Raw genomic sequence first — 230,686 nt, 5'->3', positions numbered from 1 at the left:
GCGGCACCGCGCCGTCCGGACCGGACTGCGGCGAGGCGTCGGGGAGCGACACCGGGTCGACCCACACGGGCTCCCGGCTCTCCGCCGGTGCGCCCGTGCGCGCGTCGTCCCAGCTCGTCCCCTCCGGCGAGGTGTGCACATCGATGTTCCCGGCCACCGCGGCCCACAGCTGGAGGTGGCGCGGGCGCAGGCCGGTCTGCGCGAGGCCGTCGGGGGCCTGCTCCCGGAACGGGCCGAGCAGGCTGCCCGGCGCGTGGAGCCGCCCGGGGTTGCTCGCGTCGCGCGTCTCGTCCCGCAGGAACAGCTGGTGCGCGAGTTCGTGCGCGAACTCCGCCGGGTCCGCGTCGGCCCACCACGCCCGCTGGTTCATCCGCTGGTCACGGCCCACGAGATCGACCGTCAGGTGGGGGTTCTCGTCCGGCCGGACCGGCTCGACGGTGACGTGCAACCGGTCCCCGTCGGGAAGTTTGTGCCCAGGCCGGTTGTAGAACTCCTCCACGCCCTGGAGCACCCGCGCCAGGACGGCGTCCGTGTCCGCCTCTCCGTCCCCGGGACGCAGGGCGAGCCGCACGGTCAGGTCGGTGACGGTCTCACCGGCGTGCGTGAAGCGCCGCACGTCGAAGGCCGACCGCACGACGACGCGCGGCCGGTCGTCGAGGCGGGCACGGGGCGGTTCGGACGGCGGCGGCCCGGGAGGCGTGGCGTCGGCGGTCTCCCGCAGCGGGATGCGCAGCGCCGACACATCGTCGGCTTCCGGGACCAGGTACAGGGCCGAGTCGTCCGCGACGACCCGGTGGGGCGTGGGCTCCTGGTCCATGTCCGCCATGAAGAGCGAGAGCGTGTCCATGTTGTCCACGCGGCCGATCCAGCCGCTGTCGCCCCGCAGGATCAGGCCCGTCGCGTGGACGAAGTCGTGACCGAACCTGACCCATCCGGTCGGCGGTACCTCTTCGCCTCCGGGGAGCCGGATGTGGCCGGTGTCGGCGACCTCGTAGCGGAAGGGCTCGAGGCGGGACTCGGCGTCACGCGTGTACGTGAACCACCGGTTCGGCCGGGGGCCCGCCGGGGCCGTCGCGTCGTCCGTGTCCTGGGCGGCCGGCCCCTTGCCCTTCCCGGTGTCCGCGGGTACGCCGGCGGAGGGCGCGGCGGGCACGTCGGCGGCGGACACGATGAAGCGCGGGTCGACCCCGTAACGGGGACGCCCGATGGTGACCGTGCGGCCGATGGGCCACTGCTCCGCCACCGGGTCGGCGTCGTCGTCGCGCGAGCCGCCCGGCAGGCGCGTCCGGAGACCGCGGGTGGCGACCTCCCTGGGCCCGCCGCGGTGGTCGTCGACCGTGATGTCGACGGTGGTGGTGGCCGCGTCGCCGGTTGAGGGCCGGCGGCCGCGCACCGCGACGGGTTCCACGGTGAAGTCGTCCGCGGTGAGGTGCGGTTGCAGGGCTCCCTCCTGGTGAGCCGCGAGAGCGTCGGCGAGCTCCTGCCGGAAGGAGGCCGCGACCGCCTCGGCACGTGTCCTGGTGAGATCCCGGCCGAACAGGCGCCCGCCGCGTGTCCCGCTGATCGTGACGTCCGGCAGCGGCAGCCCGTTCGCGGCGTTCCACAGCCCCGCCCTGGCCACCACCTTGGCGAGGTGCCGGACGGGGTGCTTCGCGCTCTCGGGCGTCTGGTGCGCGTCCTTGGCGAAGGTGACGGAGACCGGCAGCGCCAGCTGTCCGCGGAGCACGACGGCGGTGAACGGGTTGGCCTCGGCGGAGGGCTGGTCGGACAGCAGTTCCGCGTTGGTGTCGTGGGCGGACTCGCCCGGACGCTGCGCGTACATCCGCATGTACCACTGCCGCTTGCCCGGGATGACCGCTTCGAGCTGTCCGACGCGCGTCGCGGCCGCCCGGGTGGCCGCCTCCAGCGTGCGCTCGGCCGCGGCGCGCTCCGGCGAACCGTCCGGCGCCGCCAGCATCTCCGCCCGGGCCTGGGCGGCCCTGATCATGGCCAGGGTCAGGTCGAGGTGGCCGCGCAGCTCCGCGAGGTGCTCGTCGTTCCCGGCCTCCTGCCGCCCCTCGATCTCCTGTCGCAGGAACGCCGCGTTCTCCCGCATCTCGTCCACCGAGAGGGCGTCCAGGTTCGCCCGGACCGCTCTGCGGTGACGGTGGTTGCGTACCGAGGAACGGGCGTGGTTCTCCAGGGAGATCTGGTGGCTGCCGTCCTCGCTGGCCAGGACGACCGTGGCGAAGTGGTAGCCGAAGTGCGCGCCTCCGGCCGCGGTCTGCGGCTTGGCGAAGTTCTGCTCCAGGCTCGGCTGGCCCTGCGCCCCGGCCGCCGCGACGGACTGGACGACGTAGCCCTCACCGATGTCGGCCCACGCGTGCTCGTTGACACCGATCCGGCGTGCGGCGTCCGACAGGGCGTCGCGGCGCGGGTCGTCCGCCTGGTCGAGGCTCAGCGCGCTTCCGTACGCGCGGCCGGGCAGCGGACCGCCGTCGCCGCCGGTGGGCCGGTCGTCCCGGCGGGCGAGGGACGCCGCCCAGGCCGGATCCGCCGATTCCGCCGGTATGTCGCCGTCCGCGACATGGCTCAGGGAGTCGGCGAGCTGATGGGTACCGGTGACCTCCGCGCCGTCGGAGGCGTTGACGGGCGCCGTGACCGCCGGTCCGCCCCCCGGACCACGGAAGACCATGTGCGAGGTGCGGGCACCGTCGGCCAGCATGTCCGCGAAGTCCCGGCAGATCTCTTCGGTGGACTCGCCGGAGCCGGTCAGGAAGACGGGGACGACACGGAACAGCCGCCTGCTGCCCCCGTCAGGGGTCGGCAGGATGATGCTCAGGTCCTGATCGGCCCGCAGCCGCACCGCGAGTCCGGCCCGTGCCAGCTTCACGGAGGCGTTCGCGACGGCTTGCTCTGTGGCGAAGACCTGCTGCCCGTAGGCGCCGTTCTCGACGGCGAGCGTGCGGTCCGGGGAGATCCGCAGGGCGGGCCGGTCGCTGACGAGCGTGTCGCTGTACTCCTGTACGGACATGGCGATCTCGGGGGCGTCCTCCGTGCCGCTCAGTGCCCGCGGGGTCTGCCATCTGCCGCGGATCCCCCCGGGCCTGCGGAACAGTACGCCCTCGCCGCTGTCGTCCACGACGCCGTAGTCCGTCGTGGTCAGCGGGTCCGGCCGGCGTGCCGCGATCCCGTCGGCCTGGTCGGAGTCGTCCTCGTACAGACCGATGAGCTCGTCGAAGTCGCCCGAGCCGTCCGCGTCCCGGTCCGGCCGGACGGACGTCCACACCCTGCCGACGTCGTCCCCGACGGGGCCCAGCGTGATGCGCTCGGTGCCGGTCCGCCAGTCGGTGGACGGGCGGGGGGCGTGCTCCGAGTACCAGACCCTGGAACCGGTCAGGTCGGCGACGTGCCGCGCCAGGACCTCGATGTCCTGGTGGGGGAAGGCCAGGACGATGTCGGCGCCCGCCGGCCGCGCGGGGTCACGTGCGAGGAGCCGGGCGAACTCTCCGGGGTCGTCCAGCGCCAACGTGCCGCGCGGCGTGTTCAGCAGGACCGAATCCTCGCTGTCCTGGGCGAGGACCACGTACGGCTCGGACCACGGCGCGGGCCAGGCGCTGGTCCTGCCGTCGTCCCCCTCCACCGCGTACGAGTCCAGGGGCGGCACCTGGTCCCCGGTCCCGGTCCAGTTGCGCACGGTGGCGTCCTGCGACACCAGAGCGGCCCCGGGGTCCAGGGCGGCGTCGTGCCGTCGCAGGTACGAGGCGAGGGCGCGCTCGTCGGCCAGCTGGGCCGGGGACGCGTCGAGTGCCAGCGAACCGAGGAGCAGGAGGTGCTGGTCGGTCACCGCGACGCCGGGGCCGAGGTTCAGCACACGCCTGGTGAGGTCGTGGAGCGGGTCGCGGGTGCCGGTGGCCGGCTGCGGTGCCCTGCGGGCGAGCTCCCGCAGCGACAGCGCCGTGCCGACGAGCATCTCGGGAGAGTAGTCCTCCCGGACCGCGGGGCCGAAGAGGGAGTCGAGCCAGGCCTCGTGGGTGCTCCCGGTGGTGCCGTCCTCGCTGTCGGAGTCCGACTCGGACTCGCTCTCGGATTCGCTCTCGGATTCGCTGGTGTCGTCGGTGAACCGGAACTGCGCCAGCGCCTCGGCATCGGACCGCGAGGGTCCCGGCCTGCCGGACAGCGTGTCCAGCTCGTACGCCTCCTCCGCGTCCCGCAGACCCGGCGTTCCCTCGGGGGCAGGCGGCGGGGACAGCGGGTCGGGGGCGGGTTCGCGCGGCGGCGGCGGGACCGGCGGCTCGTGGGTGACCACCGGCGGGACGACGGACGGCGACGTGCCCGGTGCCGTCGTGGTGGGCCGCGTGGTCCCGTCGGTCTTCGGCCCCTTCTTCGGTGTGGCCCCGGTTCCCGTGCCGGTCGCCGCGGTGCGCCGGACCAGCGGGACGAAGTCGCCGCCACGGCGGCGGAGCCGGATGTGTGGGCCGCTGTCGCCTGCCGGGCCGGGGTAGGTGTGGGCGGTGCCGTTCTCCTCGACGAGGGTGACGGTGGCGCCGGTCGCTCCGGCGGCCCACTCGGCGACGGCCCGGTCGGCTCCGGGGCCCCAGGGGGCCTCGGCGAGGTGACGGCGCAGGCGTCCCTCCAGCGCGTCCTTGCTCGGCGTGGGATCTCCGCTGCGCGGTACGAGGGGCGGGGGCGCGAACAGCGTGTCCCGCTCCGCCGGGTCGCCCGGGAGGCCGGCCAGGCGCATGAGGCGGGTCGGCACCATGTCGGAGCGCATCCGCAGCCGGGCGGCGACCTGGCGGTCCGTGCCCGGCAGTCCTGCGGCGTCGCGCAGCGCCGTGGAGAGGGCGCCGAAGAAGCCGTTGCCGCGTCCCGTGGGCGTGCCCTGGGTGTAGGTGGCCCCGTCGGGCGCGGTGAGGACGCCGTCGCGTGCGAGGCGGTAGCGCGGTCCGCTGCTGTCGGCGGGCGGCAGCCAGGGTGCGGTGGTGTGGCTGCGGTGCGCGGGCGGATCCCCGGCCGTGGTGTCCGTGCCGGAGGTCCCGGCACTCGTCGGGGCGGGCAGCGCGCCGGTGGACGGGGCCGGGGAGCCGGGCGGGAGGGCGGCGTGGAAGAAGCCCCCGGTGGAGAGGAGCACCGGGTCGGCGGCCGGATCGACGGCGGCGGGATCGGTGCCGTGCGGGAGGAACAGCTGATCGCGGCCCTCACCGGTCACCACGGTCAGCGGGGTGCCGAGGACCCGCGCGGCGAGGGCGGGCAGCAGGTCGGCGCCGCCGTGGTCCCCGGCGCGGCGCTCGGGCGGGGCCTGAGCGCCCGTCGGCCCGGTGCCGGACGGCTCGCTCGTGAACGGACGGGACAGGGCGGCGGTCGCCAGCGCCACACGCTGGTCGGGCGTCGGCCAGAACGTCAGCGGGAGACGGCCGAAGGCGTCGAACTCGGCCTGCTGCTCCGGGGTCAGCACCACGCCCGCGCCGTCCAGTTCGGCCTGGGTGAAGGTGTCGGCCGTGTCCAGGGCGAGGGCGTCCAGCAGATCCTGGTTGCCGTCCTCGCCCAGGGCCCAGGCCAGGCGGTCACGGGCGGCGCGGATCGCCTCGGCGCCGACCGCCGGGTCACCGGGGGACTCGGCGAAGCGGGCGGCGAGATCGCCGCCGAGCAGGCGGGGCAGCTGCCCCCTGGCCTCGGCGACGGCGAGCAGCGCGTGGAAGAACGAGGCGCCGTCGTGCGGCACGTCGTGCACCTCGCGCACCGTGGCGCCGTCGGGCGAGGTGAGGGTGCGCGGGGCGGAGTCGGTGGCGTCGGTGATCGCGTACGGCTCCGGCGCCTCGGACCGCCATCCGGGCGCCGTGTACTCCTGCGGCGCGTCCACGACCGGGACGGACGTCGAGCCCTGGTGGTGGGAGGTGAGCCGGGAGGCGGCGAGGTGCAGCCGGTGGTGATCCGCGGCGGCCGTCCCCATGCGCCCTTCCCAGAGCCGTGCGTCGTCGCGGGCGGCCTGCCAGGTGACGACGGCCGGGGACTGTGCCGACTCCCGCGGCAGCGCGGTCGTCAGGGGCGGGTCGCCGAGCGTGCTCCGCTCGGCCGGGCTCAGGGAGAGCCAGGCCTCCCGGGCCCGCGCGCGTGCGTCGTAGTACTCCTTCTCCGCCGTGGCGAGGTCGGCGGCCGCCTTGGCCATGTCGTCCCAGGCGGCGCTCGCCTCGGCCGGGAACGAGCTGTCGTCCAGAAGGCCGTAGTCGCGTGCGATGTCCTCACGCAGCCAGATCAGCGCGGTGGTCTCGGCCTCGGCGGCTCGCGGTCCCCGCCGGGCCGCTCCGAGGGCGCGGAACGGGCGGCTGTCGGTGATCCGGTGGTCCACCTCGGCCACCGCCAGCCAGGTCACCGGCACCGCGAACAGCATGCTGCGGTCGGTGACGACCTTGACGTGGGTGCCGAGCGTGGTGTCCGTGGCGCCCTTCAGCGCGGTGCCGTCGTTCGAGCCGCCGATCGGTACCGCACCACCGGGGTTGGTCACACCCGCGTTGCTGTTGCCGGCCAGCGGCGCGGTGCCCGCCACGCCTTCGACGTTGTCGGTGATGCCGGCCTCGAGCGCGTCGGAGGTCTTGGCCCGCTGCATGGCCTCCATGCGGGGCTTGTTCTCCACGGCGAGGAGCCGCGCGCCGCGGCGGTGCATCTTCGCGTAGAGGCGGGAGTCGGCGGTGTGGGACTGGCCCAGCAGGCGGGCGGAGGACTGCGCGGGCAGCTGGGAGCCGCCCTCGCCGAGCGCCTCGCGGAACCCGGCGGTCAGTCCGCCCTGGGAGGTGGCCTCCGCCTGGGCCTGCGCGGGCGCCGTGCCGAGGCCGGTGAGCGGGGTGTGGCGGGCCATGCGCACGCGTGAGGCGAGGACGTTGCCGGAGTGCCGGCTGCCGAGGTCGGTGTCGCCCAGGCCGTCGGCGCGTGCGGTGGCGAGGGTCAGCGCGTCGTGCACCCCGGTCGCACCGCGCATGTCGACGGCGAGGATGCCGGAGCCGATCCGGTCGTCGAAGGGCAGGATGTCGGGGTCGGGACCGCTCGCGCCGTCGTCGGAGGTACGCCAGGCGGCGATGCCGTCCGGCCGGGACTGTTCGGCCGTCAGCAGGCGGACCGACCGGTCCGGTGCGGGCACGTCCTGTTCGGTGACCGCGCCGTCGTCGCCGTCGCCCACCGGGGTGAGCAGGCTCGCCGGTGCGATCTCGTTGAGGGTGCCGACCTGGGCGACCGCACGCGGGGCGAGCGGGTCACCGGCCGCGTCCGTCATGGTGACGGTCAGGGTGTAGCCGGTGACGATCTCCGCGTGCGCCTGCGTGGTGGCGATGTTCGGCATCGAGGTGGTGCCCACGGTCTCGGTCCGGGTGCTCCCCCGCTGCTTGGCCGCCGTTCCCTGGAGCGAGGGGTTGGCGATGAGCACCCCGTTGTCCGCCGCGCGCTCACCGGCGGACAGCGTGAGGTCGGCGCCACGGTCCTGGTGGGTGTTGTCCGCGTCGTCACGGGAGATGTTGCGGTAGTCCTCCAGCTCGAACCCCGTACGCAGCCGCTGCACCGTCGTGGTGATCGGTGTCAGTTTGAACCGGACCTGACCGGGGCTTCCCCCGACCGGCAGCAGGTGCGGGCTGGTCCAGGCGCGGTAGCGGACCGGCAGAGTCATCCCTTCGGTGGTCAGCTCGTGCAGGTGGGCGCGCAGGAAGTCCGGTGAGAGCCGCTGCAGGACCTGTTCGCGGTCGTGCGAGGGCACGCCGATCTTCTGCAGGCGCGGCAGCAGCACCTGTGCGGCCCGGCTCGCGTCGAGCTGGCCGCTGGGGTGGGTCGGGAACCGCCGGTTCCGCAGGAAGGCCGGCACCCGGTAGCCGCCGCCGAGGTTCTTCGGGGTGGTGTTGCCCAGCCCGTCGGGGGCCAGTCCCGCCTCGATGGCGTCCTGCATCGGCAGGTGGAACATCACCGCGTCGCGGATCCGCTGGAGCGCGGCGGCGGCCCGGCGCGGCGCCAGGCCGCGTCCGAGCCTCTCGGACACCTTCCCGGCGGCGGAGCTGACGCGGCCCCCGGCACGGGTGCCGACCGTGCCGATCGCGGCCGTCCAGCGGTCCCGCACCGCCACGGTCTCCGTGGCGTCGGCGACCACCAGGTACATCCGGCCGGCGAAGGTCACGGTGGTGCTGCGGCCCCGGGTCAGGGCCTGCGAGAAGCCGCGGCCCTTGCCCCAGGCGTACTGGAGGGCGGAGGAGTACGAGCCGACGACCGGCTCCTTGCCGGGGAGCTGCTGCAACGGCATGTAGCCGCCCTGGACGCCCAGCGTGGTGCGCGAGCCGGTGCTCGTGCTGCCGACGACCCGGTGGTCGTTGGCGATGGTGGTCTCGAGGCTGGCCGGCTTCGGATCGCTCTTGACCCGCAGGTTGTCCAGCTCACCGCGGACCGCGGCCTTGAGGTAGTGCGTCCGGAACGGCCCTGCGCCGGTGAGCCCGGTGATCCGGGAGCCGAACGGCCCGAGGTACTGGCCGAGTTGTCCGGCCACACCGAGGTTGGCCATCGCCCGTCGCAGCGCGGTGCGCACCGGCGCCCCGGGGGCGCTGACGTGCCAGGTGCCGCCCGCCGCGCGGTCGGCGGTGTCCTGCATCAGCTGCTGGCGCTGCGGGCCGCCCTCGGCACTGAGCACGACGTGCGGTGCGCTCAGCAGCTGCCGCACGAGCCGGCGGCCGTCCGAGTCCGCCCTGGGCAGCGGGCGGATGCCGTCGAGGAGCTGGTCCGCCTCCGCGGTGGAGAGCCGCTGCGGCGCGGGGGCGGGAGTCGGCGCGGCCGTCGTGCCGTCGGCGGGCGGGTCGGCCGGTGCGTGCCGGTCGGACCCGTGGGCGGCGGGCACGGCCAGCTCGACCCGTCCCACGGTCTCGGTGCCCCGGCTGAACAGCGGGCGCTCCTCGACCTTGCTGACGAAGACGCCCGCACCGAGCACTCCGACGGTCAGCAGCCGCGCCCAGCCGCGCGGCCGGCGGTGGCCCTCGAAGGTCGCGCCGAGTTCCACCTGGTAGCTGTAGAGGTCGGCACCGTTCTGGAAGGTCAGGTGGTCGTGGGCGACCGTGACCGTGTTCCGGGTGGCCTTCTGGTAGGTGCGGGCGTGCCGGGCACCGACCGAGACGTTCCCCGCCTGGGCCGGCAGGTCGGGTCCGGGCACCTTGTCGTGGTCGCGCGGGGAGACACCCACCTCGATACCGGCGGAGTAGGTGCTGGAGTCCTGCTGACCCTGGCCGGAGACCTCGTTGCCGATCACCGCGTTGCGCAGCGACCGCTCGCTCATGGTGGTCTCGAACCGGCGGTCGGTCAGCGACGCCCGCAGGACCAGCGTGTGGTGGCCGCGGCGCACCTTGCCGTCCTCCGTGAGCGTGACCGGCACGCCGGTGGTGGTCAGTTCGTCCAGACTCTGCGTCAGGGTGGGCCGGTTCAGCGCCTCCCGCACCTGCCGCTCGTTGTGCCACGCGGTCCGCAACCGTCCGTCGCCGTACCAGAACCGGGCCAGCTTGGGATGCTTCAGCATCAGCGGCGGCACGAACATCGACGGGTACGAGCGGTGCAGGGTGTCCAGGACGGCGTCCGTGAAGGCGCGCATGGGGTCAGGAGCGGCGGTGCCGTCCTGCGGTGCGGGCTGCCGCTGGTCCGGGGGCGGTGTCTGCGGGCCGGTCTTCGGGGGTGTCTCCTTCGGGGGTGCCTGCTCCTGTGTCGTCGCAGGCGTCTGCTCGTCGGTGACGGGCGGCGGCGTCTGCTGCGTCGTCGTCGGCGGCTGTGTGACGGTGCGTGCCTGTGGGCGGAAGCCCTCCGCGCGGACCTGGCCGCCGAGGTGGACCGGGTCCTTCCGGGTGAGGTACCACGGCACGGGGGGCTCGGCGTCCGGGTTCGGTCCGGTGCGGCCGGGCGTACGGCTGTCCCAGCCCGCCAGCCGGCGGGCGTCCTGGGTGGAGATCCAGTCCAGGCTGACCACGCGCACCGGCCGGGCCGCGGACGCCGGTTCACCGGCCCTGCGGACCATCAGGGTGCGCTCCACCTGGTAGAGCGCCATCGGGTGGTTGCGGACCCGGCCGGTGACCTTGCGGGCCGCGTCGGTGCCCAGGTAGTGGCCCCGCCCGATGCCGAGGTCCGCGCGGACCAGCGGACCGCCCTGGAGGCGTACGTCGGTCTCGAGCCCGGGCAGCGTGTGGTTCGGACCGGCGGTGACCTGGAATCCGAACTTGGTCTCGCGGACGTGACCGCGCTGGTTCTGGTACGTGGTCTGGGTGAGGTCACGGACCTCCGCCTTGACCGACTCGGTGACCAGCACGGCCCGGTGCGGCACCGAGCGTTCCACGACCAGGTGCCCCATCGGGTGCTGGCTGCTGCCCTGCGTCAGCTCGGGACCGCTGACCGGTCCGGTGAGCCGTCCGAACAGCCCGAGCAGCCGTCCCGGGCGGACGTACGAAACCAGCGTGCGGTGCGCCGAACTGCCGGGGCGTGCCCCGGAGAGGGCCAGTGCGATGTCCTCCGGCGGAGTAGTCAGGTGAAGGGCGGTGGTGTCGTTCATCCGGGGTTCCACCCCGTCCGGGAACGTCAGGGTCTCCGGTGCCCGGCGGGGTCCCGTGAACGGCACGGTGAGGTCGTCCGGCAGTCGCCAGGTCAGGCCGTCCCGCATGCCGAACTCCGCGGTGTGCACGCGGGTGCGCTGCCAACGCGGCCCCGCGGCGGGACCGGTCGCCGCGGTGTCGGTCCGGGTGGCCTTGGGCGCCTCGGTGACCCGTCGCACCGTCACCCGGTAGTGGACGTCGTCCAGGTGCAGGTGCGAGCCCTCGTGGGCGCGGTGCTCGGCCTGGTTGTACGCCGTGGTGCCCTGGGTGTAGTCGGTCCTGCGGCTCCAGCCCAGCGACGTACCGATCTTCAGGAGCCAGTTGAGCGGCGGCCCCATGCCCACGCCACCGGCGATGCGGCGCCCGACGCCCACACTGCGCCCGCCACCCGTACCGGCCTGCCCACGCCGCATCGTGTCGACCCGGACCGTGGCGCCACCGACGTCGGAGAAGCGTTCCCACCGGTGGTACGGGACGGCCTCGACCGTCATCTCCAGGCCGACCCCGGACTTCTCCCGGCCCACGATGCGGGCGCCGCGAGGGGCGGTGAACGCCGAGGGGTGGTACGTCAGCAGACGCAGCAGCTCCGCCTCGTCGAAGTGCGCACGCGTCGACGCCGGCAGCTTGTCGAGGATCTCCCGCGCCACCAGCTGGGGCGAGCGGAGCGTGAGCGTGCCGGGCCCGGCGAGCAGCCCCGTGGACGCGCCCTTGGGCGCCCCGGGCGGGGCGGTGTCACGCGGGTCGGCGCCCGGCCTGATGAGGACGCCGGGCAGCCTGCTGCCGTCCTCGAAGGTGACGGTGCGCGGTGCCGGCCCCGGCGGACGGACGTCGTCGCCGGTCAGGAGACGGGCGGGTCGGTGCCGTTCGAGTTGGGTCTCCAGCGGCACCGGGTCGCCCCGGTCGGGGGTCTCGGCATCGTCGGGACCGGTGAGCCCGGCCATGCTGCGCAGCCACTCCCCGAAGGGGTCGGAACCGTCGGGCTGCGAGGTGAGCGGCGGCACGGGCGGTGCGACCGGGTCCGGCTCGGACTCGGTTCCGGGAGCCGGGTCCGGCTCGGACTCGGTCTCCGGGCCCGGCTTCGCTCCCGGGTCGCTCTTCGGCCCGGTCCCGGTCTCCGGTTCCGACACGGGCTCCGGGGCGACGGGGACGAGCGCGTCGTAGTGGTCGCTCCCGTTGTACGCCAGGTGCAGCGTGCCACCGGTGCCACCGGGGTGCAGCTCGGTGACGAGGACCGCGCCGGTCGTGTGCGGGTCGGGCCGCACGAGGCGCAGATCGAGGCCGAGGGTGTGTGCCAGCGCGTCCGGGAGCAGGTCGGCGAAGGGCGACGACCACAGCCCGGGTCGCTCCGCGGCTGCGGCGAGCAGGCCGCGTCCGCCGAGCCGTCGCGCGTCGGCGGGGGTGGGCGCCACGTGTGCGAGCTGCGGATAGTCGCTGTCGGCCAGGATCTGCCGCCACTGGGCGGCGTCGCCGTCGGTGACGACCGCCTGTGCGACGCGGTTCCAGGCGTCGGTGATCCTGCGGTGCTCCCCCGGGTCGGTCACACCGGCCAGGGCCCGTGTCCGCAGGTCGTCCACCACGCTGAACACCGGGTCCGGCACGAGGGCGTCGGCGACGGTACCGAGTTCGGACCCGGCGACGCGGTCACGCACCAGGCCGCGCAGCCCGGCGATGTTCCGGGCGGCCCAGGCGGGAGGCACGTCGCGGCCGCGGGCACTGTCGAGCACCGCCCGGAAGAGGCAGTTGCCGTCGCCCGGGACGTCCACCCGGCGGAAGGCGAGGCCCTGTGCCCGGACGAGGTCCGCGGGGTCGGACGTCGTCGCGGGGCCCTTGCCCTTGCTGAACAGCGCCAGGCTCTCGACGAGACTGTCCGGACGGCTGTGCGCCGCCGGCAGCAGCGGATCGGGGCCAGCGACTTGTCGAAAGCCGTCGGCGGATTCCAGAACATGTGCGCGCCGTGCATCACGGCCATGTCCTTCGCCCGCATCTCCTCGATCAGCGCGTCATGCGCCGGAAGCGAGATCCGCTCACCGTCAGGCGTCGAGATGTCGAACACATCATGATCACCGGTGAGAGGACGCCGCTCACCATCCCGCCCCGTCCCGTAGACCACCCCGTCCCGGACGAAGAACCTGTTCTCCGACTCCAGACCCGCCATCTGCCCGGCAAGCTCATGGAACTCCGCCGACCGCTCATTGAAACGCGACAGGACCCGGTCCCGATCCCCCTCCGGAACAACCCCCACATCCGCCAGAACCGGCTTGAAATAACCCACCAGCCCGACAACCGAGGGATCAGCACCCAAAAAGACATCGACGTCATTGACCGTCTTCGCCTTGATCTCCGACGGCTTCGGCAACGCACCCGCCTCGAGCCACTTCGGAGCAAGAGGATTCGTCGGCCGCACATCGATGACCACATTCCTGTCCCGCGCCAGATCACGGAACTCCTTGAACCCCTTCTCCGCCATCCCGTACGTAAGCGACTTGTCGAAAGCCGTCGGCGGATTCCAGAACATGTGCGCGCCGTGCATCACGGCCATGTCCTTCGCCCGCATCTCCTCGATCAGCGCGTCATGCACCGGAAGTGTGACCCGCGTCCCCTCAGGCGTGGAGATGTCGAACACGTCGTTGTCACCGGTGAGCGGACGCCTCTCGCCGTCCTCCCTCGTCCCGTAGACCACACCGTCCCGGACGAAGAACCTGTTCTCCGCCTCGAACCCCGCCATCTTGCCGGCAAGCTCGTGGAACTCCGTCGACCGCTCGTTGAAACGCGACAGGACCCGGTCCCGGTCACCCTCCGGAACAGTTCCCACATCAGCCAGCACCGGCTTGAAGTAACCGACGAGCCCCACGACCGCAGGATCAGCCCCGAGAAGCACGTCGACGTCGTTGATCGTCTTCGCCTTGATCTCCGACGGCTTCGGCAACGCACCCGCCTCGAGCCACTTCGGAGCCAGAGGATTCGTCGGCCGCACATCGATGACCACGTTCCTGTCCCGCGCCAGATCACGGAACTCCTTGAACCCCTTCTCCGCCATCCCGTACGTATGACGCGCCGCATACGAATCGACCTCACCGGCCTTGGGCGGCTCGGGCGTCGGCTGTTCCTGCGGGCCGGTGGTCGTGGGCGCCGGATCGCTCAGGCGTCGAGCCAGTTCGGCGGTGTCCTCGGGGCCGAGGGCAAGCTCGGACAGCGGCAGCGGTGCGCTCGACAACGACCAGGCCACGTCGGCCGAGGGTGCGTAGGAGAGTCCCCGCACGTCCTCCCGCGAGACCGACGTGGTCGGAGACAGCTGGGCGGGCGGCGGGGGCAGCAGGTCACCGAGCGTGGTCCCGGGCCCCGCACCGGCCCGGAGCCCGGCCGCCGCGCGCAGGAAAGCGGTGTACTGCTCGACCGTGGGGTCGGCGGACGGGTCGGCCGTCGTGGCACCGGTGGCGGTGTGCCAGTCGGTGACCATGCGGCGCAGCAGATCCGGGGTCATGCGGCCGTCGCCGTAGCGGGCGGCGCTGTCCGCGTTCAGCCAGCGCAGACCGTCCACGTAGGCGAGACCGGCGAGCAACTCCGCGTTCTCGGGACGCTGTTCGGCGTCCGGTCCGAGGACGTCGCGCAGTGTACGGATCTGCTGGAGGGTGCGGGCCCGGGCGAACGGGTCGGCCGGACCGGGGCCCGCGTGCAGACCGGCGTCGCGCGCGGCCCGGTCCAGGTCCGCGCCCTTGGGTTCCGGGGTGAACAGCCGCCAGCGGCCCGGCCCGTCCGCGCCCTCGGTGAGCACCGCGCGGACCTCGCCGTCCCGGCCGCGGGCGGTGCCCACCTCGGTGGTCGGCGCGTACACCTGGCGCCCGGTCCGGTTCGCCACGTGCTGTGCCACGGGCAGGCCGGCGATCTGCGGCTGCTGTCCGGTCTCGCAGGCGTAGAGCACCAGCGGCCGGTCCTCGTCCCCGTCCACCGCCCAGGACTTGAGCACCTCACCGAGCTGGACACCGCTCATCTTCACGCTGGGCAGCGCCGAGTCGTCGGTGCCGAGCGTGACGGTACGGGGGGTGCCGTGGGTCACGAAGTAGTCGGCTCCCCGTTCCGTGTCCGCACCGGGGAGCGGGGCCGGGGGACCGGTGAAGACCGTGCGCGGGGAGGACTGCTGGGCTTCGGTACCCGCGGCAGGGTCCGTCCCGGCGCGCGGGGTCGAGGCGGGGGAACCGTCGTCGGACACGGTGCGTACCCCGCGGAACGTCTCCTGGCCGAGCAGCGCCCGGCGCCCCGCGTCGCGTCGCGTGCCGTCCTCGGCCGGGCTCTGCGAGATGGTCAGGGTGCGGACGGCACGGCCCGGCTGGGTCTGCACCGCCGTGTCCGGTACCAGGCGCCGCAGTTGGGCGAGGGGCACCGTGATGCCGTCCAGGGTGACGACGGCCGGCTCGTCCGTCGGCCTCCCGGTCCCGTCCCCGTCGGTGTCGCCGGAGGCTGCGCCGCTCACGGGGCGTACGACGATCCGGGCCTGCGGCGGGGGAAGGACCACGGGCTGTGCCGTGGGCGAGGTCTCCGCGGTGACCGGGGCGAGCGGGGGCGGGGTGCCGCCGCTACCGGGGCCGTGTCCTGTGCCCTGGCCGGGAGCCCGTCCGCCGGACCCGGCGCTGTCGCTGTCGCCCGCCTCCAGGTACACGTCGGTGGCCGGCTCGCTCCAGGGCCGCGACAGGGTGGCGAGCTTGTCGGCGGCGGACGACGCGGGAGGCGTGGAGTCCCGGGCGACCGGGTCGCCGTGCGCGGGGTCCACCTTCTCCGTGGGGCCCGTCGGCGGGGGCGTGGGGGTGGAGGTGACGGCCGCGTCGGTGTCCGTGGTGCTCTCGGTGACGGGGCGGGGCATCGGGCCGAGAGCGTCGGCGAGCGGCAGCAGCACGTCCGCGCCGGGGAACGCGGTGTCCACGGTGCCGTCAGCCGTCGCGGCGGGCGTCGGTCCCGTGAGGGTGCGGACCTGGACCGGGGCGCCCGGTCCCTCGCGGGTCAGCTCGACCGCGGCGCGTACCGGACGTCCCGTCCCGTCGGGGGTGACGGCCGGCCCGAGCACGACCGCCCGGTCGGTGCCCGCTCCGTCCAGCAGTTCGGCCGCCTCCGGCGACCCCTCCCCCGGCGGCGGCACCTGCGACACCACGATCGTCAGGGGCGGCGCCGTGGTGGAGGCGGGATCCACGGCGCGTGTGGGGTCGGACTTCACGTCGGTGGTGCCGCTGACATCGCGTACGTCCCCGGAGTCCGCGAACGAGCCGACGGTGCTCACCTTCGGCGGAGCCGTGACGGTGTCGGCAGCGAGGCCGGGAGTGGTGTCGGTGGTGGGGCCGGCGGCCGGAGCGGTGGGGGCGTCCACCGTGGTGCTGTCGCCGACGGCGGCGGAGACGTTCGCGCCGGGGCTCGTCGTGACGTCGGGGTCAGTCGTGGCCTCGGGCATGTTCGGATCGACGGTCTCCGGAACGGGGGTGCTCTGCGGGGAGTCGTCCGTCGTGGTCGGCGAGCCGTCCACCGGAGCTGCGCCCTCCGGAGCACGGGTGCCCTGCGGGGAAGGGGCGGAGGACGTGGGGGAACCGCCCGCCGTGGGCACGCCACCCGGTCGGGCGCCGCTGCCCGTCGCGGGGGTGGTGGAGGCCGTGGGACTGCCGCCCGTGGCGACGGGAGTGGCGTTCCCCTGGACGCCCGGTACGGCGGCCGTGTCGTCGTTCCGGCCCGCCGCTTCCCCGAGGGACGTCTGGAGTTCGCTCTCCGGCGCCCCCTCGGTGGTGCCCTCCGGAGCACGCTGGGCGTTGCTCTCGGGAGACCCCTGCGTGTTGCCCTCCGGGGTCGGCGATGTCACAGCGGAATCCACCGGAACGTCCACGGTGGCGTTCTCCGGTGACGTTCCGGGCGCGGCGCCCGGCCCGTTCTCCACGTGCTCCGGCGCCGCGTCCACGCCGTGGTCCACCACGAGGTCGGCGTTGTCCCCGGTCGGACGTGCGACGGAGTTCCCGGCGTTCGTGCCGGACGTACCGGGACCGTTCACGGCACCCGGGCCGTCCACCGCGCCGGGCGTGGGGCCCAGAGCGCCCGGCCCGTCCACCGCGCCGGGCGTGGCGCCCGCGGCGATCGGGGCGTCCACCGTGACCTGCGTGCCGAAGCCGTCGAGGGCGCGGCGGACCTCGTCCGTGTCGATCTGGTTCGCGGGGCTGCCCCCGGCGGGCACCACCCGGACCTCGGGCAGCTGCGACAGATTGCCGTGCAGGCTGTCGCGGACACCGATCTCGGAGCTGCCGGGCGGCTGGGATCCGCGCAGGGCGGCCAGGTCACGCAGCGCCTGCTCACGCACCTCGGCCGGACCCTGGTGGACCTGCTGCCACAGCGCGTTCTCGGTGGCGGTCACCGGCAGCGGGCCCGGCGAGTAGGGCGGCGGGTCCAGGGACGTGTACGGCGGCGGGTTCTCGGAGACGTAGGGCGGAGGCGACTGGCTGCCGGTGGCGGTCCCCGGTCCGGTGGTCTGCTGGGAGACCGGCGTGATCGAGGTGGGTGTGGGGCCGTCCCCGCCCGTGGTGCCCGGACGCGAGGGGCCGTCGGTGCGGTCCCGGCCGCCCGCGGAGCGCGACGCACCGTCGTCGGAGCCGGTGGTGCCGCCGGACACGGTGGGCGGCGGGTTGCGCAGCTTGTCGATGACGTGACGCAGCTCGGCGGCACTGTTCACGGCCGTGTCGCTGAGGGTGGCCTCGACCTGACTGCTGATGCCCGCGCCGACGAAGGTGGACCAGCTGGTGGACCAGTCGCCGTCGAAGGCTCCCTTGATCAGGATCTCGGCGAGCGCCTCACCGGAGCCGGCGGCCAGGAAGTCGGCCGTGCCCTTCAGCCCGTAGTGCCCGGCCAGCGCACCGGGCCGGTCTGCGTTGAAGCGCAGGATCTGGTTGTTGCGCCACAGCTCGGGGTTGTTGCGGAAGGACAGCGGGTTGTTCCGGAAGGTGACCGGCAGGTTGCTCGACGAGCCGGGGCCGTTCCCGTACGGGCCGGGGCGGTCGTCGAAGAGGCTGTCGCGGTCGGGCTTCGGGCTGGGCTCGGGTGTCGGCCGCGGATTCGGCCGGTCGTTCGGCAGGTCGAGGTCGGGGGTGTTCTTCGGATTGGGGGGACTCTTGAAGTCGAGGTCCGGGGGGTTCTTGAGGAAGTTGTTGTCGAAGCTCTTGACGATGCCGCGCGCGAACTTGTCGAAGACGCTGGTGAGGAAGCCGGCCGCCGCTCCGAACGCGGCGGCCTTGCCTATGTCGCTCCAGTCGATGCCGTCGGGACGGCGGCCGTCCGGGGCGAAGTTCATCATCGCCATCCGCACCGCGAAGGTCGTGAACGCCTCGGCGAACGCCTCGGTCAGCGAGGGAGCGAGGTGCAGCCGCTGGAGCAGGTGGCTGAGCGTGGTGAGGATGAAGAACCGGCTGCGCATCTTGGCCAGCATGATCTGGCTGGCCGAGGCGCCTCCGGTGAAGAAGGACATGGCCAGATAGATGGCGATCTCGATGAGCAGCCGGATGATCTCGGCGATGACCTGCCACTTGGACTCCATGATGTCCATGGAGGTCTTCCGCCGGCCCTCGGCGATCTTGTCGAGCTGCTCGGCGAAGTCGCGGAGGTAGTTCTTGCCGCCGTCGTCGATGAGCATGCCCATCGCCTTGCTGTACGACTTGGCGAGATCGTCCGGCATGGACTCACCGATGTCGTGGACCGACTTGTCGATCAGCGAGGACAGCCGGTCCAGCTTCCGGCCCAGGCCGGAGTAGGGCCGCCGGCTCTCGTACGCGAGATCCTCGTCGGCGTCCATGAGCCTCTCCCCGGTGAGGATGAAGATCATGGCGTTGACCTCGGGCGACACCTGGATGCTCATCGGGGGCCGTCCTCGTGCCCGTGCGGGCAGGACGGAGCGGCCGCTCCCGTCGTGGCGTGGGAGCGGCCTGCGGCGCGGAGGTCAGCGACGCCCATGCCCGCCCGGGCCGTCGAGTCCATCGGTGTCGATGCGGCTGGTGTTCCGCTCGAGGCTCTCGATGTTGCGGTCGCGGGTTTCCTTCATCATCCGTACGTTGCTGAGCGTGGCGTCGGTGATGCCCACCAGCGCGTCACGGATGGACAGCATGGTGTCCTTGGTGGTCTGCCGTTCCTTCTGCTCCTGCGGCTTCGCCTTCTCGGCGAACTCGCCCTCCGTGCCCGGCCAGCTGACCGTGGGCGCCAGTTCGTCGAGGAACTCCTCGGTCATGCTCCTGGTCAGGGTGCCGATCTCCTCCAACTGCTTGGCCAGGGCCTCGATGCGCTGCGGGTCTACGTAGTACCGCTGTCCCATCGTCAGTCCTCCCCCTCTTCGCCGATCGCGTCGCGCCAGGCAGGCGCCGCCTGGGCATCACGCGCCGTGTCCCCGTCGTCCTCGCGCAGCACCTCGGGACCGAAGATACGCTCCCAGTCCATCTCGAAGCCCTTGAGCTCCGGCACGTTGCTGCTGGGCTCGGTGAAGGGCGCCATCGCCTTCATCACATGGCGGTTCATCTTGAGGCGCGCCGCGTTCGCCGCCTCCAGAACACTGGCGGCCAACTCCTGCGGTGACATGTCGCGGTACTTGTTCTCCAGGAAGTCGATCCCGGTCAGCTCACCCTGCGGTCCCGCCGTGGCCCGGACCGCACGGTCGGAGGAGAGTGCCGCGAACGACGCCGTCCGCAACTCTCGTTCGGTGCGTGCGACAGCCTCCTGGGCCGACTGCAGTTCGGCCATGGCCTTTTCGAGGCGCTTCTCCAGCGGTTCCGTCATGCTCGTTCCCTCCCTCTCCGTCCGTGTTTCCGTGGGTCCGGACGCCCTGGCGTCCTCAGGGCCGTGACCGGCCCCGGTCTCCTGTCGTGCGGCGACTGTGTTGATCTTGCCTGGTGACGACCCCGCTGCGGAAGCCGGGGTCGGTCCGGGCCCCTCTCACAGCAGCGGGCGCCGCTCCTGAACGGTGGTCACCGGCCGATCACCGACGGGGTGCCGCCTTCCTCCGTGCCCCACACGTCCGCGTCCTCCTCGAGGTAGTCGGCGGACGTGGTGACCCTGCGGCCCGGCTCGGCCGGCTCCTCGGGGGAATCGCCGCCGGTGGTCGTCACCCGGGAGGCCGGGGAGAGGAAGGTGTCGCTGTCCTCCTGCCGGTTCCACGGGCTGCGCCTGCGGCGGGTGCGGCGCTCGCTCTCCTCGGCCGCGTCGACCAGGACGGAACGCACCCGCTCGCCGTTGCCCTTGTCCCCTCCGGCGCCCATGCCGCCCATGCCGCCGCCCATCGGCATGCCTGGCGTGCCGGGCGTGCCGGGGGCACCAGGGGCGCCTCCGGCGCCCCCGGCGGCGGCGAGCGGGGTTCCCGCGCCCGCGGAGACGCTGTCGGAGAGGGGGGCGACCTGGCCCGTGGTCAGACCGTCCAAGGAGGCACCCGGGATGCCGCCGCCCGACGCGCCGGCGGTGATCTGGCCCCCGCCGAGACCCAGCTCGGACAGCGGCACGTCGCGGCTGGTGGTGCCGCCACCGCCGCCGGAGCCGTTGAGACCATCGAGGTCGCCGAGTCCGCCCAGATCGTCGAAGATCCCCGAACTGTTGGTGGGGATGGACGTGTTGAGATCCTTCAGATCCACCGTCTCGGTCCTGCCCTGGGCGTCGGTGACGGTGGCGACACCGGTGTCCGGGTTGATGACCTGCTTGGAGCCGTCCGGGAAGGTGGTGGTCAGCTGGCCGTCGTCCAGGAAGGTGGTGGAGCCGTCAGGGTTGTTCACCCTCGCCCCGTGGGTGAGGTCGGTCTCCACGACGGAGCCGTCCGGGCCGGTACTGGTGAGCATCCCGCTCTCCGGATCGAAGCGCGTCGAGCCACCGTCCGCGAACGGCCTGGCCGGTCGCCGGGTCCACGACCTGCTTCGTGCCGTCGGGGAACGTCGTCGTCAGCTTCCCGTCGTCACCCAGCGAGGTCACCGACCCGTCCGGATTGTTCACCTGCCCGAGGTCGCCCAGATCCTGCGTGGTGACGCTGCCGTCCGGATGCGTGGTGGTCAGCTCACCGCTGTCCGGATCGAACGTCGAACTGCTGCCGTCCGGGAAGTCCGTCGTCAGGCCGCTCTCACCGAGCTCGATGCTGCCCCCGGTCGGCGTGTCCAGGGAACCACCGGCCCCGCTGTTGAGATCACCGAGGCTGCCCAGGTCACCGATCGAGTCGGTGGGCAGTGAGGAGGGCCTGGCCGGTCGCCGGGTCCACGACCTGCTTCGTGCCGTCGGGGAACGTCGTCGTCAGCTTCCCGTCGTCACCCAGCGAGGTCACCGACCCGTCCGGGTTCGTCACCCGCGCGCCGCTGCCCAGATCCTGCGTGGTGACACTGCCGTCCGGATGCGTGGTGGTCAGCACACCGCTGTCCGGATCGAACGTCGAACTGCTGCCGTCCGGGAAGTCCGTCGTCAGACCGCTCTCACCGAGCTGCGCGCTGCCCCCGGTCGGCGTGTCCAGGGAACCACCGGCCCCGCTGTTCAGATCACCGAGGCTGCCGAGGTTCTGGCTGATGGCCTGGTTGGCCGCGTCCGTGGCGTTCTTCGTGCCGCCGGGGCCACCGTTGAGGTTGCCGAGACTGCCGAGGTTCTGGGACACGGGCGGTGTGACACCCAGGGGCGTCTGGTTCTCGCCACCGGGGTTGTTCACGTCGCCGAGGCTGCCGAGCTCCTCGGTGATCGCGTTGTTGAGGTCGCCGGGCCCACCCGGATTGTTCAGGTTGCCGAGATCGCCGTTGCTCTCGGTGACCGGCACGTTGAACAGGTCGTCGAGGTTCTGCGTGTTGACCGCGTTCGGATCGTTGAGGCCGCCGAGGCTCTCCTCGACCAGCTTCTGCTGCTCCTCGGCCTCCCGCTTCGCCTCCTCCTGTTCGCGCTTCTGCTCCTCGCGCAGCTCGTCCTGGTACTTCTTGTCCTCGTCGCGCTGCTGGTTCTGCTCGTTCCGCAGATCCTCCTGGAGCTTCTTGGCCTCCTCCTGCTCCTTCTTCTGTTCCTCGCGGAGCTCGTCCTGGTACTTCTTGTCCTCCTCGCGCTGCTTGTTCTGCTCCTCGCGCAGCTCGTCCTGGAGCCGCTTGTCCTCCTCGCGCTGGAGCCTCTGCTCCTCGCGGAGCTCGTCCTGGTACTTCTTGTCCTCCTCGCGCTGCTTCCTCTGCTCCTCGCGCAGCTCGTCCTGGTACTTCTTGTTCTCCTCGTTCTCCTTCTTGATCTCCTCCTTCTCCTCCTCCAGCTTCTTCTTCTCGTACTCCTCCGAGGCCGTGCTGGTCGACTTGGGCTTGGGAACGTTCTCGGCGAAGTCCTTGCCCAGGTCGAGGAAGTGGTTGTTCAGGGTGGACTGCACCTGACGGGCGGGGGTGATCAGCAGGTCGTCGACGCCCTTGTTCCAGATCTCGACCGCCTTGTCGCCGACCTTGGCCCAGTTGGCGATGTCGGTGAGGTCCCCGTACTCGGGGTGCACCTGTGTGAACCCCTCCTTCGGACTGTGGCTGACGGTCGTCGAGTAGCGGCTGGTGTAGGACTTGATCTCCGTCTTGGCCACGTTCTCGGTGTCCACCCACTGGGCGAGGTCGTCCAGGACGTAGCGCAGCACCCGGTGCGGGTCGTAGTAGGGGGACTTCGCCCACTTCAGCCAGGCCGCCAGCAGCGTGTTGGCGGCGTCCACCAGGTACGAGCGTCCCAGCGACAGCGACCGCGAGTAGAGGGTGTTGCCCGTCCCGGCCTCGTCGCCCGTGCCGGGCGAGGAGTTGAAGGTCTCGACGTAGCTGTCGTAGTTCTCGCGGACCTTCTTCAGCAGGCTCCGGAAGACGTCCGCGGCGTCGCCCTTCCAGCTGGCGTCCTCCCTGCCGAAGCGGTCCTCCCAGTCCTTGAGCAGCGGCGCCTGGTCCTTGAAGAACTTGGCCGCGAAGTCGAAGGACTCCCCCGCGCGGTTGAAGGAGTTCAGGTCCACCACGGCCTCGTCGGCCACACCGAGGTTGCTGAACCGGGCGTTCTTCGTGTCGCCCGTCAGCAGTTCGAGAAGCGCTGCCCGCGGCCCGTTCATGTACTGGGCGAGCGGGACGGTGCTCATCTTGTCCTTGTTGTAGTCCGTGAACTCGTTTCCCTCACGGACGTCGACGTTGTGCACGTCGTCGGAGTCGGTTCCGGCGAAGATGATCTCCTCACCGGCCTTCACCCGCCCCTCGAAGACGATGCGGGCCTGCATGATGGAGCGCTTCTTGCCGCCGTCGAAGAACCATATGTCGTAGTCCTCGCCCTTGTTCTGCAGGAAGCCGGAGTCCTTGACGAGCAGGCCGAGGCTGCGCTCCTTGATGTCCATCCGGAAGAGCTTGCCGCCGTGGTCGGAGCGGAGCTTGTCGAAGATGGTGGTGCGGTCGGGCACCGGATAACCGGTGATGTGGGTGACCAGGCCGGCCCAGGTGTCGGACGATGCTCCACCGACGTCCTCGTACTTGTCGACGTTCTCGACGGATGTGGGATCGTACCTATCGGGCACCGGGGACCCTTTCTGGTCTGTTGTCGTCCGCGCCGGCGCGCCGCCCCGTGGTGTGGACGTGCAGCCGGGTCTCTCTCACAGCGTGTGCCGGGCGGGGCACCGATGCCTCGCGGGGCAGGGGATCAGGTCTCGTTCGTCTCCGAGGACCCGCTGGTGAGCGTGTCGACCTCGTCGAAGGTCTGCAGCAGCGTCTGGGCGTCGATCGCGTCCAGGTTCTTGTTCTTGGTCTTGTTGGCCTCTTCGATGGTGTCGGTGAGAGCTTCCTGCAGCTCCTTGAAGAGCTCCATCTGGTCACCGAGCAGCTTGTCGATGGCCTCGGCCGCCGTACGGACGCCTTCGATCAGCTTGGGTCCCGAGACCAGGGCCTCGGTGGCCATCTTGCCGATGCGCAGCAGCTGCTGGCCCTGGACGAGGTTGTCCGGGCTGGTGTGCCCGTCGATGAGGTCACCGAGCGGCCGGATGTTGGGCGGCTCGCCGTCCTCCCGGTGCTTCTTCGCCCTGGTGTACACAGGCTGCACCTCGTTGTCCCGGAAGTTCTCCATCTGCTTGAGGTCGAAATGCTTGACGTCGGCCTTCTCACCGGCCATGGGACGTCCTCCTGCCGTTCGGTACCGGACGGAACGCGGGCCGGCCGGACGACGTGGAGTCCGGCCGGCCCCGGGGACCTGCCGTGCGGACCGTGCCGGGGGACTCCCCCGCACGACCCGCACGGAGGACCTCAGCGAGCTCGCACATTGCCCCAGTTGTCGGCGCTCTTGCGCTCGTCACGGGAGTGGTTGTCGTGGATGCTCTGGACCAGGTCACCGCTGTCGCCCAGGAGCAGGGCCATGTTCTTGGTGGCCTGGTCCCACTCCGCCTGGACTCCGCGGTACATCTGCTGGTCCTCACCCTCCCAGGACATGACGAGCGGCTTCAGCTCGTCCTCCAGGTTGTTGAGGGTGGTGATGATCTGCTGGGTCTGGCCCTTCAGCTCCTCAATCGCGTTCCGGACCGTGGCGTACTGCACATCGATGATGCCGTCGGCCATGACGTCTCCTCTCGGGTGGCCGGGCGTCGAGGCCCGGGAAGCTCACGGGTGCCGGCCTCTTCGCAGGGGGCCGGGTGCCGCTGGGGGGTTGGGTCAGCGCAGCGCTTCGAAGACACCCTGGCTGGTCTTGCTGTTGAGCACCTCGGTCAGGTCCTGGTTCTCCTTCGCCAGGCGGTTGGCCGAGGTCACGTTCTCCTGGAGCGCGTCGATCATCTTGCTGATCTGGATGACCACCTTCTGCGCTTCGGCGTTCCAACTGCGGAAGAGCTTCAGCAGAGCCTGGCCCTCGTCGCCGCCGACACCCGAACGCGCGGCGACCTCGGCCACGTTGTTCTGGATCTTCTCGACCGCGGCCCGGGCCGACTCCAGGGAGGAGACACCTCCCAAGCCCTTGGCATATTCCGCTTTCCTGCCGGAACCGTCCGCCATGTCACGCTCCCTTCGTTCAGGCGAGTCTCCTCGCACCGTTGCCCGCTGAGGCTAAAGAGAATCCACCGTCCGGCGCAACGGATGCTGGGGAGATTTGAGCATAGGTCAGCTCGCGGGAATCCCTGCGGGGCAATGGAGTTGTCGAGATGTTTCCGCGAAATGAACGTGTGTTACCCGGCGGACGGGGCCGATGGGCCGCCAACGCCCCGTTCCGAATCATGCGGTCAGCAAACGGGCACAGACGGTCCGCGAACGGTCACCGGAGCCGCCCGTTTCAGGTGAAACGGGCGGGTCTCAGGAACAGGCCCCCGCGAGGGTGGCGCCCGAAAAAGTTTGAGCAAATTCTGAGCTTTCCCGTCGCGGCCGATGCGCGACTAATCCACCTGAGAGCGACGAGAGCGCAGCATAAAGTCACCACTGCCTCGGCTTCTCATTCTTCGGCGCCGCGGGAGCGGGTCGCCGGGTGTCAGGACGTGGAGCCGGCCGCCCTGGTCCCGCCCTCCGCGGCAGCCTGGTCCACACGCTCCGCTTCGCCCTTCCCGGCCTTCCCGCCGCCTTGCTCATCCGGGTCGTCGGCACCGCACCGCGGAGCCGTGACCTTGGGCTGTGCGGCACCGGACGCGGCTGCCGGGTCCAGGTCGGCACCGGTCGGGAGGGCTGCCAGCAGGGGTGCGGGGACGGAGCTGATGTCCTTCTCCGCGTAGCCGAGCGCCGCCAGGGAGTCCTTGGCCGAAACCCGGTACTTCACACCGTTCTCCGCCACCAGGTAGGTGGTGCCGGCGTGCGCGGCGCCACTCGCGTTAAGGGCGCGGACGAGCGCTCCGTGACCGGGGCGCACCACCGTGACGTCGGTCCTCACACAGGCCGCGTCCAGCGGCTGCGCGGTTCCCTCCGACACGGCGACCGGGGCGAGCTCGGCGAGCGGTACCAGCACCGACTTGATCCGCGCGCCGCCGTTGTCGCCGTCCACCTGCGCGCAGAGCGCGGTGCCGCGGGGCGCCGACTGCGGGGTCGGCGGCGTCTCGGGCAGCTCCGCGGATCCGGCGGTGCCGGAGTCCTGCGCCCTGTGCTCGCGCAGCGCGTCGGCGCCGAGCGCGCGCACCTCGGGCGACTTCCCCTCGTAGGCGTCCTTCTGGGTGGCCGGGTCGCCCAGCACGAGCGCGGCGCCGAGCCGCGTCAGCGGCACCAGGCCGTCCTTCCGGAGCAGGTGGTACGTGCTGCCTCCGCCGGGCACGCTGACCTCGAACAGCTGGCCCGTCCGGCTGGCCTCACCGCCGAGCACGGGTCCTTCGGCACCGCGCCCCTCGACCTCCGGGGGCTTCAGGGCGGGCCCGGGGGCCAGGGCGTCGAGGAAGGCCGCCGAGACCGGCATGGCCTGCTCGGAGCCGTACCCGAGAGCGGTACGGGCGTCGGAGGCGCGGTCCAGCGCCAGCCTGCTGCCGCGCCACACCAGGTACTCGGTGCGGTCCGGGCCGCGCACGAGGACCCCGCGGTCGGCACCGACACCGCGGGAGTCCAGGGGCGCTCCGGCGACCACGGTCGTGGCTCCCGGCTCCTCCACCCCGGTTCCCCCTGCGGCACCCGAGGTGCTGGCCAGTGCTCCGCCCGGCCCGGTGACGCACATGTGCCAGGCGCCCTCGTCGAGTTGTCCCGGTCCGGGCAGGCTGTCCGGCGCTCCGGGTATGCCGGCCGGTGACCCCACGGGGATGTCCCGCAGCGACGCGGTGGCGACGTCCACGGTCGGCAGGTCCGAGCCGCCGATCAGGCGCGCCGAGGCGTAGTTGCGCACCGGGTGCAGCACGCCGTCGGTGCCGGTCCACAGGTAGCGGGCTCCGGTGTCCCGGTTGACCACCAGGTTCCTCTCGCCACGCCAGCCGTCGTTGCCACCGGGGCGCAGCAGCCCGTACACGGTGGCGCCCGCTCCGATCAGGACCGTCACCAGCACGCCGAAGACCACGCCCCGGGTGGTGCGTCCGAGCGGGCTCTCCGGGGCGTCCGGGTCGGCCGTCAGCAGGCCCGAGCTGAGCCTGCCCATCATGAATCCGTGGGCCTGTACCTGGTCGCGCTTGGACTGCACAGCCTCTCCTCAACTCGTTCTCGTGTGACGGCGTCCGACTGGCCTCATCAGCCGAACAGGCCGCGCAGCCAGCCGAAGAGTCCCGCCACCCACAGGGTGAACGGCAGCAGCGCGACGGCGAGGCCGGTGTGCGCCAGCTCCGCCGCACGGCCCCAGTAGGGCAGGACCCGGCGGCCGGGCAGCGTCCAGGACGCGACGACGAGTCCCGCCGCCGCGGCGAGCAGCACGCCGAAGACCACCACCCGGCCGTCGGCTCCGCTGTCGAACGCCCAGGCCCTGGCCATCAGCAGCAGCCCCAGGGTCCCGGGGAGCGCCAGGGTCAGGCGCTGGCCGATGTGCACCAGGCCCCGGCTGTGGAGGAGCAGCAGCAGGCTCAGCGCGAGGCCGGTCAGCACCTCGGGCAGGTCCGGCTTCTCGGCGAGGACCACCAGGGCGGCCGCGGCGATCGTGCCGGTGCCGGCGAAGAGGGCGGTGACCCAGCGTCCGGCCAGTTCGGTGCGCTCGGCGACCTCGTCGCCCACGTAGGGGTCGATGCCCTCCTGGAGCTGGCCGGCGGTGGACGGCAGCGCCGGCATCCGCATCCCGGCCAGTTTGAAGGCGAACGGCGCCACGGCCCCGGCGGCAAGGACAATAAAGCTCGCGACCAGCGCCACCGCGGCCGGCACGTCCAGGCCCGTGTATCCCATGAGCGCCCCGGCGATCGCCGTGGCCACCGCGACCATGGCGGTGGCCAGCAGGGCGGGGGCGCCGACGGCGGTGGCGGCCAGCGCGAGGACCGCGCCTCCCGCGCCCGCGGCACCCGCGGCCAGGAGCCGGGCGCCCGCGACCTGCTCCGCGTCGGGGCCGGTCAGGTCTCCGCCGGGCAGCACCCAGCCGACGAGCGCGAGGCAGGGTGCGACCAGCAGGGCGAGGGCGACGGCGGAGGCGCGGTCGCCGACCGCCCGGCTGGCGGAGCCGGCTCCCGCGAGCAGGAGCAGGCCGACCAGGGCCGCGCAGGCCGCTCTGGAACCACCGGAACTGGACGTCACCCCCGGCCAGAAGACCAGCACGAGGGCGGTCGCCACGGTCGCCACGGCCGTACCGACGAGCAGGCCACGGGCCGCGCCGGGGGACCACGTGCGCAGGCGCCTTCCCACGGTCTCGGCGATGCCGTCCACCAGGTCGTCGAGCCGTGCCTCGGGCAGCGCCTCGGTGTGCGGGCGCAGGTAGAGCACGGCGCCGTCGGCCAGCCCGGCCCGCGCCAGGGTGGTCTCCTCGTCGAGCGGGGCGTCACCCAGCCGCTGGAGCACCCAGCCGGCGTGGTCGAGTCCGGCCTCCTCGGCCTCCTCGCCGACGTAACGCAGCAGGGTGGGCAGCAGATCGGCGACCGGTACGTCGGCGGGCACCGCCAGATCGATGCTGACGCTCGGTGCACGTACGGTCAGGCGGCACGATTCGGCCACCGCGCTGTCGGTCATCAGCTGAACTCTCGTCTTCCGAAAGGCTTTGACAGGAGACTTCCCCGCTAGGGGGGATGTGCGAACAGTACGGAAGGTCCGCGCGGCCGCGAACCGGGGGGCCGGGTGCGGAATGTGCCTCCGCTGACCCCGGCGACGACCAGTCCCGCGTGGACAGGTCGTGTTCCGTGAATGCACACTACTGCCTACGACCACAGGGTCGCGCTGCGGACCGGACTCCATTTATCCGGTATGTGGTTGGCCATCACGGAAGTTGCCCGCGCCCGGCCATCCGCTCGAAACATTCATCCGGCGTTCACCGCGCGTCGCGTGGGGCCCGGAGAATCGGTGCGGTGCGGCCCTTTCCACCGCCGGGTGCGCCGGAATTCCGGTGCGGGCCGGAGAGTTCAGTGAACCGGAGGTTCTGTTCCCTTGAGTGTCGTGCTGTTTCGTCGCCCGGCCCGCAGGCGCGGGCCGGAGATGCCCGAAGGGCAATTGACCCTCCAGGAGCCGCCGGTCCTCGCCGAGACGGTGCCCGACACCTCGGCGATCTGGACCTATCTGCCGATGGCGCTGATGTCGGTCTCGATGATGCTGATGTTCCTGCGCCCCGGTGGCGGGAACGGCGTCTTCATGTACCTGGCGATGGGCGTCATGGCGCTCTCCGCCGGTGCCATGCTGCTGGGTCAGCTGATGCGGCGCTCCAGTGAGCGCAAGCAGCGTCTGAAGGGTGAACGCCGCGACTACCTGCGGTACCTGGCCCAGATCCGCAAGCGGGTCCGCGCCACCATCACGGAGCAGCAGCGTGCGCTCGCCTGGCGCCACCCGGAGCCCGCGTCGCTTCGCTCACTGGCCCGCACCTCGCGGCTGTGGGAGCGGCGCCCGGCCGACGAGGACTTCGGCGAGATCCGTCTCGCGGTCGGCGAGCAGCAGCTCGCACTCACCCTGAACCCGGTCTCCACCCGGCCGGTCGAGGACCTCGAACCCCTCTGCGCGCACGCCCTGCGCCGCTTCGTCCGCGCCTACTCCACCATCCCCGGGCAGCCCCTCGGCCTCTACCTGCGTTCGTCGGCCCGGGTGCTGCTGCGCCCCGAGGAGACACCCGACCAGGAAGCCTCCGGGCCGGGCGGCACCCCGTCCGGGAAGGCGGGCGAGGGCCCCGGCGAGGAAGCGGTGCGTGCCCTGGTGCGCGCCATGCTCGGCCAGTTGGCGGTGTTCCACGCGCCGGAGGAGCTGTGGATCGCCTTCTGCGTCAGCGACGAGCGGCGGCCCGACTGGGAATGGGCCAAGTGGCTCCCGCACACGCTGGACCCGTACGAGGAGGACGGCGCCGGACAGGCCCGCCGGATCACCGCCGACGTCACCGAACTCGACGACCTCCTGGGTGCCGAGTTCGCCGAACGCCCCGGCTTCGACCCGGAAGCGCGCCCCGGCCGCGACGAGCCCTACACGATCGTCGTCCTGGACGGCGTCTCCGTGCCCGAGGGCCACCGCTGGGAGGGACACGGCTACCGCAACGCACTGGCCCTCGACATATCCGGGTCGCTGCGCTGGCGCCCCGGCCGCAACACCCTGAGGCTGACCGTGGGCACCGACCAGGTGAGCCTGGTGCGCACCGACCGCAGCCGCAAGGAGCGCTCGGTGCCGCTCGGCCGGCCCGACCGGCTCGGCCTCCTCGGCGCGGAGTCGCTGGCCCGGCTGATCACCCCCCGCCGGATGAGCCTGGGCACCGACATCGCGCAGCCGATGGACACGGACGTGGAGCTGACCACGCTGCTCGGCATCCCCGACCTGCACCGGCACGACCCGCAGACCCTCTTCAACCGTCACACGGGCTCCGCACGGCTTCGGGTACCGATCGCGGTCGGCGTGGACGGCCGCCCGGTGGACCTCGACATCAAGGAGTCCGCGCAGGGCGGCATGGGCCCGCACGGCATGCTCATCGGAGCCACCGGCTCCGGCAAGAGCGAACTCCTGCGCACGCTCGTCCTGGGGCTCGCCCTGACGAACTCCTCCGAGACCCTCAACTTCATCCTGGTCGACTTCAAGGGTGGAGCCACCTTCCTCGGTCTGGAGGAACTCCCGCACACCTCCGCCGTCATCACCAACCTCGCCGACGAGGTCGCGCTGGTCGAGCGTATGCAGGACGCCCTGCACGGTGAACTGATCCGGCGCCAGGAGCTGCTGCGCGCCGCAGGCAACTACACCTCCGCCCTGGAGTACGAGCGCGCCCGTGCCGCGGGGACGGACCTCACCCCGCTGCCCAGTCTCTTCGTGGTGGTCGACGAGTTCAGTGAGCTGCTGTCCGCGCACCGGGAGTTCATGGACCTGTTCGTGATGATCGGCCGGCTCGGCCGCTCCCTCGGGGTGCATCTGCTGCTGGCCTCGCAGCGCCTGGACGAGGGCCGCATGCACCAGCTCGAGAGCCACCTGTCGTACCGCATCGGTCTGCGTACCTTCTCCGCCATGGAGAGCCGCGGCGTACTCGGCGTCCCGGACGCCTACGAGCTGCCCGCCCAGCCGGGCAGCGGCTACCTGAAGTCCGGGGTGGAGGCCCTCACCCGGTTCCGCGCCGCCTACTCGTCCGGGACGTACGGGCGCCGCACCGGTGCGGTCGTCCAGGCCCGGGTGGCCAGCCAGGTGGTGCCGTGGACCAGCGGCTGGGTGGTGCCGCGCACCTTGGACCCGGCCACCGAGCCGGAGCCGGAGGCCGAGGAGACGGGCGAGGAGGAGGCCCTGCTCGACGTGGCCCTCGACCGGCTGCGCGGTTCCGGTCCCGCCGCCCACCGCGTGTGGCTGCCGCCGCTGGACGAGCCCTCCCCGCTGGACGTCCTGCTGCGCGGGATCGCCCCCGACCCGGAGCGCGGCCTGACCGCCGCCGGGTGGTCCGGCACCGGACGGCTGCGGGTCCCGGTCGGCCTCGTGGACAAGCCCTTCGAGCAGCGCCGCGACCCGCTGGTCGTGGACCTGTCCGGAGCCGGCGGCCACGTCGCCGTGGCGGGCGGTTCGCAGAGCGGGAAGTCCACGCTCGCCCGCACGCTCATCGCCGCCCTCGCCCTCACCCACACCCCCGCCGAGATCCAGTTCTACTGCCTCGACTTCGGCGGCGGCGGTCTGTCGCAGCTCGCCGCCCTTCCGCACGTCGGCGGGGTCGCGGCACGGCTCAACCCGGAGCGGGTGCACCGTACCGTCGCCGAGGTCATGACGCTGCTCGCCCGCCGCGAGCAGTTCTTCGTGGACCACACGCTGGACTCCATGCAGTCCTACCGCCGCCGCCGGGCCGCCGGGGAGTTCCCCGACGAGCCGTTCGGCGACGTGTTCATGGTGGTCGACGGCTGGTCCACGGTCCGTCAGGACTACGACGACCTGATCACGAAGTTCAACGAACTCGCCGCCCGGGGGCTCAACTACGGCATCCACCTGATCATCACCACCACGCGCTGGGTGGAGCTGTCCGCCCAGGTCCGTGATCAGGCGGCCACCCGCCTCGAACTGCGGATGGGTGACCCGATGGACTCCGAGATCGACACCCGCAAGGCCCGCTCGGTGCCGCGCAGCGGTGGACGCGGCATCACCGCGGACAGCAAGATGCACTTCCTCGCCGGCCTGCCCCGGCTGGACGGCAGCGGTTCCCTGGACGACCTCGGCGACGGGGTCACGCACCTGGTCTCGGAGATCTCCCGGCACTGGACGGGCGCACCCGCCCCTCAGGTCCGGATGCTGCCGCACAGGCTCCCGGCATCCGACCTCCCGGCGCCCGAGGCCACCGAGGGCGGCGGCATGCGCATCCCGCTCGGCATCGACCAGGACGCGCTGGAACCGGTCTGGCACGACTTCAGCCGTACACCGCACCTCATCGTGGTCGGCGACACCGAGAGTGGCAAGACCAACCTGCTGCGCGGCATCACCAGGAACATCACCACCCGCTACACCCCGGAGGAGGCGAAGATCATCGCGGTGGACTACCGCCGCACCCTGGTCGACGCCATTCCCGAGGAGTACCGCATCGGGCACGTGATCTCCCTGGACAACCTCAAGGAGACGATCGAGGGCGCGGCCCGCGCGATGAAGTCCCGTGTCCCGGGCGCCGACATCGCGCCCGCCCGGATGCGCAGGTGCGACTGGTGGACCGGTCCCCGCCTGTTCGTCCTGGTCGACGACTACGACATGGTCTCCGGAAACTCCTTCCAGAGTCCCTTCGAGCCGCTCTTCGAGAATCTGACCCTCGGCTTCGAGATGGGTCTGCACCTGGTCGTCGCCCGCAGTGCCATGGGCGCCGGCCGCGGCCTCAGCGACGGTCTCATCCGCCGCCTGGACGAGGCCAACAACCCCGCGGTCCTGCTCTCCTGCCCGCCCACGGAGGGCCGCCTCTTCGGCGACGCGAAGCCCCTCAACCTTCCGCCCGGCCGGGCCCTCCACATCGCCCGCCGCCGGCCGCGTCTCATGCAGACGGCGCTGATCGAGGAGAGCCGGAGCCAGGACTGACCGCACTGACAGGACGCATGACGACGACACCCTCCCGAGGCCGGCCTCGGGAGGGTGTCGTCGTCATGCCACGGATCGATCAGTCGGACGTCGTTCCGGCCGCTCCCGCCGGGCGCCATCCCCGGGCGCGGGCCCGGGACAGGGCGAAACCGGCCCAGAGGACGGCGAGGACGGCCGCTGAGCCGAGCAGGACGAAGAGCGTGGCCCGGCCGGTGGCGCGGTCCGTCGCGGCGGTGTCGCGGACGGTCACGGGTTCCGCTCCGTGCTTGTCCCTGGCGGCCGCGGCCGGCTCACCGAGGACGGAGGTGACGGCGGCGTAGGCGTCCAGCTGGGGGATGTCGGCGGGGTAGGCGGTGGCCGTCAGACGGCGGACGACGTCCTCGGGTGAGTCGTCGGGGTGGGCGGCGCGGACGGCCGCGACGGCTCCCGCGGCGTAGGCGGTGGCCACCGGGACGCCGCCGCCGAGGTAGTGGCCCTTGCCCCGCGGGCCGCCGGAGACGACACCGGCGCCCGGGGCGGCCAGATCGACGCCGTCGGTGGGCAGGGAGCCGTCCGGACGGACGCCGCCGGGGAGCATGTCGGCGACCGAGAGGACGCCGGGCTCACCGGCCGGCCAGTACGTGCGGGGCGGGATCTCGTCGGACCCGCCCCGGGACGGCGGGTCGGGGGTGGCAGCCGCGACCACGACGGCGCCCGCGCGGCGGGCCTCCGCGACCGCGCTGCTCAGCGCCGCGTCCTGCCGGGGCAGGGCCACCGCCACCGCGATCACCTCGGCACGGGCCTCGGTCGCCGCACGCAGCGCGTCCACCACCAGGTCCGCGCTCGCCGCGCCACGCCGGTCGGTGCCGCGCAGGGCCAGGATCTTCGCTTCCGGTGCCACCCCGGCCAGCCGGGGGCTGTCCCCGCCGGTCCCGGCGATCAGGCCGGCCAGGAACGTGCCGCTTCCGACGCAGTCGTCGGCGGCGTCACCGTCGGCGGTGACCCGGCCCTTGAGACCGGCCGCGCCGGGGGCGACTCCGGTGCCGATCAGCGCGACGGTCACCCCGGCGCCCGTGCTGTGCTGGTGCAGCCGGTCCAGGTCGAGGCGCTGGCGCGACCAGTCCTGCTTCTTCGCCGTCTCCCGGGAGGCCGGGGTGCAGACCACCTCCTCGGCCTCGGGGTCGAGGGCGGAGGGCATGCCGGGCAGTTCCTGGCCCTTCTTCCCGTCGGCCGCGGGGACGCGCGAAGGGGGTGCCGCCTGCGCAGGAAGGGCGGTGGGCAGCAGCAGGGCGGCGGCGAGGCCGGCACCGGACAGCAGGCGGGCCGCCCCGTTCCCCGGCGGCCTCATCGGGGTGCCACCTTCGGTGCGACGGCCGTGACGTCGGCGGGGAGGAGAACACGCAGGTCGTCCAGGGTGGGCGCGGCCAGCGAACTGAGCCGGCCCGCCTGACGGGTGACCATGGACTCGACCACCTGGCGGGCGAGCCGGGCGTTTCCGAAGGAACGGTCCCGCGGCATCGCGTCGAAGTACTCCTTGAGCAGGGGACCGGTGCCGGGCCCGCACTCGTAGCCCATGTTGGCGGCCTGGGTCCGCACGATGGTGACCAGTTCCTCGGAGGAGTAGTCGGCGAACGCGATCCGGCGCGGGAAGCGGGAGGAGAGACCCGGGTTGGAGCCGAGGAAGCGCTCCATCTCGTCGGTGTAGCCGGCGACGATGACGACCACCTCGTCGCGGTGGTCCTCCATCAGCTTCAGCAGGGTGTCCACGGCCTCCTGGCCGAAGTCGGCACCGCCCCCGCGCGGGGTGAGGGTGTACGCCTCGTCGATGAACAGCACGCCGCCACGGGCCCGTTCGAAGACCTCACGGGTGAGCTGCGCGGTGTGGCCGATGTAGCGGCCGACCAGGTCGGCGCGGGCCGCCTCGACCAGCTGGCCCCGGTCGAGCACCCCGAGCTGGGTCAGGACCTCCCCGTAGAGGCGGGCGACGGTGGTCTTGCCGGTACCGGGCGGGCCCGTGAAGACCAGGTGGTTGCTGAGCGAGGGGACCGGGAGTCCGGCAGCCGCGCGGTGGCGGGCCGTGGTGATGAGGTTGACCAGGTCGGCGACCTCGCGCTTCACCTCGGCGAGACCGATCATGTCGCCGAGACGGGTCAGCGGGTCGTCGGCCGGAACGGCGGTGTCGGTGGCCGCCGCCGCGGCGGTGGCGGAGACGTCCTCCGGCAGCAGGAGCCGCAGATCGTGCTCACTGACCTGCTGCTGCTCGGCGAGGCGGACCGCCTGTCTGTCCACCATCTCCTCGAACACCCCGCGCGCGGCACGGCCGTTGCCGAAGCCGGCGTCCCGTGGCATCGCCTCGAAGTGCGCGGCCAGAGCGGCGGCGGTGCCCTCGCCCAGCTCGTACTGGTGCTGGGTGCACATGCTCTCCATGATCGCGACCAGGTCGGGCACGGAGTAGTTCTCGAATTCGACGGTCCGCGAGAAGCGGGAGGCCAGACCCGGGTTGGAGGCGAGGAAGGAGTCCATCTCGCGGGAGTAGCCGGCGGCGACCACCACCACGTCGTCGCGGTGGTCCTCCATCAGTTTCAGCAGGGTGTCCACGGCCTCGCGGCCGAAGTCGGCGCCGCCGTTGCCGCTGTCGGCGGCGAGCGTGTACGCCTCGTCGACGAACAGGACGCCGCCGAGGGCCCGCTGGAAGGTCTCGGTGGTCTTGATCGCGGTGCCGCCGACGACCTGGGCGACGAGGTCGGCACGCGAGACCTCCACCAGGTGCCCGCTGCGCAGCGAGCCCAGCTCGGCCAGGATCGCGCCGAAGAGGCGGGCGACGGTCGTCTTTCCGGTGCCGGGCGGACCGGCGAATATGAGATGTCTGCTCATCGGCGGCGCCGACATGCCGAGTTGTTCACGGCGCTGGGCGAGCTGGGTGAGGTTGACCAGGGTCCGCACCTGCTGCTTGACGTTCTCCAGTCCGATCAGCGCGTTGAGGGCGCCGAGCGGGCCGTCCGCACGGTCCGGCGCGGGCGCGTCCGCGGCGCCGGAGCCGGCCGGGTCGGTGTTCTCGGCGCTGCCGGTGCCCCAGGCGTCCCGTTTGCCGTTGCTCACGCTGTTCAGGTTGTCCACCGCGAGACGTTCGCCGGGCACGGTCTGCACCAGACCGCCGCCCTCGTTCTCCCGTGCGTGGCAGTTGACGAGCGAGACCGGCGCGGTGGACTCCACCCGGAAGCCGTCCTGGGATCCGCCGGTGGCCTCACATCCGCTGAGCGAGGCGAGCGCGCCCTCACGGATCAGGTAGCCATGCCCCTTGGGGGCGTGCGCGGCGGTGCGGTTGGCCGTCAGTTCGCCGCCCGCGGCGACCACGACGGCCTCCTCGCCGGCTGTCTCGACGCGGAAGTCGCGGACGGTGACGTTGCCGCCGTCCTCGACCACCAGCCCGTTGGTGGCGGGGTCGGAGACCCCGCCACCGGCCAGGTAGAGGGTGCTGCCGGAGGCCACGCGCACACCGGCGCCCTTCGGACGGACGATCTCGCAGTCCTCGGCGCGGCCGCGGGCGTCCTTGGTCAACGCGATGCCGTCACCGGAGGGCTCCACCAGCCTGGCCCTGCGCAGCAACGGGTTGGCACCTCCGACGACCGCGACCGCGGGCGTGCCGCCGATCACCTCGAGGCGGTCGAGTTCCGGTGCCGAGTCCTCCTCCAGGAGCAGTCCGGGTCCGTCGCAGTCGCGGACCGTCAGGCCGGTCAGTGCCGGGGAGGCGGCCCCGGCGACCCGCAGCGCCGCGCCCTGCGCGCCGTCCACCCAGCAGTCCTCGAAGGTGCCGCGGGACCGGTCGGTGACCAGCACCCCGTGGCCGCGTGCGCGTGAGACGCGGCAGCGCCGCAGCACCGGGTCGGTGCCCCCGGCCAGCGCGATCCCGTTTCCGGAGGCCCCGGTGACGCGGACGTCCTCCAGGGTCGTACGGCCCGAGCTGCTCAGGTGCACACCCGTGCTGGTGTCGTGCACCACGGTGCGGACCACCGAGACGGAGCAGTTCCCTTCCAGGGCTATGGAGGGCTTGTCGGTGGAGGAGATGTCGCAGTCCTCCACGTTGCCACGGGTCTCACCGTTGGCGAGCAGGCCGTTGCCGCGGGCATCACGCACCGTGCAGTCCCGCATGCGGGCCTCGCCCTGCTCGGCGAGGACCAGGCCGCTGGTGCCCAGGTGTTCGAGCGTGCAGGACTCGACGGTGGTGGGGGTGGTCGAGGTCACGACGATGCCCGCGCCCTGCGGGTTGCTCACACGGCAGTTCCGCAGCGCGAGGGAGCCGGTTCCGCCGGCCAGCATCGCGGTCCATGCGGCGCCGATGATCTCGCAGCCGTCGAACGCGGCCTGCCCGCGCCGTACGTCCACCGCCGGCAGCTCGGCGTCGCCACCCCGCAGGGTCAGTTCGGAGAGCATCACGGCATCGGCGCGCAATGCGATCACGCTGCCCGAACGCGGCCTGATCTCCACCGTGCCCCGCCCCTCGGCGGCGGTGAGGGTGACCCTGGTGTGGATCACCAGGTTCTCGGCGTACGTCCCGGGCCGGACGCTGATGAGCGCCCCGGTACGGGCTGCGGCAAGCGCTTCACCGATCGTCGAAAAGCGGTCGGCGGGGCCGACCGACAGTACCTGGCGCGACACGCACCAACCTCCTTGCTACGGCGGCGTCTTCTGCGGACTCCCCGATTTCGCCGGGGACGCGTGCCGGCGAGCCGACGATGCCATCATGCCTCGTCCCCGGCGGGTACGGGTTCCGGGAGGGGTGCTCCCGGCATCGAGGAGCTGCGGTCAGGTGCTCCATTTCTGGGCGGGGTTGCCCGAACAGTGCAACAGCTGCAGCGCCGCCCCGCTGTTCCGGTTGGCGCCCGCGATGTCGACGCACATGCCGACGACGGTGTTGACCAGATCGTGGGCGCCGTTCAGAGCGAACTTCTGGGCGGCGTTGCCGTTGCACCAGGCGATCTGGATGGGGGTGCCGTCGCTGAAGTTCGCGTTGGCCACGTCCAGGCACAGGCCCTTGATGCGGATGGTGCCGTCGGAGGCGAACTGCCACTTCTGCGCGGGGGCGCCGTTGCAGTCCCACACGTGCAGCGCCTTGCCGTCGCTGAAGTCATGGCCCGGTACGTCGATGCAGCGGCCCGAGAGATGGCTGCGGAAGGAGACGGGCCCACTGAGCGTGACGGCCGGAGCGGCAGCCTTCGCGGGCTGCTTCTTGGCGCCGTCGGACTTCTTCTCCGTGCTCTCCTTCTTCGGCTGCTCCTCCGGTTCGGCGGCCTTCTTCGGCACGTCCTTCGCCTTCTCCGGCACCGGGGCCTTCTCCACCGGCTTCTCCTTCACCGGCTCGTCGGCGGCCTTCGTCTTCTCCGCGGCCGGTGAGGTGGTCTCGGCGGGGGTCACCGCGAAGTCACCGGGTGCCTCCGGGCCGCTCCCGTCGAGCACGGTCCCCGCGGCGGCGACCGACGTCCGCTCGGGGCCCTTGTCGTCGTTCCCGACGAGTATCAGGAAGGGCACCGACACGAGCAGCGCCCCCGCCACCGCCGCCCCGGCCAGTACCGCCTTGCCGGGCCTGCCCACGGTGCCGGCGTCCTGCTCCGGCCTGCCGATCGCGGTCGCCGTCATGGTCCGTACGAGTGCGGGCAAGCGGCTCTGCGCGGCGGCGGTGCCGCCGTGGTCGGCCTCGGACTCGGGCCGGGCGCCGGCTTCGGGCTCGGCCGTCGTGCCCGCCGCGGGTCCTGCGGGTTCCTCTCCCGTCGCGCCGGGATCCTTCGCGGCCTCTCCCGAGGGCTTCGCGGCCTCTCCGGAAACCTTTTCGGCTTCTCCGGACGTGCTTTCGACCTCCGTGGTCCGCGTACCGGCCTTTCCGGCGTCCGCCCCGGTCGTCGACCCTGCGGATCCGGACGTGGGTGCGGCTGAGGCGGTGGACGCGGTGCCGACGGCCGACTCCTCGCCGCCGGAGGCGGAGGACTCGGCGCGTGCCTTCGGGGAGGCGGGGGGCTGCTGGGACGAACTCGTCATGGGGTCCTGCCTGTGGTGGGGGGCAGTTGGTCGGATGAGCTGGCGGTCCGGTCCGCGGAGGGTTCCGCCGGGGCGGTCCCGACGTGCTCCGCGGTACCTGAGGCGGCGGCGACGTACTCCGTGGCGGGCGCCCAGGCGTCGCCCGCGACGTGAGCGGGGCCGGGGAGGCTCTCCGCCGGGACGAGCAGGGGGGCCGCGGCTCCCGCGTTGACCATCAGCAAGGTGCCGGGATCCTTCAGTGAGCGGGCAAGTTCCTGTACCGGCAGCCTGTCATGGTGAAGTGCCGACGACATGAACTCGTGTGCGGGCGAGGTGAACAACAGGACCACCGGCGCCCCGTCCCGTCCGGCTGCCGTCAGCGGCCCGCCGTCCGGTCCGCGCACGACGGTGATCTCCGCCTCGGCGAGGACCGCGAGAGCCTCCTCCACCGACCCGTAGCCGGTGGCGGCCCGCTGCGCCGCGGCGTCCACCGGATCGGTGGGCTCCGGCCATCCGAGCACCCGCGCCGACGGCCGGTACGCCGGGTTGGCGCGGTACTCGCCCACCCTGCCGCTCGCGTCCGACTGCCACTCCCCCAGCACCGCCCACTCGGCCGGTGTGCGTTCCTCGGTCCATTCCGGGTCCACCACCCCGACCCAGTGACCCGGAGCACGGCGGGCCGCGGCCCTCACTGCTTCGGGGATGCCGGAGGTGTCGGCTGCGACGGTGTCCTCACCGACACCCGGCCCCGGTCCGGCGGCGGGGTCCGGGGCTTCGGGCATGACGAACGAGGCGCCGTCCGCGCCCTCTTGTCGCTCTCCGGGCCGCATCTCCACCTGAACTCTTGGGTCTGTACGAATTCTCGGCTGTCGAAACGCCACGCGCGCACGCCGGCATTGATCAGATCGGGGAACCAACAGGATGTCATACGGCCAGGACCCATGGGAGTTCGGACCGGGTCCGTTTGGGCCTCCGACGTGCCCGTTTCCTGCCCGGTCGGTGAACTTTCCGGGAGCAGTGAGCAGGAAGAGGACATAGTGACGGGAAGTCCCGGGGTGAGGGCGCGGCCCTTCTCGCCCCGAACGGCTACGTTGGGTACGCCATCGGCCTCTTCGACGTGCGGCGCCTCACGGTCCGGACGCACGGACCGGGGCCCCACGGCACCGCCTCACCGCTCGGAGGGGCGTCGGACCGGTGGCCGCCACCGCGCGCCGGGTCGGTCGGCGGTCGGACGGTGAGGACCCTGGGCGTCCCGGCCCCTCGACAGGACGTCAGCCCGTGCGCCGAGGGCTCGCAGGTGTTCCTCCGGCCCCACCCACGGCTCCGCCACCGAGAAGGAGTAACCGCATGTCCTCCCAGCCCCCCACTCCCGGCGCGAACACGACAGCGGCCGCCGCCCCCGACACGGAGGCGGCCGGCCCCCGGCCCGCGTCGCCGGAACCGGCACCGGCACCGGCACCGGCACCGGCCGAGGGGGCGCCGGCCCCCGCACCCGAGGCGGAGTCCGGCGCCACACCGGCCGGGGACACCGCGGCCACCCCTCCGCAGGCCGCCAAGGCCCCGGCCCCCGAGGCGTCCGGGGAGGGGGTCGGCGTCACGACGGCAGCCGCGACGGCGCCCGGCACCACGACCGCCACCGGCGTCCACGCCGGCCGCCCGCGTACGCCGGTCCTGGCGGGTGCCGCCTTCCTCGGCGCGGCCCTGGTGGCCATACCCCTGCTGCTGGTCGGAAGCGCCAACGACAAGGGCGGGGACGAGACACCGATGCGGCCGGTGGCGGGGGGCGCGGACACCGTCCTCAACCCGAACTCCGCCCCCGCCGCGCTCGACGACTACGTGGCCGGGAAGCCCAGCCCCTCCCCGACCAAGGAGAAGCCGAAGGCGGTCGAGCCGAAGGCCGTGGCCCCCGTGGTCCCCGCACCGGAGCCGCCGAAGCCCAGCCCTTCCGCGACGAAGCCCAAGGCCAAGGTCAAGCCGAAGCCCAAGCCCTCCCCGAAGCCGGAGTGGAGCACGGTGGTCGTCTCGGCTCCCAGCGTCATCCAGGTCAACCAGGCCTGGACGACGAACCGTATCAAGATGGTCATGCAGACCGACGGCAACCTCGTGGTCCTCAACGAACAGGGCAAGCCGATCTGGGCTGCGATGACGTTCGGCCAGAACCACCGGGCGATCTTCCAGCCCGACGGAAACCTCGTGATCCACAACGGTGACGACCGCGCGATATGGGCCTCCAAGACCCACGACCACCCGGGAGCCCAGCTCGTCCTGCGGGCGGACGGCAAGGTGGTCGTCCAGGAGAACGGCAACGTCCTCTGGTCGACCTGACGCCCCGTCGTGGCCCGGCCGGCCCGCCTTGTGCGGGCCGGCCGCGTTTGCGCCGGGCCGGTCACCGGCCGATGGGATCCGGCGGTTTCCGGCTGCCTCGGTCCCGCCGGTTCCCCCTTTCCGAGGGCGAGATCTTGACACCGACGCCGCCGAGTGGTGGTTTAGACCACTCCACCTGAATGCGGTGGTCCACTTACGTGGAGGTGCAGTGATCCGTATGTCTGCAAGCCATCCGTACTGTCTGTCCCGTGTCCCCCGGCTCCCCCTTCTCGGCGCCGCGGCCCTGCTCGCCCTGGGTACGCTCTCCGCTCCCGCGTGGGCGGCGGGAAGACCGGCCACCACGCCGGCGCCCACCGTGTCCGCGGCCATGCCCGTCGTCACGCCCACCCCGCAGCACATGGAATCGGCAGGACGGGACCTCCGTGTCCCCGACCGCGTGCGGCTCGTCCTCGGCGACGACGTGGACGCCGCGAGCATCGATGTCATCAAGAAGGCGCTGACCTCGGCCGGCGCACGCCACATCGACACGGCCGCGGCCGCCACCGCGGCGACCCCCGCCGGTCGAGCGAAACTCACCGTCGTGGCCGGTTCCGTCAAGGACCGCGTGGTGGCCGCCGCCCTGCGGGCCACCGGCGGCACCGTGCCCGGCACCCTGGTCGCCGAGGGCTACTCCCTCGCCTCCCGCGGCGACAGCATCGTGCTCGCCGGCAACGACGGTGACGGTGTCTACTACGCCGCCCAGACACTGCGGCAACTGGTGACCGGAAAGCGCACGGTGGCGGCCGTCTCGATCACCGATCACCCGGCCATGCCCCTGCGCGGCAGCATCGAGGGCTTCTACGGCGCGCCCTGGTCGCACACCGACCGGCTCGACCAGCTGGCCTTCTACGGCGACATCAAGGCCAACACCTACATCTACACGCCGAAGGACGACGCCTACCTCAGGGACGAGTGGCGCGAGCCCTACCCGGCGGACAAACTCGCAGACCTGCGTGAGCTGATCGACCAGGCCACCGCCCACCACGTCGACTTCACCTACGCCCTCTCCCCCGGTCTGTCCGTCTGCTACAGCGATCCCGCCGACGTGAGCGCCCTCAAGACGAAGCTGGGCACCCTCTACGACCAGGGGGCCCGCAGCTTCTACGTGGCCTTGGACGACATCAGCTACACCAAGTGGAACTGCGAGGCCGACCAGGAGAAGTACGGCGCCCCGGGCAGGGGCAGCGCGGGGCAGGCACAGGCCGACCTGCTCAACGCCGTGCAGCACGACTTCATCGACACCCGCCCGGACGCGGCCCCGCTCCAGTTCGTGCCCACCGAGTACTCCGACACGGCCGACTCCGCCTACAAGTCCGTGCTGCGCGAGCAGTTGGATCCGAAGGTGGTCGTGCAGTGGACGGGCACGGACGTCGTTCCCCCGTCGATCAGCGTGGCGGACGCCGAGGCCGCCTCGGCGGTGTGGGGACGCAAGGTGTTCCTCTGGGACAACTACCCGGTCAACGACTACGGGCAGACGACCGGCCGGCTGCTGATGGCCCCGTACGACAAGCGTGAGGCCGGGCTGCACAAGGCGCTGAGCGGCATCGTGCTCAACCCGATGAACCAGGCGGCCGCCAGCAAGGTCGCCCTCTTCGGCGGGGCGTCGTTCGCCTGGAACGACGAGGACTACGACCCCGCCCGCACCTGGCGCGCGGCGGCCGGCTACCTGGCCGGCGGTGACCCCGCCACCACCCGGGCGCTCCTCGCCTTCTTCGACACCCAGCACCTCGCGCCGACCTTCGGCGACACGGACTGGCAGCCGCAGGCCCCCGAACTGGCGGCGCGGCTCGCGGACTTCACCGAGGCGTGGAACAGCGGATCCCGTGCCCGACGGCAGGCCGCGCTGCGTGAGCTCGGTGCCTACGCCGACGTGCTGGCCGGGGCTCCCGAGCAGATCCGCGCCGGTGTCGGGGACCCGGCCTTCCTGGCGCAGACGAAGCCGTGGCTGGACGCCCTCGACGCATGGGGCGGCTCGCTGGACGCCACCCTGGACGGCCTGCGGGCCCGGCTGCACTCGGGGAGCGGAGACGCGGACTTCGCCGAGGCGGCGGAACTGGCGAAGCAGGCAGCCGCGTACACCACCATCCCGGGCACCACCCGGCCGCAGGGCACCATCAAGGTGGCCGACGGGGTGCTCGACACGTTCATCGAGCGGGCGCCGACGCTGTGACGCACGGCCCCGGGCGCCCTGGATCAGGCGCCCGGGGGCGTCGGCCGGAGGACCCGGCGGACCCGAGCGGGTCACAGCCGGATGATCACCAGGGCGACGTCGTCGGTGCTGCCGGCGGGTGGGAGGAGGTCGGCCAGCAGCGCGTCCGCCAGCTCCTCCGGGCCTGCCTGCCCGTGGCGGACGAGTGCGTCGGACAGACGGGCGAGACCCAGGTCGATGTCCTCGTGACGACGCTCGATCAAGCCGTCGGTGTACAGGACCAGGGTTCCGCCCTCGACGAAGGGCGTGGTCGCCTCAGGGCGAGGGACGTGGTCGGGCCGGGCGCCCAGCGGCGGGTCGGTCGCCTGGTCGAGAAGGGTCACGGTGCCGTCGGGATGGAGAAGGAGCGGAGGAGGATGCCCCGCGCTGCTGTACACGATGGTGTGTGCGGCCCAGTCGATGAACGTCTTCACCACCGTGGACGACTCGGCGCCGTCGACACGGCGGGCATACAGCCCGACGGCCTCCAGGGCGCGGGCGGGCCCATCGGCGACGCGGGCGGCCGCACTCAGAGCGCTGCGCAGCTGCCCCATCACGCAGGCTGCCTTCAGACCGTGCCCTACGACGTCGCCGACGGCCACCGCGATGCGGTCGCCCGGCAGGTCGACCAGGTCGTACCAGTCACCACACACGTTCAGGGTGCTGGCAGCGGGCTGGTAGCGGACAGCTGCACGGTGGTGCCCGACCGGGGAAGGGGCGGGGAGCATCGCCTCCTGCAGGGCCAGGGCGACCTCCCGATCGCGCGCATGAGCCCTGCGCAGACGTTCGTTGATGTCCTGGAGTTCACGGGCGCGGGTGTAGAGCTCAGCCTCCAGCACGCGGGCCCTGCCGCTGTCGGACGCGCCGCGGGCACGGATGAGTTCGGTGACCTCCTCCACCCGGTGCACGATCGACAGCACATGCCCGTCCGCATCGGTGACCGGCGCGTTGACCGGGCTCCAGAAGTGTTCCGCCCAGTGGCCGGGGCGCTCGCGGTCCTCGATGTCGTAGCGGACGAGTGCCATGGTGTCGCGCTCGCCGGTCTCCAGCACGCGCAGCATGGACGCCCGGGTCTCCCGCATTCCGGCTGCGGCCGGGTCGTTGGGGTTCTCGGGGAACACGTCGAAGATGTAACGGCCCAGCAACTGCTCGCGGCTCCGTCCGGCCAGGCGGAGGAAATCCTCGTTCGCGTCGGCGTACAGGAGATCGGGAGTGAGCAGAGCGACCATGCCGGGGAGGGCGTGGAAGACCGCCGCGTAATCGAGCTGCGGTTCCTTCATGCGCCACCGCCTCGATCCCGGCCCCGCTCTGCGGTTCCAGCATAGGAGGATCCGGTTCACCGCGCCCGGGCTCACGTCCCCGAAGCCGTGTGCGGTCACCTGGACGGCCCCGCACGGGCGAACGGCACCGCCGGAATCCGCGGAGCGCTCCCGAGGGCCTACCCGCCCGCCGGTCCGGTCTCGGAGGCCTCGCCCCGTTCCGGACGCCCGAGGGTCACGGCGCCGTGGAAGCCGTCCGGCGAGATGGCCGACATCGTGTCGAGCGACGCGTCGGCGACCGGCAGCAGATGCGCGTCGACCCAGGTGTCCCCCGTCGCCGCGTTGGCCCAGGGGTCCTCGATCACGACCGCGCCGGGTGCGGTGCCGTGGCAGAGCACCCAGTGCGGGACCTCGAACCCCTGCATGCCGGCGAGCGAGACCAGGAGCAGCACGTGCTCCCCTCGGCCGACCGCGTCCCGGATCGCGGCCACGGTCAGGGGGCGGTGGTCGACCAGGACGCCGACGCTCTCGGCGTCCGTACGCGACATGCTCTGGAGGCAGGCACGCCACTCCTGCTCGCTCTCGGAGAGGTGGCCGAGCATGACGGGCAGGTCCGTGTCGAGGTGGACCGCGACCGGCGACGAGGGCCACGCCCTGCGCACGGCGACGCCCAGTCCGACGGGTTCGCAGGCCTGGAAGTTGGTCGCGGCGCGCCAGAGCGTCAGCTCCGCCCGGCGGTCGAGCGCCTCCCGCGCCATCGCCCCCGCCTGCGTCTGCGCGACCAGCGCGGTGACGGCGCCGCAGGTGAAGTGCGTGCTCTGCCCGTAGTACGGGGGCTCCGTCACCTCGGCGTCGCCCAGCCAGCGGACGTAACCGGTGGCGGGTCCGGCTGCGCCTGCCGACTGCGCGAGCGGTGGTTGCAGCGGCGTGAAGCCCGCAGCGGCGGCGGCTTCCGGACTCGCCGTCCATCCCTCCCACTTAACCTGCGCGAGGTCCCGGTCACGTGCGTGTGCGACGACCGCCGCCACGGCAGCCGGCACGTCGCCGACGGCGTCGACGATCTTCAGATAGGCCGTGTGCGGGCGGGCCGTCACGAGTGCGGCAGCGGTCCATTCCTCGCCCTCGTCGCCCCGGACGGCGACGGCCACGATGTGAGGAGCCTGGGCGGACCGGTCGACGGCGTGCCAGCGTTCCACCACCTCGTCGTGTCCGAGGCGCCGCAACGGGGCCGGCGTGGTGCCGGGTACGAACGGGACGACGACGCTGCTCACGGGCGTTTCCTGCGGGGCCGCCATGGCGGAACTCCTTGCGGGTCGGAGGGAACGGGGACGGGATCCGCCTCGCGGTGTCATGCGCGGGACTTCCGGAGCACCCAGACGAAGTACGGCGCTCCGACCAGGGCGATCATGAGGCCCGCCGGCACCTGCGCGGGTGCGACCAGCGTGCGGCCGAGGGCGTCGGCCACACAGACCAGCAGCCCGCCGAGCAGCATCGCGACCGGGATCGCGCGGCCGTGCCGGGCACCCACCAGCGACCGGGCGAGGTGCGGTGCGACGAGCCCCACGAAGCCGACGACGCCGACGGCGATCACGCTGAGCGCCGCGAGCACCGCGGCGATCGCCAGTGCGGCGAAGCGCGCGCGTTCCACCCTGACGCCGACGAGGCGCGGGGTGTCCTCGTCGACGGCGAGCAGGTCGAGCTGACGGCGCATGGCGAGCAGCGTGGGGAGCGCGAGCGCCAGGGCGACCGCGACCGGTACGACATCGGGCAGTGTGCGGCCGTAGGTCGTGCCGGAGAGCCAGGTGAAGATCCGGGGCGTGTTGTACGGGTCGGCACGCAGCAGGAGGAAGGTGGTGACGGAGCTGAGGCCGTACCCGCAGCCGATGCCGATGAGGACGAACCGGTCGGGCAGGAAGCCGCCGCGCCAGGCCAGCAGGGCGATCAGCCCGAAGGTGGCGAGCCCTGCCGCGACCGCGACCGCGACGAGCACCGGCTGCCCGCCGGACAGGCCGGACGTGACGACGCTCGCCGCCCCCAGTCCGGCGCCCGCCGTGATGCCGAGCACTCCCGGCTCCGCCAGCGGATTGCGTACCGAGCTCTGTACGACGCATCCGGCCAGGCCCAGCGCCGCTCCGGCGAGGACCGCCGCGACGACACGCGGGAACCGGTCGTCGAGTGCCTGGCCGATCAGGTCGGGGGCCGTGCCCTGGATCCAGAGCACGACGTCCCCCGTCTTCAGCCAGAGGCTTCCCGCCAGGACCGCGACGACGACCGCCCCGGCCAGCAGAGCCACCGTGACGGCCACGACGAGGAGATACGCGCGGCGGGACCGCGCGGCGACCCGGGCGGCGGGCGGCTGACGGAGCCGGCCCGTGTCGCGCAGGCGCATCGCGAGAACGATGATCACGACGGCGCCGAGCAGCGCGGTCGGTACGCCGGTGGGGATGGAGGCGGCACCGGACGCACCCTGGAGCGCGCGCAGGACGGCGTCCGCGAGCAGGATGAGCAGCGCGCCGAGCAGCCCCGCCGCGGGTACGAGGAAGAAGTGCCGGCGCAGCGCGCGCGCCCGTCCCGCGATCAGGCGGGCCGCGACGGGGGCGCCGAGGCCGACGAAGGCGATGGGACCGGCGAGCGTCACGGCGGTGCCGGTCAGCAGTACCGCGCACAGGACCGCGGCCACACGGGTGGAACGGATCGGCACACCGAGGGTGGACGCGGCGTCGTCGCCGAGGTTCATCACGTCCAGCCGCCGGGACAGTGCCAGAGCGACGCACAGCACCACGGCCACCAGAGGGAAGGCGCGTACCGAGGCGTCGATGTTCAGCTGGGCGAGCGAACCGCTGCCCCAGGCGAAGAGGCCGGTCGTGTTCTGGTTGAACAGGATGAGCATCATCCCGGTCGCCGCGTCCAGGGCCATCGCCGTCGCCGATCCGGCGAGGATCAGGCGGGTGCCCGCGGTACCCGCGGCTCGGCCGGCCAGAAGCAGCACGAGCGCCGCCGCGACCAGGCCGCCGGCGAAGGCGACGGCACCCGACGCCCAGAGCGGGACGGCGAGTCCGAAGGCCGCGACGAGGGTGAGCGTGAAGTAGGCCCCGGCGGTGACCGCGAGGGTGTCCGGGGAGGCGAGCGCGTTGTGCGTGACCGACTGGAGCAGCGCGCCTGCGCAGCCGAGGGCGAAGCCCACCGCGATGCCGGCGAGGAGGCGTGGCAGGCGGGAGCCGGTGAAGATCTCGCCGACCGGGGCCCCGCCGGTGTTGTCCCGGTCTCCGGCGAGGTAGCGCACCAGGTCGCCGACGCCGACGCCCGAGGTCCCCTGCGTGAGGTGCCACAGGCCGACCAGCGCGGTGGTGGCGAGGAGGAGTACGAGGACGAGCACCCCGGTGGGGCCGCCACCGCGCTCGGCGCGCGGCAGCGGCTTCCCTCCGGGTGCCGGTATCTGCTGTGTGCTCACTTCTTGTCGAGCACGTCGACGTAGGCGTCGATCGCCTGCGCGCAGGAGCGCGGGCCGCCGGCGCCCCACACCCGTGCCGGGAACGCGTGGGCGCGTCCTTCCTTCACGGCCGGGAGGGTCTTCCAGATCGGGTTCTTGGCCAGGGCGGCGACGTAGCCTCCGGCGCCCTCGTCGTTGGCGTAGAAGAGGTTGGCGTCACCGACCGCGGTGAGTCCTTCGACGTCGGTCTGCGCGAGACCGTAGGAGGGGTCGACGCCGCCGTCGCCGTGGGCCTTGTTGACGTCGTTGGTCCACGCGGGCTTCATACCGAGTTCCTTGCCTATCTCGGTGAAGAGGGCGCCGTCGCTGTAGGGGCGGACGGTGAGGTTGCCTCCCTGGAGCCATCCGTCGAAGAACAGGAAGTCCTTCGTGGGCAGGTCGGCGTCGGTGACCTGCTTCTTCGCCGTCGCGAGGTGCTGGTCGAACTCGTCGAGCACCTGGTCGGCGCGTTCGGTGCGGCCCGTCGCCTCACCGATCATGCTGAACACCTCCCGCATGTTCCCGATCGGGTCCTTCGGGTTCGCGCCCCGCGTGGCCATCACGGGGACGCCGCGCTTCTCCAGCTTCGCGATGGTCTCGTCGTCGGCGTCGAAGGCCTCGACGACCATGAGGTCGGGCTTGGCCGCGTAGAGGGTGTCGAGGTCGGGCTCCTCACGGGTGCCGATGTCCGTGACGCCGCTGGGCAGCTTCTCCGCGCTGACCCAGGTGCTGTAGCCCTTGGCGTCGGAGACCGCGGTGGGGGTGACGCACAGGGTCAGCGCGTCCTCGACCTGCTGCCACTCCAGGACCGCGATCCGCTTGGCGGGCTTGTCGAGCTCGACCTGCCGGCCGACGCCGTCCTTGAAGGAGACCGGCTTCGTGGAGGTGGCCGTGGTGTCGTCGGCGCAGCTCTTCGACGCGGGTGACGCGTCGGCGGTGCTTCCGGCCGCTGCCTTGTCGACGTCGGTCGTACCGCAGGCCGTTGCGGCGAGGAGGGCGAGCCCGGTGGAGGCCGACGCCGCGAGGCGATGGGCACGGTTCATTGAGGGGCCTCTGTTTTCTTGCGTTTCGATGGGAGGTGTTCGGTGGGAGTGGTGTGCGGCTGTGGCCGCTGCCGTGACTCGTTCGAAGTGGCGCTGCTTCAGACGAGGTGCCGCCCGAGCGGGTCGATACGGAGACGGCCGGTGCGAGGATCGACGCCGACCTCGACGCGGATGTCGTAGACCTCGGCGATGTTCTCGGCGGTGAGGACGTCGGCGGGTGCGCCCGCCGCGTGCACGCGGCCGGAGCGCATCAGGAGCAGGGTGTCCGCGACGCGGGACGCCTGGTCGAGGTCGTGCAGCACGATGCCGACCGCGATGCCGTGTTCCTGGACGAGATCGCGCACCAGGTCGAGCGTCTCGATCTGGTAGCGCAGATCCAGGTGGTTGGTCGGTTCGTCCAGAAGGACGACACCGGTGTCCTGGGCCAGGCAGGCGGAGAGCCAGACGCGCTGCATCTCTCCGCCGGAGAGTTCACCGACGGGCCTGCCGGCCATGTCCCGTACACCGGTGACGCCCATGGCGTGGTCGATCGCGGTGCGGTCCTCGGCGGTCTGTCCGGCGAACCCGCGCCGGTAGGGGTGGCGTCCGAACGCCACGACCTCGGCGACCGTGAGTCCTTGGGGCGCGGGCCTCGACTGGGAGAACAACGTGACTTCTCGGGCGAACTGGCGGGCGCTCAGCAGGGCCGCGTCGCGCTCGGGCTGTCCGTCGCCGGAGCCGAGCGTCACCCGGCCGCCGTCCACCCGGTGCAGCCGGGACAGCGCGCGGAGCAGGGTGGACTTCCCGCTGCCGTTCGGCCCCACCAGGGCGGTCGCACGGCCGGGTTCCAGGGCGATCGAGACGCCGTGGACGACCGGCCTGCCGCCGTACCGCAGCACCAGGTCGTGCCCGTGGAGGGCGGCTGCGGGCGCGGCGGTGCCGGCCGCGGGGCGGTCGGTCTGCCGGAAGGGGCTCGTGAACATCGCTGGGTCCGGACAGTCGGAGGGACAAGGAGTGCGGCACCCTCCGCCCGGTCTTCACCGGCCGGGCGGCACGCCCGCCCGCACACGGGAAAGCCCCGTCCACGGCGAGCACCAACTAAGGGTCACCTAACTCGGAAAAGGTTATATTCCGCTTGCCATGTCGACAATCAGGAGTTCTGGACACGGGATACGGGATTCCGGACATGCGCGGAGGTACCGCCCCGCGAGCGGGAGAGGCGGACCGGCCTCCCCGGGCCGGTCAGCGCGCCAGCGGGCGCCAGCGGGCCAACCGGTCAGCGCGTCAGCGGTCAGTGGGCCAGCAGGTCAGCGCGTCAGCCGGTCAGCCGGTCAGCGGGTGATGAACGGCTCGGTCAGGTGCGGGGTCGCGAGGTGGAAGGTGCCGGCGGACGGACGGAGCAGCACCTGCCGCCTCGACTCCCTCGCCCGCTCCGGGTCCATCTTGTGGGCGTAGGCGATTTCGGGGTGGAGCAGCTGGATCGCGTGCACGAGCAGGTCACCGGTGACGACGGCCTGGTCGCGCCCGGACGCGACGAGCACGCTCTGGTGGCCGGGCGTGTGACCGGGTGTGGCGACCACACGCTCACCGCCGCGCAGCGAGGTGTCGCCGTCGAGCAGTCGAAGCTGACCGGCCCTGCGGAGCGGGTCGATCAGCGTGGACCGCAGCTGCGGGTTGACCTCCTCGATCGCGTCGAGTTCAGCCTGCTGCAACACGTACGAGGCGTTCGGGAAAAACGCCCGCGCCCCGCCCACGACGGCCCAGCCCACGTGGTCGGTGTGGAGGTGCGTGAGCACGACGGTGTCCACGTCGGCCGGTGCGACGCCGGCTGCTGCCAGTGAAGCCGGGAGCACACCGGGCACGGGAGCCCAGGAGGCCGCCGGGCCGTCGGCCGGGCCGATCCCGGCGTCGACCAGGGTCACGCCCCGGTCGCTGCGGATCGCGAACGCGCGGAACCGGAGCCACCAGCGCCCGCCGTCGTCGAGCGCGCCGGGATCGAACCGGTCGGCCGCCGCCCACTGCTCGGCGGTGACACCGGGGAACGCCTCCGACCGGGGGGAGAAGAAAGGGCCCTCCCCGTCGGGCAACGCGGTGACGGTGTACGGGCCGACCTGGACGGAAGGGAGCGTCCGACAGATGGTGCCACCGGCCGTCGGCCCGCGACAGGGCGGACGGCCCCCGGTTTACGCCGGGTTCGCGGGCGCCTCGCACGACACGAGTGCGGGGCGAGTCCTACGCGTCGAAGAAGGCACCCGGCGTGGTCCCCATGACCCGGCGGAACGCGGCGATGAAGGAGCTGGGCTGCGCGTAGCCGAGCGTCTCGGAGACCGATGTCACGTCGAAGCCCTCGGCCAGCAGCGTCAGCGCCCGGTGCACACGCAGCATCTGCCGCCACTGAGCGAAGGAGAGACCTGTCGCCTGACGGAACGCGCGAGTGACCGTGCGGTCGCTGACCCCCAGCCACCGCGCCCACTCCTCCAGCGAGCGGGAGTCGGCGGGATCGTCCAGCAGGGCTTCGGCGATCGCCGCGGTCCGCGCGTCGCCGGGCAGCTGCAGGGCGAACTGGTGCTCCGACGGCTGGAGCACGTCGAACACGACCGACTCGGCCCGCGCCCTGGCCGCCGCATCGAGATCCGGGCGGGACAGATGGGTCAGCAGCGACTCGAGCAGCGGCGTCATCGCGATCGCCTTCGGCTCCCCGAAAGCGATCGGTGTGAGTTCGGGGGCGAAGAAGGCGTCATGGAACTCCGCCCCCGCGGTCGCCCGGCCCCCGTGCACCGTCCCGGCGGGCATCCAGAGCCCGTACCCCTCGGACACGGTGAAGATGCGGTCCTCCACCCGGGACGTCAGCGTCCCCCCGCGCACCCAGACGAGCTCGTGCATCGGATGGGAGTGCGGCGACCACTCCGTGGGGACGGCGGGAACCCGGAATCCCGCGGTGATGACGAAAGAGTCCTGCGCCCGCTGCTCCGGCAGCGCCGCGGACTGCCGCACCACCGTGTCCGCCTCACGCAGCCACATCCCGGAGCTCACCTCACCACGGACGACCGGACCATGCGGACGAGTCTATCCGGGGCCGCACCGGCACAGGGGGCCTGGCCTGCGAAGGGTCGGCGGGTGGTGCGGCGGCGGACCACGTCCCGGCCGTCCCCACCTGCCGGGCGCTACCTCCCGGCAGGGCGTCCACCCTCCTGGAAATATACCCCCGGGGGTAAGGTGTTACGGTGACAACATACCCCCGGGGGTACTTTTTCTACGAGAGGAGCGACCCGTGTTCTTCGTCGACACCATCGAGCTCGAAGGCCTGGGCAACCGCAGTTATCTCGCCGGCGGCGAGCGGTCGGCGGTGGTCGTGGATCCGCCCCGCGACGTCGACCAGGTCCTGGCCGTCGCGGCCCGACGGGGGGTGCGGATCTCCCACGTGGTGGAGACGCACATCCACAACGACTACGTCACCGGCGGCCTGGAGCTCGCACGCCTGACCGGCGCCGTCTACCTGGTCCCGGCCGGTGCGCACGTCTCGTTCGCCCGGACCCCCGTCGCCGACGGCGACACCGTCGACGTCGACACACGTCTCACCCTGGCGGCCGTGGCGACGCCCGGTCACACCCCGCACCACACGGCGTACGTACTCGCCGAGGCGGGCCGGCCGGTCGCTGCGTTCACCGGGGGCTCGCTGCTCATCGGCACGGTCGGTCGGCCCGACCTCGTCGAGCCGCGCCTCACCGAGCAGCTGGCACGTGCCCAGCACGCCTCGGCGCACCGCCTCGCCGACGCCCTGCCCGACGACACGGCGGTCCTGCCCACGCACGGCTTCGGCAGCTTCTGCTCATCCGCGCAGGCGGACGGCGACTCCACGACCATCGGGAAGGAGAAGGCCGGGAACACGGCGCTCACCGTGGACGTGGACACCTTCGTCGCCGACCTGGTCGCCGGGCTGGAGGACGTGCCCGCGTACTACGCGCACATGGGTCCCGCCAACGCCGCGGGGGCCGCTCCCGTCGATCTGACCCCGCCCGCGTTCGCGGATCCGGCCGAGATCGCCGCGCGTCTCGCGGCCGGTGAATGGGTGGTGGACCTGCGCAACCGGGTCGCGTTCGCACGGGGGCACGTGGCGGGCTCGTTCAACTTCGAGGCCGACGGCAAACTCGCCACCTACCTGGCCTGGATGATCCCCTGGGGCAAGCCCGTCACCCTCCTCGCGGAGTCGGCCGGGCAACTGGCCTCCGCCCAGCGGGAGCTGGTACGGGTCGGCATCGACCGTCCGGCCGCCGCCGCGACCGGCGGCCCCGCCTCATGGCTCCGCGACGGCGAGAGCGCGGCCTCCTTCCCCCGCGCCACGTTCGCCGAACTGGCGGCACAGGAGAGCGACGGGATCGTCGTGCTCGACGTGCGCCGCGCGTCCGAGCGCGCGGACGGCTGGATCGAGGGATCGGTGCACATCCCGGTCCACCAGCTGCACGGCCGTGTCGGAGAGGTTCCCGACGGCACGGTCTGGGTGCACTGCGCGGGCGGAATGCGCGCCGGGATCGCCGCTTCGCTCCTGGACGCCTCGGGACGGCGGGTCGTCGCCGTGGACGACGGCTTCGCCGCCGCGACGGAGGCCGGGCTGAGCGTCGTCACCGGCTGAACCGGTGCGCGCGGTACGGCCGACCGGGCCGAACACCCGGACCTCCCGAACCATTTGAGCAACCCCAGCAACCCCAACCACCCGACATGAGCCAGGAAAGGCGGAGCCGACGATGTTCCTCTTCCGAAAGCGCGAACAGCGCCTGACCGTGGGCGAGGCACGCGCCCGCACCAGCGGCGACCGGCCGGAGGCCGTCCTGCTGGACGTGCGGGAGAAGTCCGAGTGGAGGGCCGGACACGCCTCGGGCGCGGTACACGCCCCGCTGACCGGACTGACGGCGGGCGCCGCCCTGCCGGAGGAGGCCCAGGGCCGCCCGCTCGCCGTGATCTGCCGCAGCGGGCACCGCTCACGGCAGGCGGCGAGGCTTCTCGCCGCACGGGGCGCACAGGTGAAGGACGTGGAGGGCGGTATGAACGCGTGGGCCGCCGCCGGATTCCCGGTCGTCGACGAGCGCGGGAACAGCGGATCCATAGCGTGAGCCCCCTGATCCTCGCACTCGTGGCCGGGGCCGTCATCGGTCTGGCCCTCGGTGCCCTCGGCGGTGGCGGCAGCGTCCTCACGGTTCCCGCGCTGATCTACCTGCTCGGGTTCTCACCGGTGTCGGCGACCACGGCCGGCCTGATCATCGTCGCCGTCACCTCCGCGACCGCGCTCTACGCCCACGCGCGGGACGGCAACGTGGCCTGGAGGACCGGCGCGCTGTTCGCCGCGGCCGGCATCGTTCCGGCGGTCCTCGCCTGAGCCGCCGCCGGCCACCTCCCGGCAGCGGCACTCACCACGGCGTTCGCGGTCGTCGCGGCGCTGGCAGCCGTACGGATGCTGCGGCCCTCCGGCGCCGAGCCGCCGGAGCACATCCGGCCCACCGGCGCGGCGGGAGCGGGCGCCGGGCTCGGAGCCGTGACGGGCTTTCTCGGCGTCGGCGGCGGATTCCTCGCGGTTCCGGCGCTGGTGGGCGTCCTGGGTCTGCGTATGAAGCAGGCCGTGGGCACCAGCCTGCTGGTCATCACCGTCAACTCCCTCGCCGCGTTGACCGCGAGAGCGGGAACCGGTGGCGATCTGCGATGGGAGGTGATCGCCCCGTTCACCGGAGCCGCGATCCTCGGCGCCTGGGACGGAAAGCGGCTCGCGTCGAAGATCACGGGCCCCACCCTTCAGAGGGTGTTCGCTTTCGTACTGCTGGGGGTCGCGGCCTTCATGCTCGTCGACGCGATCGCCTGAGGCCACGGCCCGCCGCGCGCCCCCGACCGGGCAGGGCCGGCCAGGCGGGCCGGCCCGATCCCGACCTGGCCGGACGGACCGGTCGACCAGGTCGGACAGCCGGCCGGGCCTGGCCGCCCGCGGGTCAGGCCAGGGAGAGGAACAGCTTCTCCAGTCGGCCGCGCATCTCGTCACGGTCCTCACCGGAACGCATGCCGTTCTCCGTCTCGGTCAGGCACTGCTGGAGACCGGTGGCGATGATCGCGAACCCGGCCCGGTCCAGCGCGCGCGACGCGGCTGCCAGCTGGGTGACGACCTCTTCGCAGTCGCGGCCCTCCTCGATCATCCGGATCACCCCGGCGATCTGCCCCTGAGCCCGGCGCAGCCGGTTCAGGACCGCCTTCAGCTCCGCACCCGCCAGATCAAGCTCCATCATCACTCCTCATGAGATACCCCCAGGGGTAATGTACTCCCCTCGGTGGGGGCACCGTCGAAGGAATGCGGCCCCGGGCCGCCGCTCCCAGTATCGGCCTCCGTCGCACCGGCCCCGCGCGGAGGCCGGAGGCGCACTCCATCCCCACCGCGCCGGGCGTTCCCGGCATACGGGAACGGCCCGGAACAGGGGGTGCGCGCCCCAGGGGCGAGTTCAAGCCACCCGCACGACCGACTCCGGTCGCACAGGCCCCTCCGGCGACTGCATCGCAGCCCGTTTCACCAGCGACAAGCAACCGGCAGCGGGGCTCTGTACCGGCGCTTGTCCCACGTCGGGACGCGGCGTTCACAGGACCGAAACACTGCGGGATCAGGCGTGTTTCAGCCAACCACTTCGCCGCCTCATGACATGCACAGGGCACAAGTGCCAAAGTTCCATCGCACGCCGCACCCCCCTTTTCGGCGCCCCTCCGGCTGCCCCAACCCGTCGGGTCGCCCCCACAAGAAGGAGCTCCTGTGACCCACTTCTACGCGCGTCACAAGCGGACCACTCTGGCGATCGCCACCGCTGTCGCCGCCGGATCCCTGCTCGCCACCGGTATGACCACCGGTGCCGCGGCCCGGACCGCTGCGCTCCCCGCCGACACGCCTGCCCCGCTCGCCGGCTCGCCCCTCCAGCTCTCCGCCTCAGCCCGCACCGCCCTCATCCGGCAGGCCGACGCCGCCACGGCGGAGACGGCACAGGAGATAGGTCTCGGCGCACAGGAGAAGCTGCTCGTCAGAGACGTCGTCAAGGACGTCGACGGCACGGTTCACACGCGGTACGAGCGCACGTACAACGGCCTCCCGGTCCTGGGCGGTGACCTCGTCGTGCACGAGACCAAGGCGGGGAAGGCCGAGGGCGTCACCAAGGCCACGAAGGCGGCCATCAAGGTCTCCTCCCTCAAGCCGACGATCGCCGCCTCGAAGGCCGAGAAGCAGGCGGTCGCCGCCGCCGAGGCCGCGGGCTCGGAGAAGACCGCGGCCGACCAGGCGCCCCGCAAGGTCGTCTGGGCCGCCACCGGCGAGCCGACCCTCGCCTACGAGACCGTCGTCGGTGGTCTCCAGGACGACGGCACCCCGAACGAGCTGCACGTGATCACCGATGCCGCCACCGGCGAGAAGCTCTACGAGTACCAGGGCATCGAGACCGGTACCGGCAAGAGCCTCTACTCGGGCACGGTCACCCTCAACACCACCCTGTCGGGCTCGACGTACAACCTGACGGACGGCACGCGCGGCGGTCACAAGACCTACAACAAGGCGCACGCCAGCACCTCCTCCGCGGGCACCCTGTTCACCGACGCCGACGACGTCTGGGGCACCGGCGCCGCCTCCAGCTCCACCACCGACCAGACCGCGGCCGTCGACGCCGCCTACGGCGCCCAGAAGACCTGGGACTTCTACAAGAGCACCTTCAACCGCAGCGGCATCAAGAACAACGGCGTGGCGGCATACTCCCGGGTCCACTACGGCAACGCCTACGTCAACGCCTTCTGGGACGACAGCTGCTTCTGCATGACCTACGGCGACGGCTCGGGCAACACGCACCCGCTGACCTCGCTGGACGTGGCGGGCCACGAGATGAGCCACGGCGTCACCTCCAACACGGCGGGCCTCAACTACTCGGGCGAGTCCGGCGGCCTGAACGAGGCGACGTCCGACATCTTCGGCACGGGCGTCGAGTTCTACGCGGCGAACTCCTCCGACGTGGGTGACTACCTCATCGGCGAGGAGATCAACATCAACGGTGACGGCACACCGCTGCGCTACATGGACAAGCCGAGCAAGGACGGCGGCTCCAAGGACTACTGGTCCTCGACCCTCGGCAACCTCGACGTGCACTACTCGTCGGGTGTCGCGAACCACTTCTTCTACCTCCTCGCGGAGGGCAGTGGCTCCAAGACCATCAACGGGGTCAGCTACAACTCGCCGACCTACAGCGGCTCCACGGTCACCGGGATCGGCCGGGCCAAGGCACTGCAGATCTGGTACAAGGCGCTGACGACGTACATGACGTCGACGACCAAGTACTCGGGCGCCCGCACGGCCACGCTCTCGGCGGCGTCGTCCCTCTACGGCTCCACCAGCACCGAGTACAAGGCTGTCGCCGCCGCCTGGACCGCGGTCAACGTCAGCTGACCCGGAGCGGGGCGGCCCTCCTCCCCGACGCCCGCGGCTGACGTCGCCGCACGGCGTCTTCGCTCGATCGGTTCGACACGTCCGGCGTTCCCGCCGACGTCATGGCGCCCGGCCCGGGGCCTCCTCTCCACCCCGGGCCGGGCGCCTCGGCCATGCGCAGCCGCGGTGGGCAGGCACTCACTTGCCGGAGTCCCGGTGCAGGCCGGGGCGCGCAGGGCACACGGGCCGCTCAGGGCGTGCGCATCAGGTTGCGGAGACTGGCGACGAGAGCCGGAACGTCGCGCTCGGCCTCGTCCGGAGCCGCGTCATCGGACGATTCCGGCTTCCGGTGCGCCGTGCGGCAGGGCTTGCAGAGGCCGTCCGGGAGGGCTGCGACCGGGCCGGGGCGGCCGCATTCGGTGCACTCCACCAGGAGGCCGCGCACGGGGGTGCCGGGCGGGAGGCCCCGGGTCGGTGCGGGTGCTGCGGGCAGGTGGGGCGGCATCTTGTCGGTGAGGCGGCGGCGTACCAGGCCGACGGGTGATCCGATGCGCTCGGGCAGCCCGGCGGTGAGCGCCGAGGTCAGGTAGTCGGCGCTGACACCGCGTGCGAACCAGGCGGCGGCAAGTGGTTCCAGCGCGACGCAGTCGGCGGCGGAGAGCGCCAGGCGGGGCTCGCGGCGGCCGAGTTCGGCGAGGACGAGACAGGCGGGGGACGGGGCCGCGACTGCCGTGGGGCCGGCTGCGTTCGGCTCGTCCCGCGGCGGGTTCGGGGAGGTCCGCATGGTGATATCCGCCTGCGCGCCGCGCTGTCGGGGCAGGATCGGCTCGGCGGATCGTACGGGCGCCTGCTCCGGGCCGGTGGCCGCCTCGCCAGCCAGCATGGCGGTCCACCACTCGTTGTCGTGGGCGGTGCGGGACCAGTAGGTGAGCGTCACCCACCGGCATCGACCGTCCCCTTCGACCCGGCAGCGCACGCGGCGCAGATGACCGGCGACGGCGAGGGCGCGCAGCGCTGTGCCGATCGCCATCTGGCCGTACAGCGGCAGGTCCTTGGCCAGCGACTTGATGTCCATCGCGGCGCCGTCGGGCAGGTGGTCGAGATACCCGGCGACATAGCGTTCCCGCTCGGGCAGGGAGGCGAAGGCGCCTGCACCGGAGGGGCCTTGGGCCGGGACGGTCTGCTTGCCGTAGCCGGTGTGGGCCTTGCGGTAGGGGCGCGAGGCTGCGGGGGCGGGCGGGGCGGAGCTAAGGTGCTGGATAGCCACGAGATCGTCCTTATTGGGTGTTCGATCTTGGGTCAGACCCCGGCCGGTGCAGTGAACACCGCGTCGGGGTCGTCTCGTTGTGGGCACCGTAAGCAGCCGCGACTCTCCGCTGCAACTCGATCACGATTAGTCATACTTGCTGGCCGTGACGGGGAGGGGAGGGGGGCAGGTTTTCCCAAGAGCCCTTACCTACCACCCGGATGAACAACACCGCTCGAATCCCGGAGCCCGAAGCCCGACCCTCGGAACCCGAAGCTCGAGCGCCGGTCCGGGGCCCCTCCCTGGAAACTCGAACGAGTGAGGGAGGGCACCGCGACGCTCGAACCCCGAGATTCGAGATCCGAGCGCCGGAAAGGGAGACCGCACGACCACGGCACGGTCGGGGAGCGAACCCGACGACTCCTGATCGCCCTCCCCCGTGACCCGATCTGCCGGCTACCGACGCTTCAGGACACGCCACTCGCGGCCCGGCTTCGGGATCTTCACCTCGTCAGCCGCCTGACGGCCCTCGTCCTGGATGACCTCACCCGTGATGACCTCACCCGTGATGACCCGGCCCCCGACCGGCCTGGCGAGTTCCAGGCCGGACAGATGCGCCTTGAGCCTCTTCGACATGGGGCGGAACGTCGCAAAGGTGAGCCCGCCGGACACCGCGGCCCCGACGAGGGGAATCGCCTTCGAGACGGACTTGGCGAAGGTCTGCTTCGTCATCTCCACACCGAGGTACTGGGCGACCTTCTTCACGATCGGATAGACGACACCGTGGGTCAGCGCCTTCTGGGGCAGCTTCTTGGCCATCTGCTCGGAGAGCATCCCCGCCACCTTCCCCACGGCGGCGTTCGCGGACTGGGTCCCGAACATCACGCCGACGAAGAGCGTGAGCACTCCCTTGGTGTCGTCATCGAGATCGTCGTTGTCGGCGGAGAACAGATCGGGCCAGCTGTAGAGGTAGGCGAGCTTCTGCGAGATGCGCAGCATGTGGCCGACGTACTGGGCCAGATCGGCCGGCACCGTGGCGGGCAGGGCGAGGACTCCAGGAAGACCGGCAGCCGCGGAGAGCGCGCTCACCTTGGCCGTCTCGTAGCGGATGGAGGCGTCGGCCACCCTGTCCAGAACGTCGAGAGGGATGCCCGCCGCCGCGGGGGTCTCCGCCATCGCCTGGCGCAGTTGATCCTCCGAGCAGTGACGGGCCAACGCCGCCCGGAGGTACGCCTCCCGGTCGACCCGCACACCCGGAAGCCTTGCCGCGCCCGCCAGAAGAGCGGAGAAGCGGGACTCCGCGTTCTCGCTCATTTCGCCCGTGACCATGCCAGGAAAGTACAGCAGCAGGGTGACCCGTATCCCTCGAATCGGTCATCGTGATCGCGGATCGGCGCCGCGGGAGAAGGACTCCCCGTCTCCGGAGAGGGACGCCCTGCGATAATTCACGGCTGTGACCAGCGAGAACAACACGAGAACGGGAGCCGGGACCGGCCCCGCACTACCGGAGAGACGCCCGGTCCGGTCCTGGCAGGACGCCGAGCACAATGCGGCGGCCTGGATGCGGTACTGGGGCTACGCCGACGCACGGGCCAAGCCCGGCGGGCCCGACGGCGGCATAGACGTGCGGTCGGCGCGCGCACTCGGTCAGGTGAAGTACGTCGCGGCGGCCGTGGGCCGCCCGGAGCTGCAACTCCTCTTCGGTGCCCGTGGCCGTCTGCTGGACCGCCAGTTGCTCTTCTTCACGGGCAGCAGTTACGCCGCACCCGCCCTCCAGTACGCCCTCGAGAACGACATCGCCCTGTTCGTGTACGGCCTCGACGGGTCGATGGAAGCGCGCAACGCCCCGGCGCGGCGCATCATGGACCGCGCCCGGGCCGCGGAGTCCGCACGCGCGGCCGAGGCGCGGGCCGGGAGCCGGGGACGACGGCCGGTCGGACAGACGCGACCCGTCCCAGGAGCGGCACAGGCCCCCAAGGCCGACCGCCAGGAGGCGCTCCGGCGGTTCGCGGCGGCGGCCCGTGACGCGGCGACAGACAGACGGCCCACGACCGAGGGGCGACCGACGAGCGCACCGGGACCGGCACCGGCACCGGCACCGGCACCGGCACCGGGAGCCGTCGCACCCGAGAGCACCACCCGCACGTACTCCGCCGCCCGGGACGCTGCCCGGGACGCCGCCACCGTGGAGGAGCGGAACACACGCGCGCCCTCCCCTGCCACCCCCCACCCCGCCGCGGACACCGGTCCCGCTCCGGGCGGGCGCGTCGCGGTCTCTCCGGGGTACGGCTCCCGGGGCCCCGCCACCCCGCCCCACGGCCCGCATCCGCTGCCCGCCGCACCGAAGGAGCGGCGTCCCGGGACCGAGCGGATGCTTCTCGGCCTCTTCCTGGCTTTCGTCGCGCTGATCCTGCCGATGGGGGATTCGTACACCCCGCAGCCCGGCCGGGTCGCCGCGACGGTCCTCATGCTCGTCGTCCCCTGCTGGCTGCTGACGTGGGGCGCTGTCACGAAGTCACGGCGGCGCTTCTGGCCGGTCGGGCTGAGCCTCTTCCTGCTGCACCTGTCCCTGGCGTGGGCGACCAACGCGCAGCTGTGGCAGGGCGACGCCTCCGACCTGCTCCTGCCGACGCTTCCGATGGCGCTGTGCCTGCTGACGTCCACGCTGCTGATCCGGTGGCACGCCCGCACGGGTGAGGCGGACGGGCGGTAGGCGTCCGTCACGGACGCGGTCGCGGTGTCACTCCGGATCGTTCCGGATGCCCCTCCCGACGCCCCGCCCCGTACGTTCTCCAAGGCGCCCGTAAGACCGACGCGTCCGGAGACCGGGAGCAGCGATGCCGACGACTGTCACCACCGACCGCCTCTCCGCACCCGCCGCCGCGCTCAGGCCTCAGGAGCGCCAGGTGCTCTCCGCGGTCGGCTGCGGCCTGCGGGACGACGAGATCGCCGCCGCGCTCGCCCTACCAGAGGACGCCGTGGCCGAGCATCTCGCGGGGATCCTGCGCAAGCTCGGGCTGCGCGACCGTACCGCTGCCGTCGTCCACGCCTTCGACTGCGGTCTGGTAGTCCCCGGACGTGGCCCGCGCACCCGGCACACGAGGCCGGTGCGCGGGGCCGCCGCCGCACGCGCGGCGGAACCGAGGGTGCGGATCTCCCTGCTCGGACCGCTGCGGGCATGGCGGGACGGGCGGCCCCTGGACCTGGGACATCTGCGCCAGCAGGCCGTGCTGGCGGCCCTGGCCCTGGGCGCGGGGCGGCCCCTCAGCAGGCAGGAACTCCTCGACGACGTATGGGGGGTGGAGACACCGGCCGCCAACGTGGTGCCGGTGTACATCTACCGGTTGCGCAAGGCGCTGCGCGCCGGGGACGGCACGGACCCGGTCATCGAGCGCGGGCCTCGTGGCTACCGGCTGGTCCCCGGCGCGGTCGAGGTGGACGTGGCACGCATGGAGGAACTGGTCGCCGGCATCGCGAAGGCTGCTCGGGCGGGCGGACCGCACGAGACGGTCCGCCTCTGTGCCCGGGCGCTGGAACTGTTCCGCGAGGAACCGCTGGCCGGTCTGCCGGGGCCGCTCGCCGAACTGGAGCGGCTGCGGCTCACCGAGCGCAGGATCGCCATCGCGCGCCGGAAGGTGCAAGGGCTGCTGCGCCTGGGCCGGGACACGGAGGCGATCGCCGAACTGTTCTCCCTGTCCGCGGCACACCCTCTCGACGAGCCGCTCGCCGCGATGCTGATGCACGCGCTCCAGCGGAACGGCCGCCAGGCCGACGCCCTGACGGTGTTCGAGCGCGCCCGCCGCTGCCTCGCCGACGATCTGGGGGTCTCTCCGAGCCGGATGCTGCGGGAGACGCACCGGATGATCCTGCGAGGTGACGAAGCCGGCCCGGGGACCCTCCCCCCGGCCGGATCCGTCACGGGCGCCTGATCACCAGGAGGCCGGATACCAGGCGCCGTTGTACCAGGTCTCGTTGGCGCTGTCGTTGTGGTGATCCATGTTGAAGTCGTTGGGGTAGTTGTTGACGTGGTTGGCCGGGTACGTCCAGATGCCGGCCGACTCGTCGCAGACGTAGTCCCAGTGGCAGATCGTCTTGACCGGCACGTTGCCGTAGAACGTGTCGGCTCCGGCGAGCGGTGCGCCGATGATCCCGCCGAACGGCACCGATCCCCCGCTCGCGCCGGGGCCGCCCTGGCGCTTGGGGTCCGCGATCAGAACGGCGTTCACGTTGCCGAAGGTCTGCCAGTTCTCGGTGACCCAGGTGTGCACCACCGCCGCGCCCAGGGAGTACCCGCCCATCTTGACGTGCTGGCCCGGGCACACGGCACGCTGGTCACGCACCAGCCGGTTCAGCTCGTTGACGCCCGCACGGGCGCTGGCGCCGTTGGGGATCTGGGTGGGGTACCCGACGTGCTGCTGGATGTTGCCGGTGAAGCCGTCGTTGTTCCACGCGCTTCCCGTGCCGCCGACGACGATCGTGTACGTGCCCCCGCACGGAGCCGCAGTCTCCGCCGCCTGCGCCGTGGACGCCTGTGCCACCGAAAGGCCTGCCGTCAGCAGAAGTCCGGCCACCGCGGCCGTCGTCCTCTTCACTCGCATTCGCTTCTCCCCTGTGTGGTGCCTACGCCTCACGACCTTGGCAGGGGCCGATGACATGGCGATGAAACGCGTGGCAGGCCCGATTCCATCGGCATTTCATCGGTGCTTCCTACTGTCGGCCGCCGACGACCGGACCGCACGACGGAAGGCACAACATGGCGAGACGCGGCTTATCCCGCATATTCACCGGACTGGCTCTGATGGCCGGTGTCTGGGCATTGATCCTCGGAACGACCGCATCGGTCTCGTTCGCCCGCACCGGCCCTGTTCCGGGGCAGGGCGACGACCGGTCCGGTGTCTCCCACTACTTCGCCGGCCCGGAAGGCCTGGCCATTCCGACCGAACCGTGCGATCCGGCCGGGCCGTCGGCCACCGACGGCATCATGGCCGGCCAGCTGAACCCGCAGCTCGGCGCGAAGATGGCGGGCTATCTGGACGCGTACAAGATGTCCTGCGCGCGGATGGTCACCCAGGCGGTGAAGGACCGGGGGCTGAACCCGAGAGCCGCCGCGATCGCCATCGCCACGATCATCGTGGAAACCAGCATGAACAACTACTCGCAGGCCGTCGACCACACCAGCATCGGGCTGTTCCAGCAGCAGGACTGGTGGGGCACCCGGGAGCAGCGTCTGAACCCGGCCTACGCCACGAACGCCTTCCTCGACGCCATGGAACGGGTTTACCCGGGCGGCTCGTGGAACACCGCGCCGATCGGTGACGTGTGCTGGCGTGTCCAGCAGCCACGGGAGGACCTGCGCCACCTCTACGGGATCGAGGCAGGCGACGCCACGCTGATCGCCAACGCCCTGTGGGCGGGCACGAGCACGGGCCCCGAGCATCCGTACGGCTCCGGCCGGGTGGTGTCCGGGCGGTCCGCGGACGGACGGCTCGAAGCGTTCGCCGCCGGTGCCGACGGCGTCCATCACGCCTGGCAGACCACCGTGAACGGCGACTGGTCGACGTGGCGCTTCGTCGGCGGCCCGCGCGACGCCCAGTTGGCCGTGGCGCCCAACGCGGACGGGCGGCTTGAGTTGTTCGCGCTGTCGGACAGTACGTTCGACCACATGTGGCAGACCGGGCCCAGCGCCGGGTGGTCCGCCTGGGAGAACTTCGGCACCGGGGGACATCGTCTGGCCGCGGGCAACAACGCCGACGGCCGTATCGAGGTGTTCGCGTCCAACACCGAGGGTGTGTTCCACCGCTGGCAGACCGCGCCGAGCGGCGGCTGGTCCGGGTGGGAGGGCACGCACGGGGGCCCGGCGAACGCGCGTCTCGCCATGGAGACCGCACCGGACGGGCGGCTGGAGGTCTTCGCGCTGTCCGACTCGACGTTCGAGCACCTCTACCAGAGCGGCGTCAACGGCGGATGGTCCGCCTGGGAGAACTTCGGCAACGGAGGTCGCTCCGTCACGGCGAGCCACAACCGGGACGGCAGGCTGGAGGTGTTCGCCTCCAACGCCAACGGCGTCTTCCACCGCTGGCAGACCAGCCCCACCACCTGGTCGGCATGGACCGGCACCGGCGGGATCCGCGACGCCGAGCTGACCACGTCACGGACGGTCGACGGACGGGTCGAGGTGTTCGCGATCAACGACACGACGGCGAGCCACGCCTGGCAGACCGCTCCCGACGCGGCGTTCTCGCAGTGGGAGACCTTCGGTGGCGGGGGCACGTCGATCGGCGCGGCCAACAACGCCGACGGCCGCATCGAGGTGTTCGGTACCAGCCACGCAGGGGTCTACCACCGGTGGCAGACCGGCTTCGCCACCTGGTCGCAGTGGGCCTGGCTGAACGATTCCGGGCCCGCGGTCACCTGAGGGGCGGTCCGGGTACGGTGAGTTCAGCGCGCACATCCGCCGTCGTCCCGCAGGCCGGTCCAGTGGCCGGGGACGACGGCGGACGCTGTCCGTCAGGCCGCGAACTCCCTCTCCAGCCTGGGGATCAGGTCACGGAGGTCCTGTTCCCAGCAGCCGCCGTTGTGGCCACCGTCGCACCGGGTGCCCCAGGCCGCCCCGTCGCCGTAGTTGACGTAGTAGTAGGACATGCCGAGGGCGTCCATGGCCGCCTTGACGTTCTTGGCCGCGCCCGCGACCCAGAACTCCGGTTCGAGGGGCGAGCCGCCTCCGTCACCGACGTAGACGGACACTCCGACTCCGGCTTCGGCCAGTACGCCCATGTGCTGCGAGGGGTCGACCTCGTTCCACCGCCAGTCGGCGTTGAACACCGGGTAGGGCGAGCCGAACGCGGCGTCGCTGTCGACACCGGGCTTGTACGGGGAGTCGTTCGGGTCGCAGGTTCCGGACGCCGAGGCGCAGATCGCGCCCGTCGCGTCGATGAGGGAGGCGACGACGGCCAGCCGGAGGTCCATGGACCTCGCCGACATGTCGATGTCCCCCGACAGGGACGCGGTGTGGCTGAACAGGTCGGGGCGGGCCTGGGCGTAGTGGAAGGCGCCGAAGCCGCCCATGGAGACGCCGGCGATGGCCCTGGCCTTCTTGGTGGGGATGGTCCGCAGGTTCGCGTCGATGAACGGGATCACCTGCTTCAGGTGGAAGTTCTCCCAGTTCTGGGCGCCGGCCGCGGTCCTCTGGTTGAGCCAGTTGGCGTACCAGCCCCGGGCGCCGCCGTCCGGGACGACGGTGATCATCTCGTCCGACATCGACAGGGCCGGGTAGTTCTGCTGGACCGGGTCGTCGGGCGAGCCGTGCAGGAAGTACAGCACCGGGTAGCGCCGGCCGGGATCGTCGTAGTAGCCGTCCGGCAGAATGATCTTGATGTGCTGCTCGCCCGCGACCTCGGGCGTGGTGACCGTGAGGTAGAAGTTGTCGGCGCTCCCGGTCGCCTCGCCGACCCGGGTCAGGCCGAAGCCGTCCGCCATGGGCGGCGGCGTGGAGCTCTTGTCCGCGGCCTGCGCCGGGCCCGCCGGCGCGACCACGGCCACGGCCACGGCCACGGCGGCGAGCATCCATGCCGTCGCCGGCCTCCACCAACTGACTTTCCTTGTCACTGTGTTCCCCCTTGTGAATGTGCAGGCACGCTCAGTCGAGAACCTTGATCAGCAGGTCCGGTGAAGCCGCGATCTGCTCCTCCGTGAACCGCCCGGTCACCCATCCGCCGGCCGAGAACAGCTTGGTCTGGTCGGCGTGGTGCGGCGACTCCGGGTCGGCCGACTGGGAGTAGGCCAGGACGGAGAAGGCCTGCGGAGGACCTTCCGCGGTGAACCGCACCTGTTGGACGAAGCTCGATCCGAAGACGACGTCCTGTGTTCCGTCGACCTGGCCGGGAGTGATGACGTTCAGCACCCCCAGTTGGCCGATGGAGCCGTGGACCGGGATCTGCTCACCACCGCGGGTGACCTTCTGGACGTCCGAGAGCGGGGCGTCCAGCGGGACACCCGCCTTGCGCAGCGCCAGTACGGCGCGGCCGAACGCGTCACGGACGGCGGAGTTCCCGGTGTCCAGCGAGTTGGGCGTGTGCACCGGGTCCTTGGGGTCGAAGGGGACCCGCCACGGCAGTTTCGCGACTCCCTGTCCGTTCAGCAGAAGGGACCAGTAGTTCGCGAAGAGCCACGATCCCCTGCTGTCCGACGTGTAGTCGTGGCTCTTCCAGGCGGCGAGGACCGGGCAGGCCTCGCTCACGTTCACCAGGTTGCCGTCCACCAGGATGAGGCCGAAGGCCACGTTCCGGCACATGGTCACCGTGGCGTCGAGGGCGAGGTCGGCCGCCCTGCTGTTGTCGGCGAACAGCAACTGCCCCATGGTCTCGGGGGTGAAGCCCTTGCCCGGCAGGCCGTCGGTCCCGTTGATCCGGTTCTGCGCGGTCAGGATCAACTCCTGGGTACGCAGGGACCGGGGTGCCGAGGTGTCGCCCATCACCCGGGGATAGGTCAGCGGCTGCGCGGGGTTGGCGAGCCAGGGGCTGTCGTTGGCGTTGCCCGCGAAGTCGGTCCGGATCAGGCGTGGTTGCTCCTTCGGATCCAGCAGTCCAGGGGCCGCGGCGTCCGGGTCGTCGGGCCAGTCGCACGCGCTGCGCTTGCCGTCGAGGATGGAGATCGGCGGCACGTTCGACAGCGGGAGCGCCTGGTCGAACAGCAGCTTGCCGGTCTCGGTGAGGCACGACCGCGCGTGGGCGTCGGTGATGTTCGGGGTGGCCTGGATGTCCGCGTAGAGCGCGTTGCCCGTGCGGTCGGAGGCGACGGTGTTGAAGAACGGGACGCCCTGTGTGGTCTCCAGGATGCCGACCACGTCGTGGACGTCCCGGGCCTGGTCGAGGCCGAACCAGGTGTTCAGCGCACGCAGGTTGTGCATGTTCACGTCGCGCACCGCGTGCGCGCTGACCACCCAGGGCAGCGGGACGCCCTGCATCGACGTGGTGACCGGGCCGTAGCGGGTGGACCACAGGGTCCTGGTGACCGTGGAGAGGGTGCCGCCCGGCTCCAGCACCTCGACCTCCACCCGCTGCGAGGTCATCCGCTCCCAGGCTCCGTCGACCAGGTACATGGTCGGGTTCAGCGGATCGACCTGTACGTCGAACAGCCCGAAGGGTGCCACCGTGGCGACGGTGTGGCTCCAGGCGACGTCGTCGTTGTGCCCGATGTTCACGGCGGGAAGCCCCAGCAGGCTCGCCCCGGAGACGTTGACCTTGCCCGGGATGGTCAGCTGGCTCTGCCACATCCGGTTCTTGCCCTGCCACGGGAAGTGCGGGTTGGCCAGCAGCATGCCGGTACCACCGGACACCCCCTGCGAACCGACGGCCAGTGCGTTGCTTCCCATGCTGTCCCGACGGCTCGAGGCCATCGCCTCACGGACCTTCGCCGCGGTCCTCCCCGGTGTCGACCGTGGCTGCGCGGCGTCCGCCCCCACCGCGGGAGCGGCGTTCACCTGGCCGTCGAGCAGGGGGTCGGCGCTGCCCATGATGATCTCGGCGTGCGCGTGCCGGTAGACGTCCAGCTCCGTGATCGGCCGTACCCAGGCGGCGCCGCGGCACGCCGGGTCGGAGATGTTCTCCGCGCCCGTCTCGGCCAGGTACCTGTTGTATCCCCGGACGTAGCCGCGAATGGCCTCCTCGACCTCCGGCTCCGGGCCGTCGGGGGCGGGCTGGTCCAGCAGTCGCTCCACCACCCTGTCGTCCTTGATCCGCTGGAAGTACAGGTCGCTGTTGAGGTTGCTGGTGCTGTTCTGGGTCTGGCCGGGGCTCGCCCTGCCGTCGGGCCCCAGATAGCGGGACCGCTGGGCGTCGACCATCAGGTAGGTGTCGGCGAGGGTGCAGATGTTGTCCTTGGCCGCCGCGTATCCGTAGCCCGTCCCCAGCCCTTCCCAGTCCGAGGCGATGATGTGCGGAATCCCGTACTCGGTCCAGCGGATCGTGGGCTCGTCCGGGCCGGGTGCCGTCCCGGTCCCCCCGGCCGCCGGACCGCCGGCCGCCAGCGTGCTCATCACCGCCACCGCGGCCACGACCGCCATCGGCAGTCTCGCCCTGCGTCTCCTCCGTGCCATCGCTGTCCTTCCCCTGTCGTACGGGCCGTCGCCCGAAGGAGGCCACGCTAGGGACGGGCGATGAAATCCCGATGACCGGTGGCGAGCGCCCACTAACCGACGTGCGCCCGTCTGTCATTCCGTAACCTTCCGGGGTCTTCGGGAGCCGCCCTGTTGCTAGCTTCCGTACCGCCCGAGCGCACGGCCCCGACCGACCGTCCCACTCACCCCGAGACCGCCAAGGGGAGGAGCACTCGTGCTTCCAGGGCTTTCCCGACGTGCACTGACCTGGTCCCTCGCGTCAGCGGCGGCCGCACTGCTGCCGTGGACACCTCTGCCGGCCGCTCCCGCCGCAGCCGCCGGCACCGCCGCCGCAGCGGCCTGTCCGGCCGCCGGTTTCGTGTCCCAGCACTTCCACGACGGACACAACGGCACCGACATCGCCAATGTCGTGGGGACACCGATCTACGCCGTCGGCGACGGCGAGGTGACCATCTCCGGCTACGAGAGCGGTTACGGCCAGTGGATCCGGGTCCAGCACGCCGACGGCCGGATCTCCGAGTACGGGCACATGATCCGGCGGGACGTCTCCGTCGGCGACCGTGTGACGGCGGGCCAGCAGATCGCCCTGATGGGTTCCGAGGGCCAGTCCACGGGTCCCCACCTCCATCTGCGGATCTGGGGAGACCGGTCCACCACCTACGGCATCGATCCCGAGGTCCACCTGGCGGAGCGCGGCGTGGTGCTTCCCTGCACCCCGGGCAGCGGTCCGCGGCCCGAACCCCTGGTGTACCCGTCCGAGTCGGGCCGGGTCGTGTCCGCGCGGTCGGCGGACGGGCGCCTGGAGCTGTTCGCCGCCGGAGCCGACGGCATCCACCACGCCTGGCAGCGCGAGGTCAACGGCGACTGGTCGGAGTGGGAGTCGCTCGGCGGACCGGGCGACGCCGAACTCGCCGTCGCTCCGAACGCCGACGGCCGTCTCGAACTGCTCGCCCTCAACGGGGACACCTTCGAACACCGCTGGCAGACCAGCCCGTCCGGCGGCTGGTCGGGATGGGAGAACTTCGGCGGTGGCGGCCGGGACGCCGCGGCCGGTGTCAACGCCGACGGCCGTATCGAGGTGTACGCATCGGGCCCCGCCGGTCTCTTCCACCGGTACCAGCTCGCTCCGAACGGCGGCTGGTCGGGGTGGGAGCCCACCGGCGGCGGACCCGCCGACAGCCGGGTGGAGATGGGGAAGGCACCCGACGGACGCCTGGAGGTCTTCGCCCTCAACGGCTCCACCTTCCAGCACAGGTACCAGACCGCGCCCAGCGGCGGATGGTCACCGTGGGCCGGATTCGGTGAAGGCGGGCACGACCTGACGGTCGACCACAACGCCGACGGCCGTCTCGAGGTCTTCGCGTCCGGCCCGGTCGGCGTGTTCCACAGGTACCAGACGGGCTCGGCGAACTGGTCGGGGTGGGAGCCCGTGGGCGGCCCCACCGACTCGCAGCTCACCAGCGAACGCACCCCCGACGGCCGCGTCGAGGTCTTCGCGATGAACGGCACCACCGCCATGCACATCTGGCAGACCGGTGTGAACGCCCGCTACAGCGACTGGGCGGTGTTCGGCACCGGCGGCACCGAGGTGACCGCCACCTCCAACGCCGACGGCCGCATCGAGGTCTTCGGAACGAGCCACGCGGGCACCTTCCACAAATGGCAGACCGGCTTCGCCACGTGGTCCGACTGGCTCTGGCTCAACAACTCCGCCGGTCCCCCGGTCGGCTGACCCCTCCGAAGGAACTCATGCCCCCGCCCGGCGGGCCGTGGACGGCGTCATGGCACCGCTTCGGCACGGCGGCCGGCGCCGCGCCGCGCGTGGCGGGGGACGGCAGCGGCCGGCTCACCGTGGCCGCGATCGGACCGTCGGGCGTGGGAGCCTTCGCCCGGCGGCAGGCCGTCCCGAGCGGTGGCTGGGACGCCTGGGTGCCGTTGTCCGGCTGGAGCGCCGCCGCCCCGGCGCTCGCCGTGAACGCCGACGGCAGGCTGGAGGCGTTCACCCTGACACCCGGCGGAGCCCGCCTCGACCACCGCTGGCAGATCACCCCCGGCGGGGAGACGCATCCCGGTGCGGAGTTCGGCGAACCCGGAATCCGGCTCGTCGCCACCCCCGTGGCCGCGCTCGACGCCACCGGGCGGCTGCACGTGTTCGCCGTCACCGACGCGGGCCGGGTGCGGACCCGGGTGCAGGCGCGGCCGAGCGGCGGATGGCAGCCGTGGACGGCCTTCGGGGACCGCGCCGTCGCACCGCTCCTGTCGGGCAGCCCCGCGCTCCGAGCGGAGGATCGGATCTCGCCACGGTGAGGGGGCTTCGGGGCTCCGTTCACGGATCCGGGGGTCCCCTTCGCACCGCCCCTTCCGCCCGACCCGGCCCCCTGCCCTCCCTCCTGCGGTGACTTTCCCCACTGCGCACGGCCCGGAAAGGGGCATCCGCAGACCATGGTGACCGGTTGCGCCGATGTGGCCGAAGTACGCCGGTGAACTCCCCCGCGAGATGAGTATCGTTCCGCTGGTCCGACAAGCGACGCGCGGGACGGGGGAGCGTTGAGCGGCGTAATCGTCCATCTGCCGCGGGAGAGCGGCGGCGCAGACGGCGAACCGCGTGCGGACGCGGTGACGTTACGGCTCGGCCCGGGCGAGGTCGCGCGCTTCGGGCGGGGCCCCGCGAGCGTCCCCGTCGAGCTGCGCCTCGACGATCCGGCGATCTCCCGGCTGGCCGGGGAGATCCGTGTGACCGACGACCACTGGCAGTTGACCAACCACAGCACCGCCCACAGCTACCTCGTGGAGAATCCGGAGGGAGCGGGCGAATACCTGAGGGTTCCGCCCAGGCGGATCGGGGCGCCCATCCCCTTCGAGTTCTCGCGCGTCGTGCTGCCCACACGCGGTGAGGCCACGGTCTCCTTCCAGGTGTTCGCTCCCGACCACCTCTATCTGGACCCGGACGCCATGGGCGTCCCCTGGGGGAACCGCACGGTCACCGCGTACTCCCTGAACGAGACGGCCACGTACTTCCTCGTCCTGGTCGCCCTCTGCGAACCGCGTCTGCGCGACCAGTCGCGCGTGGCGGTTCCCACCACTCCCCGGATCGTGGAACGTCTCAGCGGTCACCTCGCCTCCGGCGAACTGACCGCGCGGGCGGTCAGCTCGCACATCGACTACCTCGCCGAGGAGAAGCTGCGCGTCGGCGCCCCGGACAGCCCCGAGCCCGGCAGGAGCGACCGCCGCAACGGCAAGCGGGAGGAGATCGTCGGGCTGGCGCTGCGGTTCGGGCTCGTGCGGGAGGAACACCTCGCGCTGTTGCCGCCCCTGGCGCGCACCGGCGGGCAGGAGCGGCAGGCCGCGCGATGAGCGCGGCGCGCACCACGGGGGACGACCTGACCGACGTGCTCCCGCCCGGCTGTCGCGTCGGGGACTGGGTGGTCACCCGGCTGATCGGGTCCGGCGGCTGGTCCACGGTCTATGCGGCGCGACCGGCCGGCCGGGGACCGGGCCGGAGCGGCTCGGCCGCCTCTCCCCCGGACCGGGGCGACGTCGCGCTCAAGATCATGCCGACCGCCGGTCTCTCGCCGCGCCAGGTGCGCAGCATCGTGGAGTCCGCGCGCCGCGAGGTCGAACTGGGCCGCAGGGCCGGGCACCCCCGGCTGATCGGCTTCCGGGAGTGGTTCGTCCTCGCCTCCCCCGAACGCCCCTTCCTGGAGGGCGCGATCGTGCTGGTCATGGAACGGGCCACCGGCAGCCTCCGGGACCTGATCGACGCGGGGGTGCCCGAGACGGACCGCGGCCGGCTGATCGCCGGCATCTGCGAGGGACTCGCCCATCTGCACCGGTCGGGCTGGGTCCACGCGGACCTCAAGCCGGAGAACGTCCTACTGGGCAGGGACGGGTCCGTGAAGCTCTCCGACTTCGGCCTCGCCACCGAGCTGACGGGGACACACGGGTACGCGCCGCCCATGGGGACCATGGACTACTTCCCGCCCGAGCGCTGGAAGGCGCCCCTCGGCGAACTCGGCGTACCGATCCGGCCGACCGCCGACATCTGGGCCCTGGGCGTCATCATCCACGAGGTGTTCGCGCCCGGCGTCCCGCTGTTCGCCGGGGCGACGCCGATGGCCCGGGGCGCCGCGGTCCAGGAGTACGGCGAGGGGCGTGCGGCGCTGCGCGTGGATCCTGCCGTTCCGCCGCTCTGGCGCGCGCTGGCCACCGACTGTCTGGCACCGACCCATCAGGCCCGCGCCCGCCACACGGCGGAGAGCCTGCTCGCCCGGATGACCACCGCCCACCGGCGGACGCGCGTCGTGGGGGCGGGGCGGCGGGGCGGCCGTGCCCGCACCGCCGCGCTGGCCACGGCGCTGTGCGGGGTGAGCGTCGCGGCCCTGTGCTCGGACACCGCGAGGACCGCCCCGGGCGCACCGCCCGGCCTGGTCCGGGTGTACAACGCGGAACGGGGCTGCCGGGAGCCGGTCGACCTGGACCTGCGGTGCAGTCTGGGTCTGGCGGTCGATCCCCTGTTGCCCTACACGGCGGAGAACGTCGTACAGACCAGGGTGTGGCACGGCGACGTCCTCACGACCGACTGTCAGATGCACGGCGGGGACCCGGTCGTCGACGAGGAGGACCGGCAGTCCACCCGTTGGTTCCGCATCCGCCTCCCGGCCGGCTCCGGGCCTTCCACGGCCTGGCTGCCCGCGGTACGCACCAGGGAGGTGCCGGCGCTGCCGGAGTGCCGCTAGCCCTGGAGCCCCGTGGCGCTCAGCGGGCTGTCCCGGCGCAGACCTCGGCCTCGGTGAGGTAGCGCTCCACGGGACCCAGGGTGAGCATGCCGCCCGCTGCGCCCGCGTGCTCGGCCCGTGCGCCGCGCAGCGCTGTCGCCGCGCGAGCCGCGACGTCGGGCCGGTCCAGGGCGGCTGCGGCGTGCGCGGTGAGGCACCAGAGCGCTTCCTGCATGTGGTCCCCGGGCGGTTCGGGTGCGGCGGCGAGTGCGGCACGGGCCTCCTCGGCCCGGTCCTGCGCGAGCAGGACGAGCGGTGCCGCCCAGGGCAGGTACGGCCCCCAGTCGAGGCCGGGGTCGGTGGGCGCGGGGCGACCGTGCAGCAGGCGCAGGCCGAGCAGGGCGAGAGGGAGCAGGCCGCGGTGCAGCCCCGGCATACCGGATGTGGCCAGGTCGCCGTCGGCGGCGCGGTAGGCGGCCGCGGCCGTCGCGGCGGTGGGGCCGCCGGGTTCGGTGCTGCGAGCCGCGGTGACGCGGGCACGGAACCACGCGGTGAGGACGGGGACGAGCGGGGATTCGTGGGCGGCGGCGAGCGCCTCCGCCGCCGCGGCGTGCTCGGCTGCCGTACCCAGCTCACCGAGCGCCGACGCCGACTGCAGGCGCACGAGGTGTCCCAGGATCGCGAAGGCCGGCAGCCCATGGTGGCAGGCCACGCTGAGGAGTTCGGCGCCTGTCTCGTCTCGCCGCGCGGCGAGGCCAGGGCGGGTGAACGACTGCAGGAACACGCCGTTGAGCGCGAAGGCGAGCAGCGCGGGATCCTTCAGATCCCGTGCCAGGGCTTCGGCAGCGCGTGCGGCCGTGTGCGCGGTCTCGAGGGCGGCGCCGGTGGTGTCGGCGCTGCGGCTCTCGGTGGCGACGGTCGCGAGGAGCCGGGCGCGCAGGTCGGCGGGGCCGTCGGGGCCGATCCGGCGGAGGGTGCGTTCGGCCGCGGCGACGACGGCACGTGCCTGGTCGGGGTCGTCGGCGCGGCTCCAGATCGCGGGGACGTCGTAGGCGCCGATGACGCGCGCGGTCAGCGTGACGTCTCCGGTGCGTTCGGCGGCGACGATCGCGGTCAGCCGGTCGCGTCGCGAGCCGACGAGCGCGTCGCCTCCGGCCAGTGCGAGGGTGCGGGCCACGTCCACGGTCGTGCGCGGGCCCAGGGGGGTCCGCGTCGTCGTCGAACCGGTCGGACCCTGCTCCCCCGGCGGATCCAGGTCGGGTGACCCGGTGAGGATGTCGGTCTCCAGGCGCTGCATCCGGGGGCTGGGGTCCAGCCCCAGCTGTTCCACGAGCATCGTGCGGGCCCGGCGCAGGGTGGCCAGGGCTTCGGCCCGGCGCCCGTCGCGGTGGAGCGCGCGGGCCAGCAGACCCCAGGCCGGCTCGCGCCAGGGATGCTCGGCGACGTGGCCGGCCAGTTCGGCGGCCAGACCGGCCCCGCCCCCGGAGGCGAGAAGAGCGTCCGCCCTCAACTCCACTGCCTGAAGGCGCAGTTCCTCCAGCCGGAGACGTTCGTGCTCGACCCAGGAAGAGCCGGGCAGGTCGGCGTAGGCCGGCCCGCGCCACAGGGCGAGCGTCTCGCCGAGGCCCGCCGCCGTGTCAGGAGACCGGCGGGCGGCGGTCAGGGCGTCCTGGAAACGGTGGGCGTCCACCGCTTCGCGCGGCAGACGCAGCAGGTATCCGGTCCCCTGGGTGACCAGGACCCTCGGCGGTGTGCGCGGCGGCCGGTCCGGTTCGACGGCACGGCGCAGCGCGGCGACGAAGGTGCGCAGTGCGCCGACGGCGCTGCTCGGAGGGTCGTCCCACAGGTCGTCGACCAGGGCGTCGGTGGTGACCATGCGGCCCTGGGCGGCCACGAGCCGGCCCAGCACCTCTCGGTGGCGTGGACCGCCGAGGCTGATCGGCCGGCCGTCGTCGTGCCACGCCCGTACCGCGCCGAGCACCTCGATCCGCATGCCTTCCCTCCTCTCCTGATCACACCCTAGGTCGGGTGTGGCAGGGGATCTCGGGCGACAGCCCCTGCCACAGCCGGGCGGACCGCGCGTCAGCGGGCCAGCAGGTCCTCGATCGCCGCCACGATCTCGTCCGGGGCCTCCTCGGCCATGAAGTGACCCGCCCGGGTGAGGCGGTGGTCCAGGTCAGGTGCCCACGCACGCCAGACCTGTGCGGCGTCGTAGCCGAGCTGTGCGCCCCAGTCCTGCTGGATCACGGTGACGGGCATCGCGAACTGGGAGCCGGCGTCGAAGTCCGCCTGGTCCTGGACCACGTCGATGCCGGCCGAGGCGCGGTAGTCGGCGACGATCGAGTCGACCGCTCCGCCGCTCGCCCGCAGGTACTCGGCGCGCACCTCGTCCGGGATCGCCGCCGGGTCCTTGGCCCAGGTGTCGAGGAACGAGCCGAAGAACGCGTCCGCGCTGTTGGCGATCATCGTTTCCGGCAGGCCCGCGGGCTGCGCCATCAGGAACAGGTGGTAGCCGACCGCGGCCGAGCGGCCCTGCAGCACGTTCCACATGTCCAGTGTCGGTACGACGTCGAGGATGCCCAGGTGCGTGACGGTCTCCGGGTGGTCCAGGCCCGCCCGGAAGGCGACGAGGGCGCCGCGGTCGTGGCCGACCAGGGCGAACTGTTCGCAGCCCAGCCGCGAGGCGACCGAGACGACGTCCGCGGCCATGGCGCGCTTGGAGTAGGTGTCCTCGCCGGTGGCCGGAGGCTTGTCGCTGGCACCGTATCCGCGCAGGTCAGGGACGATCACCGTGTGGTCGGCGGCCAGCTTCCGTGCCACGTGCCGCCACATCAGGTGGGTCTCGGGGAAGCCGTGCAGCAGGACGACCGGGCTGCCGCTGCCCCCCACCGCGACGTTCAGCCGCACGTCGTGCGCGCCCGGCAGCCGACTGTACGCGAAGCCGGGGATCGTCAGGGTCATGGTGATACCTCTTGTTCTCACTCGCGCTGTCGTCGGTCCGTCCGGCCGACGGATACCACGGTGCACGGCGCGAATGAGCGGCGGATCAGCGTCGCGCGGCGGACAGGTCGCGCGTGCCCCTACGGGTGCATGACGATCTTTCCCACGTGCCTCCTGCGGGCCAGCTCCTCCTGCGCCTCGGCGGCCCGGTCCAGGGGGAACGTCGCGGCGACGAGCGGACGGACCGAGCCCTCGCGGGCCAGGTCCATGAGGAGGCCGAAGTGCGTGGGGGTGTGCATCGCGGAGCCGATCACCTGCGCGTTGTGCAGGTAGAGACGGCGTACGTCGAACGTCACGTCGTAGCCGCCGAGCGCACCGGCGACGACCCACCGGCCGCCTTCGCGCAGCAGCGGCAGTCCCTCACCGACCAGGTCCCCGGCGACGACGTCGAGGCCGACGTCGATGCCGTCCGGGGCGGCGGCGCGGACCTGCCCGGCGACGTCCCCGGCCCGGTCGACGACGTCGTGCGCTCCCGCTTCCCGCACCGCGTCGATCTTCGATCCGCTGCTGATGGCGAGCACCCTCGCACCCCGCGCACGGGCGAGCTGCACCAGCGCGACGCCGACTCCCCCCGACGCACCGGACACCAGGACGGTCTCCCCCTTCCTCAGCCGGCCGCGCTCGATCATGCCCAGGGCCGTGCCGTAGGCGGTCGGCAGCGTCGCGAGCTGATCGTCCGTGAGCGGGGACGCGGTGACGTCGTGCACCCGCTCCGCCGGTGCGGTCACATACTCGGCGTAGCCGCCGTCGCGCTCGCTGCCCATCAGGCCCACCGGGTTCGCGTCCGGCCCCTCGGTGTCGTAGACCGCCGGGTCGACGACCACCCGGAGGCCGACCAGGTCCGCGTCCACGCCGGCGCCGACCGCCACGACGCGGCCCGCCACATCGGCCCCCTGGATGCGCGGGAAGCCGATCGGGCCGCGCCAGCCGGAGAGCGCCTCCGGGTCACCGGGGCGGCCGTAGGCACCCTCCCGGGTCCAGAGGTCGGTGTTGTTCAGCGCGACCGCGGCAACGCGGACCAGCACCTCTCCTGTCCGCGGTACCGGCACGGCCACTTCCGCCGGACGGAGGACCTCCGGTCCGCCGTGCTCCGCGATCCGCACCGCGCGCATGGTCTCGGGCACACCCATCTCGTGAACCTCCTCACAAGTATACTGATCTGTATACCTCGCCCACGGTACACCGATCAGTGAAGGCATGCCCGCATGGAGAACACACGGCCCATGACAGCGGCCGGCCGCCGCATCTTGGCGGCGGCCGAGGAGTTGTTCTACACCCGCGGAATCACGGCGGTCGGCGTGGACCTGATCGCCGAGCGCTCAGGCGTGACCAAGCGGACCCTCTACAACCGGTTCGGCTCCAAGGACCACCTCGTGGCGGCCTACCTGACGGAGCGCGACCGCCGGTGGAGGGCGCTCGTCCTGGCCGCCGTCGACGCCCGCACCGACCCCGTCGACAAGGTCACGGCACCCTTCGACGCCCTGCGGACCTGGAGCGCGGGCAACACCCGCGGGTGCGCGTTCATCAACGCGCTGGCCGAACTCCCGGACCCCTCGCACCCCGCGCACCGCATCGCCGCGGACCAGAAGCTCTGGCTCCGGACACTGTTCGAGGAACTCGCCACCACGGCGGGCTGCCGGGAGCCCACCACCCTCGCCACCCGGCTCCTCGTCCTGCACGAAGGCACCCTCGCCACACAGCCGCTCCCCCTCGACACCCTCTCCGGGAGCGCCGACCTGGCACGGGCCCTGGTCCGGTCCGGCGCGCCGGACACACGCTGAACGAAGGCGGCCGGCCCCGCGCCGCCCACGGCGCCGGAGCACACGGCGGGACGGCGACGCGTTTGCCCGGCGCACGACGTCAGCGTTCAGTATAGTGAACGAATAGTTCGTCCACATGACCAAGTGAGGGTGCCATGCAGGTTCGCGCCTGCTCCGCGGATCCAGCGGATGCGTACGAGGAACAGGCCGGGACCCTGGTGGCGGCGCTGCCGACGCCGAAGGTCAGCAAGGGCCGGATCCGCGTCTCCTCCAGCGCCGCGCACCGGGAGCGTTCATGACGCCGGGGGGAGAGCGCCGGCCCGCCAGCAGCACCGCGATCGCCGTCGGAGCCCAGATCCGCCGGCGCCGGGAGCAGCGCGGCATGAGCAGTGCCGAGCTGGCCCGCCGGGCGGGGCTGGGCAAGGCGACGCTCTCGCAACTGGAGGCAGGGCGTGGCAATCCCACCATCGAGACCCTAGACGCGCTCGCGATCGCCCTGCGCATCCCGCTGACCGACCTGCTCGCCCGGGACACCGACCCCGGACCGGTGCTGGTGCCCGGCACCGACCTGGCCGACGGCGAAGTGGGACGCGAGCTGCTGCGCCGCATCAGCAGCGGCAACAGCCTGGAGATCTGGCGGCTGCGCCTGCCTCCCGGAACGGATCTGGACGGCGTGCCGCACGCCACCGGCACCATCGAACACCTGCTCGTCTCCTCCGGCCGCGTCACCGCCGGGCCCACCGACGCTCCCAGCGATCTGTACACCGGTGACCTGCTCGCCTTCGCCGGAGACGCTCCGCACCTCTACCGCACCGGCCCCGTGGCGGCCGACGTCACCGTCGTCATCGCCTCCCCCATTATCAGCTGAAGGACGCCCCGGAACATGAGCAGCACGACCCCCGCCCCGCCCGCCACCCAGCGGATATTCACCAGCGACAACACCGCCGGCGCCTCGCCCGAGATCGTCCGGGCCGTCGCCGACGCGGCCCGCGGCCAGGACCTGCCCTACGGCGCCGACCGCCACACGGCCGGTGCGCGCGCCCGCTTCGCCGAGGTCTTCGGACGCGACGTCGATGTCCTGCCTGTCTCCACCGGCTCCGCGGCCAACGCCCTCAGCCTGGCCGCCCTCACCCCGCCCTGGGGCAGCGTGCTGTGCCATCGCGACAGCCACGTCAACACCGACGAATGCGGAGCGCCGGAGTTCTTCACCGGTGGGGCCAAGCTCGTCCCCCTGTCCGGCGACGACGCCAAGATCGATGTGGAGCAGCTGCGTGTGGCGGCCCACCGCCGGGCCGGGGATGTGCACAGCGCGCAGCCGTCGGTGGTCAGCATCACCCAGGTGACCGAGACCGGCGCCCTCTACAGCCTCGACGAGATCCGCAGGCTGAGCGATGTCGCCAAGGAGGCGGGCCTGCGCGTCCACATGGACGGGGCCCGCTTCGCCAACGCGGTCGCCGCGCTGGGCTGCACACCCGCCGAACTGACCTGGCAGGCCGGCGTCGACGTCCTTTCCTTCGGGGCCACCAAGAACGGCGCCATGACGGCCGACGCCGTCGTCGTCTTCGACCGCGCCCTCACCCCGGAACTGTCCTTCAGGGCCAAGCGCGCCGGCCAGCTCACCTCCAAGGCCCGCTTCCAGTCCGCCCAGCTCGACGCCTATCTCACCGACGGACTGTGGCTGCGCAACGCCGCCCACGCCAATGTGATGGCCACCCGCCTCGGCAACGGCCTCAAGGCGCTCTCCAGCGCCCGCCTGCTCCACGCGGTCGACGCCAACATGCTCTTCTGCCACCTTCCCCAGCCGGTCATCGACCAGCTCCTCGCGGAAGGTTTCGCCTTCTACCACGACCGCTGGGAGCCGGGGGTCTGCCGCTTCGTCACGTCCTTCTCCACCACCGAGCAGGACGTGGACGCCTTCCTGGAAGCCGTCCGCCGCCTCACCTCCTGACACCCGGGCCGTCGTCGCCACGCGGGCCGCGCCCCGGGTGCATCGATCACCCGGGCCCCGGTCCGCAGGCCGTTGACTTCGGGTCAGGTCTGCTTGCGGCTCGCGATCTCGTCGGAAAGCTGCTGCACCTGGGCGGGGTCCACGTCCCGGGCGAGGGCGACGTAGTGGTCCATGACGGCCGGCCGGTAGCGCACGGGCAACGTCTGTCCTGGGGCGAGCCGGGTGAGCTCGGTGATCGTGAGGTCTTCGTCCGCGATACCGCGGAACGAGACGCCGCCGACGGTCTCCACGTCGAACATCAGGACCACGCGTGGATTGCTGTTGACCTCCCGCCAGTCGACGAGAACGCCGAGCGCGAGCGCCCCCGTACGCAGTTCCGCGTTGCGCTTGCGTGCATCACCGCTCAGAAGCGGGTTCGGGGCGACGCCCGGGAAGTCGGGCCCGACGCCGAGCGATTCCCGGCTCAGGTCGGGCCTGAGCTGCGCCATCAGATCGTGGGGAGACGCCCTGCGCTTCTTCTTCGAACCGAACATCCTGGCCCCTCCCTCACACCGGTGCCGGAATCCCGGCCTGGCGCTTCGCCCGCACCGCGAGTGTACGGCGCGGCCGCTCCCGGCCACCGCCGTATCGCCCCGTCCGGGTCGCCTTCTGCGGTCGCGGACGAGCTCGGTGGGTTGGGCGAAAACAAGGTGCGCGAGACACGATGACGTCGGCAGGATGCCCGGCGTGAACGAGATGCCGAGCAATGCCGTGCCGGCCCCTGCGGTCCTTGACGCCTTTGGTGTGGCGGGTTCTGCTGTCCCCCTGGCAGGTGGGCAGGGGCGAAGCGTCCTCGTCGGTGGGTCCGTGTTCAAGCCTGCCGAGGGCACCGACGAGGAGGTCGAGTGGGCGGCCTCCCTGATCGAGAAGCTGGCGTCGGACAGCGGCTTCCGCGTTCCACTGCCGTTGCGGGCCGCCGACGGGCGAAGCGTTGTGGACGGCTGGACGGCCTGCGAGTTCCTGACCGGTCGACCTGGACCGGAAGGGCACTGGACCGGTGTCCTCGGTGCCGGTCGCTCCTTCCACCGGGCTCTGCGGCATGTGCCCCGGCCCGAATTCCTTGATCGGCATGTGCACCCGTGGGCTGTGGCCGACCGGGTCACGTGGGGCGAGCAGGACATCGACGTGGTCGACGACCTCGCCGCACCGTTCTCGACCCTGCGGGAGCTGAGGCGCCCGGTGACGCAGGACACGGCTCAGCTCGTCCATGGCGATCTCACGGGCAACGTCCTGTTCGCTCCGGATCACGTGCCCGCCGTGATCGACTTCTCCCCGTACTGGCGGCCGCCGGTGTTCGCCGAGGCGATCGTGGTCGCGGACGGCCTGCTGTGGTTCGACCTGCCGTCCGACCTGGTGACGGCGGCTGGCCGCAGCCATCCCGAGTGGCCCCAGATGCTGGTGCGTGCACTGATCTTCCGGCTCGTCGCGCACAGCGAGCACGCAGGTCCAGCGGGGCGGGCTCATTCGGGTGAGCCGGACCGCTACGCGAGGGCGATCGAGGTGGTCAGGCAGCTGGCGAGGTCCTAGGACGCACCTGAGCAGCGGTCATGGTCGGAGCCGGAGTCCGGTCGAGGCGAGGATGCCGGTGCCGTGGAAGATGTGGGCGCGCCTGTCGAATCTCGTGGCCGCGGCCCGGACAGGCCCTGGTGGACCCCGGGGCCGGGGACGGGTGGGGTCCGCGGACGCGGTCGTTCGCCCTGCGGCCCGAACAGGACCAGGTACTCGACCGGCGTGCCCGGGCCGGCGTTCGCGACCCCGTGCGGGGTGCGGGTGTCGAACTCGGCGACGTCCCCGGCGGCCAGGACCAGGTCCTGGCTGCCGAGCGCGAGCCGGAGCCGCCCGTACAGGACGCACAGCCACTCATGGCCCTCGTGGGAGACCTGCCGGGGCCGGTTGGGCTCCTCCTCGACGGCGGGCAGCACATGCTTGTGGGCGTGCAGCCCGCCGACGTACGGGGTGAGCGGCAGCACCGTCTTGCCGTCCCCGGAGGTGCGCCGCGCGGGCGCGGGGCGCTCGGGCGCGGGGGCGGGGGCGGTACCGGCCAGGTAGTCCAGGGAGACGCCGTACTCCTCGGCCAACCGCAGCAAGACCTCCAGGGTGGGCTTGCGCCGGCCGGTCTCGATTCGCGAGAGCGTGCTCGGCGCGATGCCGGTCGCACAGCTGACACCGGCGAGCGTGGAGCCGTGCCGCTCGCGCGCGGCCCGCAGCCTGGGCCCCATCGCCGCCGTCGTGCCGTCCGGATGGCCGCTCGTCACCGTTCCCACTCCTCCAGTCGTACCGCTCCCCGTCCTGTGCTGCGATCTTGCCAGGCTGGCAACACCGATCGCGCCGGGAGACGGCCGCGCCGCATGATCGACGGGTATCCGCGTCCGACCGCGTACCGAGGAGAAGCCCATGCGGCCCGAGCCCACCGCCGAGTTCCGCCACCGCACCGTCGAGGCCCCCGCCGGGCGGATCCACCTGGTCGAGCAGGGCACCGGCCCGCTGGTGCTGCTGGTGCACGGGTTCCCCGAGTCCTGGTACTCCTGGCGCCGCCAGCTCCCGGCCCTCGCCGCCGCCGGGTACCGCGCGGCGGCGATCGACGTACGCGGCTACGGCCGTTCCTCCAGGCCCGCCGCGACCGACGCCTACCGGATGCTGGACCTGGTGGAGGACAACCTCGCCGTGGTGCGCGCGCTCGGCGAGGAGAGCGCGGTGGTCATCGGCCACGACTGGGGATCGAACATCGCCGCCTCCTCCGCCCTGCTCCACCCTGCGGTCTTCCGCGCCGTCGGCCTGCTGAGCGTCCCCTACGCACCACCGGGCGGCCCCCGCCCCACCGACGTCTTCAGCACGATCGGAGGCGCTGAACAGGAGTTCTACGTCTCATACTTCCAGGAGCCCGGCCGCGCCGAGGCGGAGATCGAGCCCAACGTCCGGGGCTGGCTCGCCGGCTTCTACGCGGCACTGTCCGCCGACACCATGCCCGCCGAGGGCGATCCCGACCCGCACTTCGTCGCCCACGACGGCCGACTGCGCGACCGCTTCCCCGCGGGCGAGCTCCCCGCCTGGCTGAGCGAGGACGAACTCGACGTCTACGCGGCGGAGTTCGAGCGCACCGGCCTGACCGGGGCCCTCAATCGCTACCGCAACATGGACCGGGACTGGGAAGACCTCGCTCCCCACCGCGGGGCCCCGATCGAGCAGCCGTCCCTGTTCGTCGGCGGCACCCTGGACGCCTCCACCACCTGGATGGCCGACGCCGTCGACGCCCACCCCCGCACCCTGCCCGGTCTGTCCGCCTCCCACCTGCTCGAAGGCTGCGGCCACTGGATCCAGCAGGAACGCCCTGACGAGGTCAACCGGCTGCTGACCGACTGGCTCCGCACGCTCCAGGACTGAACCGGACACCCGATCACCCCGGCCCGGGCACCCCGCGCTCCCCGGCGGTCACGCCCGGCCGGGGGCGGAGGCCAGCACGGCGGTGACGTACGTCGCCAGGTGCGCCCGCATCGCCTCCCGTGGCACGCGCCCTTCTCCGGCCAGATGCTCGACGAGGTCGGCTCGCGTGGTGGCGAGCAGGGCATGAGCGGTGAAGTCGCCGTCAGGGAACCCGGGAATCTGCTCCAGTACGGACCGGAGCATGCCGTGCCACCGCTCGTAGTGCTCGGCCCGGTAGGGGCTGCCGCTCCCGCCTGCCTCCAGGGCCAGCGCGAGGCGCCGGTTGTCGAGCTTGAAGCACAGGACGGCGTCGAGCAGCGCCGGCACGCGTTCCCGGGGCGGGGCCGTGGGGCCCAGTGGCGGCGGACCGCTCTCCACGGCCTCCCTGATCGGTTCGAGCCGCGCCTCGTACAACGCGCGGAGCAGTCCGGCGCGATCACCGAAGGCCCGGAAGAGCGTGCCCTTGCCGACCCCTGCCGCTGTCGCGACGGCGGCCATGGTGACGCCCTCGGGGCTCTCACCGCCGGCGAAAAGGGCGTCGGCGGCCGCCAGTACGGCCTCCTGGTTGCGGGAGGCATCCCTGCGGGACCTGCGCTCGGGCATGTTGCTGCTCCTCCGGTTGCAAAGCGGACCACGGGTCCGTATCTTCAAAGCGGACCGCCGGTCCGAATCCTGCGACCTGAAGGATACCCATGTCCGTACCGACGTCCCCAGCGGATCTGTACCGCCACAGCCTGCGACTGCTGCTCGACAAGGACATCTCCGCGTGGGTCGGCCTGTGGGCCGGGAACGGGGTCATGGAGTTCCCGTTCGCCCCCGACGGCTGGCCCCGGCGACTGGAGGGCAGGGAAGCCGTCGCCGCCTACATGCGCCACTATCCCGACCACATCGATCTGCACGACTTCCCCGAACTGCGGATACACGAGACCACCGATCCGGAGACCATCGTCGTCGAGATGCGCGGTGTCGGCCGCCTGGTCGGGACCGACGCGCCCTTCGACATGACCTACATCGCCGTGGTGACCGTGCGGGACGGCCGATTCACCTCCTACCGCGACTACTGGAACCCCCTCACCGTCCTCGAAAGCGGCGCCGACCTCACCGGGAGCACGCGATGACCACCACCCCCACGATTCTGGTCGTCGGCGCCACCGGCACCACCGGCGGCCGCACCGTCGCCCGGCTGGCGAGCGCCGGGCACCACGTGCGGGCGGCCAGCCGTCGGGCCCGCCCGGTCGCGGGCGCCGAGCCGGTCGCCTTCGACTGGTACGACCCCGCCACCCACGCCGCCGCCCTCGACGGAGCCGACCGCGTCTACCTCGTACCGCCCGTGGGTGACTCCGACCCCGCGGCGACCATGGTTCCGTTCCTGCGACTGGCCCGCTCCATGGGCGTGCGCCGCGCGGTGCTGCTCAGTTCCTCGGCCGTTCCCGAGGGCGGGCCGGCGGTGGGAACGGTGCACCAGGCCCTGCCCGGCCTGATCGACCAGTGGGCGGTCCTGCGGCCGTCGTGGTTCATGCAGAACTTCACCGGTGACCACGCGCACGGCCGCAGCATCCGCGACGACGGTGTCATCCGGACCGCCACCGGAAACGGCAGGGTCGGCTTCGTCGACGCGGAGGACATCGCAGCCGTCGCCGCCCGCGCGCTCACCGACGAGCGGGCGCCCGACACCGACCTGGTCCTCACGGGACCCGAGACCCTCAGCCACGACGACATCGCCGCGGCCGTCACCGAGTTCACCGGCCGGCCCGTGGCCCACCACCGGCTGTCCTACGAGCAGATGCGCGATCGCCTCACCACGGAGCTGCCGGTGGAGTTCGCCGCGCTGCTGGCCGGCCTGGACCGCGGCATCGCCGGAGGGGCGGAGGACCGCGTCACCGACACCGTCCAGCGCGTCACCGGCCGCCCCCCGCACACCTTCCGCTCCGTCCTCGAGAGGGAGATGCGACGCGACAGGTGACACGCCGCGGCCCTCGCACCGCCGCCCGGGGCCGCCACCGGACACCATCGCTCCGGGCGGCTCCGGGCGGCCCACGAGCGCGCACCGGACCGTCGGCGCGGCGAGCGGCGGCCCGCCGGCCCTTGCCGACGGGCCGCCGGAGACCGGACCCGCGCACAGCGGCCCCCGCCCGGCCGGAGGGACTCACCGTGCCTGACCGTCAGGAGGCCTCCCCGGAACGCGCCGACGCGAGCAGCTGCGTCTCCCAGCCGAAGGCGACGCCGGTGGCGCCCCCGTGCTGGAGCAGGACCTCGGTCATGCCCGGATACGTCTTCTCGCGGGCCCAGTCGCGCTGCCACTCCCCCGCGACGGCCTGCCAGGTGATCGGCACCACGCCCGCCTGGACCATGCGCCGCACGGCCATCTCATGAGCCTCCTTCGAGGCGCCGCCCGAGGCGTCGGTGACGACGAACACCTCGAAGCCCTCACCCGCCGCCTGGATGGCCGGCATCGCGACACAGATCTCCGTCCAGAGACCGGCGATGATCAGCTTCTTGCGGCCGGTCGCCTTGACGGCGTCGACGACACGTTCGTCCTCCCAGGTGTTGATGAACGTGCGGTCGATCGGCTTCTGCTCGGGGAACACGTCCTGCAGCCCCTTGATGAGGTAGCCACCGCGCTCCTCCAGCACCGTCGTGAGGACGGTCGGCACGTCGAACACCTTGGCCGCACGGGCGAGCCCCACGACGTTGTTCACGACCATCGTGGGTTCGTGGCTGTTCAGGTTGGCGAACTGGAACGGCTGGTGGTCGATCAGGACGACGACGCTCTCCTCGGGCGTCAGCAGTGCCTGGAGTCCGGACTTCGCTTCCTTGCTCATGGGATCCCTTTCCGGGTTCTGTCTTCGCGTGCTCGGGATGTTCGGAAGGACGCCGCCGATCTCGACGCCGGAATACGGCCGTACGCGTCCGCGCGGGGCGGACGTGGGACCAGGTCGGCCGACCACCGCGCGGAGACGGCCGGCACCGCACCCGACATCGCCTCAGCAGCGGCGAGGTAACGGCACCGAGACCGTCCGGCCCGACCAAGTGGTTGACACGTCACCTACGTTAGCAGCGATGGTGGACGTGTCAACTACTTGCCTGGCATTCGGAGTTCACCCTGTTCACGGACCCGCGAGCGCGCCCGTGACGCGCCTGATCGGCCCGACGAGCGTGCGAGGGGTACGCCGCCCTCGGCGATCGCCAGGAAATCCCCGCCCCTGGGTCTCGTCGCCCCGGAAACGGCGAGCCCGGCCTCATCGGACGTCGCGTCACCGTCCCCGCAGACGGCTGGGAGGGCAGAGGCCCTCGGTAAACTGCCCCCATGGACGCACCGCCGCGCTGGCTCGTCGGGGAAGAAAAAGCCGCCTGGGACAACTTCATCCGCATGCAGGAGAAGCTCATCGGCCGGCTGTCCCGCCACGTCCAGTCCGAGTCGGGGATGTCCGCGTCCGACTACGTCGTGCTCGCCGGCCTCACCGAAAGGGGCCGCGGGCGGATGCGCCTGCTGGATCTGGCCAAACTCGTGGAGTGGGAGAAGAGCCGGATGTCCCACCAGGTCACGCGGATGACGAAACGCGGGCTCCTGACCAGGGAGGACTGCCCCGACGACGGACGCGGCGCGTTCATCGTCGCCACCCCGGCCGGTTACGAGGCGATCGAGGAGGCCGCGGGCCTGCACGTCGAGCACGTCCGCCGCCTGTTCATCGACGCCCTGACACCGAGTCAGCTCGGGGAGCTCGCCCGCATATCCGAACGCGTCCTGGCGCACATGGAGGAGCAGGCGGACTGACCGGGGGCGGAGACACGGCTCAGGTCGGGTCCGGCAGGGACGAGGCACGGACACCTGCTCCACCGCCGCACAAGGGACGGCATCCGAGCCCGGAAAACGCCGGCGGCACCCTGGATCCGCAAAGCGCGGTGGCCCCGACCGGCTCTCTCCGGTCGGGGCCACCGCGCGTGTGCGGAGCCCGCCCGCACCCGGGCCTCGATGCCGTCGGAGGGGCCGACCCAGGCCGGCTCGGTGCCGCCGCGTGCGGCGCCGCTCTCCCCATGACCGCTGTCACCGTCGAGCCGCAGCCATCGGGACCACTGCCCCGATTCCACCAGCCGCGTACGCACCTCGATCGCACCGGGGACGTGCAGTGCCGGATCCGTCCATGTCACCCCCACCATGCTGAACGGCTCCGTCCTCCGCTGCTTCAGGGGAGTCACCGAGCGAGTCGGTGTCCCCGTCGCCCTCCACCTCCGGGCAACCGAGCCCCACACCGACCGTGAGTGCGCCGCCCGCGCCGCCTTCCACGGCGCCGCAGCCCCCGGTCACGTCACGTGCCGACTGGGGCGCGGACGAATCGATCAGCCCGGAGGAGCCGGGTCCCTGCAGTGCCGCCCGTACCGCGAAGTCAGGTGTGGCGACCACCTGGTCGATGATCGCCTACAACCGGGCCGGCAACACCAGGACCGCTCAAGATCGTCGTGGTCGGCACCAGCGGCCGTCACGACCGACGGCATCGTCTACGTCAAGTAACCACCCGTCCCCCACCGGCTCAGGGCCGGGCACACTGCCGTACGTGCCCGGCCCGGGCCGGGTCCCCGGCGTCGACGCGACTCGCCGCGATCCGGCCCCCGAGCACCCGAGCTTCCGCCGAGAACACCATGCCCCGCGTCGAGGAGCGGCCGTGACCTACTACCCCGACCTGACCACCTACGAGTACGACGCGTCGGGCCAGGAGATGCTCAACGTCGGCTGGTTGACGCCCGGCCACGCCTACCGCACGGGAATCGTGGACGACCGTGTGACCGATGCCCTGAAGGCGCTCTGCAGTGCATACGACAACCAGATGCGCGGTGTCCACCACTGCGAGTTCTGCTCAACCGAGCGGCCCGTGATTCTCGGCGGTCCCGCCCTCGACACCCAGGTGTGGCTCGGCTCCGCCGAGATCCGGGCGCGGGGGGCCGACGGCACCGTCTACTCGGCTCCTAACCTCGTCATCCACTACATCGCCGAACACCGCTACTGCCCTCCCGTGGAGTTCTGCCGGGCGGTGGTCAGGACGGCCGGAGCGGATACCACCGACGAGCTCGTCCTGTCCGATGACTAGGTACAGGGGCGCGGAGAGGGAAGCGGTGCACGCGGTGGGTGTGAAAGTGAAGGCGCAGTCGTGTGCCGAAGGCCACGGGCCCGCTTCCTCGGCTCCGCTCCCGGGGTGACCGCTCGCCGCGCTCGGGCCGGGGCCGCGTGCGGCCCCGGCCCGAAGACGGCAGTCGTCTGCGCCGCGACCGCGTAACCGCAGGTCAGTCGTCCTTCTTCACCGGCTCCAGAATCGCCACGCACTCCACGTGGTGCGTCATCGGGAACAGGTCGAACGCCCGCAGCGTCCGCACCCGGTACCCCCCGTCCCGGAAGTACGCGATGTCCCGGGCCAGGGCCGCCGGGTCGCACGCCACGTACGCGATGCGGCGCGCGCCGAGCGCGACCAGCTGCTTGACCGTGGCCTTGCCGGCGCCCGCGCGCGGCGGGTCCAGGACGATCAGGTCGCACTCGGTGATGCCCGTGCGCGGCAGGACCTGGTCGACCTTGCCGTGCTCGATGCGGACCCGGTCCAGGTCCTTCAGGTTGTGACGGGCGTCCTCGACCGCGCGCTTGCCGGACTCGATGCCCAGCACCGCGCCCTTCTCGCCGATCCGCTGGCCGATGGCGCCCGCGAAGAGGCCCACACCGCAGTACAGGTCCAGCGCCGTGTCGTTCTTGCGGGGCAGCAGGCCCTGCATGACCGCGCGGACCAGGGTGTCCGCGGCCTGCGGGTGGACCTGCCAGAAGCCGCCCGAACCGACGCGGTACGTACGGTCGTCGGCCCGCTCGCGCACGAAGGCGCGGCCGTGGACGCGGTGGACGCCGCCGTCCTTCTCGTCGACGCGCATCACCGAGACGGGCTTGTCCAGCTCGACCAGCGGGAGCCGGCCGCCCTCGCGCGGGGTCAGGATGACCTGGCGGTCGTGGGAGCCGGTGGCGGAGATGGCCTCCACCGTCGCCATCTGCGGCCAGTCCTGCTTCTCGATGCCGAGCTCGGAGACGCCCGGGGCGGCGATCATGCAGTGGTCGATCGGCTGGACCTCGTGCGAGCGGTGCTTGCGGAGGCCTACCAGGCCGTCGGCGTCGACGGCGTACTGCACCCGGGTGCGCCAGGCCGGGACCTGGCCCGCCGGAAGCTTGTCACCCTCGGCCGGCATGACCGTGCCGTCCCAGCCGGCCTCCTCGGGCGTGAGGCCCGCCAGGCGCTGGAGCTGTTCGGCGATCACTTCGCCCTTGAGGCGGCGCTGGGCACCCGGCTTGGCGTGCTGCCAGTCGCAGCCGCCGCACTTGCCGGGACCGGCGTACGGGCAGGGGGCCTCGACCCGGTCCTTGGACGCCTCGATGACGGTGACCGCGTCGGCCCGCAGGAAACGTGCGCCGGTCTCGCCCTCGGTGACCCGGGCGACGACCTTCTCGCCGGGGAGGGTGTGGCGCACGAAGAGGACCTGGCCCTCGGACGTCCGGGCGATGCAGTGGCCGCCGTGGGCGACGGGCCCGACCTCGACCTCGTACTCCCGGCCGACCAGGGATTCCCCGGCCTGAACCTCCCCGGCCTGCGACGACGTGGATTCGTTCTGCATGAGGGGGTGGCTCCAGAGATCGGGGTGGGAGAGGAGAGGCGGAAGCCGGAACGGAAAACGGGAAACGGCCGGACAACAGCCCACCAGTCTACGTGGGCGGAAGCCGGCCGCTTACCACAGGCGGAGTCCGGAGTCAGCCCTTCTGGCTGGGCTCCTTGGGCTGCCGCCGTTCCACGGGGCCGCGGCGGACCGAGCCCGGAGCGATCCAGTCGGCACGCCTGCGCGCGCGGAGCTTCGCCGCCTCGGAGGACTCGAGCTGGTACGGCACCGAGGTGACCATCACGCCGGGCGTGAACAGCAGCCTGCCCTTCAGCCGCAGCGCGCTCTGGTTGTGCAGCAGGTGCTCGTACCAGTGCCCGACGACGTACTCCGGGATGTAGACACTGATCACGTCGCGTGGCCGGTCCTTGCGCAGGCTCTTGACGTAGTCGATGACCGGCCGGGTCACCTCGCGGTAGGGCGAGTCGAGGATCTTGAGCGGGATGTCGATGCCGCGACGTTCCCAGTCCTCCTTGAGCGCCTTCGTCTCGGCGTGGTCGACGCTGATGGAGAGCGCCTCCAGTTGGTCGGACCGCACCAGCTTGGCGTACGCGAGGGCGCGCAGCGTGGGCCGGTGGAGCTTGGAGACCAGGACGATCGAGTGGACGCGCGAGGGGCGGATGCTGTCGTCGGGACGCGTCTCCGGAGCGGCGATCTCCTCCGCGACCCGGTCGTAGTGCTTGCGGATCGCGGTCATCGTGCCGAAGAAGATCACCATGCCGAGCAGCGCGACCCAGGCGCCGTGGGTGAACTTGGTGGCGAGCACGACGACCAGGACCAGGCCGGTGAAGAACGCGCCGAAGGTGTTGATCGCCCGGGAGCGGATCATGTGCCGCCTCGCCGCGGGGTCCTTCTCGGTACGCAGATGACGGTTCCAGTGCCGCACCATGCCGGTCTGGCTGAGCGTGAAGGAGACGAACACACCGACGATGTAGAGCTGGATCAGCCGGGTCGAGTCCGCTCCGTAGATCCAGACGAGCAGGATCGCGGCGCCGGCGAGCAGCACGATGCCGTTGGAGAAGGCCAGCCGGTCGCCGCGGGTGTGGAGCTGGCGCGGCAGGTACCGGTCCTGGGCGAGGATCGAGCCGAGCAGCGGGAAACCGTTGTACGCGGTGTTCGCGGCGAGGAAGAGCACGAGGGCGGTGGCCGCCGCGAGGAAGACGAAGAGGAACGTGCCCTCACCGAAGACGGCTGCGGCGACCTGGGAGATCACCGGGTCCTGGGTGAAGCCCGCGCCGACCGGGGAACCGTTGTGGATCAGGTCCTTCGCCGGGTTCTCCGCCATCTTCACGTCGGTGGCCATGGCGAGGCCGATGATGCCGCAGAACATCGTGACGGCGAGCAGGCCCATCGCCGCGAGGGTGGTCGCCGCGTTCTTGCTCTTCGGCTTGCGGAAGGCGGGGACCCCGTTGCTGATCGCCTCGACACCCGTGAGGGCCGCACAGCCGGAGGAGAAGGCGCGCAGCAGCAGGAAGACGAGCGCGAAGCCCGCCAGCCCCTGGTGCTCGGGCTTGATCTCGTAGTCCGAGGTGGGCGCGTGCATGGTGTCCCCGAGGGCGAGCCCCCGGAACGCCCCCCAGAGGATCATCGCGAAGACACCGGCCACGAACAGGTAGGTCGGGATGGCGAAGAGCTTGCCCGACTCCTTGACGCCGCGCAGGTTCATCAGCGTCAGCAGCACGATGGCGCCGACGGCGCAGGCCGTCTTGTGCTCGACGACGAAGGGGATCGCGGAGCCGAGGTTCTCGACGCCCGAGGAGATCGACACGGCCACGGTGAGGACGTAGTCGACGAGCAGGGCGCTGGCCACGGTCAGGCCGGCCTTGGGCCCGAGGTTGGTGGTGGCGACCTCGTAGTCCCCGCCCCCGCTCGGGTAGGCACGCACGTTCTGCCGGTACGAGGCGACGACGGTGAACATCAGGACCACGACCGCGACCGCGATCCAGGGGCTGAAGTGGTACGCCGACACGCCCGCGATGGACAGCACGAGGAGGACTTCCCCGGGTGCGTACGCAACGGAGGACAGGGGGTCGGATGCGAAGACGGGGAGGGCGATGCGCTTGGGGAGGAGCGTCTCCCCCAGCTTGTCGCTGCGCAGCGCCCGGCCGATCAGGATCCGTTTGGGCACGTCGGTCAGTTTGGACACGGTGAGGATCGTAAGCGCTGCCGGGACACGCCGCCGAGGCACCACCCCCTCGGAACCCCGAAAACCTTCATAATTACCCGCCCTCACCGCAAAAGTCCATGGAATCCTTAACGAAATCCTTGCGGTTCAGCGGCTCCCCGGAGCTCCGGCCGGTCCCGCTTTTGCTCATCGGCCCGCGGCGTACGCACACTCGGTTGAGGCGGCACGGACGTCGCCGCATAAGCTCATCCACGGGCGACGCCGGAGGCGGTTGCCCCATTGTCTGCCCCGCAAGCTGAGAGAGAAGTGTGAGCAGGGTGTTTTCGCAGGTCATCCGGACGACCAGGACGGCGAGGTAGGCGCGAGGTGCACATCGTCATCATGGGCTGCGGGCGCGTCGGAGCCGCTCTCGCGCAGACCCTGGAGCAGCAGGGGCACACGGTCGCCGTGATCGACCAGGACCCCACGGCGTTCCGTCGTCTCGGTTCCGGCTTCGGCGGCCGTCGTGTCAGCGGGGTCGGTTTCGACCAGGACACCTTGCGTGAGGCGGGGATCGAGGAGGCCGGCGCGTTCGCGGCGGTCAGCAGCGGCGACAACTCCAACATCATCGCCGCCCGGGTGGCCCGCGAGATGTTCGGCATCGAGAACGTCGCGGCGCGCATCTACGACCCGCGGCGTGCGGAGGTCTACCAGCGGCTGGGCATCCCCACCGTCGCGACCGTCCGCTGGACGGCGGACCAGATGCTGCGGCGTCTGCTGCCGTCGGGCGCGGAGCCGCTGTGGCGCGACCCGAGCGGTGGTGTGCAGCTCGCCGAGGTGCACACGACGCCGTCCTGGATCGGGCACAAGATCAGCACCCTGCAGGAGGAGACGGGCGTCCGCGTCGCCTTCCTCACCCGGTTGGGTGAGGCCATACTGCCCACCTCGCAGACGGTTCTGCAGGAGGGCGACCTCGTTCACGTGATGATGCGTACGGACGAGATCGCGAAGGTCGAGGAGGCCTTCGCCGAAGGTCCCGAGGAGGGCGGTCACTGATGCGCGTCGCGATTGCCGGGGCCGGTGCGGTGGGCCGTTCCATCGCGGCCGAGCTCCTGGAGAACGGGCACGAGGTGCTGCTGATCGACAAGGCGCCGACCGCCATCTCGGTGGAGCGCGTCCCCATGGCCGAGTGGCTCTTGGCGGACGCCTGTGAGATCACGTCGCTCGACGAGGCGGCGCTCCAGCGGTGCAACGTCGTGATCGCCTCGACGGGCGACGACAAGGTCAACCTGGTCGTCTCGCTGCTCGCGAAGACCGAGTACGGCGTCCCGAGGGTCGTGGCCCGGGTCAACAACCCGAAGAACGAGTGGCTGTTCAACGAGTCCTGGGGTGTCGACGTCGCGGTCTCCACCCCGCGCCTGATGTCGGCGCTGGTCGAGGAGGCGGTGAGCGTCGGTGATCTGGTCCGGCTGCTGCGCTTCAGCCACGGCGACGCCAACCTGGTCGAGCTGACGCTGCCCCCGGAGTCCGCCCTGGCCGGCATCCGGGTCAGCGACGTGGACTGGCCCGAGGACACCTCGCTCGTCACGATCATCCGGGGCACGCGGGTGCTGACGCCCAGCCCCGAGGAGACCCTGGAAGCCGGTGACGAGCTGCTGTTCGTGGCCGCCCAGGCGCGCGAGGAGCAGCTGGAAGACCTGCTGTCGGTCCGCCGGGAGCTGTCCGAGGACTGAGTCGGCGCGTACACGTGTGGGGCCCCGGACCGTTGGTACAGGTCCGGGGCCCCACACGTGTACGCGCCGCGTCAGAACTCGGAGTTGCGGGCCTCCACGGCCCGGGCGTCCGCTGCGGCCTTGCGGGCCTTCTCGGCCTTCTCCTCCGCCTCCATCTCGGCGAAGACGTCGATCGGCGGCGGCGCCTTGGCCAGGAAGACCCAGGTCAGGTAGACGGCGAGCAGGAACGGCGGGATCTTCAGCGCGACCAGGACCCAGCCGAGCTGGGTGGTGTCGGCCCACCAGTACAGGGGGAAGAGGATCGCGCACTTGGCGAGGAGGATCAGCCCCCACGCGTAGCTGGCCTTGGCGTACGCCTTCTTACGGCCGGGGTTCCTGGTGCGCCAGGAGAGGTTCTCCTTGAAGACCGGTCCGAGGATCAGCCCGATCAGCGGCACACCCGCGAGGGTCGTGACCAGGTACGCGAGGGCCAGGCCGAGCGTGTAGATCATGCCCGGCAGGTAGAAGTCCTTGGCGTTGCCCGTCATCTTCGCGAAGAGCACACCGAAAGCCACGCCGAAGACGCCGCTGAAGGCGTGCTTGACGGTGTCCTTGCGGAGCAGCCGGACGACGACGAGGAGCAGGGAGACGGCCAGCGCGGCGACCGCCGAGGCCGTCAGGTCCTTGTTGATGGTGAAGATCGTGACGAAGAGCAGCCCGGGAAGGACTGTCTCCACCATGCCGCGCACGCCGCCGAAGGCCTCGAAGAGCGCGGCTTCCGTGACCGCCTTCGCGTCGGCGTCCTGCTGGTCGGTGCGGTGGGGCTGGTCCGTATCGGACGTCGGCTTGTCGAGAGACGTCACCGGCTACTCCTTGCCGAGCGGTCGGAGTTCGTATTTGGGGTTGAACAGCACCCGGCGCCCGTGGCTCATGGCCACGCGTCCCGACGCGATGAGCTTGCGGCCCGGCTCGATGCCGACGATGGAACGCCGGCCCAGCCAGACCACGTCGAGCGGCGCGGTGCCGTCGAACAGCTCCGCCTCCAGGGCGGGCACTCCGGCCCGCGGACGCAGGGTGACGGTCCGCAAGGTACCAGTGACCTTCACGATCTGGCGGTCCGTGCACTCGGAGATGCGCGTGCAGCCCGACGCGTGCGTGTCCTCCTGCAGCTCCTCGGACTCGAGGTCCTCCTGGGAGCTGGCCAGCCGGTCGAGCATGCGGCGGAAGCGGCCTGACGGCTTCGCCGCCCTGCCGGGCTTCTCGAATCGGGGAACAGCGCTCATACCCGAAGGGTACCGGTCTCCCGTGGTGGGGGCGGGCCTGGACAGATCCACTCGGACGAGTGAAGCCCGATCACTCCGGAACGGGACGTCCGCGCTCGAAGCGGTAGCCCATGCCGGGCTCGGTGACGAAGTGTCTGGGGTGCGAGGGGTCCGCCTCCAGCTTGCGGCGCAGCTGGGCCATGTAGACGCGCAGGTAGTTGGTCTCGGTGCCGTACGAGGGGCCCCAGACCTCCTGGAGCAGCTGCTTCTGGCTGACGAGCCGCCCCGCGTTGCGGACGAGGACCTCCAGCAGGTGCCACTCGGTGGGCGTGAGGCGTACGTCGCGGCCCTCACGGTGGACCTTCTTGGCCGCCAGGTCGACGGTGAAACCCTCGGTCTCGACGATCACCAGGTCGTCCCCGCCGTCCTGGCCGACGGGTTCCGCCCGGCGTACGGCGGCGCGCAGCCGGGCCAGGAGCTCGTCCATCCCGAACGGCTTGGTGACGTAGTCGTCGGCCCCGGCGTCCAGGGCCTCGACCTTCTCGTCGGAGGTGTGCCGCGCCGAGAGCACGAGGATCGGCACCCTCGTCCAGCCGCGCAGCCCTCTGATCACCTCGACGCCGTCCATGTCCGGCAGGCCGAGGTCGAGGACGACGACGTCGGGGTGACGGGCCGCCGCGAGCTGCAGGGCGGTCGCCCCGTCGGGCGCGGCGTCCACCTCGTACCTGCGCGCCTTGAGGTTGATCACGAGGGCGCGCACGATCTGCGGCTCGTCGTCGACCACGAGCACCCGGGTCATCGCGGACCTGCCTTTCGGAAGTACGTGTACGGGGTGGGAGGACACCCCGGGAGTCTCATGAGCTGGGGACCATGAGCTGGGGAGACGTCATGAGCTGATCTGCGCGGGCGGTACGGGGCCGGCCCGTACCTGTCCGGGAGCGGCGGTGAGGGTGAGGACCATGGTGAGGCCTCCACCGGGGGTGTCCTCGGCGTCGAGCGTGCCGCCCATGGACTCCACGAAGCCGCGCGCGACCGCGAGACCCAGGCCGACGCCGGCACCGCGCGGAGCGTCACCGTAGCGCTGGAAGGGCTCGAATATGCGTTCCTTGGCCTCGTCGGGGACTCCGCGCCCGCGGTCGGCCACCCGCAGCTCGACGCGTTCCCCCAGGGCGCTGGCCGCCACCGTGACGCGTTCCCGGCCGGGGTTGTACTTGACGGCGTTCTCGACGATGTTGGCGACGGCCCGCTCCAGCAGCCCCGGGTCCACGGCCACCATGGGCAGCGTCTCGGGGATGTCGAGGTCGACGCTGCCCTCCGGTACGCCGCCGAGGGCCATGGGGACGACCTCGTCGAGGTCGAGCTCACGGATCAGCGGGGTGACCGTGCCGGTCTGCAGGCGTGACATGTCGAGCAGATTGCCGACGAGGTGGTCCAGGCGGTCGGCCCCGTCCTCGATGGCCGCGAGGAGCTCCGCCTCGTCCGCGTCGGACCACGCGACGTCGTCCGAGCGCAGGGAGCTCACGGCGGCCTTGATGGCGGCCAGCGGGGTACGCAGGTCGTGGCTGACGGCGGCGAGCAGGGCGGTCCTGATCCGGTTGCCCTCAGCGAGCCGCCTGGCCGCCTCCGCCTCTCCCACCAGGCGCTGCCGGTCCAGGACGACGGCGGCCTGCGCGGCGAAGGCGCCGAGGACCCGGCGGTCCTCCGCGGGCAGCACACGGCCGGAGAGCGCCAGCGCCATGTGGTCACCGACGGGCATGTCCACGTCCGCGTCGTCGGGACGGGCCACCGGTGCGGGGCCGACGGATCCGGCGCAGGTCCAGGGCTCGACGTCGCTCTGCCGCTCCAGGAGGGCGACGGATTCCATGCCGAAAGTCTCGCGGACCCGGCCCAGCAGGGCGTCCAGAGCCGTCTCGCCCCGCAGGACGCTCCCGGCGAGGGTGGAGAGGATTTCCGACTCGGCGCGCAGCCGGGCCGCCTGGTGGGTACGGCGGGCCGCCAGATCGACCACGGAGGCGACCGCGACCGCCACCGCGAAGAAGATCACGATGGCGACGAAGTTCTCCGGATCCTGCACGGTCAGCGTGTGGGTGGGCGGCGTGAACCAGTAGTTCAGGAGCATGGAGCCGACGGCGGCCGAGGCCAGGGCGGGTGTGAGCCCGCCGAGCAGCGCGGCGGCGACCGTCAGGAAGAGGAAGAGCAGGACGTCGTTGGCGAGCCCCGGCCCGTTCTCCATGCCGTGCAGGAGGAGGGTCAGGAGGGCCGGTCCGCCGACGCCGGCCAGCCAGCCCGAGATGATCCGGGCCCGGCTGAGCCGTGCCCCGCGGGCGATGGGCAGGCCGCGTCCCTTGGCGACCTCCTCGTGCGTGACGATGTGCACGTCGAGGTCGGGGCCGGACTCCCGGGCGACGGTGGCGCCCACCCCGGGGCCGTAGACGTACTGCCAGGTCTTGCGACGGCTGGAGCCGAGGACGATCTGGGTGGCGTTGACCCCCCGGGCGAAGGCCAGGAGCGCGGAGGGTATGTCGTCGCCGATGACGTGGTGGAAGGTGCCCCCGAGGTCCTCGACGAGGGTGCGCTGGACCGCGAGCTCCTTGGGCGACGCGGAGGTCAGGCCGTCGCTGCGGGCGATGTACACCGCGAGGATCTCGCTGCCCGATCCCTTGGCGGCCATCCGGGAGGCGCGGCGGATGAGCGTGCGGCCCTCCGGTCCCCCGGTCAGTCCGACGACGATGCGCTCGCGCGCCTGCCAGGGCGCGCTGATGTCGTGTTCGCCGCGGTACTGCTGGAGGTACTCGTCGACCCGGTCGGCGACCCACAGGAGCGCCAGCTCGCGCAGGGCGGTGAGGTTGCCGGGGCGGAAGTAGTTGGACAGGGCGGCGTCGACCTTGTCGGACTGGTAGATGTTGCCGTGGGCCATGCGGCGCCTCAGCGACTGGGGCGACATGTCGACGAGTTCGATCTGGTCCGCACGCCGGGCGACCTCGTCGGGGATGGTCTCCTGCTGCCGCACCCCGGTTATCGCCTCCACGACGTCACCCAGGGACTCCAGGTGCTGGATGTTGACGGTGGAGACCACGTCGATGCCGGCCTTGAGGAGTTCCTCGACGTCCTGCCAGCGCTTGGCGTTGCGGGAGCCGGGCACGTTGGTGTGGGCGAGTTCGTCCACGAGCGCCACGGCGGGCGCCCGGTCCAGGACGGCGTCGACGTCCATCTCCGCGAAGACGGCCGAGCGGTACTCGATGTCGCGGCGCCGGATCTGCTCCAGGCCGTGCAGCAGCACCTCCGTGCGCGGCCGGTCGTGGTGCTCCACGAACGCGACGACGCAGTCCGTGCCCCGCTCCACCCGGCGGTGGGCCTCGGACAGCATCGCGTACGTCTTGCCGACGCCGGGTGCCGCACCCAGGTAGATCCGAAGCTTGCCGCGTGCCATGGCCCCATTGTCTTCTCTGTACCGGCTGCCGCCGACACGGGAGCCGATGTCGAAGCTACCTCGCGGAAATCCGGCATATGGGGTCAGGGCCGGACGCGGGGAACGTCTTGACGGGATTCTGATGCGGCGGCCCCCGGGGCGGGACCGAGGTCACAGCCCCGGTCCCCCGGCTACACGTGCTCGACGATGTGCCCGTCGCTGAGCTCCAGGACCCGGTCGGCGAAGCTCAGCAGCTGGGGGTCGTGGGTGGCGACGAGGACGGTGACGCCCTCACTGCGTACGACGGCCCGCAGGAGTTGCATGACCGCGAGGCCCGTCTCCGCGTCGAGCTGCCCGGTGGGCTCGTCGGCGATCAGGAAGGCGGGCCTGTTGGCGAGTGCGCGGGCGATGGCGACGCGCTGCTGCTGGCCGCCGGACAGCTCCCCGGGGCGCTGCCGGGTGTGGTCGCCGAGGCCCACCAGCGAGAGCAGCAGTGCCACCCGTTCCTCACGCTCGTGCGGATCGGTCTTCCGCAGCCGCATGGGCACACCGACGTTCTCCGCCGCGGTCAGGATCGGGATCAGCCCGAACGACTGGAAGATGAAGCCGATCCGGTCCCTGCGCAGCTCCAGCAGGCCGTCCTCGTCGAGCCCGGCGAGGTCGGTGCCGCCGACGGTGATCCGGCCGCCGTCCGGTGCGTCAAGGCCGCCGACGAGATTGAGCAGGGTGGTCTTGCCCGATCCCGAGCGGCCCTTGAGCGCCACGAGTTCCCCGCGGGGGACCTCGAAGGAGACCCCTCGCAGGGCGTGCACGGCCGCGGCACCGGTGCCGTACGAACGCCGCAGGTCCTCGACACGCACCATGGGGCCGTCGGCCGGACTCCCGGCCAGGACCGTGCCGCTCTGTCCTTCGGTGCTCCGTGTCATCGCTCTCCCCCGTGCGTACGCGGCCGTGCGTACCGCTCCCTAGGCAGCGGCCAGTATGTGTGTACGGCACCCGGTGAGGCAATGGAAAGGCCGGTGGGCCGCGCCCCCTCCCCGGGGCGCGGCCCACCGGCCGGAACGGACCGGGGCGCGGTCAGCGCACCTCGGTGATCTCGGGCCCGCGCTGGAGCTGGCCCATGCCACCGGAGAACTTCGAGCTCTCCTGGTCCTCCTGCTGCACGCCCTCGGGCACCATCTGGGCGTCGTCGGGCAGCTTGAGGACGATGGGGTCACGCGGAGCCATCGGGCCGTCACCACGGACGACGACGGTGTCCCGGAAGATCGTCTCCAGCAGCCCGGCGGCATCGGGCTGCACCGCGCCCTGGCCGGAGATCACACCGCGCAGGAACCAGCGCGGCCCGTCGACACCGATGAAGCGCACCAGCTGTACGCCGTTCTTGCCGTCCGGGAGCTGTACGGGGACCTGGGCGCGCAGTTCCCAGCCCAGCGGGCCCTCGACCTCGTCGATGACCCCGCCCTGCTGGGTGATGCCCGAGGCGATCTCCTCGCGCACCTCGCCCCAGATGCCCTCCTTCTTGGGGGCTGCGAAGGCCTGCAGCTGGACCGCGCTGTCGCGCAGCACGACGGTGGCCGCGACGATCGCGTCACCGGCGACCTCCACGCGCAGCTCCATGCCCTCGACGCCGGGCACGAAGATGCCGCCCAGGTCCACCCGGCCCTCGCCGGGCTTCGAGACCTCGGAGATGTCCCACGGCCCGTCGGGGCGGGGGGCCGGAGGGAGGTTCGTGCGGCGCGAGCCGTTCTCGGCCCCTGTGCCGTCGAGCTCGTCGGCGACCTGCTCGGCCTCGCGCGCTTCGTCCGCCGTGTCCTCGGCGGAACCACTGTTCTTGCGACGTCCGAACACGTCAACGTCCTTCCCGGTCGGATACGACCGAAGCGTAGCTGTTCCCACCCTGGGTGTTACCGCCCGTGACACCGTCCACCGCGGCGTGGCCGCCGGTGGATCCGAAGCCCCCCTCGGCCCGCGCCGAGCCGGGGAGTTCCGTCACCTCGTGGAAGCGCACCTTCTCGACCTGCTGGACGACCAGTTGGGCAATCCGGTCGAACCGTTCGAACCTCACGGTCTCGCGTGGATCGAGATTGACCACGATGACCTTGATCTCCCCACGGTACCCGGCATCGACCGTCCCTGGGGCGTTCACGAGGGCCACTCCGCAGCGGGCGGCGAGGCCGGAGCGGGGGTGCACGAAGGCGGCGTACCCGTCGGGCAGGGCGATCGACACCCCGGTGGGGAGCACCGCCCGTTCGCCCGGGGCCAGCTCCGCGGCCTCGGTGGTGACCAGGTCGGCACCGGCGTCACCGGGGTGTCCGTAGCCGGGGATCGGCACGTCCGGGTCGACCCGGCGGATGAGTACGTCGACGGGGTGGCGCATCAGGGGTTCACCTCGAAGGCGCGGGCACGCCGGATCTGGTCCGGGTCGGACATGGCGGCCTGGATCTCCTCCGGCCGTCCGTTGTCGATGAAGTGTTCCACCTTGACCTCGATGAAGAGGGCTTCCGCACGGACCGCGACGGGCCCTTCGGCGCCGCCGGTCCGACCCGTGGCCCGGCAGTAGATCTTCCTGCCGTGGACCGCGGTGACCTCGGCCTCCAGGAAGAGCACCGTGTCCACCGGGACCGGCAGGACGTAGTCGGTCTCCAGCCGCCCGGTCACCGCGATGACCCGCAGCAGCCAGCTCAGCGCGCCGAGCGCCTCGTCCATCGCCGTGGCCAGGACACCGCCGTGCGCGAGTCCCGGAGCGCCCTGGTGGGCGGGCTTCACGGTGAACTCGGCGGTGACGTTCACGCCCTCCCCGGCGGTCGCCTGGAGATGCAGTCCGTGCGGCTGGCCGCCACCACAGCCGAAACAGTGTTCGTAGTGGGAGCCGAGAAGCTCCCCGGGCGCGGGTGCGTCAGGATGGCGGACAGGCTTCACCGCGTCGGCCGGGGGTGTCAGACGTGCAGATGTTCCACTCACAGCCGCAGACCTTACCCGCGCGGCCGGCCGCGGGGCGCGCCGTGCCAAGCTTGCTCCCATGCAGCCTTCCGCACCGCCCTTCGACGAACGTCTCACAGCGCCCCGCTCGTGGTGGCTCATCGCCTTCGGGATCGGCGTCGCGTGCGCGCTGGTGTTCCTGCCGCTCGGCGCCCTGCCCATGCTCGGCGGCCTGGTGGCCGGCACGGCCGCCGCGTGCGTGGCCGTCAGTTCGTACGGCTCGGCCCGCATCCGTGTGGTGGCGGGCGCCCTGGTCGCGGGCGATGCCCGGATCCCCCTGGAGGCGCTCGGCGACGCCGAGGTGCTGGACGGGGAGGAGGCGCGCGCCTGGCGCTCGTACAAGGCGGACCCGCGGGCCTTCATGCTGCTGCGCAGCTACATCCCGACCGCGGTACGGGTGAAGGTCACGGACCCGCAGGACCCGACACCGTACGTCTACCTGTCGACCCGCGAGCCGCAGGCACTGGTGGCGGCCCTCGCACCGGTGGCCGCCTGACACGACCGGGGGTCAGCGGCCGGCGTCGTCGAGCCCTTCGGGGAGTTCCTCGGGGGGCTTCGCGGGCTGTTCCAGCGGGGGGAGTTCCGGCAGACGGTCCCAGGGGATCTGCTGGCGCCGCAGGTCGTTCCTGACCCGGTCGGCGAGCTTTCTCGTGTCCCGGCGGTTCATCATCGCGCCGACGGCCGCGCCGATCATGAAGGGGATGAGGTTCGGCAGGTCGCGCGCGGTGCGCTTCATGATCTGCTGGCGCAGTTCGCGCTTCATCTGTCCGCCCAGCGCCGCGTTGAGCGTGGTGGGGCGGGAGACGTCGATGCCGCGCTCCTCCGTCCAGGACGTCAGGTACGCGGTGCTGCGCTGGCCGAGGTTGCCCCGGGGACGTTGGCCGTAGACCTCGTGGAGTTCGGCGACGAGCTTCAGCTCGACGGTGGCCACTCCGGTGATCTCCGCCGCCAGCTCGGCGAGCATGGCGGGTGGGACGGGCATCATCGCCGCGGCACCGATACCCGCGCCGACGGTCGCCGTGGCGTTGCAGGCGCCCGCGACAAGCTTGTCGGCGAGCTCTTCGGGGCCGAGCCCGGGGAACTGTCCGCGCAGGGTGGCGAGGTCCCGCACCGGGACTCGCGGGGCGATGTCGATGATCCTGTCGGCCACCGCGCCCACGGCGGCCACGGCGCCCCGCCTGCTTCTGGCGACGCCTCGTCTCAGGCCGTGAAGGCGTCCGGAGGCTCCGGAGTGCCCTTCCTGCCCGGGTGGCACATCGGCCGCCCGTACCGCTTCGAGCGAGGCCGTCAGGCCCCGCTCGTCGTCAGGTGTACTGCCGGGAGAGGCGGGCAGGGCGGTCCGGTGCTCGGCTGTGGGGCTCTCGCCCTTCGCCGGGCCCGCGCCGCCCTGATGTGCCTCCGACGACTTCGTGCGCCGCAAGCGCCGCTTCCGGAACGGTGTGTCGCCTGCCACGGCCGGCCTGCCTCAGTCGCAGTCGCGGCAGATGGGCTGGCCGTTCTTCTCGCGCGCCAGCTGGCTGCGGTGGTGCACCAGGAAGCAGCTCATGCAGGTGAACTCGTCGGCCTGCTTGGGCAGGACCCGCACGGCGAGCTCTTCGTTCGAAAGGTCCGCGCCGGGCAGCTCAAGTCCCTCTGCCGCGTCGAACTCGTCCACGTCGACGGCGGATGCCGTCTTGTCGCTCCGACGAGCCTTGAGCTCTTCGAGGCTGTCCTGATCGACGTCGTCGTCGGTCTTCCGTGGGGTGTCGTAATCCGTTGCCATGTCGCTCTCCCCCTCATGGGTGTCTGCGGTGTCTCAGCGCACGTAACGCGTGAGAGGCCGGACTTGTGCCCGACCTGAGGCGGAGATTTTGCCTCACATCAAGGTCTGTTACTCAATCGACACCCAACCGGATCTCTCGTGAGCGATCAGCTTGGGTGGCGATGGGGACCGTACACGGTCCCATTACTGCAGTTCACGGGCGCCACCCCGTGTACTTCCCGTGATATCGCCCCCCGAAAACCCGGATGTTTCCAGGCTTTCGTGCGGAGATGTGCTCACGGAGAGTAGAGAGGCGAAAAACCGCTTCTGTGATCGATCACACAGGGACAGAACGGAAACAGGGTTCAAAAATTCCGCCCAAAGCGAACAGAGCGATCCAATGCGACCTCACGCCGTGAAGCCTCTCAGACCGGCAGGGTGACACGCATCACGAGACCACCACCCTCACGAGGCTCCGCGATGATACGGCCTCCGTGCGCCCGCGCGACGGATCGCGCGATCGACAGGCCGAGCCCCACGCCCTTGTCACTGCCGGTGCGCTCGGTCCGCAGCCTCCTGAACGGCTCGAAGAGGTTGTCGATCTCGTACGCCGGCACGACGGGCCCGGTGTTGGACACCACCAGGAGCGCCTGTCCGTGCTGGAGCTCGGTGGTCACCTCCACCCAGCCGTCCTCCGCCACGTTGTAGCGCACGGCGTTCTGCACGAGGTTGAGCGCGATGCGCTCCAGGAGGACTCCATTGCCCTGGACGACGGCGGAAGCGCGCTCCCCCAGGATCCGCACGCCCTTGTCCGCGGCCTCCGACCTGGTCTGGTCGATGGCGCGGTCCGCGACCTCGGCCAGATCGACGGGCTTGCGCTCCACGATCTGGTTGTCGCTGCGGGCCAGCAGGAGGAGACCCTCCACGAGCTGCTCGCTGCGCTCGTTCGTCGCCAGGAGCGTCTTGCCCAGCTGCTGGAGCTCCGGCGGGGCACCGGGGTCGGAGAGATGCACCTCCAGCAGGGTGCGGTTGATCGCCAGGGGCGTGCGCAGCTCGTGCGAGGCGTTGCCCACGAACCGCTGCTGGGCCGTGAAGGCCCGCTCCAGCCGGTCCAGCATCTCGTCGAAGGTGTCCGCGAGCTCCTTCAGCTCGTCGTCGGGCCCGTCCAGCTCGATCCGCCGCGTCAGGTCGGTCCCGGCCACCCTGCGGGCGGTGCGGGTGATCCGGCCCAGGGGCGAGAGCACGCGCCCGGCCATGGCGTAGCCGAAGGCGAAGGCGATGATGCTGAGGCCCACGAGGGCCAGGAGCGCCCTGTTCAGCAGGCTGTCGAGGGCGTGCTGCCGCTGCGCGGCGGTGCAGTCCTTGATCATCTCGTTGAGCTGGGTGTTGTTCAGCGCCGAGGCCAGCTGAGGGCACATGTCGCTGGAGATCTGCACGTTCGTGCCCTTGACCTGGAACTCCAGCCCACCGGCGTCGTGCAGGGCCTGCGCGGCCAGCATGTAGATGATCGACAGCAGCAGGATGCCCGCGATCAGGAACATGCCGCCGTACAGCAGCGTGAGCCGTATCCGGATGGTCGGGCGCAGCCAGGGGTACGGGGACTCCTGCGCCTTGGGTTCCCAGGTCGGTTTCGGTGGTGCCTTCATGGGCGCCGGGGAGGCTGCCATCACGCCCTCAGATCCGGTATCCGGAGCCGGGGACGGTGACGATGACGGGGGGCTCGCCGAGCTTACGGCGCAGGGTCATGACGGTCACCCGCACCACGTTGGTGAAGGGATCGGTGTTCTCGTCCCACGCCTTCTCCAGCAGCTGCTCGGCCGAGACGACCGCGCCCTCGCTGCGCATCAGGACCTCCAGGACCGCGAACTCCTTGGGGGCGAGCTGGATCTCCTGCTCGTCCCGGAAGACCTCGCGGCGGTTGGGGTCGAGCTTGATGCCGGCCCGTTCCAGCACGGGCGGCAGCGCGACCGTGGTGCGGCGCCCCAGGGCGCGCACCCGTGCGGTCAGCTCGCTGAAGGCGAAGGGCTTCGGCAGGTAGTCGTCCGCGCCGAGCTCCAGCCCCTCGACCCGGTCGCTGACGTCGCCGGACGCGGTGAGCATGAGCACCCGGGTGGGCATGCCCAGCTCGACGATCTTCCGGCAGACGTCGTCGCCGTGGACCAGCGGGAGATCCCGGTCCAGGACCACGACGTCGTAGTCGTTGACCCCGACGCGTTCGAGGGCCGCCGCTCCGTCGTAGACGACGTCGACGGCCATGGCCTCCCGGCGCAGTCCGGTGGCCACCGCATCGGCGAGCAGCTGCTCGTCCTCGACGACGAGTACGCGCACGGCGCAGTCCTTCCCTAGATCCCGAAAAAACGGCGAGCGGCCCTGGATACGGCCGCTCGCTGCACGTCAGCGGCACCGACTGTGCGCGTCCATCCTGCCCGCAACGCGCATAAACCGGCGGTAAGACGACGCGGACCGGGCCGTCGCTCAAGGGAATTGATCGGATTTCCCGGTCAGTTGAGGTTTCTCAGAGGTTCACGGCGGGGAGGACGCTCTCACACCCGCGATCACGCCATGTATGTGGCGTACCACAGCCCGTCCTGCATCCAGAGGGACTGCGTGATCACCCGCACCCCGGCCGCCCTGGCGGGGAACCACCGGGCACACCCCCGTGCCACCGACCCACGACGAGGGGGCGCTTCATGGACGCTTTCACCGCAGGTCTGCTGCATCGAATCAAGACCACCGAGTCCGACCTCACGAGGGCTCGCGAGACAGGCGACGACTTCCTGGCGGACGTCGAGCAGGGTGAGCTCGACGACCTGCACCGCCTGGCCGCCGAACACGGCGTGGAAATCGGCGCCACGAGCGTCTGAGCCGCTACGAGAGGGCCCCGGGAGCCGTCACGGCTCCCGGGGCCCTCTCGTGTATCTGCCGGGTCTCCCTGCGGCCTCAACGGGCGCGGGGAGACCGTCGGTCAGTCGTGCCAGGCTCCCAGTTCCTCGAGGAGCGCCTGCAGCGGCTCGAAGACGCCCGGGGTCGCCGCGACGGTGAGGTTCCCGTCGGCGGGGAGGCCGGGCCTGCCTCCGGTGAGCGCGCCCGCCTCGCGGGCGATCAGGTCGCCGGCCGCCACGTCCCAGGGGTGCAGTCCGCGCTCGTAGTAGCCGTCGAGACGGCCGGCGGCGACGTCGCAGAGCTCGATGGCCGCGGATCCGCCGCGCCGGATGTCCCGCAGCCTGGGAATCAGCTGCTGGGCGACGGTGGCCTGGTGGGCGCGGACCTCCGTGACGTAGTTGAAGCCGGTGGACACCAGGGCCTGGTCGAGCGGGGCCGTGGGGCGGCATCGCAGCGCCTCCCCGTTGCCGTAGGCGCCGCGTCCCAGGACCGCGTGGAACGTCTCGCGGCGCATCGGGGCCTCGACGACACCGACCACCCGTTCGCCTTCGCGCTCCGCGGCGATGGAGACGGACCAGGTCGGGAGGCCGTAGAGGTAGTTGACCGTGCCGTCGAGCGGGTCGATCACCCATCTGATCCCGCTGCTGCCCTCGGCGCTGGCGCCCTCCTCGCCGAGGAAGCCGTCTCCGGGGCGGTGCTCGGAGAGGTAGCCGGTGATCAGCTTCTCCGCCCGGATGTCCATCTCGGTGACGACGTCGATGGGGCTCGACTTCGTCGCGGCCACCCCGAGGTCGGCGGGACGGCCGTCGCGCAGCAGCGCACCGGCCCTGCGGGCCGCTTCCAGGGCGAGGTCGAGCAGTTCGGACAGGAGGGGGTCGGTCACAACGCTCCAGAGGTGGTGTGCCGGGACGGGCTCGTCGCCCGCCGGGCGGCGGGAGGGCGGGGCTAGAACGGGCTGTCGGCGCCGGCGGCGGCCGGCTTGAGGGCCCGGGCCGGGCAGCAGCCGACCGGGCAGAGGTCGTGCGAGGCCCCCAGCGTGCCCAGGGCGCACGGCGTGACGGGGCGGCCCTGTTCGGCGGCGGCGCGCTCCAGGAGGAGTTCGCGGACGGCGGCGGCGAACCGGGGGTCCGCCCCCACGGTCGCGGAGCGGCGCACCGGGAGTCCGACCTCGGCGGCCTTCGCGGTCGCCTCCGTGTCGAGGTCGTACAGCACCTCCATGTGGTCCGACACGAAGCCGATGGGGGCCATGACGACCGCCGGGACACCGTCGCCGTGGAGTGCCTCCAGGTGGTCGCAGATGTCCGGCTCCAGCCACGGGATGTGCGGGGCGCCGCTGCGCGACTGGTAGACGAGCTGCCAGGGGTGGTCGATGCCGGTCTCCTCGCGCACCGCGTCGGTGATGAGCCGGGCGACGTCCAGGTGCTCGGCCACGTAGGAGCCGCCGTCGCCGTGCGTTTCGGCCGGTCCGGAGGTGTCGGCCGAGGCGGTCGGGATGGAGTGTGTGGTGAACGCGAGGTGTGCCCCCGCCCGGACGTCCTCGGGGAGGTCGGCCAGGGACGCGAGGACGCCGTCCACCATGGGGCGGATGAAGCCGGGGTGGTTGAAGTAGTGCCGCAGCTTGTCCACCCGGGGCACCGGCAGCCCCTCCGCCTCCAGCGCGGACAGCGACTCCGCCAGGTTCTCGCGGTACTGGCGGCAGCCGGAGTACGAGGCGTAGGCGCTGGTGGCGAGCACGGCGATCCGGCGGTGGCCGTCCGTGACCATCTCGCGGAGGGTGTCGGTGAGGTACGGGGCCCAGTTGCGGTTGCCCCAGTACACCGGCAGTTCGAGGCCGTGGTCCGCGAAGTCCTCGCGCAGCGCCTCCAGAAGCGCACGGTTCTGTGCGTTGATCGGGCTCACGCCGCCGAAGAGGAAGTAGTGCTTGCCGACTTCTTTGAGCCGTTCCTCGGGGATGCCGCGGCCGCGCGTCACGTTCGCGAGGAACGGGACGACGTCGTCCGGGCCTTCGGGACCACCGAAGGACAGCAGGAGAAGGGCGTCGTAGGGAGCGGGATCACGCAGATCGGACATGTACCCGATCCTGCCACCCGCCTCCGACAACGCGGCACCCGCCATCGGCAGGCGTCCGGTGTCACCGGCCCCCCGTAAGCTGTGTCAGCCATTCGTACACCTGACAGGCTTCATCGGAGCTACCCCGTGCCCAGCCCCTACCGCGCCATCTTCGCCGCCCCCGGAACACGGGCCTTCTCGGCCGCCGGATTCCTCGGCCGGATGCCGCTGTCCATGATGGGGATCGGCGTGGTGACGATGGTTTCCCAGCTCACCGGCCGCTACGGGCTCGCGGGCGCGCTCTCGGCGACGCTCGCCATGGCGGCGGCGGTCATGGGACCGCAGGTGTCACGGCTGGTCGACCGGTACGGACAGCGCCGCGTCCTGCGCCCGGTCACCCTGTTCGCCGCCGCCTCGGTCGCCGGGCTGCTGGTCTGCGCCCAGCAGCGGTTCCCCGACTGGACGCTGTTCGTCTTCGCCGCGGGCGCCGGGTGTGTCCCGAGTATGGGGTCGATGGTCAGGGCCCGCTGGGCCGAGATCTACCGGGGGTCCGGGCGGCAGCTGCACACCGCGTACTCCTGGGAGTCGATCGTCGACGAGGTGTGCTTCATCTTCGGCCCCATCGTCTCGATCGGCCTGTCCACCGCGTGGTTCCCGGAGGCGGGACCGCTGCTGGCCGGCGGATTCCTGGTGGTGGGCGTCTTCTGGCTGACCGCGCAACGGGCCACCGAGCCCAGGCCGCATCCCGAGGAGCACAGCACCGGCGGCTCGGCGCTCCGCTCGCCGGGGCTCCAGGTGCTGGTGCTCACCTTCGTCGCCACCGGGGCGATCTTCGGCGCGGTGGACGTGGTGACGGTGGCCTTCGCGGAGGAGCGCGGTCACAAGGCGGCGGCGAGCCTCGTCCTCGCGGTCTACGCCCTGGGCTCCTGCCTCGCCGGAGCGGTCTTCGGCCTGCTCCACCTCCAGGGGAAGCCGTCCACCAGGTGGCTGGTGGGGGTGTGCGCGATGGCCGTGAGTATGATCCCCCTCCAACTGGCCGGGAGCCTGCCGTTCCTGGCCGTGGCGCTCTTTGTCGCGGGCCTCGCCATCGCACCGACGATGGTCACCACGATGGCCCTCGTCGAACAGCACGTACCGCGCACCCGGCTGACCGAGGGCATGACCTGGACCAGTACCGGGCTCGCCGTCGGAGTGGCGCTCGGCTCGTCCGCCGCAGGCTGGGTGGTCGACGCCTCCGGGGCCGTGGCGGGGTACGCGGTGCCCGTCGTGGCGGGAGCGCTCGCGGCCGCGGTGGCGCTCCTGGGGTATCGCCGGCTCGCGGAGCCGGCGCCTACGGGAGGGCGCGGGGAAGATGACCGACACCTACGCACGAACGGCGAGCACGTGGCGTAACTGGGCGGGCAACGTCACCGCCAGGCCCGTACGCGTGGAGTCCCCCGCGTCCGTCGACGAGCTCGCCGAGGTCGTCCGCAGGGCGTCCGAGGACGGTCTGACGGTCAAGCCCGTCGGCACCGGCCACTCCTTCACCGCGGCCGCGGCCACCGACGGGGTCCTCGTACGCCCGGACCTGCTCACCGGCATCCGCGCCGTCGACCGCGAGGCGATGACCGTGACGGTCGAGGCCGGGACCCCGCTGAAGCGCCTGAACACCGCGCTCGCCCGTGAGGGGCTCTCCCTCACCAACATGGGCGACATCATGGAGCAGACGGTCGCCGGCGCGACGTCCACGGGCACCCACGGCACCGGGCGGGACTCGGCGTCGATATCCGCGCAGATCCGGGCACTGGAGCTGGTCACCGCCGACGGCACGGTGCTGCGCTGCTCGGCCGACGAGCATTCGGACGTCTTCGCGGCCGCCCGCATCGGGCTCGGCGCGCTGGGCGTGGTGACCGCGGTGACGCTCGCCGTGGAACCGGTCTTCCTCCTGACGGCCCGCGAGGAGCCGATGGCCTTCGACCGGGTCACATCCGATTTCGATCAGCTGGTCGCCGAGAACGAGCACTTCGAATTCTACTGGTTCCCGCACACCGGCAACTGCAACACCAAGCGCAACAACCGCAGTGCCGGCCCCGCCGCTCCGCCCGGGCGGGTCAGCGGCTGGATCGAGGACGAGCTCCTCTCCAACGGGATCTTCCAGGTCGCCTGCGCGGTCGGCCGGGCGGTCCCCGCCGCCATCCCCTCCATGGCCAGGATCTCCAGCCGCGCCCTGTCGGCCCGTACGTACACCGACATCCCGTACAAGGTCTTCACCAGCCCCCGGCGGGTGCGCTTCGTCGAGATGGAGTACGCCGTGCCGCGCGAGGCGGCGGTCGACGCCCTGCGCGAGCTCAAGGCCATGATCGAGCGTTCCCCGCTGCGCGTCAGCTTCCCCGTGGAGGTCCGCACGGCCCCGGCGGACGACATGACGCTCTCCACCGCCTCGGGCCGGGACAGCGCCTACATCGCGGTGCACCTCTACCGGGGCACGCCGTACCAGGCGTACTTCACCGCCGTCGAGCGGATCATGACCGGCTACGACGGCCGTCCCCACTGGGGCAAGATCCACACCAGGGACTCCGGCTATCTGGCCGGGGCCTATCCCCGGTTCGGCGAGTTCACCGCCGTACGCGACCGGCTGGACCCGGACCGGCTCTTCGCCAACGACTACCTGCGGCGCGTGCTCGGGGAGTGAGTCCACCCGGGCGGGCCGGACGGGATCACCGGTCCGCGGCCGCTCCGGCCCCGCCCTGCTGGTCCGGTACCTCGTCGGCGCCGGTCGGATCCGGCGCGGCCGGAGTGGTGCCGTCCGTCCCCGGTGTGCTCGGGGCGGGGCTCGCGGGTGCCGAGGCACCGCCGGACGCCGAGGGCGTGGGGGCGGGGTCGGCAGAGCCGTCGCCGGAGGGCTCGGGCTGCGCGCTCCCGCCTCGGTCCGCGTCGCCTCCGGGCGCCGTGGTGCTCCCGCTGTCCGGTACGGACCCGTCGTCCCCGCGGTCACCCCGGTCCGCGCCGTCGTCCTGGCCCGTACCGTCCGAGGTCGAGGGCGAGGGGGAACCCGACCCCCCGTGGCCCCCGCCGCTGACGACGGAGCCGATGGTCGTCCGCCCGCTACCCCCCAGATCGTGGCCGGAGACCATCTCGTACACGGTGATGCCGGCCATCGACAGGACGAAGACCCCCGCCGCCGCGAGGACCGATCGCTTCCAGCCGCGGACCCGGGTGCCGTGCGTACGGGCCTCGGACCAGGTCTCCTCGCTGAACGCGTCTCCGCCGGCAACGGCTGCGTCGGACCGCTCGCCGGTGTCCGGCCCGCCCGGACGGAACTGCCGCGTCACCGTCGTGCGGTCCGGACCGGCAGCCTCGCCCCGCTCGACCGTGCGCAGCACCGTCGTGCGGTCGGCGTCCGCGGACCCGGACAGTCCCACGGCGCCCAGCACCCGCGTGGCGTCGTCCTCCGGCCGCCGGGGCGCGGGAGACGTCTCCCTGGTGCGCACGGTGACCTGACGGCCCGCCGGATGCTTGACCTGGACGGTGACCTCGCGGATCTGCTCGCCCGTACGACGGAAGAAGTGCTGGAAGACGGAGCCTCCGCAGGTGGCCACCACGCTCATCACGCCCGCTCCGGCGATCGTGCCGTACACACCGAGCTGCGAGGCCATCACCGCCGCGGCAACCGCTGCCACGGCACTGCCCGCGACCTGGGGCAGGCTCAGATCTATGCGCCTTTCCTTGCGTTCCGCATCACTCTGCGGCTTCTGCACCATGATCTGCCCCTGCTCGACAACTAGCCCACCTTGCACCAGGAAGAGACATTTGAGCGAATCGGATAGTTCCGATTCTGGAGATATTGTGAAGCAGCACACGCATCAGGGGCATACCGCGAACAACGGGGTAACCCAACTCCCGTGCCCGGCGAGAACTTCGACGGCGCGCCGGTCCACCCAGGTGGCCCGAATGGAGTACTGTGACGAGCCCTGGGGCCGGACTCCCGCACGGGTGTCCCGGACCTACGGGAGGGGGCCGAAGGAGGCCTCCGAACCGGCGGCGCCGCGGCATCGCACGGGCGCCTGCTACATGGAGCGACCATCCGGTCGCCCCGCGTCGTAACCAGGTAACCGTGCCATCGTGGCGTTCCAGGGCCAAGGCCCGACACGCCGGGTAACTTGGCAAGGTTGTGGCAGGCTGAACCCGGGCAGGTCACACTCGACTAGCGGAAGCAGCGACGCACGTGACGTCGGCAGGCACCACCCGGGAGGTTCCCATGCCCGAACTGCGTGTCGTGGCCGTCTCGAACGACGGCACACGACTGGTGCTCAAGGCTGCGGACAGCACGGAGTACACGCTTCCGATCGACGAGCGGCTGCGTGCCGCCGTGCGCAACGACCGCGCCCGGCTCGGCCAGATCGAGATCGAGGTGGAGAGCCATCTCCGCCCGCGTGACATCCAGGCGCGTATACGCGCAGGCGCCTCCGCCGAGGAGGTCGCCCAGTTCGCGGGCATCCCGGTGGACCGGGTGCGCCGCTTCGAGGGCCCGGTGCTCGCGGAGCGCGCGTTCATGGCCGAGCGCGCCCGGAAGACACCTGTGCGCCGTCCCGGCGAGAACACCGGACCCCAGCTCGGCGAGGCCGTCCAGGAGCGTCTGCTGCTGCGTGGCGCCGACAGGGAGACCGTCCAGTGGGACTCCTGGCGCCGTGACGACGGCACCTGGGAGGTCCTCCTGGTCTACCGCGTCGCGGGCGAACCGCACTCGGCGAGCTGGACGTACGACCCGCCGCGGCGCCTGGTCCAGGCCGTGGACGAGGAGGCGCGCTCGCTGATCGGCGAGTCGGACGACGTCGCCGCCCCGGAGCCGAGCTTCCCGTTCGTACCGCGGATCGCACGGCTGCCGCGCGACCGGCCGCTGGACCGCACGCTGGACCGCCAGATCGAGCGTCCCGCTCCCCCGGACCCGGAGGAGCGCGTCAGCAGCATGTCCGCGGGTGAGCGCGACTCGCTGACCAGCCTGCTGGAGGCGGTGCCCAGCTTCCGCGGCGACATGGTCGTCCCGGAGCGGCCGTCGCAGCCCGAGCCGCCCGCGCTCGAACCCGCTCCGCAGCAGGAGCCGGAGGCGGACGAGCCCCCGGCCGCCGCGGCCGGCGCGGGTTCGGCGTACGCCGATGTGCTGATGCCTCGCGCCGTGGCGGGCCACCGCGACCGGCTGACGGGGACGACGGACCGCCAGGCCGAGGCCGACGGCGTACGGCCGGGCCGTCGGGCGGCGGTGCCGAGCTGGGACGAGATCGTCTTCGGCACACGCCGGAAGAAGCAGGACTGAGCGCCGGTCCGGCGACCGCGTCGCCAGGAGGGCCCGTACGCCTGTGCGTACGGGCCCTCCTCCGTTCCGGCGCCGGGCGTCGGCGGGGGTCAGGCGGGCTCCGGGCCCGTGGCGACGGGGCGGGACTCGTCGGAGGACCATTCCGACCAGGACCCGGCGTAGAGGGCGGCCCGGTGTCCCGCGAGCTCCAGCGCCAGCACCTCATGGGCACCGGAGACGCCGGAGCCGCAGTACACGCCGATCCCGGTGGCTCCGTCGGCGCCCAGGGCCGAGAACCGGGCGGCGAGTGAGCCCGCGGGCAGGAAGCGCCCGTCCTCGTCGACGTTCTGCGTGGTCGGGGCGGACACCGCGCCCGGGATGTGGCCGCCGACGCGGTCGATGGGCTCCACGTCTCCGCGGTAGCGTTCCGCGGCCCGGGCGTCGAGCAGCAGCCCGGAGCGGGCGAGTGCCGCGGCGCCGTCCGCGTCGAGGAGGGCGACAGCGCCCGGCTGCGGCCGGAAGTCACCCTCCTCGGGCTTCGGGACGTCGGTGGAGAGCTCACCGGTCCATGCCGCGAGACCACCGTCCAGTACACGCGCGTCGAGATGCCCGGCCCAGCGCAGCAGCCACCACGCGCGGGCGGCCGCCCAGCCCTGGCCTCCGTCGTAGACGACCACGGGGCTCCTGCGGCCCACCCCGGCACGCCGCATGACGGCCCCGAACGCCTCGGGGTCCGGCAGGGGATGCCGGCCGCCGCTACCGGCGGGGCCCGCGAGTTCGGAGTCGAGGTCGACGTACACGGCGCCAGGGATGTGGCCGGCCTCGTAGTCGGCGCGGCCGTTCGGCCCGCCGAGCTGCCAGCGGACGTCCAGGAGTACCGGCGGCCTCGGTCCCGCCGACTCGCTCATGTATTCGGATTCGGTGATGATGGGCTTCATGGGTGCCATCCTCGCCCAGGGGCAGCCCGCGATCAGCCGCACAGAAGAGGACGTACCGATTCAATTCGGCCCTCGGCTCGGGCGGATGCCGGAAAACGCGGCGCGGCCGGGGTGCCTCGGAGCCTCAGTGGTGCGAGCATCTGCACGGAGCGTACGCACCCGTATCCGTACCGCTGGACGCCGCGCAGGCCCCGTCCCCCGTACGGCGATCCCGACGGTACGAGGAGAGAGAAGAAGATGACCGAGGCTGCCACCCGGCGCATTCCCGGAGCGCCGTGCTGGGTGAGTCTGATCGTGCACGGCCTGACTGCGACGCAGGATTTCTACAGTCGGCTCTTCGGCTGGGAGTTCCGTCCCGGACCCGAGCAGCTGGGGCCGTACGTCCGGGCCCTCCTCGACGGCAAGGAGGTCGCGGGCATCGGACAGCTCCCGCCCGGCCGGCACCTCCCGATCGCCTGGACGACCTATCTCGCCACCGAGGACGCGGACGTCACCGCGGAGGCGATCCGCTCCTGCGGCGGGACGGTGGCCGTCGGCCCCCTCGACGCGGGGCAGGCCGGACGCCTGCTGCTCGCGTCCGACCCGAGCGGGGCCGTGTTCGGCGCCTGGCAGGCCGCGGAGCACCTCGGCACCGCACTCGCGGGAACACCGGGCACCCCGGTGTGGAACGAACTGGTGACCCGGGAGACCGCCTCGGTCGCCAAGTTCTACCAGGCCGTGTTCGGGTTCGAGGCCGAGCCGGTCGTCTCGGCCGACTTCGACTACCAGACACTCCACCTCCAGGGCCGCCCGGTGGCCGCCCTGCACGGTGTGGGCCACGGCCTGCCACGCGACCGGGGCCCGCACTGGATGACCTACTTCCAGGTCGCCGACACGGACGAGGCGGCGGCGCGGGTGGTGGAGCTGGGCGGACACGTGCTCCAGCCCCCTCGGGAGGCCTCCAGCGGCCGGCTGGCCACGGTGGCGGACCCGGAGGGCGCCGTCTTCACGATCGTCCGTCCGCCGGGGAGTTGAGCCCCTCCGGGCCGCGGCCCCGGCGACGGCGTGCGCGTGACGGCGCCAACCGGGTCCGCCCACAGGGATGTTGCGCGGAAGCCGGGCGGATGGCGCCCCGTGCCGGAGCGAGCTCGCCGGAGTTCCCCGGCGGCCGCGGGTGCCCCTGAGGCCTGCGGTCAGGCGTGGTTGACCGGAAGGACGTCCGGCGACAGCGCACCCGCGTGGGACGCGGCGCTCGTCATGTGGCGGCGGTGGTGGCGGCGGCAGAGGACCTCGTAACCGATGTCCGCGGCCGGCCGGTCCACGTCACCGACGACGACCTGTTCCCCCTCGACCACCATGACCCCGCCCACCGTACGGGCGTTGTGCGTGGCGCGGGCGCCGCACCAGCACATCGCCTCGACCTGGAGCGTCTCCAGCCGGTCCGCCAGTTCGATCAGACGCTGCGAGCCGGGGAAGAGCTTGGTGCGGAAGTCCGTGGTGATGCCGAAGGCGAACACGTCGAGACCGAGCTCGTCGACCACACGCGCCAGTTGGTCGATCTGCTCGGGAGCCAGGAACTGGGCCTCGTCCACGATCACATGGTCGACCTTGTCGCCCTTCGACATCCGGCCCACGAGGTAGCCGTAGAGGTCCATCCCCGGGGCGGCCTCGACCGCCTGCGTCACCAGGCCGAGCCGTGACGAGAGCTTCCCCTCCCCCGCCCGGTCGTCGCGGGTGAAGATCACACCCTGCAGCCCGCGCGCGGACCGGTTGTGGGCGATCTGGAGAGCCAGTGTGCTCTTTCCGCAATCCATCGTTCCGGAGAAGAACACGAGCTCGGGCATGAGAAGGTGGGCGCCTTTCGAAGGTGGGGGGGGAGGTGCGGGAACGGAAACGTGGGCTACGAGCGTACTTCGAGGAGCGGGACCAGCTGTTCCACGGGGGTCAGCGAACCGTGCATGCCCACCATCGCGGACTCGTGGGGCTCGTTGGCCGAAGCGGTGATCACCACGTCGTCGTGCGCGGCCGCCACCACGTCACCGATCCTGCCGTACACCCGCTCGTCGATCCTCGGGCCGAACCAGCCCGCCGCTATGGCCTCGTCGCGGCTCGCCACCCAGAACTGCTCGCCGAGCACCTCGCGCCAGACGGTCAGCACGTCCGCCTGGGCACCGGGGACCGCGTAGACGTGGCGGGCGCGGCCCTCGCCGCCCAGCAGGGCGACGCCGGCGCCGAGCTCCCAGTCCTCGTCGAAGTCGATACGGGACTCCTCGTCGAACGGGATGTCGATCATGCCGTGGTCGGCGGTGACGTACAGCGCCGAACGGGGAGGCAGCTGCTCGGCGAGGCGCCGGGCGAGTCCGTCGACGTACATGAGCTGGCCCCGCCACGCGTCGGAGTCGACGCCGAAGCGGTGCCCCTGGCCGTCGACCTCGCTGTAGTACGTGTAGACGAGCGACCTGTCACCGGCGGCGAGCCGCTCGGCGGCGAGGTCCATCCGGTCCTCGCCGGTGAGACGGCCGAGGAAGGAGCCGCCGCTGAGCGCGACCTTGGTCAGGGGGGTCTGCTCGAAGCCGGGGGCGGAGACCTGCGCGGTGCGGACGCCCGCGGCGTCGGCCAGCTGGAAGACCGTGGGGTACGGCTGCCAGGGCTTGAGCGCCGTCCACGGCTTCCAGCGGAGCTGGTTCATCAGCGCGCCCGTCTCCGGGTTGCGCGCCGTGTAGCCGGGGAGGCCGTGCTCGCCCGGGGGGAGGCCCGTACCGACCGAGGCGAGCGAGGTCGCCGTGGTGGAAGGGAACCCCGAGGTGATCGGCCGGCCGGTGCCGCCGCGGGAGGTGGGCAGCAGCGAGTGCAGGAAGGGGGCCTCGTCCGGGTGGGCCTTGATCTGCTCCCAGCCGAGCCCGTCGATCAGGAAGACGCAGTTCCGGTCGGCGGGGGTGAGCTCCGGGATCATCGCCTCGAAGCCGGGTACGCCCTGCCCCGCGACGAGCGTCGGCAGCAGATCCGCGAGAGATCCGGTGCCGTACTCGGGTACGGGCGCGGCCTCGGGAGCGAGCAGGACGGGGTCCTGCCAGGCGGGCTGGACCATCAGCGGGTGGCCGGCGCTGTCGCGGCCGTCGCCTCGGAGAGGCACTGGGCGAACGCGAGGGTCTGACGCACCGTGTCCGGGCCGTCCCCGGCCTCGCTGACACGGAGGCTCAGGTCGTCGGCGGTGGAGCTGCCGGTGTAGCCGTGGTCGGCCTCGCAGTTGGGGTCGCCGCAGGCCGCGGGCTCGAGGTCGATGCGGGAGACGGCGCCCCAGCCGATGGTCAGGACGACCTCGCGGGGCAGCGTGCCCGGCACGTACTTCTCGGGGTTGGCGACCACGCGGCTGACCACGACGGACGAGATCCGGTCGAGCTTGACCGACTCGGTGGACGTCGTGGCATACGGCGTCGGGGAGCTCGTGTCGGCGGCCTGCTCGTCGGTGTGGCTCACGATGAAGCGGGTGTCCGTCAGGACGAGGACCGTGACGTGGCGGCGGACCTCGTTGGAGTCGAAGGTGGTCTCCTGGTGCACCAGGTACGAAGCGACCGGCTCCCCGCCGACGGCGGCCTCCACCGCCTCGGCCACGAGGGCCGGGTAGTAGCCGCTGCGCTCGATCGCCGCGCGCAGCCCCTGGGTCGTCGTACCGGTCTTTGCCATGCAGACCATCCTACGGGGGGCCGGTGACTGCCGGGGACTCCGTGCGCGGGTTCCCTCGCGGGCCCGTGCCCGCTCAGTAGCTGGGGAGCCGGCGGGGGCCGAGATCGCTGCGGGCGGGCGGCGGGGCCAGCCGGACGGTCGCCCCGAGGACCGTCAGGCCCTGCGTGGCCACGACGACGGGTTCCAGGGCCACCGAGACCACCTCGGGGTGGTCGTCGACCAGCCGGGACACCCTCAGGAGCAGCTCTTCGAGCGCCGCGGTGTCCGCCGGAGCGGCGCCGCGCCAGCCGAACAGCACCGGAGCAGCCCTGATGGACCGGATCAGCTCGGCGACGTCGCGGTCGGTGGCGGGTACCAGGCGGTGGGCCGTGTCGCCCAGCAGCTCGGAGGGCGCACCGGCCAGGCCGAAGGAGAGGACGGCTCCGGCGGCCGCGTCGATGGACGCCCTGACGACGGTGTCGACCCCCCTGGGCACCATGGCCTGGACGACGGGCCGGAGTTCGGCGGGTGTACCGAGCAGCTCGGTGAGTTCGTCGTACGCCCTGCGCAGGGCGTTCTCGTTCACGAGGTCGAGCCGGACACCTCCGAGGTCGGCGCGATGCCTCAGATGGGGTGCGGTGGTCTTGAGGGCGACCGGGTAGCCGAGCTCCGCGGCGGCGGCGACGGCGGCCTCCGGGTCGGGCGCGGGGAGCGCCGGCCGTACCGGCACTCCGTAGCCGGCGAGCAGTTCGCGCGCCTCGTCGTGGGTGAGGGGACGGCCACGGGGGTCGGGGTCCGGGCCGAGGAGCGTCTCGATCAGCCCGGCGGTGGCGTGCTCGTCGATGGTCTCGTCCAGGAATTCGGGCACCTTGCCGGGAGCCGCCGCGTGACGTCGCCACTGGGCGTACTTCACCACCTCGGCGAGCGCGCGCACGGCTCGCTCGGCGGCGGGGTAGGCGGGGATCCGCCCGGCGGAGGGCCTGGTGCCGTCGGTGGCGTCCGCACTGTCGGTGGTGTCGGCGCTGTCGGTGGCGGCGCCCGCGCCGGACCTGCCCGGCCGAGTGGCGGCGGACGCGGCCGGGGAAGAGGTCCGCGCCTGCGGGGCCGCGGCGGCCGGATGCGGCCCGGGCCGGTCGGCCGGCCCTGGCTGGTTGGCCGGCCCTGGCTGGTTGGCCGTGCTCGTGGCGGCGGCGAGGGCCTGGGCAAGGCCGCCCATCTCCACGTGCACCACCGCCACCGGCTTCGCGGGGCCGGTGGTCGCCGCCTCACGCAGGGCGGCCGCCAGGACCTCGCCCTCGCCGGTCAGCGCCTCGCCGTTCTCACCGACCCAGGGGATCGCGGTCACGATCACGGCGTCGCACGTCCGGTCGGCGAGCGCCTCGGCCAGTGCGCGCCGGAAGTCCCGCGGACTCGCCTCCGTGGTGAGGTCGCGGGGCGGGCGCGGGCGCAGCCCCTCGGCCAGACAGGCGTCGTAGGTGAGGAGGCCGAGCGACTCCGAGTTGCCGAGGATCGCCACCCGTGGACCGTCCGGCAGGGGCTGGCCGGCGAGGAGCAGGCCGACGTCGACCATCTCCGTCACGGTGTCGACGCGGATCACCCCGGCCTGACGCATCAGCGCGGAGACCGTCGCGTCGGGGATGCGGCTGACGGGTACGGCGTGGCCGGGCGGGTTGGTCCCGCTGTGCCGGGCGCCCTTCACCACGACCACGGGCTTCACGGCGGCGGTCCGCCGGGCGAGCCGGGTGAACTTGCGCGGATTGCCGAGTGATTCGAGGTACAGCAGGGCGACGTCGGTGCCCTGGTCCTCGTACCAGTACTGCAGGAAGTCGTTGCCCGAGACGTCGGCACGGTTGCCTGCGGAGATGAAGGCCGACAGTCCGGCACCCCGGCGGTGCAGCCCGGACAGGAGGGCGATCCCGATGGCTCCGGACTGGGTGAAGAGTCCGATGCGCCCGGCCTTGGGCGACTCGGGGGCGAGGGAGGCGTTGAGGCGGACCGATTCGGAGGTGTTGATGATGCCGAAGGCGTTCGGGCCGATGATGCGCATGCCGTACGAACGCGCCTGCCGCACCAGTTCCCGCTGGCGCTCCCGCCCCTCGGCGCCGCGCTCGGCGTAGCCGGCGGAGAGGACGACGATTCCCTGGACACCGTGTTCCCCGCAGTCGGCGACGACCTCGGGCACCCGGTCGGCCGGGACGGCGACGACCGCGAGGTCGACCTGCTCGCCGATCCCGCCCACGGAGCGGTGGGCGGGCACCCCCTCGACCGTGCCGAGGTCGTCGGCGAACGACGTGTTCACCGCGTACGTGCGTCCGGTGAAGCCGGAGCCGAGGAGATTGCGCAGCACGGTCCGGCCGACGCCGCCGGGCGCACGGCCGACGCCGATGACGGCGACGGATCCGGGGGCCAGCAGGCGCTGGACCGAACGCGCTTCGGCGCGCTGTTCGCGGGCGCGCTGGACGGCGAGCGACTCGGCGGTGGGTTCCAGGTCGAGGGTGAGGTGGACGGAGCCGTCCTCGAAGCTGCGCTGCTGGGTGAACCCGGCGTCCCGGAACACTTTGATCATCTTGTTGTTGGCGGGCAGCACCTCGGCGGCGAAGCGGCGGATGCCCCGCTCCCTGGCCACCGCGGCGATGTGTTCGAGGAGGGCCGAGGCCACCCCGCGGCCCTGGTGGGCGTCCTGCACGAGGAAGGCGACCTCCGCCTCGTCCGCCGGGGCGGAGGCGGGCCTGCCCCGGTCGTCGATCCGGTCGTAGCGGACGGTGGCGATGAACTCGCCGCCGACCGTGACGGCCAGCCCCACCCGGTCGACGTAGTCGTGATGGGTGAAGCGGTGCACGTCCCGGGCGGAGAGACGTGGATACGGGGCGAAGAAGCGGTAGTACTTCGACTCGTCGGACACCTGCTCGTAGAAGCTGACCAGCCGCTCGGCGTCGTCCGTGGTGATGGGCCTGACGCGCGCGGTGCCACCGTCGCGGAGCACCACGTCCGCCTCCCAGTGGTCGGGGTACGCGTGATGCGGACTCTGCTCCGGAGTGGGCTCCATGGGCAAAGCCTACGGCCCGGGGCACGGGTCTCGGCCGGACGGTGACAGGGGCACGCTGGGGAGCCGGCGGGCGGTGGGCGACCGGTCGGCCGGTACCCGGCACAGCAGTCCGCACCGCATGAGAGACTGGTCTAGACAACTCATCGTTACGTGAAGGGCAGAACCATGGCTGAGCGCCGCGTCAACGTCGGTTGGGCCGAGGGCCTGCACGCCCGCCCCGCTTCCATCTTCGTCCGTGCCGCCACGGCCTCCGGCGTTCCCGTGACGATCGCCAAGGCCGACGGCAACCCGGTCAACGCCGCGTCGATGCTCGCGGTGCTCGGCCTGGGCGCCCAGGGCGGCGAGGAGATCGTGCTCGCGTCCGAGGCCGACAACGCAGAGGTCGCCCTGGACCGTCTGGCGAAGCTGGTGGCCGAAGGGCTCGAGGAGCTCCCGGAGACCGTCTGATCCCGGCCACTTCCCGCCGGAATCATTTTCATGGAAAGCCGCGGCACCCCCAGGGGGTCTGCGGCTTTCTCTTTTTCCGGATCCGGATCCGGATCCGGCACCGCACACTCGCCGAAACGGCATACACAGCACCCGCAAAAACCTGAATCAGGGCAGCGAAAAGAAAGCCCTCCGGCAATTACTCTCTTTGTATACGGCGCAATTGTTAATGGCGGACTCCCGCGATGTTTACGGGGTGTTGCGAACTTCTCACCCGGGCCGCGCCCGCCGCGCGCACGGAGTGGTCCGGGCGCCGCAGCCGGTGCGCGGCGGCGGCCCGCTCCGCGTGCTGGGCGGCGAGTGCCCGGGCCCGCTCCGCGTCACGGCGCGCGACGGCGTCGACGAGGGCGCCGTGTTCGGCCCACGAGTCGGCGGGGCGGACCGGCGCCTCGACGGCGTACATCCAGGCGATCTTGTGCCGGAGCTGGGTGAGGAGCGCGATCAGCGCGGGACTGCCCGACGCCTGGGCGAGCGTCTCGTGGAACCAGCCTCCCAGGGAACGCAGGTCCTCCCCCTCACCCCTGCGCACCCGCTCCTGCCCGAGCCTGACCAAGCCGCGGAGCACCTTGAGATGTGCCTCGGTCCGGCGCTGGGCGGCTCGGGCGGCACCGAGGGGCTCCAGGAGCATGCGCATCTCGAGGAGGTCCGCGGCCTCCTGCTCCGTGGGTTCCGCGACGCAGGCGCCGGCGTGCCGGCGGGTGACCACGAACCCTTCGGACTCCAGGGTGCGCAGCGCCTCTCGCACCGGGACGCGGGAGACGCCGTACCGGCGCGCGAGCACCTCTTCGGTGAGGCGGCCACCCCGCTCGAAGACACCGGAGACGATGTCGTCACGGATTGCCGTGCATACCGAATGCGCGGGAATGCGCATGTCCGAACCTCCGCCTTAATCCCCGCGAAACGCGGCCGATCGACGCCTGTTCTGTGACTCTATTGCAACCGGCCTGAATTTCCGACGGCGGGGTGGAATCCATGGATATCTTTTGGCCAGGAAGCACTTCCGCGAGGACTCCGGCGGGCGCCTTCGAAGGTGACACGACGAAGGCCCCGGCGGATGCCGGGGCCTTCGTCGTGTCCGTCCGGACACGGTGTCGCGCTGCGTGGGGTCAGACCTGGACGCCGTGGGCACGGAGGTAGGCGACGGGGTCCATGTCCGAGCCGTACTCGGGGGTGGTGCGGGCTTCGAAGTGCAGGTGAGGACCGGTGGAGTTGCCGGTCGAGCCGGAGAGGCCGATCTGCTCGCCCGAGCCGACGCTCTGGCCGACGGAGACGCCGATCGAGGAGAGGTGGCCGTACTGGGTGTACGTGCCGTCCTTCATCCTGAGCACGATGTTGTTGCCGTACGCGCCGCCCCAGCCGGCCTCGACGACCGTGCCGGCGCCGACGGCGAGGACGGAGCTGCCGGAAGCGGCCTGGAAGTCCACGCCGGAGTGGCTGCCGGAGGACCAGAGGGCGCCGCCGGACCGGTATCCGGTGGTGACGTGGGATCCGGCGACCGGCAGGTGGAAGGCGTTCAGCCGGGCGCGCTCGGCGGCGCGGGCGGCACGTGCCTTCTCCTCGCGGGCCTCCTTGGCGCGGGCCTCGGCCTTGCGCTCGGTCTCGGCCTTGGCCTCCGCCTTCGCCTTGGCTTCGGCCGCGGCCTTCGCGGCGGCGTCCGCCTGCTGCTTCTGGGCCTTCGCCTGGGCCTCGATCTGGGCGGCGAGGGTGGTGTCGAGGGCGACGGTCTGGGTGAGGCCGGTGCTGCCGGCGGTGACCTCGGAGTCCGCGGCGAGGGCCGGGGAGGCCGTGGCACCGATGACGCCGGTGGTGGCCAGGGCGGCGATGCCGGCGACCTTGGCACTCTTGCGCGTCAGTCGGCTCGGGGCACGGTGCTTCCCGGTGGCACGGATGAACGCCATGGAGGGGCTGGTCCTTTCCTTCCTTCTCGCCTACCGGGTTAGCTGACGGGTTCGGAGCAGGAAGGTCTCCTACGGGCCGCCGGACCTCTGACGAGGCACGGAGATCCGATTCACCCCAGGGACTTCGTGGGTCCCCGGCTCCCCAGGCTCGCGCCTGACGGGGACTCGGCGATGGCTGTCCGGCGCCGCGGGCGCGGCAGTCGTCCGGCGGACAGCCGGGCCGACGCTAGAGCGGGGCGCTTTCCCTCACCAAACGGAAAGGGCCTTTTGTCGCACATCCCACAGGATGAATGACGCTATAGACCCCAAAACAGACACATGGCGGGGCCCCGGCGAGCGCATGCCCGCCGGGGCCCCCGTCATGTCCTGTTCTGTCGGCCTTCGGTCAGCCGCTGACGACCGAGACCTCGCCGATGCCGAGCGCCCTGACCGGCTCCGCGATCTGCGCGGCGTCCCCGACCAGGACGGTGACGAGCCGGTCGACGGGGAACGCGTTGACCACGGCGGCGGTCGCCTCGACCGTGCCGGTCGCGGCCAGGCGGGCGTACAGCTCGGCCTGGTAGTCGTCCGGAAGGTGCTGCTCCACCTGGTCGGCGAGGGTCCCCGCGACGGAGGCCGCCGTCTCGTACTTCAGCGGGGCGACGCCCACGAGGTTCTGGACGGCCGTCTCGCGTTCGGCGTCGGTGAGTCCCTCGGACGCCAGGGTGCGCAGGACCTTCCACAGGTCGTCTAGCGCGGGACCGGTGGACTCGGTGTCGACCGAGCCGCTGATGGCGAGCATCGCTGCGCCGGTCGCCCCGGAGGAGGAGCCCGGCGCGGTCGAGCGCAGCACCTGGCCGAACGCCCGGACACCGTAGGTGTAGCCCTTCTCCTCACGCAGTACGCGGTCCAGCCGCGAGGTCAGCGTGCCGCCCAGGCAGTACGTGCCGAGGACCTGGGCCGGCCACACGCGGTCGTGCCGGTCCGCGCCGATGCGGCCGATCAGCAGCTGCGTCTGCACGGCTCCGGGACGGTCCACGATGACCACGCGGCCCGTGTCGTCCGCGGTGATCGGGGGAACGGGCCGGGCCTGTCCGGCGTTGCCCGACCAGTCCCCGACGGTGTCGGCGAGCAGCGCGTCCAGGTCCACCCCGGTGAGGTCGCCGACGACGACCGCCGTCGCCGTGGACGGACGGACATGGGCGTCGTAGAAGGCGCGTACGGCGGCCGCGTCGATCCGGCCGACCGTCTCCTCCGTGCCCTGGCGCGGACGCGACATCCGTGCCGTGGCGGGGAAGAGCTCCTTGGAGAGCTGCTTGGCGGCCCGACGGGCGGGGTTGGCCTGCTCGTGCGGGATCTCGTCGAGCCGGTTGCCCACCAGCCGCTCGATCTCGCTCTCCGCGAAGGCCGGGGCCCTCAGGGACTCGGCGACGAGGCCGAGGGCCTTGGCCAGCCGGGAGACCGGGACCTCGAGGGAGACGCGGAGACCCGGGTGGTCCGCGTGGGCGTCCAGCGTGGCACCGCAGCGCTCCAGCTCGGCGGCGAACTCCTCCGCGGAGCGCTTGTCCGTGCCCTCGGACAGGGCGCGCGCCATGATCGTGGCCACACCGTCCAGGCCCTCCGGCTCGGCGTCCAGCGGGGCGTCGAGGAAGATCTCCACGGCGACGATCTGCTGGCCGGGCCGGTGGCAGCGCAGCACGGTCAGCCCGTTGGGCAGGGCGCCACGCTCGGGCGCGGGGAAGGCCCAGGGACGGGCCTCGCCGGCGGTCGGCTGCGGGTGGTACTCCATCGCTACTCCAGTCACGGCGGCGTCGGTCACTTGTCGGCCCCCTCGTGCGCGTCGGTGCCGTCGGCCCCGTCGGTCTCCTCGGCCGCCTCGACCGGCTCGTAGACCAGGACCGCACGGTTGTCGGGGCGCAGATGCGCCCGGGCGGCGGCCTTCACCTCGTCGGCCGTCACGTCGAGGACGCGGCCCACGGCGGTCAGGGCGAGCTGGGGATCACCGAACAGGACGGCGTACCGGCAGAGTTCGTCCGCGCGGCCGGCGACCGTGCCCAGCCGGTCCAGCCACTCGCGCTCCAACTGCGCCTGTGCCCGCTCCATTTCCTCCGGGGTCGGGCCCTCCTCGGCGAAGCGGGCCAGCTCCTCGTCGACCGCCGACTCGATCTGCGGCACCTCGACACCGCCGGACGTCTTGACGTCCAGCCAGCCCAGCGAGGGTGCGCCGGCCAGCCTGAGCAGCCCGAACCCCGCGGCGACGGCCGTACGGTCACGCCGGACCAGGCGGTTGTGCAGCCTGGACGACTCGCCGCCGCCGAGCACGGTCAGCGCCAGATCCGCGGCGTCGCACTCGCGCGTACCGTCCTGCGGCAGGCGATAGGCCGCCATCAGCGCACGCGCGGGGACCTCCTCGCGGACCACTTCGCGCAGCTGCTCGCCGATGATGCCGGGCAGCGAGCCGTCGCGCGGGGGCTGCTTGCCGTCGTGGGAGGGGATGGAACCGAAGTACTTCTCGATCCAGGCAAGCGTCTGCTCCGGGTCGATGTCCCCGACGACGGAGAGGACCGCGTTGTTCGGCGCGTAGTACATGCGGAAGAACGCCTGCGCGTCCTCCAGGGTCGCCGCGTCCAGATCGGCCATCGAGCCGATCGGCGTGTGATGGTACGGATGGCCCTCCGGGTAGGCGAGCGCGGTGAGCTTCTCGAAGGCCGTGCCGTAGGGAACGTTGTCGTAGCGCTGACGGCGCTCGTTCTTGACGACGTCCCGCTGGTTCTCCATGGACTCCTCGTCGAGCGCGGCGAGCAGCGAGCCCATCCGGTCGGCCTCGAGCCACAGGGCCAGCTCCAGCTGGTGCGTGGGCATCGTCTCGAAGTAGTTGGTGCGCTCGAAGCTGGTCGTGCCGTTCAGGGAACCACCGGCCCCCTGCACCAGCTCGAAGTGCCCGTTCCCCTTGACCTGGCCCGAGCCCTGGAACATCAGGTGCTCGAAAAGGTGAGCCAGGCCCGTGCGTCCCTTGACCTCGTGCCGGGAGCCGACGTCGTACCAGAGGCAGACCGCGGCGACGGGGGTCAGATGGTCCTCGGAGAGCACCACGCGCAGGCCGTTGGCCAGACGGTGCTCGGTCGCCGTCAAGCCGCCGGAACCGGCTTGGGCTGTGGCCGTGTGACCCATGGGCATGTACGTCCCTTCGATCGGTACAGGATTTCCTGCCGGACCTGCCACTCTAGGCAAGCGCACGGGCGCCTGGCGAAGTTCCCGTCGGGTGAGTGTTGTCGTAGATGCTGCCGTAATCAGGGGCTCCGTGCAGGGCCCGTGGGCCGCTTCGGACGGGTCGAGGTCGGCGTTGTCGGTGCGGCGGGCCACAATGGTCGGCGTCAGAACCTGAGGTTGCCCGACAGAATCTGTGAAGGAGTCGCAGCCGCGATGGCCCGCCGCAGCACGAAAACCCCGCCGCCGGACGACTTCGAGGAGAAGATCCTCGACATCGACGTCGTCGACGAAATGCAGGGCTCCTTCCTCGAGTACGCGTACTCGGTGATCTACTCCAGGGCTCTGCCCGACGCCCGCGACGGCATGAAGCCCGTGCACCGCCGCATCGTGTCCCAGATGAACGAGATGGGGCTGCGCCCCGACCGCGGCTACGTGAAGTGCGCACGCGTGGTCGGCGAGGTGATGGGCAAACTGCACCCGCACGGTGACGCGTCGATCTACGACGCACTGGTGCGCATGGCACAGCCGTTCTCGATGCGCCTGCCCCTCGTGGACGGGCACGGCAACTTCGGCTCCCTGGGCAACGACGACCCGCCTGCCGCGATGCGGTACACCGAGTGCCGGATGGCCGACGCCACGTCACTGATGACGGAGTCGATCGACGAGGACACCGTCGACTTCCAGTCGAACTACGACGGCCAGGAGCAGGAGCCGGTCGTCCTCCCGGCGGCGTACCCGAACCTCCTGGTCAACGGCGCTTCCGGGATCGCGGTCGGCATGGCCACCAACATGCCGCCGCACAATCTCGGCGAGGTCATCGCCGCCGCCCGCCATCTCATCCGGCACCCGGGCGCCGACCTCGAGACGCTGATGCGCTTCGTACCGGGCCCCGACCTGCCCACCGGTGGCAGGATCGTCGGCCTCGGCGGCATCAAGGACGCCTACGCCGCCGGCCGGGGCACGTTCAAGATCCGTGCCACGGTCGCCATAGAGAACGTCACGGCCCGGCGCAAGGGCCTCGTCGTCACCGAACTGCCCTTCACCGTCGGCCCGGAGAAGGTGATCGCCAAGATCAAGGACCTGGTCGGTTCGAAGAAGCTCCAGGGCATCGCGGACGTCAAGGACCTCACGGACCGGGCGCACGGCCTGCGTCTGGTGATCGAGGTGAAGAACGGCTTCGTGCCGGAGGCCGTGCTGGAGCAGCTCTACAAGCTGACGCCGATGGAGGAGTCCTTCGGCATCAACAACGTCGCGCTGGTCGACGGGCAGCCGCTCACCCTCGGGCTGAAGGAGCTCCTGGAGGTCTACCTCGACCACCGCTTCGACGTGGTGCGCCGGCGCAGCGAGTTCCGCAGGACCAAGCGCCGCAACCGGCTGCACCTGGTCGAGGGCCTCCTGGTGGCGCTGCTCGACATCGACGAGGTCATCCGTCTCATCCGGGACAGCGACAACTCCGCGCAGGCGAAGGAACGCCTGATGGAGCGCTTCTCGCTGAGCGAGATCCAGACCCAGTACATCCTGGACACCCCGCTGCGCAGGCTCACGCGCTTCGACAGGATCGAGCTGGAGACCGAGCGCGACAAGCTCTCCCAGGAGATCGCGGAGCTGACGGCGATCCTGGAGTCGGACGCCGAGCTGCGCAAGCTGGTCTCGTCCGAACTGGCCGCGGTGGCGAAGAAGTTCGGCACCGACCGGCGTACGGTCCTGCTGGAGTCGGCAGGTTCGCAGGTCGCCTCGGTGCCGCTGGAGGTCGCCGACGACCCGTGCCAGGTGCTCCTCTCCTCGACCGGCCTGCTCGCCCGTACGGCCAACGCCGAGCCGATCGAGCAGACCGAGGATGCCAGGCGCACGAAGCACGACGCGATCGTGTCGGCCGTCCCGGCCACGGCACGCGGCGACGTGGGGGCGGTGACGTCCGCGGGACGCCTGCTCCGGCTCTCGGTGATCGACCTGCCCCAGCTGCCGGACACCCATGCGGCGCCGAACCTGTCGGGCGGGGCCCCGGTCGCGGAGTTCCTCACGCTGGAGGCGGACGAGCAGCTGATCTGTCTCACCACGCTCGACGAGGAGGCGCTCGGACTCGCCATCGGCACCCTGCAGGGGGTGGTGAAGCGTGTGGTGCCCGACTATCCCGCCAACAAGGACGAGTTGGAGGTCATCACGCTGAAGGACGGTGACCGGATCGTCGGCGCGACCCAGTTGCGCACGGGCGAGGAGGATCTGGTCTTCATCACGTCGGACGCGCAGTTGCTGCGCTATCCGGCGGCCTCGGTCCGTCCGCAGGGACGCCCGGCGGGAGGCATGGCCGGCGTCAAGCTGACGGAGGGCGCCACGGTCCTCTCGTTCACGGCGGTGGATCCCTCGAAGGACGCCGCGGTGTTCACGGTCGCCGGGTCGCACGGCACGCTCGACGACTCCGAGCGGACCTGGAAGCTGACCCCGTTCGACCAGTACCCGCGCAAGGGCAGGGCCACCGGCGGGGTGCGCTGCCAGCGCTTCCTCAAGGGTGAGGACGTCCTGGTGTTCGCGTGGGCCGGACGGGTCCCGGCCCGGGCGGCGCAGAAGAACGGCGCTCCGGCGGAGTTGCCGGCGCCGGATCCGCGCCGTGACGGTTCGGGGACGCCGATGACGAGCCGGATCGCGGTGATCGCCGGACCGCTGTAGGAGACGGGCTGACGAGGTCTCCCGCGTCCGGATCTCCATGCCGGTCCGGACGCGGGGACCGGGCCTCAGGCCTCGTCGTCGCCCGGCTGCCGCACGTACCGCAGGACGCCCCACATGCTGCGCTCCAGTTCCTCGGTGGCGTCGTGCCACTCGTCCCGGCATCCCTCGAGCTCCTTGCGCAGCGAGGCGGCGTCGACACCGGCGCCGATCAGGACGAGCTGGGTCCGCCGCGGTTCGTCGCGGGCCCAGCGCTGCGGCACGAAGCGCAGGAACCTGCCGACGGCGTGCAGCGTGTACCGGTTTCCGGGGTCGCCCGCGCCGAAGTCCACGAATCCCTTGATCCGGTAGAGGCCTGCGGGCCTGGAGTCGAGGAACGCCATGAAGAGGCGGGGGCTGAGCGGTACGTCGGCGGTGAAGGAGACGCTGTCGTACGCCGCGTGCAGATGGTCCGCGTGTGTGCGGTCCGCCTCGGGGAGCAGGTCCTCGAACGTCAGCTGGCGGAAGGAGTCGTCCTCGTCGGCCCTCGTCACGGGGTCGAGGAGAACCTCCGGGTCGATCCTCCCGTAGGCGGAGCAGATGACCGCCGCGCTCCCGCCCGCCGCGTCCACCGCTTCCCGCACGGCCCGCAGTCCGGCCTCGGTGACCCGGTCGGTCTTGTTCAGCACGATCAGGTCGGCGACCGCGAGGTGGCGGTCGATCTCGGGGTGACGCTCCCGTGTGGCGGGGAATTCGGCGGCGTCGACGACCTCGACCAGTCCCCCGTACCGGATGTGCGGATTGTCGCTGGCCAGCAGCATCCGTACGAGTTCCTGGGGCTCGGCGAGACCACTCGCCTCGATGACGATCACGTCGAGCCTGGCGGCAGGCGCGGTCAGCGTCTCCAGGTAGGTGTCGAGCTCGCTCGCGTCGACGGCGCAGCAGAGGCAGCCGTTGCCCAGCGAGACCGTGGAACCGACCTGCCCCGCGACGGTCATGGCATCGATCTCGATGGACCCGAAGTCGTTGACGACGACGCCGATGCGGTTGCCCGCCCTGTTGCGGAGCAGATGGTTGAGCAGGGTCGTCTTGCCTGATCCGAGGAACCCCGCCAGGACGACGACCGGGATCTGCGGGGCGCTTGGCGGGGTCAACGGGGCCTTCCTCGGGGTCGTTCAGAGCGCGGGCACGGGGCAGGGGGGCGGGGTCCCCACATAGCGGGCCGCCGGACGGATGATCTTCGAGTCCTCCGCCTGCTCCAGGATATTGGCGCTCCAGCCGATCATGCGCGCGGCACAGAACGTGGGGGTGAACATCGCGCGCGGCAGTCCGCAGAGCTCCATGACGACACCGGCGTAGAACTCCACGTTCGTGTGCAGCTCACGCCCCGGTTTGAGCTCGGCGAGGATCGCCTCCACCTGTCGCTCCACCTCCACCGCGAAGTCGACGAGCGGGCCGCCGAAGCTCTGGGCGACCGAGCGGAGCATGCGTGAGCGCGGATCCTCGGTGCGGTAGACGGGGTGCCCGAAGCCCATGATCCGCTCCCCCGCGAGGACGCGTTCGCGGATCCAGCCGTCGATGCGGTCCGGGGTGCCGATGGCGTCCAGGGTGTCCAGAGCGCGGCTGGGCGCTCCGCCGTGCAGCGGACCGGAGAGCGCGCCGACGGCTCCGACGAGGCAGGCGGCGACGTCGGCACCGGTGGACGCGATCACCCGGGCGGTGAAGGTGGAGGCGTTGAAGCCGTGGTCGACGGTGGAGACGAGGTAGCGCTCGACGGCCGCCGTCCGCGCGGCGTCCGGTTCCTCGCCCGTGAGCATGTAGAGGTAGTTGGCGGCGAACGGGAGGTCGTCGCGCGGCTCGACCGGCTCCAGTCCCTGGCCGAGGCGGTACAGCGACGTCAGCAGGGTGGGAACCGCGGCGGACACGGCGAGCGCGTCCTCGCGGCGACGGTCGGCGCCGATGTCGTAGACCGGGCGGAATCCGGCCGAGGCGCCGAGCAGCGAGAGGGCGGTACGGAGGCCGGCGAGAGGCCCGGAGACCACACCGGCGCGGGCGATCGCAGGCAGCGCCTCCCGTACCTCCTCGGGCAGTCGGCGCAGTCCGGCGGTGCGGACGGCGAAGTCGGCGCCCGCCTCCCGGCCGGGCAGTTCGCCGTAGAACAGGAGGAACCAGACGTCCTCGAAGCTGCGGCTCTCCGCCAGCTCGATCGCCGAGTACTGCCGGTAGTGGTAGAAGCCCTCGCGTCCGCGCACGTCTCCGAGTCCCGTGTCGGTGACGATCACGCCGGCGAGCCCCCGGGGCACGTCGAGCGGGGTGGTTTCCGTGTGCGTGGCAGGCATGGCAGGTCTCTCCTCCACCGATGAGTTGCACATTGATTCGACTGTCCATGATTGACTGAAGCACTGTCAATGTTGATTGAATCAATATGAAACCTCGTCGGAGGTGATCCGTCATCAACGGATACGGATACGGTGGACGCCATGACGCATGACGCGGTGCACCACACCGGCACGCAGGCCGCGGAACACGGCGGGGGCCCCTCGGCGCACAGGCTCACCACCCGGGAGGCGGCCGAGCGGCTGGGGGTGAAGCCGGAGACCGTGTACGCGTACGTGAGCAGGGGCCAACTGGCCAGCAGGCGGACTCCCGGCGGACGCGGGAGCACGTTCGACGCCACCGAGGTCGACGCCCTGGCCCGCCGTACCGGGCGCCGTGAATCCCCACCGCCGCCGGCGGGTGACCTGGTCTTCCGTACCGCCCTCACCCTCATCGAGCCGGACCGCTACTACTTCCGGGGCGTGGACGCGACCGAGCTCGCCCGTCACCACGGCTACGAGGTGGTCGCCGAGTGGATCTGGACGGGTGAGTTCCGTCCGGAGACCCGGTTCACCGCGTCCGCGGAGTCCCTGGCGGCGGCACGGCTCACCGCCGCTTCACTGCCACGGCACAGCAGCTCGACGGACCGGCTCCGGGCCGCTGTCGCCGCAGCCGCGGCCTCGGATCCCCTGCGGTTCGACCTCTCGGCCGAGGGAGTGCTCATCAGCGCCCGCAGCCTGATTCCCACGCTGGTCGGCGCGCTGCCGGCAGCCGGTGCTTCCGACGACGTCGGCGAGGGCGACGGCTCGCTCGCCGCGCGGCTGTGGCCGAAGCTCTCCGCTCGGCCCGCCGACGCGGCGTCGCTGACCGTCCTCGACACCGCACTCGCGCTGCTGGCCGATCACGACCTCGCGGCCTCGACGCTGGCGGCCCGCATCGCCGCGTCGACCCACGCACACCCGTACGCCGTCGTCTCCGCGGGACTGGGTGTGCTGGAGGGACCGCTGCACGGCGCCGCGAGCGGGCCGGCGCACCGCATGCTGTCCGAGGTCGTGGACCGGGGCGGCGCGGCCCCGGTGGTCGCGGATCACCTGCGTGCGGGCCGACGCGTACCGGGACTCGGGCACCGTCTCTACACCGGGGAGGATCCGCGGGCGACCGCCCTGTTCGCGCTGCTCGACGAGATGCCACAGGCGGCCCCGGCGATGGAGGCGGCCCGTGACGTGGTCGCGACCACAGCACGCCACGCACCCCTGCACGCCAATGTCGACCTGGCACTGGCCGTCTTCTCGGTCGCGTGCGGCCTGCCCGTCCAGACGGGCGAGACGGTGTTCGCCGTGTCCCGTACGGCGGGCTGGATCGCCCATGCGATGGAGGAGTACGCGGAACGGCCGCTGCGGATGCGGCCGAGCGGACAGTACGTCGGGCCGCGCCCGCCTCGGCCGCTGCCCGCACCGTCGGCCCCGGACGCGACAGCCCTGTAGGCGCCTGAGCAGGAACCGGGCCGGGAAGCGCGAGCGGAGCGATCCGGCCGGACATGTGACTCGGTACGCTCGCCCTTCGGGAAGGGGTGACCGCTGCGATGATGACGCGGGCAACTGCCGTCGCGATGGTGCAGAAGATCATGGATGGGGGCTGTGCCGACGACGCCGAGGCGGACGGTGTGCTGGAGGCACTCGACCGGGGCCTTGCCTGTCCGAGCGGCTACGTCTGCAACCTGATCTTCTGGCCCGAGGGGCGGGAACCAACCGCGGCAGAGGTGGTGGAGCAAGCTCTCGCCTACAGGCACCTCGCGCCGCGAGGGAGCGGCAGGCCCGTGCCCGGATGACCGGTGCGGCTGCGGTGGTGAGGGCAGGGCAGCCGCGCCCGTCGTGCCGGGCGGCGACCGCACGCGAGCCCTTGAGCGTGTTCTTCCTCGCGCTGCCCGGACAGCCCGGCCGTCGGGCGGCCTCCGGGACCTCCTCGGTCAGGCGACCGCTGCGTCAGCCACGCCTCGCCGTCACATGACCAGCCGACGGTTCCGGGCGCGGTGCCGGCCGCCAACGCCGAGCCCGCGAGGGGTCGGCCCTGCAAATTAGCTACAGCTGACGCAAATTCTCGCCGGTCCCTACTGGGGCAGGCGGGCCGTGGAGCCGCGAACCACCAGCTCCGGCTCGAAGAGCAGCTCGTCGGACGGCACCGTACGCCCGCCGATCTGCACCGCGAGGAGCTCGACGGCGGCCCTGCCCATGGCTTCGATCGGCTGGCGCACCGTCGTCAGCGGCGGCTCGGTGCAGTTCATGAACGCCGAGTCGTCGTAGCCGACGACCGAGACGTCCCCCGGCACGGACAGACCACGGCGGCGTGCCGCGCGGACCGCGCCCAGGGCCAGTGGGTCGCTGGCGCAGATGACGCCGGTGACACCCTGGTCGAGCAGCCGCGTGGCGGCGGCCTGTCCGCCCTCGAGCGAGAACATGGCCCGGAACACCCATTCGTCCGGCACGGTCGCTCCCGACTGGGCGGCCAGCGCGCGGGCGGCGGCGAGCTTGCGCTGCGAGGGCATGTGGTCGGCCGGGCCGAGGACGAACCCGATCCGCTCGTGGCCGAGCGAGACGAGATGGCGCCATGCCTGCTCGACCGCCACCGAGTCGTCGCAGGAGACCGCCGGGAATCCGAGGTGAGCTATCGCGGCGTTGATCAGGACGACGGGGATCTTTCGGTCGGCGAGCACCTTGTAGTGATCGTGAGGTGCGTCGGCCTGGGCGTACAGCCCGCCGGCGAACACCACGCCGGAGACCTGCTGCTGCAGAAGGAGTTCGACGTAATCGGCCTCGGAGACCCCGCCCTTGGTCTGCGTGCAGAGCACGGGGGTCAGGCCCTGCTGGGCCAGCGCGCTGCCGACCACTTCGGCGAAGGCCGGGAAGATCGGGTTCTGGAGCTCGGGCAGGACCAGCCCGACCAGCCGGGCGCGCTCACCACGCAACTGCGTCGGTCGCTCGTAACCGAGCACGTCCAGTGCGGACAGAACGGATTGCCGCGTGGCGTCGGAGACGCCTGGCTTGCCGTTCAGCACGCGGCTGACCGTGGCCTCGCTGACTCCTACTTTCTGGGCAACCTGAGCAAGTCGTCGCGTCATGAACGCAAGATTAGCGCAAAAAACGCAAGAAGATTGCGTTACTGCGGATACTTGTAGAACGCTCACAGATCGAGGGCGCGAGGGCAAGGGTCCTGCTGCCTGTCGGCCGACCGGCCCGGAGCAGCGGAAGCGGAAGCAGAAGGCCGGACAGCTGCCGGGCGGCGGTACACCCCCGTTCCAGCGACCGAGCCGCGCAAGCGGGCGGACACGGTGACGCAAGGAACGGGGTGCGCACAGGGCTCCGGGCTGCGGGACGGCCGGCAGTCGCTCGGCCCTCGCCCGGGGCACCGTCGCCCGGGGGCCTGTCGGCCGGAGGGGGACCGCCGACCGGGCGGTGACTGCGGGGTTGCCGACCGACAGGGGTGGGTGACCGCGAGGGCTGCCGACCGACGGGGATTTCGGTGAGCACGGTTCGCCCCTTACCGTTCGTACGATGAGCCCCCCATCGACCACCTCCCGGGGACCACGCCGGATCGGCTGGCCGAAGCGGGTCTTCTCGCAGGTCCTGCTGATGCAGCTGGCCATCATCACCGGCGTCACGGTCCTCGTCACGGGCCTCTTCCTGGCTCCCCTCAGCGACCAGCTCGACGACCAGGCGATGCGCCGCGCCCTGGCGATCGCGCAGAGCACGGCGGCGCAGCCCCGGATCGCCGACTCTCTGCTCGCCACCGAGCCCCGCCCGGACGGCCCCGTACAGACCGCGGCGGAACGGGTCAGGCGGTCGACCGGCGCCGAGTACGTCGTGATCATGGACAGGCGGGGCGTGCGCTGGTCCCACCCGGACACCTCGCGCATCGGGGACGTCGTGTCCACCGACCCCAGCACGGCTCTCGCCGGCAGATCCGTGATGGAGATCGACAGCGGGACGCTCGGCCGCTCGGCCCGCGGCAAGGTACCGCTGCTCGACGGGTCGGACCGGATCGTCGGCGCGGTCTCGGTCGGTATCGCCTACGACAGCGTCCGGGCCCGGCTGCTCGCCGCGATCCCCGGACTGCTGGCCTACGCGGGCGGAGCGCTCGCCGCGGGAGCTCTCGCCGCCTATCTGATCTCCCGCAGACTTCAGCGGCAGACCCACGACCTGGCGTTCTCCGACATCTCGGCCCTCCTGACCGAGCGTGAGGCGATGTTGCACAGCATCCGCGAAGGTGTGGTCGCGCTCGACCGCACCGGGCGCATCAGGCTCCTGAACGACGAGGCCCAACGCCTGCTCGGCCTCGGCCCCGACGTCGCGGGGATGCATCTCGAAGAGGCTCTGGGCGAGGGCCGGACCACCGACGTGCTGGCGGGAAGGGTGACCGGCGACGACCTGGTGGCTGTCCGCGGCAGCCGGGTCCTGCTCGCCAATCGGATGCCCACCGAGGACGGCGGGGCCGTGGCCACGCTGCGCGACCGTACGGAGCTCGAGTACCTCGGCCGCGAACTCGACTCCACCCGCGGTCTGATCGACGCACTCCGCGCCCAGGACCACGAACACGCCAACCGGCTGCACACCCTTCTGGGACTGCTGGAACTGGAGATGCACGACGACGCCGTCGAGTTCGTCACGGAGGTCGTCGGCGTCCACCGGGCAACGGCCGAGCAGGTCACCGAGAAGGTGCACGACCCCCTGCTCGCCGCTCTCCTGGTCGGCAAGGCCACCGTGGCCGCCGAGCGCGGCGTCGCCCTGCGGATGGCGGAGGAGTCCGTGCTGCCGGACCGGCTGGTGGATCCACGCGGACTCGTCACGGTTCTCGGCAACCTGGTCGACAACGCGCTGGACGCGGCCGCGGGTTCCGCGGCCTCCCGGATCGAGGTCGGGCTGAGGGCCGACGGCCGTACGGTGGTACTGCGGGTGCGTGACAGCGGCCCGGGTATACCGGCCGATGACCACGAGTCGATCTTCATGGAGGGGTGGTCGACGAAGGAACTCCCGGCGCACGGCAAGCGCGGCCTGGGACTGCCTCTGGTACGGCGGCTCGCCGAGCGGCAGGGCGGCAGCGCGTCCGTGTCGGATTCGCCCGAGGGCGGAGCGGTCTTCACCGTGGTCCTTCCGGAGGCCCTGCGCGAACCGGACCGGCCCGGCGCCCTCGGACCGGGGGCGAACGGCCGGCAGACGAATCCCGTCCGGGGCGATGCCGGCGAGCGCGGGGACTCCGGCCGCGCGTCCGCGCCCGTACGCCCCCCGACGTCAGGAGAAACCCCATGATCGAGGTTCTGGTCGTGGACGACGACGTACGGGTCGCCCGGATCAACGCGGCCTACGTCGCCAAGGTGCCCGGCTTCCGGGTGGCCGCGGTGGCCCACACGGCGGCCGAGGCTCTCGCCAGGATCGACGACGTTCCCGTCGATCTGATCCTGCTCGATCACTACCTGCCGGATCGCAACGGGCTGGCCGTGGTGCGGGAACTGCGCGGACTCGGCCACCACACCGATGTGATCATGGTGACGGCCGCGCGCGACGTCGCGACCGTCCAGGCGGCGATGCGCCACGGAGCCCTCCAGTACCTGGTGAAGCCGTTCGCCTTCGCCGGTCTGCGTACCAAACTGGAGGCGTACGCGGCGCTGCGCCGCAGCTTCGAGGGCGGTGGGGACGCCGAGCAGACCGAGGTGGACCGGCTGTTCGGAGCCCTGTGGACCACGGGCGGGTCCGACCTCCCCAAGGGGCATTCGACGACGACCGCGGAACTGGTCCGTCAGGCCCTCCGTTCGGCCACCGGGCCGCTCTCCGCGCAGGAGATCGCGGAGAGCGCCGGGATGAGCCGCCAGACGGCGCAGCGCTATCTGAAGCTGCTCGAACGCACGGGCAGGGTGCGGCTGTCCCTCAAGTACGGCGAGACGGGCCGGCCGGAACACCGGTACACCTGGGCGTCCGGCGCCTGACGAGGCCGCTGCCGCGGCCCGGGCCCGAGCGGTCCGGCCTCAGGCCGCCCCCGCCCCGGTGAGGGACCGGACCTCCGTCTCCGCGTGCTTGGCCGGGTCGGGCGGCTCGGACGAGGTGACCGTGCCGAGCCAGCCGGCCAGGAAGCCTGCCGGGATCGACACCAGCCCCGGGTTCTCCAGGGGGAAGAGCGCCAGGTCCACACCGGGGAAGAGCGACGTCGGACTTCCTGAGACGACGGGTGAGAGCAGGACGAGCAGGACGGCGGGGACGAGTCCGCCGTAGACCGCCCAGACCGCGCCCCTGGTCGTGAAGCTCCGCCAGAACAGGGAGTAGAGCAGCGCCGGCAGGTTGGCGGAGGCAGCGACCGCGAAGGCCAGCCCCACCAGGAACGCCACGTTGAGGTCCTGGGCGAGAAGACCGAGTCCGATGGCGACCACTCCGACGCCCGCCGCGGCCACGCGGGCCACAGCCACTTCGCTGCGCGGCTTGGCTCCCCGGCGCCTGAGCGAGGCGTAAAGGTCGTGGGCGACGGAGGCGGAGGAAGCGAGGGTGATCCCGGCGACCACGGCGAGGATCGTGGCGAAGGCGATGGCAGCCACGACGGCGAAGAGCACCGTGCCTCCCGTGGAACCCTCTCCACCCCCCAGAACGAGCGCCAGGAGCGGAACGGCGGTGTTCCCGGACGCGTTGGACGTCCGCACCTCAGCCGAACCGACGAGCGCGGCCGCTCCGAACCCGAGGACGACGGTCATCAGGTAGAAGCTGCCGATCAGCCCGATGGACCAGACGACGCTGCGTCTCGCCGCACGTGCGGTGGGAACGGTGTAGAAGCGCGACAGGATGTGCGGCAGGCCGGCCGTTCCGAGGACGAGCGCCAGACCGAGACTGACGAAGTCGAACCGCGCCGTCCAGCTCCCGCCGTACCGGAGCCCCGGCGAAAGGAAGTCGCGCCCGTGTCCGCTGCGGTCGGCGGCGGACGTGAGCAGGGCGTTGACGTCCCCGTGGAACCGGACCAGCACGAGCACGGTGAGGGTGACGGCTCCGGCCATCAGCAGGACGGCCTTGACGATCTGGATCCAGGTCGTCGCGCGCATACCCCCGAGCGACACATAGACCACCATGAGCGCTCCGACCCCGACCACGGTCCACGCCCGGACGGTGTCGCTCGTGCCACCGAGCAGCAGCGCGACGAGGCTCCCCGCACCCACCATCTGAGCCACCAGGTAGAGAACCGAGACGGTGACGGAGGAGATGCCCACCGCGGTACGCACCGGCCGCTCCGCCATCCGCGCGGCGACCACGTCGGCGAGCGTGAACCGGCCGCAGTTGCGTACGAGTTCGGCGACCAGGAGCAGGACGACGAGCCAGGCCACGAGGAATCCGACGGAGTAGAGCATGCCGTCGTAGCCGTACAGGGCGATGAGCCCCGAGATGCCGAGGAAGGACGCGGCGGACATGTAGTCACCCGCGATGGCGAATCCGTTCTCCATGGGCGAGAAGAGCCGTCCGCCCGCGTAGAACTCCTCGGCCGAACCCTGCCTCTTCCGGCCGACCCAGGTGGTGATGCCGAGCGTCACGGCGATGAAGACGCTGAACAGCAGCAGCGCCAGCGTCTGATGGTCCCCTCTCACCGTTCGGCACCTCTCGTCATCTCCTGCGTCTCCCAGCGGAGTTCGAGAGCGACACGGTCACGGTGCAGACGCGCGTGACGGGCGTACGCCCAGGTGAGCAGGAACGTGGTGAGGAACTGCCCGAGACCGGCCACCATGGCCACGTTGAGCACGCCGGCCACCGGCCGCGCCATGAGGTCGTGCGCGGTGGTCGCCGCGATCACATAGGCGAGGTACCAGAGCAGGAAGGCAGCGGCGGCGGGGGCCACGAACCGTCGGTAGCGACGGCGCACTTCGCGGAAGGCCGGGCTGTCCTGCACCTCCAGATAGACCTCCGCCGCTGTGTGGCCGCGCCGTTCCACCGGCCGGGGCCGCCCGTCGGCCGCCGTGGCACCGGCACCGTCGGGCTCGCTCCACCCGGCAGCCGACGCCTCGTCCCACGGGTCGTCGAGCCGTAGCACAGCGGTGTCCGGCCCTGCTTCCTTCTCCACCGACAACTCCCTTGTCCACGAGCCTTTTCGGCCGCGTAGCCAAGAATGGGCAGATCGGGAAGACCTCGGGCACTTCATCCGCCGTGCTTCACCATTTCAGGTGACGGAAGGGCCGGGTGGGTGCGCCAGGCCGGGGCCGTACGCATAGCGCGCGGCCCCGGGCCCGTGGGCCTCGCGGCGATGCCGTTGGCGCGGAGCGGGGTGCCGGCCCTGCGCACCGGGAGGACGCGGAAAAGGCCGAGAACCGACGGACGACGAGCGCGACAACCGCGACGATCGCCAGGACGTCGAAGGGCTCCGGCACGACAGCCTCCGAGTGGCGTGAAGATGCGATGTCTTCGACGCTGCGGAAGCGCGGGGACCACGGGATCGGCTCCTGGGCCGACCGTGGGTGGAGAAGAGCTCTCCACCCACGGGTGGAGCCGTCAGACGTCGATACGCGAACGGTCCAGGGTGGCCGCGGAGCTGGTGATGAACTCCTTGCGCGGCGCGACCTCGTTGCCCATCAGCAGATCGAAGATCTGCTCGGAGGACTCCAGGTCGCCGATGTTGATCCGGCGGAGCGTGCGGTGGCGCGGATCCATGGTGGTCTCCGCCAGCTGGTCCGCGTCCATCTCGCCCAGGCCCTTGTAGCGCTGGATCGAGTCCTTGAACCGGACGTTCTTCCGCTGCAGCTCCAGCAGGGTCTGCCGGAGCTCGTTGTCGGAGTAGGTGTAGACGTACTTGTCCTGGCCCTTCTTGGGCTGCACCAGCTCGATCCGGTGCAGCGGCGGCACGGCCGCGAAGACCCGTCCCGCCTCGACCATCGGCCGCATGTAGCGCTGGAAGAGCGTGAGCAGCAGCGTACGGATGTGAGAGCCGTCGACATCGGCGTCCGTCATCATGATGACCTTGCCGTAGCGAGCCGCGTCGATGTCGAAGGTGCGCCCGGAGCCCGCTCCTATGACCTGGATGATCGCCCCGCACTCGGCGTTCTTGAGCATGTCCGACACGGACGACTTCTGGACGTTGAGGATCTTTCCCCGGATCGGCAGCAGCGCCTGGAACTCACTGTTCCGGGCCAGCTTCGCGGTGCCGAGGGCCGAGTCGCCCTCCACGATGAACAGCTCGCTGCGCTCCACGTCGTCGCTCCGGCAGTCCGCGAGCTTCGCGGGCAGCGAGGACGATTCGAGCGCTGTCTTGCGGCGCTGTGCGTCCTTGTGCTGGCGGGCGGCGATGCGGGTGCGGGCAGCGGCCACCGCCTTGTCCAGTACCGCCCTGGCCTGGGCCTTCGCGTCACGCTTGGTGGACGTGAGGAAGGCCTTCAGCTCCTTGGAGACCACATTGGCCACGATCCGGTTGGCGGCCGAGGTTCCGAGCACCTCCTTGGTCTGCCCCTCGAACTGCGGCTCCGCGAGTCGCACCGTGACCACCGCGGTCAGGCCTTCCAGCGCGTCGTCCTTGACGATGTCGTCCTCGGCGACGCGCAGCAGCTTCGCGGACCGCAGGACCTCGTTCACCGTCTTCGTGAGGGAACGCTCGAACCCGGTGACATGGGTGCCGCCCTTGGGGGTGGCGATGATGTTGACGAAGGACTTGAGGTTGGTGTCGTAGCCCGTGCCCCAGCGCAGCGCGATGTCGACGCCCAGTTCGCGGGTGACCTCGGTCGCCGTCATGTGGCCGCGGTCGTCCAGGACCGGAACGGTCTCCTTGAAGGTTCCCGTTCCGCTCAGGCGCTGTACGTCGCAGACGGCCTTGTCCTGCGCCAGGTACTCGCAGAACTCGCTGATCCCGCCGTCGAAGCGGAAGGTCTCCTCCGTCTTGCCCTCGCCGTCGACGCCACGCTCGTCGCGTACGACGATGGTGAGACCGGGCACGAGGAAGGCGGTCTGGCGGGCCCGCTGGTACAGCGTCTCCAGATTGAGCTTCGCGTCCTTGAGGAAGATCTGCCGGTCCGCCCAGTACCGCACCCGGGTACCCGTCCGCGTCTTCGGCACGCGCTTGCCCTTGCGGAGGCCGTTGGCCGGGTCGAAGGGGCTGTCGGGCCCCTGCTCGGTGAACATGCCCGGGACACCGCGCCGGAAGCTGATGGCGTGGGTCGCGCTGTTGCGGTCGACCTCGACGTCCAGCCGGGCGGAGAGCGCGTTCACGACCGAGGCGCCGACGCCGTGCAGGCCGCCCGACGCCGCGTACGAGCCGCCGCCGAACTTTCCGCCGGCGTGCAGCTTGGTCATGACGACCTCGATGCCGGAGAGCCCGGTCTTCGGCTCGACGTCCACGGGGATGCCGCGGCCGTTGTCGCGGACCTCGACGGAGGCGTCGTCGTGGAGGATGACCTCGATGGTGTCGCAGTAGCCTCCGAGAGCCTCGTCGACGGAGTTGTCGATGATCTCCCAGAGACAGTGCATGAGTCCGCGGCTGTCCGTCGACCCGATGTACATCCCGGGGCGCTTACGGACGGCTTCGAGCCCTTCGAGGACGAGAAGGTGCCGCGCGGTGTAGTTGGAGCTGTCCCTGTCTGCGCCGCCTGCTCCGGTCAGCAGCGCAGTGGACGGCACGGAATCGGCGGTCACGCAGTTCGCTCCTCGCTGAATTACTTTTGGGGCCCGGTGGGTGGCGGGCTCGGCCTCGGTGGCCGCTGAGAGCCTACCGAGGCCTGGTAGAGCGGTTGTAACGCCACCCAGGGGGAATCCTCATGCTAGTGCAGCCTCGCATACACGTTCGATCATTCGTCAGGGTGACGTGCACATCACGTTCCCTTCGAGGCATGAACCATTTAGGCTCCGGGCACGTCCTCATGAACAACCGGCAACCCAGCCGGCGGACCGGCCCACACAAGCAACGCGAAACCGTAGCGCTACGCAATACGGCACATTCGCCGCCAACCGGCGACAGACAGCCATCCCGAGAAGAAGTTTCGAAGAAATGCCACGAGCGGGAACGTTTTCGGCCTGGTTGGATGTTGACCCTGGTACGACAGCTCGTCGAGCTAGAGAAGAGGCGACGTGACTACTGTTCTGACCCCCGCGAGCCCGCTGACCGCAGCAGACCGCTGTGACCGTTGCGGCGCCCAGGCCTATCTGCGCGTCGTCCTGATCAGTGGCGGTGAACTGCTCTTCTGCGCCCACCACGGACGCAAGTTCGAGCCGGAACTCAAGAAGATCGCCGCGGAAATACAGGATGAGACGGACCGGCTCACAGCCGTACAGGCAAGTGCCGCCGACGAGGAACAACACTGACACCTCGCATCCACGACGAGCTACGGGCACGGTCCAGGACCGGCCGGCGGGCGGCCTCCCCCAGGGGAAAGCCGCCCGTTCTCGTACCGTCGGCCGTGTCGGCGCGGCCCCGGCGGTCAGTCGCCTGCGGCCATCCACCGGATGGCCGCGGACACCCGTGTGTACACCCCGGGGCTCTCCGGACTCCCGCAGCCGCTCCCCCAGGAAACCAGCCCCACGAGGCGCCCACGGGCCACCAGAGGGCCTCCGCTGTCCCCCTGGCACGCATCCCGCCCACCCCGGGTGTCACCGGCGCAGAGCATCGATGAGGCGTCGTACGCGCCCTGTGTACCGCCGGGGTAGGCCCGGACGCAGTCGCTGTCCGGCAGTACCCGGACCTTGGCGGCCCGCAGCACGGGCGCGTAGGCCCCGTACCCGGTCGTATCCCCCCAGCCGTACACCGTCGCCGCGGTGCCCGGCTCGTACGCGGGACTCCCGGCATCTGCCATCGGAATGACGCTGCCCGCGGGCAGGGCCCGGTCCAGAGTGAGGACCGCGAGGTCGCCCGCGTTCGTGTGGGGGTCGTAGCCGGGGTTGGTCCATGTCGAACGCACAGGGACCTCCTGCCCCCCTGGCCCGTCCAGCTCGTCCCGCCCGGCGATGATCCGAAGATCCGTGACCTCGGCGACGGCAGACCCCAGGACGTCCTCTCTCAGGCAGTGCGCGGCTGTCAGCACCTTGGTGGTCGCGATCGCGACCCCTCCGCAGAACTGACCGGCGCGGGTTCCTCCGAACCGGTCACGGCTCGACAGCGCCACGGCCCAGGGGCTGGCCTCGACCGGCACCGCCTGTCCGCCGACGATGATGCTGTCCGCCACGGCCGAGGCCGGAGGGCCGAGGGGTATGACCGCCGCCGTGACCGCCAGAGTGCAGGCGGCCGGGAGGACACGTACCGGAATGCGGGGCATGGAGGCTCCTTACGCCGAGGTGAGCAGTGCCCACTCAGCGTCATCCGCGCCGGTGCCCGCCGCACGCGGACACCCACAGGGCCCCCTACGCGGACATGGGCAGGGGGCCCGGAACCTTCCGGTTCCGGGCCCCCTGCCCATGTGCGTACCGACGATCTAGTCGAGGTAGTCGCGCAGCACCTGCGAACGCGACGGGTGGCGCAGCTTCGACATCGTCTTGGATTCGATCTGCCGGATGCGCTCACGCGTCACCCCGTAGACCTTGCCGATCTCGTCCAGGGTCTTCGGCTGACCGTCGGTGAGACCGAAACGCATCGAGACCACGCCTGCCTCGCGCTCGGAAAGCGTGTCGAGCACGGAGTGCAGCTGCTCCTGGAGGAGCGTGAAGCTCACCGCGTCCGCGGGCACGACCGCCTCGGAGTCCTCGATCAGGTCTCCGAACTCGCTGTCACCGTCCTCACCCAGCGGGGTGTGCAGAGAGATCGGCTCGCGGCCGTACTTCTGGACCTCGATGACCTTCTCAGGGGTCATGTCGAGCTCCTTCGCCAGCTCCTCAGGAGTGGGCTCACGGCCCAGGTCCTGGAGCATCTGGCGCTGCACCCGGGCGAGCTTGTTGATGACCTCGACCATGTGCACCGGGATACGGATGGTGCGGGCCTGGTCGGCCATGGCGCGGGTGATCGCCTGGCGGATCCACCACGTCGCGTACGTGGAGAACTTGTAGCCCTTGGTGTAGTCGAACTTCTCGACCGCGCGGATCAGACCGAGGTTGCCCTCCTGGATGAGGTCCAGGAAGAGCATTCCGCGACCGGTGTAGCGCTTGGCCAGCGAGACCACGAGACGGAGGTTGGCCTCCAGCAGGTGGTTCTTGGCGCGGCGGCCGTCCTCGGCGATGATCTCCAGCTCGCGCTTGAGCTTCGGTGCGAGCTTGTCGGAGTTCGCCAGCTTGTCCTCGGCGAAGAGCCCGGCCTCGATGCGCTTGGCGAGCTCGACCTCCTGCTCGGCGTTGAGGAGGGGAACCTTGCCGATCTGCTTCAGGTAGTCCTTGACAGGGTCGGCCGTGGCGCCGGCGACGGCGACCTGCTGCGCGGGTGCGTCGTCCTCGTCGTCGTCGGAGAGGACGAAGCCCTTGTTCTCGCCCTCGCCCTCCTCTTCCTCGCCCTTGCCGGCCTTCACTTCCTCGACCGGCTCGTCGCCGTCGAGAAGCTCGTCGTCCTGCTTGCCGGCCTTCTTCGCCGCGGTCTTCTTGACCGCGGTCTTCTTCGCGGCGGTCTTCTTGGCAACCGTCTTCTTGGCTGCCGTCTTCTTCGCAGGAGCGGCAACGGCGGCGTCGTCGGCCGCCACGTCCGCGCTCGGGGCCGTCGGGGCGGCAGACGCCGCGACGGTGCGCGTCACGGTCGTCTTGGCGGTGACGGTCTTGGTGGCGGTGCGCTTGACCGGGCTCTTCGCTGCGACGCTCTTGCGGGCGCGCTTAGGCGACTCCGCGGCACTGACCATCAGCGTCACACCCTCTTCCTCGAGGATCTGGTTGAGGCTGCGCAGAACATTCTTCCACTGGGTTGGCGGAATCTGGTCAGCCTCGAAGGCCCGACGCACGTCATCGCCGGCGATCTGCCCATCAGCCTTTCCCCGCTCGATGAGCGCCATCACAGACTCGGACTCGGCGATCTCCGGCGGGAGCGTACGGGATGTGCTGGCCGACACGAACAACCTCTCGGAACGATGGAAACGGCTTCCGGCCCGGCCCTGGGAGGGCTGGAACCGACGACCGTCGGCTGGGGATGTCGCCGACGTCGCGGGCTTGGCCTCAGAACTGCACAGCGCACTGCGTGGCTGCTGTATTCCTTCCGCGGCGGTCACCTCTTAGGTCATCGCACTGTTTCGAGGAGTGTTACGCCCAATTCGCGTGGCCCCAGTCACACCTCATTCGCGACAAACAGAACGAAAGGTCACATTTCCGTGTAATCATGCCGCCGAGCCGCTCAGGCCCGACGGCACACGGTCCGTATACCCGGTCCCGCAGCGCTCAGTGCTCGCGAGGCGCAGGAACCACCCGTTCTCCGTCGGTGTGACCGATCAGCAGCTGCCGCATGGCGGTCTCGGCAGCGGCGGAGTCACCCGAGGCGAGGGCCTCGACGATCCGCGCATGGTGGCCGAGAGAAGCCTCGGCGGGGCGGTCACAGCCAGTCACGGGCCCGCCGGAGACGTGCAGGGCCGCCGACACGATCCCGGAAAGGTGCTCCAGCATGCGGTTCCCCGCCGCCTGGATCAGCAGGGCATGGAACTCGGCATCGGCCCGGGAGAACGTGATGGCGTCCCCCTGCCCCATGGCGTGCCCCATGATCTCGATCATGTCGCCGAGACGCTGCTGAATGTCCTCGCGTCCGTGACCTGCGGCCAGCCGGGCCGCGAGGGGCTCGATGACCCACCGGAGGTCGTCCAGTTCGCGACGCTGGTCGTCCCGCTGAGGGCCGAAGGCGCGCCATTCGATGATGTCGGGGTCGAGCAGGTTCCAGTCACTCACCGGCCGGACCCTCGTACCCACATTCGGCCGGGCGCTGACCAGCCCCTTGGCCTCGAGAACGCGAAGGGACTCCCTCACAACGGTGCGGGAGACCTCGAATCGCTGGCCGATCTCCTCAGGGACGAGCGGGCGGTCGGCACCGAGGTCACCGGAAACGATCATCTGCCCCAACTGCTGGACCAGTTGACCGTGAAGTCCACGGCCGCGACTGGCCGTGCCGCGCCGGCTCGCCCGCCCCAGCTCGGATTCGGCGCCACCCCAGGAACGGAGGGCGGCGCGCTCGCCGGCCGGCGCCTCCGTGTAGGGGTAGCGGTCGAGTTCGCCCGGGCCGGCGAGGCCGGAGTCGGCGGAGCGGGCGGCGGTCATCATGGTGTGCGCAAGGGTACTCACGCATCCTTTGTCGGCGTGGCTCACCCGCCCCTTGAGGTCTTTGCTGAAAAGCACACGAAAGGGTGATCGCCACTCCCCTCTCAATTGACGGGTTACCGGCAGAAATCACATCTTTTAAGGGTATTTGTCCGTTGCTGCCTGCCGTTCTGCCTCGAGCATCACCGATGTGGTCACCAACGGGCCTTCCCGCGAAGGCTCGTGAACACATACGCACAGACCAAGGCGGACAGCGACAAAGAGAGAGCCAACCCCGCAGGTTGGGCGACAACCCGTACGGCGACCATGGCCCATCGGTCCGTCTCGTACGGCCACTGCAGCCAGCCGAGTTCACGCAGTCGCCCCGACAGCCCGCCGATCGAGCGGGCGGACGGCGCCTCGAGAAGCTTCTGCATCAGCGGTACGACGAGCACGGGAACCGCCAACACGGCCGCGACACCGGCGACGGCGAGCCGGAACACTCCGGCCCCCAGCAGCCCCGCCCAGGCGCATCCGACCGACAACCCGGCCCAACTCAGTCCCATCTGAGCGGCGTTCTCCGGCACGCGGACCAACTCCCCGCCGTACACGAGACGCAGGGCCTGGGCGTCCGCCAGCACCGCGAGCAGGGCGAGCAGCAGCGCGACGCCCGCCGAGACCGCCAACTTGGCGATCAGGAGGCCGAGGCGGCGTGGCACCGTCCCCCGCCCCGCGGCGAGCGCCGGATAGCGGAACTCGTCGCCGAAGGAAAGGGCGCCCAGCAGTCCGGCGGCGAACGCGACAGGCGGTAGAGGCAACACGTCGGGCCAGGCGACCAGCAGGTCGGGAAGGGGCACCTTCCCGGAGCGGGCCAGCAGCACGGACAGAGCTGCGGAGACGGCCAGAACAGCCACCATGATCAGAGCGGTTGTCCTGACCCCGAAGAGGCGCCGCAGTTCGTACCGCAGCGGCCGGAGCGGACCCCGAGCCGGGCCCACGAGGATCGGAGGGGGTAGTTGCGAGACCGCCACGGTCGATGCGGGGCTGGGGAGGACGGCCTTCACCGACCCGCCTCCCGACGCGCCACCGGGGCCGCCGTCAGGGACCGCCACCGGGCCGGCATCCCCGGTCTCGTCGGCGAGCTGGTGCACCGGGACACCGTGCCGGTACGCCGTGTCCCCGACCTCCGCGCAGCTGCTGCCGTACACCGACAGCCTGCTGCCGCCCTCGGCCACCACCTCGACCGAGCGCCGGGCCGCGCGGGCCTCACGGCTCACCACGGAGGCCAGCCTGGCCGCGTGCGGGGTACGCACGGCGACCCGAGGTCGCAGACGGGTGCGGGAGAAGTCGGCGACGTCCTGGTCCGCGACGAGGCGCCCCCCGTCGATGGTGACCACACGGTCGGCCGCGCGTGCCGCCTCCTTGGGATCACCGGTCGTGTGCAGGACAGTTCCGCCCTCCGCCGCGTGTGCGCGGAGCAGTCCGTGGATCCAGCTCCTCTCGCGCGGCGAGAGCCCTTCGGCCGGCTCGTCGAGAACGAGCGTATGGGGGTCGCCGAGCAGCGCGGAGGCGAGCCCGAGCCGTCGGTCCATCCCTGCCGAGAGGGTTCCGATGCGCTGATCCCCCAGCCCCGCGAGCCCGACGACCTCCAGCAGGTCGTCGGCTCGTGAAGCGGGAACCCCGGCTGCGGCGCAGAGCATGCGGAGTTGGCCACGCGCGGTGCGTGCCGGATGGCCCGGTACGTCTCCGAGCAGCACCCCGACCTCACGGGCCGGGTGACCGATGCGGTGCAGCGGACGCCCTCTGAAGTAGGCGACCCCCCTCCCCGCTTCGAGTTCGAGCATCAGACGAAGGGCCGTGGTCTTGCCGGAGCCGGGAGCCCCGAGCAACGCGGTGACGCTGCCGGGCCGGGCTTCGAAGGTCAGGTCGTCCACGACGGGCGGACCGTCGCGGCGAGGGGTGCTGGTGAGTCCGATGGCCTGGAGCATCGCTTCCCTCGAGAAGGGTGAGACCGCCTGGCGGCAGGGCGGGATACCCGAGCAAGATAACGCGACATTTCGGACTTTCTGTGTACTAGTGCTTCTGTGGGCGTTCCGCAGGTTCGTCTCGCGTGAGCGCCCGGCTCCGGGCCCGTCAGACTTCCGGCCTCAGCATCGGAGGATTCAGCACCGTCGCCGCCCCGGCCCTGAAGAGTTGTGCGGGGCGTCCTCCCTGACGTGTGGTCGTCCCCCCTGACGGGACCAGGAAGCCTGGAGTACCCGTGACCTTACGGTGGAAATTGCGGGGGTCCAGGACCACGCCCCACACCGCCTCGTACACCCGCCGCAGCTCGCCGACCGTGAACTCGGGCGGGCAGAACGCCGTGGCCAGCGAGGAGTATTCGATTTTCGAGCGGGCCCGCTCCACGCCGTCCTCGAGGATCCTCGCGTGGTCGAAGGCCAGTGGTGCGCTCTGCTCGTCCTCCCGGGCGAAACCGCCGCCGGGTCCGAGCAGGTCCCCGACCGAGGCCCAGCGGGCGCTGTTCGCATCACCGCCCGCCCGCGGTGCGGGAAGATCGGGCGCAAGGGCGAGGTGGGCGACGCTGACGACTCTCATGCGGGGGTCGCGGCCGGGGTCGCCGTACGTGGCCAACTGTTCCAGGTGCGCGCCGTTCCCTGCGGCCGGGGCGGTCGGATCGTGTGCGCAGAGCCCCGTCTCCTCGACGAGTTCACGCGCCGCCGCCGCACCGAGATCCTCATCGGCTCTGACGAATCCGCCCGGCAGCGCCCACCGCCCTTGGAACGGCGATTCGCCTCGGCGTACCACGAGCGCACAGAGTGCGTGACGTCGCACCGTGAGGACGACCAGGTCGACGGTGACGGCGAAGGGCGGGAAGGTCGACGGGTCGTAGGGCGGCATGCCGAAATCATAGTCGTCTTCCTGACGATAAACACGCCCTTCGCGACACCGGTTCCCTCCCGGGTCCGGCTCTTGCCTCCCGACATCGGTATGCCCGGCATGGGACTTGGCCCGCCCCGGGAAAAGCGGTCGGTCACTCGCGGCTCCTGGCTCCGCGCTGCCCCAGCGGTCGCCTGTCACGGGCGTGGCCCCGGCCAGCGGACGAGCCCGGGCGGGAGGAAGCACCCGGTGCCCGCCGATGCGTCCCTGCGCTCCTCCGCCTACCTGCCGCAGCGCGCGCCGGCCGCGGCCCGGACATCCGCTCCGTCCGCCGTACGCCTTCCGGCCCAGGAGCACTGTCGTCGCTGCGCCCGTCACGCACCACGCGCTCGCCGCGGAGACAGCGACGCAGAGTCTCCGGGTCCAGGCCCTGATTGCACGCCTGGTGCAGGAGTTGAGCGAACGTGTAATCAGGATCGGCCCGGAGCGCGAGCCCCAGAGCCACCCGCGCGGCGGCCTCGTCGCCGCTGGACCAGGAGACCCAGCCGGCCAGGGTGAGCGGGGCGGCGGCGTGTTCCACGTAAGGGCCGACGCACCGACGGGCGAGGGCCCGCCACAACCGCAGTGCCGTGTCGGCCTCGCGGCCCTCCATCCACTCGGCGGCCCGGTCCCTCGTCTCACGGTCCTGCAGCCCGAGAATCACGGCCGCCGCCTCACCGGAAGTGATCAGGCCGTCGTCAGCCCTGTCCGCTTCGGCGGGAGCTGCCACCGGTGCGCTCCCGAGGCGTTCCATGAGGTCACGCGCGACCCTCAGGGTCTCCCCCGCCACCTCCCCGCGGCCGTCGACGTCGAGGATGCGGGAGACAAGAACGGCGCCCGCCGAGTCGAGGGCCCGCTCCTGCTCCTGTGCCGCTGCTGATTCCCACGGCAAGAGCCTCGCCTCCATGTCCCTCAGCGATCCGCGCACCTGGACACCGGCGTACGCGGCCGCCGCCGCCATCACCGTGGTGCCGGGGAGCGCCAGCGGGTTGCCCTCGGCCGGGCAGCAGCGGGGATCGGGGCAGCAGTACGACCAGTAGCGGCCGTCGGAGATGCACAGCGCCTCGAGTACGGGAACGTCGAGCGCCCCGCAGGCCCTGCGCAGGCGCTGCGCGAGCGGCCTCAGCCTCTCCATGGTCTGAGAGGCGCTCTCCCCCTCGGCCGGGTCCTGACAGAGGAAGACGACGATCGCGTCGGGGCGCGTGTCGCGCTGCTCGCTCCCCTCGATCAGGCTCTGCGCCAGCTGGTCGGCGACCGGAGCCCACTCGCCCGGGTCCTGGGGAATGCCCAGCCTGAGCCGGCCGCCGAAGCGGCCCCGGCCTCCGTGCAGGGCCACCATGACCACACTGTCGTTCGGATGGAAGCCCATGAGATAGGGCAGGGCGTCGGCAAGTTCCGCGGGGCCGCGCAGGGTGATCTGCTGCACGTCGGACGGTCCGGAGGTTGCATCGCGCTTGTTCATGGCTCGACCGTCCCGTGGGGCGCCGATTTCCGCGACCCCTGTGGATAACTTTGTCCACAGGAGTCGGCCACCGTTCGCGGTTTGTCGTAGGCATCGGGTTGCATGGGGACATGACCAACGCAGACCGCGCAGAACTCAGGGCCTCGGCCGATTCCGTACTCGCCCGACTGGTCGGGGACACCACCGGCACGGCCCGGCTGCGCGAGGACCAGTGGCGGGCCATCGAGGCCCTCGTCGCCGACAGGCGCAGAGCCCTGGTCGTCCAGCGGACGGGATGGGGCAAGTCCGCGGTGTACTTCGTCGCCACGTCACTGCTGCGCGCTCAGGGAAGCGGACCGACAGTGATCGTCTCCCCCCTGCTCGCCCTGATGCGTAACCAGGTGGCGGCGGCTGCGAGGGCCGGCATCAGCGCCCGCACGATCAATTCCTCCAACACGGAGGAATGGGACACGGTCCAGGCAGAGGTGGCGGCCGGCGAGGTGGACGTCCTGCTGGTCAGCCCGGAGCGCCTCAACAATCCCGACTTCCGCGACCAGGTGCTGCCTCGCCTGGCCGCTGCCACGGGTCTGCTGGTGGTCGACGAGGCGCACTGCATCTCCGACTGGGGTCATGACTTCCGCCCGGACTACCGGCGGCTTCGGACCATGCTCGCCGATCTCCCGGCGGGCGTCCCCGTGCTCGCCACGACGGCCACCGCCAACGCCCGTGTGACCGCGGACGTCGCGGAGCAGCTCGGCACGGGAGCCGGCACGGACGCCCTGGTGCTGCGGGGGCCGCTGGACCGGGAGAGCCTCAGCCTCGGCGTCCTGCAACTGGCCGACGCGGCGCACCGGCTTGCCTGGCTGGGTGACCACCTCGGGGAGCTGCCGGGCTCCGGCATCATCTACACGCTCACCGTCGCAGCCGCCGAGGAGATCACCGCCTACCTCCGCCAGTGCGGGCACCCGGTCACCTCGTACACCGGCAGGACGGAGAACGCGGACCGGCAGCAGGCCGAGGACGATCTCCTGGCCAACCGGGTGAAGGCCCTCGTGGCCACGTCCGCGCTCGGCATGGGTTTCGACAAGCCCGACCTCGGGTTCGTCGTGCACGTGGGGTCGCCGTCCTCGCCCATCGCCTACTACCAGCAGGTCGGACGCGCGGGGCGCGGCGTCGAGCATGCCGAGGTCCTGCTGCTCCCGGGCAAGGAGGACGAAGCCATCTGGCAGTACTTCGCCTCGGTCGCGTTCCCTCCGGAGGAGCAGGTCCGCCGGACTCTCGATGTGCTCGCCCAGGCCGGCCGTCCCCTGTCGCTCCCCGCCATGGAACCGATGGTCGATCTGCGGCGCACCCGCCTGGAGACGATGCTCAAGGTGCTCGACGTCGACGGTGCGGTGAAACGGGTCAAGGGCGGCTGGATCTCCACGGGCGAACCCTGGGTCTACGACTCGGAGCGTTACGCCTGGGTCGCACGGCAGCGGGCCGCCGAGCAGCAGTCCATGCGCGACTACGCGTCGACGACCGGTTGCCGCATGGAGTTCCTCCGGCGCCAGCTGGACGACGACGAGGCCACCGCCTGCGGACGCTGTGACAACTGCGCCGGTGCGCGCTTCGACGACAAGGTCTCCACGGCCGCTCTCGACGGGGCTCGCGGTGAGCTGGGCCGGCCAGGGGTGGAGGTGGAACCACGCAAGATGTGGCCCACGGGGCTCTCCGCGGTGGGTGTCGATCTCAAGGGCCGGATCCCGGCGGGCGAGCTGGCCCATTCGGGCCGGGCCCTGGGCAGGCTCTCGGACATCGGCTGGGGCAACCGGCTCCGTCCGCTGCTGACGGCACAGGCACCGGATGCTCCGGTCCCCGACGACGTGTCGAGCGCGGTGGTCACGGTGATCGCGGACTGGGCGAAGGGGCCAGGCGGCTGGGCATCGGGGGCTCCGGACGCGGCACCCCGGCCGGTCGGTGTCGTCACGCTCGCCTCGCGACGGAGACCGCAGTTGGTCCACTCGCTCGGCAGCCGCATCGCCGAGGTCGGACGGATGCCTCTGCTCGGTACGGTCACCTACGCTCCGGGGTCCGAGGATCTGCGGATCTCGCAGACCAACAGCGCGCAGCGGGTCAAGACACTGCACGAGACACTCGTCGTGGAGCCCGCGCTGGCGGAGGTTCTCGCAGCCGCAGGAGGGCCCGTCCTGCTCGTGGACGATCTCTCCGACACCGGATGGACGCTGGCCGTGGCGGCACGACTGCTCCGACGTGCGGGAGCGGAGGGGGTGTTTCCGCTGGTCCTCGCGGTTCAAGGCTGACACCTGGCGTTGTTCGTCACCGAAACGGGCAGGGATATCCGTGTCATTCCGTCAGATACCCGTCAGCCGAGCCAATTGCTCGTTGCCGCCTGCCCATACGACAGGAAGAATTGGACGCGCTCCCCGCACGGTCTTTTCGCGGGCCCGGAAGGGCTGTGCCGCGGCGCGCCCTCATTCGACCCTGCCCGCACCGTGGGCGCGTAGCGAAGGGAGGACCGTGACCTTCGGATTCGCTCCGTCCGCAGCCACCTCACTGTCGGCGTCCGCCGGCTCCGTCAACCACGTCGCCAGGATGCTCGAACCGGCCGAATGGGCAGCGGCAGGCATACCTCTGCTGCGCAGTCCGCGTGAGGTCGTCAGCGGCCTCCACGCGCGGCACCGGCCGACCCCGGCCACCGCGGTCGTCGCCGTACTCGACCATGAGGAACGCCTCACGGCCAGCGCCTCGTTCGTCAAGCGCTCCACGGCGCCCGCGGACGGCTGGGAGTTCCGCAACGCCCTGCTGGCGCATCTGCGCCGGGTCATCCCGCACGACCTGCGCCGCCGCACCCCGGTGCGCACCGCGGTCCTGCTCTACTGCCGCGAAGGCGACGAACGCTGGACGGAGGAGGACGGCGCATGGATGTGGGGGCTCAGGGACGCCTGCACGCTGCACGGCCTTCGCTGCGGTGCCTACATCACCCTGACGCGCGGAGGCTGGCAGGTGCTCGGCGAGGGCCGGGGCGGTCGCAGGCCGACGCTGCTGTCCAGGCCGTCGCCCCTGGCGGACACCTCCACCGACCACGATCCCGTTCCGCTGCGCACCGGCGGCGGGGCCGCCCAGGCACTGCGGCGGAGCGCCGCCCGGTGAAAAAGGACGTGGGCCCCGGACGTCGTCACAGACGACGTCCGGGGCCCACGGACCAACGGTTCAGACCGCCGCACCCAGTGCGGAGTTGATCTTCTGCGGGTCTCCGCACACGATCAGCAGTCCACAGGATCGTTCCCGCAGGCCGGACAGCGCACGGGCAGCCGTTTCGTCGAGGTCGCCGTTCACGGCGACGACGACGACGGAACGGGAGGCACAGCGGTCGGCATTCGCCATGTCGGCGAAGAAGACGTCGTCACCCGCCTCGTGCTGCGCCCAGTACGCGGCCTCTCCGAAGGAGAGTTCGTGAGCGGCCCAGGGATGCTGTTCACCGGTGGTGAGCACCACGATGCCGCCGGGTGCCTGACCGGAGTCGAGCAGGAGGTCGACGGCCTCGTCGGCAGCTTCGACCGCCCCGCCGGCGGTCGCCGGGATCAGCTGGAACTGTGCTGCGGAAGTCTCCGCCCCCGGCTTGCGCACGGCAGGAGCAGCTGCCGAGGCCGGGGCTGCGGGAGATACCGGGGTGGGGTGCGGGCGCTGCGCCGGGGGCGCGGGCCGCACGGGTCCACGGCCCGGGCTTCCGGGACGCGGTGTGGCCGCGGAACGCGGGCCGGGTACGGGACGGGGGGTCGGCGCGGTACGGCCGGCGGCCGGAGTGACGCGGGGACCCTGGGCGCTCTCGGGAATCTGAGGCTCCTCGGGGATGAGAGGCATGAATGGTTGTCTTTATCACTGCCGACGCGAAGACGTCGGCGGACGGGTGCGCCTGCGCGATCAGAAATCGAAGCCGAGCTGGCCCCCGCTTTCCAGTGCCGCCGCCTCGGCGGAGAACCGGACCTTCTTCAGGTGCTGCCACCTGGGCAACGCGTCGAGATAGGCCCAACTGAGGCGATGGTGAGGCGTAGGCCCCCGCTCCTCCAGCACTGCCCGGTGCACCGGTGACGGATAACCGGCGTTCGCGCCGAAGGCGAAGTCTGCGTACTGCCCTGATTCCGCGCCCAGTTCGGCCATCATCGTGTCCCGGTGGACCTTGGCGATCACCGAGGCCGCAGCGACGGCGATGCAGGACTGGTCCCCCTTGATCACCGTACGGACGTTCCAGGGCGGGCCCAGGTAGTCGTGCTTACCGTCGAGGATCACGGCGTCAGGCCGAACGGGCAGCATGTCCAGCGCCCTTGTGGCCGCGAGACGGAGCGCCGCGGTCATACCCACGTCGTCGATCTCCTGTGGCGACGCGTGTCCCAACCCGTAGGCCGTGACCCACTTCTCGAGGGTCGGGGCGAGTTCCGCCCGGCGCTTGGGAGTGAGCAGCTTGGAGTCGGTGAGGCCCTCGGGGGGCCTGCGGAGACCGGTGACGGCCGCGCACACGGTGACGGGGCCGGCCCACGCTCCGCGTCCGACCTCGTCGACACCGGCGACGGTCCTGGCACCGGATGTGGCGCGCAGTGAGCGCTCGACGGTGTGCGTGGGTGGTTCGTACGGCATGGCGCCTGCCAGGTTACGCCGATGGCCACGGCAAGAACACCCCGGGGCACCGTCCAACAGTTCGGCACGCCTCCGGCCTCGCCCGGAACGCCGCGAACCCGCGGCCGTCGACGACGCACCGCTCACCGGCACCACTCCGCCGCAACAACGGAACGACTGCGCTGCCGGCCGATCGCACCTCCCGCACCATGGCCCGCACTTTCACTTTTGCACATATGCGCGCGATCGTCTGCAGACATCGGAGACCGCACATCGGAGGTCCGCCTCCAGCGCCTGATCGGAGATGAAATGCACTTCGTGGGCCGCGCTGGACGACTCGGCCGGAGCGGCGCACCACCACCCGAACACGCCCTTGCGACACCATCCGATCACCGAATAGCGGAAGCGAACGTCGGCTTGCCGAGTGATTCCGTCCATCGGCCGACCCACCCGGGCTGGCCCAGCGCAGGCCGCTCCCCACCGGGCACCGGTGGCGGCAGGTGCGTCGAATGCATCGGACCATCCCATGACGATTCCTCGAACATCTGCCTCGCCGGGAGTTGTTCGACAGGCGAGCGGCTACCTGATCGGGGGCGGGCGCCGGGAGCCGTGCCGCCTACCCGGGCCAAGGTCAGGCCCCGGACCAAGGCCAGGGCCAAGTCCGGGGCAGGCCCCAGGCCCGGGCCCGGAACCGGTCCAGGTCCCGGTCCGCCCCTCAGTACGGATCGTAGGAATCGTCCTCCTCGAAACCGTCCCGCTCGTCGGCGTCCCGGCCGAGGTCGTAGCAGCGGGTCCCCTGGTGCGCCGCGGGATGCTCCTCGAGGATGTCCCGGGCCCTGGCTTCGCCCCAGCTCGTGGCATACCACGGAGCGTCCCGGAGGCCGAGGTCACGCTGGACGTTCTCCAGCGCGCAGGACCTCAGAGGTTCCGGCAGCTCGTTCAGAGCCGGCACGGCATCTGCGGAGAGTCCCTCGAGGTACTCGATGTCGATCGTCCCGCCGTTGCCGTGCCGCTGGACGTTCTGTTCGGCGATCAGTCCGTCGGGCGAGATCAGCCCGAAGGCGAGCACACCGACGGCCGCGCTCACCATGACCGCGCGCGGCAGCAGCCTGGCGCCGAACACCCCGGCCGCGAGGATGAGCACCAGCACCACGCCGAGCCAGAGCTCGACGGCGGCAACGGAGATCCGGAGCCGAGTCAGGCCGAAAGCGTCCACGTACAGGTCCATGCGCCGCAGCGCGGACGCCACGACGACGAGCGTGAGCACGCACAGGACACCCAGAACGCCCCGGACCAGCGTACGGTCACCCGCCTTGCCCCGCGGAGCCCAGCGCAGGGCCAGCGCGATGACGAGCAGGGTCAGCACAGTGGCCCACAGCAGCTGCCAGAAGCCCTGCCGTGCGTACTCGGCGGGCTTGAGACCAGTCTCTTCCAGCACCTTGTCGTATCCGCCGAGGAGAACGACGAGCTGGAGTCCGATGAAGACGGCGAAGAGCAGGTTGAGCACGATCAGCGGCAGTGCCCATTCCGCCCGGTTCCTTGCCTTGCCCGGTCGGACGGTGATGCCGTCCCAGCGCACCGGTGCCGCGGCACTGTAGGCGGCGGCGAGCGCTCCCAGGAGACCGAGGACGAAGAGGAACACGCGCCAGGGGCTGTCCCCGATCGACATGTCGGGGGTGAGGCTGCCCAGCAGATCGGCGAAGGCGGCATCCGCGGACGCGAAGAGTGTGCCGAACACGATGAGCAGGACGACGGCCACGGCCGTGGTGCGCGCCACGGTGCGTACCCGGCCGCGGGAGTCGTCCGCCCGGGCGCGCACTCCGCGCCACCCCCAGCGCACCCCGCCCGCCACGGAGGGAAGCAGGCCCACCGACCCGAGCAGCACGCCCGGCCAGCTGCGGCTTCCGTGCAGGGCCAGCGAACCCAGAGCGAGGGCCGACACCATGGCGAGGAACACCGGCCACCCCGCATCGCGAAGGGCGGGGACCGCCAGGAGCATCAGCCCGCCCAGCGCCCAGACCGCGGTCCAGGGCCGCAGTCGGCGTCCTGCCGAGCGGGCCGCGAAGAAGGCTCCCAGGGCTGCGGGCACGGCAACGATCAGCAGGTTGAGACCCAGGCCGTCCCCGAGCAGCAACGCACTCAGAAAGGCGGTGGCGAGGACCGACCAGAGGGTGCCCGGTCCGATCGCGGGCGGGGAGGCTGCCCGCAGCCTGGTCATCACACCGGGTGGCTGCTGCCCGCGGCGCTGCCAGGCGTCCGCCGGCTGTGCGGGCCGGAGGTAGGCAGGCACCTTCGGCACGTCCGGGCCGACGTTCTGCGGTGGAACCGACGGACCGGAGGCCGGCGCCGCGGCTGCCCTCGCCCGGCCAGGCCCCTCGGAAACGGACGCGGACACGGGCTCGGACACGGACACGGGCTCGGGCCCGGGCGTGTGCGTGGTGACGGACGCGGGCTGTCCCGCGCCACCGGGCTCCGCAGAGCCCTCGGCCCCCGCCCCTCCACCGGACTCCGGCGGCACATCGGGTCGGCTGGACGCATCGGACGACTGTTCGGACATGGGACCCCTCCCCCACCGAGGTCCGCTCGCACGGCTCCATCGCGGCGCGTCGGCCCCGGCGTCTCTAGGCGCGCACCCACCAAGATCGATGAGGGCGGCGTGGGCGAAAGAGTAAGTCCCGTTCGGGTTCTTCGGCCGACCAGGTCCGCCCCTGTGGCAGGACCGTGACAGTAGAAGTGCCAGGACGAGATGCCGGCCTCCCGGGCGACCGCCCCCGGAGCGCAGCCCCTCCGCCGGACGGTCAGCAGTGCACCCGAGGCGGCGATCGACGCTCCACCCGAGGCGGCGGCCGACAGTCCGCCGGAGACCTGGAACTCAGCGGCGCGCAGGAGCCGACGGGAGCCAATCGGGGAGTTCTTCCGTCCGGGCCAGCCACTCGGCCGGAGGCGCACCGACCGGTTCCGCGGCGACGATGCCGCCGACGATGGCGCAGGTGGTGTCCACGTCGCCACCAGCCTGAGCAGTCACCCAGAAGGCCTGTTCGAAGTCGCCGAGGCTCCGTGCCGCGGACCAGAGGGCGAACGGCACCGTGTCGTGCGCACTCGTACGACGCCCGTTGCCGAGCACCGCCGCGACCGTCCCCGCGTCCCGGTAGTCGAGCATGTCGCGCGCCCGTCGCAGCCCGGCGCCGACCGCGCTGCGCGGGATCAGGGCGACCACACCGTCGATCAGGCCCTCCGGCGTAGGCGGCCGCCCGGGCGCGGCCACAAGGGCGGCCGCCGCCGCGACGGCCATGGCACCCACCACGGCCTCGCGGTGCTGATGGGTGGTGTACGAGGAGACCTCGGCCTGATGGGTGGCCTGCTCCGGATCGTCGGCGTACCAGGCACCCAGCGGGGCGATGCGCATCGCCGAACCGTTGCCCCAGGAACCCTGGCCCTGGAAGAGCGCGGACGCCAGCTCGCGCCAGTCCCCGCCTTCCCTGACCAGCCTGAGCAACCGGTTGACCGCGGGCCCGTAACCCCGGTCGAAGTCGTGGTGGCGGGCGAAGGAGTGGGCGAGCGCGTCCTGGTCGACGCGCTCGTGCGCGGCCAGCACGGAGAGTACGGAGGAGGCCATCTCGGTGTCGTCGGTCCACTGCCAGTCGCCGGGCGGCAGAGCCCGGTTCTTGAGCAGGGGGTAGTTGGCCGGGACGAAGAACTGGGAGCCGAGGGCATCTCCCACGGACAGTCCACGCAGGCTGGCCAGAGCGCGTTCGAAGCGGTCGTAAGCGGAGTCAGCGGTCATCGCTCTTCCACTCTATCCGGTGCTGCCGTACGGCTCAGGGGTGCGCCACTGCGCGAAGGGCCGGTCGAGCGTGTAACGGCCGTCCTCGCCGAGCAGCAGTGTCCGCGATTCACCGTTCCCAGGATTGGACAGGGACTCGAACTCCGCCACCGACCAGTGGAACCAGCGCATGCAGAAGAGCCGCATGGTGAGCCCGTGCGTGACCAGCAGGACGTTCGGCGGATGGTCCGGCGCCTCGAAGCTGCGGTGGAGGCTCTCCAGGAACGCGTCCACCCGGTCGTACACGTCGGCCCCGGACTCGCCCTGCGCGAAGCGGTAGAAGAAGTGTCCGTAGGCGTCCCGGTAGACCTTCTGCAGCCTGACGTCGTCACGGTCCTGCCAGTTGCCCCAGTCCTGCTCGCGCAGCCGGGGCTCCTCCCTGACGCGTACGTGTCCCGGTACGAGATCGAAGGCCCTCAAGGTCTCGTGGGTGCGCCGGTAGGGCGAGACGTAGACGCTCACACGCTCGTCGCCGAAGGTCTCACGCAGGCGGAAACCCGTGGCCCGCGCCTGGTCGAGGCCCTTCGCCGTGAGCCTCAGGGCGTGGTCCGGCTCGCGTTCGTAGACCGTGTCGTCTGCATTGCCCTCGGATTCACCGTGCCGGACGAGAACGATGCGTTGCGGTCGTGCCATGCACCGACCCTAGATGCCGTCCGGTGATATCGAGCACCCGTGCGGGCCCCATCGGGCGTATGTGACCAAGGAAACGGCCTACGCGCGCTCCGGTCGGACGGTCCACGACGGCTCGAGCTGCACCACGTCCCCGGTGAGCGCCTCGACGTCCCGTTCCGTCTCCGCACGCGCCTCGAGCCGGGCCGCGCTCCCGGGGCGGTACTTGCCGCGTTCGGCGCTCGACTGCCACATGGAGAGCACCAGGAACTCCGGACCCGGCGCTTCCCCGAAGACTCCGCGCAGCATTCCCGGGGAGCCCGCCATGGCCGGATTCCACACCCGTTGCTGCATGAGCGCGAAGTGGTCGACGCGGTCCTCGTACACCCGGCTGTGCGCGATCCTGACCACGTCCGCGTCCGTGAAGTCCGGCTCGAATCCGGTCTTCACGTCGAAGCGGTACTCGAAGAGCTTGACCTGCATGTCCTTGTACGTGCCGGCCTGCGGGGCCGCCAACCGGTCGTGCGCGCGGGCCATGAACGAGTCGTAGAAGACCCTGTTCTCCCAGAAAGCGAACACGTGGGCGACATCGGGCTGCCGTCGGCTCCACCCGCCGCTCTGCGTCCGGAATCCCGGCTCGCCGAGCAGTCCCGCCCACTTCCGCTGCTCCCGCTCGAAACCGTGGCGGTCGACCACGGTGCAGCGAATCCACTTGACCAGCACCGAGCCATCGTACGGCGCCCGGCGTGGCGCGGGTCACGCTCTGGGCGGCCCGGGGCCTGCGTGCGCCGTGTGGCGCGCCCTCCGGCCACACCGTGGCCCGAAAGTGCCGTCCATTTCCAACACGGTTGGTTTCACCGACAGTTACGGACATGATCTGAGGATGGATGAGGCCCGTGGATCCAGCAGCGAGGAGGCCGTGTGATGAGCACCCCCAACAAGGACATCGAGAAGGTCGAGGTGAGGGTCAAGTGGGACCCCAGCGCCGCCGGTGAGCCGGCCAATGACCTCGACATCATCGCGGCCACGTACGGGACGGACGCGCCCTACGGCAGCCCTGCCTATCTCGTGCACTTCGACAGTCGGTCACCGGACGGGACGATCACGCTGAACCGCGACAGCCGGACGGGGCAGGGCTTCGGCTTCGACGAGGTCATGACGCTGGAACTGGACCGGTTGTCGGACGCCTACGCCAGGGTCGTGGTGGGCGTGGCCATCCAGCAGCGCGACGGCCGCAAGACCTTCGACCGGATAGCGCACACGGCCGTGCAGATCCGCGAGGGCTACACGACGCTGGCGGAGGACGACTTCTCCTCGGTGGGGAGCGCAACCGCCGCGGTCGTCGCGGAGTTCGTGCGGGACTCCTCGGGCTCCTGGGGCTTCCGCGGGGCCGTACGCGGATTCGACGGCGACCCCGATGCGTTCGCCTCCGTGATGGGGAGCCGCGCGGGCTGACCCACGGGCGGCCCGCCCGGGCCCGCGCCGGCAGGTCACGCTCGCACCCGGTACCCACACCTCCGGCTGCGGTGTCGTGCTCATCCGCCACCGCTTACTGGCACGGCGCGTGCCACGGCGGCACGGAGTGGCGGCACGCCGAAGGGGACCGGCCGTCGGCCGGTCCCCTTCGTGAACTGCTGGTCAGCGGTCCGCGCGAGCCGCACCGGACACCTTGTCCGGTGCGGCTGCGGTCATGCTCAGCTGCAGCCGCTGGTCGAGCCGCAGCCCTCGCAGATGTAGCAGGAGCCCGCACGCTGCATCTTCGTACCGCACGAGAAGCACAGCGGTGCGTCCGCGCTGATACCGAGCTGCATCTCGACCAGTTCGGCCGAGGTGTGCGCGGTCCTGGGGGCCGGCTTCTCCGCGACGCTCTCCTCGGCCGGGGCGACGGCCTTCAGCGGCTCCACGGGCAGCGGAGCTGACTGGGCCATGCCCTCCAGGTCCTCCTCCCCGAACGCGGGCTCGTACGAACCCGTGTCGAGGTGGCGCTGACGCTCCTCGGCCGAGTGGATGCCGAGCGCGGAACGCGTCTCGAACGGCAGGAAGTCGAGCGCCAGGCGACGGAAGATGTAGTCGACGATCGACTGCGCCATCCGCACGTCCGGGTCGTCCGTCATGCCGGCCGGCTCGAAGCGCATGTTCGTGAACTTGGAGACGTAGGTCTCCAGCGGCACGCCGTACTGCAGACCGACCGAGACGGCGATGGAGAAGGCGTCCATCATGCCCGCGAGGGTGGAGCCCTGCTTGGACATCTTCAGGAAGACCTCGCCGAGACCGTCGTCCGGGTAGGAGTTGGCGGTCATGTAACCCTCGGCGCCGCCCACCGTGAAGGAGGTGGTGATGCCGGGACGGCCCTTGGGCAGACGCTTGCGGACGGGGCGGTACTCGACGACCTTCTCGACGGCCGTGCGAATGGTGTCCTCGGCCTTGGCGGTGACCGCCTCCTTCTCCTTCTCCTTGGTCTTGGCGGAGAGGGGCTGGCCGACCTTGCAGTTGTCGCGGTAGATCGCGAGCGCCTTGACGCCCATCTTCCACGCCTCGAAGTAGACCTCCTCGACGTCCTCGACGGTGGCCGTCTCCGGCAGGTTCACCGTCTTGGACAGCGCGCCGGAGATCCACGGCTGGATGGCCGCCATCATCCGGACGTGGCCCATGGCCGAGATGGAGCGCTCGCCCATGGCGCAGTCGAAGACCTCGTAGTGCTCGGTCTTGAGGCCCGGGGCGTCGACCACGTTGCCGTGGTCGGCGATGTGGGCGACGATCGCCTCGATCTGCTCCGGCTGGTAGCCGAGCCTGCGCAGTGCCTGCGGGACCGTGCCGTTGACGATCTGCATCGATCCGCCGCCGACGAGCTTCTTGAACTTGACCAGCGCGAGGTCGGGCTCGAGACCGGTGGTGTCGCAGGACATGGCGAGACCGATGGTGCCGGTCGGCGCGATGACCGAGGCCTGGGCGTTGCGGAAGCCGTTCTTCGCACCCAGACGGATCACGTCCTGCCAGGCCTCCGTGGCGGCGGCCCAGACCGGTGCGTCGAGGTCGTCCATACGGACGGCCACGGCGTTGGCGTCGGAGTGCTGCTTCATGACGCGCTGGTGCGGCTCGGCGTTGCGGGCGTAGCCGTCGTACGGGCCGACGACCGCGGCGAGCTCAGCGGAACGGCGGTAGGAGGTGCCGGTCATCAGCGAGGTGATGGCGCCGGCGAGCGCACGGCCGCCGTCGCTGTCGTACGCGTGCCCGGTGGCCATCAGCAGGGCGCCCAGGTTGGCGTACCCGATGCCCAGCTGGCGGTAGGCGCGGGTGTTCTCGCCGATCTTCTGCGTCGGGAAGTCCGCGAAGCAGATGGAGATGTCCATCGCCGTGATGACGAGCTCGACGACCTTGGCGAAGCGCTCGGATTCGAAGGACTGGTTGCCCAGGCCGTCGTCCTTGAGGAACTTCATCAGGTTCAGCGAGGCGAGGTTGCACGAGGTGTTGTCCAGGTGCATGTACTCGCTGCACGGGTTCGAGCCGTTGATCCGGCCGGACTCCGGGCAGGTGTGCCAGGCGTTGATGGTGTCGTCGTACTGGATGCCGGGGTCGGCGCAGGCCCAGGCGGCCTCGGCCATCTTGCGGAAGAGGGACTTGGCCTCGACCTCTTCGATGACGTCACCGGTCATCCGGGCGCGCAGACCGAACTTCCCGCCGGCCTCGACGGCCTTCATGAACTCGTCGTTCACACGGACCGAGTTGTTGGCGTTCTGGTACTGGACGGACGTGATGTCGTCGCCGCCCAGATCCATGTCGAAGCCCGCGTCGCGCAGGGCGCGGATCTTCTCCTCCTCCTTCACCTTGGTCTCGATGAAGTTCTCGATGTCGGGGTGGTCGACGTCGAGGATGACCATCTTGGCCGCGCGGCGGGTGGCGCCACCGGACTTGATCGTTCCTGCGGAGGCGTCGGCACCGCGCATGAAGGAGACCGGACCGGAGGCGTTGCCGCCGGAGGAGAGCAGTTCCTTGGAGGAACGGATGCGGGAGAGGTTCAGGCCGGCGCCGGAGCCGCCCTTGAAGATCATGCCCTCTTCCTTGTACCAGTCGAGGATCGACTCCATGGAGTCGTCGACGGCCAGGATGAAGCAGGCCGAGACCTGCTGCGGCTGGGGCGTACCGACGTTGAACCACACCGGGGAGTTGAAGCTGAAGATCTGGTGCAGGAGGGCGTAGGCCAGCTCGTGCTCGAAGACCTCGGCGTCGGCGGGGGAAGCGAAGTAGTTGTAGTCCTCGCCGGCCTTCCGGTACGTCTTCACGATCCGGTCGATCAGCTGCCGCAGACCGGTCTCGCGCTGCGGCGTGCCGACAGCCCCCCGGAAGTACTTGCTGGTGACGATGTTGACCGCGTTCACCGACCAGAAGTCGGGGAACTCGACGCCACGCTGCTCGAAGTTGATCGAGCCGTCGCGCCAGTTGGTCATGACGACGTCACGGCGCTCCCACGCGACCTCGTCGTACGGATGCACGCCGGGAGTCGTGTGGATGCGCTCGATGCGCAGGCCCTGCTTGGTCGCAGTCGACTTGGCTCCCTTGGTGCGGGAACCTCGTGCCGGGCCGCTCGCCGTCTCTGTCATGCCGCCTCCCATATGTGGGCAAAAACGCCCTGAAGTGCCCAGTTCTTCCCAGGGCACAGTGTGTGTCTGATGTTCCGGACGCCGCGCACAGCGTCCCGGAACAGGTCTGGTGCCGCCCGCCGCCGCCTCCGGCGGCCGACTCGGTGATCAATCAGCGGCGGCTACGGCGGGGGCGGGGACCCCGGGGGTCCCAGCACTCCCGCATTGCTCTGCACGGGGCAGCTCCTCGCGGAGCTCCACGATGGCGGCCTCGAAGTCCTCGAGCGAATTGAACGCCCTGTACACCGAGGCGAAACGCAGGTACGCGACGAGGTCGAGCTCCTGCAGGGGGCCGAGTATGGCCAGTCCCACGTCGTGGGTCGTCAGCTCGGCGCTCCCCGTGGCACGCACGGCCTCCTCGACCCGCTGGCCGAGCTTCGCCAGGGCGTCCTCGGTGACGGGACGGCCCTGACACGCCTTGCGGACTCCCGAGATGACCTTGGTGCGACTGAAGGGCTCGGTCACGCCGCTGCGCTTGACCACCATCAGCGAACAGGTCTCCACCGTCGTGAAGCGACGGGAGCAGTCGGGGCACTGACGCCGCCGCCGGATCGACGTCCCGTCGTCCGTCGTGCGACTGTCCACGACCCGGCTGTCGGGGTGCCTGCAGAAGGGGCAGTGCATGTCTCCGAACCCTCCTTCACAGCACGACTGAATAGCCCTCCGTGCCCTGTTCAGGGCCCCTGAGGACGGTCCCAAGCATAGGCGATGAACCAGACCCCGCCCGACCGGGGACCACTACTTGTGGGTGGCGACAGCAATGCAACCACTACATCTAGGGTTTCGCCCCGACTTCGCCCCCGCGCGTGTCGCGCTTTCCCGAGGACCGGGGGGCAGCCTACGGCCAGCCACGAGGGTACGGGAAGCGAGCGGAGGGCGAGGCCTCGGGCCCGGCCCGCGACCGGGCCCGGCGGGAGCCGGGAGGGGCCGTCGCGGCGCGCCCGGGACACCCACCCCGCACGCGAGGACGGACCCGCCGGACGTTAGCGTGAACCCCCGGAGCCACCCCCTGATTGCGGCCCGCAGGACCAGCTCATACACCTCTCGGTAAGTCCGCAACAGCCCTTTATTTGTTTTTCACTCGAACGTGTGTTTGGCGCAACCTTTCGAAAGCTACTACCGTTGGCTAACTAGGGAGAACATTCGAGAGGGGCCGACGTGACCACCACCGCAGACAGTGCCACCATCACTGCCCATGACCACCGCTCCCAGAGCCGACTTGAGCCGGTGCATGCCATGAATGACTCAGTCATGAACGCGGAGGGGCCAGAGCCCGCACGACCCGCGCGATCCCTGCCCGGCCGCCCTCCAGGAATCAGGGCGGACAGCTCGGGGCTCACCGACCGGCAGCGGCGCGTGATCGAGGTGATCCGGGATTCCGTCCAGCGGCGTGGGTACCCTCCGTCGATGCGCGAGATCGGCCAGGCGGTGGGGCTGTCCAGCACCTCGTCCGTGGCCCACCAGCTGATGGCTCTGGAGCGGAAGGGTTTCCTGCGCCGCGACCCTCACCGGCCGCGCGCGTACGAGGTCCGGGGCTCGGACCAGCCCAGCACGCAGCAGACGGACACCACCGGAAAGCCCGCGGCGTCGTACGTCCCCCTGGTCGGCCGGATCGCCGCCGGCGGACCGATCCTCGCCGAGGAGTCCGTCGAGGACGTCTTCCCGCTCCCCCGCCAGCTCGTCGGCGACGGCGAGCTCTTCGTGCTGAAGGTCGTCGGTGATTCGATGATCGAGGCAGCGATCATGGACGGCGACTGGGTCACGGTCCGCCGCCAGCCCGTCGCGGAGAACGGCGACATCGTCGCCGCCATGCTGGACGGAGAGGCCACCGTCAAGCGCTTCAAGCGCGAGGACGGCCATGTGTGGCTGCTCCCGCACAACGCCGCCTACCAGCCGATCCCCGGTGACGAGGCGACGATCCTGGGCAAGGTCGTCGCGGTGCTGCGGCGGGTCTGAGCTCCGCCGGTCCGGACCGGGCCCCGGGACCTCTGCGCCGGTCCCGGGGCCCTGACGTGTGTCTGCCAATGGTTCACTGCGCGGCTTTGGCCGCCGCGTCGATGGCCGCGAGCGAGCGCCTCGCCTGGTTGCGGTCCGTGGTGTACCAGAAGTCGGGCAGCGAGGCACGGAGGTAGCTTCCGTACCGTGCGTTGGCCAGCCGGGGGTCGAGCACGGCGACCACACCCTTGTCGCCCATCGCCCGGACCAGCCGTCCGGCGCCCTGCGCCATCAGCAGCGCGGCATGGGTCGCCGCCACCGCCATGAATCCGTTGCCGCCGGCCTCCTCGACCGCCTTCTGCCGGGCGCTCATCAGCGGGTCGTCCGGCCGGGGGAACGGGATCCGGTCCATGACGACCAGTTGGCAGCTGGGGCCGGGGACGTCGACGCCCTGCCAGAGGGACAGCGTCCCGAACAGACAGGTCTCGGGGTCCGCCGCGAAATTCTTGATGAGCTCACCGAGCGTCTCCTCGCCCTGGAGCAGGATCGGCTTGTCCTGGCGGCCGCGCAGTTCCTCGGCTGCCGCCTGAGCCGCCCGCATCGACGAGAACAGCCCCAGGGTGCGGCCGCCCGCCGCCTCCACCAGCTCGGCGAGCTCGTCGAGCATGTCGGTACGGGACCCCTCCCGCCCAGGCGTGGCCAGGTGGCGGGCGACATACAGGATGCCCTGCCTGGGGTAGTCGAAGGGCGAGCCGACGTCGAGGCCCTTCCACTGCGGGATGTCGTCGCCCGCCGTGCCTTCGGGAGCGAGCCCCAGCGATGCTCCCACCCCGTTGAAATCGCCGCCGAGCTTGAGGGTGGCCGAGGTCAGGACCACGGACCGGTCGGCGAAGAGCTTCTCCCGCAACAGCCCGGACACGGACAACGGCGCGACCCGGACCGACGCGCCGAAGCGGTCGTGCCGTTCGTACCAGACGACGTCGTACTCGGAGCCCTGGGTCAGGCGCTCCGCGACGCTGTGGATGGACTCGACCGACGCCATGGCCTGCTTGCGCACGGCGTCCTCGTCCTGGACGGACTTGTCTCGCGTACCGCCGAGCGCGGTGATCACCGTACGCGCGGCGTCACGCAGGGCCATCAGTGCGTAGCCGAGGTCCTCCGGCACCTCTTCGAGGCGCCCCGGGAGCGCCAGCTCCATGACCCGCTCGAACCCCTCCGACGCCGTCATCAGGGCGTCGGCCGCCTTCTCGTTGACCAGCTTGGCCGCCCGGCGCACCGCCCGGTTCACCTGGCCGGGGTTGAGCTCGCCGGTGGCCACTCCGGTGACACGGGAGACCAGCTCGTGCGCCTCGTCGACGATCAGCACCTCGTGCTTGGGGAGCACGGGGGCTCCCTCGATCGCGTCGATCGCGAGCAGGGCGTGGTTGGTGACGACGACGTCGGCGGTCTTCGCCCGCTCACGGGCCGCCTCCGCGAAGCATTCCGCACCGTAAGCGCACTTGGTGGCCCCGAGACACTCACGCGAGGAGACCGAAATCTGGGACCAGGCGCGGTCCGAGACACCCGGCGTCATGTCGTCGCGGTCACCGGTCTCCGTCTCGTCGGACCAGTCGCGCAGGCGCAGCAGGTCCTGGCCCAGCTTGCTCGACGGCGCCGCCGCTTCGAACTGGTCGAAGAGCCCTTCCTCCTCGTCCTGCGGCGCCCCCTCGTGGAGCCGGTGCAGACAGAGGTAGTTCGACCGGCCCTTGAGCATCGCGAACTGGGGCCGCCGGCGCAGCAACGGGTGCAGGGCCTCGACCGTGCGCGGCAGGTCCCGCTCCACCAGCTGGCGCTGGAGTGCCAGCGTCGCCGTGGCCACCACCACACGCTCGCCGTGGGCGAGCGCCGGCACCAGGTAGCCGAGCGACTTGCCCGTCCCGGTGCCGGCCTGGACGAGCAGATGGGCGTTGTCGTCGACTGCCTCGGCGACGGCCTCGGCCATGGAGACCTGGCCGGGCCGTTCCGTACCGCCGACGGCGGTGACGGCGGCGTGGAGGAGCTCGGGGAGAGATGGCTTCGTCATAGCGCGTCCACCCTACGGCGCTCCACTGACAGCGCCGGCCGGTCCCGGACTCACGCGGAGGGGTGGAGCGGGTTGGGTACGGTGCCGTGGACGGCGGCGTGGGGCCGCTCCGACCGGTCGCGGTAGCCGTCCAGATGCAGACGGTTGCGGTTGAGGCACAGGCGCTCGATCGTCGGCGTCAGCATGTCGAAGATCTCGAACCGCTCCTTGAGGTCCGGGAAGCGGGCGTGGTGCCTGAGGATCTCGGCACGGACGAGTGACCAGAATTCACCCTCGGGTACGCCCAGTTGCTCATCGCAGAGCGGCGACAGATAGCGGAAGACGCCCACGAAAAGCCCGGAGTGGATGAACTGGGTGAGGAAGGAGGGCTCCTCCGTGAGCAGGACGGCACGGACGTCCGCCGGCATGGTGTCGTGCTCGGGCAGCTTTCGGGCGCTCACGTTGACGTCGTCGACGAAGTCCTTGATCGCGAGGCGTACCGGCACGTCGTCGGCGTCGAAGACGACGATGGCGTTCTCGCCGTGCGGGGAGAAGACCGTGCCGTAGCGGTACAGGAAGTGCAGGAGCGGCGGCAGCATCGCGGCGAAGAGCCGGGTCAGCCAGGCTTCCGGAGCCAGTCCCGAGCGGATGACGAGCTCGGCGGTGAAGGAGCGGCCTTCGGGGTCCGTGTGCAGCAGCGACGCCAGCGTGCGGGCGCGCTCGCCCGGTGCGAGCCGCGGTTGGAGGGGCTCCCGCCAGATCGCCCCGAGGATCTCCTTGAACTGGTAGGGCGACTCGGGGAGGTGGTCGTAGAGCGGGTGCTCGACGGTCACCGAGGCGACCTCTCCGAGGAGGATGACGCCGCAGGTGTCGCGGAGGAAGGGATCGCTCTCGCACATTCCCTGGACCCACGCGGTCACGGCGGGGGCGGCGTGCGTGCGCTCGGTGGGCAGTCCGCGCCAGACCAGGGTGTTGAGGATCGACAGGGGCAGCTTGACCGTGTGCCGGTCGGGACTCCCCACGTTGGTGAAGGTCCGGATGGACTGCTGCGGCAGCCGGAGGTCGGTGTCGGCGTGCAGGGGCACGATGTCACCGTCCGCGAGGGCCGGGGCGAAGAGCGGGACGACCCATTCGTCCCACTGCCACGGATGCACGGGGAGCAGCAGGTAGTCGGCGGGGTCCAGTCCGCGTAGGCGCAGGATCGTGGCGAAGGACTCGCGGACGTCTGGGTCGAGTTCCTGGCCGTACAGGTCTTCCGGGGTGGAGACAGGTCCCACTCCCCGGTAGCCCGCTATGCGGGTGCTGACGGCGATCCAGGGCAGTGCGGTGGCGGACCGGGCCTCCGGTGCGAAGCGGGCGGCGTCGGAGGAGGAGAACCCGATGCGCCCCTTGTTCGCCACGAGCCAGGGGTGTCCCGTCTGGTGCCCCTCGAGCTCGGCGTACGGCAGTTCGGCGAGCTGCGCCGCGCTGAGCGCGGTGTGGTCGAGCCGGGCGTCCGCGGTGAGTGTCGCGGTGAGCTCACGGATGAGGTGGGCGAGCGTGGCGCCGTCGAGGTCCAGGAGCCGGCGGCCCCGGGCGAGGAAGCGCAGCGGGTCCCGGAAGGGTGTCCCGTCCCCGCCCCGGTCTTCGAGGTCGTCGCGGGCGACCTCACGGATCGTGGCGGGGTCGACGCGCCAGCCACCGTAGACACCGCGTCCGGCGTGGAAGACCAGGGCCGCCCCGTCGTCGAGCCGCACGGCGTAGTGGCCGGTCCGCCCCGCGCCGTCGCCGGTCCGGGGCACGGGCTCGATGATCTCCTCGTAGGCGAACTCACCGAGCATCTTGGCGAGGAGCCTTGCCGCTGCCCGGTCCCAGACGGTCCGGTCGAGCTCCGGTGTGTCGATCGGCGTGTGCGGCTCCGTCTGATGGTGACTCGCGGGATATGCAGGCACGGGGACTCCTCCGGGTGGGACCGATGGGGTTCGAGCGGGCTGTACGGTTCGGCGAGTTGTTCACAGGTGTTCGCGGTGGGCTCGGTCACGGACCATCAGGGCGGCGCGCTTGTCGGGAAGGTCCACTTCCTCGGAGAAGCGGAAGCCGGCGCTCAGGAAGGCGGACACGGACGGGTCGTTACGCAGGTCGGGTTCCGCGACGACCCGTGCGCAGCGGGGACGATGGTCGAGTACGAGATCGGCGACGGCCCTCAGCAGCGTGCTCCCGATGCCCCGTCCGCGGTTGCCCACGCCGCCGATGAGGAGGTGCAGCCCCATGTCGTGGGGGCGTGCCGGGTAGTGACGGGCCAGCGGGTCGAGATCGGCACGGTAGATCTCCCAGTAGCTCATGGGCCTGCCGTCGAGGACGCCGAGGCAGGGGACGCTGCGGCCGTCCCCCGTGAGCTGTCGGCCGAGGTGGGCGCCGGTGACCGAATCCGGTCCGGCGAGCTCCCAGAAGGCGGCGACGGCGGGGTCGTTCATCCAGCGGCTGATCAGCGCCAGATCGCGGTCCGGCACCACGGTGACGAGTCGGAACACCCCTGCGGAGGTGGTGACGGGGCTCCATCCCCCGGGGTAGCCGACGAGAGCGGAGGCGTCGCCTCCTGTGGCGTCCGCCGCGGGAGGCTCACCGAGCAGAACGAGGAGCTCCTCGGTGAGCCGCAGCTCCAGGGTGTCCTCGGTGCCGGTGGCGTCGGTCAGGTCGCCACCGGGCCCGGTGTGGGCATCGGCGTGATGCACCATGACGCTCTCCTCTCGTGGGTTCAGACGGTCATGCCTGGTCGCCGCGGAGCGGGTTGGCGATGGTGACGTACACGGACTGCGTGTCGACCGGCCCGACCAGTTCGTCGAGGCCGTGCATCCGGGTCAGCAGGTTCGCCTTGCAGCGCAGTTGCCCGGTTTCCAGGAGGTAGGCGGGCAGGGGGGAGCCCAGCGGGACGGCTCCTTCGAGGAAGCGGCGGAACGCGGCGAGGAGGAGTTGTTCGTCGGCGAGCCCTTGGGCCCCGAATGCTCCGATCAGCCCGAACACGTTGTTGATGCCGAGGTAGTAGGCGAGCCGTTCGTCGGTGACGGCGTCCGGGACGAAGGTGTCGCTCACGGTGCCGATGCCGGGGAGCCGACGTTCGAGCGCGGACCGGTGGGACTCCCGGAAGTAGTAGCCCTGGTTGTCGCGGTACCTGCCGCCGACGGGCCAGCCGTCCGCGTCGAGGATGACGAGCGTGTTCTGCTGATGGGCCTCCAGGGCGACGCCCGCGTGCCCGTCGAGCCAGAGGACGGGGAGGACGACGCGGTCGAGGTAGCGCAGGAACCACTCGGCGCACACCGCTCCGGTCGTCCTTCCCGTGCGCGCGGCCAGCGAGTGGACCGTGTCGGCGAGCCGCGAGTGGGTGCCCGGCCGGCCGGGCCACGGGCGGGGGGCGGTCAGTCCGGCGATGCACACGGCGTCGTCGGCCGGGCCGAACGGATTGTGTCGGAGCATCACGTCGAGGCCGTGGACAGGACCGCCGTCCGGGTGGTCGACCGCCAGCCATGCGGGGTCCCGGACGATGTCGAAGCCCGGGTGCGCCTCCTGCCACCGGTCGGCCAGACCGGTGCGCAGCAGCCGGTGGACCTCGGCTCCGCGGTGCAGCTCCTTGCGGAGGTTCTCCCGTCGGGAGTTGGTGATACGCACACCCAGGGACAGCTTCAGCATGAGGTCGGAGCCGGTGCGGTGCACCGTGCGGACGGAGGAGGTGGGGTGCCAGCGTTCGCCGTGCGGACCGAGGTCGTGCAGCAGGCCCTTCTCGCACAGTGCGACGACGTCGGGGCGGCGCAGGACCTCCGCGGCCTGCCAGGGGTGGAGCGGGAGGGCCGCGCTCCCTTCGGGGAGGCTCAGGCCTTCGGTGTGGGGAGCGAGGAGTGCCTCCGCCGGTACGGGCCTGCCGGCCTTCGTCCAGGTCGACTCCGTGGCCAGCACGGAGCGGTCCACGGCCATCCAGTGGAGCGGGAAGGAACCGCGCAACTCTGGTGAGTAGAGCAGCGTTTCGGCCTCGGAGAGACCCTCCCGGCTCTTGGGTGTGGGGTGCAGGGGGTGGCCGAGGACCAAGGACTGCTCGGCGGTGAGGAAGAGGTCGGCCTCGGTCGACACGGTGGGGGTGCGGCGCCGCGCCGCGATAAAGGCAGCCGTGTGCCGTACGGAGTCGGCGACCCTGGCCACCAGATCGACCGCGGAGTTCCGCTCGTTCTCGCGGCTCAGGAGCGCTGCCACGGTGACGGCGTCGACACCCGGGGCTCCCGCGGGCGCGTTCTCCAGGGCCGGGGTCCCGAAGCGGTGCCAGCCGGTGGCGGACCAGTGGGTGACCGGGACGAGCAGCGCGGTGCCGCTCGCGGGAAGCGGGATGCGCAGGGTGTCTCCCTGCGGGCGGGGCAGGTCGTTCTCCCTGGTCCAGCAGCGCAGCAGATTCTCCGTACCGGCCGAGTCGGCGGCCCAGAGCGGGTCCGGGTGGTCCAGCGGTTCCGCCGGGCGGACGCGGTCGGCGGGGAGGCCTGTGGGGACGGCCGAGCCGGCGCGGGGGGTCACGTGCGGACCGGCCTTCTGGCGCGGCACGGTCGTCGACTCGACGGCGAGCGGGCCCTCCGGCAGGTCGTGTCCTCGCTGCTGGCTGGTGAGGGGGCCGTCGGCCTCGGGCGCGGGAGTGGGGTTCACAGCGGTCTTCCTTGTGAGGGGTCCGGGATCAGCGGGTCGGACCGGCGGCGGCCCGGCGGTACGGCGAGCGCTCGGCCGCTCTCAGCGCGTCGGCGAGACGGTCGACGACCGCCGTCGCCTGTTCGTCGGTGAGGGTGAGGGGAGGGAGCAGCCGCACCACGGCGCCGTGGCGACCGCCGAGTTCGACGATGAGGCCTCTGCGCAGGCACTCCTGCTGCACAGCCGTGGCGAGCGCGGGGTCGGGCGGCGGGGCGGAGCCGTTCTCCGCGGTGACGGTCGGCGGCCCTGCCTCGGGGTCGACGAGCTCGATGCCGATCATCAGACCGCGGCCCCGGACGTCGCCGATGCTCGGGTGGTCCGCGCTCAGGGCCTGGAGTGCGGCGAGCATGCGCGCGCCCAGCGTGCCCGCGCGTTCGGCGAGCCGGTTCTCCCGTACGTACGCGAGAGTCGCGGCGCCGGCCGCCATGGCGAGCTGGTTGCCCCGGAAGGTGCCCGCGTGCGCACCCGGCTGCCAGAGGTCGAGCTCCGAGCGGTAGACGATCACAGCGAGGGGCAGCGAACCGCCGATGGCTTTCGAGAGCACCATCACGTCGGGCACGATACCGCTGTGTTCGACCGCCCAGAAGGTGCCGGTCCTGCCGACGCCGGTCTGCACCTCGTCCGCGATCAGGGCGATGGAGCGCTCCCGGGTGATCTCCCGCATCCGGCGCATCCAGCTGTCCGGGGCGGGATTCACCCCGCCCTCGCCCTGGACCGGTTCGAGGATCATGGCGGCCGGTTCCGGCACGCCGCTCTTGGGATCGTCCAGGAGGTATTCGGTCCAGCGCGCGGCGATGTCGGCGCCCCGCTCTCCTCCCGTGCCGAAGGGACAGCGGTAGCGGTGCGGGAAGGGCAGCCTCGTCACCCGCACGTCCGTGGCACCGCCCGAGGCGGCGAGGGCGCCCGCGGTCATCCCGTGGTACGCGCCGGTGAAGGCGAGGAGTTCACTGCGTCCGGTCGCCGCCCGGACGAGCTTGAAAGCCGCCTCGACGGCGTCGGTGCCCGCGGGGCCGCAGAACTGGATCCGGGCGTTGTCGGCGAACTCCCGGGGCAGCGTGGAGAACAGCTCGGTCGTGAAGGCGTCCTTGACGGGGGTGGCCAGATCCAGCACGTGCAGCGGTGCGCCGGAGTCGATGACCTTCCTGACGGCTTCGAGTACGACGGGGTGGTTGTGGCCGAGGGCCAGGGTCCCGGCTCCGGAGAGGCAGTCGAGGTAGCGCCGGCCGTCCGCGCCCTCGATGGTCATGCCGCGCGCGCGTACCGGCACGATCGGCAGGGACCGCGCGTAGGTGCGGGCGGCCGATTCACGGAGGGCCTGACGCCGCAGGATCCCTTCGTGCGCAGGAGGGAGTTCCACCGGAGCTGGTTCGGTCACGGCCACGGCTGTTCGGTCCTCCTGCTGTAACAGTTGGGTTGCCATTCGTACGGTCCCGCGAAGGCGGACCGCGCCGATGAACGCCGTCCGGGTGTCCCCCGTACGTACCAACGACGCGGAACGCGGGAGATCACGGGTAAATCGGAAGATCCTTGCGCAGGCGGAACCGTGGCCCTGCCGCACGCCGTCCCCATCGGCACCGGCATAGTGGAGGCCGCACCGGGGGCGGGGGCCGCCGCTCAGAAGTGTGTGCGGTTGCGGCGCGTCCGTGTCGCGCACCCCGAGTCCGCAGTGCAGTACCGACGTCAGTGACGAAGTCCCAGGGGGATCACCAGATGCGACCCATGCGCCCTACCGACACAGCACGCCGCGGGAGGAGCGCCGGTCGCACCCCCCGGGTGTTCGCCGCAGCCGCCCTCGCCGCTGTCCTGACGCTCACCGCCACCGCCTGCGGGCCGGAGGAGGACGGCGCGACCGGTGAGCCGAGCAGTTCCACCGGCCAGTCGTCCGACGGGAAGGTCACCATCCCGGACGATCTCAAGGACCGCCTCAAGGAACACGGGATCAACCTCGACGAGTGGCGGGACGGCGAGTGGAAGAACTGGGACAAGGACACCTGGCTGCGTGAGGCCAAGGACTACGTCAACCCGATCATCGAGGACCTCTGGGACCCGGACCGGATGCGCGAGGCCGACAAGCCTCCGGAGAACCCCGTCGACAACGACATCTCCGGCGACGAGGGGGTGACGGACCCGACCCCCGCACCGGTCGAGGCGGCGGGCCTGAAGACTCCGTACCACGACAGCGCCCCCGCGTCCGGGAAGCTCCTGTTCGACGGCCCCGAGGGTTCGATGGTCTGCTCGGCGACCGTCGTGCAGGACCCGGCCCACCCGGGCAGGTCCAACATGGTCTGGACGGCCGGCCACTGCGTGCACGCGGGCAAGAACGGCGGCTGGTACCGCAACATCGCCTTCGTGCCCTCGTACAACGACACCGGCATGTCGACGGCCGAGCTGCAGAACGCGTCCAAGGAGCAGATCGCTCCGTACGGCGTGTGGTGGGGCCAGTGGGCGCAGACCTCCGACCAGTGGATCAGCCAGGGCGCCGCGACCGGCGGGCAGGGCGCTCCGTACGACTTCGCCGTACTCCAGGTCGCCCCGGAGAAGGGCTCGACGGGCAAGTCCCTCGAGGAGACCGTCGGTTCGGCCCTCCCGGTCGAGTTCAACGCCCCCGCCGTCCCGGAGATCGACAGCATGACGGCCACCGGCTACCCGGCGGCTCCGCCGTACGACGGCCAGAAGGCGCTGCAGTGCACCGACCGGCCGGGCCGCCTGGCGGTCTTCGAGGCGCAGCCGACGATGTACCGCATCGGCTGCACGATGACGGGTGGTTCCTCCGGTGGCGGCTGGGTCGCGGAGGGGCAGGACGGAAAGCCCGCCCTGGTCTCCAACACCTCGATCGGCCCGGTGACGGCGGGCTGGCTGGCCGGTCCGCGCCTGGGCACGGAGGCCAAGGGTGTCTACGAGGCCGTGAGCAAGAAGTACGCGGGGCGGTAGGACGGCGACCGTGGGCCCCGGGTACGGCGCGTGCCGTACCCGGGCCCCACGGCTGAGCGGTGAGCACGCGGAAGGCCGGGCCCCCGGAGGGGAGCCCGGCCTTCCGCGTCGGTCGTGTCAGTGGGCGACCGGTGCGAACATCCCGAGGTCGGCGCTCAGTTCCTCGTGGACCCGTGCCTTGAGGATCGTGCCCTCCGGGGTGTGCTCCTCGGAGAGGACCTCACCCTCGGCGTGCACCCGGGAGACGAGCGCGCCCTGGGTGTACGGCACGAGCGCCTCGATCTCGACGGACGGGCGCGGAAGCTCGGCGTCGATGAGTGCCAGCAGTTCGTCGATACCGGCGCCCGTACGTGCCGACACCGCGATCGCGTGCTTCTCGGTGCGCAGCAGGCGCTGCAGCACCAGCGGGTCTGCCGCGTCCGCCTTGTTGATCACGACGATCTCGGGTACGTCGACCGCGCCGACCTCCCGGATCACCTGACGCACGGCGGCGAGCTGTTCCTCGGGCACCGGGTGTGCGCCGTCCACCACGTGCAGGATGAGGTCGGAGTCGCCGACCTCCTCCATGGTGGAGCGGAACGCCTCGACCAGGTGGTGGGGAAGGTGCCGTACGAAGCCCACGGTGTCGGCGAGGGTGTAGAGCCTGCCGCTCGGCGTCTCGGCCCGGCGCACGGTCGGGTCGAGGGTCGCGAACAGGGCGTTCTCCACGAGGACACCCGCACCGGTGAGCCGGTTGAGCAGCGAGGACTTCCCGGCGTTGGTGTATCCGGCGATGGCCACCGAAGGCACCTTGTTGCGCTTTCGTTCCTGGCGCTTGATCTCCCGGCCGGTCTTCATCTCCGCGATCTCCCGGCGCATCTTCGCCATCTTCTCGCGGATCCGTCGCCGGTCCGTCTCGATCTTGGTCTCACCGGGACCACGGGTGGCCATGCCGCCACCGCCGCTGGAACCGCCGCCGCCCATCTGACGGGAGAGCGACTGACCCCAGCCTCGCAGGCGCGGGAGCATGTACTGCATCTGTGCCAGCGACACCTGCGCCTTGCCCTCGCGGGACTTCGCGTGCTGGGCGAAGATGTCGAGGATCAGCGCGGTCCTGTCGACCACCTTGACCTTGACGACGTCTTCCAGATGGATCAGCTGGCCGGGGCTGAGCTCACCGTCGCAGACGACGGTGTCGGCCCCGGACTCGAGAACGATGTCGCGCAGCTCCAGCGCCTTGCCCGAGCCGATGTAGGTGGCCGGGTCGGGCTTGTCGCGCCGCTGGAACACGGCGTCGAGCACCTGGGCGCCCGCCGTCTCGGCGAGGGCCGCGAGCTCCGCGAGGGAGATCTCCGCGTCACGCACGGTCCCCGACGTCCAGACACCGACGAGGACCACGCGCTCCAGGCGCAGCTGTCGGTACTCGACCTCGGTGACGTCCTCGAGTTCGGTGGAGAGTCCCGCGACACGGCGCAGCGCCGCACGCTCGGAGCGGTCGAGCTGGTCCCCGTCCCGCTCTCCGTCGATCTCGTGGCTCCAGGCGACGTCCTCTTCCATCAGGGCGTCGGCCCGAAGGCTCTCGGTGAAGCTCTCGGAGTTCGCATCCGTGGCGCTCTGCGCGTCCTGGGGAAGGGAGGAAGAGGAGGTCATTGGATCCTTACGTCGATAGATGTCCGCTACGTCAGTCACAACGCGTGACCCCGCCGGAAGATTCCCCACGGGGCGCCCCACCGGCCGGCCGCCGTGCCGACGCGTCGATAGTGGCATGTCCCCGCGCGGCCCGTCACTCGGGTTTCGGTGCCCGCCGGGGGTCCTGCCCGTGCTCCGCCGGCGCGGGGATCCGGCCGCCCGCGGCGCTCCGGGGCTTCTCGCTGCGCCAGTCGGGGTGCCCGGGCATCGGCGGAGTCCTGGTCCCGTACAGCCACCCGTCGAAGAACGCCGTCAGATCCCGCCCGGCGATTCCCGACGCCAGGTCCGTGAACTGCCGCGTGGTCGCCGAACCGTTCCGGTGGACCCGGACCCAGGTGCGCTCGAGGCGGTCGAACGCGGCGTCGCCGATCTCCTCACGCAGGGCGTACAGGACGAGCGCGCTCCCGTCGTACACGACCGGCCTGAACAGGCTGATCTTGTGATCGGGGGAGGGCGCGTCGGGACGGGCGGGCGGGCCGCCGGCGGCGCGCCAGGCGTCGGAGCGGCTGTAGGCCTCACGCATCCGGCGTTCCATCGGCTTCCGGGCGTGTTCCTCGGCGTAGCGGGCCTCGTACCAGGTGGCGTGTCCCTCGTTGAGCCACAGATCGGACCAGGACCGCGGGGAGACGCTGTTGCCGAACCACTGGTGGGCGAGCTCGTGCACCATGACCGAGTCGACGTACCACTCGGGATGCCCCGCGTCGGTGAACAGGGAGCGTTCGAAGAGCGAGAGCGTCTGGGTCTCCAGCTCGAACCCCGTCTCGGTGTCGGCGACCAGGAGCCCGTACGTCTCGAAGGGGTACGGGCCGACCTGCTCCTCCATCCAGGCCAGCTGTGCCGGGGTCTTCCTCAGCCACGGCTCCAGCTTCCGCCGGTCGGCCGCGGGCACCACGTCGCGTACCGGCAGCCCGCGCGGTCCGGTGCGGCGCAGGACGGCGGAGCGGCCGATGGACACCTGGGCCAGTTCGGTGGCCATCGGGTGCTCGGTGCGGTAGGTCCAGGTGGTCGATGCGCCGTGTTCCCGCCTCCCGGTGGGCAGACCGCCCGCGACGACCGTGTACTCCTTGGGCGCGGTCACACGGAAGGTGAAGTACGCCTTGTCGGCGGGGTGGTCGTTGCCGGGGAAGACACGGTGGGCGGCGTCGGCCTGGTTCGCCATCGCCAGGCCGTCGGAGGTCGGGACCCAGCCCCCGTTGTCCTTGTCCCCCGAGGGGTCACTCGTGTGCCGCACGGTGATCCGCACGGGCGTCCCCGCGGGGAGCCGCGAGGGCGGGTCGACGACGAGGTCCTCGCCCGCGGCGGCGAACTCGGAGTCGAGGCCGTCGACTTCGACGGACCGGACCGTGCCGCGGGTGAAGTCCAGGTTGATCCGGTCCAGGGGTGCGGTGGTCCGCGCGTCGATGGTGGTGACGGCGTCGAGGGGCTCGGTGTTGCTGCCCCCGTAGGTGAGTGAGATGTCGTACGCGAGGACGTCGTAACCGGGGTTGCCCAGGTGGGGGAACAGCCGGTCGCCGATGCCGAGCGGCTGGGGTGCGGGCAGGGTGGCGGCGACGAGGGTGACCGACGCGGTGGCGAGCAGGGCTGCACGCAGTCGGCGGGAGGTGAGCGGCATGGACTACGGCTACCAGCGCGCGCCGTCCGCACGGGAGTGGCGCGCGCCGCACCACCCGAACGGGGTCGCCCGGCAGCGGCAAGGGGAGGCCGCGGTCAGCCGGTGGCGGCGGGCTGCTGGGCGCGGCTCACGTCGTACACGCCGGGGACGTCGCGCATGGCCCGCATGAGGCCGGGCAGTCCCGCCGCGTCCGGCAGCTGCAGCGTGTAGGTGTGCCGGACGCGCTGTTCGCTGGGCGGCTCGACGGTCGCCGAGACGATGGCCGCGTCGGCGGTGGCGATGGCCTCGGTGAGGTCGGCGAGGAGCCGGGGGCGCCCGAAGGACTCCGCGACGAGGGTGACCTTGTAGTCGGTGGTTCCGCTCCAGTCGCCCGGATCGTCCCAGCGGGCCCCGACGGCCGCCCGGCCGGTCCCTCGCATGCGGGCCACCGCCGGGCACTCCTCCCGGTGCACCGTGACCGCCCCACCGCGCACGGTGAAACCGATGATGGTGTCGGGCGGGACGGGAGTGCAGCATCCGGCGAGCCGGACCGGTGCCCCCGGCATGTCGACGACCACGCCCGCCGCCCGGTCGGCGGCCCGGCTCCGGGTGCCCGCCGCGTCATCGGCCGGCTGCGCCTGGGGTTTCGGTGCGTCGGGCCGGCTCTTCTGAGGCCCCTGCGCGCCGTCGGGATGGGCGTCGAGCCACCGGGTGATCGCGATCCGGGCGGCGGGGGTGCGCGCGTGGTCGAGCCACTCCGGGGAGGGACCGGACGAGGCGTCCTGGGCGAGCAGCAGCTGAACGGTGTCGCCGTCGTTCAGTGCGGTGCTGAGGGTGGCCAGCCGGCCGTTGACGCGGGCCCCGATACAGCCGTGGGCCTCGTCACCGTACTGCGCGTAGGCGGCGTCGACGCAGCTGGCGCCCGCGGGCAGGCCCAGCGTCCCTCCGTCGGTGCGGAAGACGGTGATCTCCCGGTCCTGCGCGAGGTCGGCACGGAGCGTGGCCCAGAAGGTGTCGGAGTCGGTGGCCGACTCCTGCCAGTCCAGGAGCCGGGAGAGCCAGCCGGGCCTGGTCGGGTCGGCACGTTCGCCGTCCGCGGGTTCCAGCTGCTGTGCGGCGGCGGTGCCGTCCTGGGTGTAGGGATTGCCGAGGGCGACGACACCGGCCTCGGCGACCTTGTGCATCCGGTGCGTACGGATGAGGACTTCGGCGACCGCGCCCTCGGAGCCGACGACCGCCGTGTGCAGCGACTGGTAGAGGTTGAACTTGGGAGCGGCGATGAAGTCCTTGAACTCGGAGATCACCGGCGTGAAACAGGTGTGCAGTTCGCCCAGGACCGCGTAGCAGTCGGCGTCCTCCCCGACGAGCACGAGCAGCCGCCCGAAGTCGGTGCCGCGCATCTCGCCGCGTTTGATCCTGACCCGGTGCACGGACACGAAGTGACGTGGCCTGATGAGCACTTCGGCGTTGATGCCGGCGTCCCGCAGGGTGGATCTGACGCGGTCGGCGATCTCCGTGAGCGGGTCCTGCGCGCCCTCCCAGGCGGAGATCAGGGCCTGGGTGCGCTCGTACTCCTCCGGGTGCAGGATCGCGAAGACGAGGTCCTCGAGTTCCGTCTTGAGTGCCTGCACGCCGAGGCGTTCGGCGAGCGGGATGAGTACGTCCCGGGTGACCTTGGCGATCCTGGCCTGCTTCTCGGGCCGCATGACGCCGAGGGTGCGCATGTTGTGCAGCCGGTCGGCGAGTTTGATCGACATGACACGGACGTCGTTCCCGGTGGCGACGAGCATCTTGCGGAAGGTCTCGGGCTCGGCGGCGGCCCCGTAGTCGACCTTCTCGAGCTTGGTGACGCCGTCGACCAGGTAACAGACCTCGTCGCCGAACTCCTCCCGCACCTGATCGAGGGTCACCTCGGTGTCCTCGACCGTGTCGTGGAGCAGCGAGGCGGTCAGGGTCGTCGTCTCGGCGCCGAGCTCGGCGAGGATCAGGGTGACGGCGAGGGGGTGGGTGATGTACGGCTCACCGCTCTTGCGCATCTGGCCGCGGTGGGAGGACTCGGCGAGGACGTAGGCCTTGCTCAGGATGGCCAGGTCGGCGTCGGGGTGGTGCGCACGGTGCGCGTCCGCCACGTGCCCGATGGCGTCGGGGAGCCGGTCACGGGAGACCGGCCCGAGCAGGGCGACACGGCCCAGTCGGCGCAGATCGATCCGTGCGCGACCGCGCTTGCGAAGGGGAGCACCTGGATTGGCGGCCTCTGCGCTCATGGGGGCACCTCCGGCGACGTCGACCGGCAGGGAAGGGATGCGGATACACCCCCGGGCCGGTGCTTGATGCTATCGACCCCACCACGTGGCGCAGTCCCGCTCTCGCCCAGCGTGAAACGGATCACCCATTCGAGCGAAGCTCTAACCGATCATCGTTTCGACCCACGACGGGTCGATCACGCCCTCGGCGACGATGACCGCGGGTCCGGTCATGTCGATCCCGCCGTCGGGGTGTTCGGTGATCACCAGGGTGCCTCCGGGGAGGTCGACCGTGTACGTCGCGGGGGCTCCGGTCTGCGCGGGGTCCACGCCGTCCCGGCGTGCCGCCGCGACGGCGACCGCGCAGGCGCCCGTGCCGCAGGAGCGGGTCTCGCCGGAGCCGCGCTCGTGGACGCGCATCGCGACGTGCCGCGGTCCGCGGTCCGCGACGAACTCGATGTTGACGCCGTCCGGGTAGACGGACTGCGGGCTGAACGGCGGTACGGAGAACAGGTCCCCGGCGTGGTCCAGGTCCTCCACGAACGCGACGGCGTGCGGGTTGCCCATGTTCACGTTCCGGGCGTCCCAGCTGCGGCCGTCCACGGTGACCGTGACCCCGCTGCCGGGGAGCACCGCACGCCCCATGGAGACCGTGATGTCGCCGTCCTTGTCGATGTGCGCCCGCTTGATCCCGCCCCGGGTCGCGACGGCCAGGTCGCCCTCGGCCACGAACCCCGCGCGCTGCAGGTAGCGGGCGAAGACGCGGACCCCGTTGCCGCACATCTCGGCGACCGAGCCGTCGGCGTTGCGGTAGTCCATGAACCACTCGGCCTCGTCCGCCATGTCCCTGGCGTCGGGGTGGGCGGCGGACCGTACGACGTGCAGGAGTCCGTCACCGCCGATGCCCGCGCGGCGGTCGCAGAGCCGGGCGACGACGGGAACAGGCAGGTCGAGGGCGTTGTCCGGGTCCGGAACGATCACGAAGTCGTTCTCGGTGCCGTGTCCCTTGAGGAAGGCGATCTGCGAAGTGCTCACGGAGCAACTGTACGAGGCCGTGGCGACGCTTCGCCGGTCCGGGGCCCGCGCCGCCGGCCGTCGGGCCCTCAGCGGAGGCGGGCCACGCGCCAGACCGCCAGGGCGACCAGCACTGCGCACACGGCGACGTACAACGCGACCACGCGCCAGTCGGGGCGCTCGTTCGCCCCTCTGGGCGGCAGACCGGGCCAGGTGTTCCCGACCCGGCGCGCCGCCATCATGCCCCAGCCCGCGGCGCAGCAGCTGATCAGAAGTCCCAGCATCGCCACCACGGCGCCGCCGCCGCCGAACTCGAAGGCGAGCGGGAAGGCGAACATCAGGGAGCCGACCGCAGCCAGCAGCACGATCGGCGCGAGCTGCCAGATGCGCATGCGGCGGGCGGGTCGGAGCTCGACCTCGACCTCGGGGACGACGTCGAGATCGTCGGGTCCGTCCGGGTTCAGACGTCCCGCTTCATGACGCGTGTGCGGTGCGTCTCGGTCTGTGTCGCGAGGGCCGGCCTCCATCGCCACGCGCCCTCCCAACTCGGACTCCACTGGTCGATCGATGCTCGATGATGGCACGCCCCCGACCGCCGAAATGACGGGCGGAGCTTCCCGATGCCATCACGTGATCAGGCTGTAACCGCTCGTTCGACCAACGCCAGCGCCCGGCCGGGGAGTTCCACGCGCTGTGTCTCGGCACCACTGAGCCACTCGACGCGCGGGTCGCGGCGGAACCACGAGTCCTGACGGCGCGCGAAACGCTTGGTGGCCCGTACCGTCTCCGCGCGCGCCTCGTCCTCGGTGCACTCCCCCGCGAGCGCCGCGAGGACCTGCTGGTAGCCGAGCGCCCGCGAGGCGGTGCGTCCCTCGCGCAGCCCCCGGGCCTCCAGATCGCGCACCTCGTCCACGAGTCCGGCCTCCCACATCCGGTCCACGCGGGTGCGGATCCGTTCGTCGAGCTCGGGGCGTTCCACGTCCACGCCGATCTGGAGGGCGTCGTAGACGGCCTCGTCACCGGGGAGGTTGGCGGTGAACGGCTTGCCCGTGATCTCGATGACCTCCAGGGCGCGGACGATCCGGCGCCCGTTGCTCGGCAGGATGGCCTGGGCCGCTCCGGGGTCCAGCGTGGCAAGCCGGGCGTGCAGGGCGCCGGAGCCGTGCTCCGTCAGCTCCTGTTCGAGCCTGGCGCGTACACCGGGGTCCGTCCCGGGGAACTCGAGGGCGTCGATGGCGCCCTTCACGTAGAGGCCCGAGCCGCCCACCAGGACGGGGGTCCGCCCCTCGGACAGCAGCCGGTCGATCTCGGTGCGGGCGAGCCGCTGGTACTCGGCGACGCTCGCGGCCTCGGTGACGTCCCAGATGTCCATCAGGTGGTGGGGAACGCCGTCACGCTCGGCCGGGGTCAGCTTCGCGGTGCCGATGTCCATGCCGCGGTAGAGCTGCATGGAGTCGGCGTTGACCACTTCGCCGCCGAGCTGTTGGGCGAGGAACACTCCCAGGTCGGATTTTCCGGCCGCGGTGGGACCGACGACGGTGATGACACGGGGGGTGGGAGCTGGTGTTCTCACCGGGACAGTGTCCCAAACTTCGGGACACCTCCCGACCGGGGAGGGCGGCCCCCTCACTGCTCCGCCCGGCACGGACCCGTTCACTCCACCCGCTGCCGTCGGACACGGCGAGTGACGCGAGATTGCTCACAGACGGGTAAAATGTGACCACAGTCCCCCCAGCACGGAAGGTGGCCCCATGGGTTTCCTGGACAACCTGAAGGCCAAGCTGGCCCCGGCCAAGGAGAAGGTCGGCGACCTCGCGCAGCAGCACGGGGACAAGATCGACCAGGGCCTCGACAGGGCCGCCCGCACGGTCGACGAGAGGACCAAGGGCAAGTACAGCGACAAGATCGTGTCCGGCACGCAGAAGGCCAAGGACGCGGTCGACCGCCTGGGCAGCAAGAACGAGGGCGGCACGCCGCCTCCGCCGCCCGCTTCCTGACCCGGGCCCGGCGGCACCGAGGGCCGCGGAGCGAAGCCGCTCCGCGGCCCTCGGTGCGTTCCGGACCGGTCGATCCGTCAGGACCAGGCGGCGACGGCGTATCCCACGCCGTACGGAGCGTCCTCGTACAGCAGCCGGCCGCCGAGGCCGGCGCCCCGGGCAGCGCCGGCGAGCACCTGCCAGGGCGCCCTGCCCGCCGCTTTCAGTTCGTACGCGAGCGACTCGTCCAGGGCCTCCAGCGCGGCGAGGTCGGCGCTTGCCAGCGCACGTACGGCCGCCGCGTCGAAGCCGGCCGCCCGCTCGTCCAGGTAGCCGGGCGCCTTGACCGTACGGCAGGCGCTGCCGTCGCCCATGACCAGCAGGGCGACGCGTTCGGCCCGGGCGGCCAGGTCCGCGCCGACGCGCACGCAGCGGTCGGCGGGGAGCGTCTCCTCGACTCCGAGCCCTTCGGCCGGGGCGCCGTCCCACCGGGCCAGGCCGAGCAGCCAGGCGCCGACGGCGAGGGACGCCGGGAGCGGGCGTTCCGGCGCCGGAGAACCGGCGGGCGGCTCACCCAGCCGTACGGTCAGGTCCACGCCGAACCCGGCGAAGGAGCCGGACGAACCGGGCGGGAACGGGCCCCGGCCGTCGGGCCCCGCGGGACCGGCCACGATGAGCAGGTCCGGCCGTGCGGCGGCGAGCACGCCCAGTGCGTCGAGGCACGCGCTTCTCGCGGCGTCGAGCTCGGGCCCGGCCCCCCTGGCCACCTCGGGCACCAGGAGCGGCGGGCAGGGACAGACAGCGGCGGCGACAAGCATGCCGGTCAGCGTACTCAGTCGCAGCCGCACCCCGGGGTGGCGGCCGCGGGCAGCGGGGCGGGGGCGCCGATGCCGGGCAGACCCAGCATCACGCCTGCGGGCTGGGCGGCAGGAGCCGCGGTGCGCTTCTCCCAGGCGTCCCCGGACCGCGTACGCCGGACCCCGAGGGGCGCGCCCTCGGCGAGGAGGTGGTGCGGGGCGGCGTAGCTGATCTCGACGGTGACGACATCACCGGGGCGCACGTCCTCGGACGGCTTGGTGAAGTGGACGAGCCGGTTGTCGGGAGCGCGGCCGGACAGCCGGTGCGTGGCGCCGTCCTTGCGGCCCTCGCCCTCCGCGACCATGACGTCCAGGGTGCGGCCGACCTGCTTCTTGTTCTCGTCCCAGGAGATCTGCTCCTGGAGGGCGGACAGGCGCATGTAGCGCTCCTGCACGACCTCCTTGGGGATCTGTCCCTCCATCTCGGCGGCGGGGGTCCCGGGGCGCTTGGAGTACTGGAAGGTGAAGGCGTTCGCGAAACGGGCCTCGCGCACGGCGTGCATCGTCTGCTCGAAGTCCTCCTCGGTCTCCCCGGGGAAGCCGACGATGATGTCGGTGGAGATGGCGGCGTCCGGCATGGCGGCGCGCACCTTCTCGATGATCCCGAGGAAGCGCTCCTGGCGGTACGAACGGCGCATCGCCTTGAGGATGGTGTCCGAGCCCGACTGCATCGGCATGTGCAGCTGGGGCATCACGTTCGGCGTCTCGGCCATCGCCGCGATCACGTCGTCGGTGAAGTCGCGCGGGTGGGGCGAGGTGAAGCGGACGCGCTCCAGGCCCTCGATCGTGCCGCAGGCCCGCAGCAGCTTGGAGAAGGCCTCGCGGTCCCCGATGTCGGAACCGTAGGCGTTCACGTTCTGCCCGAGCAGCGTGATCTCGCTGACCCCTTCGGCGACGAGGGCCTCGATCTCGGCCAGGATGTCGCCGGTGCGACGGTCCTTCTCCTTGCCCCGCAGCGCGGGGACGATGCAGAAGGTGCAGGTGTTGTTGCAGCCCACGGAGATCGACACCCACGCGGCATAGGCGGACTCGCGGCGGGTGGGCAGGGTCGAGGGGAACGCCTCCAGGGACTCGGCGATCTCGACCTGCGCCTCCTCCTGGACGCGGGCGCGCTCCAGCAGGACCGGCAGTTTGCCGATGTTGTGCGTGCCGAAGACGACGTCCACCCAGGGTGCGCGCCGCACGATGGTGTCGCGGTCCTTCTGCGCCAGGCAGCCGCCGACGGCGATCTGCATCCCGGGGCGCTTCGTCTTCATCGGGGCGAGGCGGCCGAGGTTGCCGTAGAGCTTGTTGTCGGCGTTCTCCCGCACCGCGCAGGTGTTGAACACGACGACGTCGGCGTCGCCGTCCGAGCCCTCGGGGGCGCGCACGTAGCCGGCGCCCTCCAGCAGCCCCGACAAGCGTTCGGAGTCGTGGACGTTCATCTGGCACCCGTAGGTGCGCACCTCGTAGCTCTTCTGGACGTCCACTGCTTCGCTCCGGTTGCCGCTGGTCATGGGACAAGGGTAGGCGGTGACCGCGACTCTCCCGCCGCCGGAGCCCGTGCCCCGGTCCGGCCTGGCCAGGACGGGGCACCGCCTGGCAGGATCGCGCCATGCTGCACGCACTGTCCAGATTCGGCCGGCGCCGCACCCTTCAGGGGGGCGCCGCCGCCGTGGTCGTGCTCGGACTGCTGCTGTGGTGGGTGCTGCCGCTCGGTGACGAGCAGCCGACCGGTTCCCTCACCTTCTCCACCGGCGTACGCAGCGGGGTCTACCAGCGCTACGGACAGCGGCTCGAGGGTGCGCTGGCCAAGGACATGCCCAAGGTGTCGATACGGCTGCAGAACAGTGAGGGCTCGCAGCAGAACATCGAACGGGTCGCCACGGGCAAGGCCGACTTCACCATCGCCACCGTCGACGCGGTGGCCACCTATCTGCAGAGCGGCAAGCCGGGCGGCGAACGGCTGCGCGGGTGCGTGCGGCTGTACGACGACTACGTCCAGCTCGTCGTCCCCAGGGGCTCGGACATCCGCCAGGTCTCGGACCTGCGGGGCAAGCGGGTCGGCGTCGGGCAGAAGGGCTCGGGCGTGCTGCTCGTCGCGGACCGGCTCATGACCGCGGCGGGAGTCGATCCCTCGCAGGACATCACACCGGTCGAGGCCGGGATCGACACGATGCCGCAGCGGCTGGTCGACGGGGAGCTCGACGCGTTCTTCTGGTCCGGCGGGCTGCCGACCGGTGCGGTGGAGGAGCTCTCGCAGAGGCTCGACATCAGGCTGGTGCCCTTGGAGTCGCCCCTGATCAGCAGGCTCCAGGCGGCCGGCGGGTCCACCCGGCACTACAGGTCCGCGGTCATACCGGCCGACGCCTACGACCACGCGCAGCGGGGTGAGGCCGTCCAGACGGTGGCAGTCGCCAACCTGCTGATCACCACGGACCGCACCGATCCGCGGATGACGGAGGCCTTCACCCGCACCGTGATCGACAGCCGGGACCGGATCGGGCGGGAGGTGCACGCCGCGCAGCTCGTGGACCTGCGCACGGCGATCTACACCGATCCGCTGGAGCTGCACGAAGGGGCCAGGCGCTACTACCGCTCGTCCAAGCCCTGACACCGTCCGCGCGGCATCGGGCGGGCGGGCCGTGAAAGCGGCGCGGCAGGACGCGACGCGGGGCGTACGAGGCGGCTCAGGCGTGTGGGGCCTCACGTGGCACGGTGACCGTCACCAGCAGGCCGTGCGGCTCGTGCGTGCCGTAGCGGATCGTTCCGCCGCCCGCCGTGAGCAGGGCGCGCGAGATGGAGAGTCCGAGACCGGAACCCTTGATGTTCTGATGCCGTCCGCTGCGCCAGAACCGGTCGCCCACGCGCTCCAGCTCCTGCTCGGTGAGCCCGGGGCCCCGGTCGGCGACGACGACCGTCGCACCGGTGCCGTCGATGCCCGTCGTGACCCGGACCTCCTCGCCCTCGGGCGTGAACTTCAGCGCGTTGTCGATGACGGCGTCGAGCGCGCTGGAGAGCGCGATGGGGTCGGCCCATCCGGTGACCGCGGGGGCTCCGTCGAGCGTGAGGCCGACGCCCTTCTCCTCGGCGAGGGGACGCCAGGCCGCGACGCGTTCACCGGTGAGGGCGCCGATGTCGGTGAGCCGGAGGTCGGCCTCCGCGTGCTCGGCCAGCGCGAGGTCCAGCAGATCGTCCAGGACGTTCGCCAGGCGCTTGCCCTCCGTCCGCACCGACGCGATCTCCTCGTTGCCCTCGGGGAGTTCGAGCGCCAGGAGCTCGATCCGCAGCAACAAGGCGGCCAGCGGGTTGCGCAGTTGGTGGGAGGCGTCGGCGACGAAGGCACGCTGCTGCTCCAGCACGTCCTCGACGTTGTCGGCCATCTCGTTGAACGACTTGGCCAGACGCCTGAGTTCCGGTGGGCCTTCGGACACGACGACCCGGGAGCGCATCCTGCCGCTGGCGATGTCATGGGTGGCCGCGTCCAGCGTGCGGACCGGCAGCAGCACCCAGCCGGTGAGCCGGAAGGCGGCGCCGAGGGCGACGAGCATGGCTGCGGCCTCGCCCAGGGCGATGAGGAGCCAGCCGCGCATGGTGCGGGAGCGCATCTCGCCGGTGGGCGAGTCGGTCACCACCACGGCGACGACGTCACCGTCCCGGACCACCGGTGAGGCGACGGCGAGCCGGCCGTTCTGCCAGGGCCAGACCTGCCCGGGGTCGTGGGACCGCCGGCCGAGCAGGGCTTCGCGGAAGGCGTCCCGTCCCTCCCCCTCGTCCGGCAGGATCCAGCCGTCCGGCGCCTTGGCGAGGGCCCTGTCGTCCCGGTAGAAGACGCCGGCCCTGATCCCGTACACCGAGTCGTAGGCCTCGAGTTCGGTCTGCAGGATCCGCCGCCGCTCGTCCGAGCCTTCGACCGGCTCGCTGACGAACTGGGCGAGTGCGGCGAAGCGGGCCGTGTCGTCGATGCGGTCGATGACGACGCGCTGCTGTTCGGCGGCGGCCACCCGGACGGCGAGCGGGAACCCCAGGGCGAGCAGCACGGCGGCCATGAGGACGATGAGCAGGGGAAGCAGGCGGGTGCGCACAGGGCGTGACGTCCTCAGCCCGACGGCGGGACGAGCCGGTAGCCGACGCCTCGTACGGTCTCGACCAGTGCGGGAAGCCGCAGTTTGGAGCGCAGCGAGGCGACGTGCACCTCCAGGGTGCGTCCCGTCCCCTCCCAGCTGGTACGCCACACCTCGCTGATGATCTGCTCCCGGCGGAAGACCACACCGGGGCGCTGGGCCAGCAGCGCGAGCAGGTCGAACTCCTTGCGGGTGAGCTGGACCTCCTGGCCGTCGACGCTGACCCTGCGCGTGGGCAGCTCGATGTGGACCTGCCCGATCCGCAGGGCCGCGAGCGGCGTCGGGCCGGTGTCCTCTCCGGCTGTCCGGCGCCGGGCGACGGCGTGGATGCGGGCGAGGAGTTCACCGGTGTCGTACGGCTTCACGACGTAGTCGTCGGCACCGAGGTTGAGACCGTGGATCCGGGAGCGTACGTCGGAACGCGCGGTCACCATGATCACCGGGATCGCGGACCGCTTGCGGATCTTCCCGCACACCTCGTAGCCGTCCTGGTCGGGCAGCCCGAGGTCCAGGAGCACGACGCCGAAGGGCTCCTTGTCCGCGGGCAGCAGCGCCTTCAGCGCCTCCTCACCGCTGCGGGCGTGCACGACCTGAAAGCCGTGCCGCGCCAGAACGGCGGACAGGGCCGCCGCGACGTGGTCGTCGTCCTCGACGAGCAGCAGCCTCATGGCCCCCCTCTCCGTTCTTGTCTTCCAGGACGGTCGGAACTGTCCGTGACTGCCTGCGGACGTTCCGCCGGGCCGTGATGGCCGGCGGATGTTCCACCAGGGGAATCTTCGCGTACGGCGCCGGTTCACACCGCCCCGTCATAGGGCATCCACGCCGATGACAGGTGTGCCAGTCAAGACCATCCCCGTTACCACGGGGTTTCCGTTACCCACCCGGTACGCCGCCGAGCGCCCCGTGGTGTTCCGTTCACATGGAGTGTCCGGCCGAGGCCTGATCGTTATGCTCAATTTCCGCTCAGATGTAATGACGATCGTCGCACTCCGTCACTAGGGTCCTTCCCTAACCGAGGAGGACGGAGCAAGAAGCCGATGAGCGGAGTTTCAGTGACCAAGGCCGCCGAGGATGCCGCGCCTGCGGGGGCCGACCTTGTCGTACTGAGCAACGTCAACAAGCACTTCGGCGCGCTGCATGTGCTCCAGGACATCGATCTGACCATCGCCAGTGGCGAGGTCGTCGTAGTCATCGGACCCTCTGGGTCCGGGAAGTCCACGCTGTGCCGCACGATCAACCGCTTGGAGACGATCGACTCGGGCGCGATCTCGATCGACGGCAAGCCGCTGCCCCAGGAGGGCAAGGAGCTCGCCAGGCTGCGTGCCGATGTCGGCATGGTCTTCCAGTCGTTCAATCTCTTCGCGCACAAGACGGTGCTCGAGAACGTGATGCTGGGCCAGATCAAGGTCCGCAGGACGGACAAGAAGCTCGCCGAGGAGAAGGCCCGGGCGCTGCTCGACCGCGTGGGGGTCGGCGTACAGGCGGACAAGTACCCCGCGCAGCTCTCCGGCGGCCAGCAGCAGCGCGTCGCCATCGCCCGCGCGCTGGCCATGGACCCCAAGGTCATGCTCTTCGACGAGCCCACGTCGGCGCTCGACCCGGAGATGATCAACGAGGTCCTGGAGGTCATGCAGCAGCTGGCCCGGGAGGGGATGACCATGGTCGTCGTCACCCACGAGATGGGCTTCGCCCGCTCGGCAGCCAACCGGGTCGTGTTCATGGCCGACGGAAAGATCGTCGAAGAGGCCACGCCGGACCAGTTCTTCAGCAACCCGCGGAGCGACCGGGCCAAGGACTTCCTGTCGAAGATCCTTCACCACTGATCCCGCACGGCTGGTCCAGTGCCGGCTGAACACCCACATCGCGCCAACCCGAGGAATCCCATCATGCAGCTTCGCAAGGTCACCGCCGCGTCCGCCGCCGTGCTCGCCCTCGCCCTCACCGCCACCGCCTGTGGCTCCGAGGACAAGGACGACGCAGCGGGCTCCGACGGCGGTGGGAAGATCACCATCGGCATCAAGATCGACCAGCCCGGCCTCGGCCTGAAGACCCCGGACGGCAAGTTCGCCGGCTTCGACGTCGACATCGCCACGTACGTCGCCAAGGAACTCGGCTACGACGCGAAGAACATCGAGTTCGTCGAGACGAAGAGCGCCGACCGAGAGACCGCGATCGAGCGCGGCGACGTGAAGTTCATCGCCGCCACGTACTCCATCAACGACGAGCGCCTGCAGAAGGTCGACTTCGCGGGCCCGTACCTCCTCGCGCACCAGGACGTCCTCGTCCGCGCCGACGACAACTCCATCAAGTCGCCGGAGGACCTCAACTCCAAGAACCTCTGTTCCGTGACCGGTTCGACCTCGGCGAAGAACGTCAAGGACAAGCTGGCGCCGAAGGCCCAGCTGCAGAACTACGGTGGCTACTCCGAGTGCCTCACCGGCCTGGAGAACAAGGCTGTCGACGCCTTGACCACGGACGACTCCATCCTCGCCGGATACGCGGCGCAGGACGCCCACAAGGGCAAGTTCAAGCTCGCCGGCTTCAAGATGACCAACGAGAACTACGGCATCGGCCTGAAGAAGGGCGACGCCGACCTCAAGAAGAAGATCGACGCCGCGCTGACCAAGATGGTCTCGGACGGCTCCTGGGACAAGGCGGTCGAGGCCAACTTCGGTCCGGCCAACTACAAGAACGAGCCCGCGCCGAAGATCGGCAACGTCGTCAAGTAGCTCTTCCGTCCCAGAGCGGTCCGAAGCCGGGCTGACGAGGTGCGCCGCCGCCGAGGCGGCGCACCGAGCCCTCCCCACACGTGGAAGCACGGGAGATCGTGTTCGACTTTCTTGAAGGTTACGACCTACTGGGGGCCTTCTGGGTGACGGTGAAACTCACCGTCTACTCCGCCCTCGGTTCCCTCATATGGGGAACGCTGCTGGCCGGTATGCGGGTCGGCCCGGTCCCCCTGATGCGCGGTTTCGGAACCGCTTATGTGAACGTCATCCGCAACATCCCGCTGACCGTCATCATCGTCTTCGCATCGCTGGGCCTGTTCCAGACCTTGCAGGTCCAACTGGGCGGCGGGGGTGACTTCGAGGTCATCAACTTCCGGCTCGCGGTGCTCGGCCTCTCCCTCTACACCGCCGCCTTCGTCTGCGAGGCACTGCGCTCGGGCATCAACACGGTGCCGGCGGGCCAGGCCGAGGCCGCACGGGCACTCGGCCTGAGCTTCACCCAGGTGCTTCGGCTGATCATCCTCCCGCAGGCCTTCCGCGCGGTCGTCAATCCGCTGGCCAACGTGCTGATCGCGCTGACCAAGAACACCACGGTCGCCGCGGCGATCGGTGTGGTCGAAGCGGCGTACCTGATGAAGGACATGATCGAAGCAGAGGCTCAACTGATCCTCATTTCCGCAGTCTTCGCGTTCGGGTTCATCTGCCTCACCCTCCCGACCGGGCTCCTCCTCGGCTGGGTGAGCAAGAAGGTGGCGGTGAAGCGATGACGACGTCCGTCCTCTTCGACGCGCAGGGCCCCCGCGCCAAACAGCGCAACATTCTGTACACCGTCGTCTTCGTGGCAGTCCTCGTGGCCGCGGCGTGGTGGGTGTTCAGCAGCCTCGCCGAGAAGCAGCAGCTCGACTGGGTCAAGTGGGAGCCGTTCTTCACGAGCCCCCAGCCGTGGGAGACCTATATCTGGCCCGGGCTGCAGAACACCCTGAAGGCCGCGTTCTTCGCCCTGCTGATCGCCCTGCCGCTCGGTGCTCTCTTCGGGATCGGCCGTCTCTCCGACCACCGGTGGATGCGGATGCCCTCGGGCGTCGTCGTGGAGTTCTTCCGCGCCATCCCGGTCCTGATCCTGATGATCACCGCGAACGCCGCCTACGCGGAGTTCACGACCCTCGCCACCGAGGACCGGCTGCTGTACGCCGTCGTCACCGGCCTGGTGCTGTACAACGCCTCGGTTCTCGCCGAGATCGTGCGGGCCGGGATCCTCTCCCTCCCGCGCGGGCAGACCGACGCCGCCAAGGCGATCGGCATGCGCAAGGGCCAGACGATGCGGTACGTGCTGCTGCCGCAGTCGGTCACCGCGATGCTGCCCGCGATCGTCAGCCAGATCGTCGTCATCGTGAAGGACACCGCCCTCGGCGGTGCGGTGCTCACCTTCCCCGAACTGCTGGCGTCGGTCCGTCCGATGAGCGCGAACTACGGTGCGAACACCATCGCGTGCTTCACGATCATCGCGCTGATCTACATGGCGCTGAACTTCGCTCTGACGTCGTTCGCGAGCTGGCTCGAAGGCCGGCTGCGGCGCGGTAAGAAGAGCACGGGCGCGGTGGTCGGTGCCGCACCCGCAGGTGGTCTCGAGATCACTGACGCGCCTCCGGTCAAGACCGGCGGTACGGACAAGATCTGACAGGCTGTCCGCAGTGACATGCTCCAGGGGCGCGGCGCTCACGCCGCGCCCCTCGCCACGTTCCGGGGTCACTTGACGCGCGCACCGCCAGTGGGTTGCATACGTTCTGTGATCCCGCCTCGAACGATTCCGGCCGCCACCCCCCTCTCCTCCTCGACCCCGACGACCAGCACCGGAGGGATCACACCGTGGACCCGGTGATCGTCGTCGGCGCGGGCCCGGTCGGGCTGGCGCTGTCGCTCGCCCTGGCGGCCCAGGGCGTCCCCTCCGTCCTGCTCGACGAGGGCCCCGGCAAGGACGAACCACGTCCGGCACGCACCGTCGTGCTGCGTGAGGACACTGCTGACCTGGTCGAACGCCTCGGCTGCACGTCGCTCCACCATGAGGGACTGCGGTGGTCGGGATGGCGCTCGGTACGGCGGAAGCAACTGGTGCGGGCCGTGCCCCTGGGCGACGACGAGGGCACGGTTCCGCTGCCCTCGCCCGTCCACCTGCCCCAGCACACGCTCACCGGAAGCCTGCGGGCGGCGGTGGCCGCGCACGATCTGGTCGAGATGGTGCCCTTCAGCCGGATCGACACACTGGAGCAGGACGCACACGGTGTCACGGTCCACACCCGCGAGCCCGGATCGACCTGGTGGCGCGGGAGTTACGTGGTCGGCTGCGACGGCGCACGGTCCACCGTGCGCAAGCTCCTGGAGATCAGGTTTCCCGGGCGCACGGCGGTCGAACGGCATGCGGTCGCCGCCCTCCGCGCCGAACTTCCCTGGCCGGGCGAAGCCGTCCTGCACCGCTCCCCGCCCTGGCGCTCGGGCGGTACGGAGGTCACCGCCCGCCCGCTGCCCCGCGGGGTCTGGCGGCTGGACTGGCTCCTTCCGCCACGTGGTGAACTCGTCACCCCCGACGCCCTGATCACCAGGATCCGCGACACCCTGCAGGGCTGGTGCGGCGAGACACCGGCCTACGAACTGCTGGACACGGGCGTGTACACGCTGCACCACCGGCTGGCCAGGCGATGGCGTTCCAAGCGGGCGTTTCTCGCCGGGGACGCGGCACATCTGCTGGGCGCGCTCGGCACCCAGGGACTCGACGAGGGGCTGCGGGACGCCGAGAACCTGGCCTGGAAGCTGGCCCATGCCTGGCACCAGGACGCCTCCGAACTCCTCCTCGACAGTTACCAGGCCGAACGCAGGGCCGCCGTCGCCTCCCGGCTGCGCGCAGCAGACCAGTCGCTGCCGATACTGCGCGGCGGTGCGGGCCTCAGGACCCTCGTCCCCGGCGCCTCACGCGGACACGACACACTGCTGGCCGACGGCCACCTGGGATGCGGGCCCCTGGGCGCGCCCCCTTCGTACACGCACTCCCCCCTTTCACCTCAACGCGCCGACGGGCACACACCGGTGGGGACCGCCCCGGGGGCGCCCGTCGCCGATGTGCGGGTAACCGCCCCCGACGGAAAGGCCGTGCGGCTGCGTGACCGCCTCGGCGTGGGACATCTGCTGGTCGTCCTGGTCGCACCGGGTACGGGGGTGTGGGACAGACGTCACTGGCTGACGGCGGGAGTCATGCCCCGGCTCGTCGACGCGGTGGGCGCCCTCCCGGTGAAGGCCGAGCTGCTGGTGACCGAGAACTACCCCGGCGCGACGGCCCACACGGTGCTGCTCGTCAGGCCGGACGGGCACCTCGTCGCGGCCTTCAGCGGGGTGCGGCCGGCCGAGCTGTACGCGGCTGCCGACGCCGCCCGCGGAGGCGGACCGGACACGGTGCCGGGCGGTCGGACCGGCTCCCGTGAGAGCTCCGACCGGACTGCGGACGTCAATTGACCGTCGCAGGCGCACATGGTGTACTCCGTTCCATGACCGACACCGATGTGCGCCTGTGGCGGAGGGTCCATATGGACCTCGTCCGCTACGCGGGCTGCGTGTGTCGCCCGTCCTGCTGAATCGCCTTCCCGGCACGCCGCGCTGTTCTCGCGCGCGGCTGTGCTCCCACGCGAACTTCTCAGGACGGCCACTGTGTCTGCATCCTCTCCTTCCCTCCCCACGTCCACGTCCGTTTCCGAGCCGGTGACCGCGCCGGTGATCGACTCACCGCCCGCCGACTCAGCGCCGGCCGACTCAGCGCTCGTCGTCTCAGCGCCGGTCGTCGACGCGGACGCGACTGCCCGGCGCACCGCCGGCACGGACGTCGTACCGGCCGACCGCGGCACGGGCGCCCCGGGACCGACCGTCGCGGAGCTGCTCGACTTCGTGCGCCGCACCGCTGAGGACGCCGCGCTCGTCGCCTCACTCCCTCTCGACCCCGAGGGGCGGACCTGGCTCAGACTCGACGGTCCCGGCGGCAGCGAGGCGTGGCTGATCAGCTGGCCGCCCGGCACCGGCACCGGCTGGCACGACCATGCCGAGTCCACAGGAGCCTTCACCATCGCTGCGGGCACCCTCAGGGAACACTCGCTCGCCGCGCGGCTGCCCACCGACGGCTGGAAGACCCTCGAACTGAGCGAGGGCGTGGACCGGACCCGGCTTCTGGCCACCGGCCAGGGCAGGGCCTTCGGCCGGCACCACGTCCACGAGGTGCTCAACGAGTCCGGACACGAACACGCCGTTTCGGTGCACGCCTACTATCCGCCCCTGCCTCAGATCCGCCGCTACAGCCGCTCGGGCGCGGTGCTGCGGCTGGAGCAGACGGAGCGCCCGGAGGACTGGCAGTGAGCGAACGCAGCAAGACACGGCAAGGCCCGGTGGGCATCGACGAACTCCTCGAACAGGTGCGGGCCGCCTATGAGCGGGTCGGCCCCGAGGAGGCCGCGACCGCAGCGGCCGAGGGGGCGCTGCTGGTCGACATCCGCTACGCGGAGCTGCGCGAGAGGGACGGGCTGATCCCCGGCGCTCTGGTCGTCGAACGCAACGAGCTGGAATGGCGGCTCGACCCTCAGGGCAGCCACCGAGCCCCACAGGCCACGAGCCACGACCTGCGGGTCGTGGTGATCTGCAACGAGGGATACGCGTCGAGTCTCGCGGTCGCCTCCCTGCACCAACTGGGGCTGCACAGGGCCACGGACCTGACGGGCGGCTTCCAGGCGTGGCGCGCGGCAGGCCTTCCTGTCTCCCTCTGACCGGCGGCGCGAGGCCGGGCGGGTGCCGCGCCGTCGGCCTCGTGCCCGCATGGCCCGGTTCCTGCACACCCATGGCCATGTCCACCGGGGCGCACCACGTAGTGCCTTTCCCCCGGCTACCGGCAGCCCGCGGCGGTAGCCGGGGCAGCGGCCGATTCCGCGCCGCATGACACGAACTGTCACCAGCGCTGCATCCCCTACGCAGCCTCCTCGGTCTCTACGGTCCCTTCGGCCCGTCTCTGCCCTGACCGGCTTCTCCCGCACGACCGCACGACCGCCCGTGGACACGGCCGAACGGAGGACCGAACGGCTCTCCACCCAACCCGAACGCTCCACTCCGGTGGAGCAATCGCCGCGCTCGACGGACATTCGCCTCATACCCGAGGTCCGGAATGTACGGAGATGCCGCGTCGATGGAAACTTCACAGCTCACCCCGGAACAGCTTGACGCGCAGTCCTCCCGTCTCCATGACACGGAGGCCTGGCAGCGCATCGTCACCGGCTGGGAGCGCACTGCCCACAAACCCTCTCCCCCGCCGGCCGCACCCCCCGGTGAGGCACGGCCCATCGCACCGCACGTGCACGCGGACGACTGGCGGAAGCTGCTGTCCGTGCCCGTCGACCGGCTCGTCGAGGACTCCCTGCGTGCCCTGCCGACAGGGCAGCCCCACGAGCGCCCGCTCCCCGGACGCCTGGGCGCCGTGCTGCCCGAGCGTCTGCATGCCTGGCGCCGCATCGGACAACCCGACGTACGCCCGTCGACACACCTCGGCTACGCGCGGCGCATCCTCACCGAGTGGGGCTGGCAGAACACTCCCTACCGCCTGCGCAACGCCCGGGGAGCGCGCTGTGTCTGCGGAGCCATGCTGACCGCTCACCGCCTCGGCTACGGGTCGCTCGACACCGTCGACCGGGCAGGCGCCTGGCTCATCACCGAGCTGCGCGCCCAGGGCTGGACCGGCCTGATCGGCCCCTGGAACCGCCACCCCGGCCGCACCGTCGAGGACGCGCTGGCCCTGATCGACGCCACCATCCGCCGGGCCTCCCTGGCAGGTCACTGAGCTCCTGGCCGAACAGGCTCGGCCAGGAGACCGATCGGGAGCGGGGAGATCAGGAGACCGGCGGGATCGGATCCACCGGTGCCTTAGGCACCCACCCGGCACCGCTGCGCAGCCTGCCGTCGGTGGCCCCCTCCGCCACCGCCGCAGCCCTCTTCACCGTGCCCCGTGCACCCGTCTCACGTCCCCGTCCCGGTGCGCACGGCCAGCCCCGGCCCCTTCTCCTCGAGCCCGAGAGCGGGGCCCCGTCGCCTGCCGCCCCCGCCGTCCCCCCGCTTCCCCTCGGTCACGTGTCAGAAGGGCTCGTCCAGCCCTTCCGTGTCCTCCCCCTCCGCCTCGATCGCCTGACGCACCACACGCAGGGCCATCCCCTCGCCGTACCCCTTGCGCGCGAGCATGCCCGCGAGTCGGCGCAGCCGCTTGTCACGGTCCAGCCCCCGGGTGGAGCGGAGCTTTCGTGCCACGAGCTCCCGTGCGGTCTCCTCCTCCTGCTCGGGATCGAGTTGCCCCACCGCCTCGTCGATCACCGTCGGGTCGACCCCTTTGGTGCGCAGTTCCCGTACGAGGGCGCGGCGGGCCAGTCCCCTGCCGTGATGCCGGGACTCGACCCAGGCGTCCGCGAAGGCGGCGTCGTCGATCAGTCCCACGTCCTCGAAGCGTGAGAGCACCTCCTCCGCGGCCTCGTCGGGGATCTCCTTCTTACGCAAGGCATCGGCCAGCTGCTTACGGGTCCGCGGGGTCCCGGTCAGCAGCCGGAGACAGATGTTGCGAGCCTGCTCGACCGGGTCTCGCGGTTCCCCCTTCTCGGCCCTCGACGAGGAGGGGGAACCGCTGTCTCTGGAGCGGGAGCGGGAACGACGGCCCGCCCCCTCGCCGAACCCGGCCCCCCGGCCGGGCTCCGGGAACTCCCCGGACGGTTCTGCGGCGTACTCGGGGCCGGGTACCGCACCGGCGTCGGTGCCCGGCCACTCCGTGCGACGCGTCACGGACTAGCTCTTGGCCGCTGCGGTCTTGGCGGTCTTGGCCTTGGTCGCGGGCGCCGGCACCGACTTGGCAGCGGCATCGGCCGGAGCACCGGCGGTGACCGCGGCATCGGCTGCGGGCTCCGCCGTCGGGTCCTCGGGGCGGACGCCGACGCCGAGCTTCTCCAGGATCTTCTTCTCGATCTCGTTGGCGAGGTCGGGGTTGTCCTTGAGGAAGTTGCGGGCGTTCTCCTTGCCCTGGCCGAGCTGGTCGCCTTCGTACGTGTACCAGGCGCCGGCCTTGCGGACGAAGCCGTGCTCCACGCCCATGTCGATCAGACCGCCCTCACGGCTGATGCCCTGGCCGTAGAGGATGTCGAACTCGGCCTGCTTGAACGGGGGCGCGACCTTGTTCTTGACGACCTTGACGCGGGTGCGGTTGCCCACGGCGTCGGTGCCGTCCTTCAGCGTCTCGATGCGACGGATGTCGAGACGCACCGAGGCGTAGAACTTCAGCGCCCGGCCACCGGTCGTGGTCTCCGGGGAGCCGAACATCACACCGATCTTCTCGCGCAGCTGGTTGATGAAGATCGCGGTGGTCTTGGACTGGTTGAGCGCGCTGGTGATCTTACGGAGCGCCTGGCTCATCAGACGGGCCTGCAGACCCACGTGCGAGTCGCCCATCTCGCCCTCGATCTCCGCACGGGGCACCAGGGCCGCCACGGAGTCGATGACGATCAGGTCCAGCGCACCGGAGCGGACCAGCATGTCCACGATCTCCAGAGCCTGCTCGCCGTTGTCCGGCTGCGACAGGATGAGGCTGTCGATGTCGACGCCCAGCTTCTTCGCGTACTCCGGGTCCAGCGCGTGCTCCGCGTCGATGAACGCCACCGAGCCGCCCAGCCGCTGCGCGTTCGCCACGGCGTGCAGGGTCAGCGTCGTCTTGCCGGAGGACTCCGGGCCGTACACCTCCACCACACGTCCGCGCGGCAGACCGCCGACGCCGAGAGCGACGTCGAGCGCGGTGGATCCCGTGGGGATCACCTCGATCGGCTCGTTCGGCCGCTCGCCGAGACGCATGACCGCGCCCTTGCCGAATTGGCGTTCAATCTGTGCGAGTGCGGCGTCCAGCGCCTTCTCGCGGTCGGTTCCTGCCATGGGTTCCACCCGATTTGCTTGAGTCGATCGCTTCACGTCACAGACGCTAACCCCTGCCACTGACAATGGGCCTCGACGTCCTCCCGGCCTGTGGACAACTCCGCGGTCGGGCCCGGCAAACCCGGCCGGAATTCCATGAGAATGGATGTTCGATTTTAGTGTCAAGCGCACCACGCCGGGCCTGCGTGGACCGGGAGCCCCGCTCACGGCGGCCGGCGTCCACGAAGCGGGGAAGCCGACGAATCGCGCCAGAACTCATTCTAGTTTCACGCGATGTACGGACATATCTCATGAAATGCGTACCGGGAAGCCAGGGTGACTCCGTGGACAGGCCCCTGCCCCCGCTGCCGCGAGGTACGCCCGGACCCGCTGCCCCGCTACCGCGAGTCGCCCTCCGACCGGTGGCCGCGTACCGCGCGCCGGATCCTGGACAGCACCGGCTCGCCACGGCGCCAGCGGTGGCCGCCCTGCACCCTCGGGTCGTCCGTGACGTCGTACCGCTTCACGTAGGCGCCCAGGAACGCCTGGAGCGTCGCGACGGCGGGGATGGCGATCAGCGCACCGACGGCACCCATCAGCGCGGTGCCCGCGACCACCGAGCCGAAGGCGACCGCGGGGTGGATGTCGACCGTCTTGGACGTGAGCTTCGGCTGCAGCGCGTAGTTCTCGAACTGCTGGTAGACCACGACGAAACCGAGCACCCACAGTGCGTACCAGGGGTCGACGGTGAAGGCGATCAGCATGGGGAGCGCGCCGGCCAGATACGTGCCGATCGTGGGGATGAACTGCGAGACGAGGCCGACCCACACGGCGAGCGCGGGCGCGTAGGGCACGTCGAGAACCACCAGCAGGACGTAGTGCGCCACGCCGGAGATCAGCGCCATCAGCCCGCGCGAGTAGATGTAGCCGCCGGTCTTGTCGACCGCGATCTCCCAGGCACGCAGGACCTCGGCCTGCCGGGACGGCGGCAGTACGGAGCACAGCGCGCGCCGCAGCCGCGGGCCGTCGGCGGCGAAGTAGAAGGAGAACAGGAAGATCATCAGCAGACGGAACAGCCCGCCCAGCACGGTGGTGGAGACGTCGAGCACGCCGGTCGCGCTGTTCTGCACATATCTCTGGAGCCAGTCGGAGTGCAGCAGGCTGTCCTGCACCTCGACCCGGGAGAGCTCCGTGTGGAAGGTCTGGTTGACCCAGTTGATCACCGAGTCGAGGTACTTGGGGAACTCCTCGACCATGTCGACGATCTGTCCGGCCAGCATCGAGCCGAGCAGGACGACGAAACCGATGGCGGCGACCAGCACGGCGATGAAGACCAGGAAGGTGGCGAGGCCCCTGCGTATCCCGCGCCCTGCCATGCGGCTGACGGCCGGCTCCATGGCCAGCGCGAGGAAGAAGGCGATGAGGATGTTGGTCAGCAGCCCGATGAGCTGGTGAAAAGCCCAGCTGCCCAGTTGGAAGCACCCGTAGAGCGTCAGGGCGAGGATCATCGCGCGCGGCAGCCAGCCGGGCATGCGGACGGGGCCTGTGCCGGGCGGCGAGGCGGGGGAAGCGGCCGGCGGGACGGGCGGCGAGGCGGGCGGCTGGGTCTGGGCGGTCTCGTCTGTCGATGCCACGGGACAAGTCTCGCTCACCGCGGTGACAGCCGGCCGCCCGGCCCGGAACGCCCTCGCCGAGGGCGTGCCCGGCCGGAGCGACCACATGTGGCTTTCGTACCGGTGTGCGGTGCCCCGGCCGCTCAGCGCTTGTCGGGGGGCACGCCGACCGCCGTGCAGACCCCGCGCCAGACGTCCTTGGCCTCCCAGCCTGCGGCGAGGGCCTCGTGCACCGTACGCCCGCCGAGCTCCGCCATGACGTGATCACGTGCGAAGGAGTCGGCGTACGTCTCGCCGAAGTGATCCGCCATCCGTTCCCAGAAAATCGTCAACCGCATGCCCCCAGTATCCCGCTCCTGCGAGTGCAGCCCGGCCGGGAGCCCCTGCCGACGGCACTTTCCCCTCTACGGTCGGTCCATGGCTGGAACCGGAGCACATTCCCTCGCCCGAGCCGAGCAGTTCGTCTGGCTCACCGCACGCGTCCTCGAGCAGCGGCGGTTCGCCCATCTCTTCCTGGGAGGCGGCGCGGACGTCGTCGAGACCGCGCTGGCCGCCTACCTGAACGAGGACGGCGGCTACGGTCACGCGCTCGAACCCGACCTCCGCGGACCTGTGAGCCAGCCGCTGCACACCGCTCACGCGCTGAGCGTCCTGGACTCGATCGGCCGCTGCGGCGGTCTGCGCGTGGAACGGATCTGCCGCTATCTGACCGACGTGTCGACCAAGGAGGGCGCGCTGCCCGCGCTGCTCCCCTCCCAGCGCGGCTACCCCGCCGCCCCCTTCATCCCCGTCGTCGACGACCCGCCCGCCGAACTCCTCGCGACCGGACCGGTGGTCGGACTCCTGCACCGCAATCAGGTGTGGCATGCCTGGCTCTTCCGGGCCACCGACTTCTGCTGGGCCGCCGTCGACGCCCTGGAGCACTCCCATCCGTACGAGATCGAGGCGGCCGTCGCCTTCCTCGACGGCGTCCCCGACCGTGCGCGTGCCGAGGCGGCCGCCGACCGACTGGGCCGGCTGGTGCGGGACCAGCGGCTGGTGGTGCTCGACCCACGGCGCCGCGCGGAGTATCCCGTGGCCCCCGGTTACGCTCCGGAGGAACACCATTTCCCCTACGACTACGCCCGCGCCCCAGGGTCGCTCGCCCGGCGCTGGTTCAGTGACGCCGAGATGGAGAGGTCCCTGGACCACCTGGAGTCCGAGCAGCAGGAGGACGGTGGCTGGCCGGTCAACTGGCGGCAGTGGGCGCCCGGAACGGCCCTGGAGGGCCGTCCGATCGAGACCCTCAGAGCTCTGCGGACCCTCCGGGACCACGGTCGCGCTCCGCGCTGACGCGCCCCGCCTTCACAGCAGGGCGCGCACGACGGCGGTGACCACCACCGCGGACCCGACGACGACCAGGAAGGGAGCCCGCAGGACGAGGGCGAGGGCGGCCGCGGCGAGGCCCGTAGCTCTGGCGTCCAGTGCCAGGTGCCGGCCGTCGCCGAAGGTCTGCTGGGCGGTGAGGGCCGCGAGCAACGCCACCGGCAGGAGAGCCGCCAGCCGTTGCACCAGCGGGCGTTCCAGGACTCCGGCGGGGACCAGGAGCCCCAGCAGCTTGGCGAGGTAACACCCGACGGCGGTCAGCCCGATGGCGATCCAGATGTTCATCGGCTGTCCTTCGTGTGTGTCGTACCTTCGGTGAGGGTCCTGTCCGTGCCGCTTCCTCGGCGGCCCTTGAGGACGAGGACGACCGGAGCCGCCAGCGCGGACACGAGCACCGGCACGCCCGCCGGGAGCATCGGCAGGAGGCCGAGGACCAGCAGGACCGCGAGCCCCGCCGTGACTCGCTCCGTGGTGCTCTTCAGCATCGGGGCGAGCAGGGCGAGGAAGACGGCGGGGCTCGCGGCGTCCAGCCCCCATGCGTCGGTGTCGCCGAGCGCCTCCGCCCCGAGCGCGCCGACCAGCGTGGTCAGGTTCCACAGGGTGTAGAGGGTGAGCCCGGTGACGGTGAACCCGATGCGCGCGGCACGCCGGGTGGGCTGGGGCAGGGTGACAGCGGTCGTCTCGTCGATGACCCACTGGGCGGCGAAGGGACGCAGCGCGCGTGGCAGGGCGAGGAGCTGCGACAGCCTGAGCCCGTAGAAGGCGTTGCGGATGCCCAGGAAGAAGGCCCCGGCCGCGGCGGTGTAGGGGTTGCCGCCCGCTGCGAGGGCGCCCACGAGGGCGAACTGGGAGGCGCCGGTGAAGACGAGGAGGCTCAGCGCGCACGTCTGGAGGAGGGTGAGTCCGGAGCCTGCCGAGGTCACGCCGAAGGCGAACCCGGAGAGGCCCACGGCTATGCCCACGCCGAGTGCGTCCCGGACGACGGCGGCGTCCGGCTTCCCGGTGCCGGTGCCGGGCGTACCGGGGCCGCCGGTGCTCTGAGGGGGTGCTGTCTGTTCTGCCACGCCCGGAACGCTACGGGCGGGTGTCCCCGCCGGTCTTGTACGTTCTTGCACGCTCGCGCTGGTAGGCGCCCGGAGGTACCCCGACGATCCGGGTGAAGTGACGGTTGAGGTGGGGCTGGTCGGTGAAGCCGACGACGGCGGCCGCGGCGGCGGGTGCGGTACCCGCGTCGAGCATGCGCCGCGCTCGGCGCACCCGGGCGTCGGTGAGCCAGGTGTGCGGGGGCATCCCGTACTCCTTCTTGAAGGCGCGCAGCAGCGCGAACGGGCTGGTCCCCAGCTCCGCGGCGAGGGCTTCCAGGGTGGGCGGGCGCTCCATCCGCTCCTCCAGCACGGCCCGCGCACGGGCGGCGTCACGGGCACCGGCGCTGTGCGAGACCCTGGCCGTCAGCACGCCCCCGTGGTGATCGAGCAGCCGGGCGACCAGGACGCGCAGGACACTGTCGGCGGCCAGGGCGTTGCCCTCCTCGGCCGCTCGGTGGACCTGCACGATCAGCCGGGCCGCGAGCGGGTCCCTTACCCCGGTCTCCGTGAAGCCGACCGTGCCACGCAGGCTCGTCAGGTCGGCCGCGATGTCGTTGACCACCTGTGCGGACGGGTACAGGGTGGCGTACACCCATCCCTCGGGCACTCCGGCGCGGGCGGTGTGCGGCACCTCCGGGTTGATCATCACCACGGTGCCGGGGCCGGCATGCACGGTGCCGCCGGGGAGACCGACGTCCTCCACGCCTCTCGTGATCGTGCCGAAGACAAAGCCCTCGTGGCTGTGGCGCGGGAAGGTGTGGCGGACGTACCTGGCACGCAGCAGATCGAGGTGGGGCAGTTCCGCGTACTGCCAGTACCGCGCCCATTCCTGTGTCGCGTCCGCCTCTGCCATGTTCGTATTCTCGCAGGTCCAGGCGGTGCGAGGAGTCCGCGGAGATGAGTGGCGGGCCTGTCCACCGGCCGTTGTCGGTGGTGGGGTGCACGATGGGGGGCATGGCCGGTTCCGCACTCGATTCGTTCTCGCCCGCGACCCGCAGCTGGTTCGCGGGCGCCTTCGACGCGCCCACCGCCGCGCAGGAGGGGGCCTGGCGTGCCATCGGCGAGGGTTCGGACGTCCTGGTCGTCGCACCGACCGGATCGGGCAAGACCCTGGCCGCGTTCCTGGCCTCCCTGGACCGGCTGGCGGCGGCCCCGCCCCCCGCCGAGGCGAAGAAGCGCTGCCGCGTGCTGTACGTGTCACCGATGAAGGCCCTCGCCGTCGACGTGGAGCGGAATCTGCGGTCGCCGCTGACCGGGATCCGTCAGGAGTCGGTGCGCCTGGGCCTGCCGGAGCCCGAGGTACGGGTGGGCATCCGCTCCGGCGACACCCCTCCGGCCGAGCGCCGCTCGATGGCGACGAAGCCGCCGGACATCCTGATCACCACGCCGGAATCACTGTTCCTGATGCTCACCTCCTCGGCACGGGACGCGCTGGCGGGGGTGGAGACGGTCATCGTGGACGAGGTGCACGCCGTCGCGGGCACCAAGCGCGGCGCCCATCTCGCCGTCTCGCTGGAGCGCCTGGACGAGTTGTTGCCGCGACCCGCCCGGCGTATCGGTCTCTCGGCCACGGTCCGCCCGGTCGACGAGGTCGCGCGGTTCCTGTCGCCGCAGCGGAAGGTCGAGATCGTCCAGCCACCGTCCGCCAAGGAGTTCGACCTCTCCGTCGTGGTACCGGTGGAGGACCTCGGCGAGCTGGGCGGCTCCCCCGCCACCGGTGACGAGGGCGGCCAGGCGGAGAAGCCGTCGATCTGGCCGCACGTCGAGGAGCGGATCGCCGATCTCGTCCAGTCCCACCGCTCCACCATCGTCTTCGCCAACTCCCGCCGGCTGGCGGAGCGTCTGTGCAACCGGCTGAACGAGATCGCCTACGAGCGGGCGACCGGCTCCGCGTTCGAGGAGGAGCCGGGGGCCGGCGGGTCACTGCCCGAGGCCCACTCCCCCGCCGAGATCATGGCGCAGTCCGGGGCGGCGAAAGGGGCACCGCCCGTCCTCGCCCGCGCGCACCACGGCTCGGTGTCGAAGGAACAGCGCTCGCAGGTCGAGGAGGACCTCAAGGCGGGCCGGCTGCCCGCCGTGGTCGCCACCTCCAGTCTGGAGCTGGGGATCGACATGGGCGCGGTCGACCTGGTGATCCAGGTCGAGTCGCCGCCGTCCGTGGCCTCGGGCCTGCAGCGGGTCGGGCGTGCCGGACACCAGGTCGGCGCCGTCTCCACCGGCGTGGTCTTCCCCAAGTACCGGGGCGACCTCGTGCAGGCGGCCGTCGTCACCGAGCGGATGCGCGAGGGCTCCATCGAGGCCCTGCGGATCCCGTCCAACCCCCTGGACGTGCTCGCCCAGCAGATCGTCGCCACGGTCGCGCTCGACAGCTGGCAGGCCGACGACCTGCTCGCCCTGGCCCGCCGGGCGGCTCCTTTCGCCTCGCTCCCCGAGTCCGCGTTCACGGCGGTGCTCGACATGCTCGCCGGGCGCTACCCTTCCGACGCCTTCGCGGAGTTGCGGCCCCGCGTGGTGTGGGACCGCGTCACCGGCACCGTCACGGGCCGCCCCGGTGCCCAGAGGCTCGCCGTCACCTCGGGCGGCACCATCCCCGACCGAGGGCTCTTCGGTGTCTTCCTGGCCGGCGCGGACCCGAAGAAGGGCGGCGGACGCGTCGGCGAGCTCGACGAGGAGATGGTCTACGAATCCAGGGTCGGCGACGTCTTCACCCTGGGCACCACGTCCTGGCGGATCGAGGACATCACGAGGGACCGGGTCCTCGTCTCGCCCGCCCCCGGCGTCCCGGGCCGACTGCCGTTCTGGAAGGGCGACCAACTGGGCCGGCCCCTGGAGCTGGGCCGCGCACTGGGCGCGTTCCTCCGCGAGCTCGGTGGGCTGTCCGCCGAGGACGCCAGGCTGAGGCTGCTCACGGCCGGACTCGACGCCTGGGCCGCGGACAACATCCTGTCCTACCTGGACGAGCAGCGGCGGGCCTGCGGCCACGTCCCGGACGACCGGACCGTCCTCGTCGAGAGGTTCCGGGACGAGCTGGGTGACTGGCGGATCGTGGTCCACTCACCTTTCGGGGCCCAGGTTCACGCCCCGTGGGCACTCGCCCTGTCCGCCCGGCTCGGAGAGCGGTACGGGATGGACGCCCAGGTCATGCACGCCGACGACGGCATCGTGCTGCGGCTGCCCGACGCCGATCTGATGGGCCTCGACCTCCTCGACTTCGACCCGGTCCAGGCGGACGCGGCCGGGGCCGGCGGGGAAGCGGGACGGGGCGACACCGGCCCGGGATTCCCCGCAGCGGGGTACGACAGCGATCAGCCTCCTGTGGCGGCCGCCGATGTGGTCTTCGACAAGGGGGAGATCAGTCAGCTCGTCACCGAACAGGTCGGCGGATCCGCGCTGTTCGCCTCCCGGTTCCGCGAGTGCGCGGCGCGTGCCCTGCTGCTGCCCCGGAGGAGCCCGGGGAAGCGGACCCCGTTGTGGCAGCAGCGTCAGCGCGCCTCCCAGCTGCTCCAGGTGGCCTCCGAGTTCGGCTCGTTCCCGATCGTCCTCGAAGCGGTCCGCGAATGCCTCCAGGACGTCTTCGACGTACCCGGCCTCACCGAGCTGATGGGTGACCTGGAGGCACGCCGGGTCCGCCTCGTCGAGGTGACCACGCAGGAGCCGTCCCCCTTCGCCCGCTCGCTCCTGTTCGGGTACGTCGCGCAGTTCCTGTACGAGGGCGACTCGCCTCTCGCGGAGAGAAGGGCGGCGGCTCTGTCGCTGGACTCCCATCTCCTGGCGGAGCTGCTCGGCCAGGCGGAGCTGCGCGAGCTGCTCGACGCCGACGTCCTCGGCGAGCTGGAGCGTGAGCTCCAGTGGCTGACCGACGACAGGAAGATCAAGGACGTCGAGGGCGTCGCCGACCTGCTGCGCGTGCTCGGCCCCCTGACCGACGCCGAGCTGGCGGAGCGCGGCGCGGAGGCCGCCTGGGCCACGGAGCTGGAGACGTCCCGTCGCGCCCTCCGGGTCCGCATCGGAGGAGCCGCCCACTGGGCAGCCGTCGAGGACGCCGGCCGGCTGCGCGACGCACTCGGCACAGCGCTTCCGGTGGGCGTCCCCGAAGCGTTCACCGAGCCGGTCAAGGACCCCCTGGGCGATCTCCTCGCCCGCTACGCCCGTACACACGGCCCGTTCACCAGCACGCAGGCCGCGAACCGCTTCGGCCTCGGCGTCGCCGTCACCGACGGGGCACTCCAACGACTCGCCGCGTCGGGCCGCGTGGTCCAGGGAGAGTTCCACCCTGCGGGCATCGGCCAGGAGTGGTGCGACGCCACGGTCCTGCGACGGCTGCGCCGCCGTTCCCTCGCGGCGCTGCGCCAGGAGCTGGAGCCGGTTCCGCCCGCCGCGCTCGCCGGCTTCCTCCCCCAGTGGCAGCATCTCGGCGACACCAGCCTGCGCGGGATCGACGGACTGGCACGCGCCATCGAGCAGTTGCAGGGTGCCCCGGTCCCCGCGTCCGCCTTGGAGAAACTGATCCTGCCGAGCCGTGTCGCGGGATACACCCCCGCCATGCTCGACGAGCTCACGACCACCGGGGAGGTCGTCTGGGCAGGGGCAGGGGCCCTCCCGGGCAAGGACGGCTGGCTCTCCGTCTACCTCGCGGACAGCGCGCCACTGCTGCTCCCGCCGCCCCACCCGCTGGAGGAGACCGCGCTGCACGAGTCGGTCCTCACCGCGCTCTCCGGCGGGTACGGACTCTTCTTCCGCCAGATCGCCGACCAGGTCCGGGCCACCACCCACCCGGACTGCACCGATCCGCAGCTGGCCGACGCCCTCTGGGACCTGGTCTGGTCCGGCCGCCTGACCAACGACACGCTCGCCCCCCTGCGTTCGCTCCTTGGCTCCGGTCGCACGGCCGGATCCACCGCGCACCGGGCGAGACGCAATGTCCCGCGCGGCCGTTACGGCTCACTGACCGCGGCCGCCCGTCCGACATCCCGCACCGGCCCGCCGACCGTGTCGGGACGGTGGTCACGGCTCCCCTCGGCCGAGGCCGAGCCCACCCATCGCGCACATGCCCTGGCCCGGACACTCCTCGACCGCCACGGCGTGGTGACCCGGGGCGCGGTGCAGGCGGAGGGCGTCGAGGGCGGGTTCTCGGCGGTCTACCGCGTCCTCGCCGCTTTCGAGGACAGCGGTCAGGCCCGCCGTGGCTACGTCGTCGAAGGGCTGGGCGCCGCGCAGTTCGCGATGGACGGCGCCGTGGACCGTCTCAGGGCGGCCTCCACCGCCCGCGACCGGGCCGACCCCGGCTCGGCCCCCCGCGCCCTGGTCCTCGCGGCGGCCGATCCCGCGAACGCGTACGGTGCCGCTCTGCCGTGGCCCGAGTCGCCGGACGGCGCGGGTCACAAACCCGGCCGCAAGGCGGGAGCGCTGGTGGTCCTGGTGGACGGCGAGCTGACGCTCTACATGGAGCGTGGCGGAAAGTCCCTTCTCGCGTGGCCCACCGATCCGGCCGATCCCGCGCTCCACGCCGCGGCCCAGGCGCTCGCCTCCGCAGCGCGCGCGGGCACGCTCGGCACGGTCACAGTGGAACGCACCAACGGCGTCTCCTCCCTCACGTCCCCGCTGGGCAAGACCTTGGAGGCCGCGGGCTTCCTGGCCACGCCGCGAGGTCTGCGGCTGCGCGCCTGAGTGCGGCTCCGGCCCGGACGGTGCGTCACCACGACCGCCGCGACGGCCGTGACCGCCGTGACCGCCGTGACCGCCGTGACCGCGCATGATGGACGCATGCCCGAAGGTGACACGGTCTTCCAGACCGCCAAGCGTCTCGACTCCGCGCTCGCGGGCGGCGTACTGACCGTCTCCGACCTACGGGTCCCACGATTCGCGACAGCCGACCTGACCGGCCGGACGGTGCTGGACGCCACAGCGCGCGGCAAGCATCTGCTGACCCGGTTCGAAGGGGGGCTCACCCTCCACAGCCATCTGCGCATGGAGGGGGCCTGGCGTGTGTTCGACCACGGGGAGCGCTGGCGAGGCGGCCCCGATCACCAGATCCGCGCCGTGCTCGCGACCGCGGAGCACACCGCCGTCGGTTATCGCCTCCCCGTCCTGGAGCTTCTCCGTACGGAGGACGAGGAGCAGGTGGTGGGCCATCTGGGCCCCGATCTTCTGGGACCGGACTGGGATCCGGAGACCGCTCTGCGCAATCTGCTGGCCGACCCGGGCCGCCGCGTCGGCGACGCACTCCTGGACCAGCGGAATCTGGCAGGTGTCGGCAACGTCTACATGTGCGAGCTCTGCTTCATGGCGCGGGCTACACCCTGGCTCCCGGTCGGCGAGCTCTCCCTGCCCCTCGCCACCCGTCTGGTCAGCACGGCCAAGCAGCTCCTGGACGCAAACCGCGATCGCCCCGTGCGGACCACGACCGCGGCCACTCCCGCCATGTCACGCAGACTCCCCCGGGAACGTCTCTTCGTCTACGGAAGGGTCGGACGCCCCTGTCTGCGGTGTCGCACCCCGATCCGCAAGACCGTCCGCGACGACCGCCCCACCTACTGGTGTCCACGCTGTCAGTCCGGTCCCACCGGCTGAGGCCCCCTATTTGTCCGTCACGCACGCGACGTCGGTGCCCTGCCGATGTCCGTGCGCACGCCCTTCCTGACACCAGGCCGACGGCCGTCGATGAGCCAGGTGGAGCCGAGGAGCCAGGTGGAGCGGAGGAGCTACGTGGACATGTCCGCCCGGTCCGCCCCGGACTCGTCGGAGGACCGCTCCGGCCTCACCGCGGCCGCCACATGCACCGGCAGCAGACTGAGCCCCCATCCCCCGGCGGCCACCGCGCCTTCGACCAGCCCCGTGTGTTCCGGCTCCAGGAGCAGCCTCAGGACCGCCCACCACCACACGCCCCCGAGGACGAGCGCCGGTATGTATCGCCGCACCATGGCTGCCTCCTCCGGCCGACGCTAGTACGGCACGATCTCCCGCCGGGAGGGCGCATCGGTGCGCCACCGGCGCGAGCTGAACGGCTTTGCGCCCCTCTTCCTGTCCTGGGGCTGCTGCGAGGCAGGGAGGCCCCGGGCCTCCTCCGCAGTTTCCCCCGCATCGGCGCCGACTGCATCCCACGGCCTCAGACCCTCGGCCACCGCATCCGCAGACCCGCCCGGCCCCGGACATGCCGGTGCCCCCGGGATCGGGATCCGCGGGGGCACACCGAGCGTGGCGTGGGCCTTCGTATCACCTGTCGTCGTCGTTGAGGGAGTCCTTCACGCCCTTGGCACGGTCGCCGGTGGCACCGAGAGCACCCTCCGCCTTGGCCTTGGCCTGATCGGTCTTGCCCTCGGCCTCCATGCGGCGGTCGCCCGTGACCTTCCCGGTGGCTTCCTTGGCCTTGCCCTTGAGCTTGTCCATGGCCTTCTTGTCCGTCACAGCGATTCCTTCCTCTCGACTTCGGTTTCAGGCGCTCTCGGCCTGGAACATCCACGCATGCTTCTCGAGCTCCGCGGTGAGCGTGATCAGGATGTCCTGGCTGACGGGATCCGGCCCGTCGGTCGCCTCGATCCGTTCCCGCATCCGGTCGATGACCACGCGGAGGGCGTCCACGAGCACGCGTACCGCGTCGCCGTCCTTGATCCAGCCCTCGGGCACGGAATCGATGGCCGTGGTCTTCGCGAGCGTGCGGGACCTGCCGTCCGGGTTGACGCCGATCGCGGAAGCCCTTTCGGCGACGGTGTCCGAGTGCTGACGCGCCGTGTCGACGACCTCGTCGAGCTGAAGGTGCACGGAGCGGAAGCGCGGGCCGACCACGTTCCAGTGGACCTGCTTGGCCACCAGGGAGAGGTCGACCAGGTCGACCAGCGCTCCTTGCAGCGCATCCCCCACGACCTTGCGGTCGCCGTCGGACAAGGCGCTCTTCACGACAGACATGCACTTCTCCGTTCACATAGCTGTTCGACTGACCACTCGTCCACAATGTCACATATAGAGCAAAACGGTCATCCGAGTGGCTGTTCCGGAGAGCTGTCCTCCGGTCTCACCAGGCGCCTGCCCCGCGAATCGACAGCCACACACCTGGCAACGCGAAAGCCCCGGCCGGCCCACGAGGGGCCGGCCGGGGCTTTCGTACACCACGAACCGTGCGGTCAGGCGGCGACGACATCCACCGCTTCCGCGGGCGCCTTGATGGTCACCCGGCCCGTCGGTACGCCGGCGACCGACGCGACGGAGACGGAGTTGAGCATCGGACGTACTGGTACAGGCACCGCATCACTGGCCGCTGCCGACTCGGCCAGCTCTGCCAGCGACAGTTCATCGCTCACCTCACGCATGAGCTCGGACATCCGTACGTCCAGCGCGTCGCAAATGGCGGAGAGCAGTTCGGAGGATGCCTCCTTCTGCCCCCGCTCCACCTCGGAGAGATAGCCGAGCGAGACTCGGGCGGACGAGGAGACTTCGCGCAGAGTACGGCCTTGGCGCTGGCGCTGCCGACGCAGCACGTCACCAAGCAGGCGACGGAGCAGAATCATCGGTGGCTCCCTCCTCGGACCGCGTAGCCGCATCCTTCACGCCCCACCGTACCGCCTTGCGCTGCGGCCGTGCGGGGAGCGATGTCGTGTTCACTCAGGGCTGCAAACATCAATTCCCCCCGTTCTGTTCCGTATCCTGTGCCCTCGCATTTTCGCCGAGTTCGCCGGAGAGCAGCGCGAGGAGACTCCGTACGCTCTCCTTACGGATGTCCGCACGCCCACCGTTCAACCTCAGCTCGACGCATTTACGTACCTCATGTGGCCCGGAAACGGCGATGAAGACCGTGCCGACGGCCTTGCCGTCCTGGGGCTCGGGGCCGGCTACCCCGGTGGTCGAGACGCCCCAGTCGGCGTCGAGGACCCGGCGCACGCCGGAGGCCATCGCTTCGGCGACGGCGGGGTCCACCGCTCCGCGCTCGTCCAGAAGTGCGCCGTCGACGCCCAGCACATCCCGCTTCAGGGACGTGGCATAGGCCGTGACGGACCCACGGAAGCTCTGCGAGGCCCCGGGTACGTCGGTGAGCTCCGCGGCCACCAGGCCGCCGGTGAGCGACTCGGCGACCGCGAGCGTCTCCCCGCGCTCCTGGAGCCGCCGCAGCACCCGGGCCGCACCGGACGTCACCGCTCCGCCTCCGTGGCGCCCCGGCCACCTGCCACGCGCTCCGCGACCGGTTCCCCGATCGGTTCCCCGAGGGACTCCGCAGCGGGCTCCACGACCGGCTCCACGACTCCCTCGGCCGCTCCGTGGACCTGGTCCGTGGCGCACTGCCCTCCGGCGGAGCCCTCCATGTCGACGGCCGTGGCCATCGCGACGGCTTCCATGGCCGCGGCCCTCTCCGCCGCGAGCCCGCGCCGGCGCAGGACGACGGCCTGACGCACGTAGTCGAGACCGGTGACGACCGTCAGCACCACCGCGGTCATCATCACCCAGAAGCGCAAGGTGGCCAGGGGGCCGGTCAGCGCCAGGACGTACATGCCCACGGCGATGCCCTGGGCCAGGGTCTTCACCTTGCCGCCGCGGCTGGCCGGGATCACGGAGTGCCGGATGACCCAGAAGCGCATGAGCGTGATGCCGAGCTCACGGAAGAGGATCACCCCGGTGATCCACCAGGGCAGGTCCCCCAGCGACGAGAGACAGATCAGGGCAGCACCCATGATCGCCTTGTCCGCGATCGGGTCCGCGATCTTCCCGAAGTCGGTGACCAGGTTGTACGTCCGAGCCAGGTGGCCGTCGAAGACGTCGGTGATCATCGCGACGGCGAAGGCCGCCCAGGCGAACGACCGCCAGACCGGGTCGTACCCGCCTTCGTGCAGGAGCAGCATGACGAAGCCCGGAACCAGCAGCAGTCGCACCATCGTGAGGATGTTCGCGATGTTCCACAGGCCGGCCTGGTTCACGGCCGCCGCGCCCAGCTTGCCGCCGCGAGGCACCGGCGTCGCGCCGGAGCCGCCTGCCGCGGATGCCGGGGCTCCCGTCATCTGGCTGCCTCCGCAAGCTCGTGGTGTTCGGCCACGAGGTCCACTCCCTCGGTGCCCACTGCCTTCGCTTCGACCATAAGGCCCGGCACGAGCCCTTCGCGTGTGGTGAAGATGACCTGGCCGTCCGTTTCGGGAGCCTGATGTGCGGCGCGTCCCACCGCCACGGGCCCGTCCTCCTCGTCCTCGACGGACTCCACGAGGACCTGGAGGGTCTCGCCGACCCGCTCCTCCGCGCGCTGCGAGGTCAGCTCCTCGGCGAGCTGGGAGATGTGCGCGAGGCGCTCCGCGATGACGTCGGCGTCCAGCTTGTTCTCGTAACCGACCGCCTCGGTGCCGTCCTCGTCGGAGTAGCCGAAGACACCGATGGCGTCCAGGCGCGCGCCGGTGAGGAAGCGTTCCAGCTCGGCCACGTCGGCCTCCGTCTCACCGGGGAACCCCACGATGAAGTTCGACCGCGCACCGGCCTGCGGGGCCTTCGACCGAATGGTGTCCAGGAGCTCGAGGAAGCGGTCCGTGTCCCCGAAGCGGCGCATCGACCGCAGCACCTTGGGCGCGGAGTGCTGGAACGAGAGGTCGAAGTAGGGCGCGACCTTGGGCGTCGAGGTGAGTACGTCGATCAGCCCGGGCCGCATCTCGGCGGGCTGGAGGTAGCTGACGCGGATCCGCTCGATCCCGTCGACGTCGGCGAGCTCGGGCAGCAGGGTCTCCAGGAGCCTGATGTCCCCGAGGTCCTTGCCGTACGAGGTGTTGTTCTCGGAGACGAGCATGACCTCCTTGACGCCCTGCTCGGCCAGCCAGCGCGTCTCTCCCAGTACGTCCGAGGGGCGACGGGAGACGAAGGAGCCGCGGAAGGAGGGGATGGCGCAGAAGGAGCAGCGACGGTCGCAGCCCGAGGCGAGCTTCACCGAGGCGACCGGGCTGGTGCCCAGCCTGCGGCGCAGCGGGGCGCGCGGCCCGGAGACCGGCGCGATCCCTTCCGGGAGGTCCGCGGGCGCCGGCGTGATCTCCTGGGCGTGCCCGGGCAGCGCGACGGCGGCGTCCTGCCGCTCGGCCGGGCTGATCGGGAGGAGCTTGCGCCGGTCGCGCGGGGTGTGGGAGGCGTGGATGCCCCCGTTGAGGATCGTCTGCAGGCGGTCGGAGATGTCGGCGTAGTCGTCGAATCCGAGGACCCCGTCCGCTTCCGGCAGGGCCTCGGCGAGATCCTTGCCGTAGCGCTCGGCCATGCAGCCGACGGCCACCACGGCCTGGGTTCTGCCGTGATCCTTCAGATCGTTGGCTTCGAGCAGGGCGTCGACTGAGTCCTTCTTGGCGGCCTCGACGAACCCACAGGTGTTGACTACGGCGACATCCGCGTCCGTGGCGTTCTCGACGAGGTCCCAGCCGTCCGCTGCCAAGCGGCCTGCGAGCTCCTCCGAGTCCACCTCGTTACGGGCGCAGCCAAGAGTGACAAGGGCGACGGTACGGCGTTCGGGCATGGGCTCAAGACTACTTTGTCCCGGCACTCGCCCTGCCGAGCAGGGTTCACCGCTACGCGGAGTGACCGAAACGCCGCTGAATCGCGAGAAACGCCAGGACGACGGCGACGGTGTGTGTCCGGCACTTCTGCCGGGCACACACCGTCGGAGAGTCACGGGTGAGGAGGTCAGCCGACCTCGGGGTCACCCTTGGTGTACGAGAGCCGTTCGACCTGACCGGATTCGAACTCGTCGGTGAGGAGGTCAGCCGACCTCGGGGTCACCCTTGGTGTACGAGAGCCGTTCGACCTGACCGGATTCGAACTCGTCGTCGACCTTCTTGCCGTTCACGAAGAGATCGATGGCTCCGGCGTCGCCGAGCACGAGGTCGACCCGCTCCTTGTCCTGGAAGGTCTTGGAGTCGCCCTGGTTCAGCAGGCCGTCGAAGAGCAGCCGCCCGTTGTGGTCCTTGGCGGAGATCCAGCTCTTGCCTTCGGTGGCGCTGAGCCGGACCGTCACCTTGTCCCGCGGAGCTGCGGCGATGACGCTTTCGGAGGGTGCCGGCTTGGGGTCGGCCGGCTTGGTCGTGGCGGGCTTGGACGTGGTCTTGTCGGGCGTCGAGCCCTCGGCCACCTGCGCCGGACCCGAACCCTCGTCCTCACCGTTGAAGAGCGTGAAGCCGACGAATCCGACCACGGCGACGATCGCGGCGACCATGGCCGCGGTCCAGTTCGGCCGACGGGGTTCGGAACGGATGCGTTCCGCCTCGAACAACGGCGCCGCCGGTGTGGGAGCGGGACGACCGCCGTGCTCGGCGTCGAACTCCGCGATCAGCGGATCGGGGTCGAGCCCGACGGCGCGGGCGAACATGCGGATGTGACCGCGGGCGTACACGTCGCCGCCGGAGCGGGAGAAGTCGTCCTCCTCGATCGCGTGCACGATGGGGATGCGCACCCGGGTGGAGCTGCTGACTTCCTCGACCGTCAGACCCGCTGTGATGCGAGCCTGCTGAAGCGCGCGACCGATCGAAGGCCGGTCGTCTTCGGGGGAGTTGCCGATGGACACGGGGGGCGCCTTTCGAGCGTGAGCCACCTGCTGGATGTTCAGTCTAGGGGTGGTACGAAAGGGTGGGGCAACCGGGAGCGACGACTTTGTACGCCATCGGGTTCGCCGGGCAGCCCCTCGGGCTGGACGGTGGGCGGAGCACCGGACGGATCATCCCGTTGCTCCTTTCTTCAACTTGACGTACGGCCGGGCGAAACGGTTGCCCGCAAAACTCCTACGAAGCGGTTTCCCCGCGGATGACGGCCAACACTCCGTCGAGTTCGTCCGGTTTCACCATGACATCGCGCGCCTTGGAACCCTCGCTGGGACCCACGATGTTGCGCGACTCCATCAGGTCCATCAGCCGACCGGCCTTGGCGAAGCCGACCCGCAGCTTGCGCTGCAGCATCGACGTCGAGCCGAACTGGGTGGACACGACCAGTTCGGCCGCCTGGCAGAGCAGATCGAGGTCGTCGCCGATGTCCTCGTCGATCTCCTTCTTCTGCTTGGTGCCGGCCACCACGTCCTCGCGGAAGACCGGCGCCATCTGATCCTTGCAGTGCTGGACGATGGCCGCGACCTCGTCCTCGGTGACGAAGGCCCCCTGCATACGGGTCGGCTTGTTCGCCCCCATCGGCAGGAACAGACCGTCACCCTTTCCGATGAGCTTCTCGGCTCCGGGCTGGTCGAGGATGACCCGGCTGTCGGCGAGCGACGAGGTGGCGAAGGCGAGCCGGGACGGGACATTGGCCTTGATCAGGCCCGTGACGACGTCGACCGAGGGCCGCTGCGTGGCGAGCACCAGGTGGATACCGGCGGCGCGCGCCAGCTGGGTGATCCGGACGATGGAGTCCTCGACGTCCCGCGGGGCCACCATCATGAGGTCCGCCAGCTCGTCGACGATCACCAGGAGGTACGGGTAGGGCGACAGCTCCCGCTCGCTGCCCTCGGGAGCCTTGGCCTTGCCGGTGCGTACCGCGTGGTTGAAGTCGTCGATGTGCCGGAAGCCGTAGGCCGCGAGGTCGTCGTAGCGCAGGTCCATCTCACGCACGACCCACTGGAGCGCCTCGGCGGCCTTCTTCGGGTTGGTGATGATGGGGGTGATGAGGTGCGGGATGCCTTCGTAGGCGGTGAGCTCGACCCGCTTGGGGTCGACGAGCACCATGCGCACGTCCTCCGGCGTCGCCCGGACCATGACCGAGGTGATCAGGCAGTTGATGCAGGAGGACTTGCCGGAGCCGGTCGCACCGGCGACCAGGACGTGCGGCATGTTCGCCAGGTTGGCCATCTCGTAGCCGCCCTCGACGTTCTTGCCGAGCGCGACGAGCATGGGGTGGTCGTCCTCGGCCGCGTCGGCCAGGCGCAGCACGTCCCCGAGATTGACCATCTCCCGGTCGGAGTTGGGGATCTCGATGCCGACGGCGGACTTGCCGGGGATCGGGGAGATGATCCGGACGTCCGGGCTGGCCACCGCGTAGGCGATGTTCTTGGTGAGGGCGGTGATCCGCTCGACCTTGACGGCGGGCCCGAGCTCCACCTCGTACCGGGTGACGGTCGGGCCGCGGGTGAAGCCGGTGACGGCCGCGTCGACCTTGAACTCCGTGAAGACGGTGGTCAGTGAGGCGACGACCGCGTCGTTGGCGGCGCTGCGCGTCTTGCCGGGGCCGCCTCGCTCCAGCAGGTCGAGCGAGGGGAGCGAGTAGGTGATGTCACCGGAGAGCTGGAGCTGCTCGGCGCGGGCGGGCAGCGACCCGGACCGCTCGGGTGCCGGTTTCGTGAGATCGGGGACACCGCCGGTGGGCGAGGTGTCCCTCTCCGCTCCCCCGGGCGTCGCCTTCTCGGCCGACCGCGCGCCGGGGACCGGGGTTCCGGTCCGCTCCCGGTCCGTGGAGACGCCCTGGGTCAGATCCGCGACGACGGGCGACGGGGGCATCCCGTTGAGCACGGCCCCGTCGAGTGCGGCAGCGGCGGCGGCCGCGACGTCGACGGCGTCCATGGAGCGGTTCATCGCGGGCTGCGCGGACGGCCTGCGCGGACGGCGGCGCTTGGCCAGCGCCTCGCCCTCGGCCTGATCCGGGTCGAAGACGCCGTCCGCCTCCGAGCGGCGTCCCGAGGACCGGCGTGAACGCTCGGGCAGTGCTTCGCGCCACTGCTCCTCGTACCGCTCGTCGTCGCTCCCGTCCTCGCCCGGTACGTCCACCGGGTCGACGATGCCGAGCCGGACACCCAGCTGCCGCAGCCGCCGGGGAATGGCGTTGACCGGGGTCGCGGTGACGACGAGGAGCCCGAACACGGTCAGCAGCAGGAGCAGCGGTACGGCGAGGACCTCGCCCATCATGAAGACGAGGGGCTGGGAGGCGCCCCAGCCGATGAGTCCGCCCGCGTCGTGCATGGCGCCGGCGCCGTCCTCACGGCCGGGCGACCCGCAGGCGATGTGGACCTGGCCGAGCACTCCGACGACCAGGGCCGAGAGCCCGATGACGATACGGCCGTTGGCCTCGGGCTTCTCCGGGTACAGGATCAGCCGCACGGCCACGGCACCCAGCAGTATCGGCACCAGCAGATCGAGCCGGCCGAACGCGCCGGTCACGAGCATCTCGACGAGGTCGCCGACGGGGCCCTTCAGGTGCGACCAGGTGCCCGCCGCCACGACCAGCGCGAGGCCGAGGAGCAGCAGGGCGAGTCCGTCCTTGCGGTGGGCCGGGTCAAGTCCCTTCGCGCCGCGCCCTATGGAGCGGAACACCGCCCCGACACCGTGCGCGGTGCCGAGCCAGAGCGCGCGCACGAGCCGGTACACGCCTCCCGTGGGGGACGGCGCGGGTTTCGGCGCGGGCTTCTTCGCCGCGGCCTTCCTGGGAGGCGCCTTTCTGGCGGGCGCCGCCTTCTTCGCAGCCGCCTTCTTGGCGGGCGCGGCTTTCTTCGCCGGTCCTTGCGTACGGCCGGCACCCTTCGCGGTGCCCGCCGTGCCCAGGGAACCCTTGCCGGACGTACGTGAGGCCATGTGACTGAGGTTACCGGTGCTTACGCCGGTGGACACGTGTGCCCACTGCTTCACCCGTCCGTGTCGCCCTTGTACGGACGCCGAACTGACGCCCCTTCAGCCGAGGCAGGTCAGCTCTGCGAGGGAAGCGTGGCCGCGGAACCGCCCGCGCCCGGCTCCAGTGCGTCCAGGGCACGACGCAGACCGGTGAGCTTGCGCTCGAGGTGCGCGGCGGTGGCCACGGCGGCCGCGTCTGCGGACTCGTCGTCCAACTGCTTGGAGAGGGCCTCCGCCTGCTCCTCGACCGCGGCGAGCCGCGCCGACAGCTCGGCCAGCAGGCCGGCCGGCTCCTTCTCGTCGACACCATGAGGGGAGCCGCCCTCGAGCTGCAGCCTCAGCAGCGCCGCCTGTTCCCGCAGCTGGCAGTTCTTCATGTACAGCTCGACGAAGACCGAGACCTTGGCGCGCAGCACCCAGGGATCGAAGGGCTTCGAGATGTAGTCCACCGCGCCCGCCGCGTAACCCCGGAAGGTGTGATGCGGGCCGTGGTTGATCGCCGTCAGGAAGATGATCGGGATGTCCCGGGTCCGCTCGCGCCGCTTGATGTGCGCGGCCGTCTCGAACCCATCCATACCGGGCATCTGCACATCCAGCAGGATGACCGCGAAATCGTCTGTGAGCAGCGCCTTGAGCGCCTCCTCCCCTGACGATGCCCGGACCAGTGTCTGATCGAGCGCAGAGAGGATGGCCTCCAGCGCCAGCAGATTCTCCGGCCGGTCATCGACCAGGAGGATCTTGGCCTTCTGCACCATGGCCCGCCCTCCTCGCCCCGGAATCGCACCGGGTGCCGCCCCAGGGGACGACTCCCTTACGCCGTCCGTCCTTGTGCCGGTCATGGTAGCTGCACCCCGCCCGTCACCACACCCTGTCACCGCGATGTCACTGTGCACATAGCGAAAACGCGGTTGAAGACCAGAAGGTTCCCCGGAATCGACCCACTCACACCCCTCAGGGCGCAGCCCGCCGGCGGATTCCGGCGAGCGGCTCCCCGCACGGTCACTCTCCGCGCATCCAATTCTCCATGACCGACAGCAGATGATCGGAATCGACCGGCTTCGTCACATAGTCGGAAGCTCCGCAGTCGATCGCCTTCTCGCGGTCGCCCTTCATCGCCTTGGCGGTCAGCGCGACGATCGGCAGCCCCGCGAACTGCGGCATCCTGCGGATCGCCGTCGTCGTCGCATAGCCGTCCATCTCGGGCATCATGATGTCCATCAGAACGATCGTCACATCATCGTGCTGCTCCAGGACTTCGATGCCTTCCCGCCCGTTCTCGGCGTACAGCACCGACAACCCGTGCTGCTCCAGCACGCTCGTGAGGGCGAAGACGTTGCGGATGTCGTCGTCGACGATCAGCACCTTCTCCCCGCGGAAGCGGAACGTCCGGCGGTTCTCCGGCTGTTCCTGATCGCTCTGCACCCACTCCTCCGGGGTCGCGGCGGTCTCCTCCCGGGAGCTGCCGTTCGCCAGGGCGGGCCGCTGCGCCGCTCCGCCCAGGGCCTTGCGACGGCGCCGGAACACCCCGGCCGAGTTGGCGGGGTCCCCGAGCGGCGGCTCGGCCCTGGTGCCCTGCGACGCCTCCAGGTGCGGGGCGCCCTCGGCCGGACCCTCGTGGGCCTCCGCCGGCCCGGCCCCCAACTGCGGGTACCCCTGCGGCGGCAGCTCGCTCGGGTGCAGCGGCAGGTACAGCGTGAAGGTGGAACCACGTCCCGGCTCGCTCGCCGCGTGGATCTCGCCGCCCAGCAGACGGGCGATCTCCCGGCTGATGGAGAGACCCAGGCCCGTGCCCCCGTACTTGCGGCTGGTCGTACCGTCCGCCTGCTTGAAGGCCTCGAAGATCACCAGCATCTTGCTCGACGCGATACCGATACCGGTGTCGGTGACCGAGAAGGCGATCAGGTCGCCGTCGGCGTCACGCAGCGAGCCGGCCTCCAGCAGGTGCTCCCTGATGGCGTTCGGCACATCGGCGCCCGCCGGCCTGATGACCAGTTCCACCGCGCCGCTGTCGGTGAACTTGACCGCGTTGGACAGGAGGTTGCGCAGGACCTGCAGCAGCCTCTGCTCGTCCGTGTGCAGCGTGGCGGGGAGCTCCGGGGAGACCCGCACGGAGAAGTCGAGCCCCTTCTCCGCGGTGAGCGGCCGGAAGGTCGCCTCCACGTAGTCGACCAGCTGCACCAGGGCGATCCGCGTCGGGCTGACGTCCATCTTGCCCGCCTCGACCTTCGACAGGTCGAGGATGTCGTTGATCAGCTGGAGCAGGTCGGAACCCGCACCGTGGATCGTCTCGGCGAACTCCACCTGCTTCGGCGAGAGGTTGCCCTCGGCGTTGTCCGCGAGCAGCTTGGCCAGGATGAGCAGCGAGTTGAGCGGCGTACGCAGCTCGTGCGACATGTTCGCGAGGAACTCGGACTTGTAGCGCATCGAGACGGCGAGCTGCTCGGCGCGCTCCTCCAGGACCTGCCGCGCCTCCTCGATCTCGGTGTTCTTCACCTCGATGTCGCGGTTCTGCTGGGCCAGCAGTTCGGCCTTCTCCTCCAGCTCGGCGTTGGAGGCCTGGAGCGCCTTCTGCCGGTTCTCGAGCTCCTGCGAACGGTCGCGAAGCTGCTCGGTGAGCTCCTGCGACTGTTCGAGGAGCTTCTCGGTCTTCGTGTTGACGCTGATGGTGTTGACGCTGGTGGCGATCATCTCGGCCAGCTGGTTGAGGAAGTCCCGCTGGATGTGCGTGAACGGCTGGAACGACGCCAGCTCGATGACACCGAGCACCTGGCCCTCGAAGAGCACCGGGAGCACGATCACGTGCGCGGGCGGCGCCTCGCCGAGGCCGGAGGAGATCTTCAGGTACCCCGGCGGCACGTTGTCCACCTGGATCGTCCGCTTCTCCTCGGCCGCCGTGCCGATGAGCGTCTCACCGGGCCGGAACGAGGTCGGCATGGAGCCCGCCGAGTAGCCGTAACTGCCGCGCATGCGCAGCTCGTACGAGCTGTCCTTCCCGCCCTCGCCGACCTCGTCGGTGTCCCCCGTGCTCATGGCCAGGAAGAACGCGCCGTGCTGGGCGGAGACGACGGGCGTCAGCTCGCTCATGATCAGCGAGGCGACGTCGTCGAGGTCGCGGCGGCCCTGCATCAGGCCGGAGATCCTGGCGAGGTTGCCCTTGAGCCAGTCCTGCTCCTTGTTGGCCAGCGTGGTGTCGCGCAGATTGGCGATCATCGTGTTGATGTTGTCCTGCAGGACCTGGATCTCGCCCGCTGCGTCGACATCGATCTTGAGGTTGAGATCGCCCCGGGTCACCGCGGTGGCGACGGCCGCGATGGCACGTACCTGACGGGTCAGGTTCCCGGCCATCTCGTTCACCGACTCGGTGAGGTCGCGCCAGGTCCCGTCGACGTCCCGGACCCGGGCCTGTCCGCCCAGCTGACCCTCGGTACCCACTTCACGGGCGACCCGGGTCACCTGCTCGGCGAAGGACGAGAGCTGGTCGACCATCGTGTTGATGGTGTTCTTCAGCTCCTGGATCTCACCGCGCGCGTCGATGTCGATCTTCTTCGTGAGATCGCCCTTGGCGATGGCCGTGGTCACCGTGGCGATCTGGCGCACCTGACCGGTCAGGTTCGACGCCATCGAGTTCACCGACTCGGTGAGGTCCTTCCAGGTGCCCGAGACACCCGGCACACGCGCCTGCCCGCCGAGTTCGCCCTCGGTACCCACCTCACGGGCCACCCGGGTCACCTCGTCCGCGAACGAGGACAGGGTCGTCACCATCGTGTTGACGGTGTCGGCGAGCTCGGCGACCTCGCCGCGCGCCTCGACCGTCACCTTCTTCGTGAGGTCACCGTTGGCGACGGCCGACGAGACCCGGGAGATGTTGCGCACCTGGCTGGTCAGGTTGTTGGCCATCAGGTTGACGTTCTCGCTGAGGTCCTTCCAGATGCCCGTGGCGCCACGCACCCGGGCCTGACCCCCGAGGATGCCCTCGGTGCCCACCTCACGGGCGACCCGGGTCACCTCGTCACCGAAGTTCATGAGCTGGTCGACCATCGTGTTGACGGTCGTGACCAGTTCGAGGATCTCGCCCTTGGCGTCGACGGTGATCTTCTTGGAGAGATCCCCCTTCGCCACCGCCGTGGTCACCTCGGCGATGTTGCGCACCTGGAGCGTCAGGTTGTTCGCCATGCCGTTGACGGACTGGGTGAGGTCCTTCCACGTACCGGAGACGCCCTGCACCTCCGCCTGCCCGCCGAGGATGCCCTCCGTACCCACCTCACGGGCGACCCGCGTCACCTGCTCCGCGAAGTTCGAGAGCTGGTCGACCATGGTGTTGAGGGTGTTCTTCAGCTCCAGGATCTCGCCCCGGGCGTCCACGTCGATCTTCTGCGACAGGTCACCCCGGGCCACCGCCGTCGCGACCTGCGCGATGTTCCGGACCTGGGCGGTGAGGTTGCCCGCCATGCCGTTCACCGAGTCGGTGAGGTCGCGCCACACACCGGCCACACCGGGCACCTGGGCCTGGCCGCCCAGCCGTCCGTCCGTGCCCACCTCGCGGGCCACCCGCGTCACCTGGTCGGCGAACGCGGAGAGCTGGTCGACCATGGTGTTGATCGTGTTCTTCAGCTCCAGGATCTCGCCCCGGGCGTCCACGTCGATCTTCTGCGACAGGTCACCCCGCGCCACCGCCGTGGTGACCTGCGCGATCTGGCGCACCTGAGAGGTCAGGTTGCCCGCCATGAAGTTGACGGAATCGGTGAGCTCCTTCCAGGTACCGGAGACACCGTCGACGCGCGCCTGACCGCCCAGGCGGCCCTCCGTGCCCACGTCCCGGGCCATCCGTGTCACCTGGTCGGCGAAGTTGGACAGCTGCGCCACCATCGTGTTGACGGTGTTCTTCAGCTCCAGCATCTCGCCGGCCACGTCCACGGTGACCTTCTGCGACAGATCGCCGTTCGCGACGGCCGTGGTCACCTGCGCGATGTCACGCACCTGGCCGGTGAGGTTCCGGAAGGCGGTGTTCACCGAGTCGGTGAGGTCCTTCCAGGTCCCGGCCGCTCCGGGGACCTCGGCCTGACCGCCCAGGCGTCCCTCGACGCCGACCTCCCGGGCGACCCTGGTCACCTCCGAACCGAAGGCCTGGAGCTGGTCCACCATCGTGTTGACGGTGTTCTTCAGCTCCAGCATCTCGCCGGCCACGTCGACCGTGACCTTCTGCGTCATGTCACCGCTGGCCACCGCGGTGGTCACCTGGGCGATGTCACGCACCTGCGTCGTCAGGTTCCGGAAGACCGTGTTGACCGAGTCCGTGAGGTCCTTCCAGGTGCCCGCGGCGCCCGGCACCTGGGCCTGACCGCCGAGGAGACCCTCACCGCCGACCTCGCTCGCGACGCGCGTCACCTCGTCCGCGAAGGTACGCAGCGTCTCGGTCATCTGGTTGATCGTCTCGGCGAGCTGCGCGACCTCACCGCGGGCGCTCACCGTGACCTTCTGGGAGAGGTCACCGTTCGCCACAGCGGTCGTCACCTCGGCGATGCCGCGTACCTGGGACGTGAGGTTCCCGGCCATCGTGTTGACGGAGTCGGTGAGGTCCTTCCAGACCCCGGCGACCCCGGGCACCGTCGCCTGCCCGCCGAGTTCGCCCTCGGTACCCACCTCGCGGGCCACCCGGGTCACCTCGGAGGAGAACGAGGACAGCTGGTCGACCATCGTGTTGACGGTGTTCTTCAGCTGGAGCATCTCACCGGCCACATGGACGGTGACCTTCCGTGACAGGTCGCCCTTGGCCACGGCGGTCGTCACCAGGGCGATGTCGCGCACCTGGGCCGTGAGCCGGTAGGCCATGGTGTTCACGGAGTCCGTGAGGTCCTTCCACGACCCGGACATCCCACGGACCTGGGCCTGGCCTCCCAGCTTGCCCTCGGTGCCCACCTCGACGGCGACCCGCGTCACCTGCTCGGTGAACGCGGACAACTGGTCGACCAGGTTGTTGACGGTGCGGGCGACCTTCAGGAACTCCCCGCGCAGCGGGCGTACCGTCTCGTCGGCCGTGTGGGTGCGCAGCTCCATCCGCTGCTCGAGGTCACCGTCGGCGACCGCGGAGAGTACGCGTCCGACCTCGGACACGGGGCGCGCCAGGTCGTCGACGAGCTCGTTGGAGGCATCGATCGCGGCAGCCCAGGAGCCCTCGCAGGCGCCTGTCTCCAGGCGCTCGGTGAGTTTCCCCTCGCGTCCGACCACCCGCCGCACACGGGCGAGCTCGCCCGTCAGGTGCAGATTGCGGTCGGCCACCTCGTTGAAGACCGCGGCGATCTCCGGGAGCACCCCGTCGCCGGAGACGGTGAGCCGCCTGCGGAAGTTGCCGTCACGCATCGCCACGAGGGCCGCGAGCAGTCTGTTGAGAGCTGCCGCGTCCACATCGACGGTTCCATTGCGCTGCTTTTTCACGGACTGCCCGCCTTTTGTGCGCGTTCCTGAACCCCGCGCCGCCACGCCAGACTCCACCGTGTCCCTCCCGCAGGGGTTGACCGTATCGCTCGGGCCTTGTCGGAAGCTTGCCCACTTCCACTTTGGCTCACCGCCACAGCACACCGTCGACGGGTGACCATGCGGTCGTCAAATCGTTGAAACGTACCAGGCCGGAACGGGAGGACGGGGAAAGTCTCCTGGTCGTCCCATTTCCCTCACCGGGGACCCCATAGTTGTGCGCCCGGCGCACGACCACGCGTGTCCTGCGTACCCAAGTCCGCCCTCGTGTACCCGCGACACCGGGCGAGCGTCTAGCCTGGCAGGCGAATCGAAGCGGCGACATACGGGCACAGGACTCGGGGAAGCGACGAGACACCAAATGGGGAGTGCTGTGATCACCGCGCGCGCGGCTGCCACCTTCGATCCGGTCGGACGCTCGGTCGCGACCGCCCGCGCGTTCGTCCGTGACACCCTTCAGGGGTGGGGCTACACCGACGTCGTTGACGACGCCGTCGTTCTTACCAGTGAACTCGTGACCAACGCGGTCGTGCACGCCGGCACCGCCGCCGACGTGCTCTGTCTGCGCACCGAGGACGGCGTACGCGTCGAGGTCGCGGACCACTACCCGGAGCGCGAGGTCCCGCTCCAGAGCTCGGGCCTCGACTTCGGGAGTCCCGACCGGGAGGGCGGCCGCGGCCTGCTGCTCTGTGCGGCCCTCGCCTCCCGCTGGGGCGTCGAGTACACCCCGACGCACAAACACGTCTGGTTCCAGCTCGACCTGCCGGAACGCCCCGTGGGCATCCGCTCGGCGAGCCCCGTCCTGCCCACGGCTCTCCTGCCGGTGGCAGAGCAGCGCGTACGGGTGGCCGTCGTCCAGATCGACGGCGCCGGCTCCGTCGCCGCGTGGAACGACGACGCCACGTTCCTCTTCGGACACGCCGCCGAGAAGGTCGACGGCAAGCAGTTCACGGACTTCGTGGCGTGGCCGCACACCCCGGGCACCTCCACCGGCATCGCCGACGCACTGCAGCTGTCCCGCTGGGAGGGCAGTTACGGCATCCGCGGCGCGGACGGCCGTGTCATCCCGGTGTACGCCTCGCACCTCAGGGTCCGCGACGCCGACGGCGAGCCGTCCACCGTCTGTCTCCTCGTCCGCGACTACGAACGCGCGGTGCTCCAGACTCCGGTACGCGCTCCCGTCTCCGACACTTCGGCCGAGAACCGCAGTACGGACCCCTTCGAGATCTTCATCGGCTCCCCCGCTCCCGACGACCTCGACGGACTGCTCCAGCGCACGGTCGAGCGGGCACGCGACATGCTGGACGCCGACGCCGCCTTCCTGCTCCTGGCCACCGACGACGAGACCGAGCTGGAGGTACGCGCGACCACCGGCCTGCCCTCCGCCCGCCAGCGCTTCGCACGGGTCCCCGTCGAGGCCGGCACGGGCCGCTACGGCTCGGCCCGCATGCCCGCCGTCCACGAGGACCTCACCGTCGTACCGGGCGCCGTGCCACTGCTCGTCGACACCGGGATGCGCTCTGTCGTCACGGTGCCCCTCAAGGTCGAGGGCCGTCTCACCGGCTCCCTCGGGGTCGCGGCCGAAGCCGCCGGGCGGTACTCCAACGAGGAGGCACTGCGCCTGCAGTTCGCCGCGGACCGCATCGCGCTGGCCGTCGAGTCGGCGAGGCTCGGAGAGCTGGAGCGCCTGCGGCGCGGCTCACTGTCCTTCCTCGTGGAGGCGTCCGACCTGCTGGCAGGAACCCTGGACCGGGATCAGACACTGGCTCTGATGGCGCAGATGACCGTGCCGACGCTGGCCACCTGGTGCGCCGTCTACACCATCGCGGACCAGTCGTCGGAGCCGTACCTCTCGTACGTGCTGCACGAGGACGAGGAACGCATCGACGGCCTGAAGGCGCTGCTCTCCTCCATCGATCCGCCCGACCCGGTTCCGGCCCCCGGCGCCCGGCTCTGGCCGGTGCCCACCGAAGCCGGTCACGAGGCGGCCCTCCGCACGTCCAAGCGGACCTTGGGCACGGACGCACCGCTGAGCATGGGGGCGGCCGCCCGCACGGTCCTGGCCACGGCCGTCGCCGTGGGAGGGGAGACCGTGGTCCTGCCGCTGGTGGCGAGGAACCGCGTGATCGGCATGCTGACGCTCGGCAAGCCGTCCGACGATCATTTCCGCCAGGAGATCCTGGAACTGGCCGAGGACCTGTCCCGACGGGCCGCTCTTGCCCTCGACAACGCCCGCCTGTACTCGGAGCGCATGGCCATCAGCCAGGCGCTCCAGCGCAGCCTCCTGCCGCCCGGCCTTCCCGATGTCCCCAACGTCGAGATCGAGGTCATCTACCGGGCGGCGGGCGAGGGCAACGAGGTCGGCGGCGACTTCTACGACGTGTTCCCCATCCGGGACGGTGCCTACGGCTTCGCCATCGGGGACGTCTGCGGTACGGGCCCGGAGGCGGCGGCGGTCACGGGTCTCGCCCGGCACGCACTGCGTCTGCTGGCCCGTGAGGGTTTCGACGGACCCGCGGTGCTGGAGCGGCTCAACGCCGCCATCCTGGACGAGGGAGCGCGCAGTCGCTTCCTGACGCTGCTCTACGGGGAGTTGTGGCCCCAGGAGGACGGAAGCGCTCTCCTCAAGGTGGTCTGCGCCGGCCATCCGCTTCCTCTGCGTCTGCGCCAGGACGGGTCGGTGGAGCCGGCGGCCGAACCTCAGCCGCTGCTGGGCGTCATCGACGACCTCGAGCTGTACGAGCAGGAGGTGACCCTGGACCCGGGCGACGTGCTCCTGTGCGTGACGGACGGCGTCACGGAACGCCGCGAGGGTGCCCGCATGCTGGGTGACGACGGCCTCGCCGACGTCCTGTCCATGTGTACGGGTCTGACGGCCGGCGCCGTGGCGGGCCGCATCCTGCGGGCCGTCGAGCGCTTCGCCGCGGAACCCGCGTCCGACGACATGGCCATCCTGGCCATGCGGGTCCCGGAGCCGCAGAACTTCTAGCCGTCCCACCGAGGCGCATCCGGAGGGCTGGGCGCCGGCAGGAAGCGATGCACGGCGGGAGCTCCCTCTCGAGCTCCCGCCCCGTTCCGCACCGGCTCGGGCCACGGGGGCCGCCTATGCCTGGCAGCATGCCGCCATGGCCATCCTCTCGCCCGACGGCGACTACTCGATCACCACGATGTACTCCGTGCCCGACGACGCCTGGTACCTGGAGCTGGACCTCGTCGCCACGCGGCGGACCGTGGTCACCGCGATCGTCCCCGACGAGGATCCGGCGCGGGAGCCGACGGTGTGCTTCGACGTCCACGGGGATCATCTGGACATCCCCTACGCGGTGATCCGCTGGTTCATGGACCTGGTCGAGGCGGAGATCCGTACCTCCCGCGACTGGATGCGTCTGCGGCCCGAACTGGTCGAGGTCGTCCGTGGGTTGCGCCAGGAACATCTGGGCGTCATAAGCGACGAGGAGTTTCCCGCCGTGCTGGAGCACGTCCGGGCCGGCGTGCCCGAGGAGGACCTCCAGGCGGTCCTCCTGGCCTCCTTCCGCCGGAGACCGGACGGCACCACCACGGACGACCTGGAGGCGGTTCTGCCCGCCAGTCCCTGAGAATCCCTGAGAAGGCGACGGGTAACGGAAGAAGGCCCCCGCCGTGGGCGGGGGCCTTCTTCCGTTCGGAGCCCCAATGCGGAATCGAACCGCAGACCTTCTCCTTACCATGGAGACGCTCTACCGACTGAGCTATTGGGGCCTGTTGCCCTGCGGCAACGAGATAAAGCATACCCCGAACGAGGGGGTACTCAAAACCAACGTGACGCGCTGTCTGTCGCCTGTGCCGAGCGGGCTGTTGCAGGTGTCCAGCAAGCTGCTGGAGTGCCACTCACCGGCGCACACGAAGTCCGCCGAGGTGCCGGCGGCCGGCAGCTCCGGGCAATGATCCGACCGGACGCCTATGGCGGCCCGGAACGCAGAAAAGCCCCGTGCCACAAGGGCACGGGGCTTTCCCGGAATAATTGTTCGGCGGCGTCCTACTCTCCCACAGGGTCCCCCCTGCAGT

172 protein-coding genes, 1 tRNA gene, 2 pseudogenes and 1 riboswitch (1 of these 176 cut by a window edge) are annotated in these 230,686 nt (G+C 71.3%); of the genes and pseudogenes, 61 read left to right on the top strand and 114 right to left on the bottom strand.

Features of this window, described 5'->3' with window-relative positions; translation table 11 throughout:
- The 10 genes and pseudogenes from IA22_RS34265 to eccD all read right to left on the bottom strand — a co-directional run.
- Window positions 1–18,429: pseudogene (locus IA22_RS34265) on the bottom strand (lonely Cys domain-containing protein) (it extends 18,419 nt beyond the left edge of the window).
- Window positions 18,430–18,510: 81 nt separating this feature from the next.
- On the bottom strand, window positions 18,511–18,879 hold the full coding sequence (locus IA22_RS0125580; protein ID WP_014153544.1) for a hypothetical protein: 369 nt from the start codon (window positions 18,877–18,879) through the stop codon (window positions 18,511–18,513).
- Between the two features lie 2 nt (window positions 18,880–18,881).
- The gene (locus IA22_RS0125575; protein ID WP_014153545.1) at window positions 18,882–19,337 is read right to left on the bottom strand and encodes a YbaB/EbfC family nucleoid-associated protein; all 456 of its coding nucleotides are present in this window, start codon (window positions 19,335–19,337) and stop codon (window positions 18,882–18,884) included.
- Window positions 19,338–19,525: 188 nt separating this feature from the next.
- Complete coding sequence (locus IA22_RS38315) at window positions 19,526–20,383, bottom strand: hypothetical protein (protein WP_234434594.1); 858 nt, start codon at window positions 20,381–20,383, stop codon at window positions 19,526–19,528.
- A gap of 356 nt (window positions 20,384–20,739) precedes the next feature.
- Window positions 20,740–23,067, bottom strand: coding sequence for an AAWKG family protein (locus IA22_RS34260; RefSeq protein WP_421702133.1), 2,328 nt, complete (start codon window positions 23,065–23,067; stop codon window positions 20,740–20,742).
- Window positions 23,068–23,189: 122 nt separating this feature from the next.
- Window positions 23,190–23,654: a type VII secretion system-associated protein gene (locus IA22_RS0125565; RefSeq protein ID WP_014153547.1), complete on the bottom strand. Its 465-nt coding sequence runs from the start codon at window positions 23,652–23,654 to the stop codon at window positions 23,190–23,192.
- Window positions 23,655–23,785: 131 nt separating this feature from the next.
- Window positions 23,786–24,094, bottom strand: a complete 309-nt coding sequence (locus tag IA22_RS0125560) for a WXG100 family type VII secretion target (protein ID WP_014153548.1) — start codon at window positions 24,092–24,094, stop codon at window positions 23,786–23,788.
- Between the two features lie 93 nt (window positions 24,095–24,187).
- A complete protein-coding gene (locus tag IA22_RS0125555; RefSeq protein ID WP_014153549.1) occupies window positions 24,188–24,523 on the bottom strand; it encodes a hypothetical protein in 336 nt (111 codons plus the stop codon).
- 466 nt (window positions 24,524–24,989) lie between these two features.
- Entirely contained in the window at window positions 24,990–26,600 is a 1,611-nt protein-coding gene (eccB, locus tag IA22_RS0125550; RefSeq protein ID WP_014153550.1) for a type VII secretion protein EccB, read from the bottom strand.
- A gap of 47 nt (window positions 26,601–26,647) precedes the next feature.
- On the bottom strand, window positions 26,648–28,057 hold the full coding sequence (gene eccD / locus IA22_RS0125545) for a type VII secretion integral membrane protein EccD (protein WP_030124963.1): 1,410 nt from the start codon (window positions 28,055–28,057) through the stop codon (window positions 26,648–26,650).
- 411 nt (window positions 28,058–28,468) lie between these two features.
- Here eccD and eccCa point away from each other — a divergent pair, with 411 nt between their 5' ends.
- On the top strand, window positions 28,469–32,521 hold the full coding sequence (eccCa, locus tag IA22_RS0125540) for a type VII secretion protein EccCa (protein ID WP_030124962.1): 4,053 nt from the start codon (window positions 28,469–28,471) through the stop codon (window positions 32,519–32,521).
- Window positions 32,522–32,600: 79 nt separating this feature from the next.
- Here eccCa and IA22_RS0125535 read toward each other — a convergent pair whose 3' ends face one another.
- The 4 genes from IA22_RS0125535 to IA22_RS0125520 form a co-directional block, all read right to left on the bottom strand.
- A complete protein-coding gene (locus tag IA22_RS0125535) occupies window positions 32,601–33,848 on the bottom strand; it encodes a S8 family serine peptidase (protein WP_015579108.1) in 1,248 nt (415 codons plus the stop codon).
- Window positions 33,845–37,156 (bottom strand): right-handed parallel beta-helix repeat-containing protein, encoded by a 3,312-nt coding sequence (locus IA22_RS0125530; RefSeq protein ID WP_030124961.1) that lies wholly within the window; start codon window positions 37,154–37,156, stop codon window positions 33,845–33,847. The genes IA22_RS0125535 and IA22_RS0125530 overlap by 4 nt, the downstream gene beginning before the upstream one ends.
- A 147-nt stretch (window positions 37,157–37,303) precedes the next feature.
- Window positions 37,304–38,530 (bottom strand): ricin-type beta-trefoil lectin domain protein, encoded by a 1,227-nt coding sequence (locus tag IA22_RS0125525; RefSeq protein WP_030124960.1) that lies wholly within the window; start codon window positions 38,528–38,530, stop codon window positions 37,304–37,306.
- Entirely contained in the window at window positions 38,527–39,339 is an 813-nt protein-coding gene (locus IA22_RS0125520) for a type VII secretion system-associated protein (RefSeq protein ID WP_015579106.1), read from the bottom strand. Before IA22_RS0125520 ends, IA22_RS0125525 begins: the two co-directional genes overlap by 4 nt.
- A 517-nt stretch (window positions 39,340–39,856) precedes the next feature.
- Here IA22_RS0125520 and IA22_RS0125515 point away from each other — a divergent pair.
- Window positions 39,857–40,834 carry a mannose-binding protein gene (locus IA22_RS0125515; protein ID WP_030124959.1) on the top strand — a complete coding sequence of 326 codons (978 nt, stop codon included), beginning with the start codon at window positions 39,857–39,859 and terminating at the stop codon, window positions 40,832–40,834.
- Between the two features lie 208 nt (window positions 40,835–41,042).
- Window positions 41,043–43,043, top strand: coding sequence for a glycoside hydrolase family 84 protein (locus IA22_RS0125510; protein ID WP_030124958.1), 2,001 nt, complete (start codon window positions 41,043–41,045; stop codon window positions 43,041–43,043).
- A gap of 71 nt (window positions 43,044–43,114) precedes the next feature.
- Here the strand turns inward: IA22_RS0125510 and IA22_RS0125505 are convergent, their stop codons facing one another.
- The 7 genes from IA22_RS0125505 to IA22_RS0125475 form a co-directional block, all read right to left on the bottom strand.
- The gene (locus IA22_RS0125505; protein ID WP_030124957.1) at window positions 43,115–44,341 is read right to left on the bottom strand and encodes a PP2C family protein-serine/threonine phosphatase; all 1,227 of its coding nucleotides are present in this window, start codon (window positions 44,339–44,341) and stop codon (window positions 43,115–43,117) included.
- A 158-nt stretch (window positions 44,342–44,499) separates the two neighbouring features.
- Complete coding sequence (locus IA22_RS0125500; protein ID WP_030124956.1) at window positions 44,500–45,615, bottom strand: peptidase C39 family protein; 1,116 nt, start codon at window positions 45,613–45,615, stop codon at window positions 44,500–44,502.
- Window positions 45,616–45,668: 53 nt separating this feature from the next.
- Window positions 45,669–47,771, bottom strand: a complete 2,103-nt coding sequence (locus tag IA22_RS0125495) for an iron ABC transporter permease (protein WP_030124955.1) — start codon at window positions 47,769–47,771, stop codon at window positions 45,669–45,671.
- Window positions 47,768–48,832 (bottom strand): iron-siderophore ABC transporter substrate-binding protein, encoded by a 1,065-nt coding sequence (locus tag IA22_RS0125490; RefSeq protein WP_030124954.1) that lies wholly within the window; start codon window positions 48,830–48,832, stop codon window positions 47,768–47,770. The genes IA22_RS0125495 and IA22_RS0125490 overlap by 4 nt, the downstream gene beginning before the upstream one ends.
- A gap of 98 nt (window positions 48,833–48,930) precedes the next feature.
- Complete coding sequence (locus IA22_RS0125485) at window positions 48,931–49,794, bottom strand: ABC transporter ATP-binding protein (RefSeq protein ID WP_030124953.1); 864 nt, start codon at window positions 49,792–49,794, stop codon at window positions 48,931–48,933.
- Between the two features lie 348 nt (window positions 49,795–50,142).
- Window positions 50,143–50,898, bottom strand: coding sequence for an MBL fold metallo-hydrolase (locus tag IA22_RS0125480; RefSeq protein WP_421702131.1), 756 nt, complete (start codon window positions 50,896–50,898; stop codon window positions 50,143–50,145).
- 145 nt (window positions 50,899–51,043) lie between these two features.
- Window positions 51,044–51,832: a helix-turn-helix domain-containing protein gene (locus IA22_RS0125475; RefSeq protein ID WP_030124951.1), complete on the bottom strand. Its 789-nt coding sequence runs from the start codon at window positions 51,830–51,832 to the stop codon at window positions 51,044–51,046.
- 250 nt (window positions 51,833–52,082) lie between these two features.
- Between IA22_RS0125475 and IA22_RS0125470 the strand changes: the two genes are divergently transcribed.
- The 3 genes and pseudogenes from IA22_RS0125470 (at window position 52,083) to IA22_RS34255 (ending at window position 54,659) form a co-directional block, all read left to right on the top strand.
- Complete coding sequence (locus IA22_RS0125470; protein ID WP_014153565.1) at window positions 52,083–53,441, top strand: MBL fold metallo-hydrolase; 1,359 nt, start codon at window positions 52,083–52,085, stop codon at window positions 53,439–53,441.
- A gap of 112 nt (window positions 53,442–53,553) precedes the next feature.
- On the top strand, window positions 53,554–53,919 hold the full coding sequence (locus IA22_RS0125465) for a rhodanese-like domain-containing protein (RefSeq protein WP_030124950.1): 366 nt from the start codon (window positions 53,554–53,556) through the stop codon (window positions 53,917–53,919).
- Window positions 53,916–54,659: pseudogene (locus IA22_RS34255) on the top strand (sulfite exporter TauE/SafE family protein). The gene IA22_RS0125465 and the pseudogene IA22_RS34255 overlap by 4 nt, the downstream one beginning before the upstream one ends.
- A 124-nt stretch (window positions 54,660–54,783) precedes the next feature.
- On the opposite strand, the gene IA22_RS0125455 reads toward IA22_RS34255, so the two are convergent.
- Window positions 54,784–55,071 carry a metal-sensitive transcriptional regulator gene (locus IA22_RS0125455; protein WP_014153568.1) on the bottom strand — a complete coding sequence of 96 codons (288 nt, stop codon included), beginning with the start codon at window positions 55,069–55,071 and terminating at the stop codon, window positions 54,784–54,786.
- Window positions 55,072–55,586: 515 nt separating this feature from the next.
- On the opposite strand from IA22_RS0125455, the gene IA22_RS0125450 reads away from it, so the two are divergent.
- Complete coding sequence (locus IA22_RS0125450) at window positions 55,587–57,251, top strand: M4 family metallopeptidase (protein ID WP_030124949.1); 1,665 nt, start codon at window positions 55,587–55,589, stop codon at window positions 57,249–57,251.
- Between the two features lie 229 nt (window positions 57,252–57,480).
- On the opposite strand, the gene IA22_RS0125445 is transcribed toward IA22_RS0125450, so the two are convergent.
- Together IA22_RS0125445 and IA22_RS0125440 are read right to left on the bottom strand one after the other, a co-directional pair.
- Window positions 57,481–58,497 (bottom strand): hypothetical protein, encoded by a 1,017-nt coding sequence (locus IA22_RS0125445; RefSeq protein WP_030124948.1) that lies wholly within the window; start codon window positions 58,495–58,497, stop codon window positions 57,481–57,483.
- Between the two features lie 435 nt (window positions 58,498–58,932).
- Window positions 58,933–59,805 (bottom strand): hypothetical protein, encoded by an 873-nt coding sequence (locus IA22_RS0125440; protein WP_030124947.1) that lies wholly within the window; start codon window positions 59,803–59,805, stop codon window positions 58,933–58,935.
- A 124-nt stretch (window positions 59,806–59,929) separates the two neighbouring features.
- Here IA22_RS0125440 and IA22_RS0125435 point away from each other — a divergent pair, with 124 nt between their 5' ends.
- Both IA22_RS0125435 and IA22_RS0125430 read left to right on the top strand, forming a co-directional pair.
- Window positions 59,930–61,189: a restriction endonuclease gene (locus tag IA22_RS0125435; protein ID WP_030124946.1), complete on the top strand. Its 1,260-nt coding sequence runs from the start codon at window positions 59,930–59,932 to the stop codon at window positions 61,187–61,189.
- A gap of 124 nt (window positions 61,190–61,313) precedes the next feature.
- Complete coding sequence (locus IA22_RS0125430) at window positions 61,314–62,405, top strand: AfsR/SARP family transcriptional regulator (RefSeq protein ID WP_030124945.1); 1,092 nt, start codon at window positions 61,314–61,316, stop codon at window positions 62,403–62,405.
- On the opposite strand, the gene IA22_RS0125425 is transcribed toward IA22_RS0125430, so the two are convergent.
- A complete protein-coding gene (locus tag IA22_RS0125425; RefSeq protein ID WP_030124944.1) occupies window positions 62,406–63,074 on the bottom strand; it encodes a cutinase family protein in 669 nt (222 codons plus the stop codon). It abuts the gene before it with no gap.
- Between the two features lie 155 nt (window positions 63,075–63,229).
- On the opposite strand from IA22_RS0125425, the gene IA22_RS0125420 reads away from it, so the two are divergent.
- On the top strand, window positions 63,230–64,891 hold the full coding sequence (locus IA22_RS0125420; protein ID WP_030124943.1) for a PLL family lectin: 1,662 nt from the start codon (window positions 63,230–63,232) through the stop codon (window positions 64,889–64,891).
- 92 nt (window positions 64,892–64,983) lie between these two features.
- Here the strand turns inward: IA22_RS0125420 and IA22_RS0125415 are convergent, their stop codons facing one another.
- Together IA22_RS0125415 and IA22_RS0125410 are read right to left on the bottom strand one after the other, a co-directional pair.
- Window positions 64,984–66,039, bottom strand: a complete 1,056-nt coding sequence (locus tag IA22_RS0125415; RefSeq protein ID WP_051694840.1) for an alpha/beta hydrolase — start codon at window positions 66,037–66,039, stop codon at window positions 64,984–64,986.
- Between the two features lie 73 nt (window positions 66,040–66,112).
- A complete protein-coding gene (locus IA22_RS0125410; RefSeq protein ID WP_030124941.1) occupies window positions 66,113–68,569 on the bottom strand; it encodes a penicillin acylase family protein in 2,457 nt (818 codons plus the stop codon).
- A gap of 235 nt (window positions 68,570–68,804) precedes the next feature.
- On the opposite strand from IA22_RS0125410, the gene IA22_RS0125405 reads away from it, so the two are divergent.
- The 4 genes from IA22_RS0125405 to IA22_RS0125390 all read left to right on the top strand — a co-directional run bounded on the left by IA22_RS0125405 (window position 68,805) and on the right by IA22_RS0125390 (window position 73,326).
- On the top strand, window positions 68,805–70,322 hold the full coding sequence (locus IA22_RS0125405; RefSeq protein WP_030124940.1) for a DUF8189 domain-containing protein: 1,518 nt from the start codon (window positions 68,805–68,807) through the stop codon (window positions 70,320–70,322).
- 17 nt (window positions 70,323–70,339) lie between these two features.
- Window positions 70,340–70,897, top strand: coding sequence for a DUF8189 domain-containing protein (locus IA22_RS0125400; protein WP_237691362.1), 558 nt, complete (start codon window positions 70,340–70,342; stop codon window positions 70,895–70,897).
- Window positions 70,898–71,137: 240 nt separating this feature from the next.
- Window positions 71,138–71,944 carry an FHA domain-containing protein gene (locus tag IA22_RS0125395; RefSeq protein WP_030124938.1) on the top strand — a complete coding sequence of 269 codons (807 nt, stop codon included), beginning with the start codon at window positions 71,138–71,140 and terminating at the stop codon, window positions 71,942–71,944.
- The gene (locus tag IA22_RS0125390; protein ID WP_030124937.1) at window positions 71,941–73,326 is read left to right on the top strand and encodes a serine/threonine-protein kinase; all 1,386 of its coding nucleotides are present in this window, start codon (window positions 71,941–71,943) and stop codon (window positions 73,324–73,326) included. The genes IA22_RS0125395 and IA22_RS0125390 overlap by 4 nt, the downstream gene beginning before the upstream one ends.
- Window positions 73,327–73,345: 19 nt before the next feature.
- Here the strand turns inward: IA22_RS0125390 and IA22_RS0125385 are convergent, their stop codons facing one another.
- The 3 genes from IA22_RS0125385 to IA22_RS0125375 form a co-directional block, all read right to left on the bottom strand.
- The gene (locus IA22_RS0125385; protein WP_030124936.1) at window positions 73,346–75,298 is read right to left on the bottom strand and encodes an AfsR/SARP family transcriptional regulator; all 1,953 of its coding nucleotides are present in this window, start codon (window positions 75,296–75,298) and stop codon (window positions 73,346–73,348) included.
- A gap of 89 nt (window positions 75,299–75,387) precedes the next feature.
- Window positions 75,388–76,266, bottom strand: a complete 879-nt coding sequence (locus IA22_RS0125380) for an alpha/beta fold hydrolase (protein WP_015579078.1) — start codon at window positions 76,264–76,266, stop codon at window positions 75,388–75,390.
- A gap of 119 nt (window positions 76,267–76,385) precedes the next feature.
- Window positions 76,386–77,435 carry a zinc-binding dehydrogenase gene (locus tag IA22_RS0125375; RefSeq protein ID WP_015579077.1) on the bottom strand — a complete coding sequence of 350 codons (1,050 nt, stop codon included), beginning with the start codon at window positions 77,433–77,435 and terminating at the stop codon, window positions 76,386–76,388.
- Between the two features lie 75 nt (window positions 77,436–77,510).
- On the opposite strand from IA22_RS0125375, the gene IA22_RS0125370 reads away from it, so the two are divergent.
- From IA22_RS0125370 to IA22_RS0125355, 4 genes are all read left to right on the top strand, one after another.
- Window positions 77,511–78,086 carry a TetR/AcrR family transcriptional regulator gene (locus tag IA22_RS0125370; RefSeq protein ID WP_030124935.1) on the top strand — a complete coding sequence of 192 codons (576 nt, stop codon included), beginning with the start codon at window positions 77,511–77,513 and terminating at the stop codon, window positions 78,084–78,086.
- A 134-nt stretch (window positions 78,087–78,220) separates the two neighbouring features.
- Entirely contained in the window at window positions 78,221–78,364 is a 144-nt protein-coding gene (locus IA22_RS37195; RefSeq protein ID WP_167337639.1) for a hypothetical protein, read from the top strand.
- Window positions 78,361–78,933 carry a helix-turn-helix domain-containing protein gene (locus tag IA22_RS0125360; protein ID WP_030124934.1) on the top strand — a complete coding sequence of 191 codons (573 nt, stop codon included), beginning with the start codon at window positions 78,361–78,363 and terminating at the stop codon, window positions 78,931–78,933. The genes IA22_RS37195 and IA22_RS0125360 overlap by 4 nt, the downstream gene beginning before the upstream one ends.
- 15 nt (window positions 78,934–78,948) lie before the next feature.
- Entirely contained in the window at window positions 78,949–80,013 is a 1,065-nt protein-coding gene (locus IA22_RS0125355; protein ID WP_030124933.1) for a threonine aldolase family protein, read from the top strand.
- Between the two features lie 83 nt (window positions 80,014–80,096).
- Here the strand turns inward: IA22_RS0125355 and IA22_RS0125350 are convergent, their stop codons facing one another.
- Window positions 80,097–80,546 (bottom strand): hypothetical protein, encoded by a 450-nt coding sequence (locus IA22_RS0125350; protein WP_014153588.1) that lies wholly within the window; start codon window positions 80,544–80,546, stop codon window positions 80,097–80,099.
- Between the two features lie 313 nt (window positions 80,547–80,859).
- Here IA22_RS0125350 and IA22_RS0125345 point away from each other — a divergent pair, with 313 nt between their 5' ends.
- Window positions 80,860–81,579: an aminoglycoside phosphotransferase gene (locus tag IA22_RS0125345; protein WP_240798461.1), complete on the top strand. Its 720-nt coding sequence runs from the start codon at window positions 80,860–80,862 to the stop codon at window positions 81,577–81,579.
- Here IA22_RS0125345 and IA22_RS0125340 read toward each other — a convergent pair.
- The gene (locus tag IA22_RS0125340; RefSeq protein WP_030124931.1) at window positions 81,576–82,307 is read right to left on the bottom strand and encodes a helix-turn-helix domain-containing protein; all 732 of its coding nucleotides are present in this window, start codon (window positions 82,305–82,307) and stop codon (window positions 81,576–81,578) included. The genes IA22_RS0125345 and IA22_RS0125340 overlap by 4 nt on opposite strands.
- Window positions 82,308–82,446: 139 nt before the next feature.
- Between IA22_RS0125340 and IA22_RS0125335 the strand changes: the two genes are divergently transcribed.
- Window positions 82,447–83,433, top strand: coding sequence for an alpha/beta fold hydrolase (locus IA22_RS0125335; RefSeq protein WP_030124930.1), 987 nt, complete (start codon window positions 82,447–82,449; stop codon window positions 83,431–83,433).
- Window positions 83,434–83,481: 48 nt separating this feature from the next.
- Here the strand turns inward: IA22_RS0125335 and IA22_RS0125330 are convergent, their stop codons facing one another.
- Window positions 83,482–84,075 carry a TetR family transcriptional regulator gene (locus IA22_RS0125330; protein WP_030124929.1) on the bottom strand — a complete coding sequence of 198 codons (594 nt, stop codon included), beginning with the start codon at window positions 84,073–84,075 and terminating at the stop codon, window positions 83,482–83,484.
- An 89-nt stretch (window positions 84,076–84,164) separates the two neighbouring features.
- On the opposite strand from IA22_RS0125330, the gene IA22_RS0125325 reads away from it, so the two are divergent.
- Both IA22_RS0125325 and IA22_RS0125320 read left to right on the top strand, forming a co-directional pair.
- Window positions 84,165–84,590 carry a nuclear transport factor 2 family protein gene (locus IA22_RS0125325; RefSeq protein WP_030124928.1) on the top strand — a complete coding sequence of 142 codons (426 nt, stop codon included), beginning with the start codon at window positions 84,165–84,167 and terminating at the stop codon, window positions 84,588–84,590.
- A complete protein-coding gene (locus IA22_RS0125320; protein WP_030124927.1) occupies window positions 84,587–85,435 on the top strand; it encodes an NmrA family NAD(P)-binding protein in 849 nt (282 codons plus the stop codon). Before IA22_RS0125325 ends, IA22_RS0125320 begins: the two co-directional genes overlap by 4 nt.
- Before the next feature lie 199 nt (window positions 85,436–85,634).
- On the opposite strand, the gene IA22_RS0125315 is transcribed toward IA22_RS0125320, so the two are convergent.
- The gene (locus IA22_RS0125315; protein WP_030124926.1) at window positions 85,635–86,294 is read right to left on the bottom strand and encodes a hydrolase; all 660 of its coding nucleotides are present in this window, start codon (window positions 86,292–86,294) and stop codon (window positions 85,635–85,637) included.
- A gap of 485 nt (window positions 86,295–86,779) precedes the next feature.
- Here IA22_RS0125315 and IA22_RS0125310 point away from each other — a divergent pair, with 485 nt between their 5' ends.
- Window positions 86,780–87,247, top strand: a complete 468-nt coding sequence (locus IA22_RS0125310) for a MarR family winged helix-turn-helix transcriptional regulator (protein ID WP_030124925.1) — start codon at window positions 86,780–86,782, stop codon at window positions 87,245–87,247.
- A gap of 886 nt (window positions 87,248–88,133) precedes the next feature.
- A complete protein-coding gene (locus IA22_RS0125305) occupies window positions 88,134–88,556 on the top strand; it encodes a DUF7919 family protein (protein ID WP_030124924.1) in 423 nt (140 codons plus the stop codon).
- A 193-nt stretch (window positions 88,557–88,749) separates the two neighbouring features.
- Here IA22_RS0125305 and IA22_RS0125300 read toward each other — a convergent pair whose 3' ends face one another.
- Together IA22_RS0125300 and IA22_RS0125295 are read right to left on the bottom strand one after the other, a co-directional pair.
- Entirely contained in the window at window positions 88,750–90,108 is a 1,359-nt protein-coding gene (locus IA22_RS0125300; protein WP_030124923.1) for a class I SAM-dependent RNA methyltransferase, read from the bottom strand.
- Between the two features lie 133 nt (window positions 90,109–90,241).
- A complete protein-coding gene (locus tag IA22_RS0125295; RefSeq protein ID WP_015579064.1) occupies window positions 90,242–92,293 on the bottom strand; it encodes an APC family permease in 2,052 nt (683 codons plus the stop codon).
- Window positions 92,294–92,638: 345 nt separating this feature from the next.
- On the opposite strand from IA22_RS0125295, the gene IA22_RS0125290 reads away from it, so the two are divergent.
- Window positions 92,639–93,307 carry a potassium channel family protein gene (locus IA22_RS0125290; RefSeq protein WP_014153600.1) on the top strand — a complete coding sequence of 223 codons (669 nt, stop codon included), beginning with the start codon at window positions 92,639–92,641 and terminating at the stop codon, window positions 93,305–93,307.
- Window positions 93,307–93,984 (top strand): potassium channel family protein, encoded by a 678-nt coding sequence (locus IA22_RS0125285; protein WP_014153601.1) that lies wholly within the window; start codon window positions 93,307–93,309, stop codon window positions 93,982–93,984. Before IA22_RS0125290 ends, IA22_RS0125285 begins: the two co-directional genes overlap by 1 nt.
- A 71-nt stretch (window positions 93,985–94,055) precedes the next feature.
- Here IA22_RS0125285 and IA22_RS0125280 read toward each other — a convergent pair whose 3' ends face one another.
- The 8 genes from IA22_RS0125280 to IA22_RS0125245 form a co-directional block, all read right to left on the bottom strand.
- A complete protein-coding gene (locus tag IA22_RS0125280; RefSeq protein WP_030124922.1) occupies window positions 94,056–94,826 on the bottom strand; it encodes a DUF3159 domain-containing protein in 771 nt (256 codons plus the stop codon).
- Between the two features lie 3 nt (window positions 94,827–94,829).
- Window positions 94,830–95,246, bottom strand: coding sequence for an OB-fold nucleic acid binding domain-containing protein (locus tag IA22_RS0125275; protein WP_015579063.1), 417 nt, complete (start codon window positions 95,244–95,246; stop codon window positions 94,830–94,832).
- Window positions 95,247–95,316: 70 nt separating this feature from the next.
- Complete coding sequence (locus IA22_RS0125270; protein WP_014153604.1) at window positions 95,317–96,024, bottom strand: response regulator; 708 nt, start codon at window positions 96,022–96,024, stop codon at window positions 95,317–95,319.
- Window positions 96,025–96,111: 87 nt separating this feature from the next.
- Window positions 96,112–98,655, bottom strand: coding sequence for a sensor histidine kinase (locus IA22_RS0125265; RefSeq protein ID WP_014153605.1), 2,544 nt, complete (start codon window positions 98,653–98,655; stop codon window positions 96,112–96,114).
- Window positions 98,656–98,825: 170 nt separating this feature from the next.
- Window positions 98,826–99,560: an ABC transporter ATP-binding protein gene (locus IA22_RS0125260; protein ID WP_030124921.1), complete on the bottom strand. Its 735-nt coding sequence runs from the start codon at window positions 99,558–99,560 to the stop codon at window positions 98,826–98,828.
- A gap of 151 nt (window positions 99,561–99,711) precedes the next feature.
- Window positions 99,712–100,482 carry a DUF3710 domain-containing protein gene (locus IA22_RS0125255; RefSeq protein ID WP_014153607.1) on the bottom strand — a complete coding sequence of 257 codons (771 nt, stop codon included), beginning with the start codon at window positions 100,480–100,482 and terminating at the stop codon, window positions 99,712–99,714.
- A gap of 1 nt (window position 100,483) precedes the next feature.
- A complete protein-coding gene (gene dut, locus IA22_RS0125250) occupies window positions 100,484–101,011 on the bottom strand; it encodes a dUTP diphosphatase (RefSeq protein WP_014153608.1) in 528 nt (175 codons plus the stop codon).
- On the bottom strand, window positions 101,011–101,595 hold the full coding sequence (locus IA22_RS0125245) for a PaaI family thioesterase (RefSeq protein WP_014153609.1): 585 nt from the start codon (window positions 101,593–101,595) through the stop codon (window positions 101,011–101,013). Before IA22_RS0125245 ends, dut begins: the two co-directional genes overlap by 1 nt.
- A 58-nt stretch (window positions 101,596–101,653) precedes the next feature.
- Between IA22_RS0125245 and IA22_RS0125240 the strand changes: the two genes are divergently transcribed.
- Complete coding sequence (locus IA22_RS0125240; protein ID WP_014153610.1) at window positions 101,654–102,109, top strand: DUF3093 domain-containing protein; 456 nt, start codon at window positions 101,654–101,656, stop codon at window positions 102,107–102,109.
- Between the two features lie 12 nt (window positions 102,110–102,121).
- Here IA22_RS0125240 and IA22_RS0125235 read toward each other — a convergent pair whose 3' ends face one another.
- The 4 genes from IA22_RS0125235 to IA22_RS0125220 form a co-directional block, all read right to left on the bottom strand.
- Window positions 102,122–103,066: a hypothetical protein gene (locus IA22_RS0125235; RefSeq protein WP_014153611.1), complete on the bottom strand. Its 945-nt coding sequence runs from the start codon at window positions 103,064–103,066 to the stop codon at window positions 102,122–102,124.
- Window positions 103,067–103,078: 12 nt separating this feature from the next.
- A complete protein-coding gene (locus IA22_RS0125230) occupies window positions 103,079–103,375 on the bottom strand; it encodes a DUF4193 domain-containing protein (RefSeq protein WP_003965732.1) in 297 nt (98 codons plus the stop codon).
- Between the two features lie 404 nt (window positions 103,376–103,779).
- Window positions 103,780–105,021, bottom strand: a complete 1,242-nt coding sequence (locus tag IA22_RS0125225) for a sensor histidine kinase (protein ID WP_014153612.1) — start codon at window positions 105,019–105,021, stop codon at window positions 103,780–103,782.
- Window positions 105,022–105,028: 7 nt separating this feature from the next.
- Window positions 105,029–105,682, bottom strand: coding sequence for a response regulator transcription factor (locus IA22_RS0125220; protein ID WP_014153613.1), 654 nt, complete (start codon window positions 105,680–105,682; stop codon window positions 105,029–105,031).
- Between the two features lie 362 nt (window positions 105,683–106,044).
- Between IA22_RS0125220 and IA22_RS37190 the strand changes: the two genes are divergently transcribed.
- Window positions 106,045–106,218: a hypothetical protein gene (locus IA22_RS37190; RefSeq protein ID WP_014153614.1), complete on the top strand. Its 174-nt coding sequence runs from the start codon at window positions 106,045–106,047 to the stop codon at window positions 106,216–106,218.
- A 101-nt stretch (window positions 106,219–106,319) separates the two neighbouring features.
- Here the strand turns inward: IA22_RS37190 and IA22_RS0125205 are convergent, their stop codons facing one another.
- Entirely contained in the window at window positions 106,320–107,120 is an 801-nt protein-coding gene (locus IA22_RS0125205) for an inositol monophosphatase family protein (protein WP_030124920.1), read from the bottom strand.
- A gap of 62 nt (window positions 107,121–107,182) precedes the next feature.
- Window positions 107,183–108,307, bottom strand: coding sequence for a ferrochelatase (locus tag IA22_RS0125200; protein ID WP_030124919.1), 1,125 nt, complete (start codon window positions 108,305–108,307; stop codon window positions 107,183–107,185).
- Window positions 108,308–108,433: 126 nt separating this feature from the next.
- Between IA22_RS0125200 and IA22_RS0125195 the strand changes: the two genes are divergently transcribed.
- Window positions 108,434–109,678, top strand: a complete 1,245-nt coding sequence (locus IA22_RS0125195) for an MFS transporter (protein WP_030124918.1) — start codon at window positions 108,434–108,436, stop codon at window positions 109,676–109,678.
- Window positions 109,638–110,957, top strand: coding sequence for a D-arabinono-1,4-lactone oxidase (locus tag IA22_RS0125190; protein WP_030124917.1), 1,320 nt, complete (start codon window positions 109,638–109,640; stop codon window positions 110,955–110,957). The genes IA22_RS0125195 and IA22_RS0125190 overlap by 41 nt, the downstream gene beginning before the upstream one ends.
- 25 nt (window positions 110,958–110,982) lie before the next feature.
- Here the strand turns inward: IA22_RS0125190 and IA22_RS0125185 are convergent, their stop codons facing one another.
- Entirely contained in the window at window positions 110,983–112,026 is a 1,044-nt protein-coding gene (locus IA22_RS0125185; protein WP_030124916.1) for a hypothetical protein, read from the bottom strand.
- Window positions 112,027–112,523: 497 nt separating this feature from the next.
- On the opposite strand from IA22_RS0125185, the gene sepH reads away from it, so the two are divergent.
- Window positions 112,524–113,576, top strand: a complete 1,053-nt coding sequence (gene sepH, locus IA22_RS0125180) for a septation protein SepH (RefSeq protein ID WP_030124915.1) — start codon at window positions 112,524–112,526, stop codon at window positions 113,574–113,576.
- A gap of 89 nt (window positions 113,577–113,665) precedes the next feature.
- Here the strand turns inward: sepH and IA22_RS0125175 are convergent, their stop codons facing one another.
- Window positions 113,666–114,493, bottom strand: coding sequence for a sulfurtransferase (locus IA22_RS0125175; protein WP_030124914.1), 828 nt, complete (start codon window positions 114,491–114,493; stop codon window positions 113,666–113,668).
- Window positions 114,494–114,730: 237 nt separating this feature from the next.
- Here IA22_RS0125175 and IA22_RS0125170 point away from each other — a divergent pair, with 237 nt between their 5' ends.
- Window positions 114,731–115,507: a VOC family protein gene (locus IA22_RS0125170; protein WP_030124913.1), complete on the top strand. Its 777-nt coding sequence runs from the start codon at window positions 114,731–114,733 to the stop codon at window positions 115,505–115,507.
- A gap of 158 nt (window positions 115,508–115,665) precedes the next feature.
- Here the strand turns inward: IA22_RS0125170 and IA22_RS0125165 are convergent, their stop codons facing one another.
- The 4 genes from IA22_RS0125165 to IA22_RS0125150 form a co-directional block, all read right to left on the bottom strand.
- A complete protein-coding gene (locus tag IA22_RS0125165; protein WP_014153623.1) occupies window positions 115,666–116,316 on the bottom strand; it encodes a thymidine kinase in 651 nt (216 codons plus the stop codon).
- Between the two features lie 56 nt (window positions 116,317–116,372).
- Window positions 116,373–117,560 carry an alkaline phosphatase family protein gene (locus tag IA22_RS0125160; protein ID WP_014153624.1) on the bottom strand — a complete coding sequence of 396 codons (1,188 nt, stop codon included), beginning with the start codon at window positions 117,558–117,560 and terminating at the stop codon, window positions 116,373–116,375.
- Window positions 117,560–118,156 carry a DUF5998 family protein gene (locus tag IA22_RS0125155; RefSeq protein ID WP_014153625.1) on the bottom strand — a complete coding sequence of 199 codons (597 nt, stop codon included), beginning with the start codon at window positions 118,154–118,156 and terminating at the stop codon, window positions 117,560–117,562. The genes IA22_RS0125160 and IA22_RS0125155 overlap by 1 nt, the downstream gene beginning before the upstream one ends.
- 73 nt (window positions 118,157–118,229) lie before the next feature.
- A complete protein-coding gene (locus IA22_RS0125150) occupies window positions 118,230–121,181 on the bottom strand; it encodes a bifunctional acetate--CoA ligase family protein/GNAT family N-acetyltransferase (RefSeq protein WP_030124912.1) in 2,952 nt (983 codons plus the stop codon).
- 165 nt (window positions 121,182–121,346) lie between these two features.
- Between IA22_RS0125150 and IA22_RS0125145 the strand changes: the two genes are divergently transcribed.
- Window positions 121,347–121,628: an HPr family phosphocarrier protein gene (locus IA22_RS0125145; protein ID WP_014153627.1), complete on the top strand. Its 282-nt coding sequence runs from the start codon at window positions 121,347–121,349 to the stop codon at window positions 121,626–121,628.
- Window positions 121,629–121,833: 205 nt separating this feature from the next.
- On the opposite strand, the gene IA22_RS0125140 is transcribed toward IA22_RS0125145, so the two are convergent.
- The 4 genes from IA22_RS0125140 to IA22_RS0125125 form a co-directional block, all read right to left on the bottom strand.
- Complete coding sequence (locus IA22_RS0125140; RefSeq protein ID WP_014153628.1) at window positions 121,834–122,538, bottom strand: GntR family transcriptional regulator; 705 nt, start codon at window positions 122,536–122,538, stop codon at window positions 121,834–121,836.
- Between the two features lie 235 nt (window positions 122,539–122,773).
- Window positions 122,774–123,565 (bottom strand): M23 family metallopeptidase, encoded by a 792-nt coding sequence (locus IA22_RS0125135; RefSeq protein WP_030124911.1) that lies wholly within the window; start codon window positions 123,563–123,565, stop codon window positions 122,774–122,776.
- 13 nt (window positions 123,566–123,578) lie between these two features.
- A riboswitch (cyclic di-AMP (ydaO/yuaA leader) is annotated at window positions 123,579–123,746 on the bottom strand.
- A 204-nt stretch (window positions 123,747–123,950) separates the two neighbouring features.
- On the bottom strand, window positions 123,951–125,333 hold the full coding sequence (locus IA22_RS0125130) for a M16 family metallopeptidase (RefSeq protein WP_030124910.1): 1,383 nt from the start codon (window positions 125,331–125,333) through the stop codon (window positions 123,951–123,953).
- A 26-nt stretch (window positions 125,334–125,359) separates the two neighbouring features.
- The gene (locus IA22_RS0125125; RefSeq protein WP_030124909.1) at window positions 125,360–126,721 is read right to left on the bottom strand and encodes a M16 family metallopeptidase; all 1,362 of its coding nucleotides are present in this window, start codon (window positions 126,719–126,721) and stop codon (window positions 125,360–125,362) included.
- A gap of 246 nt (window positions 126,722–126,967) precedes the next feature.
- Here IA22_RS0125125 and IA22_RS0125120 point away from each other — a divergent pair, with 246 nt between their 5' ends.
- On the top strand, window positions 126,968–129,418 hold the full coding sequence (locus tag IA22_RS0125120) for a DNA gyrase/topoisomerase IV subunit A (RefSeq protein ID WP_014153632.1): 2,451 nt from the start codon (window positions 126,968–126,970) through the stop codon (window positions 129,416–129,418).
- Window positions 129,419–129,483: 65 nt separating this feature from the next.
- Here the strand turns inward: IA22_RS0125120 and IA22_RS0125115 are convergent, their stop codons facing one another.
- Both IA22_RS0125115 and IA22_RS0125110 read right to left on the bottom strand, forming a co-directional pair.
- Window positions 129,484–130,548, bottom strand: coding sequence for a CobW family GTP-binding protein (locus IA22_RS0125115; RefSeq protein ID WP_030124908.1), 1,065 nt, complete (start codon window positions 130,546–130,548; stop codon window positions 129,484–129,486).
- A gap of 21 nt (window positions 130,549–130,569) precedes the next feature.
- Window positions 130,570–131,733 (bottom strand): citrate synthase/methylcitrate synthase, encoded by a 1,164-nt coding sequence (locus tag IA22_RS0125110; RefSeq protein WP_030124907.1) that lies wholly within the window; start codon window positions 131,731–131,733, stop codon window positions 130,570–130,572.
- A gap of 141 nt (window positions 131,734–131,874) precedes the next feature.
- On the opposite strand from IA22_RS0125110, the gene IA22_RS0125105 reads away from it, so the two are divergent.
- Both IA22_RS0125105 and IA22_RS0125100 read left to right on the top strand, forming a co-directional pair.
- Window positions 131,875–133,194 (top strand): citrate/2-methylcitrate synthase, encoded by a 1,320-nt coding sequence (locus tag IA22_RS0125105; protein ID WP_030124906.1) that lies wholly within the window; start codon window positions 131,875–131,877, stop codon window positions 133,192–133,194.
- A gap of 101 nt (window positions 133,195–133,295) precedes the next feature.
- The gene (locus IA22_RS0125100; protein ID WP_051694842.1) at window positions 133,296–133,538 is read left to right on the top strand and encodes a hypothetical protein; all 243 of its coding nucleotides are present in this window, start codon (window positions 133,296–133,298) and stop codon (window positions 133,536–133,538) included.
- Window positions 133,539–133,817: 279 nt separating this feature from the next.
- Here the strand turns inward: IA22_RS0125100 and IA22_RS0125095 are convergent, their stop codons facing one another.
- Window positions 133,818–134,825 carry a LacI family DNA-binding transcriptional regulator gene (locus IA22_RS0125095; protein ID WP_030124904.1) on the bottom strand — a complete coding sequence of 336 codons (1,008 nt, stop codon included), beginning with the start codon at window positions 134,823–134,825 and terminating at the stop codon, window positions 133,818–133,820.
- Window positions 134,826–135,258: 433 nt separating this feature from the next.
- On the opposite strand from IA22_RS0125095, the gene IA22_RS0125090 reads away from it, so the two are divergent.
- Together IA22_RS0125090 and IA22_RS0125085 are read left to right on the top strand one after the other, a co-directional pair.
- Window positions 135,259–137,010 carry a sensor histidine kinase gene (locus IA22_RS0125090; RefSeq protein ID WP_030124903.1) on the top strand — a complete coding sequence of 584 codons (1,752 nt, stop codon included), beginning with the start codon at window positions 135,259–135,261 and terminating at the stop codon, window positions 137,008–137,010.
- Window positions 137,007–137,684, top strand: a complete 678-nt coding sequence (locus tag IA22_RS0125085; RefSeq protein ID WP_014153639.1) for a DUF7342 family protein — start codon at window positions 137,007–137,009, stop codon at window positions 137,682–137,684. The genes IA22_RS0125090 and IA22_RS0125085 overlap by 4 nt, the downstream gene beginning before the upstream one ends.
- Window positions 137,685–137,723: 39 nt before the next feature.
- Here IA22_RS0125085 and IA22_RS0125080 read toward each other — a convergent pair whose 3' ends face one another.
- From IA22_RS0125080 to IA22_RS0125070, 3 genes are all read right to left on the bottom strand, one after another.
- Window positions 137,724–139,316, bottom strand: a complete 1,593-nt coding sequence (locus tag IA22_RS0125080) for a solute symporter family protein (RefSeq protein ID WP_014153640.1) — start codon at window positions 139,314–139,316, stop codon at window positions 137,724–137,726.
- Window positions 139,313–139,786, bottom strand: coding sequence for a DUF485 domain-containing protein (locus tag IA22_RS0125075; protein WP_030124902.1), 474 nt, complete (start codon window positions 139,784–139,786; stop codon window positions 139,313–139,315). The genes IA22_RS0125080 and IA22_RS0125075 overlap by 4 nt, the downstream gene beginning before the upstream one ends.
- A gap of 425 nt (window positions 139,787–140,211) precedes the next feature.
- Window positions 140,212–142,338: a DNA gyrase/topoisomerase IV subunit B gene (locus IA22_RS0125070; protein WP_014153642.1), complete on the bottom strand. Its 2,127-nt coding sequence runs from the start codon at window positions 142,336–142,338 to the stop codon at window positions 140,212–140,214.
- A gap of 432 nt (window positions 142,339–142,770) precedes the next feature.
- On the opposite strand from IA22_RS0125070, the gene IA22_RS0125065 reads away from it, so the two are divergent.
- On the top strand, window positions 142,771–143,004 hold the full coding sequence (locus IA22_RS0125065) for a DUF7455 domain-containing protein (RefSeq protein ID WP_014153643.1): 234 nt from the start codon (window positions 142,771–142,773) through the stop codon (window positions 143,002–143,004).
- A 116-nt stretch (window positions 143,005–143,120) separates the two neighbouring features.
- Here IA22_RS0125065 and IA22_RS0125060 read toward each other — a convergent pair whose 3' ends face one another.
- From IA22_RS0125060 to IA22_RS0125035, 6 genes are all read right to left on the bottom strand, one after another.
- Window positions 143,121–143,951, bottom strand: coding sequence for a S1 family peptidase (locus IA22_RS0125060; RefSeq protein ID WP_030124901.1), 831 nt, complete (start codon window positions 143,949–143,951; stop codon window positions 143,121–143,123).
- A gap of 156 nt (window positions 143,952–144,107) precedes the next feature.
- On the bottom strand, window positions 144,108–145,655 hold the full coding sequence (locus tag IA22_RS0125055) for an RNA polymerase sigma factor (protein ID WP_014153645.1): 1,548 nt from the start codon (window positions 145,653–145,655) through the stop codon (window positions 144,108–144,110).
- Between the two features lie 322 nt (window positions 145,656–145,977).
- On the bottom strand, window positions 145,978–146,844 hold the full coding sequence (locus IA22_RS0125050) for a FadR/GntR family transcriptional regulator (RefSeq protein WP_030124900.1): 867 nt from the start codon (window positions 146,842–146,844) through the stop codon (window positions 145,978–145,980).
- 191 nt (window positions 146,845–147,035) lie between these two features.
- The gene (locus IA22_RS0125045) at window positions 147,036–148,808 is read right to left on the bottom strand and encodes an ABC transporter ATP-binding protein (RefSeq protein ID WP_030124899.1); all 1,773 of its coding nucleotides are present in this window, start codon (window positions 148,806–148,808) and stop codon (window positions 147,036–147,038) included.
- A gap of 145 nt (window positions 148,809–148,953) precedes the next feature.
- Window positions 148,954–149,718 carry an NUDIX hydrolase gene (locus IA22_RS0125040; RefSeq protein WP_014153648.1) on the bottom strand — a complete coding sequence of 255 codons (765 nt, stop codon included), beginning with the start codon at window positions 149,716–149,718 and terminating at the stop codon, window positions 148,954–148,956.
- 133 nt (window positions 149,719–149,851) lie between these two features.
- On the bottom strand, window positions 149,852–151,198 hold the full coding sequence (locus tag IA22_RS0125035; RefSeq protein WP_030124898.1) for a DUF4192 domain-containing protein: 1,347 nt from the start codon (window positions 151,196–151,198) through the stop codon (window positions 149,852–149,854).
- Window positions 151,199–151,308: 110 nt separating this feature from the next.
- Between IA22_RS0125035 and IA22_RS0125030 the strand changes: the two genes are divergently transcribed.
- Both IA22_RS0125030 and IA22_RS0125025 read left to right on the top strand, forming a co-directional pair.
- Window positions 151,309–153,480: a RecQ family ATP-dependent DNA helicase gene (locus IA22_RS0125030; protein WP_014153650.1), complete on the top strand. Its 2,172-nt coding sequence runs from the start codon at window positions 151,309–151,311 to the stop codon at window positions 153,478–153,480.
- 217 nt (window positions 153,481–153,697) lie between these two features.
- The gene (locus tag IA22_RS0125025) at window positions 153,698–154,330 is read left to right on the top strand and encodes a hypothetical protein (RefSeq protein WP_030124897.1); all 633 of its coding nucleotides are present in this window, start codon (window positions 153,698–153,700) and stop codon (window positions 154,328–154,330) included.
- 60 nt (window positions 154,331–154,390) lie between these two features.
- Here the strand turns inward: IA22_RS0125025 and IA22_RS37185 are convergent, their stop codons facing one another.
- The 6 genes from IA22_RS37185 to IA22_RS0124995 form a co-directional block, all read right to left on the bottom strand.
- Complete coding sequence (locus IA22_RS37185; protein WP_030124896.1) at window positions 154,391–155,041, bottom strand: hypothetical protein; 651 nt, start codon at window positions 155,039–155,041, stop codon at window positions 154,391–154,393.
- 60 nt (window positions 155,042–155,101) lie between these two features.
- Window positions 155,102–155,812, bottom strand: coding sequence for a ribonuclease HII (locus IA22_RS0125015; protein WP_030124895.1), 711 nt, complete (start codon window positions 155,810–155,812; stop codon window positions 155,102–155,104).
- Window positions 155,813–156,506: 694 nt separating this feature from the next.
- Window positions 156,507–158,348 (bottom strand): DUF4153 domain-containing protein, encoded by a 1,842-nt coding sequence (locus IA22_RS0125010; protein ID WP_030124894.1) that lies wholly within the window; start codon window positions 158,346–158,348, stop codon window positions 156,507–156,509.
- A gap of 315 nt (window positions 158,349–158,663) precedes the next feature.
- Window positions 158,664–159,575, bottom strand: coding sequence for an ADP-ribosylglycohydrolase family protein (locus tag IA22_RS0125005; protein ID WP_014153655.1), 912 nt, complete (start codon window positions 159,573–159,575; stop codon window positions 158,664–158,666).
- 12 nt (window positions 159,576–159,587) lie between these two features.
- Window positions 159,588–160,247, bottom strand: a complete 660-nt coding sequence (locus IA22_RS0125000) for a histidine phosphatase family protein (RefSeq protein ID WP_015579033.1) — start codon at window positions 160,245–160,247, stop codon at window positions 159,588–159,590.
- A 78-nt stretch (window positions 160,248–160,325) separates the two neighbouring features.
- Window positions 160,326–160,946, bottom strand: a complete 621-nt coding sequence (locus IA22_RS0124995) for a YdbC family protein (protein WP_014153657.1) — start codon at window positions 160,944–160,946, stop codon at window positions 160,326–160,328.
- A 198-nt stretch (window positions 160,947–161,144) separates the two neighbouring features.
- On the opposite strand from IA22_RS0124995, the gene IA22_RS0124990 reads away from it, so the two are divergent.
- Window positions 161,145–161,678 carry a TerD family protein gene (locus IA22_RS0124990; RefSeq protein WP_015579032.1) on the top strand — a complete coding sequence of 178 codons (534 nt, stop codon included), beginning with the start codon at window positions 161,145–161,147 and terminating at the stop codon, window positions 161,676–161,678.
- Window positions 161,679–161,917: 239 nt separating this feature from the next.
- On the opposite strand, the gene IA22_RS0124985 is transcribed toward IA22_RS0124990, so the two are convergent.
- Window positions 161,918–164,821 carry a vitamin B12-dependent ribonucleotide reductase gene (locus IA22_RS0124985; protein ID WP_014153659.1) on the bottom strand — a complete coding sequence of 968 codons (2,904 nt, stop codon included), beginning with the start codon at window positions 164,819–164,821 and terminating at the stop codon, window positions 161,918–161,920.
- A gap of 147 nt (window positions 164,822–164,968) precedes the next feature.
- Entirely contained in the window at window positions 164,969–165,484 is a 516-nt protein-coding gene (nrdR, locus tag IA22_RS0124980) for a transcriptional regulator NrdR (RefSeq protein ID WP_014153660.1), read from the bottom strand.
- Window positions 165,485–166,018: 534 nt separating this feature from the next.
- Here nrdR and lexA point away from each other — a divergent pair.
- On the top strand, window positions 166,019–166,816 hold the full coding sequence (gene lexA / locus IA22_RS0124975; RefSeq protein ID WP_014153661.1) for a transcriptional repressor LexA: 798 nt from the start codon (window positions 166,019–166,021) through the stop codon (window positions 166,814–166,816).
- A gap of 73 nt (window positions 166,817–166,889) precedes the next feature.
- Here the strand turns inward: lexA and IA22_RS0124970 are convergent, their stop codons facing one another.
- Genes IA22_RS0124970 through IA22_RS0124950 form a run of 5 tightly spaced genes read right to left on the bottom strand, consistent with a single transcriptional unit; the run spans window position 166,890 to window position 174,912 of the window.
- Window positions 166,890–168,857: an ATP-dependent DNA helicase gene (locus IA22_RS0124970; RefSeq protein WP_015579028.1), complete on the bottom strand. Its 1,968-nt coding sequence runs from the start codon at window positions 168,855–168,857 to the stop codon at window positions 166,890–166,892.
- A 50-nt stretch (window positions 168,858–168,907) separates the two neighbouring features.
- The gene (locus IA22_RS0124965) at window positions 168,908–170,767 is read right to left on the bottom strand and encodes an IucA/IucC family protein (RefSeq protein ID WP_030124893.1); all 1,860 of its coding nucleotides are present in this window, start codon (window positions 170,765–170,767) and stop codon (window positions 168,908–168,910) included.
- Window positions 170,768–170,827: 60 nt separating this feature from the next.
- On the bottom strand, window positions 170,828–171,547 hold the full coding sequence (locus IA22_RS0124960) for a GNAT family N-acetyltransferase (protein ID WP_015579025.1): 720 nt from the start codon (window positions 171,545–171,547) through the stop codon (window positions 170,828–170,830).
- Between the two features lie 31 nt (window positions 171,548–171,578).
- Window positions 171,579–173,492, bottom strand: a complete 1,914-nt coding sequence (locus IA22_RS0124955) for an IucA/IucC family protein (protein ID WP_030124892.1) — start codon at window positions 173,490–173,492, stop codon at window positions 171,579–171,581.
- A 28-nt stretch (window positions 173,493–173,520) separates the two neighbouring features.
- Entirely contained in the window at window positions 173,521–174,912 is a 1,392-nt protein-coding gene (locus IA22_RS0124950; protein ID WP_030124891.1) for a diaminobutyrate--2-oxoglutarate transaminase family protein, read from the bottom strand.
- 338 nt (window positions 174,913–175,250) lie between these two features.
- Between IA22_RS0124950 and IA22_RS0124945 the strand changes: the two genes are divergently transcribed.
- On the top strand, window positions 175,251–176,462 hold the full coding sequence (locus IA22_RS0124945) for a trypsin-like serine peptidase (RefSeq protein WP_051694837.1): 1,212 nt from the start codon (window positions 175,251–175,253) through the stop codon (window positions 176,460–176,462).
- A gap of 117 nt (window positions 176,463–176,579) precedes the next feature.
- Here IA22_RS0124945 and hflX read toward each other — a convergent pair whose 3' ends face one another.
- The 6 genes from hflX to miaA form a co-directional block, all read right to left on the bottom strand.
- Window positions 176,580–178,091, bottom strand: coding sequence for a GTPase HflX (gene hflX / locus IA22_RS0124940; protein ID WP_014153669.1), 1,512 nt, complete (start codon window positions 178,089–178,091; stop codon window positions 176,580–176,582).
- A 133-nt stretch (window positions 178,092–178,224) separates the two neighbouring features.
- Window positions 178,225–179,742 carry a M1 family metallopeptidase gene (locus tag IA22_RS0124935; protein WP_030124889.1) on the bottom strand — a complete coding sequence of 506 codons (1,518 nt, stop codon included), beginning with the start codon at window positions 179,740–179,742 and terminating at the stop codon, window positions 178,225–178,227.
- A 95-nt stretch (window positions 179,743–179,837) separates the two neighbouring features.
- Window positions 179,838–181,985 (bottom strand): RelA/SpoT family protein, encoded by a 2,148-nt coding sequence (locus IA22_RS0124930; RefSeq protein WP_030124888.1) that lies wholly within the window; start codon window positions 181,983–181,985, stop codon window positions 179,838–179,840.
- A 141-nt stretch (window positions 181,986–182,126) separates the two neighbouring features.
- Window positions 182,127–182,999, bottom strand: coding sequence for a diaminopimelate epimerase (gene dapF / locus IA22_RS0124925; RefSeq protein WP_015579018.1), 873 nt, complete (start codon window positions 182,997–182,999; stop codon window positions 182,127–182,129).
- Between the two features lie 68 nt (window positions 183,000–183,067).
- Entirely contained in the window at window positions 183,068–183,505 is a 438-nt protein-coding gene (locus IA22_RS0124920) for a membrane protein (protein WP_014153673.1), read from the bottom strand.
- Between the two features lie 107 nt (window positions 183,506–183,612).
- Entirely contained in the window at window positions 183,613–184,551 is a 939-nt protein-coding gene (miaA, locus tag IA22_RS0124915; RefSeq protein WP_030124887.1) for a tRNA (adenosine(37)-N6)-dimethylallyltransferase MiaA, read from the bottom strand.
- A gap of 178 nt (window positions 184,552–184,729) precedes the next feature.
- Here miaA and IA22_RS0124910 point away from each other — a divergent pair, with 178 nt between their 5' ends.
- Complete coding sequence (locus tag IA22_RS0124910) at window positions 184,730–184,975, top strand: antitoxin (RefSeq protein ID WP_014153675.1); 246 nt, start codon at window positions 184,730–184,732, stop codon at window positions 184,973–184,975.
- A 77-nt stretch (window positions 184,976–185,052) separates the two neighbouring features.
- Here the strand turns inward: IA22_RS0124910 and IA22_RS0124905 are convergent, their stop codons facing one another.
- Entirely contained in the window at window positions 185,053–185,772 is a 720-nt protein-coding gene (locus IA22_RS0124905) for a class III extradiol dioxygenase subunit B-like domain-containing protein (RefSeq protein ID WP_030124886.1), read from the bottom strand.
- A 14-nt stretch (window positions 185,773–185,786) separates the two neighbouring features.
- Window positions 185,787–187,307 (bottom strand): tRNA (N6-isopentenyl adenosine(37)-C2)-methylthiotransferase MiaB, encoded by a 1,521-nt coding sequence (gene miaB, locus IA22_RS0124900; RefSeq protein ID WP_030124885.1) that lies wholly within the window; start codon window positions 187,305–187,307, stop codon window positions 185,787–185,789.
- A gap of 98 nt (window positions 187,308–187,405) precedes the next feature.
- Here miaB and IA22_RS0124895 point away from each other — a divergent pair, with 98 nt between their 5' ends.
- On the top strand, window positions 187,406–188,404 hold the full coding sequence (locus IA22_RS0124895) for a TAXI family TRAP transporter solute-binding subunit (protein WP_015579013.1): 999 nt from the start codon (window positions 187,406–187,408) through the stop codon (window positions 188,402–188,404).
- 76 nt (window positions 188,405–188,480) lie between these two features.
- On the opposite strand, the gene IA22_RS0124890 is transcribed toward IA22_RS0124895, so the two are convergent.
- Entirely contained in the window at window positions 188,481–189,875 is a 1,395-nt protein-coding gene (locus IA22_RS0124890) for a sensor histidine kinase (RefSeq protein WP_014153679.1), read from the bottom strand.
- A gap of 14 nt (window positions 189,876–189,889) precedes the next feature.
- Entirely contained in the window at window positions 189,890–190,582 is a 693-nt protein-coding gene (locus tag IA22_RS0124885) for a response regulator transcription factor (protein ID WP_014153680.1), read from the bottom strand.
- Between the two features lie 369 nt (window positions 190,583–190,951).
- On the opposite strand from IA22_RS0124885, the gene IA22_RS0124880 reads away from it, so the two are divergent.
- The 9 genes from IA22_RS0124880 (at window position 190,952) to IA22_RS0124845 (ending at window position 198,497) form a co-directional block, all read left to right on the top strand.
- The gene (locus tag IA22_RS0124880; RefSeq protein ID WP_030124884.1) at window positions 190,952–191,737 is read left to right on the top strand and encodes an amino acid ABC transporter ATP-binding protein; all 786 of its coding nucleotides are present in this window, start codon (window positions 190,952–190,954) and stop codon (window positions 191,735–191,737) included.
- Between the two features lie 63 nt (window positions 191,738–191,800).
- Window positions 191,801–192,643, top strand: a complete 843-nt coding sequence (locus IA22_RS0124875) for a glutamate ABC transporter substrate-binding protein (RefSeq protein ID WP_014153682.1) — start codon at window positions 191,801–191,803, stop codon at window positions 192,641–192,643.
- A gap of 98 nt (window positions 192,644–192,741) precedes the next feature.
- Window positions 192,742–193,410 (top strand): amino acid ABC transporter permease, encoded by a 669-nt coding sequence (locus tag IA22_RS0124870; protein WP_030124883.1) that lies wholly within the window; start codon window positions 192,742–192,744, stop codon window positions 193,408–193,410.
- Entirely contained in the window at window positions 193,407–194,321 is a 915-nt protein-coding gene (locus IA22_RS0124865; protein ID WP_014153684.1) for an amino acid ABC transporter permease, read from the top strand. The genes IA22_RS0124870 and IA22_RS0124865 overlap by 4 nt, the downstream gene beginning before the upstream one ends.
- Window positions 194,322–194,509: 188 nt before the next feature.
- A complete protein-coding gene (locus IA22_RS0124860; protein ID WP_030124882.1) occupies window positions 194,510–196,144 on the top strand; it encodes an FAD-dependent monooxygenase in 1,635 nt (544 codons plus the stop codon).
- Between the two features lie 32 nt (window positions 196,145–196,176).
- Entirely contained in the window at window positions 196,177–196,263 is an 87-nt protein-coding gene (locus IA22_RS38310; RefSeq protein WP_311605579.1) for a putative leader peptide, read from the top strand.
- Window positions 196,264–196,336: 73 nt separating this feature from the next.
- On the top strand, window positions 196,337–197,032 hold the full coding sequence (locus tag IA22_RS0124855; RefSeq protein ID WP_030124881.1) for a cupin domain-containing protein: 696 nt from the start codon (window positions 196,337–196,339) through the stop codon (window positions 197,030–197,032).
- Window positions 197,029–197,436 (top strand): rhodanese-like domain-containing protein, encoded by a 408-nt coding sequence (locus tag IA22_RS0124850; protein WP_030124880.1) that lies wholly within the window; start codon window positions 197,029–197,031, stop codon window positions 197,434–197,436. Before IA22_RS0124855 ends, IA22_RS0124850 begins: the two co-directional genes overlap by 4 nt.
- Before the next feature lie 413 nt (window positions 197,437–197,849).
- A complete protein-coding gene (locus tag IA22_RS0124845) occupies window positions 197,850–198,497 on the top strand; it encodes a DUF6197 family protein (RefSeq protein ID WP_030124879.1) in 648 nt (215 codons plus the stop codon).
- Window positions 198,498–198,787: 290 nt separating this feature from the next.
- Here the strand turns inward: IA22_RS0124845 and recX are convergent, their stop codons facing one another.
- From recX to IA22_RS0124825, 4 genes are all read right to left on the bottom strand, one after another.
- A complete protein-coding gene (gene recX, locus IA22_RS0124840; RefSeq protein ID WP_014153689.1) occupies window positions 198,788–199,480 on the bottom strand; it encodes a recombination regulator RecX in 693 nt (230 codons plus the stop codon).
- 3 nt (window positions 199,481–199,483) lie between these two features.
- A complete protein-coding gene (gene recA / locus IA22_RS0124835; RefSeq protein WP_015579006.1) occupies window positions 199,484–200,614 on the bottom strand; it encodes a recombinase RecA in 1,131 nt (376 codons plus the stop codon).
- 377 nt (window positions 200,615–200,991) lie between these two features.
- Window positions 200,992–202,125, bottom strand: coding sequence for an AI-2E family transporter (locus IA22_RS0124830; protein ID WP_030124878.1), 1,134 nt, complete (start codon window positions 202,123–202,125; stop codon window positions 200,992–200,994).
- Between the two features lie 224 nt (window positions 202,126–202,349).
- The gene (locus IA22_RS0124825; RefSeq protein WP_014153692.1) at window positions 202,350–202,544 is read right to left on the bottom strand and encodes a DUF3046 domain-containing protein; all 195 of its coding nucleotides are present in this window, start codon (window positions 202,542–202,544) and stop codon (window positions 202,350–202,352) included.
- Between the two features lie 79 nt (window positions 202,545–202,623).
- On the opposite strand from IA22_RS0124825, the gene IA22_RS0124820 reads away from it, so the two are divergent.
- Complete coding sequence (locus IA22_RS0124820; RefSeq protein ID WP_015579003.1) at window positions 202,624–203,538, top strand: hypothetical protein; 915 nt, start codon at window positions 202,624–202,626, stop codon at window positions 203,536–203,538.
- Between the two features lie 12 nt (window positions 203,539–203,550).
- On the opposite strand, the gene IA22_RS0124815 is transcribed toward IA22_RS0124820, so the two are convergent.
- Genes IA22_RS0124815 through IA22_RS0124805 form a run of 3 tightly spaced genes read right to left on the bottom strand, consistent with a single transcriptional unit; the run spans window position 203,551 to window position 205,509 of the window.
- Window positions 203,551–203,856 carry an AzlD domain-containing protein gene (locus IA22_RS0124815; RefSeq protein ID WP_030124877.1) on the bottom strand — a complete coding sequence of 102 codons (306 nt, stop codon included), beginning with the start codon at window positions 203,854–203,856 and terminating at the stop codon, window positions 203,551–203,553.
- Entirely contained in the window at window positions 203,853–204,635 is a 783-nt protein-coding gene (locus IA22_RS0124810; RefSeq protein ID WP_030124876.1) for an AzlC family ABC transporter permease, read from the bottom strand. Before IA22_RS0124810 ends, IA22_RS0124815 begins: the two co-directional genes overlap by 4 nt.
- A 10-nt stretch (window positions 204,636–204,645) precedes the next feature.
- Entirely contained in the window at window positions 204,646–205,509 is an 864-nt protein-coding gene (locus IA22_RS0124805; protein ID WP_014153696.1) for an AraC family transcriptional regulator, read from the bottom strand.
- 101 nt (window positions 205,510–205,610) lie between these two features.
- Here IA22_RS0124805 and IA22_RS0124800 point away from each other — a divergent pair, with 101 nt between their 5' ends.
- The gene (locus tag IA22_RS0124800; protein WP_030124875.1) at window positions 205,611–210,323 is read left to right on the top strand and encodes an Lhr family ATP-dependent helicase; all 4,713 of its coding nucleotides are present in this window, start codon (window positions 205,611–205,613) and stop codon (window positions 210,321–210,323) included.
- 96 nt (window positions 210,324–210,419) lie between these two features.
- Window positions 210,420–211,226 (top strand): Fpg/Nei family DNA glycosylase, encoded by an 807-nt coding sequence (locus IA22_RS0124795; protein WP_014153698.1) that lies wholly within the window; start codon window positions 210,420–210,422, stop codon window positions 211,224–211,226.
- Window positions 211,227–211,357: 131 nt separating this feature from the next.
- On the opposite strand, the gene IA22_RS0124790 is transcribed toward IA22_RS0124795, so the two are convergent.
- The 11 genes from IA22_RS0124790 to IA22_RS0124730 form a co-directional block, all read right to left on the bottom strand.
- Window positions 211,358–211,576: a hypothetical protein gene (locus IA22_RS0124790; protein ID WP_015578998.1), complete on the bottom strand. Its 219-nt coding sequence runs from the start codon at window positions 211,574–211,576 to the stop codon at window positions 211,358–211,360.
- Window positions 211,577–211,868: 292 nt separating this feature from the next.
- Window positions 211,869–212,042 carry a CsbD family protein gene (locus IA22_RS0124780; RefSeq protein ID WP_186819320.1) on the bottom strand — a complete coding sequence of 58 codons (174 nt, stop codon included), beginning with the start codon at window positions 212,040–212,042 and terminating at the stop codon, window positions 211,869–211,871.
- Window positions 212,043–212,087: 45 nt separating this feature from the next.
- On the bottom strand, window positions 212,088–212,558 hold the full coding sequence (locus IA22_RS0124775) for a Dps family protein (protein ID WP_014153701.1): 471 nt from the start codon (window positions 212,556–212,558) through the stop codon (window positions 212,088–212,090).
- A 215-nt stretch (window positions 212,559–212,773) separates the two neighbouring features.
- Entirely contained in the window at window positions 212,774–213,157 is a 384-nt protein-coding gene (locus IA22_RS0124770) for a helix-turn-helix domain-containing protein (protein WP_014153702.1), read from the bottom strand.
- 109 nt (window positions 213,158–213,266) lie between these two features.
- Window positions 213,267–213,779 carry a CinA family protein gene (locus IA22_RS0124765; protein ID WP_014153703.1) on the bottom strand — a complete coding sequence of 171 codons (513 nt, stop codon included), beginning with the start codon at window positions 213,777–213,779 and terminating at the stop codon, window positions 213,267–213,269.
- Complete coding sequence (pgsA, locus tag IA22_RS0124760) at window positions 213,776–214,636, bottom strand: CDP-diacylglycerol--glycerol-3-phosphate 3-phosphatidyltransferase (RefSeq protein ID WP_014153704.1); 861 nt, start codon at window positions 214,634–214,636, stop codon at window positions 213,776–213,778. Before pgsA ends, IA22_RS0124765 begins: the two co-directional genes overlap by 4 nt.
- Window positions 214,633–216,111, bottom strand: a complete 1,479-nt coding sequence (gene rimO / locus IA22_RS0124755) for a 30S ribosomal protein S12 methylthiotransferase RimO (protein ID WP_014153705.1) — start codon at window positions 216,109–216,111, stop codon at window positions 214,633–214,635. Before rimO ends, pgsA begins: the two co-directional genes overlap by 4 nt.
- A 243-nt stretch (window positions 216,112–216,354) precedes the next feature.
- Window positions 216,355–217,155: a helix-turn-helix domain-containing protein gene (locus IA22_RS0124745; RefSeq protein ID WP_015578993.1), complete on the bottom strand. Its 801-nt coding sequence runs from the start codon at window positions 217,153–217,155 to the stop codon at window positions 216,355–216,357.
- 214 nt (window positions 217,156–217,369) lie between these two features.
- Window positions 217,370–220,135 carry a DNA translocase FtsK gene (locus tag IA22_RS0124740; protein WP_051694835.1) on the bottom strand — a complete coding sequence of 922 codons (2,766 nt, stop codon included), beginning with the start codon at window positions 220,133–220,135 and terminating at the stop codon, window positions 217,370–217,372.
- Window positions 220,136–220,245: 110 nt separating this feature from the next.
- Window positions 220,246–220,926, bottom strand: a complete 681-nt coding sequence (locus IA22_RS0124735; protein WP_015578989.1) for a response regulator — start codon at window positions 220,924–220,926, stop codon at window positions 220,246–220,248.
- 244 nt (window positions 220,927–221,170) lie between these two features.
- Window positions 221,171–226,603, bottom strand: coding sequence for a HAMP domain-containing protein (locus tag IA22_RS0124730; RefSeq protein ID WP_030124872.1), 5,433 nt, complete (start codon window positions 226,601–226,603; stop codon window positions 221,171–221,173).
- Window positions 226,604–227,003: 400 nt separating this feature from the next.
- Here IA22_RS0124730 and IA22_RS0124725 point away from each other — a divergent pair, with 400 nt between their 5' ends.
- Complete coding sequence (locus IA22_RS0124725; protein ID WP_014153710.1) at window positions 227,004–229,631, top strand: SpoIIE family protein phosphatase; 2,628 nt, start codon at window positions 227,004–227,006, stop codon at window positions 229,629–229,631.
- 136 nt (window positions 229,632–229,767) lie between these two features.
- Window positions 229,768–230,238, top strand: a complete 471-nt coding sequence (locus IA22_RS0124720) for a hypothetical protein (RefSeq protein WP_030124871.1) — start codon at window positions 229,768–229,770, stop codon at window positions 230,236–230,238.
- 69 nt (window positions 230,239–230,307) lie between these two features.
- Here IA22_RS0124720 and IA22_RS0124715 read toward each other — a convergent pair.
- Window positions 230,308–230,380, bottom strand: a tRNA-Thr gene (locus IA22_RS0124715).
- Here IA22_RS0124715 and IA22_RS35415 point away from each other — a divergent pair.
- Entirely contained in the window at window positions 230,348–230,566 is a 219-nt protein-coding gene (locus IA22_RS35415; protein ID WP_078468458.1) for a hypothetical protein, read from the top strand. The two genes, IA22_RS0124715 and IA22_RS35415, sit on opposite strands and share 33 nt — an antisense overlap.
- Window positions 230,567–230,686: the final 120 nt, after the last annotated feature.

The sequence above is a fragment of the Kitasatospora papulosa genome, assembly GCF_000717245.1.
Classification (GTDB): Bacteria; Actinomycetota; Actinomycetes; order Streptomycetales; family Streptomycetaceae; genus Streptomyces; species Streptomyces papulosus.
Note: the sequence above shows the minus strand (reverse complement) of the source record. Positions and strands in the feature narration are given on the sequence as shown.

Coding starts and splice junctions, on each gene's coding strand:
- IA22_RS0125580 (WP_014153544.1), bottom strand. CDS start 18,879: ATGGGACAGCGGTACTACGTAGACCCGCAGCGCATCGAGGCCCTGGCC.
- IA22_RS0125575 (WP_014153545.1), bottom strand. CDS start 19,337: ATGACGGAACCGCTGGAGAAGCGCCTCGAAAAGGCCATGGCCGAACTG.
- IA22_RS38315 (WP_234434594.1), bottom strand. CDS start 20,383: ATGCTCACCAGTACCGGCCCGGACGGCTCCGTCGTGGAGACCGACCTC.
- IA22_RS0125565 (WP_014153547.1), bottom strand. CDS start 23,654: ATGGCCGGTGAGAAGGCCGACGTCAAGCATTTCGACCTCAAGCAGATG.
- IA22_RS0125560 (WP_014153548.1), bottom strand. CDS start 24,094: ATGGCCGACGGCATCATCGATGTGCAGTACGCCACGGTCCGGAACGCG.
- IA22_RS0125555 (WP_014153549.1), bottom strand. CDS start 24,523: ATGGCGGACGGTTCCGGCAGGAAAGCGGAATATGCCAAGGGCTTGGGA.
- eccD (WP_030124963.1), bottom strand. CDS start 28,057: ATGACCGACAGCGCGGTGGCCGAATCGTGCCGCCTGACCGTACGTGCA.
- IA22_RS0125535 (WP_015579108.1), bottom strand. CDS start 33,848: ATGAGGCCGCCGGGGAACGGGGCGGCCCGCCTGCTGTCCGGTGCCGGC.
- IA22_RS0125525 (WP_030124960.1), bottom strand. CDS start 38,530: ATGACGAGTTCGTCCCAGCAGCCCCCCGCCTCCCCGAAGGCACGCGCC.
- IA22_RS0125520 (WP_015579106.1), bottom strand. CDS start 39,339: ATGCGGCCCGGAGAGCGACAAGAGGGCGCGGACGGCGCCTCGTTCGTC.
- IA22_RS0125515 (WP_030124959.1), top strand. CDS start 39,857: ATGTCCTCCCAGCCCCCCACTCCCGGCGCGAACACGACAGCGGCCGCC.
- IA22_RS0125505 (WP_030124957.1), bottom strand. CDS start 44,341: ATGAAGGAACCGCAGCTCGATTACGCGGCGGTCTTCCACGCCCTCCCC.
- IA22_RS0125500 (WP_030124956.1), bottom strand. CDS start 45,615: ATGGCGGCCCCGCAGGAAACGCCCGTGAGCAGCGTCGTCGTCCCGTTC.
- IA22_RS0125490 (WP_030124954.1), bottom strand. CDS start 48,832: ATGAACCGTGCCCATCGCCTCGCGGCGTCGGCCTCCACCGGGCTCGCC.
- IA22_RS0125485 (WP_030124953.1), bottom strand. CDS start 49,794: ATGTTCACGAGCCCCTTCCGGCAGACCGACCGCCCCGCGGCCGGCACC.
- IA22_RS0125475 (WP_030124951.1), bottom strand. CDS start 51,832: ATGTGGCTGCGTGAGGCGGACACGGTGGTGCGGCAGTCCGCGGCGCTG.
- IA22_RS0125465 (WP_030124950.1), top strand. CDS start 53,554: ATGTTCCTCTTCCGAAAGCGCGAACAGCGCCTGACCGTGGGCGAGGCA.
- IA22_RS0125455 (WP_014153568.1), bottom strand. CDS start 55,071: ATGGAGCTTGATCTGGCGGGTGCGGAGCTGAAGGCGGTCCTGAACCGG.
- IA22_RS0125440 (WP_030124947.1), bottom strand. CDS start 59,805: ATGGTCACGGGCGAAATGAGCGAGAACGCGGAGTCCCGCTTCTCCGCT.
- IA22_RS0125430 (WP_030124945.1), top strand. CDS start 61,314: ATGCCGACGACTGTCACCACCGACCGCCTCTCCGCACCCGCCGCCGCG.
- IA22_RS0125425 (WP_030124944.1), bottom strand. CDS start 63,074: ATGCGAGTGAAGAGGACGACGGCCGCGGTGGCCGGACTTCTGCTGACG.
- IA22_RS0125420 (WP_030124943.1), top strand. CDS start 63,230: ATGGCGAGACGCGGCTTATCCCGCATATTCACCGGACTGGCTCTGATG.
- IA22_RS0125415 (WP_051694840.1), bottom strand. CDS start 66,039: ATGCTCGCCGCCGTGGCCGTGGCCGTGGCCGTGGTCGCGCCGGCGGGC.
- IA22_RS0125410 (WP_030124941.1), bottom strand. CDS start 68,569: ATGGCACGGAGGAGACGCAGGGCGAGACTGCCGATGGCGGTCGTGGCC.
- IA22_RS0125400 (WP_237691362.1), top strand. CDS start 70,340: ATGCCCCCGCCCGGCGGGCCGTGGACGGCGTCATGGCACCGCTTCGGC.
- IA22_RS0125390 (WP_030124937.1), top strand. CDS start 71,941: ATGAGCGCGGCGCGCACCACGGGGGACGACCTGACCGACGTGCTCCCG.
- IA22_RS0125385 (WP_030124936.1), bottom strand. CDS start 75,298: ATGCGGATCGAGGTGCTCGGCGCGGTACGGGCGTGGCACGACGACGGC.
- IA22_RS0125380 (WP_015579078.1), bottom strand. CDS start 76,266: ATGACCCTGACGATCCCCGGCTTCGCGTACAGTCGGCTGCCGGGCGCG.
- IA22_RS0125375 (WP_015579077.1), bottom strand. CDS start 77,435: ATGGGTGTGCCCGAGACCATGCGCGCGGTGCGGATCGCGGAGCACGGC.
- IA22_RS0125370 (WP_030124935.1), top strand. CDS start 77,511: ATGGAGAACACACGGCCCATGACAGCGGCCGGCCGCCGCATCTTGGCG.
- IA22_RS37195 (WP_167337639.1), top strand. CDS start 78,221: ATGCAGGTTCGCGCCTGCTCCGCGGATCCAGCGGATGCGTACGAGGAA.
- IA22_RS0125360 (WP_030124934.1), top strand. CDS start 78,361: ATGACGCCGGGGGGAGAGCGCCGGCCCGCCAGCAGCACCGCGATCGCC.
- IA22_RS0125355 (WP_030124933.1), top strand. CDS start 78,949: ATGAGCAGCACGACCCCCGCCCCGCCCGCCACCCAGCGGATATTCACC.
- IA22_RS0125350 (WP_014153588.1), bottom strand. CDS start 80,546: ATGTTCGGTTCGAAGAAGAAGCGCAGGGCGTCTCCCCACGATCTGATG.
- IA22_RS0125335 (WP_030124930.1), top strand. CDS start 82,447: ATGCGGCCCGAGCCCACCGCCGAGTTCCGCCACCGCACCGTCGAGGCC.
- IA22_RS0125330 (WP_030124929.1), bottom strand. CDS start 84,075: ATGCCCGAGCGCAGGTCCCGCAGGGATGCCTCCCGCAACCAGGAGGCC.
- IA22_RS0125325 (WP_030124928.1), top strand. CDS start 84,165: ATGTCCGTACCGACGTCCCCAGCGGATCTGTACCGCCACAGCCTGCGA.
- IA22_RS0125320 (WP_030124927.1), top strand. CDS start 84,587: ATGACCACCACCCCCACGATTCTGGTCGTCGGCGCCACCGGCACCACC.
- IA22_RS0125315 (WP_030124926.1), bottom strand. CDS start 86,294: ATGAGCAAGGAAGCGAAGTCCGGACTCCAGGCACTGCTGACGCCCGAG.
- IA22_RS0125310 (WP_030124925.1), top strand. CDS start 86,780: ATGGACGCACCGCCGCGCTGGCTCGTCGGGGAAGAAAAAGCCGCCTGG.
- IA22_RS0125300 (WP_030124923.1), bottom strand. CDS start 90,108: ATGCAGAACGAATCCACGTCGTCGCAGGCCGGGGAGGTTCAGGCCGGG.
- IA22_RS0125285 (WP_014153601.1), top strand. CDS start 93,307: ATGCGCGTCGCGATTGCCGGGGCCGGTGCGGTGGGCCGTTCCATCGCG.
- IA22_RS0125275 (WP_015579063.1), bottom strand. CDS start 95,246: ATGAGCGCTGTTCCCCGATTCGAGAAGCCCGGCAGGGCGGCGAAGCCG.
- IA22_RS0125270 (WP_014153604.1), bottom strand. CDS start 96,024: ATGACCCGGGTGCTCGTGGTCGACGACGAGCCGCAGATCGTGCGCGCC.
- IA22_RS0125265 (WP_014153605.1), bottom strand. CDS start 98,655: ATGGCACGCGGCAAGCTTCGGATCTACCTGGGTGCGGCACCCGGCGTC.
- IA22_RS0125260 (WP_030124921.1), bottom strand. CDS start 99,560: ATGACACGGAGCACCGAAGGACAGAGCGGCACGGTCCTGGCCGGGAGT.
- dut (WP_014153608.1), bottom strand. CDS start 101,011: ATGCGCCACCCCGTCGACGTACTCATCCGCCGGGTCGACCCGGACGTG.
- IA22_RS0125240 (WP_014153610.1), top strand. CDS start 101,654: ATGCAGCCTTCCGCACCGCCCTTCGACGAACGTCTCACAGCGCCCCGC.
- IA22_RS0125230 (WP_003965732.1), bottom strand. CDS start 103,375: ATGGCAACGGATTACGACACCCCACGGAAGACCGACGACGACGTCGAT.
- IA22_RS0125225 (WP_014153612.1), bottom strand. CDS start 105,021: ATGGCAGCCTCCCCGGCGCCCATGAAGGCACCACCGAAACCGACCTGG.
- IA22_RS37190 (WP_014153614.1), top strand. CDS start 106,045: ATGGACGCTTTCACCGCAGGTCTGCTGCATCGAATCAAGACCACCGAG.
- IA22_RS0125200 (WP_030124919.1), bottom strand. CDS start 108,307: ATGTCCGATCTGCGTGATCCCGCTCCCTACGACGCCCTTCTCCTGCTG.
- IA22_RS0125190 (WP_030124917.1), top strand. CDS start 109,638: ATGACCGACACCTACGCACGAACGGCGAGCACGTGGCGTAACTGGGCG.
- IA22_RS0125185 (WP_030124916.1), bottom strand. CDS start 112,026: ATGGTGCAGAAGCCGCAGAGTGATGCGGAACGCAAGGAAAGGCGCATA.
- sepH (WP_030124915.1), top strand. CDS start 112,524: ATGCCCGAACTGCGTGTCGTGGCCGTCTCGAACGACGGCACACGACTG.
- IA22_RS0125175 (WP_030124914.1), bottom strand. CDS start 114,493: ATGAAGCCCATCATCACCGAATCCGAATACATGAGCGAGTCGGCGGGA.
- IA22_RS0125170 (WP_030124913.1), top strand. CDS start 114,731: ATGACCGAGGCTGCCACCCGGCGCATTCCCGGAGCGCCGTGCTGGGTG.
- IA22_RS0125165 (WP_014153623.1), bottom strand. CDS start 116,316: ATGCCCGAGCTCGTGTTCTTCTCCGGAACGATGGATTGCGGAAAGAGC.
- IA22_RS0125160 (WP_014153624.1), bottom strand. CDS start 117,560: ATGGTCCAGCCCGCCTGGCAGGACCCCGTCCTGCTCGCTCCCGAGGCC.
- IA22_RS0125155 (WP_014153625.1), bottom strand. CDS start 118,156: ATGGCAAAGACCGGTACGACGACCCAGGGGCTGCGCGCGGCGATCGAG.
- IA22_RS0125150 (WP_030124912.1), bottom strand. CDS start 121,181: ATGGAGCCCACTCCGGAGCAGAGTCCGCATCACGCGTACCCCGACCAC.
- IA22_RS0125145 (WP_014153627.1), top strand. CDS start 121,347: ATGGCTGAGCGCCGCGTCAACGTCGGTTGGGCCGAGGGCCTGCACGCC.
- IA22_RS0125140 (WP_014153628.1), bottom strand. CDS start 122,538: ATGCGCATTCCCGCGCATTCGGTATGCACGGCAATCCGTGACGACATC.
- IA22_RS0125135 (WP_030124911.1), bottom strand. CDS start 123,565: ATGGCGTTCATCCGTGCCACCGGGAAGCACCGTGCCCCGAGCCGACTG.
- IA22_RS0125130 (WP_030124910.1), bottom strand. CDS start 125,333: ATGGAGTACCACCCGCAGCCGACCGCCGGCGAGGCCCGTCCCTGGGCC.
- IA22_RS0125125 (WP_030124909.1), bottom strand. CDS start 126,721: ATGCCCATGGGTCACACGGCCACAGCCCAAGCCGGTTCCGGCGGCTTG.
- IA22_RS0125120 (WP_014153632.1), top strand. CDS start 126,968: ATGGCCCGCCGCAGCACGAAAACCCCGCCGCCGGACGACTTCGAGGAG.
- IA22_RS0125110 (WP_030124907.1), bottom strand. CDS start 131,733: ATGCCTGCCACGCACACGGAAACCACCCCGCTCGACGTGCCCCGGGGG.
- IA22_RS0125105 (WP_030124906.1), top strand. CDS start 131,875: ATGACGCATGACGCGGTGCACCACACCGGCACGCAGGCCGCGGAACAC.
- IA22_RS0125100 (WP_051694842.1), top strand. CDS start 133,296: ATGACGCGGGCAACTGCCGTCGCGATGGTGCAGAAGATCATGGATGGG.
- IA22_RS0125095 (WP_030124904.1), bottom strand. CDS start 134,825: ATGACGCGACGACTTGCTCAGGTTGCCCAGAAAGTAGGAGTCAGCGAG.
- IA22_RS0125090 (WP_030124903.1), top strand. CDS start 135,259: ATGAGCCCCCCATCGACCACCTCCCGGGGACCACGCCGGATCGGCTGG.
- IA22_RS0125085 (WP_014153639.1), top strand. CDS start 137,007: ATGATCGAGGTTCTGGTCGTGGACGACGACGTACGGGTCGCCCGGATC.
- IA22_RS0125060 (WP_030124901.1), bottom strand. CDS start 143,951: ATGCCCCGCATTCCGGTACGTGTCCTCCCGGCCGCCTGCACTCTGGCG.
- IA22_RS0125050 (WP_030124900.1), bottom strand. CDS start 146,844: ATGATGACCGCCGCCCGCTCCGCCGACTCCGGCCTCGCCGGCCCGGGC.
- IA22_RS0125045 (WP_030124899.1), bottom strand. CDS start 148,808: ATGCTCCAGGCCATCGGACTCACCAGCACCCCTCGCCGCGACGGTCCG.
- IA22_RS0125040 (WP_014153648.1), bottom strand. CDS start 149,718: ATGCCGCCCTACGACCCGTCGACCTTCCCGCCCTTCGCCGTCACCGTC.
- IA22_RS0125035 (WP_030124898.1), bottom strand. CDS start 151,198: ATGAACAAGCGCGATGCAACCTCCGGACCGTCCGACGTGCAGCAGATC.
- IA22_RS0125030 (WP_014153650.1), top strand. CDS start 151,309: ATGACCAACGCAGACCGCGCAGAACTCAGGGCCTCGGCCGATTCCGTA.
- IA22_RS37185 (WP_030124896.1), bottom strand. CDS start 155,041: ATGCCTCTCATCCCCGAGGAGCCTCAGATTCCCGAGAGCGCCCAGGGT.
- IA22_RS0125015 (WP_030124895.1), bottom strand. CDS start 155,812: ATGCCGTACGAACCACCCACGCACACCGTCGAGCGCTCACTGCGCGCC.
- IA22_RS0125010 (WP_030124894.1), bottom strand. CDS start 158,348: ATGTCCGAACAGTCGTCCGATGCGTCCAGCCGACCCGATGTGCCGCCG.
- IA22_RS0125005 (WP_014153655.1), bottom strand. CDS start 159,575: ATGACCGCTGACTCCGCTTACGACCGCTTCGAACGCGCTCTGGCCAGC.
- IA22_RS0125000 (WP_015579033.1), bottom strand. CDS start 160,247: ATGGCACGACCGCAACGCATCGTTCTCGTCCGGCACGGTGAATCCGAG.
- IA22_RS0124985 (WP_014153659.1), bottom strand. CDS start 164,821: ATGACAGAGACGGCGAGCGGCCCGGCACGAGGTTCCCGCACCAAGGGA.
- nrdR (WP_014153660.1), bottom strand. CDS start 165,484: ATGCACTGCCCCTTCTGCAGGCACCCCGACAGCCGGGTCGTGGACAGT.
- IA22_RS0124970 (WP_015579028.1), bottom strand. CDS start 168,857: ATGACGAAGCCATCTCTCCCCGAGCTCCTCCACGCCGCCGTCACCGCC.
- IA22_RS0124945 (WP_051694837.1), top strand. CDS start 175,251: ATGCGCCCTACCGACACAGCACGCCGCGGGAGGAGCGCCGGTCGCACC.
- hflX (WP_014153669.1), bottom strand. CDS start 178,091: ATGACCTCCTCTTCCTCCCTTCCCCAGGACGCGCAGAGCGCCACGGAT.
- IA22_RS0124935 (WP_030124889.1), bottom strand. CDS start 179,742: ATGCCGCTCACCTCCCGCCGACTGCGTGCAGCCCTGCTCGCCACCGCG.
- IA22_RS0124930 (WP_030124888.1), bottom strand. CDS start 181,985: ATGAGCGCAGAGGCCGCCAATCCAGGTGCTCCCCTTCGCAAGCGCGGT.
- IA22_RS0124920 (WP_014153673.1), bottom strand. CDS start 183,505: ATGGAGGCCGGCCCTCGCGACACAGACCGAGACGCACCGCACACGCGT.
- IA22_RS0124910 (WP_014153675.1), top strand. CDS start 184,730: ATGGGTTTCCTGGACAACCTGAAGGCCAAGCTGGCCCCGGCCAAGGAG.
- IA22_RS0124905 (WP_030124886.1), bottom strand. CDS start 185,772: ATGCTTGTCGCCGCCGCTGTCTGTCCCTGCCCGCCGCTCCTGGTGCCC.
- miaB (WP_030124885.1), bottom strand. CDS start 187,307: ATGACCAGCGGCAACCGGAGCGAAGCAGTGGACGTCCAGAAGAGCTAC.
- IA22_RS0124895 (WP_015579013.1), top strand. CDS start 187,406: ATGCTGCACGCACTGTCCAGATTCGGCCGGCGCCGCACCCTTCAGGGG.
- IA22_RS0124885 (WP_014153680.1), bottom strand. CDS start 190,582: ATGAGGCTGCTGCTCGTCGAGGACGACGACCACGTCGCGGCGGCCCTG.
- IA22_RS0124880 (WP_030124884.1), top strand. CDS start 190,952: ATGAGCGGAGTTTCAGTGACCAAGGCCGCCGAGGATGCCGCGCCTGCG.
- IA22_RS0124875 (WP_014153682.1), top strand. CDS start 191,801: ATGCAGCTTCGCAAGGTCACCGCCGCGTCCGCCGCCGTGCTCGCCCTC.
- IA22_RS0124865 (WP_014153684.1), top strand. CDS start 193,407: ATGACGACGTCCGTCCTCTTCGACGCGCAGGGCCCCCGCGCCAAACAG.
- IA22_RS38310 (WP_311605579.1), top strand. CDS start 196,177: ATGACCGACACCGATGTGCGCCTGTGGCGGAGGGTCCATATGGACCTC.
- IA22_RS0124845 (WP_030124879.1), top strand. CDS start 197,850: ATGGAAACTTCACAGCTCACCCCGGAACAGCTTGACGCGCAGTCCTCC.
- recA (WP_015579006.1), bottom strand. CDS start 200,614: ATGGCAGGAACCGACCGCGAGAAGGCGCTGGACGCCGCACTCGCACAG.
- IA22_RS0124830 (WP_030124878.1), bottom strand. CDS start 202,125: ATGCCCGGCTGGCTGCCGCGCGCGATGATCCTCGCCCTGACGCTCTAC.
- IA22_RS0124825 (WP_014153692.1), bottom strand. CDS start 202,544: ATGCGGTTGACGATTTTCTGGGAACGGATGGCGGATCACTTCGGCGAG.
- IA22_RS0124820 (WP_015579003.1), top strand. CDS start 202,624: ATGGCTGGAACCGGAGCACATTCCCTCGCCCGAGCCGAGCAGTTCGTC.
- IA22_RS0124815 (WP_030124877.1), bottom strand. CDS start 203,856: ATGAACATCTGGATCGCCATCGGGCTGACCGCCGTCGGGTGTTACCTC.
- IA22_RS0124805 (WP_014153696.1), bottom strand. CDS start 205,509: ATGGCAGAGGCGGACGCGACACAGGAATGGGCGCGGTACTGGCAGTAC.
- IA22_RS0124800 (WP_030124875.1), top strand. CDS start 205,611: ATGGCCGGTTCCGCACTCGATTCGTTCTCGCCCGCGACCCGCAGCTGG.
- IA22_RS0124795 (WP_014153698.1), top strand. CDS start 210,420: ATGCCCGAAGGTGACACGGTCTTCCAGACCGCCAAGCGTCTCGACTCC.
- IA22_RS0124790 (WP_015578998.1), bottom strand. CDS start 211,576: ATGGTGCGGCGATACATACCGGCGCTCGTCCTCGGGGGCGTGTGGTGG.
- IA22_RS0124780 (WP_186819320.1), bottom strand. CDS start 212,042: ATGGACAAGCTCAAGGGCAAGGCCAAGGAAGCCACCGGGAAGGTCACG.
- IA22_RS0124775 (WP_014153701.1), bottom strand. CDS start 212,558: ATGTCTGTCGTGAAGAGCGCCTTGTCCGACGGCGACCGCAAGGTCGTG.
- IA22_RS0124770 (WP_014153702.1), bottom strand. CDS start 213,157: ATGATTCTGCTCCGTCGCCTGCTTGGTGACGTGCTGCGTCGGCAGCGC.
- pgsA (WP_014153704.1), bottom strand. CDS start 214,636: ATGACGGGAGCCCCGGCATCCGCGGCAGGCGGCTCCGGCGCGACGCCG.
- rimO (WP_014153705.1), bottom strand. CDS start 216,111: ATGCCCGAACGCCGTACCGTCGCCCTTGTCACTCTTGGCTGCGCCCGT.
- IA22_RS0124740 (WP_051694835.1), bottom strand. CDS start 220,135: ATGGCCTCACGTACGTCCGGCAAGGGTTCCCTGGGCACGGCGGGCACC.
- IA22_RS0124735 (WP_015578989.1), bottom strand. CDS start 220,926: ATGGTGCAGAAGGCCAAGATCCTCCTGGTCGATGACCGGCCGGAGAAT.
- IA22_RS0124725 (WP_014153710.1), top strand. CDS start 227,004: ATGGGGAGTGCTGTGATCACCGCGCGCGCGGCTGCCACCTTCGATCCG.
- IA22_RS0124720 (WP_030124871.1), top strand. CDS start 229,768: ATGGCCATCCTCTCGCCCGACGGCGACTACTCGATCACCACGATGTAC.
- IA22_RS35415 (WP_078468458.1), top strand. CDS start 230,348: ATGGAGACGCTCTACCGACTGAGCTATTGGGGCCTGTTGCCCTGCGGC.